This is a genomic window from Rhodococcus sp. 24CO (genome assembly GCF_050586165.1).
Lineage (GTDB): Bacteria > Actinomycetota > Actinomycetes > Mycobacteriales > Mycobacteriaceae > Rhodococcus_F.
Map to the genome: position 1 here is coordinate 1 of NZ_JAZFNF010000004.1, position 228,823 is coordinate 228,823.

General features: G+C 62.1%; 227 protein-coding genes, 1 tRNA gene, 1 pseudogene and 1 riboswitch (1 of these 230 cut by a window edge). Of the genes and pseudogenes, 115 read left to right on the top strand and 114 right to left on the bottom strand.

The features are described 5' to 3' along the window. Together V2B23_RS10055 and V2B23_RS10060 are read left to right on the top strand one after the other, a co-directional pair. The coding region (locus V2B23_RS10055) for a DUF222 domain-containing protein (protein ID WP_430950226.1) at positions 1–882 on the top strand (882 nt) is incomplete at its 5' end. A 223-nt stretch (positions 883–1,105) separates the two neighbouring features. Then, positions 1,106–1,960, top strand: a complete 855-nt coding sequence (locus V2B23_RS10060; RefSeq protein ID WP_430950227.1) for a crotonase/enoyl-CoA hydratase family protein — start codon at positions 1,106–1,108, stop codon at positions 1,958–1,960. 15 nt (positions 1,961–1,975) lie between these two features. On the opposite strand, the gene V2B23_RS10065 is transcribed toward V2B23_RS10060, so the two are convergent. The 6 genes from V2B23_RS10065 to pcaH are packed head-to-tail and all read right to left on the bottom strand — an operon-like array spanning position 1,976 to position 7,912. After that, positions 1,976–3,184, bottom strand: coding sequence for an acetyl-CoA C-acetyltransferase (locus tag V2B23_RS10065; RefSeq protein ID WP_430950228.1), 1,209 nt, complete (start codon positions 3,182–3,184; stop codon positions 1,976–1,978). A 25-nt stretch (positions 3,185–3,209) separates the two neighbouring features. Beyond that, positions 3,210–4,034, bottom strand: coding sequence for an IclR family transcriptional regulator (locus V2B23_RS10070; RefSeq protein WP_430950229.1), 825 nt, complete (start codon positions 4,032–4,034; stop codon positions 3,210–3,212). After that, the gene (gene pcaD, locus V2B23_RS10075) at positions 4,031–5,212 is read right to left on the bottom strand and encodes a 3-oxoadipate enol-lactonase (protein WP_430950230.1); all 1,182 of its coding nucleotides are present in this window, start codon (positions 5,210–5,212) and stop codon (positions 4,031–4,033) included. The genes V2B23_RS10070 and pcaD overlap by 4 nt, the downstream gene beginning before the upstream one ends. Beyond that, entirely contained in the window at positions 5,209–6,537 is a 1,329-nt protein-coding gene (gene pcaB / locus V2B23_RS10080) for a 3-carboxy-cis,cis-muconate cycloisomerase (protein WP_430950231.1), read from the bottom strand. The genes pcaD and pcaB overlap by 4 nt, the downstream gene beginning before the upstream one ends. A gap of 12 nt (positions 6,538–6,549) precedes the next feature. After that, complete coding sequence (gene pcaG / locus V2B23_RS10085; RefSeq protein WP_430950232.1) at positions 6,550–7,200, bottom strand: protocatechuate 3,4-dioxygenase subunit alpha; 651 nt, start codon at positions 7,198–7,200, stop codon at positions 6,550–6,552. Next, positions 7,193–7,912: a protocatechuate 3,4-dioxygenase subunit beta gene (gene pcaH, locus V2B23_RS10090; protein WP_430950233.1), complete on the bottom strand. Its 720-nt coding sequence runs from the start codon at positions 7,910–7,912 to the stop codon at positions 7,193–7,195. Before pcaH ends, pcaG begins: the two co-directional genes overlap by 8 nt. Positions 7,913–8,077: 165 nt before the next feature. Between pcaH and V2B23_RS10095 the strand changes: the two genes are divergently transcribed. Together V2B23_RS10095 and V2B23_RS10100 are read left to right on the top strand one after the other, a co-directional pair. Then, positions 8,078–8,824 (top strand): CoA transferase subunit A, encoded by a 747-nt coding sequence (locus V2B23_RS10095; protein WP_430950678.1) that lies wholly within the window; start codon positions 8,078–8,080, stop codon positions 8,822–8,824. After that, on the top strand, positions 8,821–9,483 hold the full coding sequence (locus tag V2B23_RS10100) for a CoA transferase subunit B (protein ID WP_430950234.1): 663 nt from the start codon (positions 8,821–8,823) through the stop codon (positions 9,481–9,483). The genes V2B23_RS10095 and V2B23_RS10100 overlap by 4 nt, the downstream gene beginning before the upstream one ends. A 4-nt stretch (positions 9,484–9,487) precedes the next feature. On the opposite strand, the gene V2B23_RS10105 is transcribed toward V2B23_RS10100, so the two are convergent. The 4 genes from V2B23_RS10105 to V2B23_RS10120 all read right to left on the bottom strand — a co-directional run bounded on the left by V2B23_RS10105 (position 9,488) and on the right by V2B23_RS10120 (position 12,651). Further along, entirely contained in the window at positions 9,488–10,120 is a 633-nt protein-coding gene (locus tag V2B23_RS10105) for an alpha-ketoglutarate-dependent dioxygenase AlkB (RefSeq protein WP_430950235.1), read from the bottom strand. A gap of 186 nt (positions 10,121–10,306) precedes the next feature. Continuing rightward, positions 10,307–11,383, bottom strand: a complete 1,077-nt coding sequence (locus V2B23_RS10110) for a HoxN/HupN/NixA family nickel/cobalt transporter (protein ID WP_430950679.1) — start codon at positions 11,381–11,383, stop codon at positions 10,307–10,309. A gap of 208 nt (positions 11,384–11,591) precedes the next feature. Further along, a complete protein-coding gene (locus V2B23_RS10115) occupies positions 11,592–11,921 on the bottom strand; it encodes a branched-chain amino acid transporter permease (protein ID WP_430950236.1) in 330 nt (109 codons plus the stop codon). Beyond that, positions 11,914–12,651: an AzlC family ABC transporter permease gene (locus tag V2B23_RS10120; protein ID WP_430950237.1), complete on the bottom strand. Its 738-nt coding sequence runs from the start codon at positions 12,649–12,651 to the stop codon at positions 11,914–11,916. Before V2B23_RS10120 ends, V2B23_RS10115 begins: the two co-directional genes overlap by 8 nt. A gap of 79 nt (positions 12,652–12,730) precedes the next feature. Here V2B23_RS10120 and V2B23_RS10125 point away from each other — a divergent pair, with 79 nt between their 5' ends. Both V2B23_RS10125 and V2B23_RS10130 read left to right on the top strand, forming a co-directional pair. Further along, positions 12,731–13,171 (top strand): Lrp/AsnC family transcriptional regulator, encoded by a 441-nt coding sequence (locus V2B23_RS10125; RefSeq protein ID WP_430950238.1) that lies wholly within the window; start codon positions 12,731–12,733, stop codon positions 13,169–13,171. Positions 13,172–13,205: 34 nt separating this feature from the next. Further along, a complete protein-coding gene (locus V2B23_RS10130; protein ID WP_430950239.1) occupies positions 13,206–13,631 on the top strand; it encodes a VOC family protein in 426 nt (141 codons plus the stop codon). Here V2B23_RS10130 and V2B23_RS10135 read toward each other — a convergent pair. Both V2B23_RS10135 and V2B23_RS10140 read right to left on the bottom strand, forming a co-directional pair. Continuing rightward, positions 13,628–14,638 (bottom strand): AraC family transcriptional regulator, encoded by a 1,011-nt coding sequence (locus tag V2B23_RS10135; protein ID WP_430950240.1) that lies wholly within the window; start codon positions 14,636–14,638, stop codon positions 13,628–13,630. The genes V2B23_RS10130 and V2B23_RS10135 overlap by 4 nt on opposite strands. After that, positions 14,635–15,825, bottom strand: a complete 1,191-nt coding sequence (locus V2B23_RS10140) for a pyridoxal phosphate-dependent aminotransferase (protein ID WP_430950241.1) — start codon at positions 15,823–15,825, stop codon at positions 14,635–14,637. The genes V2B23_RS10135 and V2B23_RS10140 overlap by 4 nt, the downstream gene beginning before the upstream one ends. A 132-nt stretch (positions 15,826–15,957) precedes the next feature. On the opposite strand from V2B23_RS10140, the gene V2B23_RS10145 reads away from it, so the two are divergent. From V2B23_RS10145 to V2B23_RS10200, 12 genes are all read left to right on the top strand, one after another. Further along, positions 15,958–16,536, top strand: coding sequence for a carboxymuconolactone decarboxylase family protein (locus V2B23_RS10145; protein WP_430950242.1), 579 nt, complete (start codon positions 15,958–15,960; stop codon positions 16,534–16,536). A gap of 91 nt (positions 16,537–16,627) precedes the next feature. Continuing rightward, the gene (locus V2B23_RS10150; RefSeq protein WP_430950243.1) at positions 16,628–17,041 is read left to right on the top strand and encodes a TOBE domain-containing protein; all 414 of its coding nucleotides are present in this window, start codon (positions 16,628–16,630) and stop codon (positions 17,039–17,041) included. 8 nt (positions 17,042–17,049) lie between these two features. Continuing rightward, positions 17,050–17,850: a molybdate ABC transporter substrate-binding protein gene (gene modA, locus V2B23_RS10155; protein ID WP_430950244.1), complete on the top strand. Its 801-nt coding sequence runs from the start codon at positions 17,050–17,052 to the stop codon at positions 17,848–17,850. Continuing rightward, positions 17,850–18,656 carry an ABC transporter permease gene (locus tag V2B23_RS10160; protein ID WP_092806557.1) on the top strand — a complete coding sequence of 269 codons (807 nt, stop codon included), beginning with the start codon at positions 17,850–17,852 and terminating at the stop codon, positions 18,654–18,656. Before modA ends, V2B23_RS10160 begins: the two co-directional genes overlap by 1 nt. Continuing rightward, complete coding sequence (locus tag V2B23_RS10165) at positions 18,653–19,726, top strand: sulfate/molybdate ABC transporter ATP-binding protein (RefSeq protein WP_430950245.1); 1,074 nt, start codon at positions 18,653–18,655, stop codon at positions 19,724–19,726. Before V2B23_RS10160 ends, V2B23_RS10165 begins: the two co-directional genes overlap by 4 nt. A 34-nt stretch (positions 19,727–19,760) precedes the next feature. Then, a complete protein-coding gene (locus V2B23_RS10170; RefSeq protein WP_430950246.1) occupies positions 19,761–21,440 on the top strand; it encodes an FUSC family protein in 1,680 nt (559 codons plus the stop codon). Between the two features lie 345 nt (positions 21,441–21,785). Further along, positions 21,786–22,865, top strand: a complete 1,080-nt coding sequence (locus tag V2B23_RS10175) for an ABC transporter substrate-binding protein (RefSeq protein WP_430950247.1) — start codon at positions 21,786–21,788, stop codon at positions 22,863–22,865. Next, positions 22,862–23,683, top strand: a complete 822-nt coding sequence (locus V2B23_RS10180; protein ID WP_430950248.1) for an ABC transporter ATP-binding protein — start codon at positions 22,862–22,864, stop codon at positions 23,681–23,683. The genes V2B23_RS10175 and V2B23_RS10180 overlap by 4 nt, the downstream gene beginning before the upstream one ends. Next, entirely contained in the window at positions 23,676–24,554 is an 879-nt protein-coding gene (locus V2B23_RS10185) for an ABC transporter permease (RefSeq protein ID WP_430950249.1), read from the top strand. Before V2B23_RS10180 ends, V2B23_RS10185 begins: the two co-directional genes overlap by 8 nt. A gap of 75 nt (positions 24,555–24,629) precedes the next feature. Continuing rightward, positions 24,630–25,976: an LLM class flavin-dependent oxidoreductase gene (locus V2B23_RS10190; RefSeq protein WP_430950250.1), complete on the top strand. Its 1,347-nt coding sequence runs from the start codon at positions 24,630–24,632 to the stop codon at positions 25,974–25,976. After that, a complete protein-coding gene (locus V2B23_RS10195) occupies positions 25,973–27,208 on the top strand; it encodes an MFS transporter (protein ID WP_430950251.1) in 1,236 nt (411 codons plus the stop codon). Before V2B23_RS10190 ends, V2B23_RS10195 begins: the two co-directional genes overlap by 4 nt. A gap of 9 nt (positions 27,209–27,217) precedes the next feature. Then, on the top strand, positions 27,218–28,204 hold the full coding sequence (locus V2B23_RS10200) for an LLM class F420-dependent oxidoreductase (RefSeq protein ID WP_430950252.1): 987 nt from the start codon (positions 27,218–27,220) through the stop codon (positions 28,202–28,204). 23 nt (positions 28,205–28,227) lie between these two features. On the opposite strand, the gene V2B23_RS10205 is transcribed toward V2B23_RS10200, so the two are convergent. The 6 genes from V2B23_RS10205 to V2B23_RS10230 all read right to left on the bottom strand — a co-directional run bounded on the left by V2B23_RS10205 (position 28,228) and on the right by V2B23_RS10230 (position 35,987). Continuing rightward, a complete protein-coding gene (locus V2B23_RS10205) occupies positions 28,228–28,890 on the bottom strand; it encodes a DUF3239 domain-containing protein (protein WP_430950253.1) in 663 nt (220 codons plus the stop codon). Between the two features lie 82 nt (positions 28,891–28,972). Next, a complete protein-coding gene (locus V2B23_RS10210; protein ID WP_430950680.1) occupies positions 28,973–31,060 on the bottom strand; it encodes a peptidase in 2,088 nt (695 codons plus the stop codon). 100 nt (positions 31,061–31,160) lie between these two features. Continuing rightward, positions 31,161–32,819 (bottom strand): DNA repair helicase XPB, encoded by a 1,659-nt coding sequence (locus V2B23_RS10215; RefSeq protein WP_430950254.1) that lies wholly within the window; start codon positions 32,817–32,819, stop codon positions 31,161–31,163. A 231-nt stretch (positions 32,820–33,050) separates the two neighbouring features. Further along, positions 33,051–33,215: a hypothetical protein gene (locus V2B23_RS10220; RefSeq protein ID WP_165826323.1), complete on the bottom strand. Its 165-nt coding sequence runs from the start codon at positions 33,213–33,215 to the stop codon at positions 33,051–33,053. Between the two features lie 234 nt (positions 33,216–33,449). Further along, entirely contained in the window at positions 33,450–33,575 is a 126-nt protein-coding gene (locus V2B23_RS10225; protein ID WP_254922770.1) for a hypothetical protein, read from the bottom strand. 87 nt (positions 33,576–33,662) lie between these two features. After that, complete coding sequence (locus V2B23_RS10230; protein WP_430950255.1) at positions 33,663–35,987, bottom strand: helicase-associated domain-containing protein; 2,325 nt, start codon at positions 35,985–35,987, stop codon at positions 33,663–33,665. Between the two features lie 60 nt (positions 35,988–36,047). Between V2B23_RS10230 and V2B23_RS10235 the strand changes: the two genes are divergently transcribed. Further along, positions 36,048–36,236, top strand: a complete 189-nt coding sequence (locus V2B23_RS10235; protein ID WP_033234086.1) for a hypothetical protein — start codon at positions 36,048–36,050, stop codon at positions 36,234–36,236. 87 nt (positions 36,237–36,323) lie between these two features. Here V2B23_RS10235 and V2B23_RS10240 read toward each other — a convergent pair whose 3' ends face one another. From V2B23_RS10240 to V2B23_RS10250, 3 genes are all read right to left on the bottom strand, one after another. Next, positions 36,324–36,884 carry a transglycosylase family protein gene (locus V2B23_RS10240; protein ID WP_430950256.1) on the bottom strand — a complete coding sequence of 187 codons (561 nt, stop codon included), beginning with the start codon at positions 36,882–36,884 and terminating at the stop codon, positions 36,324–36,326. Positions 36,885–36,892: 8 nt separating this feature from the next. After that, positions 36,893–37,112: riboswitch (cyclic di-AMP (ydaO/yuaA leader) on the bottom strand. A gap of 254 nt (positions 37,113–37,366) precedes the next feature. After that, on the bottom strand, positions 37,367–37,756 hold the full coding sequence (locus V2B23_RS10245) for a YccF domain-containing protein (RefSeq protein ID WP_033234088.1): 390 nt from the start codon (positions 37,754–37,756) through the stop codon (positions 37,367–37,369). Positions 37,757–37,789: 33 nt separating this feature from the next. Continuing rightward, positions 37,790–38,017, bottom strand: coding sequence for a hypothetical protein (locus tag V2B23_RS10250; protein ID WP_141486410.1), 228 nt, complete (start codon positions 38,015–38,017; stop codon positions 37,790–37,792). Positions 38,018–38,264: 247 nt separating this feature from the next. Between V2B23_RS10250 and V2B23_RS10255 the strand changes: the two genes are divergently transcribed. Beyond that, complete coding sequence (locus tag V2B23_RS10255; protein WP_430950257.1) at positions 38,265–38,678, top strand: cold-shock protein; 414 nt, start codon at positions 38,265–38,267, stop codon at positions 38,676–38,678. A 68-nt stretch (positions 38,679–38,746) separates the two neighbouring features. Here V2B23_RS10255 and V2B23_RS10260 read toward each other — a convergent pair whose 3' ends face one another. The 3 genes from V2B23_RS10260 to V2B23_RS10270 form a co-directional block, all read right to left on the bottom strand. Continuing rightward, a complete protein-coding gene (locus V2B23_RS10260; RefSeq protein ID WP_033234362.1) occupies positions 38,747–39,232 on the bottom strand; it encodes a DUF2771 domain-containing protein in 486 nt (161 codons plus the stop codon). A gap of 2 nt (positions 39,233–39,234) precedes the next feature. Then, positions 39,235–40,911, bottom strand: coding sequence for an MFS transporter (locus V2B23_RS10265; protein WP_430950258.1), 1,677 nt, complete (start codon positions 40,909–40,911; stop codon positions 39,235–39,237). 71 nt (positions 40,912–40,982) lie between these two features. After that, a complete protein-coding gene (locus V2B23_RS10270; RefSeq protein ID WP_430950259.1) occupies positions 40,983–41,819 on the bottom strand; it encodes a glutaminyl-peptide cyclotransferase in 837 nt (278 codons plus the stop codon). 38 nt (positions 41,820–41,857) lie between these two features. On the opposite strand from V2B23_RS10270, the gene V2B23_RS10275 reads away from it, so the two are divergent. The 3 genes from V2B23_RS10275 to V2B23_RS10285 all read left to right on the top strand — a co-directional run bounded on the left by V2B23_RS10275 (position 41,858) and on the right by V2B23_RS10285 (position 45,975). Next, positions 41,858–42,670, top strand: a complete 813-nt coding sequence (locus V2B23_RS10275) for a DUF3027 domain-containing protein (protein ID WP_430950260.1) — start codon at positions 41,858–41,860, stop codon at positions 42,668–42,670. A gap of 68 nt (positions 42,671–42,738) precedes the next feature. After that, positions 42,739–45,411, top strand: coding sequence for a sacsin N-terminal ATP-binding-like domain-containing protein (locus V2B23_RS10280; RefSeq protein WP_430950681.1), 2,673 nt, complete (start codon positions 42,739–42,741; stop codon positions 45,409–45,411). 9 nt (positions 45,412–45,420) lie between these two features. Then, positions 45,421–45,975 (top strand): phosphatase PAP2 family protein, encoded by a 555-nt coding sequence (locus V2B23_RS10285; RefSeq protein WP_430950261.1) that lies wholly within the window; start codon positions 45,421–45,423, stop codon positions 45,973–45,975. Between the two features lie 7 nt (positions 45,976–45,982). On the opposite strand, the gene V2B23_RS10290 is transcribed toward V2B23_RS10285, so the two are convergent. Further along, positions 45,983–46,237 (bottom strand): DUF2530 domain-containing protein, encoded by a 255-nt coding sequence (locus V2B23_RS10290; protein ID WP_430950262.1) that lies wholly within the window; start codon positions 46,235–46,237, stop codon positions 45,983–45,985. Between the two features lie 115 nt (positions 46,238–46,352). Between V2B23_RS10290 and V2B23_RS10295 the strand changes: the two genes are divergently transcribed. The 3 genes from V2B23_RS10295 to V2B23_RS10305 all read left to right on the top strand — a co-directional run bounded on the left by V2B23_RS10295 (position 46,353) and on the right by V2B23_RS10305 (position 49,700). Beyond that, positions 46,353–47,807 (top strand): NCS2 family permease, encoded by a 1,455-nt coding sequence (locus V2B23_RS10295; RefSeq protein ID WP_430950263.1) that lies wholly within the window; start codon positions 46,353–46,355, stop codon positions 47,805–47,807. Between the two features lie 63 nt (positions 47,808–47,870). After that, positions 47,871–48,302: a MarR family winged helix-turn-helix transcriptional regulator gene (locus V2B23_RS10300; protein ID WP_430950264.1), complete on the top strand. Its 432-nt coding sequence runs from the start codon at positions 47,871–47,873 to the stop codon at positions 48,300–48,302. A 90-nt stretch (positions 48,303–48,392) separates the two neighbouring features. Continuing rightward, a complete protein-coding gene (locus V2B23_RS10305) occupies positions 48,393–49,700 on the top strand; it encodes an MFS transporter (protein ID WP_430950682.1) in 1,308 nt (435 codons plus the stop codon). Here V2B23_RS10305 and V2B23_RS10310 read toward each other — a convergent pair. Further along, positions 49,684–50,232 carry a hypothetical protein gene (locus tag V2B23_RS10310; RefSeq protein ID WP_430950265.1) on the bottom strand — a complete coding sequence of 183 codons (549 nt, stop codon included), beginning with the start codon at positions 50,230–50,232 and terminating at the stop codon, positions 49,684–49,686. The genes V2B23_RS10305 and V2B23_RS10310 overlap by 17 nt on opposite strands. 67 nt (positions 50,233–50,299) lie before the next feature. Between V2B23_RS10310 and V2B23_RS10315 the strand changes: the two genes are divergently transcribed. From V2B23_RS10315 to V2B23_RS10325, 3 genes are read left to right on the top strand one after another with little or no spacing between them, the layout of a single operon-like run. After that, positions 50,300–50,908 carry a TetR/AcrR family transcriptional regulator gene (locus V2B23_RS10315; protein ID WP_430950266.1) on the top strand — a complete coding sequence of 203 codons (609 nt, stop codon included), beginning with the start codon at positions 50,300–50,302 and terminating at the stop codon, positions 50,906–50,908. A gap of 31 nt (positions 50,909–50,939) precedes the next feature. After that, positions 50,940–51,746, top strand: coding sequence for a TrmH family RNA methyltransferase (locus V2B23_RS10320; RefSeq protein WP_430950683.1), 807 nt, complete (start codon positions 50,940–50,942; stop codon positions 51,744–51,746). Beyond that, the gene (locus V2B23_RS10325) at positions 51,746–52,000 is read left to right on the top strand and encodes a DUF2537 domain-containing protein (protein WP_430950267.1); all 255 of its coding nucleotides are present in this window, start codon (positions 51,746–51,748) and stop codon (positions 51,998–52,000) included. The genes V2B23_RS10320 and V2B23_RS10325 overlap by 1 nt, the downstream gene beginning before the upstream one ends. Before the next feature lie 42 nt (positions 52,001–52,042). Here V2B23_RS10325 and V2B23_RS10330 read toward each other — a convergent pair whose 3' ends face one another. From V2B23_RS10330 to serC, 3 genes are all read right to left on the bottom strand, one after another. Further along, a complete protein-coding gene (locus V2B23_RS10330) occupies positions 52,043–53,029 on the bottom strand; it encodes a DUF6928 family protein (RefSeq protein WP_430950268.1) in 987 nt (328 codons plus the stop codon). Between the two features lie 90 nt (positions 53,030–53,119). Further along, a complete protein-coding gene (gene sepH / locus V2B23_RS10335) occupies positions 53,120–54,094 on the bottom strand; it encodes a septation protein SepH (protein ID WP_430950269.1) in 975 nt (324 codons plus the stop codon). Positions 54,095–54,284: 190 nt separating this feature from the next. After that, positions 54,285–55,412, bottom strand: a complete 1,128-nt coding sequence (serC, locus tag V2B23_RS10340) for a phosphoserine transaminase (protein ID WP_430950270.1) — start codon at positions 55,410–55,412, stop codon at positions 54,285–54,287. Between the two features lie 193 nt (positions 55,413–55,605). Between serC and V2B23_RS10345 the strand changes: the two genes are divergently transcribed. After that, positions 55,606–56,583 carry an iron-siderophore ABC transporter substrate-binding protein gene (locus V2B23_RS10345; protein WP_430950271.1) on the top strand — a complete coding sequence of 326 codons (978 nt, stop codon included), beginning with the start codon at positions 55,606–55,608 and terminating at the stop codon, positions 56,581–56,583. Positions 56,584–56,660: 77 nt separating this feature from the next. Here the strand turns inward: V2B23_RS10345 and V2B23_RS10350 are convergent, their stop codons facing one another. After that, entirely contained in the window at positions 56,661–57,788 is a 1,128-nt protein-coding gene (locus tag V2B23_RS10350; protein ID WP_138872219.1) for a citrate synthase 2, read from the bottom strand. 245 nt (positions 57,789–58,033) lie between these two features. On the opposite strand from V2B23_RS10350, the gene pdxH reads away from it, so the two are divergent. The 5 genes from pdxH (at position 58,034) to V2B23_RS10375 (ending at position 63,078) form a co-directional block, all read left to right on the top strand. Further along, positions 58,034–58,747: a pyridoxamine 5'-phosphate oxidase gene (gene pdxH, locus V2B23_RS10355; RefSeq protein ID WP_430950272.1), complete on the top strand. Its 714-nt coding sequence runs from the start codon at positions 58,034–58,036 to the stop codon at positions 58,745–58,747. Then, a complete protein-coding gene (locus V2B23_RS10360) occupies positions 58,744–60,009 on the top strand; it encodes an MFS transporter (RefSeq protein ID WP_430950273.1) in 1,266 nt (421 codons plus the stop codon). The genes pdxH and V2B23_RS10360 overlap by 4 nt, the downstream gene beginning before the upstream one ends. Before the next feature lie 40 nt (positions 60,010–60,049). After that, complete coding sequence (locus V2B23_RS10365) at positions 60,050–60,997, top strand: aldose 1-epimerase family protein (RefSeq protein ID WP_430950274.1); 948 nt, start codon at positions 60,050–60,052, stop codon at positions 60,995–60,997. A 383-nt stretch (positions 60,998–61,380) separates the two neighbouring features. Continuing rightward, on the top strand, positions 61,381–62,679 hold the full coding sequence (locus V2B23_RS10370) for a citrate synthase (RefSeq protein WP_033234107.1): 1,299 nt from the start codon (positions 61,381–61,383) through the stop codon (positions 62,677–62,679). Between the two features lie 36 nt (positions 62,680–62,715). After that, positions 62,716–63,078: an FKBP-type peptidyl-prolyl cis-trans isomerase gene (locus V2B23_RS10375; RefSeq protein WP_094271444.1), complete on the top strand. Its 363-nt coding sequence runs from the start codon at positions 62,716–62,718 to the stop codon at positions 63,076–63,078. A gap of 75 nt (positions 63,079–63,153) precedes the next feature. On the opposite strand, the gene V2B23_RS10380 is transcribed toward V2B23_RS10375, so the two are convergent. After that, the gene (locus tag V2B23_RS10380; protein ID WP_430950275.1) at positions 63,154–63,915 is read right to left on the bottom strand and encodes an ABC transporter permease; all 762 of its coding nucleotides are present in this window, start codon (positions 63,913–63,915) and stop codon (positions 63,154–63,156) included. Continuing rightward, positions 63,912–64,865 carry an ATP-binding cassette domain-containing protein gene (locus tag V2B23_RS10385; RefSeq protein ID WP_430950276.1) on the bottom strand — a complete coding sequence of 318 codons (954 nt, stop codon included), beginning with the start codon at positions 64,863–64,865 and terminating at the stop codon, positions 63,912–63,914. Before V2B23_RS10385 ends, V2B23_RS10380 begins: the two co-directional genes overlap by 4 nt. 94 nt (positions 64,866–64,959) lie before the next feature. On the opposite strand from V2B23_RS10385, the gene V2B23_RS10390 reads away from it, so the two are divergent. Further along, positions 64,960–65,763 carry a TetR/AcrR family transcriptional regulator gene (locus tag V2B23_RS10390; RefSeq protein ID WP_430950684.1) on the top strand — a complete coding sequence of 268 codons (804 nt, stop codon included), beginning with the start codon at positions 64,960–64,962 and terminating at the stop codon, positions 65,761–65,763. On the opposite strand, the gene V2B23_RS10395 is transcribed toward V2B23_RS10390, so the two are convergent. Next, positions 65,698–66,297: a sugar-binding transcriptional regulator gene (locus V2B23_RS10395; RefSeq protein WP_430950277.1), complete on the bottom strand. Its 600-nt coding sequence runs from the start codon at positions 66,295–66,297 to the stop codon at positions 65,698–65,700. The two genes, V2B23_RS10390 and V2B23_RS10395, sit on opposite strands and share 66 nt — an antisense overlap. Before the next feature lie 360 nt (positions 66,298–66,657). Between V2B23_RS10395 and V2B23_RS10400 the strand changes: the two genes are divergently transcribed. Then, positions 66,658–67,395, top strand: coding sequence for a tyrosine-protein phosphatase (locus V2B23_RS10400; protein WP_430950278.1), 738 nt, complete (start codon positions 66,658–66,660; stop codon positions 67,393–67,395). 298 nt (positions 67,396–67,693) lie between these two features. Here V2B23_RS10400 and V2B23_RS10405 read toward each other — a convergent pair whose 3' ends face one another. Both V2B23_RS10405 and V2B23_RS10410 read right to left on the bottom strand, forming a co-directional pair. Beyond that, complete coding sequence (locus tag V2B23_RS10405; protein WP_430950279.1) at positions 67,694–68,902, bottom strand: low temperature requirement protein A; 1,209 nt, start codon at positions 68,900–68,902, stop codon at positions 67,694–67,696. 110 nt (positions 68,903–69,012) lie between these two features. Next, positions 69,013–71,445, bottom strand: a complete 2,433-nt coding sequence (locus V2B23_RS10410; RefSeq protein WP_430950280.1) for a lysylphosphatidylglycerol synthase transmembrane domain-containing protein — start codon at positions 71,443–71,445, stop codon at positions 69,013–69,015. 225 nt (positions 71,446–71,670) lie between these two features. Between V2B23_RS10410 and ppk2 the strand changes: the two genes are divergently transcribed. After that, positions 71,671–72,639: a polyphosphate kinase 2 gene (gene ppk2 / locus V2B23_RS10415; protein ID WP_430950281.1), complete on the top strand. Its 969-nt coding sequence runs from the start codon at positions 71,671–71,673 to the stop codon at positions 72,637–72,639. Positions 72,640–72,649: 10 nt separating this feature from the next. Here ppk2 and mgrA read toward each other — a convergent pair whose 3' ends face one another. Genes mgrA through V2B23_RS10435 form a run of 4 tightly spaced genes read right to left on the bottom strand, consistent with a single transcriptional unit; the run spans position 72,650 to position 76,355 of the window. After that, the gene (gene mgrA / locus V2B23_RS10420) at positions 72,650–73,681 is read right to left on the bottom strand and encodes an L-glyceraldehyde 3-phosphate reductase (protein ID WP_430950282.1); all 1,032 of its coding nucleotides are present in this window, start codon (positions 73,679–73,681) and stop codon (positions 72,650–72,652) included. A gap of 16 nt (positions 73,682–73,697) precedes the next feature. Further along, positions 73,698–75,041: a sensor histidine kinase gene (locus tag V2B23_RS10425; protein ID WP_430950283.1), complete on the bottom strand. Its 1,344-nt coding sequence runs from the start codon at positions 75,039–75,041 to the stop codon at positions 73,698–73,700. Then, positions 75,038–75,742, bottom strand: a complete 705-nt coding sequence (locus V2B23_RS10430) for a response regulator transcription factor (protein ID WP_430950284.1) — start codon at positions 75,740–75,742, stop codon at positions 75,038–75,040. Before V2B23_RS10430 ends, V2B23_RS10425 begins: the two co-directional genes overlap by 4 nt. A gap of 37 nt (positions 75,743–75,779) precedes the next feature. Continuing rightward, the gene (locus V2B23_RS10435; RefSeq protein WP_430950285.1) at positions 75,780–76,355 is read right to left on the bottom strand and encodes a TetR/AcrR family transcriptional regulator; all 576 of its coding nucleotides are present in this window, start codon (positions 76,353–76,355) and stop codon (positions 75,780–75,782) included. Between the two features lie 88 nt (positions 76,356–76,443). Between V2B23_RS10435 and V2B23_RS10440 the strand changes: the two genes are divergently transcribed. Further along, positions 76,444–77,430, top strand: a complete 987-nt coding sequence (locus V2B23_RS10440; protein ID WP_430950286.1) for an ABC transporter permease — start codon at positions 76,444–76,446, stop codon at positions 77,428–77,430. Here the strand turns inward: V2B23_RS10440 and V2B23_RS10445 are convergent. Beyond that, positions 77,427–77,804 carry a DUF952 domain-containing protein gene (locus V2B23_RS10445; RefSeq protein WP_430950287.1) on the bottom strand — a complete coding sequence of 126 codons (378 nt, stop codon included), beginning with the start codon at positions 77,802–77,804 and terminating at the stop codon, positions 77,427–77,429. The genes V2B23_RS10440 and V2B23_RS10445 overlap by 4 nt on opposite strands. 49 nt (positions 77,805–77,853) lie before the next feature. Here V2B23_RS10445 and V2B23_RS10450 point away from each other — a divergent pair, with 49 nt between their 5' ends. Then, complete coding sequence (locus V2B23_RS10450; RefSeq protein WP_430950288.1) at positions 77,854–78,468, top strand: TetR/AcrR family transcriptional regulator; 615 nt, start codon at positions 77,854–77,856, stop codon at positions 78,466–78,468. Positions 78,469–78,478: 10 nt separating this feature from the next. Continuing rightward, positions 78,479–79,825 (top strand): cryptochrome/photolyase family protein, encoded by a 1,347-nt coding sequence (locus V2B23_RS10455; RefSeq protein ID WP_430950289.1) that lies wholly within the window; start codon positions 78,479–78,481, stop codon positions 79,823–79,825. 132 nt (positions 79,826–79,957) lie between these two features. Here the strand turns inward: V2B23_RS10455 and V2B23_RS10460 are convergent, their stop codons facing one another. After that, complete coding sequence (locus tag V2B23_RS10460; RefSeq protein ID WP_430950290.1) at positions 79,958–81,196, bottom strand: MFS transporter; 1,239 nt, start codon at positions 81,194–81,196, stop codon at positions 79,958–79,960. 111 nt (positions 81,197–81,307) lie between these two features. Here V2B23_RS10460 and V2B23_RS10465 point away from each other — a divergent pair, with 111 nt between their 5' ends. Further along, positions 81,308–81,895 (top strand): TetR/AcrR family transcriptional regulator, encoded by a 588-nt coding sequence (locus V2B23_RS10465; RefSeq protein WP_430950291.1) that lies wholly within the window; start codon positions 81,308–81,310, stop codon positions 81,893–81,895. Positions 81,896–81,923: 28 nt separating this feature from the next. On the opposite strand, the gene V2B23_RS10470 is transcribed toward V2B23_RS10465, so the two are convergent. Next, the gene (locus tag V2B23_RS10470; RefSeq protein ID WP_430950292.1) at positions 81,924–82,505 is read right to left on the bottom strand and encodes a TetR/AcrR family transcriptional regulator; all 582 of its coding nucleotides are present in this window, start codon (positions 82,503–82,505) and stop codon (positions 81,924–81,926) included. Positions 82,506–82,590: 85 nt separating this feature from the next. On the opposite strand from V2B23_RS10470, the gene V2B23_RS10475 reads away from it, so the two are divergent. Next, on the top strand, positions 82,591–82,977 hold the full coding sequence (locus V2B23_RS10475) for a DUF1304 domain-containing protein (protein WP_430950293.1): 387 nt from the start codon (positions 82,591–82,593) through the stop codon (positions 82,975–82,977). Positions 82,978–83,285: 308 nt separating this feature from the next. Here the strand turns inward: V2B23_RS10475 and V2B23_RS10480 are convergent, their stop codons facing one another. The 8 genes from V2B23_RS10480 to V2B23_RS10515 all read right to left on the bottom strand — a co-directional run bounded on the left by V2B23_RS10480 (position 83,286) and on the right by V2B23_RS10515 (position 91,850). Then, a complete protein-coding gene (locus V2B23_RS10480) occupies positions 83,286–84,131 on the bottom strand; it encodes a mycofactocin-coupled SDR family oxidoreductase (protein ID WP_430950294.1) in 846 nt (281 codons plus the stop codon). A gap of 92 nt (positions 84,132–84,223) precedes the next feature. After that, positions 84,224–86,140, bottom strand: coding sequence for a propionyl-CoA synthetase (locus V2B23_RS10485; protein WP_430950295.1), 1,917 nt, complete (start codon positions 86,138–86,140; stop codon positions 84,224–84,226). 124 nt (positions 86,141–86,264) lie between these two features. Next, positions 86,265–87,329, bottom strand: a complete 1,065-nt coding sequence (locus V2B23_RS10490; RefSeq protein ID WP_430950296.1) for a hypothetical protein — start codon at positions 87,327–87,329, stop codon at positions 86,265–86,267. Further along, positions 87,326–88,813, bottom strand: coding sequence for a carboxyl transferase domain-containing protein (locus V2B23_RS10495; protein ID WP_430950297.1), 1,488 nt, complete (start codon positions 88,811–88,813; stop codon positions 87,326–87,328). The genes V2B23_RS10490 and V2B23_RS10495 overlap by 4 nt, the downstream gene beginning before the upstream one ends. A 75-nt stretch (positions 88,814–88,888) precedes the next feature. Then, entirely contained in the window at positions 88,889–90,082 is a 1,194-nt protein-coding gene (locus V2B23_RS10500; protein ID WP_430950298.1) for an ABC transporter permease, read from the bottom strand. Beyond that, a complete protein-coding gene (locus V2B23_RS10505) occupies positions 90,079–90,975 on the bottom strand; it encodes an ABC transporter ATP-binding protein (protein ID WP_033234131.1) in 897 nt (298 codons plus the stop codon). Before V2B23_RS10505 ends, V2B23_RS10500 begins: the two co-directional genes overlap by 4 nt. 34 nt (positions 90,976–91,009) lie before the next feature. Further along, on the bottom strand, positions 91,010–91,546 hold the full coding sequence (locus V2B23_RS10510; protein ID WP_430950685.1) for a hypothetical protein: 537 nt from the start codon (positions 91,544–91,546) through the stop codon (positions 91,010–91,012). Further along, entirely contained in the window at positions 91,539–91,850 is a 312-nt protein-coding gene (locus V2B23_RS10515) for a helix-turn-helix transcriptional regulator (protein WP_430950299.1), read from the bottom strand. The genes V2B23_RS10510 and V2B23_RS10515 overlap by 8 nt, the downstream gene beginning before the upstream one ends. A gap of 108 nt (positions 91,851–91,958) precedes the next feature. Here V2B23_RS10515 and V2B23_RS10520 point away from each other — a divergent pair, with 108 nt between their 5' ends. Both V2B23_RS10520 and V2B23_RS10525 read left to right on the top strand, forming a co-directional pair. Beyond that, positions 91,959–92,372 carry a VOC family protein gene (locus V2B23_RS10520; protein WP_430950300.1) on the top strand — a complete coding sequence of 138 codons (414 nt, stop codon included), beginning with the start codon at positions 91,959–91,961 and terminating at the stop codon, positions 92,370–92,372. Further along, on the top strand, positions 92,373–92,948 hold the full coding sequence (locus tag V2B23_RS10525) for a TetR/AcrR family transcriptional regulator (RefSeq protein WP_430950301.1): 576 nt from the start codon (positions 92,373–92,375) through the stop codon (positions 92,946–92,948). A 13-nt stretch (positions 92,949–92,961) separates the two neighbouring features. On the opposite strand, the gene V2B23_RS10530 is transcribed toward V2B23_RS10525, so the two are convergent. From V2B23_RS10530 to V2B23_RS10540, 3 genes are all read right to left on the bottom strand, one after another. After that, on the bottom strand, positions 92,962–93,801 hold the full coding sequence (locus tag V2B23_RS10530) for an aldo/keto reductase (protein WP_430950302.1): 840 nt from the start codon (positions 93,799–93,801) through the stop codon (positions 92,962–92,964). 131 nt (positions 93,802–93,932) lie between these two features. Next, positions 93,933–95,564, bottom strand: coding sequence for an ABC-F family ATP-binding cassette domain-containing protein (locus tag V2B23_RS10535; protein WP_430950303.1), 1,632 nt, complete (start codon positions 95,562–95,564; stop codon positions 93,933–93,935). A 65-nt stretch (positions 95,565–95,629) separates the two neighbouring features. Beyond that, positions 95,630–96,226 carry a class I SAM-dependent methyltransferase gene (locus V2B23_RS10540; RefSeq protein WP_430950304.1) on the bottom strand — a complete coding sequence of 199 codons (597 nt, stop codon included), beginning with the start codon at positions 96,224–96,226 and terminating at the stop codon, positions 95,630–95,632. A 118-nt stretch (positions 96,227–96,344) separates the two neighbouring features. Between V2B23_RS10540 and V2B23_RS10545 the strand changes: the two genes are divergently transcribed. Beyond that, entirely contained in the window at positions 96,345–97,193 is an 849-nt protein-coding gene (locus V2B23_RS10545) for an aldo/keto reductase (RefSeq protein ID WP_430950306.1), read from the top strand. A 68-nt stretch (positions 97,194–97,261) separates the two neighbouring features. Here V2B23_RS10545 and V2B23_RS10550 read toward each other — a convergent pair whose 3' ends face one another. Further along, complete coding sequence (locus V2B23_RS10550; protein ID WP_430950686.1) at positions 97,262–98,413, bottom strand: NADH:flavin oxidoreductase; 1,152 nt, start codon at positions 98,411–98,413, stop codon at positions 97,262–97,264. A gap of 106 nt (positions 98,414–98,519) precedes the next feature. Between V2B23_RS10550 and V2B23_RS10555 the strand changes: the two genes are divergently transcribed. After that, positions 98,520–98,984, top strand: coding sequence for a MarR family winged helix-turn-helix transcriptional regulator (locus tag V2B23_RS10555; protein WP_430950307.1), 465 nt, complete (start codon positions 98,520–98,522; stop codon positions 98,982–98,984). Continuing rightward, a complete protein-coding gene (locus V2B23_RS10560) occupies positions 98,981–99,394 on the top strand; it encodes a DUF5313 family protein (RefSeq protein ID WP_430950308.1) in 414 nt (137 codons plus the stop codon). Before V2B23_RS10555 ends, V2B23_RS10560 begins: the two co-directional genes overlap by 4 nt. Positions 99,395–99,410: 16 nt before the next feature. On the opposite strand, the gene V2B23_RS10565 is transcribed toward V2B23_RS10560, so the two are convergent. From V2B23_RS10565 to V2B23_RS10590, 6 genes are all read right to left on the bottom strand, one after another. Continuing rightward, complete coding sequence (locus V2B23_RS10565; protein ID WP_430950309.1) at positions 99,411–100,205, bottom strand: MHYT domain-containing protein; 795 nt, start codon at positions 100,203–100,205, stop codon at positions 99,411–99,413. A 33-nt stretch (positions 100,206–100,238) separates the two neighbouring features. After that, positions 100,239–100,826, bottom strand: coding sequence for a GTP-binding protein (locus V2B23_RS10570; RefSeq protein WP_430950310.1), 588 nt, complete (start codon positions 100,824–100,826; stop codon positions 100,239–100,241). Further along, the gene (locus V2B23_RS10575) at positions 100,807–101,178 is read right to left on the bottom strand and encodes a DUF742 domain-containing protein (RefSeq protein WP_430950311.1); all 372 of its coding nucleotides are present in this window, start codon (positions 101,176–101,178) and stop codon (positions 100,807–100,809) included. Before V2B23_RS10575 ends, V2B23_RS10570 begins: the two co-directional genes overlap by 20 nt. A gap of 5 nt (positions 101,179–101,183) precedes the next feature. Further along, entirely contained in the window at positions 101,184–101,600 is a 417-nt protein-coding gene (locus V2B23_RS10580; protein ID WP_138872261.1) for a roadblock/LC7 domain-containing protein, read from the bottom strand. Further along, positions 101,597–104,431, bottom strand: a complete 2,835-nt coding sequence (locus V2B23_RS10585; protein ID WP_430950312.1) for an ATP-binding protein — start codon at positions 104,429–104,431, stop codon at positions 101,597–101,599. The genes V2B23_RS10580 and V2B23_RS10585 overlap by 4 nt, the downstream gene beginning before the upstream one ends. Positions 104,432–104,653: 222 nt before the next feature. After that, positions 104,654–105,760 (bottom strand): NAD(P)-binding domain-containing protein, encoded by a 1,107-nt coding sequence (locus V2B23_RS10590; RefSeq protein WP_430950313.1) that lies wholly within the window; start codon positions 105,758–105,760, stop codon positions 104,654–104,656. A gap of 116 nt (positions 105,761–105,876) precedes the next feature. Between V2B23_RS10590 and V2B23_RS10595 the strand changes: the two genes are divergently transcribed. From V2B23_RS10595 to V2B23_RS10660, 14 genes are all read left to right on the top strand, one after another. Then, positions 105,877–106,608, top strand: coding sequence for an enoyl-CoA hydratase (locus V2B23_RS10595; RefSeq protein ID WP_045069110.1), 732 nt, complete (start codon positions 105,877–105,879; stop codon positions 106,606–106,608). 69 nt (positions 106,609–106,677) lie between these two features. Further along, complete coding sequence (locus V2B23_RS10600) at positions 106,678–107,793, top strand: MBL fold metallo-hydrolase (RefSeq protein ID WP_430950314.1); 1,116 nt, start codon at positions 106,678–106,680, stop codon at positions 107,791–107,793. A 68-nt stretch (positions 107,794–107,861) separates the two neighbouring features. Next, positions 107,862–110,360 (top strand): HAD-IC family P-type ATPase, encoded by a 2,499-nt coding sequence (locus tag V2B23_RS10605; RefSeq protein ID WP_430950315.1) that lies wholly within the window; start codon positions 107,862–107,864, stop codon positions 110,358–110,360. Positions 110,361–110,476: 116 nt separating this feature from the next. Next, positions 110,477–110,668 carry an antitoxin gene (locus tag V2B23_RS10610; protein ID WP_430950687.1) on the top strand — a complete coding sequence of 64 codons (192 nt, stop codon included), beginning with the start codon at positions 110,477–110,479 and terminating at the stop codon, positions 110,666–110,668. A gap of 94 nt (positions 110,669–110,762) precedes the next feature. After that, positions 110,763–112,424, top strand: a complete 1,662-nt coding sequence (locus V2B23_RS10615; protein ID WP_430950316.1) for a Na+/H+ antiporter — start codon at positions 110,763–110,765, stop codon at positions 112,422–112,424. Then, a complete protein-coding gene (locus V2B23_RS10620; protein ID WP_430950317.1) occupies positions 112,421–113,635 on the top strand; it encodes a lipase family protein in 1,215 nt (404 codons plus the stop codon). The genes V2B23_RS10615 and V2B23_RS10620 overlap by 4 nt, the downstream gene beginning before the upstream one ends. Further along, a complete protein-coding gene (locus V2B23_RS10625) occupies positions 113,636–114,853 on the top strand; it encodes a histidine kinase (RefSeq protein ID WP_430950318.1) in 1,218 nt (405 codons plus the stop codon). It begins immediately after the preceding gene. Positions 114,854–114,904: 51 nt separating this feature from the next. Continuing rightward, positions 114,905–115,696 carry a LytR/AlgR family response regulator transcription factor gene (locus V2B23_RS10630; RefSeq protein WP_430950319.1) on the top strand — a complete coding sequence of 264 codons (792 nt, stop codon included), beginning with the start codon at positions 114,905–114,907 and terminating at the stop codon, positions 115,694–115,696. Continuing rightward, complete coding sequence (locus V2B23_RS10635) at positions 115,693–116,064, top strand: hypothetical protein (protein ID WP_430950320.1); 372 nt, start codon at positions 115,693–115,695, stop codon at positions 116,062–116,064. The genes V2B23_RS10630 and V2B23_RS10635 overlap by 4 nt, the downstream gene beginning before the upstream one ends. An 11-nt stretch (positions 116,065–116,075) precedes the next feature. Continuing rightward, positions 116,076–117,827 carry a cation acetate symporter gene (locus tag V2B23_RS10640; RefSeq protein WP_430950321.1) on the top strand — a complete coding sequence of 584 codons (1,752 nt, stop codon included), beginning with the start codon at positions 116,076–116,078 and terminating at the stop codon, positions 117,825–117,827. Between the two features lie 150 nt (positions 117,828–117,977). Beyond that, positions 117,978–118,340, top strand: coding sequence for a DUF485 domain-containing protein (locus tag V2B23_RS10645; protein WP_430950322.1), 363 nt, complete (start codon positions 117,978–117,980; stop codon positions 118,338–118,340). Further along, entirely contained in the window at positions 118,337–119,974 is a 1,638-nt protein-coding gene (locus tag V2B23_RS10650; protein WP_430950323.1) for a solute symporter family protein, read from the top strand. Before V2B23_RS10645 ends, V2B23_RS10650 begins: the two co-directional genes overlap by 4 nt. Positions 119,975–120,049: 75 nt before the next feature. Then, positions 120,050–120,481 carry a type II toxin-antitoxin system Rv0910 family toxin gene (locus V2B23_RS10655; protein WP_430950324.1) on the top strand — a complete coding sequence of 144 codons (432 nt, stop codon included), beginning with the start codon at positions 120,050–120,052 and terminating at the stop codon, positions 120,479–120,481. A gap of 112 nt (positions 120,482–120,593) precedes the next feature. Further along, positions 120,594–122,243, top strand: a complete 1,650-nt coding sequence (locus V2B23_RS10660) for a substrate-binding domain-containing protein (RefSeq protein ID WP_430950325.1) — start codon at positions 120,594–120,596, stop codon at positions 122,241–122,243. Positions 122,244–122,249: 6 nt separating this feature from the next. Here the strand turns inward: V2B23_RS10660 and V2B23_RS10665 are convergent, their stop codons facing one another. After that, positions 122,250–123,158 carry a transporter substrate-binding domain-containing protein gene (locus tag V2B23_RS10665; RefSeq protein WP_430950688.1) on the bottom strand — a complete coding sequence of 303 codons (909 nt, stop codon included), beginning with the start codon at positions 123,156–123,158 and terminating at the stop codon, positions 122,250–122,252. 67 nt (positions 123,159–123,225) lie between these two features. After that, the gene (locus tag V2B23_RS10670; RefSeq protein WP_430950326.1) at positions 123,226–123,498 is read right to left on the bottom strand and encodes a WhiB family transcriptional regulator; all 273 of its coding nucleotides are present in this window, start codon (positions 123,496–123,498) and stop codon (positions 123,226–123,228) included. Between the two features lie 116 nt (positions 123,499–123,614). Between V2B23_RS10670 and V2B23_RS10675 the strand changes: the two genes are divergently transcribed. Then, positions 123,615–125,885 (top strand): ATP-dependent DNA ligase, encoded by a 2,271-nt coding sequence (locus V2B23_RS10675; RefSeq protein WP_430950327.1) that lies wholly within the window; start codon positions 123,615–123,617, stop codon positions 125,883–125,885. Between the two features lie 105 nt (positions 125,886–125,990). Here the strand turns inward: V2B23_RS10675 and V2B23_RS10680 are convergent, their stop codons facing one another. The 3 genes from V2B23_RS10680 to V2B23_RS10690 all read right to left on the bottom strand — a co-directional run bounded on the left by V2B23_RS10680 (position 125,991) and on the right by V2B23_RS10690 (position 127,817). Continuing rightward, complete coding sequence (locus tag V2B23_RS10680; protein ID WP_430950328.1) at positions 125,991–126,284, bottom strand: hypothetical protein; 294 nt, start codon at positions 126,282–126,284, stop codon at positions 125,991–125,993. 58 nt (positions 126,285–126,342) lie between these two features. Then, complete coding sequence (locus V2B23_RS10685) at positions 126,343–126,525, bottom strand: hypothetical protein (RefSeq protein ID WP_430950329.1); 183 nt, start codon at positions 126,523–126,525, stop codon at positions 126,343–126,345. A gap of 179 nt (positions 126,526–126,704) precedes the next feature. After that, positions 126,705–127,817: an iron-containing redox enzyme family protein gene (locus tag V2B23_RS10690; RefSeq protein ID WP_430950330.1), complete on the bottom strand. Its 1,113-nt coding sequence runs from the start codon at positions 127,815–127,817 to the stop codon at positions 126,705–126,707. On the opposite strand from V2B23_RS10690, the gene V2B23_RS10695 reads away from it, so the two are divergent. Further along, positions 127,818–128,039, top strand: coding sequence for a CDGSH iron-sulfur domain-containing protein (locus V2B23_RS10695; protein ID WP_430950331.1), 222 nt, complete (start codon positions 127,818–127,820; stop codon positions 128,037–128,039). 97 nt (positions 128,040–128,136) lie between these two features. On the opposite strand, the gene V2B23_RS10700 is transcribed toward V2B23_RS10695, so the two are convergent. The 5 genes from V2B23_RS10700 to V2B23_RS10720 all read right to left on the bottom strand — a co-directional run bounded on the left by V2B23_RS10700 (position 128,137) and on the right by V2B23_RS10720 (position 129,861). After that, complete coding sequence (locus V2B23_RS10700) at positions 128,137–128,292, bottom strand: DUF6131 family protein (RefSeq protein WP_092806704.1); 156 nt, start codon at positions 128,290–128,292, stop codon at positions 128,137–128,139. Between the two features lie 89 nt (positions 128,293–128,381). Beyond that, on the bottom strand, positions 128,382–128,579 hold the full coding sequence (locus V2B23_RS10705; protein ID WP_138872283.1) for a CsbD family protein: 198 nt from the start codon (positions 128,577–128,579) through the stop codon (positions 128,382–128,384). Positions 128,580–128,636: 57 nt separating this feature from the next. After that, the gene (locus V2B23_RS10710) at positions 128,637–128,900 is read right to left on the bottom strand and encodes a GlsB/YeaQ/YmgE family stress response membrane protein (RefSeq protein ID WP_430950332.1); all 264 of its coding nucleotides are present in this window, start codon (positions 128,898–128,900) and stop codon (positions 128,637–128,639) included. Between the two features lie 189 nt (positions 128,901–129,089). Then, the gene (locus tag V2B23_RS10715) at positions 129,090–129,635 is read right to left on the bottom strand and encodes a Dps family protein (RefSeq protein WP_430950333.1); all 546 of its coding nucleotides are present in this window, start codon (positions 129,633–129,635) and stop codon (positions 129,090–129,092) included. Between the two features lie 82 nt (positions 129,636–129,717). After that, positions 129,718–129,861 carry a hypothetical protein gene (locus V2B23_RS10720; RefSeq protein ID WP_430950334.1) on the bottom strand — a complete coding sequence of 48 codons (144 nt, stop codon included), beginning with the start codon at positions 129,859–129,861 and terminating at the stop codon, positions 129,718–129,720. 365 nt (positions 129,862–130,226) lie between these two features. Between V2B23_RS10720 and V2B23_RS10725 the strand changes: the two genes are divergently transcribed. Further along, positions 130,227–130,538, top strand: coding sequence for a MerR family transcriptional regulator (locus V2B23_RS10725; protein ID WP_430950335.1), 312 nt, complete (start codon positions 130,227–130,229; stop codon positions 130,536–130,538). Positions 130,539–130,630: 92 nt separating this feature from the next. Here the strand turns inward: V2B23_RS10725 and V2B23_RS10730 are convergent. Together V2B23_RS10730 and V2B23_RS10735 are read right to left on the bottom strand one after the other, a co-directional pair. Beyond that, positions 130,631–130,990 (bottom strand): annotated as a pseudogene (locus V2B23_RS10730) (hypothetical protein); the annotation flags it as partial. 161 nt (positions 130,991–131,151) lie between these two features. Continuing rightward, positions 131,152–132,231, bottom strand: a complete 1,080-nt coding sequence (locus tag V2B23_RS10735) for a serine hydrolase domain-containing protein (protein ID WP_430950336.1) — start codon at positions 132,229–132,231, stop codon at positions 131,152–131,154. 251 nt (positions 132,232–132,482) lie between these two features. On the opposite strand from V2B23_RS10735, the gene V2B23_RS10740 reads away from it, so the two are divergent. The 4 genes from V2B23_RS10740 to V2B23_RS10755 all read left to right on the top strand — a co-directional run bounded on the left by V2B23_RS10740 (position 132,483) and on the right by V2B23_RS10755 (position 136,269). Beyond that, positions 132,483–133,007: an NlpC/P60 family protein gene (locus V2B23_RS10740; protein WP_430950337.1), complete on the top strand. Its 525-nt coding sequence runs from the start codon at positions 132,483–132,485 to the stop codon at positions 133,005–133,007. A gap of 63 nt (positions 133,008–133,070) precedes the next feature. After that, on the top strand, positions 133,071–133,748 hold the full coding sequence (locus V2B23_RS10745; RefSeq protein ID WP_430950338.1) for a response regulator: 678 nt from the start codon (positions 133,071–133,073) through the stop codon (positions 133,746–133,748). Then, entirely contained in the window at positions 133,745–134,740 is a 996-nt protein-coding gene (locus V2B23_RS10750) for a HAMP domain-containing sensor histidine kinase (RefSeq protein WP_430950339.1), read from the top strand. The genes V2B23_RS10745 and V2B23_RS10750 overlap by 4 nt, the downstream gene beginning before the upstream one ends. A gap of 71 nt (positions 134,741–134,811) precedes the next feature. Further along, positions 134,812–136,269, top strand: coding sequence for a DUF4153 domain-containing protein (locus V2B23_RS10755; protein ID WP_430950340.1), 1,458 nt, complete (start codon positions 134,812–134,814; stop codon positions 136,267–136,269). A 63-nt stretch (positions 136,270–136,332) separates the two neighbouring features. On the opposite strand, the gene V2B23_RS10760 is transcribed toward V2B23_RS10755, so the two are convergent. After that, positions 136,333–138,669: an arylsulfatase gene (locus tag V2B23_RS10760; protein ID WP_430950341.1), complete on the bottom strand. Its 2,337-nt coding sequence runs from the start codon at positions 138,667–138,669 to the stop codon at positions 136,333–136,335. Between the two features lie 204 nt (positions 138,670–138,873). Here V2B23_RS10760 and V2B23_RS10765 point away from each other — a divergent pair, with 204 nt between their 5' ends. Both V2B23_RS10765 and V2B23_RS10770 read left to right on the top strand, forming a co-directional pair. Beyond that, positions 138,874–139,551 (top strand): TetR family transcriptional regulator, encoded by a 678-nt coding sequence (locus tag V2B23_RS10765; RefSeq protein ID WP_430950342.1) that lies wholly within the window; start codon positions 138,874–138,876, stop codon positions 139,549–139,551. Between the two features lie 20 nt (positions 139,552–139,571). Next, complete coding sequence (locus tag V2B23_RS10770; protein ID WP_430950343.1) at positions 139,572–140,489, top strand: TauD/TfdA dioxygenase family protein; 918 nt, start codon at positions 139,572–139,574, stop codon at positions 140,487–140,489. 1 nt (position 140,490) lies between these two features. On the opposite strand, the gene V2B23_RS10775 is transcribed toward V2B23_RS10770, so the two are convergent. From V2B23_RS10775 to V2B23_RS10790, 4 genes are all read right to left on the bottom strand, one after another. Continuing rightward, on the bottom strand, positions 140,491–141,453 hold the full coding sequence (locus V2B23_RS10775; RefSeq protein ID WP_430950344.1) for a formylglycine-generating enzyme family protein: 963 nt from the start codon (positions 141,451–141,453) through the stop codon (positions 140,491–140,493). A gap of 76 nt (positions 141,454–141,529) precedes the next feature. Further along, positions 141,530–142,345 carry a CPBP family intramembrane glutamic endopeptidase gene (locus V2B23_RS10780; protein WP_233364313.1) on the bottom strand — a complete coding sequence of 272 codons (816 nt, stop codon included), beginning with the start codon at positions 142,343–142,345 and terminating at the stop codon, positions 141,530–141,532. A 353-nt stretch (positions 142,346–142,698) separates the two neighbouring features. Next, positions 142,699–142,771, bottom strand: a tRNA-Arg gene (locus tag V2B23_RS10785). A 237-nt stretch (positions 142,772–143,008) separates the two neighbouring features. Then, positions 143,009–144,193 (bottom strand): ROK family protein, encoded by a 1,185-nt coding sequence (locus V2B23_RS10790; protein ID WP_095888413.1) that lies wholly within the window; start codon positions 144,191–144,193, stop codon positions 143,009–143,011. A 195-nt stretch (positions 144,194–144,388) separates the two neighbouring features. Between V2B23_RS10790 and V2B23_RS10795 the strand changes: the two genes are divergently transcribed. The 4 genes from V2B23_RS10795 to V2B23_RS10810 all read left to right on the top strand — a co-directional run bounded on the left by V2B23_RS10795 (position 144,389) and on the right by V2B23_RS10810 (position 147,951). Further along, positions 144,389–144,631: a DUF3263 domain-containing protein gene (locus V2B23_RS10795; protein WP_430950345.1), complete on the top strand. Its 243-nt coding sequence runs from the start codon at positions 144,389–144,391 to the stop codon at positions 144,629–144,631. A 62-nt stretch (positions 144,632–144,693) separates the two neighbouring features. Then, positions 144,694–145,011, top strand: a complete 318-nt coding sequence (locus V2B23_RS10800) for a WhiB family transcriptional regulator (RefSeq protein ID WP_430950346.1) — start codon at positions 144,694–144,696, stop codon at positions 145,009–145,011. Positions 145,012–145,034: 23 nt separating this feature from the next. Further along, positions 145,035–146,432: a xylulokinase gene (gene xylB / locus V2B23_RS10805; protein WP_430950347.1), complete on the top strand. Its 1,398-nt coding sequence runs from the start codon at positions 145,035–145,037 to the stop codon at positions 146,430–146,432. A 40-nt stretch (positions 146,433–146,472) separates the two neighbouring features. Further along, positions 146,473–147,951, top strand: a complete 1,479-nt coding sequence (locus V2B23_RS10810; protein WP_430950348.1) for an FGGY-family carbohydrate kinase — start codon at positions 146,473–146,475, stop codon at positions 147,949–147,951. A gap of 22 nt (positions 147,952–147,973) precedes the next feature. Here V2B23_RS10810 and V2B23_RS10815 read toward each other — a convergent pair whose 3' ends face one another. Both V2B23_RS10815 and V2B23_RS10820 read right to left on the bottom strand, forming a co-directional pair. Next, entirely contained in the window at positions 147,974–148,744 is a 771-nt protein-coding gene (locus tag V2B23_RS10815; RefSeq protein WP_430950349.1) for an SDR family NAD(P)-dependent oxidoreductase, read from the bottom strand. Between the two features lie 17 nt (positions 148,745–148,761). Then, the gene (locus V2B23_RS10820; RefSeq protein WP_430950689.1) at positions 148,762–149,784 is read right to left on the bottom strand and encodes a sugar-binding transcriptional regulator; all 1,023 of its coding nucleotides are present in this window, start codon (positions 149,782–149,784) and stop codon (positions 148,762–148,764) included. A 177-nt stretch (positions 149,785–149,961) separates the two neighbouring features. On the opposite strand from V2B23_RS10820, the gene eltD reads away from it, so the two are divergent. The 8 genes from eltD (at position 149,962) to V2B23_RS10860 (ending at position 158,971) form a co-directional block, all read left to right on the top strand. Beyond that, a complete protein-coding gene (gene eltD / locus V2B23_RS10825) occupies positions 149,962–151,035 on the top strand; it encodes an erythritol/L-threitol dehyrogenase (protein ID WP_430950350.1) in 1,074 nt (357 codons plus the stop codon). A 129-nt stretch (positions 151,036–151,164) separates the two neighbouring features. After that, a complete protein-coding gene (locus V2B23_RS10830; RefSeq protein ID WP_430950690.1) occupies positions 151,165–152,544 on the top strand; it encodes an ABC transporter substrate-binding protein in 1,380 nt (459 codons plus the stop codon). Between the two features lie 37 nt (positions 152,545–152,581). Beyond that, complete coding sequence (locus V2B23_RS10835) at positions 152,582–153,547, top strand: carbohydrate ABC transporter permease (RefSeq protein WP_430950351.1); 966 nt, start codon at positions 152,582–152,584, stop codon at positions 153,545–153,547. Between the two features lie 4 nt (positions 153,548–153,551). Continuing rightward, positions 153,552–154,418 carry a carbohydrate ABC transporter permease gene (locus V2B23_RS10840; protein WP_430950352.1) on the top strand — a complete coding sequence of 289 codons (867 nt, stop codon included), beginning with the start codon at positions 153,552–153,554 and terminating at the stop codon, positions 154,416–154,418. After that, entirely contained in the window at positions 154,418–155,593 is a 1,176-nt protein-coding gene (locus V2B23_RS10845) for an ABC transporter ATP-binding protein (protein ID WP_430950353.1), read from the top strand. The genes V2B23_RS10840 and V2B23_RS10845 overlap by 1 nt, the downstream gene beginning before the upstream one ends. Continuing rightward, the gene (locus V2B23_RS10850) at positions 155,590–156,738 is read left to right on the top strand and encodes an ABC transporter ATP-binding protein (protein ID WP_430950354.1); all 1,149 of its coding nucleotides are present in this window, start codon (positions 155,590–155,592) and stop codon (positions 156,736–156,738) included. Before V2B23_RS10845 ends, V2B23_RS10850 begins: the two co-directional genes overlap by 4 nt. Positions 156,739–156,750: 12 nt before the next feature. Further along, entirely contained in the window at positions 156,751–158,499 is a 1,749-nt protein-coding gene (locus tag V2B23_RS10855) for a dihydroxyacetone kinase family protein (protein WP_430950355.1), read from the top strand. Beyond that, positions 158,492–158,971, top strand: a complete 480-nt coding sequence (locus V2B23_RS10860; protein ID WP_430950356.1) for a ribose-5-phosphate isomerase — start codon at positions 158,492–158,494, stop codon at positions 158,969–158,971. Before V2B23_RS10855 ends, V2B23_RS10860 begins: the two co-directional genes overlap by 8 nt. Positions 158,972–158,975: 4 nt before the next feature. On the opposite strand, the gene V2B23_RS10865 is transcribed toward V2B23_RS10860, so the two are convergent. Continuing rightward, on the bottom strand, positions 158,976–159,692 hold the full coding sequence (locus V2B23_RS10865) for an HAD family hydrolase (protein ID WP_430950357.1): 717 nt from the start codon (positions 159,690–159,692) through the stop codon (positions 158,976–158,978). Between the two features lie 144 nt (positions 159,693–159,836). Here V2B23_RS10865 and cycA point away from each other — a divergent pair, with 144 nt between their 5' ends. The 7 genes from cycA to V2B23_RS10900 all read left to right on the top strand — a co-directional run bounded on the left by cycA (position 159,837) and on the right by V2B23_RS10900 (position 167,872). Next, a complete protein-coding gene (cycA, locus tag V2B23_RS10870) occupies positions 159,837–161,300 on the top strand; it encodes a D-serine/D-alanine/glycine transporter (RefSeq protein ID WP_430950358.1) in 1,464 nt (487 codons plus the stop codon). Between the two features lie 121 nt (positions 161,301–161,421). Then, positions 161,422–162,210, top strand: coding sequence for a M23 family metallopeptidase (locus tag V2B23_RS10875; RefSeq protein WP_430950359.1), 789 nt, complete (start codon positions 161,422–161,424; stop codon positions 162,208–162,210). A 157-nt stretch (positions 162,211–162,367) separates the two neighbouring features. Next, positions 162,368–163,873, top strand: coding sequence for a glutamate-cysteine ligase family protein (locus tag V2B23_RS10880; RefSeq protein WP_430950360.1), 1,506 nt, complete (start codon positions 162,368–162,370; stop codon positions 163,871–163,873). A gap of 144 nt (positions 163,874–164,017) precedes the next feature. Then, a complete protein-coding gene (locus V2B23_RS10885; protein WP_033234184.1) occupies positions 164,018–164,911 on the top strand; it encodes a universal stress protein in 894 nt (297 codons plus the stop codon). A 151-nt stretch (positions 164,912–165,062) separates the two neighbouring features. Continuing rightward, positions 165,063–166,103 carry an LLM class F420-dependent oxidoreductase gene (locus V2B23_RS10890; RefSeq protein WP_430950361.1) on the top strand — a complete coding sequence of 347 codons (1,041 nt, stop codon included), beginning with the start codon at positions 165,063–165,065 and terminating at the stop codon, positions 166,101–166,103. Between the two features lie 167 nt (positions 166,104–166,270). Further along, positions 166,271–167,164: a universal stress protein gene (locus V2B23_RS10895; protein WP_430950362.1), complete on the top strand. Its 894-nt coding sequence runs from the start codon at positions 166,271–166,273 to the stop codon at positions 167,162–167,164. 75 nt (positions 167,165–167,239) lie between these two features. Further along, positions 167,240–167,872, top strand: coding sequence for a response regulator (locus V2B23_RS10900; RefSeq protein WP_033234187.1), 633 nt, complete (start codon positions 167,240–167,242; stop codon positions 167,870–167,872). A gap of 1 nt (position 167,873) precedes the next feature. On the opposite strand, the gene V2B23_RS10905 is transcribed toward V2B23_RS10900, so the two are convergent. The 5 genes from V2B23_RS10905 to V2B23_RS10925 form a co-directional block, all read right to left on the bottom strand. After that, complete coding sequence (locus V2B23_RS10905) at positions 167,874–169,541, bottom strand: GAF domain-containing protein (protein ID WP_430950363.1); 1,668 nt, start codon at positions 169,539–169,541, stop codon at positions 167,874–167,876. Positions 169,542–169,568: 27 nt separating this feature from the next. Then, on the bottom strand, positions 169,569–170,264 hold the full coding sequence (locus V2B23_RS10910; protein ID WP_430950364.1) for an SRPBCC family protein: 696 nt from the start codon (positions 170,262–170,264) through the stop codon (positions 169,569–169,571). 30 nt (positions 170,265–170,294) lie between these two features. Next, positions 170,295–170,627, bottom strand: a complete 333-nt coding sequence (locus tag V2B23_RS10915) for a cupin domain-containing protein (protein WP_430950691.1) — start codon at positions 170,625–170,627, stop codon at positions 170,295–170,297. Between the two features lie 86 nt (positions 170,628–170,713). Then, positions 170,714–171,205: a dihydrofolate reductase gene (locus V2B23_RS10920; RefSeq protein ID WP_430950365.1), complete on the bottom strand. Its 492-nt coding sequence runs from the start codon at positions 171,203–171,205 to the stop codon at positions 170,714–170,716. A 2-nt stretch (positions 171,206–171,207) separates the two neighbouring features. Then, positions 171,208–172,008 (bottom strand): thymidylate synthase, encoded by an 801-nt coding sequence (locus tag V2B23_RS10925; RefSeq protein WP_430950366.1) that lies wholly within the window; start codon positions 172,006–172,008, stop codon positions 171,208–171,210. A 37-nt stretch (positions 172,009–172,045) separates the two neighbouring features. On the opposite strand from V2B23_RS10925, the gene cobF reads away from it, so the two are divergent. The 4 genes from cobF to V2B23_RS10945 all read left to right on the top strand — a co-directional run bounded on the left by cobF (position 172,046) and on the right by V2B23_RS10945 (position 176,170). After that, entirely contained in the window at positions 172,046–172,786 is a 741-nt protein-coding gene (cobF, locus tag V2B23_RS10930) for a precorrin-6A synthase (deacetylating) (RefSeq protein ID WP_430950367.1), read from the top strand. Positions 172,787–172,885: 99 nt separating this feature from the next. Then, positions 172,886–174,052: a diguanylate cyclase gene (locus tag V2B23_RS10935; protein ID WP_430950368.1), complete on the top strand. Its 1,167-nt coding sequence runs from the start codon at positions 172,886–172,888 to the stop codon at positions 174,050–174,052. 44 nt (positions 174,053–174,096) lie between these two features. Continuing rightward, entirely contained in the window at positions 174,097–175,272 is a 1,176-nt protein-coding gene (locus tag V2B23_RS10940; protein WP_430950369.1) for a diguanylate cyclase domain-containing protein, read from the top strand. A gap of 31 nt (positions 175,273–175,303) precedes the next feature. Next, a complete protein-coding gene (locus V2B23_RS10945) occupies positions 175,304–176,170 on the top strand; it encodes an Fpg/Nei family DNA glycosylase (protein ID WP_430950370.1) in 867 nt (288 codons plus the stop codon). Here the strand turns inward: V2B23_RS10945 and V2B23_RS10950 are convergent. Next, positions 176,163–177,038 carry a LysR family transcriptional regulator gene (locus V2B23_RS10950; protein WP_430950371.1) on the bottom strand — a complete coding sequence of 292 codons (876 nt, stop codon included), beginning with the start codon at positions 177,036–177,038 and terminating at the stop codon, positions 176,163–176,165. The genes V2B23_RS10945 and V2B23_RS10950 overlap by 8 nt on opposite strands. Before the next feature lie 82 nt (positions 177,039–177,120). Here V2B23_RS10950 and V2B23_RS10955 point away from each other — a divergent pair, with 82 nt between their 5' ends. Next, positions 177,121–178,332 carry an MFS transporter gene (locus V2B23_RS10955; RefSeq protein WP_430950372.1) on the top strand — a complete coding sequence of 404 codons (1,212 nt, stop codon included), beginning with the start codon at positions 177,121–177,123 and terminating at the stop codon, positions 178,330–178,332. On the opposite strand, the gene V2B23_RS10960 is transcribed toward V2B23_RS10955, so the two are convergent. The 6 genes from V2B23_RS10960 to V2B23_RS10985 form a co-directional block, all read right to left on the bottom strand. After that, entirely contained in the window at positions 178,329–178,667 is a 339-nt protein-coding gene (locus V2B23_RS10960) for a YciI family protein (RefSeq protein ID WP_430950373.1), read from the bottom strand. The two genes, V2B23_RS10955 and V2B23_RS10960, sit on opposite strands and share 4 nt — an antisense overlap. A gap of 63 nt (positions 178,668–178,730) precedes the next feature. Further along, the gene (locus tag V2B23_RS10965) at positions 178,731–180,476 is read right to left on the bottom strand and encodes a DEAD/DEAH box helicase family protein (RefSeq protein ID WP_430950374.1); all 1,746 of its coding nucleotides are present in this window, start codon (positions 180,474–180,476) and stop codon (positions 178,731–178,733) included. After that, the gene (locus V2B23_RS10970) at positions 180,476–181,354 is read right to left on the bottom strand and encodes an SDR family oxidoreductase (RefSeq protein WP_430950375.1); all 879 of its coding nucleotides are present in this window, start codon (positions 181,352–181,354) and stop codon (positions 180,476–180,478) included. Before V2B23_RS10970 ends, V2B23_RS10965 begins: the two co-directional genes overlap by 1 nt. A gap of 43 nt (positions 181,355–181,397) precedes the next feature. Next, positions 181,398–182,882: a carboxylesterase/lipase family protein gene (locus V2B23_RS10975; RefSeq protein WP_430950376.1), complete on the bottom strand. Its 1,485-nt coding sequence runs from the start codon at positions 182,880–182,882 to the stop codon at positions 181,398–181,400. Next, entirely contained in the window at positions 182,879–184,423 is a 1,545-nt protein-coding gene (locus V2B23_RS10980) for a carboxylesterase/lipase family protein (protein ID WP_430950377.1), read from the bottom strand. Before V2B23_RS10980 ends, V2B23_RS10975 begins: the two co-directional genes overlap by 4 nt. A gap of 31 nt (positions 184,424–184,454) precedes the next feature. Next, the gene (locus V2B23_RS10985) at positions 184,455–185,864 is read right to left on the bottom strand and encodes a dihydrolipoyl dehydrogenase family protein (protein WP_430950378.1); all 1,410 of its coding nucleotides are present in this window, start codon (positions 185,862–185,864) and stop codon (positions 184,455–184,457) included. A gap of 98 nt (positions 185,865–185,962) precedes the next feature. On the opposite strand from V2B23_RS10985, the gene V2B23_RS10990 reads away from it, so the two are divergent. Both V2B23_RS10990 and V2B23_RS10995 read left to right on the top strand, forming a co-directional pair. Continuing rightward, complete coding sequence (locus V2B23_RS10990; protein WP_430950379.1) at positions 185,963–186,715, top strand: SDR family oxidoreductase; 753 nt, start codon at positions 185,963–185,965, stop codon at positions 186,713–186,715. Next, complete coding sequence (locus V2B23_RS10995; RefSeq protein WP_430950380.1) at positions 186,715–188,037, top strand: NAD(P)/FAD-dependent oxidoreductase; 1,323 nt, start codon at positions 186,715–186,717, stop codon at positions 188,035–188,037. Before V2B23_RS10990 ends, V2B23_RS10995 begins: the two co-directional genes overlap by 1 nt. Before the next feature lie 22 nt (positions 188,038–188,059). Here V2B23_RS10995 and V2B23_RS11000 read toward each other — a convergent pair whose 3' ends face one another. From V2B23_RS11000 to V2B23_RS11010, 3 genes are all read right to left on the bottom strand, one after another. Further along, entirely contained in the window at positions 188,060–188,563 is a 504-nt protein-coding gene (locus V2B23_RS11000) for a COG4315 family predicted lipoprotein (protein WP_430950381.1), read from the bottom strand. Positions 188,564–188,750: 187 nt separating this feature from the next. Beyond that, positions 188,751–189,194, bottom strand: coding sequence for a helix-turn-helix domain-containing protein (locus V2B23_RS11005; RefSeq protein ID WP_430950692.1), 444 nt, complete (start codon positions 189,192–189,194; stop codon positions 188,751–188,753). A gap of 382 nt (positions 189,195–189,576) precedes the next feature. After that, positions 189,577–190,845, bottom strand: a complete 1,269-nt coding sequence (locus tag V2B23_RS11010) for a hypothetical protein (protein WP_430950382.1) — start codon at positions 190,843–190,845, stop codon at positions 189,577–189,579. Between the two features lie 109 nt (positions 190,846–190,954). Here V2B23_RS11010 and V2B23_RS11015 point away from each other — a divergent pair, with 109 nt between their 5' ends. Beyond that, positions 190,955–191,767: an FAD:protein FMN transferase gene (locus V2B23_RS11015; protein ID WP_430950383.1), complete on the top strand. Its 813-nt coding sequence runs from the start codon at positions 190,955–190,957 to the stop codon at positions 191,765–191,767. A 17-nt stretch (positions 191,768–191,784) separates the two neighbouring features. Here V2B23_RS11015 and pgi read toward each other — a convergent pair whose 3' ends face one another. Both pgi and V2B23_RS11025 read right to left on the bottom strand, forming a co-directional pair. Beyond that, the gene (gene pgi / locus V2B23_RS11020) at positions 191,785–193,440 is read right to left on the bottom strand and encodes a glucose-6-phosphate isomerase (RefSeq protein WP_430950384.1); all 1,656 of its coding nucleotides are present in this window, start codon (positions 193,438–193,440) and stop codon (positions 191,785–191,787) included. A 109-nt stretch (positions 193,441–193,549) separates the two neighbouring features. Further along, positions 193,550–193,858, bottom strand: a complete 309-nt coding sequence (locus tag V2B23_RS11025) for a chorismate mutase (protein WP_033234204.1) — start codon at positions 193,856–193,858, stop codon at positions 193,550–193,552. Between the two features lie 326 nt (positions 193,859–194,184). Between V2B23_RS11025 and pcrA the strand changes: the two genes are divergently transcribed. Further along, complete coding sequence (gene pcrA, locus V2B23_RS11030) at positions 194,185–196,824, top strand: DNA helicase PcrA (protein WP_430950385.1); 2,640 nt, start codon at positions 194,185–194,187, stop codon at positions 196,822–196,824. A gap of 89 nt (positions 196,825–196,913) precedes the next feature. Here the strand turns inward: pcrA and V2B23_RS11035 are convergent, their stop codons facing one another. Then, the gene (locus tag V2B23_RS11035) at positions 196,914–197,951 is read right to left on the bottom strand and encodes a M23 family metallopeptidase (RefSeq protein ID WP_430950386.1); all 1,038 of its coding nucleotides are present in this window, start codon (positions 197,949–197,951) and stop codon (positions 196,914–196,916) included. Positions 197,952–198,184: 233 nt separating this feature from the next. Here V2B23_RS11035 and V2B23_RS11040 point away from each other — a divergent pair, with 233 nt between their 5' ends. The 3 genes from V2B23_RS11040 to sucD all read left to right on the top strand — a co-directional run bounded on the left by V2B23_RS11040 (position 198,185) and on the right by sucD (position 202,356). Then, entirely contained in the window at positions 198,185–200,077 is a 1,893-nt protein-coding gene (locus tag V2B23_RS11040; RefSeq protein ID WP_430950387.1) for a hypothetical protein, read from the top strand. 191 nt (positions 200,078–200,268) lie between these two features. Continuing rightward, complete coding sequence (sucC, locus tag V2B23_RS11045; protein WP_430950388.1) at positions 200,269–201,438, top strand: ADP-forming succinate--CoA ligase subunit beta; 1,170 nt, start codon at positions 200,269–200,271, stop codon at positions 201,436–201,438. 15 nt (positions 201,439–201,453) lie between these two features. Next, positions 201,454–202,356 carry a succinate--CoA ligase subunit alpha gene (gene sucD, locus V2B23_RS11050; protein ID WP_430950389.1) on the top strand — a complete coding sequence of 301 codons (903 nt, stop codon included), beginning with the start codon at positions 201,454–201,456 and terminating at the stop codon, positions 202,354–202,356. A 160-nt stretch (positions 202,357–202,516) separates the two neighbouring features. Here sucD and V2B23_RS11055 read toward each other — a convergent pair whose 3' ends face one another. Further along, the gene (locus V2B23_RS11055; RefSeq protein ID WP_430950390.1) at positions 202,517–203,140 is read right to left on the bottom strand and encodes an IMPACT family protein; all 624 of its coding nucleotides are present in this window, start codon (positions 203,138–203,140) and stop codon (positions 202,517–202,519) included. A gap of 86 nt (positions 203,141–203,226) precedes the next feature. Between V2B23_RS11055 and V2B23_RS11060 the strand changes: the two genes are divergently transcribed. The 4 genes from V2B23_RS11060 to purH all read left to right on the top strand — a co-directional run bounded on the left by V2B23_RS11060 (position 203,227) and on the right by purH (position 208,068). After that, positions 203,227–204,174 (top strand): DUF5336 domain-containing protein, encoded by a 948-nt coding sequence (locus V2B23_RS11060; protein WP_430950391.1) that lies wholly within the window; start codon positions 203,227–203,229, stop codon positions 204,172–204,174. Positions 204,175–204,362: 188 nt separating this feature from the next. Then, positions 204,363–205,817 carry a cell division protein PerM gene (locus V2B23_RS11065; protein ID WP_430950392.1) on the top strand — a complete coding sequence of 485 codons (1,455 nt, stop codon included), beginning with the start codon at positions 204,363–204,365 and terminating at the stop codon, positions 205,815–205,817. Positions 205,818–205,874: 57 nt separating this feature from the next. After that, positions 205,875–206,516 (top strand): phosphoribosylglycinamide formyltransferase, encoded by a 642-nt coding sequence (gene purN, locus V2B23_RS11070; RefSeq protein ID WP_430950693.1) that lies wholly within the window; start codon positions 205,875–205,877, stop codon positions 206,514–206,516. After that, a complete protein-coding gene (purH, locus tag V2B23_RS11075; protein WP_430950393.1) occupies positions 206,509–208,068 on the top strand; it encodes a bifunctional phosphoribosylaminoimidazolecarboxamide formyltransferase/IMP cyclohydrolase in 1,560 nt (519 codons plus the stop codon). Before purN ends, purH begins: the two co-directional genes overlap by 8 nt. 84 nt (positions 208,069–208,152) lie before the next feature. Here purH and V2B23_RS11080 read toward each other — a convergent pair whose 3' ends face one another. The 3 genes from V2B23_RS11080 to V2B23_RS11090 form a co-directional block, all read right to left on the bottom strand. Then, positions 208,153–208,374, bottom strand: coding sequence for a hypothetical protein (locus tag V2B23_RS11080; RefSeq protein WP_430950394.1), 222 nt, complete (start codon positions 208,372–208,374; stop codon positions 208,153–208,155). Positions 208,375–208,870: 496 nt separating this feature from the next. Beyond that, positions 208,871–209,839 (bottom strand): alpha/beta hydrolase, encoded by a 969-nt coding sequence (locus tag V2B23_RS11085; RefSeq protein ID WP_430950395.1) that lies wholly within the window; start codon positions 209,837–209,839, stop codon positions 208,871–208,873. Positions 209,840–209,866: 27 nt separating this feature from the next. Beyond that, the gene (locus V2B23_RS11090) at positions 209,867–210,439 is read right to left on the bottom strand and encodes a DUF4126 domain-containing protein (RefSeq protein ID WP_430950396.1); all 573 of its coding nucleotides are present in this window, start codon (positions 210,437–210,439) and stop codon (positions 209,867–209,869) included. 73 nt (positions 210,440–210,512) lie between these two features. Here V2B23_RS11090 and V2B23_RS11095 point away from each other — a divergent pair, with 73 nt between their 5' ends. Genes V2B23_RS11095 through V2B23_RS11105 form a run of 3 tightly spaced genes read left to right on the top strand, consistent with a single transcriptional unit; the run spans position 210,513 to position 214,295 of the window. After that, on the top strand, positions 210,513–210,917 hold the full coding sequence (locus V2B23_RS11095) for a VOC family protein (RefSeq protein ID WP_430950397.1): 405 nt from the start codon (positions 210,513–210,515) through the stop codon (positions 210,915–210,917). A gap of 53 nt (positions 210,918–210,970) precedes the next feature. Next, positions 210,971–212,347, top strand: a complete 1,377-nt coding sequence (locus V2B23_RS11100; RefSeq protein WP_430950398.1) for an ATP-binding protein — start codon at positions 210,971–210,973, stop codon at positions 212,345–212,347. Between the two features lie 10 nt (positions 212,348–212,357). Next, positions 212,358–214,295 carry a vWA domain-containing protein gene (locus tag V2B23_RS11105; RefSeq protein ID WP_430950399.1) on the top strand — a complete coding sequence of 646 codons (1,938 nt, stop codon included), beginning with the start codon at positions 212,358–212,360 and terminating at the stop codon, positions 214,293–214,295. An 11-nt stretch (positions 214,296–214,306) separates the two neighbouring features. On the opposite strand, the gene V2B23_RS11110 is transcribed toward V2B23_RS11105, so the two are convergent. After that, complete coding sequence (locus V2B23_RS11110) at positions 214,307–215,332, bottom strand: agmatine deiminase family protein (protein WP_430950400.1); 1,026 nt, start codon at positions 215,330–215,332, stop codon at positions 214,307–214,309. Next, on the bottom strand, positions 215,332–216,276 hold the full coding sequence (locus V2B23_RS11115) for a nitrilase-related carbon-nitrogen hydrolase (RefSeq protein ID WP_430950401.1): 945 nt from the start codon (positions 216,274–216,276) through the stop codon (positions 215,332–215,334). The genes V2B23_RS11110 and V2B23_RS11115 overlap by 1 nt, the downstream gene beginning before the upstream one ends. Before the next feature lie 148 nt (positions 216,277–216,424). Here V2B23_RS11115 and V2B23_RS11120 point away from each other — a divergent pair, with 148 nt between their 5' ends. Continuing rightward, the gene (locus V2B23_RS11120) at positions 216,425–217,036 is read left to right on the top strand and encodes a TetR/AcrR family transcriptional regulator C-terminal domain-containing protein (RefSeq protein WP_430950402.1); all 612 of its coding nucleotides are present in this window, start codon (positions 216,425–216,427) and stop codon (positions 217,034–217,036) included. Here the strand turns inward: V2B23_RS11120 and V2B23_RS11125 are convergent. The 3 genes from V2B23_RS11125 to V2B23_RS11135 are packed head-to-tail and all read right to left on the bottom strand — an operon-like array spanning position 217,023 to position 220,893. Then, positions 217,023–218,549, bottom strand: coding sequence for an APC family permease (locus tag V2B23_RS11125; protein WP_430950403.1), 1,527 nt, complete (start codon positions 218,547–218,549; stop codon positions 217,023–217,025). The two genes, V2B23_RS11120 and V2B23_RS11125, sit on opposite strands and share 14 nt — an antisense overlap. Next, a complete protein-coding gene (locus V2B23_RS11130; protein ID WP_430950404.1) occupies positions 218,546–219,445 on the bottom strand; it encodes a universal stress protein in 900 nt (299 codons plus the stop codon). Before V2B23_RS11130 ends, V2B23_RS11125 begins: the two co-directional genes overlap by 4 nt. Positions 219,446–219,462: 17 nt before the next feature. Then, complete coding sequence (locus V2B23_RS11135) at positions 219,463–220,893, bottom strand: gamma-aminobutyraldehyde dehydrogenase (RefSeq protein ID WP_430950405.1); 1,431 nt, start codon at positions 220,891–220,893, stop codon at positions 219,463–219,465. A gap of 200 nt (positions 220,894–221,093) precedes the next feature. On the opposite strand from V2B23_RS11135, the gene V2B23_RS11140 reads away from it, so the two are divergent. Next, positions 221,094–222,611, top strand: coding sequence for a PucR family transcriptional regulator (locus V2B23_RS11140; protein WP_430950406.1), 1,518 nt, complete (start codon positions 221,094–221,096; stop codon positions 222,609–222,611). Between the two features lie 33 nt (positions 222,612–222,644). Here V2B23_RS11140 and V2B23_RS11145 read toward each other — a convergent pair whose 3' ends face one another. The 7 genes from V2B23_RS11145 to rpmB all read right to left on the bottom strand — a co-directional run bounded on the left by V2B23_RS11145 (position 222,645) and on the right by rpmB (position 226,675). After that, a complete protein-coding gene (locus tag V2B23_RS11145) occupies positions 222,645–224,006 on the bottom strand; it encodes a flavin monoamine oxidase family protein (protein ID WP_430950407.1) in 1,362 nt (453 codons plus the stop codon). A gap of 159 nt (positions 224,007–224,165) precedes the next feature. Next, positions 224,166–224,630: a hypothetical protein gene (locus V2B23_RS11150; protein WP_430950408.1), complete on the bottom strand. Its 465-nt coding sequence runs from the start codon at positions 224,628–224,630 to the stop codon at positions 224,166–224,168. Between the two features lie 19 nt (positions 224,631–224,649). After that, the gene (locus V2B23_RS11155; RefSeq protein ID WP_045069227.1) at positions 224,650–225,585 is read right to left on the bottom strand and encodes an AEC family transporter; all 936 of its coding nucleotides are present in this window, start codon (positions 225,583–225,585) and stop codon (positions 224,650–224,652) included. Between the two features lie 109 nt (positions 225,586–225,694). Continuing rightward, a complete protein-coding gene (gene rpsR / locus V2B23_RS11160) occupies positions 225,695–225,952 on the bottom strand; it encodes a 30S ribosomal protein S18 (RefSeq protein WP_003946414.1) in 258 nt (85 codons plus the stop codon). 9 nt (positions 225,953–225,961) lie between these two features. After that, the gene (gene rpsN / locus V2B23_RS11165; RefSeq protein WP_430950409.1) at positions 225,962–226,267 is read right to left on the bottom strand and encodes a 30S ribosomal protein S14; all 306 of its coding nucleotides are present in this window, start codon (positions 226,265–226,267) and stop codon (positions 225,962–225,964) included. 2 nt (positions 226,268–226,269) lie between these two features. After that, positions 226,270–226,434 (bottom strand): 50S ribosomal protein L33, encoded by a 165-nt coding sequence (gene rpmG, locus V2B23_RS11170; protein ID WP_003946358.1) that lies wholly within the window; start codon positions 226,432–226,434, stop codon positions 226,270–226,272. 4 nt (positions 226,435–226,438) lie between these two features. Further along, a complete protein-coding gene (gene rpmB, locus V2B23_RS11175; RefSeq protein WP_430950410.1) occupies positions 226,439–226,675 on the bottom strand; it encodes a 50S ribosomal protein L28 in 237 nt (78 codons plus the stop codon). 105 nt (positions 226,676–226,780) lie between these two features. On the opposite strand from rpmB, the gene mrf reads away from it, so the two are divergent. The 4 genes in view from mrf to V2B23_RS11195 are tightly spaced (at most 18 nt apart) and all read left to right on the top strand, a layout consistent with a single transcriptional unit that may run on beyond the window. Continuing rightward, the gene (gene mrf / locus V2B23_RS11180; RefSeq protein WP_430950411.1) at positions 226,781–228,034 is read left to right on the top strand and encodes a ribosome hibernation factor-recruiting GTPase MRF; all 1,254 of its coding nucleotides are present in this window, start codon (positions 226,781–226,783) and stop codon (positions 228,032–228,034) included. Then, positions 228,031–228,285 carry a type B 50S ribosomal protein L31 gene (locus V2B23_RS11185; protein ID WP_430950412.1) on the top strand — a complete coding sequence of 85 codons (255 nt, stop codon included), beginning with the start codon at positions 228,031–228,033 and terminating at the stop codon, positions 228,283–228,285. The genes mrf and V2B23_RS11185 overlap by 4 nt, the downstream gene beginning before the upstream one ends. After that, positions 228,285–228,458 carry a 50S ribosomal protein L32 gene (gene rpmF, locus V2B23_RS11190; RefSeq protein WP_430950413.1) on the top strand — a complete coding sequence of 58 codons (174 nt, stop codon included), beginning with the start codon at positions 228,285–228,287 and terminating at the stop codon, positions 228,456–228,458. The genes V2B23_RS11185 and rpmF overlap by 1 nt, the downstream gene beginning before the upstream one ends. Positions 228,459–228,476: 18 nt before the next feature. Beyond that, on the top strand, positions 228,477–228,823 hold the 5' portion of the coding sequence (locus V2B23_RS11195; protein WP_033234231.1) for a trimeric intracellular cation channel family protein. 265 nt of this gene lie beyond the right edge of the window; 347 of the gene's 612 nt are visible here — the first part of the coding sequence; its start codon is at positions 228,477–228,479; its stop codon lies off the right edge, out of view.

Consider the following 228,823-nt stretch of genomic DNA (forward strand, 5'->3'; position numbering starts at 1 on the left):
TCCGACGAGACCCCATCCGGTGAGGACGATGATCTCAACGTCTTGCGGATTTCGCCGACGCTCAACGGTCGGGTTGCTATCAAGGGCGATTTCGACGCGCTCACTGGTGAAATGTTGTTGTCGGCGCTCTCGGGTCTGTCGATGCCGAAACCGGCTGCCGACGGAACCCCGGATCAGCGATCGGCAGCCAAGCGCACCGCCGACGCCTTCACCGAACTGATCCGCCGGTACCTCGACAACGCTGTCACCGGCGTCGACGGTGGTCAGCGTCCGCATGTGAATGTGCACATCACCGCGAAAGATCTTGCCGAGCATCGCGAATGCGCCACCATGCGCAGCGATACCGCGTCCGGTGACGATTCAGACTTCAGCGATCTCGAGTTCTACGGCGGTGCGTTCGATGACGACGAACCTGATGTCGAGGATCTTGACGTCGGGTACATGCCCTGGATGGGACCACTCAGCGTTAGCCTGACCCGGATGCTCGCCTGCGACTGCATGCTCTCCACCGTGTTGATGGACGGCAACGGCGCACCGCTCGATGCAACGCCACACAAACGCCTCGTCACAGCAGAACAGCGCACCGCGTTGATCGCCCGGGACAAAGGCTGCGCCTTCCCCAACTGCGATGCGGTACCCGCCTGGTGCGACGCCCACCACATAAAGCCGTGGTCAACCGGCGGTTTGACGGTGATGGACAACCTCGCCCTCCTCTGCCGAAACCACCACCGATTGATCCACAGCACCAGCGGGTTCCGCGGCATCTGGGAAATCAAAATGGGCGATGATCACAAACCGTGGTTCATCCCACCGTCGGCGATCGACCCGAAACAACGACCCCGCCGCTCCACCACCCGCCAAGGCCCAGTCCACCGAGACTAAAACCGGCTGCGCCGGAACTACATACCGCGCCTAGGCTTCGCATCACCAGCAAAGACGATGCGAAGCCAACACGCATGCGCAGGTACAAGTATCAGTTCTTGGGCTACTTGATCAGGCGAACTGCTGACGATTCATTTCCCGCGTGGCAGTGTGGACAGTGGCAGTGTGGACAGTGGCAGTGTGGACAGAAGGGGACCTGTCCGCGGATAGTGAGGAAAGCATAGTGACCGACTCGGATCGCCCACACGGCGATGTTTACGTAGAGCGTGATGGTGGCGTCACCACCATCGTCATGAATCGTCCCGACCGAAAGAATGCCGTCGACGGGCCGATGGCCGCGCAATTGCGTGATGCATTTCTGGACTTCGAGGCCGATGATTCTGCGCAAGTCGCACTACTCTGGGGAGCCGGTGGAACATTCTGTGCCGGAGCAGATCTGACGGCCGGGAATGATCCGTCTCGCTTACATGAACTCGACCCGGAAGGCGGCGGTACGGGGCCGATGGGTCCGAGTCGACTTGCGCTGTCGAAACCGCTGATCGCTGCAGTCAGTGGATATGCGGTGGCAGGCGGCCTGGAATTGTCCTTGCTGGCCGATCTGCGAGTCTGTGAGGAAAACTCGGTCTTCGGTGTTTTCTGTCGGCGCTGGGGAGTGCCGTTGATCGACGGCGGAACCGTGCGGTTGCCACGTATCGTGGGACAGGGCCGCGCACTCGACATGATTCTGACGGGGCGGCCCGTCAACGCCCAGGAAGCACTCTCGTTCGGTCTCGTGAATCGTGTTGTTCCGGTTGGGGAGTCCTTGGCGGCAGCGAAGGAGTTAGCGCGGCAGCTCACTGCGTTTCCTCAGCTGTGCATGCTGGCGGACCGGGTGTCGGCATACCGATCCTTCGACCTTCCGCTCGCGGAGGCGCTGCGAGCGGAAGGTGCTGCCGGTAGTCCGATTGTCGCTGCCGAAGGTGCGCGCGGGGCCGCGGCATTTGCTGCCGGAGCTGGACGACACGGACGGTTCGGCAACAACACTCAGCAAAACGACACTCAGCAAAACGACACTCAGCAAAACGGCACCAAGGAGTAAGCGCTTGCGCGATTCTCAGCTCAGGCGTTCGAACACGGCAGCCAAGCCCTGACCGCCGCCGATGCACATGGTTTCGAGGCCGTAGCGGGCTTCGCGTCGATCCATCTCGCGCAGCAGGGTGGCGAGGATTCGTCCACCGGTTGCGCCTACAGGGTGACCGAGTGAGATGCCGGAGCCGTTGGGGTTGATTCGGGGGTCGTCGGCTTCGAGTTTCCAGGTGCGCAGAACTGCAAGTGCCTGTGCGGCAAAGGCTTCGTTGAGTTCGATGACGTCCATGTCCGCCAGTGTGAGGCCGAGGCGGCCAAGTGCTTTCTCCGACGCCGGAACGGGGCCGATGCCCATGGTGCGGGGCGGAACACCCGCAACGCTCCAACTGGCAAGGCGGGCAAGGGGACGCAGTCCGAGAGCACGGGCTTTGTCTGCGGTGGTGACGATCGCCAGTGCTGCGCCGTCGTTCTGACCGCTGGCATTACCTGCGGTCACGGTGGAGTCGGGGTCGATTTTGCCGCGCATGGGGCGAAGGCGGGCAAGGGATTCCATCGAGGTGTCGGCGCGCGGATGCTCGTCGGTGTCGACGAGGAGTGCATCACCCTTGCGCTGGGGAACGGAGACCGGGACGATTTCCTGGGCAAAGACGCCATTCTTCTGTGCGGCGACGGCGCGCTGATGGGACTGCACCGCTGCATCCTGATCCTCGCGGCTGATGGAGAACTCTGCTCGAAGATTCTCAGCTGTTTCGATCATTCCGCCGGGAACCGGGAAGTCGCGGCCGCCGGCAGTGACGCGGGCGCGGGCCAGACGATCACTGAGTGCGATGGCTTCGCCCTTGACGCCCCAACGCATTCCGGTGGCGTAGAACTCGGCCGCACTCATGGATTCGGCGCCGCCGGCGAGAACCAGATCGCTACCGCCGGTCTGAACCTGCATGACTGCCGCGATGATCGCCTGCAATCCGGATCCGCAGCGGCGATCCACCTGCATGCCAGGGACATCGATGCCGAGTCCGGCATTGAGCGCAGCGATGCGTCCGATGGCCGGAGCCTCACCGTTCGGGGATGCCTGCCCCAAGATCACGTCGTCGACATCGGAACCGGAAATGCCGGTGCGCGAGACGAGTTCGGTGATCAGGGTGGAAGCGAGGTCCTCCGGTGCGATGTCGCGGAAGACACCACCGAAGCGGCCTACCGGTGTGCGGAGCGGTTCACAGATGACAACGTCAGGCATGAGTTCTTCCTTGGGGTGTGCTCGATCAGCGCGTAGCAGCCGAGTGATTGTTCGAGGATTGAGTACGGCCGAGATCGGCGGAAATCGCGTCGGCGGTGGCTATGGCGGCCGGAACCAGTTCAGCGAGAACCGCTTCGGTGCTGTAGCGGGCAGCTTGAGTGGAAATGTTCACCGCGGCAACCACGGCACCGTTGGCATCGCGGATCGGTGCTGCGAGTGATCGCAACCCCTCTTCCAGTTCCTGATCGACCACGGAATAGCCGTCGGCGCGAATCTTGTCGAGTTCGGCCCGCAGTTCTTCGGGAGTGGAGATGGTCTTGCCCGTGAGACGTGTGAACGAGACTCGGGACAGGTACTGCTCGAGGGCGTCGTCGGGCAGACCGGCGAGCAGTACCCGGCCCATGGACGTGGCGTACGCCGGAAATCGAGTGCCGATGGTTATGGAGACCGTCATGATGCGGCTGACCGGTACGCGGGCCACGTACACGACGTCGTCACCGTCGAGGATGGAGACCGAGGTGGATTCCCGGACCTTGGCGGACAGCGCCTCCAGATGAGGTCCGGCAAGGTCGGGTAGAGACAGGCTGGACAGGTAGCTGTACCCGAGTTCGAGAACGCGTGGAGTCAGCCAGAACACCGAACCATCCGTACGTACGTATTGGAGCTCGACCAGGGTAAGGAGGAACCGACGCGCTGTGGCACGCGTGAGATCGGTGGTCCGGGCGACTTCACTGAGCGTGCGCCGGGGATGCTCGCCGTCAAATGCCTTGATGACGGACAGTCCGCGGGCCAGCGACTGCACGTAGTCGGGTGACGGCCCCGGCGACTGGTCGCTGTTGGTTTCGCTCATGGTGTCGTGTTCTCCTCGGGCTTCGGCGTGAGGTCCGCGAGTGCCTGCTTGCCCAGCGCAAAAGCCTGATTGCTGTTCGGCACACCCGCATAGACCGCGGTATGGAGAAATACTTCCACGAGTTGATCCGGATCCATTCCGCTGCGCAGTGCGGCGCGGATATGCATGTCTAGTTCGTGCTCGTTGCCGACTGCGGTGAGTATCGCGAGAGTCAGCAGCCTGCGGGTGTGGTGATCGAGTCCGGGACGCGACCAGATGTCGCCCCAGGCGGTGCGAGTGATGAAATCCTGGAACGGCGCCGTGAACTCGGTGGCCCCGGCAATTGACCGATCGACGTGCGCGTCACCGAGCACCTGGCGCCGGACAGTCATCCCCGCCGCCACCGCGGCGCTGCGCTGAGCGTTAGCCGGTGTATGCGAAGAAATATGCGCTGCAAGGAGTTTGGTGACGCGTCCGGCTTGCTCGACATTGGCGAGGTGCGCTCCGGGATCGACGACGTGCATCACGGAATCGGCAATTCCGTCGGCAATCGCCGCCAGGGTGGCCGGGGGAGTCGACGGGTCCTGCTCACCCGCGACGAGGAGGGTCGGAGCCACGATTCGGGCGAGGTCGGCGCGGCCGTCCCAGACGGAGAGTGCTTCGCAGCAGGCAGCGTATCCCTCGTCGGGTGTTGCTTCGACCATCGCCACATGCTGCGCGACAAGGTCCGGATCGCTTTCGGCAAGTCCCGGGGTGAACCAGCGTCCGACAACAGCTGCGGCGATGGACGCGATGCCATCGGTGCGTACGGTCTGCGCTCGATCGATCCACGGCTGGGCCGGGGCAAACTGCGAGGACGTGCACAGCAACGTCAGGGTGTCGACGCGAGTGGGATGGTGCGCGGCGATCCACTGGCTGACGGCACCGCCCAGTGAGAGTCCGACCAGATGAACCGACTCGAGTTCGAGCGAATCGATCAGCGTGATGACGTCTCCGGCGAGGTCCGCGACGGTGTACGGGCCGGCGGGTACCGGGGACTTACCGTGACCACGATGATCGACGGCGATGACGCGAAAGCGGTTCGACAGCGCATGAATCTGCGGTGCCCACATGGAGAGATCCGATCCGAGCGAGCCGAGGAGCACGACCGCGGGAGCATCGAGATTGCCGGTCTGGTGAAAGTTGAGCGCGACGCTCATCGTGGTCCTCCTGTGGGGCGTTCGGCGAGGGCGCGGTCGACCAGGTCGGTGGCGTGGCCCAGATACTGTGCGGGATCGAGAAGTTCGGTGAGTTCAGTCGCAGCCAGATGCTCTGTGATTGCCGGGTCGTGGTCCAAGCGTGTGCCGGAAGCGGCTGCGGCAGTGACGATGTCACGAGCACGATCGGTATGCGCAGATAGTGCCTTCGTGACCCGTTCGGCAAGAATCAAACCGCCGGTGATATCGAGGTTGCGCGCCATCGAATCGGTATGTACCTGCAAGCCGGCAAGACTGACGGACAATTGGTGCGCCGCTCCGCCGGCCAGACGCAGGAGATCTGTGACGGTTTCCCACTCCGCATGCCACGGCCCGGCCGCCCGCGCGAACTCGTGATCCATGTTGGACAGAGCCGTGGCGACGAGTGCGGGAACACGCCGCGCCGCCGCACGGGCGGTGACGGCGGCAACCGGATTCTGCTTGTGCGGCATGGCGGATGAGCCACCTGGAGTTTTCTCGGCAACTTCCGAAAGCTCCGTCGATGCCATGACGGTGATGTCTGTAGCCGGTTTGGATACCGCGCCGGCGACGATACCGAGGGTGGTTGCCAATTCGGCGATGGTCACGCGATCGGTATGCCACGGAACAACCTGCCGAGCCAAGCCGAGTTCGTCGGCAAGAGCGTCGGCGAGCGCGAGACCGTTCGGATACGACGCGGCGAGTGTGCCTGCGGCACCGCCGAATTGAACGGGCAACGTCGACAGTACGATCTCGAGCCGGATAGCAGCGGCGTCGAGTGCAGTGAACCAGCTTGTTGCCAGTAGTCCGAAGGTGGTTGGAAGGGCTTGTTGCCCCAGGGTTCTCGCCACCATCGGCGTCGAGCGATGGAGGCGGGCGAGATGAGCTGCAGAGTCGGCAGCCCTGGTCAGATCTGCGAGTACAACAGACCCGGCGCGGCGCGTCAGCAGCATGAGCGCGCAATCCATGATGTCCTGGCTGGTGGCGCCCGGGTGAACAACGCTGCCGGTTACCCCGTCCTGAGCAACGCGTTCACGCAGGATCTTCACGAGCGGGATCACGGGATTGCCGCCTGCGGCGGATGCGCGGCCCAGTGCGACGATGTCGAGCCCACCCGGCTTGGACAACTCTGCGGCTGCGGCCGCGACAGCGGCGCACTGGTTGCCGTCGGCCAGGCCGATCGTGGCCGCCGCACAGCTCAGTGCGGCTTCCACGTCGAGCAACGCGGTCACCCATGCCTGGTCTGACAGATGCTCGGATACCAAGGTGGCTCCGAACACCGGATCGAACAGTGCGCCGCGAGTGGACATGTGTACTCCTCTTTACAGCTCGAAGAAGGGCGTCTCGACGCCGTCGGCGTCGTCGTCCTGAACATAGACCGTCCAGGAGTACCCACCGTCGACCTTGGTTGCAATCAACTTCGCGCGTTCGGTTTCGGTCAGCGAACTCAGCACCGGATCGGTGGTGTGCGCGTCGGTGTCCTCCGGGAAGTACAACCGGGTGACCAGGCGATCGAGCATGCCGCGGGCGAAGATCGAGACGTTGACGTGGGGAGCTTCGTCAACCTCGGTTTCGGTGGGCAGCGCGCCGGGCTTGACGGTGTGGACCAGGGCAGTTCCGGTGGAATCGGCTGCGCTGCGGGCGAACCCACGGAATCCGGACGGTGTGAGCTCGACTGCCCCGCGGGGATCGTCGGGATGATCGAAGCGCCCGAGCGTATCGGCCTGCCACGTCTCGATCATCGCGTCGGCCACCGGTGTGCGGTTGCCGTCGATCACCGTGATGGTGAGCGTGATTCGGCCAGGAGCGTCGGAAGGCGCCGCGTCGGGTCCGTCCGCCCAGGGGAGACCGATATGCCAGTAGGGGCCGACGGTCTGCGAGGGCGTGACTCCGAAGGGGGCAGTGGTGAAATCGCCGGGGACGACGGGGTAAATGGGTGCAGGCTTCTCAATCGCCGCGGCCTTGTCAGTCATCGTGGTCTTCCTCGTTCTCGAATACGGATGCGTTGCGGCCGCGCAGGACGATGTCGAAGCGGAACCCGAGAGCCCAGTTGGGAACTGTGGCGTTGTAGTCGAAGACGCTGACCATGCGATGACGCGCCTCTTCAGGTACGGCGTTGTAGATCGGGTCCTGGAAGAACATCGGGTCGTCGGGGAAGTACATCTGCGTCACCAGGCGCTGCGTGAATGCCGTACCGAACAGCGAGAAGTGGATGTGGGCCGGACGCCACGCGTTGTCGTGGTTCATCCATGGGTAGGCGCCGGGCTTGATGGTGGTGAACGAGTAGTGCCCGTCGGCGTCCGTCACACAACGGCCGAGACCGTTGAAAAACGGGTCGAGCGGGGCCGGCCAGTTGTCACCCGTGTGGCGGTAGCGTCCGCCGGCGTTGGCCTGCCACACCTCCAGAAGGGTATGGGGGACCGGCTTGCCGTCACCGTCGAGGACACGGCCGTGAACCACGATGCGCTGTCCTTGTGCTTCTCCGCCGTTGGCGATGGTCAGATCGTTTTCACCTGCGCCGACGCGGTCCTCACCGAAAACCGGCCCGGTCAATTCCGTGAGGCGCTGCGGGAGCAGCTTCAGCGGTTGCTTGGGGTGGCGGAGGGAGGTGGTCTTGTAGTCCGCGAAATCAGCCGGGGCGTTGACGCCGGTCGGCCGCTGGTACCTCGGCGGTAAATGCAGCATGGGGAACCTCGTCGTTCGATTACGTGTTCGCAATGTGTACAGGTGATGCGCTCTGCGAACAGACTAGTTCGTTGTTGTGACCCAGGCAATGCCGGGGGCGAAAAATGTTCGTAATACGCACAGGGGTTCACAATACGTACGACGCGCGCTACTGTGATCGACATGATGGACAAAGTCATTCCCACTGCAGCCGAGGCCGTCGCGGACGTGCCGGACGGCGTCACGATCGCTGTCGGAGGATTCGGACTCGTCGGAGTGCCCGAGATCCTCATCAACGCCTTGCTCGAGCAGGGCGCAACGTCTCTGGAAACCGTGAGTAACAACTGCGGCACTGATGGTTTCGGCCTCGGTGTGCTCCTCGAAAAGGGGCGGATTCGCCGGACCGTCAGCTCGTACGTCGGCTCCAACAAGGAATTCGCTCGCCAGTACCTCGCCGGTGAACTGGAAGTGGAGCTCACCCCGCAAGGGACCCTCGCCGAGCGCATGCGTGCTGGTGGCGCAGGCATCCCCGCATTCTTCACTCCTGCCGGTGTCGGCACCCAGGTCGCCGACGGTGGCTTGCCGCTCCGTTACGACGGCAGCGGCGGCATCGCAGTTGCCAGCCCGCCCAAGGAAACTCGCGAATTCGACGGCGTCACCTACGTGATGGAACGAGGCATCGTCGCCGACTACGCCCTGGTTCACGCCTGGAAAGGCGACCGGCACGGCAACCTCGTCTACCGCGCAAGCACTCAGAACTTTAACCCGGCCGCGGCAACATCCGGTCGGATCACCATCGCTCAGGTGGAACACCTCGTGGAACCCGGTGAACTCGACCCCGCCGAAATTCACACACCCGGCATCCACGTTCAGCGAGTTGTCCACGTCGGCCCCGTGACGGTCGGCATCGAGAATCGGACGGTACGAGCATGACACTGACAAACGAGGCGGGCCAAGCTCCCACCAAACTCACCCGTGAAGAGATGGCAGCGCGGGTCGCTCGCGAACTCGAAGACGGCCAGTACGTGAATCTCGGCATCGGCATGCCGACGCTGGTTCCGAACTACCTGCCCACCGACATCACCGTCGTATTGCATTCGGAGAACGGCGTTTTGGGTGTCGGTCCGTACCCGACCGAGGATGAACTCGATCCCGAACTGATCAATGCCGGCAAGGAAACCATTACGGTGCTGCCCGGCGCGTCGTTCTTCGACTCGTCTGCGTCGTTCGGCATGATTCGCGGTGGCCAGGTGGACGTTGCCGTCCTCGGGGCCATGCAGGTCAGCGCCACCGGTGACCTCGCGAACTGGATGATTCCCGGCCACATGGTCAAGGGAATGGGCGGTGCGATGGACCTGGTCCACGGCGCCAAGCGCGTCATCGTGATGATGGAGCACGTGTCCAAGAAGGGTGAGCACAAGATTGTCGAAGAATGCTCCCTCCCGCTCACAGGCAAGGGCTGTGTGCAGCGGATCATCACCGACATGGCGGTCATCGACGTGACCGCTGACGGTTTGCGTCTGGTCGAAACGGCACCGGGTGTGAGCGTCGACGAGGTTGTTGCCGCCACCGGAGCAAAACTGCTCGTCTGAGGGTTCAGCGGACTCCGCGAGTACGGAACTGCACGCTGATCCGTGGGCCGAGTGCGCGGGCGCTCTTGGGGACGGCGTGCTCCCACGTCCGTTGGCACGAACCACCCATGACCAGCAGATCGCCGTGTCCGAGGTTGAAGCGGATGGACTCACCACCGCCGCGGGGACGAAGAAGTAGCGGGCGGGCAGCACCGAGCGACAGGATGGCTACCATCGTGTCCTCGGTGCGGCTTCGCCCGGTGTCGTCTCCGTGCCATGCGACGCTGTCGCTCCCGTCGCGGTAGAAGCACAGGCCGGACGTGGTGAACGGTTCTCCGAGTTCGTTGCGGTAGTGGCTGCTCAGAGCGTCTTTCGCCTCGGTGAGCAGGGGATCAGGCAGTGGCTCGTTCTCGTTGTAGAAACACACCAGCCGCGGAACGTCGACCACGCGGTCATACATCTGTCGCCGTTCGGCCCGCCAGGGCACCGATCGTTCGAGGGTGTCGAACACGGCTTCGGATCCGGTGAGCCAGGCCGGCCTGTGGTCGACCCACGCGCCTGCGGTGAGTTTCCGTCGTTGCAGGGTGTTGTCGAGGTCGGCCAGGGAAACACCCAGGTCGACATTGTCGAACAGTGACGGTTGCATGGCGCTGGACATGGGGATTAGACTACACCCAAAGTTAGAACATATGTTCGAATTCTTGAAGGATGTGTGGCCATCAACTTAGGCGGCCCACCTCCCGGCGAGTGACAGCCGGGCGGCAGGCCTGTTGCGGCTGACCCCTCGCTCCGAAATCTCCGCCGCAATCGGTCAATACCCAGGAAGGTCGATCGCGAAACACGCCTAAGTCGCTTCGCGCCCCGCCGCTGCGGCAGATTGCGCCTGCCACCGCTCTTCGACGCGTCCCAGCTTCCATGCGGCAATCGCAACAAGCCAGGTGATCGCAAACAATCCCACGATGATGAAGCCCATGGCGCCCCAGTCCAGGTTTCCGATCGTGCCCAGGATTCCGGTGTGAATATCGAGTTTTTCCGTGAAGATCGAGATGATCTCCTGCACTCCGATGATGAGAGCGACGGCAACGGACAAGCCGGTAATCACCATGTTGTAGTAGATTTTTCGGACCGGCTGTGCAAACGCCCAACCGTAGGCGAAATTCATGAACGAACCGTCGATGGAGTCGAAAAGGCACATCCCGGCGCAGAACAAAATCGGCAGAACGAGAATCGAATACCACGGCAATCCCGTCACGGCTGCACCTCCGGCGATGACGAGCAAGCCCACCTCGGTGACGGTATCGAACCCCAGGCCGAACAGTAGTCCGACTGGATACATGTGCCATGGCTTGCGGACCGTTTTCATGACCGGCCCCAGAATCTTGTTCAATGCCCCGCGGCTGTCGAGTTCCCTCTCGAGTTGTTCCTCGTCGAACGTTCCCGCCTTGTATTTTGTATAGACCCGGTGGATTCCGATGAGGGACACAAGATTCAGGAGACCGATCAGGATCAGGAATGTGCCCGAGACAGTGGTTCCGAACAGTCCGGCCCATTTTCCCAGGTCGGAGTTCTCGTCGGACAGACTCGATGCCAGCCGTCGTACACCCAGAGCGAGCAGTGCGACCATGACAAATACGATGGTCGAATGGCCGAGTGAGAACCAAAACCCCACGGACATAGGCTTTTTGCCATCGGCAACAAGTTTGCGTGTTGTGTTGTCGATGGCGGCGATGTGGTCGGCGTCGAAGGCATGTCGCATTCCGAGCGTGTAGGCGGTGACGCCGAGTCCGACGCCGAAGACACTGCCCTCGACGGTGTAGTGCCCGGGAACGACCAGGCCGAGCAGCACTGCCCAACCGACCACGTTGAGCGTGACGACCGTGACGGTCATTCCGATGATGCTGCGTCGCTGGGAACGGTCCAGGCTCGCCCACGCTGCGATGAGTTTGTTTCCGGTCGGCTGTGTATCCGTCGTCATCGAACGTCACCGATTTCGTGTGGAGGGTCGGCGGGCCTGTTATGGAAAAATTGTCACAGATCAATCGTATGAGTGTTCAACTGTTCAGATAAGGGCGTTTTTGTTACAAATTGCCCATCAGGGAGTAAAGGCGCTTTGCTGCCGGATGGGAAAGTCAGGCGAAGATCGTGTTCATCAACGCGACGTACATCGCGGTCCCGACGACGATGCTCAGTACTGCGTTCTTTCGCCACAGGTGGATTGCGGCGGTGGCAGAGACGGCGATCAGTTCAGGTATGCCGTGCGACGGCCCGGTGACGGAAACACTCTTCAGTGAGTACATCACCAGGATCAACATGACTCCCGCCGGCATGTAGATACCGAGATACGCGACGAGGGCCGATGAGCGCAGTGGCTTCAGAACGGCAAAGGGTATGGCGCGCAACGCAAAGGTGACGACGGCCATGATGGCGACGGCGCTGAAGATGTACGTGGTGTCAGGCATCTACTGCTGCTTTTCGGGACGTGGCGAAGTATCGGACGATCAGGAACGTGACAAACGCGCCCATGGCGATCGGCAAGACATGTTCGGGTGCGATGAGGCGGGCCAGCAGTGCGCAGGTGACGGCTGCCGCCGGCACGGCATAGCCGCTCTGTGCCCGCATCGCTTCGATCGACAGGACGACGAACAGCGCTGTGAGCGCAAAGTCCATTCCGACGATCGAATCGGGAATCCATTGTCCTGCAGTAGCTCCGAGAATTGCGCCGCCAACCCAGTAGCCGTGCAGGAACAATTGCGAGAAGACGATGACCCGGCCGGAGAGGGCTTTGGGATCGGTTGTGACCGACATGGCGTACGCCTCGTCAGTGAGAGCGAACATGCTGTAGAAGCGTGCAAACGGATTCTGTACCTTGTTCAGCGGGAAGCTCAACGCGTAGAAGACATGTCGAAAGTTGACCAGCAACGCGGTGAGTGCGACGTAGGGCAGCGGAGTCATCGCGGCGACCATGCCGACGGCAATGAACTCGAGCGATCCGGCGTAGATCAACGAGGTGAAAACCAGTGCCCACCAAGGGTTCAGGCCTTGTTGCACAACAAGTACCCCGAGGGCGATGCCGAGCGGTAAGAGTCCGATGCCGACCGGGAGGGACAATGCAAAGGCGCGTCGCCACGCAGGGCTCTGGCGCCCGGCATCGACGGCAGTTGCATCCGCTGATGTTGAAGATTCGATCACCACAGAAATGTAGTACAAAGTGCGCGGTTGGCGATTGCCCAGAATGCGCAGAATTCAGACTTTGCGCAATAATATCCGCATGGATGCCTTGGATGACGCAATTTTATTCCACCTCCGTCAGGACTCCAGTCTGACCAACACCGAATTGGCGGATCTGGTGGGGTTGACGCCGTCGCCGTGCCTGCGCCGGGTCAAGAAACTCGAGGCCGACGGAGTCATCACCGGATACCGGGCAATCGTCAGCCCCGAAGCACTCGACCGCGGATTTCAGGTGATCGTGACCGCCGAGATCGGCGTCAACGATCAGGCGACCATCGAGGACTTCGAATCACGCGTCGCGGCTTTCGACGAAGTGATCGAATGTAGGCGGCTCTTCGGGATCCCCGATTACTTCATTCGCGTCGCGGTCAAGGATCTCGCGACATACGAACAATTCATGGCCACGAAACTCAGTGGGCTCCCCGCCGTGTCACGGGTGACCTCGCTCATCACGATGAAAACCATCAAGAGTGTGGACTGAGGTTTTTGTCGGTAGGTGGCGTTAACGTCGGTACATGGGATATGAATTTCAAGTCACCGTGGACTCCGCGCAACCGCATGAACAGGCAAAATGGTGGGCCGCCGCACTGGGCTGGGCTGTCGAGCCGAGCGACGAGGATTTCATCAGAGGTCTCGTCGCAGCTGGTCATGCGCAAGAATCCGACACCACTACTTTTGAAGGCGTGCTCGTCTGGAGGGAAGGTGCAGCCATCAGCGACCCGGAACATCCGGAGCGTCCGCGAGTTCTGTTTCAGCTGGTGCCCGAGAAGAAAGCGGTGAAAAACCGGCTTCACCTGGACATCAGAGTGGGTGACAACCGTGAGGACGTGGCTGCTCATCTCGAGACGGTCGGCGCGACGGTACTGCACCGAGGGCAGCAAGGCCCGAGCGTGTGGATCACGATGTCCGATCCGGAGGGCAACGAATTCTGTGTCAGTTAGCGGTACGAGCTGGGAGTATCTCCGGTCCAGCGTTTGAACGCCCGGCGGAACGCGCTGGGCTCGGAGAACCCGAGGCGAGCTGACAGGACGTCTACCGATTCGCCCCGGCCAAGACCGGCGATCGCGACGTCGCGGAGCACCTCTTCGCGTAGCTGATTCAGTGACGTGCCCTCGCGGCGAAGCAACCTTCGCAAGTGCGGCACGCTGATCGAGAGCATTTCGGCAATCTCTTCCGCTGTCGAGGTGCGCCCCTTCACCCCCAACTCCACAACTCGGCGTACCTGTGCTGATGCGGTGCTGTCGTAATCGCGCTCGGACATCAGCTGGATAGGCGATGTGCGCAGGTACTCCTCGAGGGTTTCCTCGGTCTGGATGATCGGCGCTCGCATCGCAGAATTGTCGAAATCCAAAGCGGCGCAGGGTGCATTGAATGTAACTGGGACGCCGAAGATGTAGTCGTAGTCCTGGGCCAGCCGCGCATCCGGTGGTGAGTACGGCAACTCGACGGCCCGCAGCTTGACCCGCTTGCCGATCAACCACGCGGCAAATCGGTGCAGCAGTATCAATACGAAGTCAGTCATGACGCGCGCTGCAATATCGGGTTCGGAGATTCCGACCCGCGGCTGAATGGGAAAACTTACACGGGTGTTGTCTTCGCCCACCTCTATCGACAACGGGGTCAAACTCGGTAGCGCACGGATCACATCGGCCATCCGCGCGAAGGCGCTGCCGAGGTCGGGGCAGTGAATCAACGTCAAGCAGATCAGTCGAAAGGTGCCGCGGGGGACCGGGGCGTGGCCGAGACCGAATAATTCGTCGTTCGTGATCTGCCAGGTGGTTTGGATAAACGTAGTGACTTGAGTGGGGGTGAGCCGGGCACGTGGGTCCGCCAGCGTGGTGAGATCGATTCCTGCTGTCCGCAGAGCGCTCGACAAGTCCACATTGTTGTCCGGCGAGAAAATGAGGTAGCGCTGAACAAATGCAGTGGGGATGGTGCGAGCATTCATGGGTGAGGTGCTCCCTGGAGCAGATGGAGGCGCCTCGCTGCTTCGGCAAGTACGTGGTCCTGTTTGCAGAATGCAAACCGCACCAAGTGCTTCCAATTGTCACGGTTGTCGGCGAATACGTCGACGGGGACGGCTGCAACGCCGATCCGTTCCGGCAACGCGCGGCAGAAATCTCCGGCGTCGGATTCGCCCAGTGGCCGAATGTCCGCGAGCAGAAAATAAGTGCCGCCGCCCGAATTCACGTGCATGCCGGCGTCGGTCAACGCGTCGGCAAGCACATCTCGCTTGGATTGCAGGCTCGATCGCAGATCTGCAACCCACGGTTGTTCGTTGATCAATGCGTAGGCGACAGCCGGTTGAAACGGCGCGCCGGCCACAAAGGACATGAACTGTTTGGCCGCTCGCACGCCGTCGACGAGCTCGCGCGGGCCGATCGCCCACCCGGTTTTCCAGCCGGTGACATTGAAAGTCTTTGCGGCGCTGGATACCGTGACGGTGCGCTCGCGCATTCCGGGCAGCGACGCCATCGGTGTATGAGTGAGGCCGTCGAATACCAAGTGCTCGTACACCTCGTCGCTCAGCACGATCAGGTCGCGCTCACACGCGATTTCTGCGAGTGCGCGCAGTTCGGCATCGGTGAAGACAGTTCCGGTGGGGTTGTGCGGACTGTTGACCACCAACATTTTTGTCTTGGGGGTGATCGCTGCCTTGACTGCATCGAGGTCGACAACAAATTTGTCGCCGGACGCGACCAGCGGGACGGTACGACGGATCGCGCCGGCCAGAGCGACGGAAGCCGCGTACGAGTCGTAGTACGGCTCGATGAGTACAACTTCTTCGCCAGGTTCGACCAAACCCAGAATTGCAGCGCTGATCGCTTCGGTGGCGCCGACGGTCACCAGCACTTCGGAATCAGGATCGAACTCCAAGCCGTACCGCGCCATCCGGTCCGCGGCAACGGCTTGGCGTAGAACAGGCATACCCGGGCCGGGCGGATATTGGTTGACTCCGTCGGCAATGGCTTGGCGTGCGACGTCGAGCATCGCGGCGGGTCCGTCGGTGTCGGGAAATCCTTGGCCGAGATTGACGGCGTTGTGAAGAGTTGCCAGTGCCGTCATCTCGGCGAAGATCGTGGACGCAAATGGCTGCAGGCGCGAAACGGTGCGATTGCGGGGCGTCGAAGGCATCCTTGCAGCTTAGTCGGCGGCGGGTGCATGTTCACATTGCTGTCAAGCTCGGTTCAACACGTTTAGAACCCCGCGTTCGTTCGACTCTGTAGGTGGCACCGATTGTGGTGTCGCCGACTTACGGAGGTTCTCATGCCCCGCATTCCCGCAGTGGCGCCCGGTGACGGCGGACCACTGATCAAAGTGGCGTACAAGTTCGCAGCCCGGCAGTTCGACGAGGTCCCTGAACCGTTTGCCGTGCTCGCGAACCACAAGAAGCTGTTTCTGGCGGCCGCCGGGCATGAAATGGCAGTGCAGAAAGCGTCGAAGGTACTGCCGGTGAGTGTCCGGGAGTTGGCGGTCTACCGAGTCGCCTCTACCGTCGGCTGTTCGTGGTGCGTCGACTTCGGCACGATGCTCGCGCGTCTGGACGGCCTTGACGTCGAGCGTTTGAAAGCGATTGAGCATTATCGGGATTCGCCGCTCTACAGCGAAGACGAGCGAGCTGCCATCTCGTACGCGGACGCGATGACCGGCGACCCACACGGTGAGCGCGGAGTTACCGACGAACAGGTTGCGGACCTCGAGCGTCGGTTCGGTAGGGCAGGCGTGGTGGAGTTGACCTACCAGATCGGGCTCGAGAACATGCGCTCGCGAATGTATTCCGCGTTGGGAATCACGGAACAGGGGTTCGGAACCGACTCGTGTCGGGTTCCATGGTCTCACGACTGAACTCCGCAAGAGCGGACTATTTGATCAATTTTTAACGCATTTGCGGACGTATTGTCTTGTTTGGTGATGCGGCGAGCCCTACGATCATGATGTGCCCAACATACGAATACGCGAAGCCGCCGGGCTGCTCGGCGTCAGTGACGACACCGTGCGTCGGTGGATCGACAGCGGGCAACTGAGCGCGACAACCGACGATTCGGGTCGCAAGGTGATCGACGGAGCTGAACTGGCCACGTTTGCGCGATCCAACGCGGCTCCCGCTCCCGTAGATCCGCTGAGCACCGGGACGTCGGCCCGCAACCGGTTTGCCGGCCTCGTGACCAAAGTTGTCACCGACACGGTGATGGCGCAGGTTGAAATGCAATGCGGTCCGTTCACCGTGGTCTCACTGATGAGCACCGACGCTGTTCGTGAATTGGGATTGGAAGTCGGCAGTATCGCAGTTGCCGTAGTCAAAGCCACCACCGTGATCGTGGAAACCCCGTCAACGGTGAAAACGCAGTGAGGAAATCAGTGAAAAGAGCGCTCGGAACAGTTGCCGCAGGAGTTCTCTCACTCGCTCTGGTGAGTGGTTGCAGTAGCTCGGACAGCTCGTCACCCTCGACGTCGACGGCGGCTGCCGGTACGTCGGCAAGCGTGACCGGCGACATCACCGTTTTTGCGGCGGCCTCGCTGAAGAACACCTTTACCGAACTCGGTAAGGAATTCGAGTCCGAAAACCCCGGAACTGCAGTTACTTTCAGTTTTGCTGGTTCATCGGATCTGGTTGCGCAGATCATCCAGGGCGCTCCCGCGGACGTGTTCGCGTCGGCAGATGCGGCAAACATGAAGAAGGCCACCGACGCGGGAGTTGTAGCAGGTGCGCCCTCCGACTTTGCGAGCAATACCCTCACGATCGTGGTGCCTCCGGGCAACCCGAAGGGGATCGCCTCGTTCGCTGATTTGGCCAAGGAGGGAACACAATTGGTGATCTGCGCTCCGCAGGTTCCCTGCGGGGCTGCAACCAAGAAGGTCGAAGAAGCGAGCGGTGAAACTCTGAAGCCGGTCAGTGAGGAGTCCTCGGTAACCGACGTGCTGAACAAGGTCACCTCAGGTCAGGCAGATGCCGGCATCGTGTACGTTACCGACGCGAAGTCGGCAGGCGACAAGGTCGAGACCATCGCCTTCCCCGAATCGGGTTCCGTTGTCAACCTGTACCAGATTGCAGCACTGAAGGATTCGAAGAATTCCACGACCGCCACCAAGTTCGTCGATCTCGTGAGTGGCCCGAAGGGTCTGGCTGTGCTGACGACCGCAGGATTTGCCGCTCCGTGATGCGAATCAGACCGGCAGTCCGTGCTCCGCTCGGGCTGCCGGTATGGATTTATCTCCCTGCCGTGATCGGCGGGGCCTTCGTGATAGTTCCGTTGCTCGCGATGCTCCAGACGGTGCAATGGTCGCAGTTCTGGCAACTCGTGACCTCGGAGTCGTCGGTTGCGGCTTTGAAGCTGAGTCTGAAGACCGCGGCGATGAGCACAGTGCTCTGCATTCTCTTTGGGGTACCGATGGCTGTGGTGCTGGCGCGCAGCAGCTTCCGTGGACTGTCGGTACTGCGGTCACTGATCTTGCTGCCGCTTGTCCTGCCTCCGGTCGTGGGCGGAATCGCGCTGCTCTACACGTTCGGCCGTAAAGGGCTGATCGGGGAGCAGTTGGAGGTGCTCGGAATTCAGATCGCCTTCTCGACGACCGCAGTTGTTCTGGCACAAACGTTTGTCGCGCTGCCGTTCCTGGTGGTCAGTCTCGAAGGGGCGCTGCGGACGGCAGGCACTCGTTACGAGGCAGTGGCATCAACGCTCGGAGCCAGGCCGACCACGGTGCTACGACGCGTCACCCTGCCGCTGGTGATTCCCGGTCTCATCTCGGGAGCCGTTCTCGCCTTTGCTCGCGCATTGGGGGAGTTCGGTGCAACGCTGACGTTTGCCGGCAGCCTGCAAGGAGTTACCCGCACCCTGCCACTGGAAATCTACCTGCAACGCGAGAGCGATCCCGATGCTGCCGTGGCACTTTCGCTGGTTCTGGTTGTTGTCGCCGTGGTCATCGTTGTCGCCGTCCGTGGGCGCGGATCGGCGGGATCGCTGTGAGCGGCTTGCGCGTGGACGTCGAGATCCCCGAACGTGACGTGATCGCCTCGTTCGACGTTGCCGCCGGTGAGGTGACAGCGATACTCGGCCCGAACGGCGCCGGAAAATCGACAGTGCTGGCTGCTGTTGCGGGACTGCATCATCCGCACCGTGGACGGATCGAACTCAATGCGCGGGTGCTGACCGATACCGCTGCCGGAGTTTCCGTGTCCCCGCACAAACGTGGGACGGTCCTGCTCGCCCAGGACGCACTGCTCTTTCCCCATCTCAGTGCTGCGGACAACGTCGCGTTTGCACCGCGCAGTGCCGGGCGGTCTCGTCGTGAATCCGCGCAAGCGGCCCGCCACTGGCTCGGCGCCGTCGACGCCGGCGAGTTGGCGGATCGGAAACCGTCGCAGCTGTCCGGGGGACAGGCACAACGCGTTGCCGTCGCGCGAGCACTGGCGGCTGAGCCTGAACTACTTCTCCTCGACGAACCGATGTCAGCGCTCGACGTATCGTCGGCCCCGGCGCTGCGCTCCTTGCTGCGACGAGTGCTGCGAACCGGTAACCGCACCGCCGTACTGGTGACTCACGACGCGCTTGACGCCTTGGCGCTCGCGGATACCGTCGTAGTGATGGATGGTGGACGCGTCGTCGAACGAGGCGATGTCCGGACGGTGCTGACGCGCCCTCGCAGTACGTTTGCCGCCAGGATCGCCGGAATCAATCTGCGCAGTGGCGTCATGATCGAGGATTCCGCGGTCCGAACTCCGGGTGGTACCGCCATCGCCGGCCTCACCGAAGTGGCTGTGCCAGTGGGTAGCCCGGCAGTGGCGATGTTCGAACCCAGTGCAGTGTCGGTGTATCTCCAACCGCCGCACGGAAGCCCTCGCAACGCGTTCGACGTTACCGTCGCCGAGATCGAGAATCGAGGCTCTACGGTACGGGTGCGAGCCGAGGACGACGAGGGACAGCCGGGATTGTCGGCCGACATCACGACAGCGGCGGCGGCCGAGTTGGATCTCGTACCGGGCTCGACGGTGACGTTCGTTGTGAAAGCGACAGAGACGCTGATCTACGCTCAATGACGTCTCACACGTAATTCGGCTCGAAGGATGGGTAGTGAACCCCGAAGACGCACCACCAGGGGAGCCTGCCGTTGTTCCCGCACCGCGGCCCGCCCGGAGTGTGTTGTTCGGATTACCGCCGGTGGGAAACCGATTCCCCGGAGCCGTACGAGTGGCGCTGGCCCTGGCGATTCCTGCGACCATCGCGACCCTTCTCGGATACGGCTCGCCGTCACTTCTGGTCGGGTTGGGAGCCTTCGCCTCGATTTACGGTGAAGGCCGGCCGTACCGGAGCCGGTGGAAAGCCGTCGGCATTGCCGCGTTGGCGCTGACGGTTCTCTCGTTCATCGGAGCATCGGTGGGCGAACCGATCCATCGGGCGATTTCCGAGGGAGCCCCCGAAGCTCTCCTGATACTCGTCATTCTGGTCATGGCAGTGGTGGTGTCGACCTGTGCCTTCACGGTTGATGCGTTGCGATTGGGGCCGCCAGGAGCGTTCTTCCTCTTGCTGACGACCGAGATCAGTTCGGTCATCGCCACTCCGGGACAGCCGCCGGTAGAGGTTGCTCTGTGGACGGCGGTAGGTGGAGCGAGCGCACTACTCGTATCCATGACTGGGATCCTGTGGGCGCCGAGAGCGGTGGAACACGCCGCCGTCGGCGCAGCCGTGTCTGCCGTCGACAAGTACGTGGCGGCGACAGATCAAGCGAACCGTCACGCTGCCGCGCTGCGACTGCAGGATGCATGGCAATGCCTGTACCGCGGAAAGATTGTCGGCACCGACCATCTCCTCACCCGTGAATTGGAACGCGCGCAGCTTCGGATGGCACGGGCACTTGCCGATGATCACGACCCGGAGTTGATGGTGGACGCAGCTTTCGACATCGACGAGGTCGGTGTGTATCCGCCTTTGCCTGACCCGACGATCCGGTACAGATTTCTGCGGGCCTGCAATCCGTCCAGTCGAGCGACGATCACTGCTATCCGTTTACTTCTGGCCTGCATCGCAGCGGGAAGCCTGACGGTTCTCCTCGGAATCGACCGACCGGATTGGGCCGTGATCGCCGCCGCGATGGTTCTTCACCAGGGGCCGGATCGAATTTTGGGAACCTATCGGGGGATTCACCGGATCGGCGGGACCGTTCTCGGGTTGCTGGTGCTCGGCGCGGTGTATCTGTGGAGTCCGGCCGGCCTTGCCATGGTGGCCGTACTTGCTGTGCTGCAGTTGGGAATCGAGCTGTTCCTGGTGCGCAACTACGGAGTCGCCGTCATCTTCATCACGCCGATGGCGATCCTTCTGGGTGCCGCCGGCGGCGCACACGGCACCGTGCAACATCTCGTCCTGAGTCGAATGATCGAAACAGCAGTCGGTGTTGTGGTCGCACTGATCGTGCTGTGGACTGTGGGCCGCCAAGCTCATCGCCGGACTTTGGAGTGGGTCGACGGGCGCGTTGCGCGACTGCTCGGTGTGCTGCTCACCGACATTCGGACGGTACAACGTGCGCCGAGTGCAGAATTGTGCCGCGATCTGGAGTTCGAACTTCGCGGCGCCGCCATGGCGGGAATCGATGCAGCGCACAACGAACCGGACTGGGCAACACAGCACTGGGCAGCGCACACCGAGCTGCATCACCTTGGATCCGATGTGCTGCACCGGTTGTCGTTCGGCACCACGGTGTCACGCTCGCACCTCGAGAACTGGGAACGACGCTACGCGGCATGCCGATCGAGCTGACCGAACAGCCGAGAACTTGCCCCGTTTCGGTGGTCTTCACACATTAAATCCGGCGTGAATGAAACCGTTGACCCACGTGGGGGGTGCCGACATATGGTGTCGGCACTGCCTTCACAGACACTGCCTTCACAGGTACTGCCTTCCACGTTTGGAGTCCCACGTGTTCTCGTCCTGCCGTTGTTGTCGCTGAACCGACAAGCACTCGCATCTGCCTCCGCAGAGCACCTCACGACGCTGCGTGGTCTTCACCCGTCGAGCGCTCTCTGCAGGACATGACGTTTCGGTACAGCCGAGGGCCGATGTGGCCGATCACGGCACAAATCATCTTCTACAGGAAGTAACTTCATGATTCGCCCCCGTTTCGCGCGCTCTGTCGCCGCGGCTCTCACACTTGTCTCTCTGGCCGGCTTGGCAGTCGCTTGCTCCGGCTCCTCCGACGAGGTCGTCAAGACCGCCGACGGCAAGACCGTCCTTCGCTACGAGGGGAGTGCAGGTCAGGTATTGTTCCCGGAACTTGCCGCCGACCTCGGCTACTTCGACAATGTGGAACTCGACTGGATCGGTGATACGACCAGTGGTCCCCAGAGCATTCAGAATGCCGCAACAGGGCAGACCGAATTCGGTGGAGCATTCAACGGTGCGGTGGTGAAGTTGGCCGCCGCGGGGTCGCCGATCACCTCGGTCGTCGGCTACTACGGTTCGGACAAGCAGAGTTTCAATGGGTACTACGTACTCGACGACAGCCCGATCAAGTCGGCAAAGGACCTGATCGGCAAGAAGGTCGGAATGAACACCCTCGGTGCGCACCACGAGTTCGTCGTCCGTGAATGGCTTGCGCGGCAGGGGCTTACGCCGGACGAGATCAACCAGGTGGAACTGATCGTGGTTCCGCCGGTCAACACGGAACAGGCACTACGCCAAGGTCAGATCGATGTCGCAACCCTCGGATCGGTCTTCCGCGATTCTGCCCTCGAACGTGGTGGTCTGCGTGAGCTTTTCACGGACGAATCGCTGTTCGGATCGTTCACATACGGCACGTTGGTATTCCGCAACGACTACATCGCGCAGAACGAGGAGGCGGTCGCCGATTTCGTCCAGGGAACAGCGCGCGCAATTCGTTGGACGCAGACGCACTCGCGCGATGAGGTAGTCGCCAAATTTACCTCGATCATCAACTCTCGGGGACGCAACGAAGACACGAAGCTGATCAGCTTCTGGAAGAGCCCGGGAGTCGCCGGACCCGGTGGAGTGATTGAGAACGTCGAGATCAGTACCTGGATCGACTGGCTGACCCGCAACGGTGAATTGGAGGAAGGGAAACTGACTCCGGCGGACATCTACACCAACACATTCAACCCGTACGCCAACGGGACGTACACACCCGAAAGTGGCGCTGACGGACAGGCATTGGAGGTCGGAAAATGAGCACTCAACCGAAACTTCGGCTAGAGGACGTCACCAAGGAATTCGACATTCGTGGGACGAGTGAAAAATTCACGGCGGTCGAGGACATCAACATCGACGTGGCGCCGGGCGAGTTTCTTGTCCTCGTCGGCCCAAGCGGCTGCGGCAAGTCCACTCTGCTCGATCTACTGGGCGGGCTCAGTTCTCCGACATCAGGTCGAATCCTTCTGGACGGCAAGCAGATCACCGGTCCGGGGCTGGATCGCGGAATCGTCTTTCAGCAGTATGCTCTGCTGCCGTGGCGCACCGCTCGTCACAACATCGAGTTCGGGTTGGAAGCCAAGGGCGTCAAGAAAAGCACACGACGCGAACTTGCCGATCATTACCTCGAACTGGTCGGCTTGGAAGGCTTTGCCGATCGGTACCCTCACGAACTGTCCGGCGGTATGAAGCAGCGAGTCGCAATCGCCCGGAGCCTTGCGTTCGACCCGGAAGTGCTGTTGATGGACGAGCCTTTTGCGGCATTGGACGCACAGACGAGGGAATCGTTGCAGGGCGAGTTGCTGCGGATCTGGAAAGCGACAGGCAAGACGATTCTGTTCATCACGCACGGGATCGACGAGGCCATCTACCTCGGACAACGCGTGGCCGTTCTGACGTCCCGGCCCGGCCGGGTGAAGACGATCGTAGATATCGACATCGACCGATCCGCTGCGGACGTGCGCTCCGGTGAGCAATTCCGCGACTATCGGCACCAGATCTGGACCCTTCTGCACGGTGAAGTGGAACGCGCGCGGAGCGACGAGCTAGATCCGACAAAGGAGACCGCGAATGTCTAGCGCGCTGGCAATTCCGGAACTGGTCACCGCGCCGGAACCGACATCAGAGCGGCGGGTCGACTCAGTGACCCGAAAGTCTGCCGATCAGGCCGGCGCCGCAGCACGTTACGTGCGATCAACGGCATGGCGCATCGCCAAACCTTCGATTGCCATTGCTGTTTTCCTCGGAATCTGGGAATTAGCACCACGACTGGGGTTGGTGGACAAGGTTTTCCTCCCGCCGTTCAGTGAAGTGGTGTCGGCGTTCTTCACTCTGGTCGGCAACGGTCAACTGCAAGAACACGTCACCGCAAGTTTGACCCGCGCCTTGACCGGATTTTTTGTGGCGGTAGTGATCGCGGTTCCATTGGGCATCGCGATTGCGTGGTACCGCCCCGTCTCGGACTTCCTCAATCCGATCCTTGAACTATTCCGCAACACAGCGGCTTTGGCGCTGCTCCCCGTCTTTGTGTTGATACTCGGAATCGGTGAAGAGTCGAAGATCGCGCTGGTGATCTATGCCTGCACCTTCCCAATTCTGCTCAATACGATCTCCGGAGTGCGCAGCGTTGATCCTTTGCTCGTCAAATCCGCTGTATCGCTGGGATTCTCCCCGATCAGACTGTTTCAGAAGGTTGTCCTCCCGGCCGCGGTACCGACGATCTTCACCGGGATTCGGATGTCAGCCGCGTCGTCGATCCTCGTGCTGATTGCAGCCGAGATGGTCGGAGCCAAAGCCGGTCTCGGATATCTGATCACCGCGTCTCAGTTGAATTTCCAGATCCCGAACATGTACGCGGGCATCATCGCGATCTCTTTGCTCGGTCTTACCCTCAACGGTGTCCTGGTGCTGATCGAACGCAGGCTTTCACGCTGGCGTCCCGCCACCTGATCGCTGGCGTCCCGCCACCTGATGCTGGCGTCTCGCCACCTGATACTCACTCACCGGAAGGAAAGTTCTTTCATCATGCCCGAACGACAGTTTCACCTGAACGCATTTCTCATGGGCGTCGGCCACCACGAAGCCGCGTGGCGCCATCCGAATACCGATGCGGCTAACCTGTTGGATGTCAAGCATTTCCAGAATCTGGGTCGCATCGCGGAACGCGGGAAACTCGACTCGGTGTTCTTCGCCGACAGTTTGGCCGTTGGTCCGCGCGTCAAGCACAACACCCAGGCGATCTTCGAACCGGTTACCTTGCTGTCGGCGATCGCCGCAGCGACCGACAAGGTTGGTCTGATCGCCACGGCGTCGACCAGCTACAGCGACCCGTACACGCTCGCGCGGAAGTTCGCGTCGCTCGATCACATCAGCGGTGGCCGCGGCGGGTGGAACATCGTGACGTCGGCCGGAGCCGATGAAGCAGCAAACTTCGGACTTGGCGCAGTCCCGGCGCACAGCGATCGTTACGAGCGGGCCGACGAGTTTGTCGATGTGACGCTTGATCTCTGGGACAGCTGGGAAGAGGGCGCGATCCTCTTGGACGAGGAGACCGGCGTCTTTGCCGACCCGGACCGAGTGCACCGCATCGACCACGACGGTGCGCGATTCTCGGTGGCCGGGCCGCTCAATTCGCCGCGATCACCGCAGGGCAGGCCACTACTGGTGCAAGCCGGATCCTCCGAAAGCGGTAAAGACTTTGCGGCGCGATATGCCGAAGCCGTGTTCACTGCGCAGCGAACACTCGAACAGGGCCAAGACTTCTACTCCGACCTCAAATCTCGTTTGATCAGGTACGGCCGCAATCCGGACGACCTCAAAGTGCTGCCGGGAATCGTTCCCTTCATCGCAGACACGGAAGCCGAAGCGAAAGCTCTCGAGCAGTCGTTCACCGATCTGATCTCGCCGGAGTACTCGCTGCGTCAACTCTCGAACATGGTGGGCGTCGACCTCACGGAACACTCGCTCGACGCACCTCTTCCGCCGTTGCCCGATCTCGATCACATTCAGGGCAACAAGAGCCGATACCAACTGGTCAAGGACTTGGCTGAGACCGAAAAGCTCACGGTCCGTGAGCTGATCGGCAAACTTGGCGGTGGGCGGGGACACCGTACCTTTGCCGGGACGGCGGAGCAGGTTGCCGACGAGCTGACCGAATGGTTCGACAAGGGTGCAGCTGACGGTTTCAACATCATGCCGCCGTACCTGCCGGGTGGGCTGGAGATATTTGTCGATCGGGTTGTGCCGATTCTGCAGTCCCGTGGGCTTTTCCGTACGGAGTACACCGAATCCACGTTGCGTGGCCACTACGGGCTTGCGGAGTCGGTCGGCAAGCGCTCGCGGGCTGCGGTGGCCGTAGAAGTGAGCGCGTGACGGAAACAGTTCCCCGAGCGCAGCCGGGAGTCGGCGCGCTGAAGCCGTTGGTGACTACGGTTTTTGTCCCGGCTGCGATTTTCGGAATCGGCCAGGGCGCGGCGGCGCCGATCATGGCTGTGACGGCCCGGGATCTCGGGGCGTCGATCACCGTTGCCGGACTGATCGTCGCACTCGGTGGATTTGGCGCTGTTCTCGGTGATCTACCGGCCGGCCGGATAGTCTCGCGTTTCGGCGAGCGTCGGTCCATCATCGGCGGAAGTACTCTCGGTGCAACAGGCGTGGTGATCTGTCTGTTCGCCGCGACTCCCTGGATACTGGGAATCGGAGCCCTGCTGACCGGACTGGCAAATGCGGTGTGGGGCCTGGCTCGGCAGAGTTACCTCGCCGACACGGTGCCGTTGAGTTTGCGGGCTCGGGCGATGTCGTCTTTCGCGGCGATGTGGCGTCTGGGATTCTTTCTCGGACCACTGATCGGCGCCGGGATGATTCTGATGATGGGCACCCGCGGCGGATTCCTGGTCCAGTTGGTCGGAGTTGTACTCGCCGGTGCTCTGATGGCACGTGTTTCCGATCCACCGCGCTCGGGCGATGCGAGCGGCGGAAAACACCGACTCGTCACGTTGACCGACATTCTCGGTCGACATCGCGCACCGTTGTCGACACTCGGAATCGGATCTCTCCTGATGGGCGCCGCTCGGGCGTCGAGGGAAGCGGTACTTCCACTGTGGGCCTTGCATCTCGGGTTGGACGCTGCCCAGGTCAGCGTGATCTTCGGTGTGGGTGCGGCAGTGGATCTCCTGTGCTCGTATCCTGCCGGGCACATCATGGACCGCTACGGCAGACGACTGGTGGCGGTTCCGTCGCTCAGTGTGATCGGAGTGTCGTACCTGCTGTTGCCGCTGTCGACAGGAGCATTGGGATTGACCGCCGTTGCCGTTGTCATGGGCATCGGCAACGGGTTGGGCAACGGAGTCATCATGACGTTGGGCGCGGATATCGCTCCACCGGACGAGCGGGCCGAGTTTCTCGCAGCCTGGCGCCTGACCCACGACGCGGGGATGTTCGGCGGACCACTTGCGATTGGTGTGCTTGCCGCCGCAGTTCCACTCGGTTGGGCCTTTGCGGTTCTGGGCGCGACGTCCTTTGCCGGCGCAGCGGTGATGCACCGATATATTCCGCGCTATTCGCCGTCCGTGGCAGCGCAGGCGGATCGCGGACGGTCTGGGTAGGCTCGCATGATGCGATTCGGACTGTTTGTTCCTCAAGGCTGGCGCCTGGACCTGGTTGGCATCGACCCTGCACAGCAGTGGGAGGTGATGCGTGACTTCACATTGCGGGCGCAGGCGGGACCGTGGGAATCGGCGTGGGTGTACGACCACTTTCATACAGTTCCCGCGCCGACGGAGGAAGCAACGCACGAGGCATGGACCCTCATGTCAGCTCTTGCCGCGTCGACGTCGAGCATCCGGTTGGGCCAGATGTGTACCGCCATCAGCTACCGCAACCCGGCATATCTCGCAAAAATTGCGGCCACCACCGACCTGATCAGTGGTGGTCGCGTCGAAATGGGCATCGGCGCCGGCTGGTACGAGCAGGAATGGCGCGCCTACGGCTACGGTTTCCCTTCTGCCGGTGAGCGACTCGGCCGTCTCGACGAGGGAATCCAGATCATGCGACAGTCGTGGTCGACCGGCAGCGCGACGCTGGATGGCAAGTACTACCAGGTCGACGGCGCTATCTGTCGGCCACTTCCACTTCAGGACAAGGGAATCCCGTTGTGGATCGCGGGCGGCGGCGAGAAGGTCACCCTGAAGATTGCGGCAAAGTACGCGCAGTACACCAACTTCGACGGCACACCCGAAGGATTCGGGCGCAAGTCCGAGATCTTGAAGAAGCACTGCGCTACGGTGGGCACCGACTTCGACGCCATCGTCCGCTCGGCTAACTACAACGTTGCCATCGGATCGACGGAAGCCGAAGTGGCCGAGCGACTTCGGGTAGTCAAAGACCGGCTGACGCCTCTGGTGGGTGAAGCTGCTGCGGATGCGTCGTTGGACGCGTTCCGCGGTATGCCCGCAGTCGGAACGCCGGAACAGATCATCGAAAACCTGTCAGCACTCAAAGCGCAGGGACTCGAATACGGGATCTTCTACTTCCCCGAAGCCGCGTACGACACCTCAGGCATCGAGTTGTTCGAACGTGAGGTACTGCCGGCACTGCGCTAGAGACGTTGCCTCAGCGGCAGTGGCTAGCGCAGGTTGTCGGGCAAGTCAGCCGGCTCGATCATGATGCGGCGTTCCGGGTGGGTGCGAACTTCCTTCGAATCAGCGAGTCGACTCTGAAGGAAGTTCCACTCACTTGCACTGATCGCGGCGGTGGCGCGGGCCAGCACTCGGGCGTCCTTGGTGCCCCATTCGATGGGCATCGGATTGACCATCTGCCAGACGTCGTCCTTGCTTCGTGTGGAGCGGTCCGACCGCAGGGCGACAGACGGAACACGATCGCCGACCTTCCAATGCGGGTTGAGTCGGACGTTTCGGCTGACCAACGCGTATCGGGGACCTTGCGTCGACGGCTTCGCGACGTCGATCAGCGCGGTCAGTGTCACGGCGCGGGGGTGAATCTCGGAGACGATCGTGGGCACCAACGGGTTTTCGCTGTACAACTTTTCGATGCTTCCCACCTTGCGCGGGGCCCACACGGCCACACCCAGCGAGCTGATCGCACCAACGGCGAGAACAGCGCCGGCGATGGTGGACCACACCGCGCCCATGGTGATGAGCCAGGCGGCGAGCGCAGCGAGGATGAGGGCGAAGATCACGGCAGAAACCTGCAGACGACGGACATCGGCCAACGTGTCGTTGACGGACTTCGCGTGAGCCTTGTCGACGGTGAACTGGAAATCAGCCACTGGTGTGTTCCTTCGCAGGTGGCGGGCGGGTGTACTCGGTCGAGGGCTCCTGAAAACTCCAGGAGCCACTCCACCAGGGTAGCTACTTCCGCGCGCGCTCCCACATCTGCAGGTAGGCCTCCGCACCGCGGCTCATGTCGTCGATAATCTGATCTCCGTCCGGTCCTGCGGCAATTCGCATGTCCGCAATCCAGTCGGGGATCATTCCGTACTGCGCCACACCGTCGACGTTGACGTCGAAGACGCGGTCACCGGCACGCTGCTTGTCCATGACTGTGCCGTCGAAGGCGGTGTACGGGTACTGCAAAGGATTGGCGTCGGCATCCCCGCGCGGCGCGGCCTGGGGGCCGAATCCGTTGGTGTCGGCGCCGTAGCCGAATCCGAAGTAGTAGTTTTCGCTTCGCATCTCCCGGGCTTCGCGCCACTGGTCGATGAATCCGGTCTCGCCGTGCTTACCGTCGGAAGCATCGAGTGTGCCCGCGTACAGCGCCACAAAACCACCCAGTGCATAGATCCGCCGGTAATAGCTTTCGTCGCTCCAACTGTGGCTCGACACAACACCGGAATACTGGGCGGTTTCGAGGATATCGAGTGTCGCGTCCGCTGCCTTGACGCTCATGTGGTCGATGTCGATGATCATGCCGCGATCCATCAGCCCCCGGATGGTGTGCTCACCGAGAGCGCTCAGCCCACGTGAATTGCATTGCGCGCCGGCCGGATACACCGGAAGCGTCACGCCGGGTGGGAGTACGGCGAGGAGATTCTGGGCGCCGTCGACCTTGGTGGGCAACTCGTTGTCCTCGGCGACGCCGGTGCACGGTTCGGACTGCCAGAACTCGCCGGTGCCCAGGTAGTTGCCGATGTTGACGGCCACCCCGGTGACGCCACCGTCGAATCGTGTGCCACCCAGCGCATTGTCGAACTTGTGCGTGACGATCATCTGCCGAACGCCCAGATCGTAGAGTTCGTCCAGGCCACGGTCGATGTCTTCGGTCGTGCACTGCGGGACATCGTTTCGCAGTGTGCATCCGAAGGGTTCCGACACCTCGATACCCAGCGTGACGGCCAGTTTTCCGTCGGCCGCCACCTGCCGGGCTTCGGCCGGGGAGCTTACGATCCGGAACCAGCCACGGCCAGGGCCGCCGTACTGTGCGTCGACGTAATCCTGGATCTCACGAGTCTGCTTGGCCTGGATCCGGATCGTCTCCATTTCGTCGCACGGATTGCGTTTGGTCGGATACAGCTCGCACAGAACACGATTGGCGACAAGAAGGTTGGTGAAGATGCGCAAACCGCCGCGCCACGCGCGTTCCACCCACGTGTAGTAGGTCTGCTCGTGAGTGAGGGAATCGTGAGCCGGCCAATCGGGGAAAGTGGGCCACCCGGCGGTGTTGTGGGTTGCGAAGGGATCACCGAAGGAGAGAACGTTTTCGAGGAGTGCGGGCACGCCGTTAGGTTGATGGTCCGGGCAGTCGACCAGCGCGGCGGTGACGCCTTGGGGATCGAAAGGCTTACCGCAGTGCAGATTTCCACCCATGAACTCGGACGCGTTCATGTGCACGTGCGTGTCGATGAATCCGGTGACCTCGCCGCTCGGGCCTATCTCCGACGGCGCACCCGTAGCGTTCACTTCGGCTTCCGGGAAATCGGCGCATCCGGTGCGGGGGATCAGGGCAAACGAGGCGGCATCCGGCGCGACCCCGGGTTCGGTGAGCGACAGGGTGGCATCGTGGCTGACCAACGCTCGACCGTTTGTGGTGGCCGTGAGAACAAACTTCTCGCCGCTCGACATCACTGTCCAGTCCGTCGACGGGGTTGCGGTCGACGTCGCTACGACGGCGCCGGCGGCGTCATGGGCAAGCATCGATCCGTCGGTGCCGTAGAACATGAATCGGCCGAGTTGTGCCGCATGGAGCCTGAACGATTCGGCGTCGTCGACGGTTGTTCCGGCGCTGCGGTAGGCGCCGCCGTCCCGGTTCACGAACGCGCCGCCGGCGCTCTGTAATGCGTAGCAGCCGTTCGCGAGCTGGTACACCGTTGTACCTGGTGCGACCGGAGTCGCCGAACTGACGCCGGTGGTGGCAACCACTCCGATTGCCGCCAACAGTGACGCTGTCAGAAGCGCAACTGCGGCGCCGAGACGACCGCGTGAACGTGTAACCGAGCGCAACATGCGCGACTCCCCGATAGGCACAAGTGTGACAGGGAGCACGCTATCGCGATATGGACGCCCGTCCAGCTAATTAGTGAAACTTGTTATAGAAATGTGTTCAACCGATGGCTGGGCCCAACAGGTCGTCTGCGTCGGTGATTCGATACGCGTACCCCTGTTCCGCGAGGAAGCGCTGACGGTGTGCCGCGTACTCGGCATCAAGCGTGTCGCGGGAAACCACCGAGTAGAAATGCGCCTGACCGCCGTCGTGTTTGGGTCGCAACAGTCGACCAAGGCGCTGAGCTTCTTCCTGCCTGGACCCGAAAGTTCCTGAAACCTGAACGGCAACAGAGGCTTCCGGAAGGTCGATCGAGAAGTTGGCTACCTTGCTCACCACAAGCGTCTGGATCTCACCGTTGCGGAACTGATCGAACAGGATCTCGCGTTCCTTGTTCTTGGTCGATCCCTTGATAACGGGAGCGTTCAACGCCTCACCGAGCTCGTCCAACTGATCCAGGTATGCACCGATCACCAGAGTCGGCGAATCCGGATGCTTGGCCAGAATCGATTTCACCACGGCAATTTTGGTGTGCGCCGTCGAGCACAGTTTGTAGCGCTCCTCCGGTTCCGCCACCGCGTACGACATGCGTTCGGCGTCCGTCATCGTCACTCGCACCTCGACGCAGTCGGCCGGCGCGATCCAACCCTGCGCCTCGATGTCTTTCCACGGAGCGTCGTAACGCTTGGGACCGATCAACGAGAAGACGTCGCCCTCGCGGCCGTCCTCACGAACCAGTGTTGCTGTGAGGCCGAGGCGTCGACGCGATTGAAGATCGGCAGTCATACGGAAGACCGGCGCGGGCAGCAGGTGGACCTCGTCGTAGATCACCAGGCCCCAGTCGCGGGAGTCGAACAGTTCGAGGTGCTTGTATTCACCCTTCGTGCGACGCGTGATCACCTGGTACGTCGCGATCGTGACGGGTCGAATTTCCTTGCGCTCGCCGGAGTATTCGCCGATTTCTTCCTCGGTCAACGACGTGCGGGCAATGAGCTCACGCTTCCACTGACGACCGGCAACGGTGTTGGTCACGAGAATGAGTGTGGTGGCCTTGGCCTTCGCCATGGCTGCCGCGCCCACCATCGTCTTACCGGCGCCACACGGAAGCACGACGACGCCCGAGCCGCCGGCCCAGAACGAATCGGCTGCCATCTGCTGGTAGTCACGCAGTTCCCAGTGACCTTCCTCGAAGGCAAGGTCGATGGGATGAGCTTCGCCGTCGACGTAGCCGGCGAGGTCCTCGGCCGGCCAGCCGACCTTGAGCAGCATCTGCTTGAGACGGCCGCGCTCACTCGGGTGGACGATCACCGTGTCGTCGTCGACCTTCTCACCGAGCATCGGTGAGATCTTCTTGTGCCGCATCACTTCGGTGAGCACTGCGCGGTCGAGGCTGACCAGGATGAGGCCGTGCACCGGGCTCTTGACCAACTGCAGGCGTCCGTACCTGGCCATCGTGTCGACGATGTCGACCAACAGCGGTTGCGGAACGGCAAACCGTGAGAACGAGACCAGTGCGTCGACAACCTGCTCGGCGTCGTGTCCGGCGGCGCGGGCATTCCACAAAGCCAGGGGAGTGATGCGATACGTGTGGACGTGTTCGGGGGCCCGTTCGAGTTCCGCGAAGGGGGCGATTGCCTGTCTGGCATCGCCGGCGCGCTTGTGGTCGACCTCCAACAGCAGCGTCTTGTCGGATTGGACGATCAACGGTCCGTCGGTCACGGAAGCCTCCTAGTGGAACAAGCGCGGTGAAACAAACACGGCAGGGACAGAGCGTTGCACCGCGTTGTCGGCTGACGCCAACCCTGCCATTGTCCTGGTATCGGAGTGCATACGCCAAGTGGCGGGCAATACACAACGCAAACAGGGGTGCCCATACCTGGGCACCCCTACGTCAACGTGGCACTGTTGACGGCTATTCCTGGCCCCGTATTTCGGGGACGCGGAAAGCCTTTATTTCTGCGCCACTGCGGACTTACGCATTTCCATGACGTGAGTTATCGCTTCGGAAATTCCGGAGCGATAACCGATATTCTTTTCGCTGTCGCCGGGAGTTGAATCCAGCTCTGATTCAAGTCGCGTTTGAATGCGATCGAGCGCATGGATTGTTCTTTTCACGGTGGATCCTTTGTGCTACGAACGACCCGATAACAAAATTCCGGGTCGACGAGCGTGTTCGTCGAGGACGCAGACCGCGGCCAGCGTCATCCCGGCAACATATCCGCGGGACCGGGGATCTGTGCCTCTGCTACTGGACCTGAACTGGTCGAACGTCTCGTGAAGGTAGTCGAGCGCATCGGTCTCGGCTTGCATGATGAAAGTTTCTCGAGAGAAGAACGAAAGTATTTTCCGTCAGCTCCGCTTTCTCTTGCGGATCAATTCCGAAGAATCCGCTGCTTTTTCGCGCTTTTCTGCGCGGCGTTCCTTGATCGACTGGGCGGGCTTTTTCATATTCTTGCCCGGTGCCTTGTCAGCCATTGTCGCTCCTCATTTTTCGAAGTGGCAATCACAAACTGACCTCGACCATACTTCATTTACAGAAAAAAGCCAGTTGCCTTTTTCCGGTCACTTTTTTCCGGAGTCGACAGGGCTGACGGAGGTAATGCGGTGCAGGGTGAATCGGCGCACGGCACCGCTCGCCGGATCGAACGCGTCCAACTGCCCACCGCCCACGCTGACCGGATCGACGATGCGATGCGTGGCCACCCCCTGAGCGTCGACGTAGCCGATGTTGACGCTCTTACCGTCGCGGGCTGCGGACGAGAGCAGCGCTATGGCGGCGGCGTTGCTTTCCCGCGATCCGTCGGCGCGAACTCCGCCACGGCCGGGCGTGGCAGCGCGGTCGCCCGCTCGCATCGTTCGCACCAGTGCGTCGAGTTGTTCGGGCGACGGACTTGTCGGCGTTCGGGTGGCGTGCCGCAAGCGACGGTTCGGAATTCGAGCACCGCGCGGGCGCAGATCGACGAGGGCTCCTGACGAATCCTCGCCGGCGGGCGCAAAGCCGGCGGCGCGAAGTTCGGCCAGAACTTCCCGCAGCGGTGCCTGGGACACGGCCACCGTGGGGGCGAGAGCGCGCAAGGCCAAGGGCTCGGCGACGGCGGAGGCAAGAACCTCGGACAGGAGAGAGGCGTCCTCGCATCGGATGAACGACGCCGCCACACCCGCCCGCAACCGACCGTGCCGGCGTGCGACATCGTCAATGAGGTACGAAAGGGATTGTGGGACGGGAGTTTTGGATTTCGTGCTGAACATCGTCTGAAGTTCCGTCGCCGTCAATCCGGCATCGAGTGCTCGGCGGATGCTGCTCTCACTGATGCGGTACATGGACGCGGCCCCGGCCGATTCGATATCCGCGACCAAGGTCACCTGCTCGAGCAGGTCCGGTACCAGCGGCCCGGGAGCGACCAGCGTCAGGTCGGCCTGAACCAGGATGTAGTCGATCGGCTTCGGCAGCGCCGCCGCCATTTCGGCTTCGGCGTCGCCGCCGTGCAGCATCGCCCGACCCGGTGAACTCAGCGCGCCCCGCGCCACCAATCCGAGAGCCGACGCCTCCGCAAGTGTGTTCTCGACTGCAAATGTCCGAAGCCGCCCGCTCCGTCGGGGATGACGCCACGCAAGCGAACGGCTCACCTCGGCGGGCGAGGCGCTCTGCCCACTGTCGAGCTCGGCCAAGAGTCCGAGAATCGACGCCCGGTCTCTCGGTGCAGACGGCGCGCGGCCCTCCTCGGCCAGCGCGGCGATCGGCTTGTCGGACGGGTCGCGCATCCCGATCATCCAGGGGACTCGGGGGACATCGATCCACGCCGACGCCAAGACCTCCCATTTGCGGGCCGTCGTGGCGTTCAGCCAACCGTCGACTGTCATGGTCGGCGTCCAGTAGTCGTCCGCGGTGTCGGACGCCGGTGCGGGGTCCGGGGTGCCGCTGGCAATCAATCCGGCGGCGGCGAGGAGTTCGACCACAAGATTGAGCCGACTCTCGTCGAGGTCCGCGGCCTTCGCGATACGTCGTAGTTCACGCACTCCGAGTCCACCGGCGCGCAACGCCGGGGCAGGTGCGGCCCCGAGAACGGCGATCACGTTTTCACTCTGGCGAACCAACTCGAGGGCTTCGCCCGCTGCTGCCGCATTCACGTCGGCAGGTTTGAGTTTGTCACCGGTGATCACCGGCGCGGTGAGCGTGGTCGGATCGAAGACCGGTTCGCCGCGGATGACCTGACGTACCGTCGCCGGCAACTCCACGGTCTGCTCGTCCAACCACCGGAGTAGGCCGGCCGCCAGTAGTTTCTGCACGGGACGATCTGCGGGCGTTTCCGGAGCCGCGTCGCGGGTTCGGCCGATGGGGCTAGAGTTGGCCAGGGTCTCGAGCAGGCCGCGTTCGCGCTCGCCGAGCGAATTGAGCGCCGCTGTGATCTCGGCTTCCGACATGGACTCGGCGGGTTCGAGAGCGCGGCCCAGTCGCCACGGGATGGTGTCGATGGCAGCGGGGACGATGCTGATCGGATCTGTGCCCCAGATGAGCGCGTAGGCCCGCATCTTCGCAAGCGAGGAGTCGACTGCCTTCTTGGTGACCTTGCCCTTGCCGGTGAGGGCCCGGGCGGTAAGCGCGTCGTTCAGTTCCGCGCGTGTCATGGGAGTTTCCTCGGCACCGGCGAGCGCCAGAAGTTCGAGAAGTCCGAAGTCCAGTGTGTCCAGCTCGTCGGCTGCTCTACTGACCGACGCCCGTTGCTGTGCGCGTCCGCTGAGCACCACCATCGTGCTCGGCGGTGGCACCGCCAGATCCGGCCGCAAACGCAGCAGTTCCGTCAGCTCGGCGTCAGTGCGCGCCGACAGCCAATCGGTCAAACTGTCGGCTCCGGAAGTGCCCGCCTGGGTGCCACGTATTTCGGTCATCAGGTATCAGATTAGAGACCTGGTATGTACGGCGTAACGGAGTCCTGTCAAAATGGCTTCGTGGCCAACAATTCGAAGCAGCACTATGTAGATCCAGGATGGCCGGAAACTGCAGACGGAGATCACGCAGTGACCGAATTGTCATCGACCCGCTCCGGTGGACTTTCACCGTTCGGCGAGGACACCACCTTCCCGTTACCGGTGGAGTCACTTCCTTACATCCACCCGTACACCGTCATCAACCGCTAGAACCGCAACGAAGAAGGCCCGCACCGAATCGGTGCGGGCCTTCTTTTCCAGCTGGGTGCGTTCGAGCGGAACGCGCAGTTCGCAGTCCTACTTCAGGAAGGACTTCGCGGTGTCTGCTGCTGCAAGGATCTGGGGATCGACGACGATACCGTTGGCCTCGGCAAATGCAATGGCCTGATCGATTGCGTCGGAGACGGGGTGCGCGACGGTCTGAGCGACCTGCTGTGCCGGTGCGGCGGGTGCGGACGGCGTCGTGGCCGGAGCGGAACGCTGCGTTGCGCCGCTGCTCAGGCCGAGGCTCGAGGAGCAGGACGGCCAAGCGCCCCATCCCTGGTTGGCCAGTACGCGCTCGGCAACAACGATCTGCTGCTCACGACTGGCGTTGTTTGCGGTGGCTGCGTACTCGCCGCCGCCGTGTGCGTTCCACGTGCTGGGGGAGAACTGCAATCCGCCCTGGTAGCCGTTGCCGGTGTTGATGGCCCAGTTGCCGCCCGCTTCGCACTGTGCGAGGCGATCCCAGTCGGAATCGGGGGCAGCGCTGGCGGTACCTGTGGCTGCGAGTCCTGCTACACCCATGATGGCGCCGGTGACGGCGACCTTGGCGACAGTGCGGCCTGCGGTGGTGGGCTTGCGATGGCGTCCGCTCATGATCGTGAATTTCCTCTCCACACGCGCCTGCGAGGTCAGCTGTCGGGTTCGGGCTGAGAGGTTGCCCGGCCTCGCCTTTCCTGGCTGGAAAGGGTCTGGCTTCACCCCAAGGTTCGAATGTATTGCTTGTCGAACCGGTGTCAGGTGGAGAACATTTCTGCTCTCACAGAGGACTTTGGGTCCCCCGTCCTTGTCCCTGGAATGCTCGAAAGTGGGAAGTTCCGGTACCCGCGGGACAAGGTTTGGCGCGGCGGGCCGGAGGTGGCCGGAGTTTCCCGGCCGGAATTCACGGTAACGGCTCTCACCGCTCATGTCACCATTTGATAACGCGGCGCGCCGAATGGGATACAAACCCGCCGCCAAAGCGCAGGAGACTCTTCCCAGGTAGTGAAGGATTCCGCAGTGAAGGTTCTCTTGTGGCTATTCCGTTATCCACCCGTAACGTGACGAAGGTCACACTGTTATCGGTGGGGGATTGCGAGCTATGCGTAGTTGACGCGGTTGGCGTCGACGATCTCCTTGCCCAGAGGCATCAGCGAGATCGGAATCATCTTCAGGTTTGCGACGGCCAAGGGGATGCCGATGATCGTGATGGCCATCGCCACCGCCGTGACGATGTGGCCGATCGCCAGCCAGATACCGGCGATGATGACCCAGATGACGTTTCCGATCATCGAACCGACACCAGCCGTCGGCTTGTCGACGACGGTCTTACCGAACGGCCAGAGGGCATAGATGCCTATCCGGAACGCGGCGATACCGAAGGGGATCGTGATGATCAGAATGCAGCAGATGATGCCTGCCGCGAAGTAACCCAAGGCCAACCAGAATCCGCCGAAGACCAGCCAGATTACGTTCAGGAGGAGTCTCATGGTCGGTGACCTTTCGGTTGGGGTGAGGGGAGATCAGCGGGCGCGACGACCCGCCCTCAAGGTGTAGACGATGGCCAGTAGAAATCCGACCGGACACGCCAAGGAGATCAGGTACAGCGCCAATCCCGGCGGTGTGTCGCTGAAGATGTTGATCGCGAAGATCGCGACGAGCGCGACGAGTCCGATGAAAAACAACCCCATCGCGACTCGAAACAAGCCGTTTCCGGTGCCGGAAGTACTCGGGTTCGGTTGAGTGTCCACATCTACGAGGGTAGTGCCCGGCAAACGTGGGTGCCGAGACCGGTTCGTCACAGGTAGACTGTGAGGCGACTGCGCGTCCCGTCAAGCAAGTTCGGGGCGCGTTCTTTTGCATTCTTCGACCGAGTCGATTTCTGGTCGCAGTGATGTGAGCAGGACCATGGAGTAGCAGGACCATCGAGGCTCGTATGCGAGCCTTCCGAAAGTAGTGGGACGCAAGTCCCAGACGAGTGATGAGCGGGTGAACGCGGTGCCAACCGGCAAGGTGAAGTGGTACGACGTCGAAAAGGGTTTCGGCTTTCTGTCGCAGGAGGAGGGGGAGGACGTCTATGTACGTGCGTCCGCCCTTCCCGAAGGTGTCGAGGGCCTGAAAGCAGGTCAGAAAGTCGAATTCGGCATGGCTGCCGGTCGACGCGGTCCGCAGGCTCTGAGCCTGAAGGTGCTCGAGCCTGCCCCGTCGCTGCGCGGCGCATCGACGCAGCGACGTGAGCCGGTTGTCCGCAAGCACACACCGGACGAACTGCACGGCATGGTCGAAGACATGATCACGCTGCTCGAGGCCAAGGTTCAGCCTGACCTGCGCAACGGCAAGTACCCCGATCGTAAGACCGCGCAGCGGATCTCCGAGGTTGTCCGCGCCGTGGCACGCGAGCTCGACAGCTGATCAGCACGAGACACGAAAATGCCCTGCACTTCTCTCGAAGATGTGCAGGGCATTTTGTATGTCAGCGGTCAGGCTGTCTTGATCGACCAGATCAGTAGCCCCTGCTCGCTGCCTTCACCGACAGCAAGGTGGATCTCCACTCCCACCAGTTGCTTCTCGGGTTCGGCTTCAACGGTGACTGCCAAGGACTCACCGGCTCCGAAGAAGCGAGGCTCACCGGTCTGATTGCCGTCGGCGTCTTCGTAGACTGCCAGCATTGCCCACTCGGCGTCAGAGACTTCCTTCGACAACGACAACTGCAAGGGGTATCCCTCGGGCACGTCGAGCTCGTACACATCACCGATCTGCGCGCACTGTGACAGGTCGATCGTGCAGAACCCGGCAGGCTGAGTCTCGATGGTGCGACCGTGTGCGTACGCGGTGATCTGCGGGAGCCCATCGGGCTCGTCGTTGATGTTCTTGATGATCACGACCAGAACCGAGACGTAGGCAACCAGCGCCACCACCATCAGGACACTGACCGCTGCCACGATCTTCTTTGTTCTTGCGCGCATGATCACTGCGGAGTACTTCCTTGTCCTCGATCGGATTTGCCGGTGTAGATCACTTCGGTCACCTCTTGCTCGGCCAGATCAGGGCGCTTGCCACCGAGCCCGGGCAGAAGTGAGCTGCCTCGGTAACTCAGGAACGTCTGCAGTAGACCGATCGTCAAGAACACCGAGACAACAGTGAACCCGATCCAGTATTCAGTAGGCAGCAGAACCCCCAACGCCCCGCCCAGCACCCAACTGAGTTGGAGGACGGTTTCGGATCTGCCGAAACCGGAAGCGATCGATTCCTCGGGCAGATCGTGCTGCAGCGACGCGTCCAGGGAGACCTTGGCCAACGCGCTCGCCGCGGACGCGATCAGTGTGGCCAGCGCAGCCGTCATCAAGTTGTCGGTCAGGGCCGCGATGACGGCGATGATCCACACCGATGCCGTGCACCGAAGGACGACGAGGGCCGGTCGACCCAGTTTGAGTCGCGCACCGGCAGCATTGCCACCGAAGTTGCCCAGCCCTGCGGCAGCGCCGACCAGGCCGAGCATCATCGCCTGCTGCAACGGCTCGTGGTCCGTTTTGGATTTGGCGACAAACGCTATGTACAACGTGAGGAAGCCCGTGAGAACGCGAATGGTGCCGTTGCCCCACAACCCGATGATGACCGCGCGTCCGAGTGGCTGACGCACTTTTGCGCTCTTGATACCCGAAGCGCGTCCGCCGCCTGCTGTGTGTTGCTCGTCCGGGTGATAGGTGATGGTGGCGGGAACCTCGCCTTCGGTCACCTCGACCCACGACGGGATGCGCATGCTCAGGTAGGCGCCGAACACCGTCACGACCACCGCGAACCAGAGGGCACCCGGCGATTTGAAGGCGAGTGCGAGTGCGCCGGCCACAGCGCCCGCACCGATGGTTCCACCGATCAACCCGAACACGGTGAGCCGAGAATTGACTCTGACCAGGTCTATTTCCGGTGGCAGGACACGTGGAGTCACCGCGCTCTTGAGTACCGAGAACGATTTACTGAGCACCATCATGCCGAGCGCCGCGGGATACAGAATCCAACTGTCGAAGTTGAACACCAGGATCAGCGCCAGCACGGTTCGAAGTCCGAACGACGCGGCCAGCGCGATTCGGCGGCCCCGTTGCAATCGATCGAGCATCGGTCCGATGAGGGGAGCGATAACTGCAAACGGAGCGATCGTGATCAGGAGATAGAGCGCGACCTTCGTTTTGTCCTCGCCTGTGGCAGCGGAAAAGAACAGGGTATTTGCCAAGGCCACCGCAAGAGCCGCGTCGGTCGCGTTGTTGGTCATCACCGCGTACGTCAGCGCGGTGAGGCCGGACTTGTCCGCGCCGTCGGCTTTGGCGGCGCGCTGGAACGTCGCGATGCCCTTGTTCGTCAGTTCCCGGCTGCGCATCGCGGCCACTCGCGTGACCGTGAGCTTGCGGGGCATCGGTGGGGCTTTGGGTGCGTCGGAACTGCTCTTCGAGCCCGAGTTCTTGGCGTCGCCACCATCGCCGGCGTCGTCACGGGAGCCGGGGATCGGGTGAAGCGGAGGTAACGGCGCACGACGCGCTGACGGCCGCGTCGCCGGTGGGTAATTGTCATAACCGGGATGCAAAGTCTGCCCTGCGGATTCGTCGGGAATTCGCCGGGTATCGGGGTCGTAGGGTTCGCGCGGTCCGGTCACCACTTAATTCTGTCCTAGTCCGTGATCTGCGACCACGCACACCCCTGACGAGTCGAGGGGAAAGTTCGAAATCACTTCACAAATCGAACTTCGAAGATCTGCGGCCAGTACTTTCCGGTGAGAAGAAAACGGTCCGTTCCGGGTATCTGGGCGATTCCGTTGAGGACGTCGACTGGGTTGGGGGACCCTGCGGTATCGAGCCGGCCGCGCAGAGGTGAGGCATCGATCACGCTACTCACGTGCCCGTCGGCTGGGTCGATGGCCACGATTGTGTCGGTCTGCCAGACGTTTGCGTAGACGGTTCCGTCCTCGGCACATTCCAGTTCGTTCAGATCCCCGACAGGTTGGCCGCCACGAGTGACGTCCACCGAACCGGTGACTGCAAACGTGTCCGGATCGCGGAACGTCAGCGTCGACGAGCCGTCGCTGGTGACCAAGCGATTCTCGAGTGCACAGATCCCCCAGCCCTCGGTGGCGAGCGGAAACCGGCCACGCTCGGTGAGAGTGTTCCTGTCGCGGACAATCGCGACGCCGTTCTTCCACGTCAATTGCCACAGCGCGTCACCGATCACGGTGATGCCCTCACCGAACAGTGGAGGCGCCAACTCGGCGCGGGCGATGTCGGGTCCGGAGACCGGGGTGCCGTCGAACTGCGTCGAGCGCACCCACGACTCCCCGACACGCCCGGTGCTTTCGTACAGTCTGTCGCCGTCGATCTCGAGCCCCTGGGTGAAGGCCCCGCCGTCATGGTCGTAGACCTCGATCACCTCGGCGGAGAGCTGTCGAGGGGAGTTGTCGGCGCCGGAATCGGGGGTTGCGTCATCCGTTGTCGAGCACCCCGCAACGCCCGATGCGATCACTGCGAACGCTGAGGCGATGCTGACGAAACCGGCGCGTGACCTACTCATCCGTCCAGCATTCCAGCCCTGTGCGTTGCGTACTTGTGGTGGTGCGGCAAACTGGAGGAGTGAGTGTTGCTACTTCTCCTGAGCGTGCAGTGCCGCGCCCCGTACTGGCCGATGCCGTCGATCTTGCCCGAGCAGCTGTAGTCGAGCTGCACGAAGGCGGAGTCGGTGCATACCTCGGCGTCACGTCGGAGGATGAATTCGCCGCTACCCATCGTTTTGCAGCAGACCTTCCCGGCTACCGCGGGTGGCAGTGGGCTGTTGTTGTTGCCGCAGGTCCAGACGATACTCGCGCCACTATCAGCGAATTGGCGTTGTTGCCCGGTCCGGATGCGCTGGTTGCGCCCGAGTGGCTTCCGTGGGATCAGCGGATTCGTCCCGGAGACCTGTCGCCCGGCGACCTGCTGGCTCCGCCGGCGCAGGACCCGCGACTGGTTCCCGGCTACGTCGCCAACGGCGACCCGGAGGTCGACGACGTCGCCTTGGAACTGGGTTTAGGACGCACGAAGGTCATGAGCCTCGAGGGCCGGCTCGACGCGGCTACGCGATGGTTCGAGGGAGATTTCGGACCCGACTCCGACATGGCGAAGGCAGCGCCGTCGACGTGTGGACTGTGCGGCTTCTATCTTCCGCTGGCAGGTTCGTTGCACGCCGCGTTCGGCGTGTGTGGCAACGAACTGTCCGCTGACGGTCGCGTCGTTCATGCAAGTTACGGCTGTGGCGCGCATTCCGACACCAGCCTTCCGCTCGGCGCGGGCTCTCCGGCTTTCGACGCCTACGACGACGGAGCCGTCGAGATGTCGCGCACGTCTGCCGCGGGCACCGAAGATTCGGGTTCGGTATCCACCGAGTAGGGGATCCGTTCGGGACCGGCGCGCTCCGCGACGCCACGCTGCGCGCGTGGGCGGACTCGCCGACGCGCCTGCGCGAGGACGCGGCCACCGAATCGGATTTGGCTGCAGCGGGTTACCGCGACAGGTTGCTCACAGAACTGGCACAGAACGCTGCCGACGCGGCGCTGCGGGCCGGGGTTCCTGGTTCCTTGTGGGTTGATCTCGACGGTTCGGTGCTGACGCTCGCCAATACCGGTCGACCGCTCGACGAGGAGGGTGTTCACGCACTGACCGCTCTTCGTGCTTCGGGCAAGATCGATTCCACCGGCGGTGTTGTCGGGCGTTACGGCGTCGGATTCTCCGCCGTCCGTTCGGTGAGTGACGAGCTCGAGCTGCGGTCGACGACGGGTTCGATTCGATTCTCCGCCAAGGAAACTCGAGCCGAGATCGAGAAGGCCGGTCTGAAGGTTCCCGAGTCGGGAGTGCCCGCTCTGCGTCTGGTGTGGCCGTCGGAAGCGAAGCCGAACGGCGGCGCCGATTCCGAGGTGGTGCTCACGCTCCGCGACGACGTCGACGGCGCTGCGCTGCTGTCTCGGATGGCACGTGAAGCCGTGGATCTACTCCTCGAGCTACCGGGTTTGACGTCTATTCGGCTGGGCGACAAAAGCTTTGAGCGTACCGAGCGTCTGCTGGACTCCGGGCTGACCGAAATCTCGATCGGCACTGCGGTGTGGTGGCAATACCAGAGCGCCAAGGCCCGCTGGATAGTTCCGGTGCAAAACGGAGTAGTTGCACCGGTCACCGAAGACGTACTGCGGGCGCCGACGCGATCCGACGAAGAATTGTCCGTCCCGGCGCTTGTAGTCGCGGACATCGCAATGCAACCGGATCGGCGACGGATATTGCCCGGCGCGTCGATTGCCGCGCTGGCTGAGGGCTACGCGGATTTTGTCGGTGCGTTGCCTGCCGATCAGCGCACATCGCTTGTGCCCGTTCCGGCTTTTGCGCGAAGTGAAGTGGATTCTCTTCTGCGGGAAGCGCTTCTGAAGGAACTTCAGGAAAATGCCTGGCTTCCGGTTGTGGGGGAACCTGACCGGGCGCCGCAGCGGGCATCGGTAGTTCCTGGTCTGACCGACGATTTGGCGGAATTGCTCACCGACGTCATCGGCGGATTGGTTGTTCCCGAACTTTCCGGTCCGCGTCATGAGCGGGCTTTGGCGGCGGTGTCGACACATCGGATCGGGTTGGCGCGCATCGCGGAACTGCTCAGCGGGCTCGATCAGGAGCCGTCATGGTGGTACCGGCTGTACGCGGCGCTCGAGCCGTTGGTCGTCGACGCTCTGGCAGTGGAAGAGCTTGGCACGCTGCCGGTTCCGCTGTCGGACGGACGAATTGTCACCGGTCCGCGAACGGTAGTGCTTGGCACCGAACTCGGCGATTCGGTGCCACCGGTGCCCTGGACCCGGCTTGTACACCCGCAGGCATCGCACCCCCTGCTCTCTCGCTTGGGCGCAACGAGCGCAACGGCGACGGATCTGTTGTCCGACCCAGCGCTGCGCGCCCTGATCGAGGATGCTGCAGACCAAGATGATTCCGTTGCAACAGAATTAGCGTCGACGGTGCTTGCGCTCGCCGCGCACGTAGCACCCGGTGCCGCGCCGTCATGGATCGGCGAGGTGCTGTTGCCGGATTCGGCCGGAGAACTCTGCTCGGCCGACCAGTTGCTCCTGCCCGGCGCGCCACTGGCGACAGTTCTGGTCGACGACTCACCTTTTGGCACAGTGCAGCCGAGCTTTGTCGAACAGGTGGGGGAGCAGGCTCTGCGCGTCGTCGGCGTCGGCTGGGGTTTCACCGTCTTTCGTGAGGAGTTGCCGTCCGGACCCGATCACGATCTCGATTCCGAGGGGCAGTGGTGGGACACGTTGGGGGAGGACCCCGAGTACATCGAGGCGGTCCGTGACCTCGATCTGGTCGACGAGAACCGATGGGCAGATGCGCTGACCCTGCTGCTGGAGTCTCCGGCAACGAGAGCCCTGCTCGAGGACCGTCGGGGATACACGGCGTGGTGGCTGCGCTCGCACGCCGAATTGGGCGGCGAGATACTGGGTTTGCTGCGCGCACCACACGATCGCACGTTCGAGGATCTCCTCGATGTCGCCGACCATCCTGGCAGCGAGTATCTGAGCTCCGTCTTGGCGTCCGATACCGTCGACGATCCGGAACTGGCTCAACTGCTGCTTGATCGGCTCGCGGATCCACTGCGCATGCCCGCACCGGCCGTCATTGCCCGAACACACCACTTGCTGGCCGACGCTTCCCGGCGGCGCGTCCTCGATCTGGACGAGTTGAGGTTGCCGAGCTTCGTTCGCGGGCTGTCTGGTGACCTCGTAGACCCCGGTGATGCATTGGTTCTCGATCGACCGTGGCTCGGTCCGGCATTGCCGACACAACGAATTATTCTGGGTAGCTTCGAGACTGCGGAAGCGTTGGCCGATTTGCTCGATGTCGCGACGGCATCGTCGGTCGTAGGCGGTCAGGTTGCCAGCACGGGCGTGCGAAGCTCATGGGCGGCGCAGCCGCACGCGGTCCTGATGTTTGCGGCACTGGGCCGTGAAGTGCCCGGCGGCGAGGTAGTGATTCATCACGAACTCTCCGTCCGGTTGACCGGCGCGGTGGAGGCCACCGTGAGTGTGCCGTGGTGGGTGGACGGTGACGGTATTCATCACGTGATGCGTGTGTGGGCAACTGCGCAGGGGACATGAGGGGGAACAGTGTCGTTCGATCAGTGGGTGCTTGATTCTGCAGTCGACCAACGGACGCCGTGGCTTGTCGATGTGGTGGACGTCATCACCGACAGCGGTGGAACCTTGGCCGCCTGGATCATTTCGACGGTCCTGACGATCACCTTGTTGATGCGCGGTCGGCGCATCGACGCTCTCCTCGTGGCGGGCTCCATGTTGACCGGACTGCTGGTGATGAGTGGGTTGAAGCGTATTTTCACGCGAACCCGTCCACCGGTTCCGGAGCGCCTGATCGAGATCGACTCGTACTCATTCCCGTCCGGGCACGCCATGATGACGGCAATTCTTGCGACCGTGGTGGCTGCTGTGATCGTTCGGTTGACGTTGCCGTCGCTCGTTCGAGTCGCGATGCTTGTTTCGCTTGCCCTGTACACCGTCGCTGTCGGGTTTTCTCGCGTCTACCTGGCGGCGCACTGGATGACGGACGTCCTGGCAGGGTGGGCGTTCGGTGTCATCTGGGCCGGTGTGTGGATCCTGGGGACCTATCGCCTGGCCCAGCGCCGCCGAGAACCGCAGCTGGTCTGATCGCTTCTCAGAGCAGTCCGGCGCCCTGTTGGGCACCTCGACTGCCTCTGCGAGCAGCGCGGCGTTGGAGCCAGAAAAGGCTGTAGCCGAGGAATCCGACGCCGATCCCGGCGTAACAGACGGGCAGTGCTCCCGACCAACGATCACCGCTGAGAAGGACCACGGCTGTAGCGACCACCCACGCCAGCGTGCCGACGACGAGAGCCGGCGCCGGTGCGGACAAACGGTCGATAACGGTTGTTGTGTTGGGAGTCTCGTTCACAAAATTAACGCTACCCGTACCCCCGTGCCCTACTCTCCCTTATGCGACCGGCCTTCGTACGCCGGCACACGGCGGCGCAAGGACACCGGCGACCTATGACAGCGATGGGAAAAAGATGGCGGCACCCGGGAAAATTCTCGATACGTATTTCAAGATCAGTGAACGCGGATCAACGATCTCCACGGAGGTTCGCGGCGGTGTTGTCTCGTTTGTCGCGATGGCGTACATCGTGGTTCTCAACCCGCTGATCCTCGGTAGCTTCTCGGCGGATGACGCCGTCGCAAAGACCGACGTCCTCGGAAACATCCTGCCGGTCAACCAGGTGGCCGCGGTCACCGCTCTGGTGGCCGGCCTGATGAGCATCGCCTTCGGCATCATCGCGAACTATCCGTTTGCGATCGCGGCCGGCCTCGGTATCAACAGCCTGCTCGCCGTCACGATCGCCCCGCAGGTCACGTGGCCGGAAGCCATGGGCCTTGTTGTCATCGACGGCATCATCATCGTCGTGTTGGCGCTCACCGGTTTCCGGACCGCTGTGTTCAACGCGATTCCCAACGCACTCAAATCGGCAATTGCCGCCGGTATCGGCATGTTCATCGCGTTCATCGGACTGGTCGACGCCGGATTCGTCCGTCGTATCCCCGACGCCGCCGGTACGACGGTCCCCGTCGGGCTCGGTATCAACGGTTCCATCGCGTCATGGCCGACTGCGGTCTTCATCTTCGGTGTTCTCATCATGGGTGTGCTCGTGGTGCGCAAGGTTCGTGGTGGCCTGCTCATCGGCATCATCGCCACGACCATTCTGGCCGCGATCATCGAAGCGGTCGCAGAGGTCGGACCGTCGCTCGGAACCAACCCCAAGGGCTGGAACCTCAGCGTTCCCGCGATCCCCGACATGTTCGGTGGCATGCCAGACCTGAGCCTGGTCGGGGACTTCAGTCTCTTCGGTGCGTTCACCCGGATCGGTGTTCTGGCAGCCAGCCTGCTCGTGTTCACACTCGTTCTCGCGAACTTCTTCGACGCCATGGGCACGATGACGGGACTCGGCAAGGAAGCCGGACTGACGGACAAGGACGGCAACCTCCCCAACGTCGGTAAGGCACTCGTCGTGGAAGGCGCCGGTGCCATCGTCGGTGGTGGCGCGTCTGCGTCGTCGAACACGGTGTTCGTGGAGTCGGCGTCCGGTATCGCGGAAGGCGCTCGTACCGGACTGGCAAACGTTGTGACCGGTCTGCTGTTCCTGGTCGCGATGTTCCTGACACCGCTGTATTCGGTGGTGCCGATCGAGGCCGCAGCGCCGGCCCTCGTCATCGTCGGCGCACTGATGATCGGTCAGGTCCGTGACATCGACTTCACACAGTTCTCGGTTGCGCTTCCCGCGTTCCTGACGATCATCGTGATGCCGTTCACCTACTCGATCGCCAACGGCATCGGCGTCGGATTCATCTCCTGGGTGGTTCTGCACGCTGCTACCGGCGGCGCCAAGAAGATCCACCCGTTGCTGTGGATCGTTGCGGCACTGTTCGTCGCGTACTTCACTGTCGGGCCGATTACCGACGCACTGACGTAAACCTGCAACTGGCTGGTAACCGATAACCCGGCTACCGGCCAGTTGTTGACGTATTGTTCTCGCGTGACCACCGAAACTCGAGCGCTCGCCAGTGATCTGTCATTGGCGGTTGTGCGTCTGAGCAGGCATCTGCGAGGACGACGGGCCGACGCGCAGGTATCCCTGACACAGCTCTCCGCTGTGGCGACACTCTCGCAAGAGGGACCAATGACCCCAGGTGCACTCGCGGCGCGTGAGAAGGTGCAGCCGCCGTCGATGACCAGGGTGGTGGCGTCCCTCGCCGAACTGGGGTTGGTGCAGCGTTCACCCCATCCCACGGACGGTCGTCAGATCATCGTGACCTTGTCCGACGCAGGTAATGCGCTACTCGCTGACGAGACCCACGCGCGTGAGGCCTGGATGAACGAGCGACTCTCCGACTTGAGTGCCGAGGAGCTTGCAACACTTCGCGGCGCCGTCGAGATCATCACAAAGATCGTCAGCGCCTCCGAATAGTCGCTTTCCATGGTGTCGCGGCGAGGTAGTTGCTTACGCGAATGACCACAGGAGCAAGATGGGGTAGTGCCCCGTGACCCCGAATCCGGCATGTTTGCCGCACTCCGCAACCGAAACTACCGTCTCTGGGCGTCCGGGCAGATCGTGTCCCTGGTCGGAACCTGGATGCAACGCATCGCTCAGGACTGGCTGGTTCTGACGCTGTCCGACGGTAATGCGCTGGCAGTGGGCATTGTCATGGCATTGCAGTTCGGGCCGACGCTGTTCTTGTCCGTGTGGGGCGGTGTCCTTGCCGATCGGTACGACAAGCGGCGCATTCTCATCTTCACGCAGTGGGCGAGCGCGTTATGCGCCCTGGTGATGGGCGTCCTGGACGTCGGCGGGTTTGTTGCTCTGTGGCACGTGTATCTGATCGCGTTTGCCCTTGGCTGTGTATCGGCGGTGGATGCGCCGGTGCGCCAGTCGTTCACCATCGAAATGGTGGGTAAAGAGCATCTGTCCAATGCAATTGCGTTGAACTCCATGACTTTCAACACCGCACGCATTATCGGTCCGGCCATCTCCGGGGTGCTGATCAATCTGATCGGTACGGGTTGGGTGTTCCTGCTCAACGTTGCCACCTTCGGTGGTGTGCTTGTTGCGTTGGCGCTGATGAATGCCAAGGAATTGATCCCGTCGGAACCGACGCCGCGCGCCAAGGGACAGGTGCGTGACGGATTCCGATATGTGTGGGGCCGTAAGGACCTGCGGGTCATCATGGTGTCGGTATTCATGGTCTCGACGTTCGGCTTGAACTTTCCGATCAGCCTCGCAGTGATGGCGCGCACTACGTTCGATCGCGGCGCCGACGCCTACGGATTGCTCTCCACAACCCTGGCGGTCGGTACCTTGGCCGGCGCCGCGTATGCCGCCAGGCGCAAGGACGCTCCGCGCCTGCGAACGTTCCTCAGCGCGGCAGCGGCGTTCGGTCTCTTCGAAATCGCTGTCGGGTTGATGCCCACGTACCCGCTGGTGGCGTTGATGCTGATTCCTACCGGCGCACTGACGCTGACCTTCACGACGTCGGCGATGAACATCCTGCAGATGTCGGTGCCGTCGGAGATGCGGGGGCGGGTCATGGGTATCTACATGCTCAGCTTCCTCGGTGGCACGCCGCTTGGCAGTCCGATGCTGGGCTGGTTGGCCGACACCGTCGATCCGCGGGCACCGTTGATCATCGGTGGCGCGATCTCGCTGGTGTCCGCCTCCCTGGCAGGGGTATATCTCCTGCGCAGCGAGGGCCTCAAACTTCGGTTGAAAATGCCGGACGACGGCGGACGCCTGCCGGTGTTCGACCTGCGTCCTGCCGTCGTCTGTGATGCGACCGAGCAAGCGGTGGAAGCTAACCGCGCGCCGTGAGCTTTTCTCGTTTCGGAAAAACGGTGTAGCTCAGGGCGATTGCACCCCACACTGCGAGAACCACCGTGAGTGTGCGGATCCAACTGCTCAGAGCTTCGGTGCGAGATGCGTCGCCGACAAGGACGATCGCGGCGGCGAGCAGCCCACACGAGATGGCCCAGGCCAATGCTGCCTTCCCGAATTCACGCCACTCGCGGATCGCCCGCGGCGTCCCGTATTTCGGAGGTGCGACGGGCTTCGGTCCATCGGCGAATCGGTAGGCGAATCGCGCATCGGCCCACGAGATGAGGCTGTGCCCGAACGCAATGGACACGCCGATGTAGGCGGCCGCCAGTCCGTGGCTGGCGTTTGCCTGACCGCCGCCGCGCAGATCGAGGGCTGTGGCGACCAGAAGTACGACGTCGACCAGGGGAGCACAGATCAAGAGGGCGGCGCCGACGCCGGGTTTCCGGAACAGGTAGCGAGCAGTCAATCCTGCGGCGATGAAAACCCAGAACATGATCTCGCAGGCAATGATGAGTGTGACGATCATGGGAACTCATTTCTAGTACGACTGTGTTAGTAGTTGGAAACTAGCACAGCTGTGTTAGTTTTGTGAAGTGGTGAAACGACCCAGTTCCGAAGAGCGCCGTGAACAGATCGCAGAAGCTGTCTGGCGTGTGATCAGACGCGACGGAATGGCCGCCGCCAGTGTCCGTACCGTCGCCGACGAGGCGGGCATGTCCACGGGCTCGTTGCGGCACTTCTTCGCGACTCAATCCGAGCTCTTGCTCTTTGCCATGGAATTGGTCTCCGTCCGCGTCGAGAATCGAATCGCAAGCATCGAGTTCGATCCCGACATCAGGCGGGCGATACGGCAGTTTGCCGAACAATTTGTGCCCCTCGACGCCGACCGCCGCGAAGAAATGCAGGTCTGGGAGGCATTTGCCGCGGCATCGCGAACCGAACCGGATTTGGCGGTGGTCCGGGAGCGGACGGATCGAACCCTGTTCGGGCACTTCCGTCAGTTCGTCGAGGCGTTGAGTGATGCAGGTTTCCTTCGGTCCGGCAGTTCCATCGAGGGTGAAGCGATGCGCCTGCACGCGCTGGTCGACGGGCTTGCCGCGCACGGCGTCAACAATCCGGACAGGGTGAACCCGGCCGCGATCTCCGACGTGCTCGACGCCCATTTCGATTCACTGATCACCGCAGCCGGGAGCAGTGACTGACGACGTCGTCCGATACGGCACCATAGAAGCCGTGGTTCACGTCATCGATATCTCAGATCCAGCCGATTCCCGGTTGGATGACTTTCGCGATCTCAACTCCTCCGATCGCCGACCCGACCTCCCCGAGGGAAAGGGTTTGGTCATCGCGGAGGGGGTATTTGTCACCCAGCGACTGCTGACCTCACGTTTCGAGCCGATCAGCCTCCTCGGGGTCGATCGCCGACTGCAGGAACTTGCCGACGACCTCGATGGTGTCGACGTTCCCTTCTATCGAACCAGTGCGGAGGTGATGGCCGAAGTGGTCGGATTCCATCTCAACCGTGGAGTGCTTGCCGCAGCTGCCCGGCCGACGCCCCTTGCTGTCGCGGACATCCTGCAGGATGCACGAACAATTGCCATTCTCGAAGGTGTCAACGATCACGAAAATCTCGGCTCGATGTTCCGCAACGCCGCGGGACTCGGAGTCGACGCCGTACTGTTCGGCAAGGGCTGCGCCGATCCGCTGTACCGTCGCTCGGTCCGAGTGTCCATGGGGCACGTTCTCCGAGTGCCGTTCGCTCACGTCGAGAAGTGGCCCTACGACCTGGAAGAGCTACGTAGCAACGGCTTTCAGCTCATCTCGCTCACGCCCAATCCGGAGGCCGTGACACTGGCCGAAGCGATGACCGGAGACAAGGTAGCCCTGTTGCTCGGCGCCGAAGGTCCTGGCCTGACCGAACATGCCATGCGTGCGACGGATATTCGCGCCAAAATCCCCATGGCGCCGGGTACGGATTCACTCAACGTCGCCACCGCCGCCGCAATGGCCTTCTATGAACGAGTCAGGACCCGGCAGTAATGCCGACCGGAACTCCCTGGTTCACCGGTGTTGCGGTGTCGATCTTTGCCGCAATGCTGTCCACTGCCGCGGTAGGCGCGTTCAGCGAGGGCCTGGCACACGTCAACGTGTTTCTTGCCGTTGCTGTCAACGTCATCGCGGTGGCAGGCTTGGCTCCCACCGTGTGGCGGTGGCGGGCCGCCCCCATCTGGCGATGGGTGGTTTACGGTGCGGTAGTGGGTATTCCGTTGGGGTGGATAGCCGCGATCGCCTGATTACTCAGTGGTCGCTCGATTGCTCAGTGGTCGCTTGATTACTCAGTGGAAGCCGAAGTACCGCGCCAGGCGGCTTCGCTTCTTCGGCTCGGAAGCAGGGGCCTGCGGGGTGGGCTCTAGGGGGACTACCCGCGCGTCGGTGAACTCGGCTTGTTTGGACTCGGGTTGTTTGGGCCGGGGTTGCTTGGGCTCGGGTACGGCGGGTTCGGGTGTCGGGGGCTTCGGTTCTGTGATCGGCGGATCCGGTTCGGACGCAACAACAACCGGTTTTGCCGGCGGCACGGGTGTCGAAGCTGATTGTGGGATCTCAATTGGTTCTGGTTCTGGTGCTGGAGGCTTGGGCTTTGCCTGCTGCGCCTGCTCAGTTACCGGCACCGCAGCCTTCGGAGCTTCCGACTTCTGGTGAACCTTGAAGCCCCACAACAGGATTTGAGTCTTGTCGAGATCACCCTCGTGTGGCGCACCCGTGTATCGGAATCCCAGCCACTCCGCGTTGGCGGCCTCGGCGAACTGCTGGGGGTGGAATGGCAGTGCTTGCGGATCGGGCAAAATGCCTGGGGGATAACGCAAGGGGTGCTTGCCCGACCAGTAGGGCAACTCCCAAGTCTGTGGGATGCCGATGTTCTCGACGATGTCGATCGGGAGTGCGCTGAACGAGCGTCGCAGCTGACCGTTTTCCCAGATGGCAAAGGACCCTTGCGCGCGGTCGGGTGACGAGCTGACCAGGAAGGTGAGCGGCGCGTGCGGCGAAAGTAGCCAGGATTCAGGAAGTTCCGACGGAAGGCACGAGCTCAATTCTGCGCTGGCGACCACGCTGATGTTCTCGTAAGTGCCGATGAAGAGATAGCCGGGTTGTACGGTCGCAGCGATCGACAGCGGGTGGGGGCCGAGAGACTCGAACTCTTTGCCGGGGTGTAGTTGCTGCGCGATCGCGAGTGCCGCGGCCTGGTCGGGCTGCGGGTACAAACTCAGTTCAGCGCGAACGTCATTGTTGTCGACAAACCAAATTGTTGATACACGTGCAGCCACCGATCGCCCTCTCTCCTGAACCCTCGCTGCTTAGAAGAATACGACGAATCGGCCGGTGATTTTGCCGCCGGTCCGCTCCAGGCGGGAGCGTCAGCGGCCGCTGCTACGCACACCGAGGAGAACGTCGTCCCATGACGGAAGGGCGGGCTTTCCGCGCTTGTCCTTGGTCGACGATTGTTGTGGCGCTGCCTTGGGCGTGACGTCTTCGGCAGGTTCCGGGATTTCTTCTTCCACCTGCGGCTCGGGCTCGACTTCGACCTCTGCCTCGATCGTCGGAGTCTCTACGCGAGCCGGAGTCTCTACGCGAGCCGGAGTGTCTACACGAGCCGGGATTTCCGCGATGGGCGGTATCTCGGTGACAACCGTGACGGTGTCGTGAGTCTCGGCTTCAGGGTTGACTTCTTCGTCCGGTTCGGAGTTGTTATCGATCCGTGACAGTTCGGGACGCTCGAAGACCACAGGTGCCAGACCGCGCAGTGGGCGGCCGAAATCCGGATCGATCAAGTCGAATGCAGTGTCGTCGAGCGCGACGATGGTTCCACCGTGCGCGTCCGGCTGATAGCGCCAATGGGCGGCGTTGGTGCTGCGCCCCGCCTGCCATTGCAGCTGCGCAACCCAGTGATTGTCCTCGTCGCGCCAGGCATCCCACGTGGCGTCGTCGATGGTGTGGCCGCGGGCACGAAATGCGTGAGTCACGATTTCCGCGAGCGTCGGCACGGTGGGTCCGTTGTCGCGGATCGGGTGCCCGCCCTGCGCCATTTCTGCTGCTCGGGAGCGTTCGAGAAGGACGGGGTACGCGTAGCGCTCGACCTTGCTGACCGGGATGCCGGCTTCCTTGGCGACCTGTTGGACGGATGCGCCCGATCGGATGCGGGCCTGGATTTCGCGGGGCCGGAGCTGGCTTTCGTTTTCGATCTCGATCTGGCCGAGTCGAGCTACATCACCCCGGCACGCTGCGCGTAGTTTGTCGTCGGCAGGGAGACGAAATTTTTGGCCGGTTTCGGCGTCGGCGCACACCACATGCGATCCATCGGGTTCAAGTCCGATCACTCGAAGCTCTCGCACATTGACCTCCCTTATCGCGCCGGCTCGCGACTTTGCGCCGCAGTCAACTGTAATTCATTTGTGATGACCAGCCCGGCAGGACACTCCCGGCAGACCCCTCGCGTACCGATATCAACGCAATCACGCCGCCGGCCTCGACTCGCGGATGGAGTCGACGCCGGCGGCGTGATACGAGAACTACAGGCGTGACTCAGCCGAGCTGCGAGACGACCCAGTCGATGCTCTTGGTGAGAGCGGTGACATCTTCAGGGTCGATGGCCGGGAACATGCCGACGCGCAACTGGTTGCGGCCGAGCTTGCGGTACGGCTCGGTGTCGACAATTCCGTTGGCGCGCAGGATCTTTGCAACCTCGGCTGCGTCGACGTCGTCGTTGAAGTCGATGGTGCCGACAACCTGCGAGCGGTGTGCCGGATCAGCGACGAACGGCGTTGCAAACTCGCTGGCCTCGGCCCAGTTGTACAGGCGCGAGGACGAGTCGGCTGTACGCGCGGTGGCCCAGTCGAGGCCGCCGTTGTTGTTCATCCACTCGATCTGGTTGGCGAAGAGCAACAGGGTTGCCAGCGCCGGAGTGTTGTACGTCTGATCCTTGGAGCTGTTGTCCACGGCGATGGGCAGCGACAGGAAGTCGGGGGTCCAGCGTCCCGAATCCTTGATCTCTGCGACACGCTCGAGTGCTGCCGGGCTCATCAGCGCGATCCACAGCCCGCCGTCCGAAGCGAAGCACTTCTGCGGAGCGAAGTAGTAGATGTCCGAATCGGCGACGTTGACCGGCAGTCCACCGGCGCCCGAAGTGGCGTCGATGGCGATCAGGGCGTTCTCCGAACCCGCGGGGCGGGAGACGGGGATCGCAACACCGGTCGAGGTCTCGTTGTGTGCCCAGCCGATGAGGTCGACAGACGGGTCGGAGACCGGCGCCGGTGCGCTGCCCGGATCAGCGGAAACCACGATCGGGTCACCGATGAACGGGTTGGCCTTGGCGACCGAAGCGAACTTGGAGCTGAACTCGCCGTTGGTCAGGTGCAGCGACTTCTCACGGATGAGGCCGAATGCAGCGGCATCCCAGAACGCGGTGGTTCCGCCGTTGCCGAGGACGACCTCGTACCCCTCGGGGAGGGAGAACAGGTCGGCGAGACCGGAACGAACGCTGGCGACAACGTTCTTGACCGGCTTCTGGCGGTGGCTGGTGCCGAACACCGAAGCGCCGACGTCGACCAGGGACTGCAGCTGCTCGGGGCGAACCTTGGAAGGACCGCAGCCGAAGCGTCCGTCAGCGGGCTTGAGATCGGCGGGGATGATCGGGGCGGTAGCGTCAGCCATTGGTCAGTGCGTCCTAAACGTCGAGGAACCTTTGCCGGGTTAGTTTAGACGGCTGCGATGTCCTGGTGGACGGTCGAGGTGTTGTGACGAGTGCCGAAACGCGTCGTGAGTCCACAAAATGAGACCCCCATCACCAGCGCCCCGGCTCGGTTACCATCGCCACCACAGTCGATTCGAGAACTCGAGGGCACGTATGAAAATTCGCTCCGTAACCATGCTGTTCGTCACCGCGATAGCTCTGACGTCGTGTGCCTCGAACACCACCGATTCCACGGCCGAAGGTGGCGCAGACGGCGGCGCGTTCCCGGTGACGATCGACACCAAATTTGGTGCGGTAACCATCGAATCCCAGCCTGAACGCGTGGTGGCGCTCGGCTGGGGTGACGCCGAGACGGCTCTTGCGCTCGGAGCTCAGCCGGTGGGTGCCAGCGATTGGCTCGCGTTCGGCGGCGACGGCGTCGGACCATGGGCACAGGGGTTGTACAAGGACTCACCAGAACTGATCGGCACCATGGAACCGTCCTTCGAAGCCCTCGCGGCTCTGGCTCCTGACCTGATCCTCGACACGAAGAGCTCCGGAGACAACAGTCGGAACGACCTACTCGCGAAGATTGCGCCGACAGTCGGAATGCCAGAGGGAAGTGACGCCTACCTCACATCGCTCGACGACCAGGTCACATCGGTCGCGTCCGCGCTCGGTGTACCCGAGAAAGGCGAAGATCTGCTCGCGCAAATCGACTCGCAGTACGCAGAAGCGAAGGCCGCACATCCGGAGTTCGCAGGGAAAACAGTCACAGTCATCGCCTACACATCCGAAGGGTGGGGCGCTTACGTGATGGGCGACTCGCGAGTCGATTTCATGACGGAACTCGGATTCGTGAACAATCCTCGAGTTCAAGCCGTGCCCACCGAGAACTTCTTCATCCCGGTTTCGGAGGAGAACTTGGACATGCTCGACGCCGACTTCGTTGTCGGGTTGCCGATCTACATGCCGACCGCGGACGTGACGAACAACGTTCTGTTCCAGCAGATCCCGGCCGTCAAGGATGGACGTTTCATTGTCCTCGACAGTGAGTCGGATATCTCCGCCGCATTTTCGACGAATTCGGTGCTGTCCATACCGTTTGCGCTCGAGCAGTTGGTTCCACTTATCGCTGAGCGCGTTTCCTGACGTCGTTTCCGGGAAAGTCAACCGGCCGGGTACCTCGTAGAGAGGTACCCGGCCGGTTGCATGTGCTGCGGAGGAACTTACGCGTGGCTGATCTGATCCCAGCCCTCGACGGACTCCGGAGTGCGCGGTGCCGGGCCGGTGTAGATAGCCGCCGGGCGAACCAGTTTGCCGAGGCGCTTCTGCTCGAGGATGTGCGCACACCAGCCAGCGGTGCGCCCGCACGTGAACATGGCAGGCATCATGTGCGCGGGAACCTCGGCGAAGTCGAGGATGACAGCAGCCCAGAACTCGACGTTGGTCTCGATCGCGCGATCGGGACGACGCTCACGCAGTTCCGCGAGTGCAGCCTGCTCGAGGGCTGCGGCAGCCTCGTAGCGGGGAGCATTGAGACGCTTCGCGGTGGCGCGGAGCACGCGGGCGCGGGGATCTTCGGCGCGGTAGACGCGGTGCCCGAAGCCCATCAGCTTTTCCTTGCGGTCGAGGATTCCCTTGACCAGTGCGCGGGCGTCGCCGGTCTTCTCGGTCTCTTCGATCATCGGGAGCACGCGGGCCGGTGCGCCGCCGTGCAGCGGGCCGGACATCGCGCCGATGGCGCCGGAGAGGGATGCGGCGACGTCGGCGCCGGTGGAGGCGATGACGCGGGCCGTGAAGGTGGACGCGTTCATGCCGTGCTCGGCTGCCGAAACCCAGTACGCGTCGATTGCCTCGACGTGTGCCGGATCGGGCTCACCCTTCCAACGGACCATGAAACGTTCGGTGACGGTCTTGGCTTCGTCGATGCGCTTCTGCGGAACTGCCGGCTGGTAGATGCCGCGAGCGGACTGTGCGACGTACGACAGGGCCATGACGGACGCGCGGGCGAGCTGATCGCGAGCGGTGTCGTCGTCGATGTCGAGGAGCGGCTCGTAACCCCAGATGGGAGCCAGCATCGCAAGTCCGGCCTGGACGTCGACGCGGACGTCCCCGGTGTGGATGGGGAGGGGGAACGGCTCGGCCGGCGGCAGGCCGGGGCCGAAACGGCCGTCGACGAGCAGTGCCCAGACGTTGCCGAAGGTTACCTTCTGGCCGACCAGGTCTTCGATGTCGACGCCGCGGTAGCGCAGTGCGCCACCGTCCTTGTCAGGTTCGGCGATGTCGCTGGTGAAGGCTACGACGCCTTCGAGTCCGCTCACAAAATCGTCCGGTATTGCTGCGCTCGCTGCCATTCTCGTGGACTCTCCTCGTTCGAGTGCGCCAGGTCTTCAGTCGCACTGCCTCAGCTTCCGTGACTGCGCCTCGGTGCTCGCAGGGATAAGCACGCACCGTGTTTTGTACTGCGCAATCGTCTCGTCCCGATTCGGCTGCTGTCGCTGGTGCGGCTCGCGGTTCGGATCGGGTCTAGCCACGGCAAACTTTAGCGCGTGCCGAGTAGTCGGTGGCCGGTTGGTACCCGGGAGTAGCGTTCTGGGCTGTGTCGAAGGAACGTCAGGACCCGGTGGTGGTGAACAGCGAACTCGCTGCGATGCGTGTGGGGTACCCGCAACCAGACAGTGAATCGGAGGCCGTGCACGATCGGATGCGCGTCGAGTTGGACGTAAGTCAGGTTGCCGACGGTTGGTTGCCGTTGATGCGTCAGTGGCTGTTGGACGCCGTCGAGGCGGATGCGCCGGAACCGAATGCGATGACGCTCTCGACTCTCGACGAGCACGGTCACCCCACGTCGCGGACCGTGTTGTGCAAGGGGCTCTCCGAGGAGGGGGTCCTCTTCTTCACCAATTACCGTTCGGACAAGGCCAGGCAACTCGACGCCCATCCGTATGCGTCGGCCAATTTCACCTGGCTGACCCTGGCCCGTCAGGTCATCGTTCGAGGTGCTGTCGAGCATGTGAGTCCGCAAGTGACACAGGAGTATTGGCGAACTCGCCCGCGAGGGTCGCAGCTCGGAGCGTGGGCGTCCCATCAGTCGCAGCCCGTCGAATCACGCGCCGTCTTGGACGAACAACTCCGTGAGGTGGCCGCACGTTTCGGCATCGACGGCGAGATTCCGGTGCCGCCGCACTGGGGCGGGATTCTGATCCGGCCGGAGTCCGTCGAGTTCTGGCAGGGACGCGCCAACCGTATGCACAATCGGGTCCGCACGACCGTCGTCGACGGTCGGTGGTCCGCAGTTCGTCTGCAACCGTGAGGCGGGTTCTCGCGGACACGACTCCGCTCGAAAATCTCGACTACCGCCGCCTGTGGACCGCCGGCATCGTCACCGTTATCGGCGCCCAGCTCAGTGTTGTGGCTGTCCCGCAACAGGTGTACGAGATCACGCGCAGTTCGGCCTATGTCGGTCTGACCGGAATCTTCGGTCTCGTCCCGTTGATCGTTTTCGGGTTGTGGGGCGGTGCCCTCGCCGACGTGATGGATCGACGACGGCTGCTCATGATCACGTCGGTCGGACTCGGTGTCACGTCGGTGCTGCTGTGGATCCAGGCGGCGCTCGGCGTGAACAACGTGTGGCTCGTGCTTGTGCTGTTCTCCGTGCAGCAGGCGTTTTTCGCGGTCAATCAGCCGACGCGCGCGGCGATCATTCCGAGGTTGATACCGGGTAGGCAGTTACCGGCTGCGAACTCGCTGAACATGACGGTTGTGCAGTTCGGCGCGATTGCGGGTCCGATGCTGGCCGGTGTGCTCATTCCGACGGCCGGGCTGCAACTGCTGTATCTGCTCGACTCGATCTTCTTGCTCGCCACGCTGTGGGCGGTGTGGAAGCTGCCGGCGATTCCGCCGACCGGCACCTCTCGACGGGCCGGTCTGAGCGAGGTCCTCGGTGGCTTTGCCTATCTGGCCACGCAGAAGGTGCTGCTCGCGTCGTTTGTCGTCGACATCATCGCGATGGTGTTCGGGATGTCGCGCGCGCTGTTCCCGGAAATCGCGCACGAATCGTTCGGCGATCCTGTCACTGGCGGCTTTGCCCTCGGTCTGTTGTTCGCGGCGATGTCGGCGGGAGCCGTTCTGGGCGGCGTGTTCTCAGGCTGGCTACCGCGGGTGGAGTACCAGGGGCGTGCTGTCTTGATCTGCATCGCGTTGTGGGGACTGTCGATGGTCGGCTTCGGCGTGGCCGTGTACTACGCGAGCCCCGGATCCAGCGCGCTTCTGCTCTGGGTGGCGGTGGCATTCCTCGCGTTCGGTGGCGCCGTCGACATGATCTCAGCGGCGTTCCGCAGCACGATGCTTCAGCAGGTCGCGACGGACGATATGCGCGGCCGACTCCAAGGGGTCTTCATCGTGGTTGTCGCGGGCGGTCCGCGTATCGGCGACGTGGTGCACGGCGCTGCTGCCTTCTTGTTCGGAACGGGGGTGGCGGCGGCCGGCGGCGGCGTTCTGGTGGTAATCGGCGTGGTCGTGGCGGCGATCATGTTCCCGACATTTGTCGCTTACAGGGTGGGACGCGCCGTCTGACGTCCTAGTATGTGGGCGGTTTGTGGGGGAAACTGAGTCCATGACGCAACCGCACAGCACGGGCAAGGGCGGCTTCGAAATCCGTGGTGGGGGTTATCGCGCCGAAATCGCGGCAGCCGGAGCAGGTTTGCGATTGCTTGATCACGAGGGGCTGTCCGGCAAACGTGCGCTCACCGAAACCTGGGAACTCGGATCGAAGCCGCCGCTGTCCGCCGGTTTGGTTCTGGCGCCGTGGCCCAATCGGATTCGAGACGGGCACTTCATGTTCGACGGTATCGAGCATCAGCTCGAGATCACCGAACCCGCCCTGAACAACGCCAGCCACGGGTTTGTGCGTCGTCGCAATTGGAACCTGGTCGACCACACCTTCGATCGCGTCGAACTGTCGGTAGACGTCGGCCTGCACAAAGGCTGGCCGTATCCGCTCGCGCTGTCGATCGTCTACGCAGTGGACGAGACAGGATTGACGGTCACCCACACCGCGACCAACAAGGGCGCCACCCCGTCGCCCTTCGGACTTGGTACCCACCCGTTCATCCGGGTCGGTGATGTTCCGCTCGACGAGTGCTCACTGCATCTGGCTGCGGGAACACGGTTGCCGATCGATCCGGAGCGGATGCTGCCGAACGCGTATTCGCAGGCCGTCGAGGGTACGGATTTCGATTTCCGGACGCCTCGCCCGCTCGAAGGTGTGCAGCTCGACACGCCGTTCAGTGCATTGGACGTGGTCGACGGTAGTGGCCGCACACAGCACGAATTGCTGGCACCGGACGGGACCGGGACCGCTCTGTGGACGACGCGCGAGTTCCCGTGGATTCAGGCCTTCATCGCTGATCCCGCAAACGGTAAGGGTTATCCGGACCGTGGTCGGGCTTTGGCACTCGAACCGATGACGTGCCCACCGGACGCCTTCAACTCGGGAATCGACATGCTGATTCTCGGCCCGGGGGAGACGTGGTCCGGTGTGTGGGGCATTAAGGCTTTGTGATTCGGAGGATTGTGCGTGGCCATTGTGATCTGCATCCCAGATAGTGGGAGCCTGTAACAAACGGCTGCAAAGTCTCGATGGCCGCAATCTGCCGAACCTCGTTCGAATCGACGTCACATTGTGCGCCGTGAGGCTGGATCTGTGAGGCGTTGCGCGAGAAGGAAAGTCCAGATCACGGCCATATGTGAATCCCGGAATGTAACGTGGAGCACGGCATTTCGGCACTCTGAAACCTGTTGCAGTTTAGGGGTATCTGTCTGAACCCGATCGACGTGCAAAACCCCCGTGGAGCGACCCTCCCTGGGCGCGTTGTGTTCGGTGCGACTAGTTTCTAGTTGATCGTATGTAGTTACTCGTTGGTTTGAGCTTGAGAGGGATCCTTCGTGCCCGCTGACAATGACACAAAGCCCACGCTTACTTACCCCGGTGGTGAGCACACGATGTCCATTGCCAGGGCAACCGAGGGCAATGACGGCATCGAACTGGGAAAGCTGCTGGCCGATACGGGGTACACCACCCTCGACCCCGGCTTTGTGAACACCGCATCCACCAGTTCCGCAATTACCTACATCGACGGCGAGAAGGGAATCCTGCGCTACCGCGGATACCCCATCGAGCAGTTGGCAGGTAAGTCCACCTTCATCGAAGTCAGCTACCTGCTGATCTACGGTGAGCTCCCCACCGACGCACAGCTCGAGTCCTTCACGGACCGCATCCGTCGCCACACTCTGCTGCACGAAGACCTCAAGCGGTTCTTCGACGGATTCCCGCGCAACGCACACCCGATGCCGGTTCTTTCCTCCGCAGTCAACGCACTTTCCGCGTACTACCAGGATTCCCTGGACCCCGAGGACCCGGAACAGGTGGAACTCTCCACCATTCGCCTTCTCGCGAAGCTGCCGACCATCGCGGCCTACGCGTACAAGAAGTCCGTCGGACAGCCGTTCCTGTACCCGGACAACTCGCTGAACCTGGTCGAGAACTTCATGCGCATGACGTTCGGTTTCCCGGCCGAGCCGTACCAGGGTGATCCTGAGATCGCCAAGGCACTCGACATGCTGCTCATCCTGCACGCAGACCACGAGCAGAACTGCTCCACGTCCACCGTGCGCATGGTCGGCTCTTCGGACGCGAACCTCTTCACCTCGGTGTCCGCCGGCATCAACGCACTGTGGGGCCCGCTGCACGGCGGCGCCAACCAGGCCGTGCTCGAGATGCTCGACGACATCAAGGCAAACGGCAGCACCGCAGCCGAGTTCGTCCGCAAGGTCAAGAACAAGGAAGACGGCGTGAAGCTCATGGGCTTCGGGCACCGCGTCTACCGCAACTACGACCCGCGCGCCGCGCTGGTCCGCGAGACCGCGCACAACATCCTCGGCAAGCTCGGCGGCGACGACGAACTGCTCAACATCGCCATGCAGCTCGAAGAAGCCGCTCTCACGGACGACTACTTCATCGAGCGCAAGCTGTACCCGAACGTCGACTTCTACACGGGTCTGATCTACCGCGCGATGGGCTTCCCGCCCCGCATGTTCACCGTGCTCTTCGCCATGGGCCGTCTGCCCGGTTGGATTGCGCACTGGCGTGAAATGCACGAGGATCCGGCTACGAAGATCGGCCGCCCGCGCCAGATCTACACCGGTTACACCGAGCGTGACTATCGGGACATAACCACCCGCTAGTTTTCTGCCCCCAATTCGCCTCAACGAGGAGGACCCATGAGTAGCAAGCCCGTAATCGAATTCCAGGAAGGCCCCGCGCCGACCGATCTGGTAATCAAGGACCTGGTTGTCGGAGAAGGCACCGAAGCCGTTCCCGGTGGAACCGTCGACGTTCACTACGTCGGTGTCGAGTTCGAATCCGGCGAAGAGTTCGATTCTTCCTGGAGCCGCGGCGAGTCCATTCAGTTCCCGCTGCGTGGCCTGATCAAGGGTTGGCAGGACGGAATCCCCGGCATGAAGGTCGGCGGACGTCGTCAGCTCACCATCCCGCCGGAGCTGGCATACGGCCCCGCCGGTGCAGGACACCAGCTGTCCGGCAAGACCCTGGTCTTCGTGATCGATCTGCTGAACGCCAAGTAAGACTTCTGCGCAGCACAAGAGTCCCGCACCGAGAGGTGCGGGACTCTTTGCGTATCCGTCGGCTCTGAATTGCTGTCAGCGCGCCGTCTTTCGTCGGTAGAGCCAGTTCGACCACACAAATCCCACGGTCGCGATGCCCACGCACCACGCGAGCGCGATCATGGCACTGTTCCCGATCGGGGTGCCCATCAAGAGTCCGCGCACCGTCTCGATGATCGGGGTCACCGGTTGGTGACGGGCGAACCCCTGCAGCCACGACGGCATGGTCTCGGCCGGCACGAAGGCCGTGCTGACGTAAGGCAGGAACATGATGGCGAAGGTGAATCCGCTTGCTGCCTCGGGGTTCTGGGCCAGCAGACCCAATGCCGTCGACAGGTACGACATAGCGAATACGAAGGCGACGATCACCGCGGCGACGCCGAGCCAGCGCAACAGATCGCTGGTCGGACGAAAGCCCATGATCAGGGCGACGACGACCACGATCGCCGTCGTCAGTACGTTGCGGACGACGCTGGCCAGTACATGCCCGGTCAGGACGGACGACGGCGAGATCGCCAGCGTCCGGAAACGGTCGATGATTCCATCCTTCATGTCGCTCGAGACGCTGACCGCGGTAGTCGATGCACCGAATCCGGCGCACAGCAGAATGATGCCTGGCACGACGTAGTCGATGTATTCGGTGCCGGTATTGATGGCGCCGCCGAAGACGTAGACGAACAGCAGCATGAGCATGACCGGCAGGGCTATCGCGGTGATCATCGAATCCGGACTGCGCAGAACGTGTTTGAGATTTCGGCGCAGCATCACCGAGGAATCGGTTGTCATGGTGGAGGTCATCGAACACTCGCAATCTCGGGTTGGACCGATCCGGTGAGCGCGAAGAACACGTCGTCCAGATCCGGGGTGTGAACGGAAAACTTCTCGACGGTGATCGACGGGTCGTCGATCGAGTCGAGGATGGCTTTGATCGACGGCACCGCCCCGTCGGAAGGGATGTGCAGGGTCAGAGCCTCGGCATTCGAATGCGCCTGCGGCAGTGATGCCGCGGCGAGTTCGAGTTGGGTCAGGTTCTCGAATTGCAGTGCGACGTGGCCGCCGGGAACCAGACGTTTGAGTTCGTCCGGCGTCCCCTCGGCGACCAGGCGCCCATCGCTGAGTACACCGACGGTGTCGGCCAATTCGTCTGCCTCGTCGAGGTATTGGGTGGTGAGAAAGATGGTGACTCCCGACGCGGTGAGACCTCGAACAATCGACCACATTTCGTGGCGGCTTCGTGGGTCCAAGCCCGTGGTGGGTTCGTCGAGGAAGACGATGTCGGGTTTCGCAACGAGGCTCATCGCGATGTCGAGTCGTCTGAGCATGCCACCCGAGTAGTTGCCGGCGCGTTTGTCGCCGAAGTCCGTCAGATCGAACTGGTCGAGCAATTCCTCGGCGCGTCGCCGGGAGTTCTTCCGGCCCAGGTGATTCAGCTCGCCCAGCAGGGTCAGGTTCTCGAATCCGGTCAGGAGGGTGTCGACGGCCGCGTACTGCCCGGTGACGCTGATACGCCGCCGAACGTTCTGTGGATCTCCGGGGAGTGAATGCCCCGCGACGGTGACCTCGCCGGCGTCGAAGGGGATGAGGGTGGTGAGAATTCGTACGGCCGTGGTCTTTCCGGCGCCGTTTGCTCCGAGGAGGGCGTACACCGATCCGGCCGGGACCGACAGATCGAGTCCACCCAGCACCTGTTGATCGCCGTATCGCTTGCTGAGTCCGCGGACCGAGATTGCGGGGATCGTTCCTGACATCGAGACCTCCGAGGGGTAACTGTGTATGGCATAAACTCGTGTTTATAGCGTACACAGTTCTAGGATGATGGCAAGAGCGAAGAGTGGGAGCGGTATGGATGGCGGTGCGCTACCGAGGGCGGTCGAACTGGCCTGGGGACTGGACCAGCCCGGAACGCGAGGTCCCAAGAAGGGGCTCAGTCTCGAGCAAATTCTCGACACCGCGATCGAGCTTGCCGACGCGGAAGGTGTGACGGCTCTGTCGATGGGCCGGGTAGCAAAATCCCTCGGGTTCACGACGATGTCGCTCTACCGCTACGTGGCGAGCAAAGACGAACTGATCGAACTGATTTCGGATCGGGTGATCGGGCCACCGCCGATAATTCCCGACGGCGTGACCTGGCGCGTCAAGCTCGAGGCGTGGGCGAATCAGGAGTACGCCACGATGCTGAGTCGGCCGTGGTGGCTCAAACTGCCCATCACCGCTCCGCCGACCGGGCCCAACAACATGGCGTGGCTCGACGCGGGTCTGAGCGCGCTCGACGGTGTCGCTCTGAGTGCCGCGTCGAAGTTCCAGGTCGTGACCAATGTGTCGTTATTCGTCATCGGCCGTGCCCGATTCTCGGCTGACCTGGCTTCGCGGTCGGCGCAGTCGGCTGACGACGACGTTGCGTACGGCGCCCTCATTGCTCGTGTCATCAATCGCGAGGACTTTCCCTACCTCAGTGCCGCAATCGAGGAGGGCGGCTTCGAGGACGGCAGCCCGGAGGGTGGCGCCGCCGGCGACGATGCCTTCGATTTCAGTTTCTCACTCGGCCTTCTACTCGACGGAATCGAGAAGCTGGTGGAGCGGTCAGGACACCAGCGCGGTGGCGCTCACGTCGTCGATGATCAGATCGGTGATCAGCCCACCCCGTAGTGCGCCTTCCAGTGCGGGCAACTTTGCCGTTCCGGCGACAATGCACACGCGTCTGGCGACCTTCTCGAAAAGATCGAGACGCGGACCACTCGCGCGCTCGTTGAGCTCGATTCCGCGATAGGTCCCGTCGGACCGGAAGAAGACGGTCGCGATGTCCCCGACCACCCCGTCGCGCCGAAGTGCTTCTGCTTCATCGGGTTCGAGGTACCCCGCGGTGTAGACGTGACTCGGTACGTTGCCGCCGGGAACACCGATGCTGAAGACCGCCAGGTCCATGCGCTTTTGCATGTCCAGTACTCGTTTGATGCTGCGTTCGCGCCACAACTGCTCCCGTGTTTCCGGATAGTCGAAAAATGCGGGGACCGGAAATCCTTGGGGGAGAGCGCCATAGGCGCCGGCGATGGTTCTGATGATGTCGCTGGCGTACGAGATTCCCGTCGTGCGAGTGTTTGCGGCACCGTTGAGTTGCACGACATACGAGTTGTAGGTGCGTTTGGGGCAATGTGCAGTCCGGTTGATCACTGCATCTGACATTGGAACTCGCGAATTGAGGATCCCCGTGTTGTCGACCTGTCGGATTCTGCCTGCCTGACGGTTCGCGCCGCAATTGCTCTTATCTCCCGAGGCTTGGATGCATTCAAAGGCGGAAACCACATTCTCGAGGATGAGAACAATGTTAATGTCGCTCGATTCATCCAACAGGAGTGAGGAAGTGCGATGTCAGTCAAACGTGCATCATTCGGGGTTCAATGTTCGAAAGCGATTGCGCTGGTGGCGGTAGCAGGCTCGCTAACCGTCGGGATTTCCGCAGTTTCCCACGCCGCGCCCATCGGTATACCCACCGGTAGTTCTGGATTCGGATCGGCCGAGTCGACACTGCCAGTCGCTCCACGCTTGGAATCAGTCGACAACTTTCGTGATGTCGCAGGCATCGGCGCAGGCTACTCGAACAACTTGGGACTTCGAGTCAATCGTGGCGTTTTCTACCGCTCAAATGCTCTGGCCAGCAATGATGCCGATGCAACAACTCTTGATCAGCTGGGATTGAGCGCGGTCTACGACCTCCGGACAGACGGCGAAATTGCGAGTAAACCAGACCGTGTTCCGGCTGGTGCACGATACACTCGACATCCACTGACCTCGGGACAGATGCCTTCATCCAGCAGCCTGGAATCCGCAGAGCAATCTCGTGAGTTCATGCGAAACATGAACCGGCAGTTCGTCACCGACCCCGAAGTTCGTGCTGAATTAGGCGCCCTACTCACCGATCTCGCGGAATCTGATGGTCCGCAACTATTCCACTGCACAGCAGGTAAAGACCGGGCTGGATGGACCGCAGCTATCCTGTTGTCCATAGCGGGAGTGAATCGCGAAACAATCTATGCCGATTACCTTTTGAGCAATACGTACTCGGCCAAATCCATAGAGGCGACTCGCATCCTTGTCACCGAACATCGCGGGCCTGAAGGTGCTGCAATAATAGAGCCGCTGCTGGTCGTCGACCCAAGCTATCTCGATGCTGGATTTGACCAACTCGAAGCCGATTACGACACCATCAACAATTATCTACTCACAGGCCTGGGATTGAGCCCGCAGACCATCGCGATTCTCGTTGCCAAACTCGTCGGATAGCGCCGCTGCCGTCTAGCTCAATGTGTTCTGGTTTCGATGGGCGTCTATCCGGGCGTCCATTGAACCCTCTCCTCGAAAAACACTCAGGAGACCGACGATGTAACTCGCAGGACTATTTACATCTCTGCACGACATCGCCCGGCAGCCGTCTACTGGGCTCGCATACGTTGCATTCGCACTGGTCAAGTCCGATTTTCTGCCCTTGATTGCTTGATTGCTTGATTGCGTGTGTGAATCTGGGTGAATCCAGCTTTTCCGTTATCTACAACCTTCTCAATCCCAAACCAGGACTTGCCCGTCATAGGCGCACAGCAGATCGGCGGGTGCGCCGCACCTGCGCGTATTCGTAACCGTTCTGCCAGGCCACTGTCAGGACGAGCACCCAGATGATCCACGTTGCGCTCATGTGAGAGCCGGCAACGCCGACGATCAAGGGAATTGCGGTGCACGGCAACGCCCACCCCAGGAGCCACCGCCGATCCGAACGGGCGAACAGTCCGGCAACAGCGCTGATTCCGAAGTAAGTTGCAACGCTGCCGCACAGCAGCCATCGCAGGCTTGTCGGCGTGTGTTCGGCTCCGTGTTCGGTGGCGGCGCCCAATCCGGCGACCAGTACCGCGATGGCGCCGGTGGTGAAGCAGTGCAGTGCCATGTCGATCCGTGCGGGAAAAGTGCCGGAACGTAGATGTGGGACACCGGCATTGCCGTACAGCAGGGACAACGACCACATCGCGGCGAGTAGCACGAATGAACCGACTGCCAGGCTGACGACCGTCGAGTCCCACTCCAGTTCCGATGCTGCGGAGATGACCAGGATGACGCCTTCGCCGAGCACGATGATGACGTAGAGGCCGAGGCGTTCGGCGAGATGCGCCCGATCGGAGTGCATGGCTTCGAGTTCGGGCATCCGACCGTCTTTGTTGCCGCGGAACCTGATGACCCGGTCCAGCTTCTCCTGCGCGTCCTCCATGAGGGCGGACCCGGATACGACGAACATGATGAGTAGATCGATCGTGACGCCGAGCGCCCACAGCCAGTACCGTGCGTCGCCCTCGACCCAGAACGAGATGATCCATGGCACGATTCCCAGTGACATCTGCGCGATGGGCCAGTCCACGACGATTTGGCCGTTGTGCCAGACTCTGCCGGCCAGCAACCGAACCGCGACGTACGAGACGGCAAACGCCAGGGCGTGGTTCTCGTGAATTCCCGCGACAGCGGCCATCATGACGGCCAACCCGAACATGGCGATCAACATGCTCGGAATACGCACACGATCCCCGGCGACGTTGCCGTACATCGTGAAACACGCCCACGCCGTCCAGAACGCAAGGTAGAGCAGGGCGTAGAGACCGAAGTCCGACCAGCTAGGTGAGCCGTGTAATAGATGGGCGAGTTGTCCGATGCCGGCTACAACCACAAGGTCGAAGAACAATTCGATCCATGAAGCGTGGCGTTCGAGCACCGATTCCTGGCTTGGCCTCTGCGGTTTTTCTGGCTCCGACATGGTGGAAAGTATCCGTCATCGGGGAAGTCGCTGCAGGTGAGCGTCGCACTTGTCCGTTTCTTGGCGCCCTGGCAAAAAGTTCGAGACCGTCGTGGACGTAAGCGACTTCTTTAGACCATGTCCTTCTTCTGTAGCCATCGCAAGATGGGCCAACCGCAGAAGACGGGCAGCCAGCAAGTGAGCACGCGGTAGAGGAGAACCGACGGGACCGCAATGCTCGCTGGGAGTCCGAATGCCGTCAGGCCGCCGATCAGGGCCGCCTCGACGGCGCCGACGCCACCGGGGGTCGGTGCGGCTGATGCAAGCGTGCCACCGATCATGGTCACGATGGTGACAGTGACGAATGTTGTTCCGCCGCCGAATGCCGCGATGCTTGCCCACAGCGCCAAGGCTGCGCCGAGAGTTGTTGCGGCGCTTCCGCCGACGATGATGAGGAAGCGTGTGGGGTTGCGCGCCAGCTGACTCAGTTCGCCGAGAACTTCGGTGATTTGTGGCTTGAGATCGTTGTTGAGCCAGCGCCTCAGTTTGGGGATGAACATGAAGGCGCCCAGGATTCCCAGGGCGATGCCGCCGATGAGGGACAGCACCGTCGTTCCGGGGATGAAATGCGACAGGTTGGCATCTCGGCCGGCCACGACGGAAAAGAAGATCAGCAGACCCACGTGGGTGACCACTTGAACCGTTTGCTGCAACGCAACTGCAGCAGTGGCTCGGACGGTTCCGAGTCCGCCCTTCTGGAGGAAGCGCACACTCAGTGCCAGGCCGCCGACACCAGCTGGAGTGGTGGTTGCCGCAAAAGTGTTGGCTACCTGCATGATCAGAAGATGTCGGTAACTGACCATCGACGACGCGCAGGCCCACAGAGCAGCGGCGGCGCCGACGTAGGTCAATGCCGAGACGCCGAGTCCCAGGAGTGCCCACCACCAGTTGGCGGTCTCGAGTTCGGACAGGAATGTCGGCACCTGAACCACGAACGGGTAAGCAACGTAGACCAAGCCGATGAGAAGCACCAGCTGGATGATCTGATTGCGACTGAATCGTGTGACCTGTGCCGGGGCGATTTTCTCGATGCCGTTCTTGGCGCCGACTTCGTCGCGAATCGCGGTCATCAGTGGGGTGGAATCGGGGATTCCCTTGCGGATTCGGTTTGGCATAGCAGAGACCGTCAACCGTCCGGAAGCGGCAAGAATTGTCTCGGCGCCCTGGGTGCGGATAGCCGCGTCCACGGCTGACTCGACGCCGAACAGTGCTGCCGTGGTGAGGAGCAGCTGCGCGTTGTCGGACTGCATCTGCACGTCGGTGGCGCCGAATTCGGAGTAGGCGTAACCGCCGAACAGGACTCCGCCGCCGTCGATGTGGATCTCGGACGCGCGGAGATCGCCGTGTGCCATCTGATGGACGTGCGTCGTGTGCAGCGTCTGCCACAGGGCGTCGACAAGCTTGGTGGACGGACCGTCCGCGTCGAGATCCTCGGTCTTCTGATCGCGGGCGGCGACGGTCAGCGGGATCCCACGGGGAGTGGGGCGAGCGTACATTTCCCAGCCGCGATCGAGTGGCGCGGTCGCCACCGCCTTGGAACTGGCGAGTCCGATATCGGCAAACGCGATTCCCATCAACGCGCGATGTTCGACAGCTCGGCGGAGCGACGCATGACGCGGCGGAGTCTCGCGATTTCGCAGGGAAATCCAGCGGAAAGCCTGACGAATCACGCCGCTGCTGCGCTGATTCTGTCCGTACAGTTCGACGGTCAGATCCTCGCAGAGTTCGTCGTCGGGGACTTCGTCGACGGCTGCGGACAGGACAAGGGGGCCGAGACCTGACGGGCTGACCACACGGAAGGCCGTGACACGGTAGCCGCGTTTCGTCAGTATCCGCACCGCGGAATCGAGCGGAACTTCGAGAGCAGGTGTACCCACGAGGAGCACGATGACGGCACCGATGAGATAACCGACGGCCAGTCCGAGCATCGACCGGGCGGGCACGATCGCACTGACGACGAGGTGGATCGGAGCGAACAGCAGCAGCAAGGTCCACCAGACTCGTCGCCACTTCTTTGCCAGCCACGGTCCGGACACGGTGAGAACGGCGGCCAGCATCGCGATCCAGCGGGGGTCGTCGAGGAACTGCGACAGGAAGGTGGCGTCGAGGCGATCGGGCACGTCGAGGTGCCATTTCGGGGCAGCGAGGCCCGTTCCGGTGAAGGACAGCGCTACCAGCGCACATAGCGCCGCCGCGGCATACCCGGCAAACAATTTCCAGCGTCGGCCGACGATCAGTTCGATGAGGATCGCGAACGGGAGAGCCAGGATAGCGAGGCCGTACAGGAGGTAAACCGTGTCGGAGAGGCTGGGGGAGAGAACACCGACGATGTTCGACACCGACGTCTCCAGGGCGTCCCACTGACTACGTGTGATCAATGATCCGGCGATCACACCGCCGAGAATGACGCCGGCAAATACGACGCGCATGATGTCGCTGGTTCTGCGTTGCAGCGGCGGCAGCAGGCTTCCCGTTACCGGGATGTCCCGTCCGTCAACACGCATATCCTCAGAACTCTTCTCATGCAGGTATCGGCAACCGTTGTGGTTACCTCGATTCAAAGTACCGTGCTGGCACCAGTGCGCCGTGAGGCAGCGACACGTTGCCTGTCCGCGGGCACGTACGTGTTGCCGCGCGTTCGCGGTAAATGCAGCAGAGATCGTACGTGGCCGGACATCGAAGCGTAAAATTCACATTCCGGATGCTCGACGGTAAGGAGCGCACAACTTATGAGTCCTGAGTCGAACGGTGTCGACGGTCGGGTTCCCGACTCGTCCGTCAAAGGCACCAGAATCTCCGTGACCGAGGACTACGCGCACGAGATCGACGAGATTGCGAACCTGACGGACAAACTCGGTGGGCTCGAGCCCGCCGAGTATGCGGATGCCTGGAAACAGGGGTACCCGTACGAGAAGAAGATGTCGCGGCGGGAGTACGAGCGTAAGAAGCGCCGACTCCAGATCGAATTGCTCAAGCTGCAGTTGTGGGCAAAGGAGACCGGTCAGAAGATTCTGATCATCTTCGAAGGGCGAGATGCGGCGGGCAAGGGTGGTTCCATCAAGCGGTTCACGGAACATCTCAATCCGCGTGGTGCGCGCGTCGTCGCCTTGGAGAAGCCGACGGATATCGAGCGCACGCAGTGGTATTTCCAGCGGTACGTCGCGCATCTTCCGAGTGGCGGGGAAATCGTGATGATGGACAGGTCGTGGTACAACCGCGCCGGCGTCGAACGTGTGATGGGGTACTGCACGCCGACGCAGTATCTCGAATTCATGCGGGAGGCACCGGACTTCGAGCGGATGCTCGTCAACTCCGGGATTCACCTGCACAAGCTGTGGTTCTCGGTGAGCCGTGAGGAGCAGTTGGCGCGGTTCGCCGCCCGTCGAACCGACCCGGTGCGTCAGTGGAAGCTCTCACCCACCGACCTTGCCTCCCTGGACAAGTGGGACGACTACACCCAGGCCAAGGAAGCGATGTTCTTCTATACGGACACCGGCGACGCTCCGTGGACGGTGATCAAGAGCAACGACAAGAAGCGCGCTCGGCTCGAGGCGATGCGTCACGTGCTCGCCTCCTTCGAATACCCCAACAAGGATCACCGGGTTGTGGGAATCCCGGATCCCCTGATCGTGGGACCGGCGTCAGCCGTCTTCGAAGAGGGCGAGCATGTCAACGTGGAGTTGCCGACCCTGGCATAGGTCTGCCTGTTCAGATCGAACTGGCCTCCGCCCACAGATTGATGCCGCTCTCGCGCGCATGTCGATCGATGGAGGCCAGTTCGTCGGTGCTGAACTCGAGATTGTCGAGTGCTCCGACGTTGGCTTCGAGCTGCACCACACTGGACGCTCCGATCAGTACCGAGGTGACGCGCGAATCGCGGAGCGCCCAGCTGAGCGCGAGTTGTGCCAATGACTGGCCACGGCCACGAGCGATGGCGTCGAGGGCCCGGATGTGGGTCAGGGCATCGTCGGTGAGCCATGACGGGTCGAGTGATTTACCTTGTGCCGCACGTGAATTCTCGGGGACGCCGTCGAGGTAGCGGTCGGTGAGCATGCCTTGGGCCAAGGGGGAGAACGCAATCACACCGATGCCGAGCTCGTCGACAGTGGCGAGCAGATCCTGTTCGATCCAGCGATTGAGCATCGAGTAACTCGGCTGGTGGATCAACAGCGGAACACCGGCGGCTTCGAGCACTGCGGCGATCGCGCTGGTGCGCTCGGGGGAGTACGAACTGATCCCCGCATACAACGCCTTGCCCTGCTGGACGGCGCTGATGAGAGCTCCGGCAGTCTCCTCGATCGGGGTCTCCGCATCGGGGCGGTGGCTGTAGAAAATATCGACGTAGTCGACGCCGAGGCGGCTCAGCGACTGGTCGAGCGAAGACAGCAGATACTTGCGTGAACCTCCGAAACCGTAAGGGCCCGGCCACATGTCCCACCCGGCCTTCGATGAGATAACCAACTCGTCGCGATGGGATGCAAAGTCCTCCCGCAAGATCCGTCCGAAGTTGGTTTCGGCGCTGCCGTACGGCGGGCCGTAGTTGTTTGCCAGATCGAAGTGGGTGATGCCGAGGTCGAATGCGCGTCGTAGCACGGCTCGTTGGCGGTCGATGGGGACGTCGTCGCCGAAGTTGTGCCACAGACCCAGTGAAATGGCGGGAAGCTTCAACCCGCTCTTGCCTGTCCGTCGGTAGGGCATGGTGTTGTAACGATCGGGCTGCGCGACATACGGTTCGGACATTGTTCCTGCCTTCGATTCAGTGGTGCGTTGACAGATCCTTGAGTTCGATCACCAGCCGCGCACCGCCCAGCGGGCTGTCGTGGAACGAGGTGCTGCCGCCGTGTAGGGAGGCTTGCTGCGCTACCAGTGCAAGCCCCAGCCCGGATCCGGTCTGACTCGCCGTGGACCCGCGGGCGAATCGCCCGAACACTGCCTCGCGCTCGTCGACCGGGATGCCTGACCCGTTGTCGTCCACGGTGATGGTGAACTCGGCGGGTGAGCCCGCCCGGTAACCCAGAGTGATGTGCACTTCGCTGGCCCGGCCGTGCCGCACGGCATTGGTGATGGCATTGTCGAGAATCAGACGAATTCCACCTGGCAGTGCGTGAATGCGATACGGCACAGTTGAATCCGTGGCGTCGACGCTCACGCGCAGGTACGGATACAGGCGCATCGCCTCCTCGGCGGCGATATCGCACACTTCGATCAGATCGGTGTCCTTGAAGTCCTCGGACGTGGACAACTCGCCCTTCGCGAGTCGCTCGAGGTCCCGCAAGGTCGATTCAACACGTCCCTGAGCGCGGGCGAGATCAACCAGGATCTCTTGTCTCTGAGACTGGTTCAGATCAAGGGTGGACAGCACTTCGATATCTGTGCGCATTGCTGTGAGCGGAGTGCGCAGCTCGTGTGCCGCGGCGGAGGCAAAATCGCGGGCAGTTGCCAATGCCGACGTCGTGGCAGCTTGCGCGTTGGCGACGTCCTTGAGCATCGACTCTGCCGCTGCCGCAAGCTCGTCCGCCTCCCGGATGCCGGAAACCTGCGTCGCGAGGTCCGGGTCGCGTCGGGCGATCCGACGGGTCAATTCCACCAGGGGACGCACAGCGGGGCCGCCGAACAACCACCCAAGGGCAGCGGCAGCGGCCACGGCGCCCAGTCCGAAGAAGGCAACCTGGCGTTGCTGCTCGACCGTGATGTCGCGAGCTTCGGCATACGGAACTGCCAGTGAGACAAGAGCGTTGATGCCTTCGGCTTCCGAGGTGTATGCGCGGTATTTGGTTCCGTCGACTTCGACGGTTTCCGAACCAGGCGGCAGTTCCGGTAGCCGGGTGGGAGTGCTCGACATGACCGTGCCATCGGTGGCGGCGCGGATTGTCACCGAGAACGCGCCGCCGTCCCCGAACGCGCCGAGGAACGGGCCGGCCGTCGCAGCGTTGGCTACGAGTACCGTCGACGCGGTTTCGAGGCGACGGTCCAACTGCGCGAGGTTGTTTCGTGCGATGGCCAACGCCACGACTGCTCCGAGTGCGAGGACGATGAACGTGGCCCCCAACGCGGCAGCGGCAGCTACTCGGATTCGGAGTGAATATTGCCGAGGCTTCACGGATTTTCCCGCAGGACAAAACCGACACCGCGCACGGTGTGCAGCAGTCGCGGCGAGCCGCCCGACTCGAACTTGCGGCGAAGATAACCGATGAACACGTCCACGACGTTGGTGTCCGCGACGAAGTCGTACCCCCACACAAGTTCGAGGAGGCGTTCGCGGGTCAGAACGATGCCGGAATTGTGTGCGAGCACTTCGAGCAACTCGAATTCGCGTTTGGTGAGTGGTACTTCCTTGCCGTCGACGCGAACGCGTCGTCCGGACAGGTCGATGTCGAGATTGCCGACGCGCAAGGTGTTGGCGCCTTCGCCGCGATCACTGGCCGGGGCATTGCTCCGCCTCAGCATTGCCCGGATCCGAGCGATCAGTTCGGCGAGGACAAAGGGTTTGACCATGTAGTCGTCGGCTCCGGATTCGAGTCCGGCAATCCTGTCGTCGACTGAATTTCGGGCACTCAGCACACAGATGGGGATTTCGTTGCCTGCAGCGCGTAGCGCGGTGACGACTCCGGTGCCGTCGAGTACCGGCATGTTGATGTCGAGAACCACCGCGTCTGGATGCTTGTTCGCGATCACACGGAGGGCGTCGGCGCCGTCGACCGCCGTCAGGACGGTGAATCCCGTAAGCCTCAATCCGCGTTCGAGGGAAGAGCGGACGTCGGCGTCGTCGTCGACCACGAGGATGAGCGGAGTGTCGGTCACCGTCCTATTGTGCCCGCGGGAATGTCAGATTTGGGGATCAGACCGGTAAATCGGTGCCGTCCGGACGCAGACCGGCCATGAACACCGCGACCAACCTCGGGACCAGGTTCGGCATTGCCTCGTCGGACAATTCGATTTGTGGGCGGGTCAGTTTGGCCAGAGCCATGACAAATTCGAGTGGCTGCAGATCGGTGCGGACCAGTCCGGCGCTCTGAGCGGCGCCGATTGCCGTGGTCATCTTGGCTTTCGTCACCTCGCGCACTGCCAGAACTTCGGGGGCCAACTCGGTGAAACTATGTTCCACCAGGGCAGGAATGAGCGCACCCAGGCGCAGTTCCACGAGCCGATCCACCAACGTGTGCCACGCGTTTGTCGGATCGGTTGGCATCGCTGTGAGGGCGATGTCCGCAGCCTCTCGGACGTCGGTCAGCGTTGCGACGGCGACCGCGGTCACCAGGTCCTCGCGCGTCGGAAAATTGCGATAGAGCGTGGCTATCCCCACTTTCGCTAGTTCTGCGACCGCGTCGAGGGGGGCGTCGTGCCCACGCTCGGTGAACACCGCTCGGGCGGCGTCGACTATTGCGTTCCTGCGTTCGCGTGCATCGGCTCGCACATTCACCTCCGTATTGACAGTTCATCATAACCGGAGGAATATCTTCCACAAAGAGTGGAGGAAAAACTTCCACTTAGGGAAGGTAGTTATGAACGTCGAAGCTGAAGCACGAGACCGTAAGAAGCTGGTAGTTGTGGTGTTGGGCTTGTCTGCTGTGATCGGGCTGATGCTGCTCGCTTTCGTGCTGCCCTCGGTGAACAGTGGCCCGCACGAACTGAAGTTGGGCATCACCGGTCCAACCACGCAGATCAGCGCCTCACTCGAGGCGAGCAAGCCGGGTGCCTTCGACACCCAGGACTTCGCCGATGTCGACGCCCTTCGCGACGCGATTCGCAATCGCGACGTGGTCGGCGGAATCGCCGTCGATGCGACCGGTCCTCACGTGCTGATCGCGACCGCCGGCGGTACGCCGATCGCTCAAACCCTGACCGGGGTGGCCAACGGCCTCTCGGAGGCTTCGGGGGCACAGGTGCCCGTCGAAGACGTTGTGCCGCTGACGGCGGACGACCCGACCGGTGCTGGGCTCACGGCATTGGCCCTGCCGCTGGTGTTCGGCGGAATCATGCCTGCTGTTGTTCTCGTGCAACTGTTTCCGCGCAGTATCGTCAAGCGAGTGCTGGGCGCCATCGGCGTCGCGGTTGTCGCGGGTTTTGCGCTGACTGCCATTCTGCAGTTCGGCACCAACAGCCTCGACGGAAACTACCTGCTCACCGCCCTAACGCTCACCGTGGGTATTTCGGCTATTTCGCTCCCCATTCTGGGACTCGAATCCCTGCTCGGGATGAAGGGATTCGCGTTGGGCGCCGTCACGATGATGTTCGTCGGAAACCCACTCTCGGGGATGGCGACAACTGCCGCGTGGTTGCCCGCAGGCTGGGGTGCATTGGGGCAGCTGCTCCCACCTGGCGCCGCAGGAGCATCCGTCCGTTCGATGGCGTTCTTCGACGGCCATGGCGCCGCCACGCCACTTCTGGTGCTGGTGTGCTGGATTGCCGTCGGGATCGCGCTGTGCGTCGCCGCCGGCCGGAAGAAGGCGTCGACCCCCGTGGTCGAACCCGAGGCTGCGCTGGTCTAGCCGGCGGGGCTTGCGTACGGGGTCAGGTCGGGAATCGGCCAGGCCCCGTCAACGCGTTCCACGACCAGTTCGACGACCACGGTGTCCTCGTCCATCGGTAGAGGTCGGAGGATTCGGGGCTTTCCCGCCTCCCATTCGACGTCGATGCCTGCGGAGGTCAAAGCGTCCTCGTCGATGACAGCGACGATCAACGGCAGGGTCAGGTCGCCGAACACCAGATCGAGCACCGAAGCGAGCGCGTCCGGGGTGGTTGCGCGGATGAATCCCGCCTCGTCGTAACTGATTCCGCGAGTGGACACCTCGTACTCACCGAAGCGCTTGCACGCTTCCCAATCGTCTGCGATTGCGACGTGGACGAGTCGTTGTCCGGTCATGGGGTGCTCCTGTAAAGTTCGAGGTAATGAAACGTCAACGTAGCATTAATTGAGTGGCACCGTAATGGGGGACTTGATGGAGCAACCTCGCAGACGAGGGAGAACCAGCGACGCGGAGCGAGCTGATCGACGCAACGAGATTCTCGACGTCGCGGTCGACTCGTTTCGGGAAGTCGGCTTTGCGCGAACGACCATCGACGCCATTGCCACGGCGGCCGGCGTCGCCAAGCGCACCGTGTACAGCTACTTCGGCGACAAGTCTGCGGTGTTTGCTGCTGCCGTCGCACGTCAGCACTCGTACGTCGAGAATGCAGGCAGTGGTCAGTCCGACCTTCTCGCCGCAGCAGTGGGCATCGTCGTCGCCTTGCACAGCGACAACTCGATTGCACTGCACCGCATGATGATCGGTGAGGCATTGCAGTTCCCTGACCTGGCGGCAGCGTTCTACGAATCCGGCCCGGCCAAGTCGATCGCCTTCCTGGAAAAGATATTGCTCGATCAGCACGGTGAGGAGGCTGCGCTGTGCGCGGATCAGCTGTACACCTTGCTGCTCGGTGAGGAACACCGTCGGCGATTGCTCGGGCTAGCCTCCGAACCGGCGCCCGAGAAAGCTAGGCAACTTGCGGCTCGGGCGATGGGGTGCGTTCTGGGATCTGATCGGTAGGCTCGACGGGGTGAGCAACTCTGTGGTCTGGTTTCGACGCGATCTGCGGGTAGGAGACCTTCCTACCCTGAGCGCGGCGTCGGATGCCGGCGGTGAGGTGTTGGGGCTGTTCGTTCTCGACGAGAAACTGCTCGGACCGGCAGGCTCACCCCGCCAGGATCAACTGTTCGTCAACTTGACGGCGCTCGATCAACAACTCGACGGACGATTGATGGTTGTTCGAGGTGATCCGGCGGACGTGGTGCCCCGTGTAGCGGAATCCGTTGGCGCCGAAGAAGTTCACATCAGTGCCGACTACGGACCGTACGGCCGGCGGCGCGACGCTGCAGTGGCGGAGCAGGTGGAGTTGATCGCCACCGGTTCTCCGTACGCCGTAGCGCCCGGACGCGTCACCAAGGCCGACGGTGATCCGTACAAGGTGTTCACGCCGTACTTCCGTCAGTGGATGGAACACGGTTGGCGGGGCCCCGCGTCGACCGATGCGCAGACCGTTCGTTGGTTCGATCCGAGCGGCAAGGACGGTGGCCCGCGCCGGGTGAAGATTCCCGTGCCATCCGGCTCCGTCAGTGATTTCGTCGGTGAGGCCGGTGCGCTCGAGCAGTGGAAAGAATACTGCGAGAACGATCTTGACCGGTACGACGACGAACGCAATCGGCCGGATCTCGACACCACCAGCCGGATGTCGATTCCGCTCAAGTACGGCACGATCCATCCGCGAACCATGTTGGCAGATCTTTCCAAGCGACTCGGCGACGGCGCTCAGGCTTATCGTCGCCAGCTGGCCTGGCGAGACTTCTACGCAGACATCCTGTTTCAACGCCCCGACAGTGCACGGAAGAACTACGACAACAAGTTCGACCGCTTACGTCACGACGGTGGAGCCGATGCAGACGCCGTCTTCACCGCCTGGTGTGAGGGCAAGACCGGTTTCCCGATCGTCGATGCGGGCATGCGGCAACTCGCGGCCGAGAACTGGATGCACAATCGGGTGCGAATGATCGTCGCGTCCTTCCTGGTGAAGGACCTGCACATTCCGTGGTGGCGTGGCGCGCGATTCTTCATGTCGCATCTGGTGGACGGCGACTTGGCGTCCAACCAGCACGGGTGGCAGTGGACCGCGGGGTCGGGCACGGATGCCTCGCCCTTCTTCCGCGTCTTCAACCCCATCACGCAGGGAGAGAAGTTCGATCCCGACGGCACATACGTCCGTCGGTGGGTTCCCGAACTCCGCGATGTTCCCGGGAAGGCCGTCCACTCGTTGAAGGCGATGCGCCCGGTCGACTACCCGGACCCGATCGTCGATCACGCGCATGAGCGTGAGGAAGCCTTGCGCCGATACGGCGAAATCAAGGGCTGACGTTAACCGAATCTTGTGGGGATGCGCTGAAGTTAGACAGCGCCGAAGTTAGACAGCGCCGAAGTTAGACAGCGCCGCGGTTGGACAGCACGGTATGAAGGTGGAACGGTGCGTCCAACGATCGGGGGGCACTTACTCCGACACGGAGACAGCCCTGACCTTTCGCTGGCCGGTGACCAGCAGCCCGATCAGCGCTGCGGCTGCGAGAACCATGACAAGTGCCCCGTAACCGCGCGTCGTATCCACCAAGCCCACCTTGCCGACCAGGTAGCCGGCCAGCAATGCCGGAAGGCTGTTGGCCAGGTATGCGATGACGTACACGGTGGACAACAGACCTGCGCGTTCGTGGTTCTCGGCGAGCGGCATGACAGTGAGGATGGTTCCCTGGAACCCCGCTCCGAAGCCGATGCCCGCAACGGCTGTACCGGCCAAAATCAATACCGCAGAAGATGTTTCAGCGCCGATGAGTGTGACGGCCACGCCGAGCACCAGTGCGGTGGTTCCGATCAGCATCACGGTCCGGCCGCCGAGTGTGCGGAAGGTGAGCACTGCGGCCGCTCCGAATCCCGTCAGCGTTGCCACCATGATGGCGCCGATGAGAGAGCTGTGAACGTCGAGTGCGTTGCGCGCCAACGCCGGTCCGAGTGAGAGGTAGAACCCGCCCAACGCCCAGACCGCGATCAGGCACGGTGCGGTCAACGCGATCATCGTGCGTGCTTGGCGGGGAACGGCAAGAGTGGGGCGTAGTGACTGCCAGGCTCCAGGCCGTCCACCCGAGGTTTCCGGCGCGGCCCACACTCCGAGGATTTCGAGAACGACCAGTACGAGGAGAATCAGGTAGACCGTGCTGGTGGGCCGAGGGAGGTGCTCGCTGATGAGACTCGAACCCACCGCGCCGACGGCAAGGCCCACCGTCGGGGCGACGCTGTTGATGATCGATCCGCGGCCCGGAGTGCGTTCGAGGTCGATCAACGCAGAACCCAAAGCGCTGATTGCAGCGCCGGTAGCAACACCCTGTACGACGCGGGCGATCAGTAGGATCGCCAAGCCGTCGGCCGAGGCGAACAACACGAGCGAGACTGCCTCGAGAGCGAGCGCTCCGAGCAGGACCGGACGTCGGCCGATGTGATCCGACAAGGACCCGGCGGTCAGGAGTGTGGCGAGTAGTGCGAGGGCGTAGATGCCGAAGACGAGCGTCGACGCGAGCGAGGAGAATCCCCACATCTGTTGGTAGTGCTCGTACAGCGGCGTCGGGGTCGCGGATGCGCCCAGGAACGTGGCGATGATGACGGCAATGAGTGTGAAAGCTGCTCCTCGACCGAGGCGCAGGCGTGAGGTGCTCTCGGTCGGTGGTGAAACGGTCGTTGTCATTGTCGTAGCGCTCCCGTGCGGGTGGTGAAAACATAAACGCAAATGCTTTGCGTTTGGGACGCTACGCTGGGCGATGTCTTAATGCAACATCTTTGCGTTAGGATTGGATTCATGAGTCCGTCCGCAGGTCCGCGCCCCGGTGGCCGCAGCGCGCGCATCCAACAGGCTGTGCACGCGTCGGCGCGCAAGTTGTTGGAACAGCGCGATCGAACCGAGATCACGGTGCCGATGATCGCGACCGACGCGGGTGTGACCCCGTCGACCATCTATCGACGGTGGGGCGACATCAACGAAGTCTTTGCGGACGTTTCGATCGAGAGACTGCGCCCCGATGCCGATCCGCGTGAAACGGGTTCGCTTCGAGGGGACCTGACAGTCTGGGCGCAGGAGTATCTCGAGGAGATGTCCGCGCCCGTCGGTCGTGCATCGCTGCGAGATGTGCTCATGAGCGACGATCAGACGCACGCACCAGATGGCACGAAGAAGTTCAAGTGCGCCTTCTTCTGCCGTACGCAGATCGACGTGATCCTTGCGCGTTGGCCGGAAGCTAGTGCAGTGGATGGCGATTCGGTGGTGGATCATGTGGTGGCGCCGATCATCTACCGAATTCTGTTCGACCTCGAACCGGTCTCGCCGCAACGAGTTGCGGAATTGGTAGACCAGGCACTTGTCCTCGAGGCGCGGGTCGCTACGGAGTGACGCGCGTGAGTGATTTTCGAAGAATCTGCTAACTCCAACCGAGAAGCAAGCGGCGTGCAGATTCCAGTGTTGCTGTCGCCTGGGCCGTATCAACCCGCGCCAGTACGAGCGCGCTTACGGTGCAGGACAGAAGAATTCGGGTTCTGTCCTCGAGGGTGTCGGCCGTAGCGCTCGGGAATGAGGCGTGTAACCCACTGCCGATCGCGTCGGAGAGTTCTTGCCGGTAGCTGCGAATCACAGCCGCGACTGCATCGTCGTGCGCGCCGATTCCCGCTGCTGCGTTGAGTAGCAGGCACCCGCGTCTGGGTGAATCAGAGGTCATGGTTGTGATGGCGCCGCGCAGGGAGGTGAGGTAGCGCTCAACCGCGTCGGGCGTCGGATTGTCGGTCAGGCCGCGCAGGCGCGGGCGGATGACGTGTTCGAGGTACATCTGCACCGCCGCGTCGAATATGCCGCGCTTGTTGCCGAACGAGTTGTAGAGGCTCGACCGACTCAAGCCGGTTGCCGTTTCGAGGTCCGTGAGCGACGTTCCCTCGTACCCGCGAGCCCAGAACACATCCATCGCTGCGGCAATCGCGCTGGTGGTGTCGAACTCCTGTGACCGGGCCATCAAAAGCCACCCCTTTCTGTATCGTTCGGTCCAGTATATATTGGACCGAACGATACAGAATTCACCGAAACTCAGGAGTTCACCGATGAACGTCGCCGGCTACATCTTCGCGGCACTGGCCGCAGTTGTGCACGTCTACATTTTTGTCCTCGAATCGATCCTCTGGACGGCGCCGAAGACCCGCGCCACATTCGGTGTGAAGTCGGAGGAAGAAGCACTGACAACAAAGCCGCTGGCGTTCAACCAGGGCTTCTACAACCTATTCCTGGCAATCGTCTCGGTGATCGGCATCGTCATCGCTGCAACAGGTTCGGCGTCGGTGGGAATCGCGCTTGTTCTAGCGGGAACCGGGTCGATGGTTGCGGCCGGTCTTGTCCTGATCCTGTCCTCGCCTGACAAAGCGCGCGCCGCAGTCGTTCAGATGCTGTTCCCGGCTATCGCGGTGATCCTGTTGGTGATCCACCTGCTGTAAGAGTGGGACGGTCGGGATGGGTAAAAGATCCGATCCGGTTCGATAATAGGTGGTGAGAGGCTTGCCGCGTTTGTCCGAATCTGAAAAAATACCGCCGATTGGCGCGCACTTTTCCGAGAATGCTTCTATCCTGGTCTTGGGTTTGTTGCGCATCCCACACAAGAGTTTCCTACTTCAGACGAGGAGCGCCTATGAGGTTGCCGACTACTTGTTCTGTTGCTACGAAGGCTTGATCAAGCCGAGAATTGCCCCTGCCGGATGGTGCTCGAGACCCATCCGGCAGGGGCAATTTTGTGTGATCTAGCCGCCTATCCGCCGGCGAACTTTTCCGACGTGCCCAGGTCGATGGGCAATGCGATTCCGGTGATTCCCCGTCCGGCAGGCCCCACCAGATAGAACACCGCATCCGCGATCACCTCGGGATCAACCCACGGATGCGGCAGGAGATTCAGTTTCGACATGATGGGTGCGGTGTCCTCGAGAACCGGGTTTTCCAGATCCGGCCGGAATGCTCGAACCATGGGTTCGTTGTCGATCATCGTGGTGCGCACGTTGCCCGGGTGCACGGAATTGACCCGGATATCGGCCCAGCCGAGCTCGTTGGCCAACGACTTCGCCAATCCGCGGACAGCATGTTTGGACGCCGAGTAGTGGGCGATGCCCGGCACGCCGCGCAGCCCCGCCATCGAACTGATCAGCACAATTGATCCGCCCCGGTTGCCGCTCATGATGTGGGGGATTGCGACCTTGGTGGCCAACCAGACACCGGTGACGTTGATGTCCATCAATTCACGGAATTCTTCCGGGCTCAGATCCCACGACAACTTCGCCGACGCGGCAATACCGGCATTGGCGATGACGATGTCGAGTCGGCCGAACTTCTCGACACCGGCATCAACCGCTGCTTTGAGTGCGTCATGATCACGGGTATCGGCGACGGAAGCGAGGATGCGTCGGCCCTGCGCTTCCACCAGTTTGACGGTTTGAGCCAGATCCGCTTCAGTCGCCATGTCGTATCCGGCTGTTGCGACCGGTGAACACAGATCCACCGCGATGATGTCTGCGCCCTCGGACGCGAGGCGCACGGCGTGTGCGCGGCCCTGGCCGCGGGCCGCCCCGGTGATGAATGCGACCTGTCCGTCCAAAGTGCCCATGTTGATTCCCCTGCCCGAGTGACTACCTGAAACCTAGAACATGTTCATCTTGCGGGTTCTGGCGGTGCAGGGCAGGGGAAACGGGAAATTTGTTATCCGCGAAGAAGTTTCGTCAGATCTTCGAGGACGGTCATGTCTTCGATGGTGGACGGCACCGTGTATTCTTCGTTGTCGGCGATCTGGCGCATGGTCTTGCGCAGAATCTTGCCGGAACGCGTCTTCGGCAGGGCACCCACCACCGTCACGTCGCGGAACGTGGCGACGGCACCGATCTGATCACGGACCCGCGCGACCAGTTCCTTGCGCAGCGTCTCGGGATCGATGTCGACGCCGGACTTGAGCACGACGTATCCGCTGGGGCGCTGTCCCTTGAGTTCGTCGTGGATGCCGATAACGGCGCATTCCGCGACTGCTGGATGGCCTGCGACCACAGCTTCCATGCTGCCGGTCGAGAGGCGATGGCCCGCAACGTTGATCACGTCGTCACTGCGGCCCAGAACAAATACGTAGTTGTCCTCGTCGACGTAGCCGGAATCGCCGGTGAGGTAGTAACCGTCGAAGGTGGAGAGGTAGGACTTGACGTAGCGGTCGTCGTCGCGCCACAGTCCGGCAAGGGTGCCGGGAGGCAGGGGCAGACCGATCACGATATTGCCCTCGGTGCCCGCCTCGACGAGTTCACCCTTGCCGTCGACGATTTCGACGCGATAGCCGGGGCACGCGACGGTGGGAGAACCGGCCTTGATCGCCATGGGTTCGAGGCCACGAAGGTTCGCGCAGATCGCCCACCCGGTTTCGGTCTGCCACCAATGATCGATCACTGGACGGTCGAGAACGCGCGTCGCCCATTCGTACGTGTCGGGGTCGAGACGCTCACCGGCGGCAAACAGGGTATCGAGCGACGAGATGTCGTACTTGGCAATCTCTTTCGCGTCGGGATCGGCTTTGCGGACAGCGCGGATTGCTGTCGGCGCGGTGAAAAGCGCCGAGACCTTGTACTCGGAAATGATGCGCCAGAACGCGCCGGCATCCGGTGTTCCGACGGGCTTGCCCTCGTACATAACGGTCGTGGCTCCCGCGAGCAGCGGGCCGTAGACGATGTACGAGTGGCCGACCACCCAGCCGACATCGGACGCCGTCCACCACACCTGGCCAGGGGAGATGTTGTAGAGATTCTTCATCGTCCAGGTCAAGGCAACAGCGTGTCCGCCGTTGTCGCGCACAACACCCTTGGGCTTACCCGTGGTGCCCGAGGTGTAGAGGATGTAGAGCGGATCAGTGGCGGCGACAGAGACCGGAGCAGCCGGCGTCGCGTCGGAGATCAGCTCGTCCCAGTCGAACCACGCTGCGCCACTGGACTTGTAATCGGCCGCCGAACCCGGAATCTGTTCACGATTCTTCACGATGACGGTGTGCGCCGGAGTTGTGGAAAGCTGCAGTGCCTTCTCGACCATCGGCAGATATTCGATGGTGCGGCCCGGCTCGAGGCCGCCCGACGCGGTCACCAGGACAACCGGGCCGGCGTCGTCGATACGAGTTGCGAGTTCCTTCGCGGCAAAACCGCCGAACACCACCGAATGCACCGCACCGATGCGCGCACAGGCCAGCATCGCAATTGCGGCTTCGGGGATCATCGGCATGTAGATGATGACGCGATCGCCCGCCACAACACCTTGGTCGCGAAGCACACCCGCAAACAGCGACACCTGCTCGAGCAGTTCCGAGTAGGTGTATGTGGCCTTGGTGGGGACCATCGCGGAGTCGAAGATCAGTGCGGTCTGATCACCGCGGCCGTCACGGACGTGCCGATCGAGAGCATTGAAGCTGGTATTCAGCGAAGCTCCCGGAAACCAGCGGTAGACGGGTGCCGCGGAACTGTCGAGAGCTGAAGTGGGGGCCACATCCCAGTCGACTGCCTGCGCAGCGTCGAGCCAGAACTTTTCCGGCTGGTCCATGCTCTCGCGGTACGCGTCGGCATAGGTGGTGTGGGACGCCTGCTGGCTCGCACTCATCGATGCGGTCCTTTCCTCATCTTCGGACATCTGTGACGGGAAACACCTTAGATCAGGTAGGGGCAGATTGGGGCTGCGGATGTCCGGAGAGGTCCCCTTGCGCTGGACGGACCCGATTTGTCGGTCAGCGGCGGATATCGAGCGCGGGGTCAGGCGCTGGCACGAGTTCTGCCTCCTCGCGTCGAATCGTGACGCGCAGTACGGCGAGCAGGAACAGTGAGAGGACAAATCCGGTGAGGGCGCCGAACTGATCCTGGGCGAACAGGAAAACCTGCGTCACGAGAAGGTTGACGACGATAGACGCCCGTAGCAGTCGTAACGCGCGCAGGTAGCGCCCGCGGAACAGGAACCACACGCCGAGAATGACCAGGATTCCCGCAGCAATACTCGACAGCAGAACCACAAGATCGGAGATGTCCTGCGCGATGATCTCCTCGTCGGTCACAAGCGCGACGACGACGCTGATCACTGCGCTGAGTGCGTCCAGGACAAAGATTGCCAGCACGACACGGCGGACGATGCGATGGCCGACAAAGGCGTCGAGGCGGGCCGAGACCGAGTTGCGCCACTGTGTGATCCGCGATTCGATACCGTCGCCGGTGGGGGTGTGCGAGTGCAGACCGGCCCTGATCGAACCGGCCAAGTCGGCAAGCGTGGGGTCGCGGACTCCGTCGAGAACGTGCAGTGCGTGGTTGTAGTGCACTGTATCCAGTTGTCCGAGAGCAAGATCCGACAGTGCTCGGGCGCCGATGGACAGTCGATGGCGGTCGTTCATGCCGCGCCGTATCACCACTTCACGCGTCACCAGGTAGAACAGAACGAAGACGACGTACATAATGGCAATGGCGGGTTGGTAGAAATAGTTGACGTCCGACGTGACGAACTTGCCGATCTCGTCGATGAACAACCCGAATCCGATGCCGCCGACCAGCGATGCGCGGTCGCGGATTCGACTACCTTCGGTGATGGCTGTCATGACGATCGCGACCGCCATCAGCAGTCCGCCCCACAGAACGTGCGCGATATGCAATGCGCCGCCGCCGACCTGGGGATATCCCATGGCAGCGAGGTAGGCGCGGGTGACGAGCACCGTAGCGATCGACGCAAAGAGAAACACTTCGAAGCGCGCCAGCGCGGCGCGGTCGTAGCTGTGCGTCAGTACGCTCGGATCGGTCGCCTTCGGATTCACCGGGGTACCCCCAAATTACGATAGCGAGAGATCCGCGCAGAGGTTCTGTCGACGGTGGATTCAGTTGCCAGCAGGGCGAGTTCGTGCGAGATTGCCGCCCCGACGCGTTTGGAGAACTCGACGGGTTCGTCTGCCGCATCGGGCCGTTCGGGGATGATGGCGTCGACGATGCCGTCACGTAGAAGATCCGACGATCGAATTCCCTGGGCCGCGGCCATCTGCGGAGCATGAGTGATGTCGCGGTGCACGATCGCACTGGCGCCTTCGGGTGGCAGTGGGGCGAGCCAACCGTTCTGCGCGGCCAACACCCGATCGGCCGGCAGAAGCGCCAATGCACCGCCGCCAGTGCCCTGGCCGAGAAGTACCGAAACCGTGGGCGTTTTGAGCATCACGAGATCTGCTATGCAGCGGGCGATTTCGGGAGCCAGTCCGCGTTCTTCAGCTTCCTTGGACAGTGATGCTCCGAGTGTGTCGATCACGAGAACCAAGGGAAGTTGTAGTTCTTCCGCCAGTTTCATGCCGCGTCTCGCCTCGCGCAGGGCCGCAGGCCCCATGGTGTTCTGCGTTGACTGCCCACTGCGATCCTGCCCGAGCAGGATGCAGGGGTAACCCCGGAACCTGGCGAGCGAGAGCAGGATCGTCTTGTCGGTCTCACCTTGGCCCGTGCCACTGAGCGGTACCTGTTCGGTGGCAGCATGGCGCAGTAGTTGCCGGATACCCGGACGGTCTGCGCGACGTGAGAGCATCACCGACTGCCAGGCCGGAACGTCGGGGATCTCGGGAACATCTGTGGATTCGGGTGCTGACGGCGCCGGGGGATCGCTGAGAACACACAGAGCTCGATTGACAAGCAGGCGTAGACGTTCGACGGGCACCACACCGTCGATGACGCCGTTGCGGTACAGGTTTTCCGACGTCTGAATACCTTCGGGGAACTTTTCGCCGTACAGCGACTCGTAGACGCGTGGTCCGAGAAAGCCCACCAGTGCGCCGGGTTCGGCGATGGTGATGTGACCCAACGATCCCCAGGATGCAAATACGCCACCGGTGGTGGGGTTACGCAGGTAGACCAGATACGGCAGATGTGCCCCCTTGTGGAGTGCAACAGCCGCAGCGATCTTGACCATCTGCACGAAGGCAACGGTGCCCTCCTGCATCCTTGTCCCACCGGACGTGGGGGAGGCCAGGAGCGGAAGTTGTTCTGCCGTGGCACGTTCGACGGCGGCCGTGATTCGTTCCGCCGCGGCGACTCCGATCGAGCCCGCCAGAAAGCTGAAATCGCAGGCGATTACCGCGACCCGACGCCCCCGAACGGTGCCGACGCCGGTAGTGACCGACTCGTCGGCACCGCTCTTTTCCCGAGCTTTCGCAAGGTCTGCGGCGTACTCCTGGCCGGGGTGGACGTCGAGCGGCTCCACGTCCCAGGAGACGAAGCTCCCTGGATCGAGTACCTGCGCCAGTAATTCCTCGGCCGAGATTCGCACAACACCCTCCGTATCAGGTAAGCACCTTCGCTGCGGACGAACCTACGGGGCAAGGCGCGTCGGTGTGAAACCGGATCAGCGGCCGAAGGCTTCCTTCCACGAGACGACCTTGCCGATGCGAAGGATGGAGCGCTGGTAGATCTTTGCCGCGATCATCGAGAAGATGACGGTTACGGTCACCATCAGCACGATGGTGCCCACGATCTGGAATGGCGTCGCCACGCCCGCAGCGATCCGTAGCGGCATGAGGATGGCGGAGAACGGCGGAATCCAACTGAGAACGTTGCTCAGTGTTCCGTCCGGATTTCCGACAGTGGAGAACGCGATACCGAACATCGCCACGATGAGTATCACCAGTGGTGCGGCTGTGGCATTGACGTCTTCCTGCCGCGACACCATGGAACCCGCGGCGGCATAGAGAACGGCAAAGAACGCGAAACCGAGAATGAACCAGCCGATGGTGCCGATCAGCACGCCGATCGCGGTTCCGGTCACGGTCAGCAGTCCGGTTGCCAGGCCGGTGCCGACTCCGGCTATCGCGTACGCAGCCAGCTGGAGCAGTCCCACCGCACCGATTCCGAGTACCTTGCCCCACAGCAACTGCAATGGCCGAAGCGTCGAAAGTAGCAGTTCGACAACACGACTCGACTTTTCCTCCACGACACCCATTGCCACATAGGTGCCGAACAACATGATCTGCATGTACAGCAGTGCTACCGCTGCAACGGACAGTGCGATGCGCTGACCCTGCTCGGGATCCGGTGGATCGAGAGTGTCGACGGTGACCGTGGCTGCTGCTGTCGCGCTGGCGAGCTGCCCCGGATCGACTCCCGCTTCGGTCAGCGCAGTCGACTGCGCTTGCTGGGCAACGGAACTCTCGACAACCACTCGCAGGTTGGTGTCGATTTCCTTGTTCGTGACGACGGTGACGCTGCCGCCGTCACCCGGTACGACTGCGAGGTCGAGGTTTCCGTCCTTCACGTCGGTGCGGGCGGCTTGCTCGTCGCTGTATTCCTTCACCTCGACCGGCGTTCCGATCGCGTCGCCGGTGGTGACAAGAGTCTGTGAGAGTGACTGATCGCCCACCACACCGATCGTGGATTTACTGTCGTCACCGCCGGAGAACAGCGAGATGCCGATGATGCCGCCGACAATCGCGATCAGAATGATGATGTTGCTGATCAGGAAACTCTTTTTGGCTATCTGGGTGGTGAATTCGCGCCGCGCGACCAACCCCACAGCGCGGGCCCCACTCAACTGTGTACTCACGCTGCAACCACCTCGCGGAACAGATCGGTCAAGGACGGGCGTCGACGGGTGAATTCGTGAACCGGACCCGTTTTCAGGGCAGCATGCAGGATCTGCTGATCGTCAGCGGTGGCGTCGACGCTCAGGAGCGTCCGTCCACCACCGTGGCTGATTGCCGAGACGCCGATAAGGTGATCGGCCCAGCCGGCGGGAGCGTCGGGCGCATGCACTTCGAGTTGGGCATTGCCCTTGCCGCGCAACTCGTTCACTGTTCCGATTTCGCGCATGCTGCCTCGGCTGATGATGCCTACACGATCACACAGGCGCTCCACCAGTTCGAGTTGGTGGCTGGAGAATATGACGGGCACGCCAGTGCGCGCCTTTTCGACCAGGACTTCACTCATGACGTCGACAGCTACCGGGTCCAAACCCGAAAAGGGTTCGTCAAGCACCAGTACCGCGGGATCGTGAACCAGTGCGGCGGCGAGTTGCACGCGTTGCTGATTGCCCAACGACAACGAGTCGACGGTGTCCTTGACCCGACCGGCGATGTCCAAGCGTTCCGTCCAGCGCTCTGTTGCCGCCCGCGCGTCAGCTTTGGACAGGCCGTGTAGTTCTGCGAGGTAGGACAATTGGGTGCCCACCTTCATTTTCGGATACAGCCCTCGTTCTTCCGGCATGTACCCGATGGTGCGGCGCACATCGAGGTCGACGGGCTTCCCGCCGAGACGTACCTCCCCGGAATCTGCCGCAAGCACTCCGAGAGCGATGCGCATCGTTGTCGTCTTTCCGGCGCCGTTACTGCCGACAAACCCGAAGATCTCCCCTGGATGCACCTCGAAGCTGAGATTGTCGAGCGCAACGACATCGCCGTAGCGTTTCGAAATGCCGTCGATCGTGAGGGTGGCTGGCATGGTTCCTTCCCATCGGTCGAATGTTGTACTGCGGTCAGTCTGTGTCGCCAGGTTCCGGATCGGGCTGCGTCCAGGCAATGATCATCGCCGGTGTACATGCGCCGATCAGCATCGCGGTGATTGCCATTCCACCTCCCGAGTACGCCAGTCTCTCTACATTCCACCCCACTGTCGAGGTGAAAATCAGGAATATCGCGACAATGAACACCAACGTTTGTGTCACGGTCAGCGCGATGGAGCGGGCACTGTTGCGCTGCTGGATTTCCCATTCGTCCAGCGCATCACGTGGCGCGTCGCCCTGACGCCCCGAGACCACTTGTACGGATGTCCACAGGGGCAGAAATATGAATGTAAGCGGCACCCAGAGCAAGGGAGCCACCGTGGTGCTGAAAAGAAATGCGACTGCCAAGACAATCATCGCGGCGAATACGACGCCGAGTGCGGTCACGAGCACCCGTCGGCGCCGACGGGTTCGCCACTTCGGCAACCAATGCCGGAAAGTTTCCTCTTGCTTCAGGAACTGTCTGGTGCGGCGTGCCTGGTAGCGGTCGATCAGATTCGGTTCACTCAGATTCGTTTGGGACACTGGTCTTTTCGCTCCCTTCGGTGATCCGGCCCGGTCGGTAGACCTCGGTGGACAGGGGGCCGAACTCCGCGCGGGAGAACACCGCTTCCACCGGGAGGTCGAACACGTCGCAGATGCGGAACGCGAGATCCAGGCTGGGGTAGTGGTCGCCGCGCTCGAGCGCGCCGACGGTCTGGGGATTTACATCGACAAGGTGTGCCAACTGCGCCCGAGTCATCTTTCGCTCGGCACGAAGCACGCCGATGCGATTGAAGATGGGGAGTGTTTCTCCCCGCCGGACTGGGCTCATGCATCAAAGTGTTGTGAAAACCCAACGTTTTGTCAAGGATTCTGACTTCGTCGGCCATGGGATGGCTACCTGGACCGATTGTTACGGTACGTACTGTACTGTTTTGGAATGACGTCCTGGCCCGCGAAACTCCCCGTTGTTCAAGTGCGTATTGCGCGCCCCACCGATCGGCTTGCCGAGGTAATTGCCTTCTATCGCGATTGTGTGGGCTTTGCGGAGTTGTATCGGTTCGCAGGCCATGCGGGATACGACGGCATCATGCTCGGACTACCGGATGCGAGTTATCACCTCGAATTCACTACCCACGAGGATGGCAGTCCATGTCCGGCGCCCACCCGCGACAATCTGCTGGTTCTGTACTTCGCCGGAGACTCTGCGATGTACGAGGTGGTGCAGCGGTTGGGTGAGGCCGGGCATGAACCGGTCGAGTCCGAGAATCCGTACTGGATCGAGAACGGCGGCATGACCTTCGAGGATCCAGACGGATGGCGCCTGGTCCTCATGCCGCGGGCGGTGCTCTAAATGGTGCGCACGCGTGACGACCGTATCGATGACGCTGTCATTGCCGCAGCTTTGGAGTTGTTGGCAGAGAAGGGTTATGCCGAGCTTTCGATCGGATCCGTCGCATCGAGAGCCGGTATTCACAGGCCCGCGATCTATCGGCGATGGCCGTCCAAGCGGCATCTCGTTGTCGATGTTGTCGTCGGGCAGATCGGAATCCGCCCGACGCCGGATACCGGCGATCTTCGCGCTGATTTGATCGCCGGCATCACGACTGTGGTTGTGGGACTGCGGGACACCGTTGTCGGCTCAGTACTTCCAGCGCTGGTTGCGGATCTGGCGGCAGACCCGGAACTGGCCAGTGCTTTCCGTGAGTCCTTCTTCGATCCGCGACGTAATTCTACTGCGGCAGTGCTGGAATCGGCGCTCGTCCGGGGTGAGATTCGTGAGGACTTCGACCTGGATTTTGTGCTCGACGCACTGGCGGCGCCAGTCTATTATCGGGCGCTGTTCCGGCACCTGCCCCTGGACGTGCACCTTGCGGAGCAGGCCGTCGATACGGTCCTGCTCGCATTGGCGCCGCGCGAAGAACCGTGATTTCTTTTTCGGCTCAGTTCAATTCGAGCGGATCGGGACCGACGCGCGTGTCCGTGTTCAGTGCGTCGATTGCTGCCGACTGATCGGCGCTCAGGGCAAAGTCGAAGATATCGGCGTTGTCGCGCATGCGCTGCGGTGTCACTGTCTTGGACAGCACGGTGTGGCCTTGTTCGATGTGCCAGCGCAAAATGACCTGCGCCGGGGATTTGCCCAGCGCTGCAGCGATGTCGACGATCGTCGGATCGTCGAGGATTGTGCCCTGGCCGAGCGGGCTCCACGCCTCGATCTCCATACCGCGGTCTTGTGCGTATTTCCGCGATGTGTGCTGTGCCAGCCTGGGGTGCAGCTCGATCTGGTTGACGGCGGGTGTGATGGAACTGTGCTCTGCCAGCAGATCGAGGTGCTCGGGCAGGAAGTTGGAGACGCCGATTGCGCGGGTACGTCCGGACGCGAGGATCTCCTCGAACGCCTTCCAGGTCTGCGCGATCAGGCCCTTGCCCGGTGCCGGCCAGTGGATCAGGTACAGGTCGACGTAGTCCAGGCCGAGCTTGCTCAAACTGGTGTCGAACGCTGCCAGTGTGCGGTCGCGGCCCTGATCGTCGTTCCACAACTTGGTGGTCACGAACAGTTCTTGTCGGGGGATGTCGGAGCCTGCGATTGCGCGGCCGACGCCGGCTTCGTTTCCGTAGATCGACGCGGTGTCGATGTGGCGATATCCCAGGTCGAGGGCGGTAGCGGTGACATCCTCGGTCTGCTCGTCCGGAACTTGGAACACGCCGTATCCGAGTTGCGGAATGGTGATCGGTTCGCCGGTGGTTCCGTGGGTCAGTGTGCGGTCGGGTATCGACAACATCGTGGTGCCTTTCGAGACTCGAGGTGCGGCGACGGCCTTCTGGGCCGCAGCGCCCTATGCCGCGCATGCAACTATTGCGTGCGCCGGATAAATAGTTGCACACGCGTGATGTCGGCGCAAGCGCGCGACTGCTACTCCTCGAAAAGCTGCCCGTCGTCCATCCGCCACTTCCGGGTGCTGCGAGTGGAACTGAGCATCCGGCGATCGTGAGTGACAAGTAGTAACGTGCCCTCGAAGGATTCCATTGCCTGCTCGAGTTGCTCGATCGCCGGCAGGTCGAGATGGTTGGTGGGCTCGTCGAGTACGAGGAGGTTGACTCCGCGGGCCTGGAGTAAAGCCAGTGCTGCCCTGGTTCTTTCGCCGGGGGAGAGGGACGCTGCCGACCGCAGCACATGATGCCCGCGTAGGCCGAATTTGGCGAGGAGGGTGCGGACGTCGGCGTCGGGCCACTCCGGTACCTGGGCGCCAAAAGCTTCGACCACCGGCTGATCGCCCTCGAACAGCCCTCTGGCTTGATCGATTTCACCGATAGCGACACCGGATCCGAGTGAAGCGATTCCCTCGTCCGGAGTGAGTTTGCCGAGCAGGACATTCAACAGGGTGGTCTTGCCGGCGCCGTTGGCACCGGTGATGAGAATGCGGTCGCCCCAATCGATTTGCGTCGTGACGGGTCCGAAGGTGAACTGACCGCGGGTTACCTTGGCGCCGTTGGTGGTTGCGACCACAGATCCGGATCGGGGAGCGGCCGCGATTTCCATGCGCAACTCCCATTCCTTGCGAGGCTCCTCCACCACGTCGAGGCGCTCGATGCGGCGTTGAGTCTGACGGGCTTTGGCCGCTTGCTTTTCCGTCGACTCGGTACGCAATCCGCGGCCGATCTTGTCGTTGTCCTTGGCCTTACGACGCGCATTGCGCACGCCGTGTTCCATCCAGTTGCGCTGCATCTGGGCACGATCTTCGAGTTCGGACCGGGTGCCCGCATATTCCTCGAACGCCTCGCGGGCGTGCTGGCGAGCAATCTCACGCTCGGCAAGGTATGACTCGTACCCGCCATCGTAGACGGCGATATTCTGTTGTGCCAGATCAAGTTCCACGATTCCGGTGACAGTGCGTGAAAGGAACTCGCGGTCGTGACTCACCACAACCAGTGCTGCTCGCGTTTCGGCTACAAAGCGTTCGAGTTGCTCGAGGCCACGCAGATCGAGATCGTTGGTCGGCTCGTCGAGCAGCAGGATGTCGTAGCGAGAGAGCAGCAGCGACGCGAGGCCGGCGCGAGCCGCCTGACCACCGGACAGCGCCGTCATGTGCGCGTCGAGGGGAACACCCAGGCCCAGTTCGTCGACAACTTTTTCCGCGCGCTCCACCAGGTCTGCGCCGCCGAGAGTGAGCCAGCGCTCGAGCGCCGGCGAGTACAGGTCTTCCGCGGAATCCGCGAGGGTTTCCGCTGCGGCGTTCATGACATCTTCGGCTTGCGTGACACCGGTGCGTCGGCCCAAGAATTCGAGCACCGTCTCACCCGCAATACGGTCGGGTTCCTGCGCCAGGTAGCCAACCGCGGCGTCGGGCGGGCTGAGGGTGATCGACCCTTCCACATCAGCGGTTCCGCTTCCGGCCAGCGCTGTCAGGAGCGTCGACTTGCCCGCGCCGTTGGCGCCGACAAGTCCGATGACGTCGCCGGGGGCGACGGTGAGATCGAGATCGGAGAACAGGGTGCGTTCTCCCCGGGAAGCTGAGAGTCCGCTGATGCGCAGTGTTGCAGTCACAGGTGAAGTATCCCCTGTGCTGTGCGCCTTTATTAACCGCGGGCGGTTGACAAAGGCGTACAGCGTTAGCTTCGCACCAAGTGGTACCAGCACGGATGGGCCGCACGGGCGGGCAGCGGCGCATCGGCCATATCGGCCGGATCACTCGACACCATGGTCCAGCCGTCGAAAGCTCGGGCGACGTCGTCCTTCGACACGCCATGCGGCATCGGCCACCGATGGCCTGGACTGAAGGCGAACATGATCAACGACGCTTCCGGTGCGGTGACGGCATTGACGGACTCCGCGTATGCACGGCGCTCGTGATCGCTGAGGCCGTGGAAGCATCCGATGTCGAGGACCAGCATGTGACCCGGGTCGACTGCGATGTGCAGATCGGTTGCGTCCTCGTGCAGGAATCGAATGTTCGAGTGGGCCTCGCGGGCCCGGATTCGTGCTTTGTCGAGAGCTTCCTGCTCGGTGTCGACGCCGGTGACCTGCCAGCCGCGCTTTGCCAGGTCGATGGAGTGCTTTCCGGTTCCGCATCCGATGTCGAGGGCGCGCCCGTTGTCGGGGACGGGGGTCGAGTCGAGTAGTGCGGACAGTTGGGTATCAAAACCTCGCCGGGTGTGCTCCCACGGAGTCACTCCCACTTTGTAGGCGAGATGGTAGGGAAGATTCATCGCCGTCCCTTTTCCTCGACGAGATTTCAAGGCGTGTCTTCCAAGGTAGACGGGGTTTTCGGGCAGGACAAGGGGGTATGCGCGGGAACGCTCCACCGGTTTGCCGCGTTGACTGGGTATGACCGAACCACAAGACGTGACCACTGTTCCGAGCATTGTGTTGGCCGACGGCAAGGCCATTCCAGCTTTGGGATTCGGCGTTTTCCAAGTGCCGGACGACCAAACTCGAGACGCCGTATCAACCGCCTTGCAGGCTGGTTATCGAAGTATCGATACCGCCAAGATCTACGGCAACGAGGCAGGTGTCGGGCAGGCGATTGCCGAGTCCGGTATCAACCGTGAAGACCTCTACATCACCACCAAACTGTGGAACGACGATCAGGGATACGAGTCGACGCTGGCGGCGTTCGACGCGAGCCTCGAGCGCTTGGGCCTCGATTACCTCGACCTGTACCTGATCCACTGGCCGGTCCCGTCGAAGGACCTCTATGTCGACACATTCAAGGCATTTCAGAAGCTCAAGGCCGACGGACGGGTGCGGTCGATCGGTGTTTCGAACTTCACCGTCGACAACCTCGAACGGGTGATCGGGGAAACGGGTGAGGTGCCGGTACTCAACCAGATCGAGTTGCACCCCAAGTTCAACCAGTCCGAACTTCGCGCCTTCCATACCGGCAAGGGGATTGCCACCGAGGCGTGGAGTCCGCTCGGACAAGGCACGCTGCTCACGGATCCCGTCATCACCGCGATCGCCGACGCTCATGGTGTGACCGCCGCTCAGGTTGTCATTCGTTGGCATCTGCAGATCGGCAACGTCGTGATTCCCAAGTCGGTGACACCTTCGCGTATCAAGGAAAACTTCGACGTCTTCGGATTTGCATTGACGCCGGACGAGATCAATGCCATTGGATCGCTTGATGATCCGGCCGGTAGAATCGGACCGGACCCGGCGGTGTTCGCGAGCTAGATCAACGAATACTGCACAAAGACAACGGCACTCCCACTATCGAGTGGGAGTGCCGTTGCCGTATCGGATCAGTTCAGATGTGTGCGGTGCTCTGCGGTGAAAGCGATGTGTTCGCCGGTGCGTCCGGTGCGGAGTTTCTCCACCCATTCGGGGTCGGCGAGAAGTGCGCGGCCGATGGCGACCATGTCGAATTCGCCGTCCTCGTACTGAGCTTCGAGACGCTCCAGTCCGGTGACAGCGGATTCCGCGTCGGCGGTGAAGGCCGTGGTGAACACAGAATCGAGCCCGATGGATCCGACCGTGATGGTGGGCAGGCCGGTCAGCTTCTTCGTCCAGCCGGCGAGTCCGAGTTTGCTGTCGTCACCGCCCAGTTCGGCGAACGCCGGCTCCCAGTGACGTCTCGTCGACGGGTGCAACACATCGACTCCCGCATCGACCAGTGGAGCGAGGATGCGCTCCAGTTCCGCCGGACTCTGGGCGATCCGAGCGTCGTACTGGCCGGACTTCCACTGCGAGAAACGGTAGACGATCGCAAACTCGTTTCCGACGGCCTCTCGTATGGCAGCAACAACCTCAGCCGGAAAACGAGTTCTGGCTTCGAGCGAACCGCCATATGTATCTGTGCGGACATTGGTTCCAGCCCAAAGGAATTCGTCGAGTAGGTAGCCGTGCGCGCCGTGTAGTTCCAGGCCGTCGAATCCGGTGTTCTTGGCATTGAGAGCAGCGTCTACCCAGGACTGCTTCAATGTTTCGAGATCGGACGTGGTGAATTCTCGTCCCAAGCGCGTGCCGTCGAGCGCCAAACCGGAGGGGCTGACAGTCTCGACCTCGGGATTGAGGCGGGAGTTCTCGCCGCGCTCGACACCCAGATGCCAGAGCTGCGGAATGATGGATCCGCCCTCGGCGTGGACGGCGTCGACAACCGAGCGCCAACCATCCAGGCTCGAGTCGCCGTAGATGCGCGGAACTCGCGTCTGCGGGCCGGCGGCGGGGTCTGGGATGTACGTGCCTTCGGTGATGATCAGGCCGACACCAGCTGCTGCGCGACGACGGTAATACTCGGCTACGTCAGCTCCGGGAACTCCGTCAGGCGAGAACGCGCGGGTCATCGGCGCCATGGCAAAGCGGTTACGCAACGCAAGTGATTTCACCTCGAAGGGCTGGAAGAGGCCGCGCAACGCGGAGGCCTCGGGGGCGGTCGAAGTGGGGGAAAGAGTCACAAGGTTGTTCAACGTGTGCGCTTCGACGCCTATTCCAGCGACGATGGTCACTAATTAGTTAGTGCAGTATTAGTTATCGCACTAACTAATCTGTTACGGTGAACCCATGACCACGCAGGAGCCACTCACCGATCCACTGGCACTCGATCGCCAGGTGTGTTTTGCGCTCGCCGTTGCAAACCGGGCCGTGCTGTCCGTATACCGTCCGTTGCTCGAGCCGATGGGCCTCACGCATCCCCAGTATCTTGTGATGCTTGCGCTGTGGGGGAAGGCTCCGATGGCGGTCAAGGAAATTGGGCAAGCATTGCAACTCGATTCGCCGACGCTGTCACCGCTGCTCAAGCGTCTCGAGGCGTCCGGGCTGATCACGCGAACGCGGAGTCGGGCTGACGAGCGCCAACTCGACGTCGATCTGACCGAAGCCGGTGCAGCACTGCGGAGCGAGGCGGAGAAGATTCCGCCGGCCGTGGTGGAGAAGCTTGGTGTGGGACTGGCTGAACTGGAAGAACTTCACACGGTGCTCACGCGTGTCAACGAAGCCGCGCTGCGCGCTGGAGCATTAGACCAATGAAAGGCAAGGATATGTCGACCGCGCCCGCAGGAAAACAGCATGCGTCACCGAATCCTCTTCAGTGGCTTGGCTATTCATTCGGTCGTAAGTTGCCGGACTCCATGCAGGAATGGGTACGCAACGATCTGATCGGCGATTGGGCCGTGCCGCGTCACCTCGTCCGCAGCATGGTGCCGTTCCTGCCGGTTTTTGCGGTCTTCATGCTGTTCCCGGGCCCGTGGGCGCTGCGGGCGTCGATGGTGCTTCTCGGAGTATTGCTGGCACTGTTCTATTCCGTTTCCTACATGGCGCAGAACAGGTCTCGCCGACTCGAACGCCACGGCCTGCCTGCGGATCTGGAAAACCCGAAGAAGGTCACTCGCCACGACGCCGAGAAAGCCGCATACGACAAGCTGTACGGCCACAGTTAGTCGCGGCCGTACAACCTCAGTCCCGGGTTGCGAATTCGCGTGCCTCGAAAGCCAGATCGTCTGCGGTGGAATCCATGCGGGCGATCTCGCGATCAGGCACCGTCAGCACGGCGACGATCGGCACCGCCATCGCAAGAAGTCCGATGACGAAGACAGGGAAGAGGAACGCGAACACCTCGAGTCCGACAGGAGCGGGGGCGGACGTGTCGTGGACAACCTCCACCGCGGCCATCCCGGTGTAGTGCATGCCGACCACGGGGACACCCATGATCACACCGGCGATCAATCGCATGACGGTGGATTCCATCACCATCGTGAACCACAGTGCGGCAGTGCCGGCCACAACGGCGATCACCAGGGACAGTGCGACGAAATACATGTTGTAGTCGATCTCGCCCTGAAATCGCAAGGCCCGCATACCCGTGTAGTGCATGATGTTGACCGCGATGCCGACCAGGAAGCCGGCGGCCAGGAGTCGCGACCAGCGGAACTCGGTACCGACGATCAACAAACCGACAAAAACTGCGGTCACGGACATCAGCGCCGAAATGATCGTCCAGGTCAGGCTGTAGCGAATGGGACTGCCCGGCACGGCAAACCCGAGCATGGCGATGAAGTGCATCAACCAGATGCCGACACCTCCGATGGACAGCGCGCCCATGAACAACCAGCGCATGCGCGCGGCCGGGTGGGTGGCCGCCGCACCATGTCGGGTACACGCCAATCCGATGACCGATCCCGCGACTGCAACGGCGAACGCCAGTCCGAGCAGCCAGATTCCCATCGAGAAATGGTGCATTTCATCCGACATGCCAGTTCCTTAGGTTTGTTGTTGTCAGAGGTTTCAGTAAAGTGCTGCGGCCGCGATACGTTCGAGCGCGTACTCGGTGATCGTGATCAAGGCCTGCTTCGCAGATTCCCGGTTGCGCGCGTCGATTTCGATCATCGGTACGCGGTTGGGTAGCGCGAGAGCCTGACGAAGATCACTCGCGGCGTGGATGGGAGCTCCGTCGAAACGGTTGACTGCCACGATGAACGGCAACCCGCGGGCTTCGAAGAAGTCGACAGCGGCAAAGCTGTCTTCGAGGCGGCGCGTGTCGACGAGGATGACCGCTCCGATGGCGCCGGTGATGAGGTCGTCCCACATGAACCAGAACCGTCGTTGACCCGGTGTGCCGAACAGATAGAGAACCAGGTCGTCGGCCAGCGTGATGCGGCCGAAATCCATTGCGACTGTTGTGGTGTCCTTGTTCGGTGTCGCGCCGAGGTGGTCGATGCCGTCACTGGCGTCGGTCACCATTGCTTCGGTGCGCAGCGGGACGATCTCGGAGACCGTCCCGACAAGGGTGGTCTTTCCGACCCCGAAGCCGCCGGCGATCACGATTTTCGTCGAGGTGACGCGAGATGATGCGTCAGAGTGCCCGAAGTCCACTGAGGGTCCTTTCGATCAATTCGCGGCGCTCGACCGCAGTCGCATCGCTTCGCAGAGTGGCTTGTACTTCCAATGCCCCGGCGACGATCAGATCCGCCACCAGAACCCGGGCCACCCCGATCGGAACACCAAGGTGTGCACCGATTTCCGCGATGGAGATCCGCTGCTCGCAAAGGGAGACGATCGAGGTGCGAATGTCTTCAGGTGCAAGGTGCCCAGCGACGGCATCCTCCATCGTCGCGACAATCGCTTCGATGGGGAGGTCGATGGACGGCTGAGTCCGACCTTCGGTGAGCGCGTATGGACGAACCAGACTTGGTTCGGGGTCAACGCGTTCGGGGTGATTGGACATGAGTATTAAGAATCCCGACCCGAACGAGCGGCGATGTCCATCGTGGGTCCGACTCGGTCGACCAGAGTGGCCATTTCGTACCCGATCTGACCGATGTCGCATCCCGCAACGGCCAACGCGGCCAGATAGGCGCCGCTGCCGACGCCCATCAGCAGCAGGTAACCGTTCTCCATCTCGACAACTGATTGCAGGACGGCTCCGCCGTCGAACAACCGTGACGCACCGGCGGAGAGGCTGGCGAGTCCCGAAGTCACAGCGGCCAATTGGTCGGCTCGATCGAGTGGAAGGTGGGTGCTCGCAGCACTCAACAGTCCGTCGGCCGAGACGATGATCGCGTGGCTCACTCCCGGCACGTCTCGGGCGAAACCCGAAACCAGCCAGTCGAGTGAGCGAGGAGTCTCTTGGGCTCCGACTGAATTCACTGTTCTCCTTCATCGTTGCGCACATTCGCACCACTGGGCGTGGTCGACCCGACAGTATTCTCGGTGCCACGACGCCGTCCGCGGCTGACGCCGGACTGGTAGTCGCTCCACCCGCGTCTGACGTTCTCCGGATCCGTGCTCTGGCGGTGAGTACCGGAGCGCAATGGAGCATTGGTGCCGCCGACAGCACCGGGAACCAGCCTCGCACCACGATCACGGATGGGTAGACCGGAGTCGGCAATTCTGGTGACGGGCAATTCGAACGACGCCCGGGCCGCAAGCCAGCCCTGATCTGCTTCTGTTGTCCAGGCGACTTCACCTGTGGCAGAAGATGTCCCCGCTGTCGGGTCGACCAGCCACTCGGACACCATGCGGGCGTAGATCGGTGATGCGGCCGGGGGAGCGGAGACAGGCGTATCGGAAGGTTCCGTTGCGCGTGCGCCGGTACGTGGTGGGAAGCCGTCGCGCGCGCGGGAGGAGAAGAACGCCGCGGTGTTGGTCGGGGCGGTGGAGTTGAGTCGATGCCTCGGTGCCGGTTCGGCGATTGGCTCCGGGGAAGAAGTTTCCGTCGGAGCGACGAAATGCTCGGCAGGTGATGCACTCGGTTCGGGCGTCGGCGCCGTTGCGACCGGATCTCCGATTCCGGGTGCCCCACTGGCACCTGGTGTGCGACGCGGCAGTCCGAGCGATTCGACAGGCGCGGTGGCGCCGAACTGAGCGGTCACAGTTGTGGGAGCGCCGTCGACGGGCGTCGGCAGGACCGCCCTGGTGCTACCCGGTTGACGCTGAGGAAGTCCCGAAGCGGACATGGTGGGTGCTTGCGCGCCCATCGAATATGTCTCGGCCACTGGGGGTTCGGGAGCGCGCACTGGCGGAGCCGCTACCGGTGGAGCCTGGACGGGAGCAGCATTCCTGGCCGGAGCACCCTGGTGGGCCGGACTCGTGAACGGTGCAGTCACCGTGTCAGACGGATGCGCTTCGAGCAGTGCCGCGGGCAGGAGGATCGAGGCGGTGATGCCGGCGCGGTCGGGTGCATTGCCGGTGGGCCGCAGTCGAACGGAAATGTTGTGTCGCATACTGATCCGGCTGATGACGAACAGTCCCATGTGGCGGGCAGTATCGGGCGTCATCTCGCCGCCCGAAGCCAGGCGCCCGTTGGCGTCGACAAGATCTGCGGTGGACATTCCCAGTCCCAGGTCGGCAACCTCCACGAGCATGGAGCCGTCGTTGGTGCGGGCCGCGTTGATGGTCACGGTCGACTCGGGCGGTGAGTAGCGCAGCGCGTTGTCGAGGAGTTCGGCGACAATGTGCACGACGTCTGCGCTGGCTTGCCCGCTGATGACGGCGGACGGAATCTGGCCGAGTCCGACGCGAAGGTAGTCCTCGACTCCGGAGACGGAGGCGCGCAAAGCGTCGGCAAGCTGGATCGGCGCGGTTCGACCGCGTCGACTTTCGGTGCCGGACAGGATGAGAAGGTTCTCGCCGTTGCGTCGCATTCGGGCTGCGATGTGGTCGAGGCGGAAAAGGTTCTCGAGGCGCTTCGGGTCGTCTTCGTCCTGCTCGAGTTGCTCGATCAGGCCGAGTTGCTGTTCGACGAGGGACTTGTTGCGCCGTGACAGCGTTTCGAACATGTCGTTGACCTGGCGTCGCAGGGTTGCCTGCTCGCCTGCCAGGCTGATGGCCTGCCCGTGCATATCGTCGACCGCGCGGGCGAGTTGGCCGATTTCCTCGTGAGTATGGACTGGGACACGGGGGATTTCGAGGTCGCTGATCTTGTCGCCGGAGCGGATTCGATCGATGGCCTCGGGCAGCCCGCGTCGTGATGCTTGTAGTGCCGCGAACCGCAGGCGCCGGATGGGATCGACCAACGAGCGGCTGATGATCAACGCGATCACGAGTGCGGCGAGGACGGCGCCGAGAACCAGGGCAGTGTCGCGAAGAGCTGCAGTTCGGGCAGTGTTGGATTCGGCGGTCACGCTGGTGGCGAACTGATCGACGGCTGCGTCGGTGACATCGTCGTACTGGTCGCTGCTGGTTTGCAGTCCGATATCGATCTGGCTGCTGAGCGGGGACAACGACGAGGTGGCACCGATTTCGGCGATGCGACTCTGTGCGGATGTACGCAGCGCGTTGACGGCTACTGCGGTCGGTGAACTCTCCGATTCGTCTGGTGGTAGCACCTTGTCGAGTGCAGCGAGCTCGACGCCGGCGGTGGTGGCAAGTGCGGTGCGCGTTTGTTGATCGAGGCGACCGGAGCCGAACAGGACGCGCTGATCGGACAATGCTCGACGTGCTTCCCAGAGGGACGAGAACTCGCCGCCGCGCTGACGCAGAATGGGGCGCTGGGATGTATTGATGACGTCGGTGAATGCGCTCGAGATGTTGGTGGATACTTCGTTGACGAGTGTGACGAGCCGTGCGGGGGCAACTGCGCCCGCTGCCACTTCGTCGACGATGGACGTGCTGTCCTCCAGAGCCCGGGTGACTTTGTCGTTGAGCACGTCGTCGGCCTGGAACGAGCGGCCGGCGGTGACAAGTCCCTGCATCGAATCGTTCACTGCCCTTGTGGCAGTAGTTGTTTCAGTACCGGACGAGGATGCGACCGCGAGGTCGTACAGAGCTTCCTCCAGGTGGAGAGCCGCGGGTACCGCGAGCACTCGTTCCGATGAGGAACTGAGCCTCGAGGCCTCGGCGAGTTCGGCCTGGATCCGGAAGGCACCGAGTACGACGGCGATGAGCATCGGAACGGCAAGGACCGCGACGACCTTCCAACCGAGGCGCCATTCGCCGATCGACCACCAGGAGGTTGCTGTGTGTGCATCGTGTTTCATGCGGACCGCTTCCCCTTCATATTTGCCCCCTCGCCCAGTCCCCCGGATGGGTCACTGCGCGCACTCCTTCGAGCGCACGCAATCGAAGAAAGGTTAGCTGAACGGTAACAGACCGATCCGTGACAGGCTAGGCGTATGCCGGATTCCGGACCTAGGGCCGAAAATGTCCTGCCTGATCAGCTAAAGGACGAATCGGGCAAACGTAGCCAAATGGAAGCTGAATCAGCGAAGTTCGAGAAAGGACGTCAACTCGGCTGCGGCGGCCTGGCCGGCGCGGTTCGCACCGATTGTCGACGAGGAGGGCCCGTAGCCAACCAGATGCACACGAGGATCGGAAGCCACTTGGGTTGCGAGGCGACCGCTCATCTCGATTCCGCCGCCGGTCCCACGCAGCCGAAGCGGCGCCAGGTGGTCGAGCGAACTCCGAAACCCGGTGCACCACAAGATGACATCGGCATCCACAGTTGTGCCGTCGGCCCACCGCACCCCGTGCGGAAGGATCTCCGAGAACATCGGTCGCCGCGACATCACGCCACGTTCGCGTGCCGCACGAATGGCGGGCGTCACCGGCAGTCCGGTGACCGACACAACCGACCCTGGCGGCAAACCGCGTCGAACCCGGTCCTCGACCATGGCGACGGCATCCCGACCGATCTCCGGGGAAAACGGTTCGTCGCGAAACTCCGGTTCGCGGCGCGTCACCCACGTGGTGGTCGTGACCTGTGAAATCTCGTCGAGCAACTGCACCGCGGAGATGCCACCGCCGACAACAACAACATGTTTGCCCGCGAACTCGTGGGCCGAGTAGTAGTCCTTGGTGTGTAACTGGCGCCCACGGAACGACGCGGCGCCGCGGTAGTAAGGAATGAACGGGCGCTCCCACGTTCCGGTCGCATTGATCAGCCCGCGTGCCGCGTAGACGCCGTGGTCGGTCTCGATCCGTAGACGTTCCTGCCTCGGACACACCACCCGCGTATGAACCGGTCGGTGAACGGGCAGTTCGAATTGCTTCTCGTACAACTCGAAGTAGTGGGGGACCGCCACCGACGCCGGTACCTGCTCGGCGTCGGTTCCTGTCGTTTCCGCGAACGACATGCCCGGGAGATCGTGAACTCCGTTGACAGTGCTCAAAGTCAGGCTCGGCCACCGAAACTGCCAGGCACCGCCGGGACCGGCTGCGTGATCGAGCACGACAAATCCCGATTCGGGCAGAACGGAGAACTTGCGGAGGTAGTACGCCGCAGACAATCCGGCCTGGCCGGCGCCGATCACCACGATGTCGACATCGACGCTCTCGCTGCGTCCCTCGTCACTATCGTTCGTACTCATCGGTAATCTAACCTCCTGATGCGCAGAACTCTGCGGTGAGAGAACTACGTGGTCGGCAAACTGCATTCGGATCAACCCCTTGCGCACGAGCCTTCCAGAAAAGAAAGTGAGCGGACATGATCGGGACTTCCCGTGACGGCAATGTCGTGACCATCGAATTGCAGCGTCACGAGCGTCGCAACGCGCTCAGCGCGGAACTCTGCATCGCGATCAAGGATGCAGTGAATGCCGCCGTCGCCGATCGCGCTCACGTCATCGTGATCACCGGCCAGGGGTCTGCATTCTGTGCCGGTGCCGACCTGTCCGGTGATGTCTACATGGAAGGCTTCACCGACCGGCTCTTCGAGATGCTCCGCTCGATCGACACGGCACCGATCCCGGTGATCGCCGCCGTCAACGGTCCGGCCATCGGTGCAGGCACGCAGCTGGCGATAGCCTCCGACCTGCGCGTTGTTGCCCCGGCGGCGCGGTTCGGCATCCCAGCGGCGACGCTGGGTGTATCTGTCGACAAATGGACGATGCGACGGTTGGCCTCACTCGTCGGCGGTGGCCCCGCTCGCACCGTTCTCCTCGGCATCGAGCAGATCGGCGCCGAAGAAGCATTCAACCGCGGACTTGCCAACAAGATCGGCACCCTCGACGACGCCCAGGAATGGGCGCATCGCATCGCCAACCTCGCACCACTGTCCTTGCGTCATATGAAGATGGTCCTCAACGACGACGGGACGATGGAAGAGCAGTCGCCCGAGCAACTCGACGCACTGCACGCCGCGTGGCTCAGTGACGACGTGCAGGAAGCCCGCGCCGCCCGCATCGAGAACCGCCCACCGGTCTTCAAAGGAAAATAGTCGCGTCCCGCTCCGTCGGCAAATAGTCGCGTCCCGCTCCGTCGGCAAATAGTCGCTAGTCTGGGCCGAATGAAGACGACGACGCTTCTCGGTGCTGCCGCGGTTACTGCAGCAGCAGGATGGATAGCCCGCGCCGCATGGGGAATCCCGACGCAGATCGGGGCGTCGCGCAATGCGGTGCAACCCTATGCGGCGATGTCACCTCGATATCGGAATCGTCAGTTCCACAACTCGGATCCCAGCAGCATGCTGGTGCCGGGCACCGATGCCGGGATGGCGAAATCGCTGCTTACTCGCGGTTCGACGGGTCGGCCTCGCGCACCCATCCCGTTGGCGACGCCGCTCGCACCCGCTCAGGCCGGGGGAGCAGCGGTCACCTGGTACGGGCATTCGAGTGTCCTCGTAGAGGTGGACGGTTACCGGGTGCTAGCCGATCCCGTGTGGAGTGAGCGTGTATCGCCTTCTGCCACAGTCGGTCCCGCGCGCATGCACGCCGCTCCGGTGGCGTTGGCGGACCTCCCGGAAGTGGATGCGATTGTCATCTCCCACGATCATTACGACCACCTCGACATGGCGACGGTCAAGACGCTGACCCGCACCCAGACGGCGCCCTTTGTGGTACCGATCGGGATCGGCGCGCATCTACGGCATTGGAAGGTGCCGGAGAACCGCATCGTCGAATTGGACTGGGACGAGTCGACGACTATCGGTGACCTGGTGCTTACCTGCACCGAAGCTCGACACTTTTCCGGGCGAGGTCTTGTCCGCAACGCGACTCAGTGGGCATCGTGGGTGTTTGCCGGGCCGAAGCATCGGGTGTTCTTCGGAGGGGACAGCGGATACACACCGCGGTTCGTTGAACTCGGCACCACGTATGGTCCTTTCGACCTGACCCTATTGCCCGTCGGCGCGTACGACGTGCGGTGGCCGGACATCCACATGAACCCGGAGGAGGCGGTCCAGACCCACGCGGATCTGAACCGCGGCGACCCCGCGCGCGGGGTGTTTGTTCCGATCCACTGGGCTACGTTCAACTTGGCGTTCCATTCGTGGTCCGAGCCGATCATCAGATTGACCGAAGCTGCCGCCGATGTCGGCACGGCGGTGGCGGTGCCGATGCCGGGTGGACGGATCGACGCGCTGTCCGCGCAACCGCCGACAAAATGGTGGATTCCCCTGGGGTAACCGATCGACTCGAGTCGGTGAGCGGAGTCGGACCCGGTTTCGTCTCGGCGAGTGCGTAATCTTTGACCATGGCTCACGAGCACATCGGTTCAGAAGGCACGGCGACCTCGATCGCGACGGGTGGTGACGGGGACGCCGTCGACGTTGTCCGGGGCCTGACCGCAGATCAGGTTGCGTCGCGGATCGCGTCGGGGCAGACGAACGACGTACCCGATCGGGCCTCTCGTTCGGTCAAGGACATCGTTCGAGGCAATGTGTTCACGAGGATCAACGCGATCCTGCTGGTGCTGTTGGCGATTGTTCTGGCAACCGGTTCCGTGATCGACGGAATGTTCGGACTGCTGATCATCGCGAACAGCGGTATCGGCATCATCCAGGAGATCCGCGCCAAGAAAACTCTGGACGCCTTGGCCATCGTCAGTCAAGCGAAGCCGATGGTCCGGCGTGACGGTGTTGCTGTTGCGTTGGCTCCCAAAGACGTTGTGCTCGATGACATTATCGAATTGGGTTCGGGTGATCAGATTGTCGTCGACGGCGAAGTGGTGTCGTCGTCCGCGCTCGAAGTGGACGAGTCGTTGCTCACCGGCGAAGCAGATCCGGTGCACAAGAGCGTCGGTGAATCGATACTCTCGGGCAGTTTTGTTGCCGCGGGCAGCGGCGCGTATCGCGCCACGAAGGTCGGCGGCGACGCATATGCCGCGAAGCTCGCGGACGAGGCCAGCAAGTTCACGCTCGTTCATTCGGAACTGCGGAGCGGCATCGACCGCATTCTGAAGTTCATCACGTACCTGATGATTCCGGCCGGTGCGCTGATCATCTACAACCAGCTGTTCTCGAGCGGCGAGTCGCTCGGTCCGGCCCTGAACGGCATGGTCGCGGCTCTGGTCCCGATGGTCCCCGAGGGCCTGGTGCTCATGACGTCCATCGCTTTTGCCGTCGGCGTCATTCGATTGGGCAAGCGGCAGTGCCTCGTTCAGGAATTGCCTGCCATCGAGGGGCTCGCTCGCGTCGACGTCGTCTGTGCGGACAAGACCGGAACTTTGACCGAGAACGGTATGCGGTTGTCCGAGTTGAAACTCGCCGACGGGTCTGCCGACGAGTCGGTGATCAACGCCGCGCTCGCCGCGATGGCTGCGTCCGACCCTCGGCCCAACGCCAGTGTTCTGGCGATCCGTGAGTCCCTGACCGACGACGCAGGGTGGGGTGAAGCTACTTCGGTGGCACCTTTCTCGTCCGCGAAGAAGTGGAGCGGGCAGTCGTACGGCATTCACGGAAACTGGGTGCTCGGTGCTCCGGACGTGCTGCTCGATCCGTCGTCGGAGATGGCCCGTCTGGCAGAAGAAGTCGGTTCCAGCGGGCTTCGTGTTCTCATGTTGGGCAGCAGCAACCTGCCGGTCGACGACGTCGACGCTCCGGGCGTCGTGACACCGGAAGCCTTGGTTGTCCTGGAGCAGAAAGTTCGCCCGGACGCGCAGGAAACGTTGGAGTACTTCGCAAGTCAACGGGTAGCCGTCAAGGTCATCTCCGGTGACAATGCCGTGTCCGTCGGTGCTGTCGCGGGTTCGCTCGGGCTGGAGGGCGGTGATCGCCCGATCGATGCGCGTGAGCTTCCCGGTGATCAGGAGAAACTGGCCGATGTTCTCGACGGGGCAACCACCTTCGGACGCGTCCGCCCCGATCAGAAGCGAGAAATGGTTGCGGCCTTGCAGTCTCGCGGCCACACCGTCGCGATGACCGGCGACGGTGTCAACGACGTTCTGGCACTCAAGGACGCCGACATCGGAGTCTCGATGGGATCCGGCAGTCCCGCGACGCGCGCTGTCGCTCAGATCGTGCTGTTGGACAACAAGTTCGCGACGTTGCCGTACGTGGTGGCCGAGGGTCGCCGGGTGATCGGCAATATCGAACGTGTCTCCAACCTGTTCCTGACCAAGACCGTGTACTCGGTGGTGCTCGCGTTCCTGGTCGGAATCACCGGTGTGCTGTCGAAGATGCTCGACTTCGAACCGTTGTCGTATCCGTTCCTGCCGCGCCACGTCACTATCGCGGCCTGGTTCACGATCGGTATCCCGGCGTTCATTCTTTCGCTGGCGCCCAATAACGAGCGGGCCCGTTCCGGCTTCGTGCCGCGCGTGATGCGGTTGGCTTTGCCGTCGGGAATCATCATCGGCGTCACCACGTTCATCGCGTACGTGCTTGCGCACCGTAATCACGATCTGACACCTGAGCAGGAAGGTACCACTGCTCTGATCACGTTGATCATGATCGCGCTGTGGGTACTGGCCGTGGTCGCGCGTCCGTACGTGTGGTGGAAGCTGGTGCTGATCGGCGGTTCCGTGGCCGGCTACCTGATCTTGTTCGCGTTGCCGTTCACCCGCGAGTTCTTCAAGTTGGATCCGAGCAACGTGGCCGCAACAACACTTGCGATCAGTCTCGGTGCGGTTGGCGTCGTATTGGTGGAGGTGTCCTGGTGGGTCAGCGCCCGGTTGCACGGTGAGAAGCGAAAGCTGTTCACCACGCCGGACGATCTGCCAGGGGAACACCATCACGCGGAGGCGCAGAAGTAGTTCCCAGCCCGCCCACCTTGATGGCGTCACATCGTTCGACCTGTGAGAATCTATGTGTGTGCGGAGGTTCTACTTTCCGCAGCAGGATGTGCATGAGCACCGGGAGAGGACACAAAATGGGTTTCTTGGACAACGTCAAGGGTCTGGTCGAGAAGGGCCAGGAACTTGCCTCGGAGAACTCCGACAAGGTTCACGGCGCAATCGACAAGGTCGCCGACATCGCCGACAACAAGACCGGCGGAAAGTACGGCAGTCAGATCGACAAGGCAGCCGAGGCTGCCAAGAAGGCTGTTCCCGAAAAAGAGTAGCCCGCCAGCAATCAGGAGCCCACAACTCGATGAGGTTGTGGGCTCCTGTGCGTCCGCTGGGTGACTTGTCAGTCTGGGCGGGCACAATGAACGGGTGAACTTCACCTGGATTCTGCTGGTCGTCATCGCCGCCATCGCAGTGACAGGGCTGGCGAATCGCCGGAATCTTCAGGCGCCTCTGGTTCTGGTAGCTGTGGGTTCGGTCGCGTCGTTCATCCCGGGAATGCCTCGGCCCGAACTCGATCCACACGTCATTCTGGGTGTAGTGCTTCCACCGTTGCTCTATTCGGCTGCACTGAAATTCTCGGTGGCGACCTTCAAACGCAACCTCGCGGCGATCTTGCGTCTGGGTGTCGGGATGGTCCTCGTGACGGCTTTCGTGGTCGCCTTCTTTGCCGAATGGATGGTTCCGGAATTCACGATCGGTGCGGCTCTGGTGCTCGGCGCGGTGGTCGCACCCACCGACGCGGTCAGCGCCGTGGCAGTAGGACAGAAACTCGGATTGCCCAAGCGCGTCATAGCAATTCTCACCGGCGAAGGCCTGGTCAACGACGCTACCGCGTTGACCCTGTTCACCGTCGCCGTCGCCGCGGTGACGGGTACTCGGATCGCCACGGATTCGCCGTTGCTGTTCTTCGTCTACGAAGTTGTCGGTGGCGTGGTGATCGGTTTGGTGCTCGCGTTCATCGTGAAATTCGTGCGAGCCCGGATGTACGATTCGCCTCTCGAAACCGGTTTGGGCCTGGTACTTCCGTTTGCCGCGTATCTGGCCGCGGAAGAACTCCATGCGTCGGGCGTTCTCGCGGTTGTGGTCGCGGGCTTGGTGATCGGACACTATTCGACGGATGCCTCGATCATGACGAGACTGCAGGAACGATCCGTCTGGTCGAGCCTCGACACGCTACTCGAGATGTTCGTGTTCGCCTACATGGGTCTGCAGTTGAGTTTCGTGATCGACGATGTCGTGAACGACGGTCTTCCGGTGGTCAACGTAATCCTGTACGGGCTTGCGGTGTTGGCAGTGGTCATCGTGATCCGGCCGCTGTGGTTGTTCCTGAGCTACTCCCGGGTGCGGTTCGGGATAACGCTGCGGCGGGGCCAGCGTCAGAAACAGTTGACGTGGAAACAGAACGTAGTCGTCTCCTGGGCCGGAATGCGCGGCGTGGTTACTCTTGCCGCGGCCGGCGGTATTCCGTTTGCACTCTCCACCGGTGAACCGTTTCCCGGCCGCGGCGTCATTCAGGCGATTGCGTTCATCGTCGCGGTGGGAACCCTGCTCTTGCAAGGTTCCACGCTGCCGTTCCTGATCCGCAGGCTCGACGTTGCCGATCCGTATGAACAGTTGCGCACGCAGGAGCAAATGGAGTTGGCGCGCACCATTTCTCGTCAAGCCGGCGAGAAAGCGCTGGCCGACGTGGTGGCTAGTCCGCCGCCAGGTGTCGCCGGCGCCGAACTGCAGGCAATCGTCGAACGCGTGCGACGCTCGATGCAGGCCAGACTCCAAGTGCAGGAGACGGACGAGAACAATGATCGCGACACGGCGATGTGGAATGCGGGTGCATTGTTCGACAAGTTCCGGCATCAGTCGTTGCGCACACAGCGCATGGCATTGATTGCAGCGAGGGACGACGGTGATCTCGACGACGAGGTATTGCGTACCGTGTTGGAGAGTCTTGATCTCGAAGAGGCTGCAGCTGAGGAACGGGTACGGCGCCGCCGCGCTCGCGCGGCGGCCGGAGGGGACGGCACAGCATGAGTGCACGACTGCGGCACGTGATCTGGGGGACGCTCGCGGCGAGTGCCCTTGTGGTGAGTTCGGCCTGCGGATCTGTAGGAACCGAGGAGACAACGGGAACGCAGGCGCCGACCACCACATCGGTGGCGCAGGCTCTGCCGGCCCCCGTGAGCGCAGCACGCGGGGTTGTCTTCGACGACCAACCGTTTGCGACAACCGCTGCCGCAGGTGCGAGCGCCCGGAAGATTCTGTACGGCTCCACATCCGGCGTCGACGGCCGCGAAACGCAGGTGTCGGGAACGGTATTCATCCCACCGGGAACTGCTCCTGCCGGCGGCTGGCCCATCGTTTCGGTCGGCCACGGCACCACGGGAATCTCCGACGATTGCGCACCGTCCACGTCGCCGACGCTCCTCGGGACGATGGGGTTGGTGGAGCCGCTGCTGAACGCGGGTTACGTTGTTGCGGTCTCGGATTTCGAGGGGCTGGGGACTCCCGATCCGCACCCGTACCTGCAACCGGATACCGCCGCCTACAACGTGATCGACGCGGTGCGCGCGGCACGTAACATCGTCCCGGACACGTCGGACAGGTGGGCCACTCTGGGACTCTCACAAGGTGGTCAGGCGTCGTGGGCAGCTGCGGAGAAGGCAGGCGAATACGGGGACGGACTCGAATTTGTCGGTGCGGCAAACCTTTCGCCCGCGGCCGATATCTCGCCGATCATCACCAGCGGCGCGGATGTGAATCTGTCACTGCCCCAACAATTGTTGCTGCCGTACGTTCTCGAGGGCCTGTCGCTGTCTCATCCGGATCTCGAGCGTGAGGACTACGTACACGGAGCGTTTGCGGAGAATTACGAACTGCTGTCATCGTGCCTCACGGCCAGGGCACCCGAGAAGTTGTCGTTGGTGGGGAAGGTGACGCCTGCCGATACGCGCCCAGCTACTGACGCCGATGCCGATCGAATTCACGGTTGGCTGAGCGACATCGCGCTGCCACGCCGACAAGCGAGCGGCCCGATGTATGTGGTGGTCGGGGCAAACGACAACCTCATTCTCCCCGAGTGGACCGAGGCTGCGGTGGCCAGAGCTTGTTCCGACGGCGACGTGATCGAGTTCGTCTCGCGGCCAGGGGAGGGGCACGCCGACGGCCGGGCCGTTCCCGGGGCCGTTCAATGGATTCAGGATCGCTTCAGCGGTGTGCCCGCGCCCAGTACCTGCGGTGCCTAGATGAGTCCGACGGTTGCTGTCCTGCTTGCCTGCGTGGTTGCCCTCCTCAGCGCGGCTCTGGCTACGGTCTGGATGCGGACCAGACGTGAAGTCACCTCACCCACCGAACGAGCGGTCCACACGGCACTGCATACGGCTTCCCTTGCCGCCCGGCCTCTTCGGCGCGGACTCGACAGCGATTCGGCTGCCGAAGCGGCACCCCATCTGCGCGAGTTGACCGGTGCTCGAGGTTTTGGCATCACCGACGCGGCGGGAGTTGTGCTGGCGTGGAACGGGCCGCACGAATCGATGGCCGAGCAGTTCCACGATGCTGCCCTGCGTGCGATCGAAGGCGAGCGCCGGGTACTCGTGACCTACTCGGACCTGGTGCGGGGCAGCGACGATCACGCGGTACGTGCCTTGATCGCCCAGCCCCTTCTCATCGAGGACAGCGGCGTGGTCGGGGTATTGGGGATCGTCACGACGGAGGACCCTTGGCCCGGCATGCTCGGCGCGATCACGGAGGTCGCTCGCTATGCGTGCAGCCAAATAGAACTTGCCGATCTCGACGCGTCGCGGGCGCGGCTCGACCGAGCGGAAGTTCGCGCACTGCGCGCGCAGATCAGCCCACATTTCATCTACAACGCACTCAATACCGTGGCGTCGTTCGTTCGTACCGATCCGACGCGGGCGCGTGAGCTGATCCTCGAGTTCGCCGATTTCACGCGCTACTCGTTCCGCTCGGCGGGCGAGTTCACCTTGCTTGCCGACGAACTCCGCAACATCGATCGCTACCTGACTCTCGAGCGGGCCAGGTTCGGTGATGCGCTCGACGTGCGACTGCAGGTGGCGCCGGAAGTGCTCAACGTGGTCCTGCCGTTCCTGGCGCTGCAACCACTGGTGGAGAATGCTGTCCGGCACGGTATCTCCGGCAAACCGGAGGGCGGCACCATCAGCATCGTGGCGGCAGACGAAGGCCCCGACTGTGTCATCAGCGTCGAAGACGACGGCGTCGGTATGGACCCGGACATGCTGCGGTTCGGTTCCCTCGACGCCATCGAATCCGGGGCCGGCCGCCCCAGCGCCAGGGAGGCCGCGCACGTGGGTCTGGCCAACGTCGACGATCGTCTGCGAGCGGCATTCGGTAACGATTACGGCCTGGTGGTGGAGACCGCGCCAGGAGCCGGAACCAAGGTCAGCATGCGTGTGCCCAAGTTCAAGCAGGGCATTCGCGTGTGATCGGTGGCTTTGTGGGTTCGGTGCGGGTAGCCGTGGGAATATGGGTGTGCTGTGAATGAGACTGACATAGGTGCCCAACTGACCGTGCTTGCCGTCGACGACGAAAAACCGGCGCTCGACGAGCTGGCTTTTCTGCTGCGCGCGCAAGAATCGGTGGCGCACGTCCACACCGCGTCGGATGCAACGACGGCGCTGCGGATTCTTCGTGACGGCGGCATCGACGGCGTTTTTCTCGACATCAACATGCCAGGACTGGACGGTTTGGAACTGGCCGGGATTCTCTCCAATTTTGCGACTCCGCCGCCGGTTGTCTTTGTGACCGCGCACGACGATCGGGCAGTGGCCGCCTTTGATCTCGGTGCGGTCGACTACCTCCTCAAGCCGTTGCGCGAAGAGCGGCTGGCACAGGCAGTGAGTCGGATCGTGGGTCTCGCGGGGCGTAAACAGGCCGGCGCACAAGCCGATGCCGCATCCATCGACGAAGTGATTCCGGTGGAACTCGGCGGCGTCACGACACTGGTGCAGCGCTCGGCGGTGGAATGGGTCGAAGCCGACGGCGATTACGCGCGGTTACATACGGCAGGTAAGTCGCATCTGGTGCGGATCCCGATTTCTACCCTCGAATCCCGTTGGGCCGATGCGGGTTTCCTGAGGGTTCACCGTTCGTACCTGGTGTCCCTTGCCTTGGTGACCGGAATTCGCACCGTCGGCAGTGGTTTGGTGGTGACTCTTCGCCCGCACAGTGGCAAGCCGCCTGTGGAGTTGCCGGTGAGCCGTCGGCATACCCGCGAGTTGAAGGATCGGTTGGTGCGCACCCCCAAGCAGAGTTGGTTGTCGCGGTGAGTGGGCACATCGATCCGCCGGTGCGTCAGCGGGTGGTGCTGGCGCAGCGTCACGGCGCCCGCATCGTGCGTACTCGGGTAGAAGTGCAGGAACAGACCGAGGTCGGCGACGCCATGATCCGGGGTCTGGTTCGTGCCCAGCTGGGTCTGGCAATTCGGCTGACTGTGGTCGTAGCCGGATCATTGTGCGCGATACCGCTGTCGACCATGCTTTTTCCGGCGCTGGCGGATTACTCGGTATGGGGGATCAGGCTTCCGTGGCTGGTGACGGGCGGCGCCGTGTTGCCATTGCTGCTGATCACCGGGTGGGTGTTCGTGCGCCGTGCTGAACGCAACGAGCAGGACTTCACCAATCTCGTGGACGACTGAGCGCGGGCGCTGTGGGTGGGCAATCTATTCCGGTGTTGACGGTGTTGGGCATCGTGGCGGCGGCAGTGGCGACAGTGGCGATCGGTATCTACGGAGTGCGGCTTTCTCGCACCACGTCCGACTTTCTGGTTGCCTCCCGCACGGTGGGGCCGCAGTGGAATGCCACGGCGATTTCCGGTGAATACCTTTCTGCTGCGTCTTTTCTCGGTGTTGCCGGTCTGGTGGCGAAGTACGGAGCGGACGCGCTGTGGTACCCGATCGGGTTCACCGCAGGCTATCTGGCGCTACTGCTTTTTGTTGCCGCGCCGCTCCGAAGATCGGGCGCGTACACCGTTCCGGACTTCGCTGAATTCCGGTTGGGTTCACCGCGTTTACGGAAATTGGCAATGCTCGTGGTTGCGATGGTGTGCATTCTCTACCTGATTCCGCAGTTCCAGGGGGCCGGTCTGACCCTCAATATCCTTCTCGGCGTGCCGAGTTGGATCGGTGGGGTTGTGGTCGGGGTGATAGTCATCGCCAATGTCGTCGGTGGCGGCATGCGATCCGTCACGTTCGTTCAGGCATTCCAATACTGGCTCAAGCTGTCTGCGGTGGCGATTCCGGCTGTGGCACTGGCCTTCTACTTCTTTACGGACGAACACGACGTAGGTGCTCCGGCGCCGCCGACGGTCAGTGAGCAGACCACAGTGGACATCACCACCGACGTTGTGGTGCAGGTGGCCGAACCGGTGACCGTGCAGGGAGGAACGTTGGATGGTCGCTCCGCCACGGGCAGCGTTGTCCTCGAACCGGGCGAGCACACCCTCGGTGAGGGGATGTCGATGGTTCTGGAAGCCGGTGCAGCCGTGCCGGTGGTAGCCGGGGCGCCGGCGCACAATTCGGATTGGATTACGCCCGGTTGGGGATTCGGCGGTCCGCACCCGACATATCAGGTGTATTCGCTGATGCTCGCGACCTTCCTCGGGACGCTCGGATTGCCGCACGTACTGGTGCGGTTCTACACCAATCCGGACGGGCGGACGGCACGGCTGACGTCGCTGGCCGTCGTAGGTCTGGTTGGTGTCTTCTACTTTTTTCCGGTCCTGCTCGGAGTGTTCGCTCGGTTGTACGTTCCGCAGTTGCTGATCACCGGAACCTCGGACGCGGCAGTGCTGCTGTTGCCTGGTTCGGTGTTCTCGGGGTGGGGCGGGCAGTTGCTGGCGGCGCTGGTGGCGTCGGGCGCGATTGCCGCGTTCCTCTCCACGTCGTCTGGCCTGCTCGTGAGTATCGCCGGTGTGATCAGCACCGACGTCCTACGAGGGCGGATACGTGATTTCCGGATCGCCGCTCTCCTGTCCGGTGCGATTCCGCTGGCCATGTCACTTGCCGTGGTGTCGGTCGATCTCTCGATCACCGTCGGGTTGGTGTTTGCCGTCGCCGCGTCGACGCTCTGCCCGTTGCTCCTGCTCGGCGTCTGGTGGCGCGGATTGACCGCGGTCGGCGCCGGCGCAGGCATGGTGGTGGGCGGCTTTGTAGCCGGGTCGGCAGCAACGGTCGCGATCCTCGGCGGATTGTCGGAAACGGTGTTGAGCGGGTGGCCCGCTGCGATCTTCGCGTTTCCGGCCGCAGTCAGCGTGCCGCTCGCGTTCGCCACGATGGTTGTTGTCAGTAAGGCATCGAGCAAGCAGGTACCTGCGGATATAGCGCGAATCTTCACCCGTATGCATGCTCCCGAGCGTCTGGACATGGGCTCCGACCGCGAAGACGAGCTCCGTCAGCCCTGATTTCGGCGTGCCGTTGGTCGCGCGGGCGTGACCGTTCAGCGCACGACTCGACTGCTCACCGTGTGAGCGCCACCACAGCCATTTTATGTGACTCCGATCTCACTAACGTCTGCACGTAGTTCACTTCACACGCGAGGCGAGGAGCCGGCAGTGTCCACAGCAGAAGTCAGTGAGGGGTCGCCGCAAGAGCGGCGGACCCCGGATGCCCAGGCATTCATAGACATGCAAGCAAGTCCCGAGTTCCAGGAACTGCGGACGCGCCTGCGCAAGTTCGTTTTCCCCATCACTGCATTCTTTCTGCTCTGGTATGCGGTGTACGTCCTTCTGGCGACTTACGCCCACGACTTCATGGCGACCAAGGTCCTCGGCAACATCAACCTCGGCATCATTCTCGGCCTCGGACAGTTCGTGACGACGTTCGCGATCACCGCCTGGTACGTGAAGTTCGCCGGCCGCGAGCTCGACCCGCGTTCCGCTGCTATCCGTGACGAGCTGGAAGGCCCCGTATCGTGATCACCACACTCGCCGCGTCCGGGACGGATGTGGGTAACCCCGTCTTCAACATCGCGATCTTCCTCGCGTTTGTCGTCGTCACGATGACGCTGGTCATTCGCGCCAGTCGCACCACGAAGAAGGCATCCGATTTCTACACCGGTGGCGGGCAGTTCACCGGTCCGCAGAACGGTTTTGCCATCGCCGGTGACTACCTTTCAGCTGCCTCCTTCCTCGGGATCGCCGGGGCCATCGCCGTTTACGGTTACGACGGCTTCCTCTACTCCATCGGCTTCCTCGTCGCGTGGCTCGTGGCTTTGCTTCTGGTTGCCGAATTGCTGCGGAACACCGGCAGATTCACGATGGCCGACGTATTGAGCTTCCGTCTCAAGCAGCGCCCCGTGCGTATGGCTGCGGCACTCTCCACTCTCGCCGTCTCGCTCTTCTACCTGTTGGCCCAGATGGCCGGTGCCGGTGGACTTGTCGCGCTGCTGCTCAATATCGAAGGCAAGACCGGTCAGGCGATCGTGGTTGCCATCGTCGGCGTGCTGATGATCGTCTACGTCTTGGTCGGCGGTATGAAGGGCACCACCTACGTGCAGATGGTGAAGGCCGTTCTGCTGGTGGCCGGCGCCGGAGTCATGTTCGTGCTCGTGCTCTTCGCGGTCCGGGGTAACTTCTCCCAGCTCCTTGCGGATGCACAGAACGTGGTCAGTAACTCCTCCAACGAAGCTGTTGCCGGTCGCGACATTCTTGCTCCGGGCGCAAAGTACGGGCTGACCGGGATGACGCAGCTCGACTTCATCTCTCTCGGAATCGCTTTGGTACTCGGCACGGCAGGCCTGCCGCACGTGCTCATGCGCTTCTACACCGTCCCCACCGCCAAGGAAGCTCGCCGTTCCGTCACCTGGGCGATCGCACTGATCGGTGCCTTCTACCTGTTCACTCTGGTACTCGGCTACGGCGCAGCCAAGATGGTCGGACCCGACGTAATCCTGGCTGCTCCCGGCAAGGAGAACTCTGCGGCACCGCTGCTGGCCTTCGAACTCGGCGGCACGATCTTCCTCGGCATCATCTCGGCAGTGGCTTTTGCCACCATCCTCGCGGTGGTCGCCGGTCTCGCGATCACGGCTTCGGCGTCGTTTGCTCACGACATCTACGCCAGTGTCATCAAGCGCGGCAACGCAACCGAAGAACAGCAGGTTCGGGTTTCACGCATCACCGTTGTCGTGATCGGTGTCATCTCGATCGTTCTCGGTATCGGCGCCATGGGCCAGAACATCGCCTTCCTGGTGGCTCTCGCCTTTGCTGTTGCGGCCTCGGCGAACCTGCCGACCCTGCTGTACTCGCTCTTCTGGAAGAAGTTCAACACCACGGGTGCGCTGTTCAGCATCTACGGCGGTCTGATCAGTTGCTTGACACTGATCGTGTTCTCCCCGGCCATCTCGGGCAAGCCGTCGTCGATGCTCCCGAACTCCGACTTCGCGTGGTTCCCGCTCTCCAACCCCGGCATCGTCTCGATCCCGCTGGCATTTGCCCTCGGCATCATCGGTACCTACATCGGGCGCAACAAGCCCGAGGATCCGGCCAAGCAGGCTGAGATGGAAGTTCGTTCCCTCACCGGCGTCGGCGTCGAAAAGGCTGTCGATCACTAGTAGGGGCATTCGGCCCTCGTGCGCCTTTCTGGTACCTCCGGTAACCAGAAAGGCGCACAGCGCTATTGTCCCCCCATGGCAAAACTCACAGTGAAGATCGACGTCCCCCTTCCGCCGCAGGAAGTGTGGGACAAGGCATCAGATCTCAGTGGTTACGAGAATTGGCTTGTCGTCCACGACGGTTGGCGAGGGGAACTTCCCGAACAGTTGGGGGTGGGAACCGAGATCACCTCAGTTGTGACGGTGAAGGGCCTGCGTAATCGTGTGCGCTGGACCATCAAGAAGTACGACGTGCCCACGGCGTTGTCGCTCAAGGGTGACGGCAAGGGTGGGGTCAAGCTGGGGCTCGAACTCGACGTTCGGCCCAAGGGCGCTGGTTCGGAGTTGGCGTTGACTGTCGAACTCGGTGGCGCTCCGCTTTTCGGACCTATCGGTTCCGGGGTTGCTCGGGCACTCAAAGGGGATATCGAGCAGTCGTTGGCGCAGTTCGTTCGAATCTACGCCTGAAATCTCGCCAGTAGTTACTTTGCGGCAAACGTGAGTTAGGATTCTTTTCGGCGGGATAAACCGGGCATAGGTTTGTTATGAACCTGGTGCTCCGCCGGAGAGGATTCCGCACATGTCTGGTCGTCACGGCTCGTCCGGGGTACCCACAGCGTCGATGCCGCGATCGGTGAAAGTACTGGTCGCAGTGCTGTCCGTGGTTGCCGTCGCAGGTTCCGCGGCATTTGCCGTCACGTTCAGCAATCTGGGAGAGGATGCTCCGTCGGTCACGCCCAACGCCGCTACCTCGGAGTGCGCGCAGACCGACAACCTGGTGCTGGCAGTTGATCCGTCCATCGCCACCGGCGTCGAGGCGGTTGTGGCGACCATCGATCCGGAAAAGCTCGGTTGCGCTTCGTTCACCGTGGTGTCCCAGGACTCGGCTCGAACGTACGGGGATCTTGCGCTCGGACGTTCCGGTCCGGCGATCTGGATACCCGATTCGTCAGAATGGCTCGACAAGGCCGGGGCGGGTGGTCGGTCCATCTCGAAGGTCAGCGAGTCGGTAGCGTCCACACCGGTAGTCACGGTGTCGAAATCCGGCGAAACTACCAGTCCGGCAAGCTGGCTCGACGTCCTGGCAGTTCCAGGTCTGCACATCGGTGATCCGCTTTCCAGCGCTGTTTCCAGCGCGCCCATCGTTGCCGCGTTTGCCGAAACTCAGGCTCGTAGCGGCGATACCGCGTCCATCTCGGCCGCATTGGTTCCCGTGGCGCAAGCTCAACTCGGAAATGTGAAGGAAGCCGGTTCGACCGTCCGGATAGAAAAGGTTGCCGCGGACAGCGGAACCGCGGTCACCACAGAACAGACGTTCATCGCGTACATGGCCGCTCATCCCGACGCTCGGTTGACCGCCGCAGTGCCCACGTCCGGCACGGTGTTCATGAATTACCCGATGGCACTGACCGGAGATTCGACTGCAATGCCGGCGGCACAGGTTCTCGCCGACGCACTCACGTCTGACAGCGGCCGCACAGCTCTGTCCGGTCTGGGTTTTCGTGCAGCGGGCAACGAACCGTTGCCGAGCGGTGGCGTCGGGGTGATCGCGCCGTTGGTACCGAGCGATCCGTCTGTTGTGACCACAGCGCTGGCGCGCTACGAGATTCTGTCCCGGCCCTCCCGAGCGCTTGCGGTTGTCGACGTCTCCGGTTCGATGGATTACATGGAGGGCGGTGTTACCCGAATGGCCGCCACGGCGCAGGCCGGCGACATCGCGATCCGAATGTTCCCTGCCAATGCGCAATTGGGTCTGTGGGCCTTCTCGATCGACCTCGGCGACGGCACCGATTACCGCGAACTCGAACCAATTGCGCGCATGGATGCGCCAGCGGGCGACACCGATCATCGGAGCGAACTTCTGTCTCACGTCGACGATCTACCGTCACTTGTCGGTGGCGGAACTGGGCTGTACGACAGTGTTCTGGCGGCATTTCGTCAGATCCAGAGCACCTATGACCCGTCGTCGATCAACTCGGTCATCCTCCTGACCGACGGTGCCAACGACGATCCGTCCGGTATTTCGCGGGAGGAGTTGCTCGACACGCTTGCGCGCGAGCGCGATCCCGCCCGTCCCGTGCCGATCATCACCATCGGGGTGACAGGCGATGCGGATACCGAAGTGCTGAAACAGATTTCAGAAGTCACCGGTGGAAACAGTCACTTCGCACCCACGCCCGCCGATATACCCAAGGTGTTTGTCGGCGCGATCAGCGGCCGGGGCAACTGATCGGATCTAGTCGAGGATCTTTGCGTCAGCAGTATCGGTGATCCATTCGGTGGCAAGATCTTCGAGAGTTCCGTCGGCGTACAGTGAGTCGACTGCGGCCGACACACACGCGGTGAGTGGACTGTTCTTCTCGAGGACGGCACCGAAGAACTCGGTGACGGCGTTCGGCCGCGGAAACTGTCCGACGATCACGGACTGTGCCAGTTCGGTATCCGTGATGTGGAATCCGGTGGGAATGTCGACAACCAGAGCGTCGATCTCGCCGGCCGCCAATGCGGCCTTGGCGTCTTCGGTGTTGGCGTAACTGCGCGGCGGGGTTGACGGATTGATGGTCTCGGTGATGGCAAGCAGGCTGGTAGACCCAGCCTGCGCGCCGAGTCGGTACTGCATTAGTGAATTCAGATCCGCGGCCTGTGCGGCGCCGTTGTTCTGCAAGGCAATGACCGACTGAGCCACCGCGTAGTACGGCGAGCTGAAATCGACGGACTCGCGGCGATCTCCGGAAATCGTGAACTGGTCGAGCGCGAAGTCGAAGTCTTTGCTGCCAGGCTTCAGAGCGTCGTTGAATGCGACGCTCGTGAACGTGACCTGATCGGGGTTGTATCCAAGTTTCTCGATCACCGCGCGCGCCACCGCGCCCTCGAATCCTTGCCCGTTCGACGGATCGCCGTCGTGAAACCAGGGCTCGTACGACGGCGAACCGGTGGCGATGGTGAGCGTGCCGTCGTTGGTGGTCGTGCCACTGCCCGGACCACATTCCGTCACGGCTGCAGTGGACGGAAGTTTGGTGAAGGCCTCGGGAATGCTGGTGGTTGCTTCCGGGACTGCAGCGGCGCTCTCAGGCTGGGAGGAGCATGAACCCAACAGGATCACGGAGGCGAAGATTGCAGTTACGGCAACGCAACGTCGTGGCATAGGCACGTTGCCATCTTGCCTGTATGTCCGGTATCGCTGTGATCGGGGTCTTGTACCCGGCCAATTTTCAGGCTGCTGAGCGACGGAGAGCGAGACGTTCCGTTGGTGTTGTTCCTCCCCAGACACCGTGTGGTTCACCAGTCTCGAGTGCAAAGTTCAGGCAGTCGTCGATCACGGGGCACCGAAAGCACACCTGCTTTGCCATTTGTTCGCGCGCAAGCCGATTGCGCCCGCGTTCCTCGCCGGGTGAATAGAAAACCGCTGGATCGACGGACTTGCAGGTCGCGAGCATGCGCCAGTTGTTGTCCACACACGGCTGCGACATGCGGTGCGTTGTCATCGTGGTTGTCCTTTCGACTGGAAACTCAGTGTGGCCGGTGAGGGTTGCGCGAGGACAGGGTTCCGATCGCAGCGATTTCTACTGCCGGATCACGGGCGCTGCAGCACAATGAAGAGATGGCGACGACTGATCGGGGCCAGATCACACTCGACGGCATAACCGTGCCCGTGACCAATCTCGGAAAGGTGCTCTATCCCGAGAGTGGAACCACCAAAGCCGAAGTGATCGACTACTACACTCGAATTTCCGCAGTCATGATTCCCCATGTCGTCAGTCGACCGGGAACGCGGAAACGGTGGCCGAACGGGGTCGACGGTCAATCATTTTTCGAGAAGAACCTTGCGTCGTCGGCTCCGGATTGGCTGACCCGCGCGTCATTACAGCATTCCGACCGAGTGGTCACGTATCCCATTTTCGATTCAGTCGCTTCGCTTGCCTGGCTCGGTCAACAAGCAGCCCTCGAATTACATGTTCCGCAATGGCGATTCGACGGTTGCGAGCGCGGGCCGGCAACCCGATTGGTGTTCGATCTGGACCCGGGTGAGGGCGTCGGGCTGGCTGAATGTGCCGAGGTGGCCCGTTCGATCCGGGATCTTGTGGGAACGTTGGGGTGGAAAGCGTATCCGGTGACCAGCGGAAGCAAGGGTATTCATCTCTATGTGCCACTCGATCGGCCACTGGACGGCAGCGGTGCGTCGACCGTCGCCAAGCAGATTGCGGTGGGACTCGAGAAGATCCATCCGGATCTGGTGACAGCGACCATGGCGCGAAATGTTCGAGGCGGCAAGATTTTTGTCGACTGGAGCCAGAACAACGCGGCCAAAACCACTATTGCTCCGTACTCGATGCGTGGGCGTGCTCAGCCCTATGTTGCCGCGCCGCGCAGTTGGGACGAACTCGACGACCCGAAGTTGCGTCACTTGCTGTTCGACGAGGTTCTCGAACGCGTCGATGCCGGCGGTGACTTGTTGGCCGATTTGGATCCGCCCGTGGTGCAGCAGGATTCGTTGACACGATATCGGAACAAGCGCGCTGCAGACCGGACGCCGGAGCCGGTACCTGATTCCGTTTCCCCCGGCGCTCTCGGCAATTCCTTTGTGATTCAGGAACATCACGCGCGACGCCTGCACTACGACGTTCGACTCGAACGTGATGGTGTGCTGGTGTCGTGGGCGGTTCCGAAAGGTGTACCCACCACCGCGGGGGAGAACCGGCTGGCTGTTCACACCGAGGACCATCCGCTCGAGTACGCCGCCTTCTCCGGCACGATCCCCAAGGGAGAGTACGGCGGCGGATCGATGACGATCTGGGATTCCGGAACGTACGAGACCGAGAAGTGGCGCGACGACGAGGTGATCGTGCGGTTGGACGGGAACCGAGTGCAGGGCAGATTCGCGCTGATTCGGACCAAAGGTGACCAGTGGCTGATGCATCTGATGAAGGACCAGAAATCCAGCTTCGGAATCGAGTTTCCGAAAGGGATCGAACCGATGCTCGCGACGCCCGGATCGCTCGGGGGCCTGGATGAGGAGGAATGGGCATTCGAGGGTAAATGGGATGGCATACGGGTGATTCTCGAATTTCATTCGGGCACAATGTCCCTCCGCAGCCGAGCCGGTAACGACAAGACCTCCGACTATCCCGCGCTGGCTGGGCTTGCATCGGTTCTCGCCGGCCACGAGGTGGTTCTCGACGGTGAAGTGGTGTCGTACAACGAGGAGGGTGTCACCGATTTCGGGGCCTTGCAGCGCGGCGGCGAAACCGAGTTTCTGGCTTTCGATCTTCTGTATCTCGACGGAGTTTCCTTGCTGCGCAAGTCGTACACCGACCGTCGGACTGTGCTGAATGCGTTGGCCGCGAAGGTCGGTGATCTCACCGTGCCGCCCCAGATCGACGGAACGGCGGAGCATGCGCTGGAGGTGAGCCGCGAATCCGGCTGGGAGGGGATTGTCGCAAAGCGTCGCGCCTCGGTCTACCTTCCGGGACGGAGGGGTTCGAGTTGGATCAAGGTCAAGAACTGGCGTACGCAGGAGGTAGTGATCGGCGGGTGGCGCACCGGTCAAGGCAATCGGGCCCGGGGGATAGGCGCACTTCTCCTGGGAATTCCGGGTGAAGACGGGTTGAGCTATGTCGGGCGGGTAGGGACCGGCTTCACCGACCGCGACCTGGAAACGTTGCTGTCAGTGCTGGAACCCCTGCAGCAGAAGCAAAGCCCGTTCGAGGACGACGTGCCGGCCGACGATCGCAAGGGAGCGGTGTGGATCCGCCCCGAACTGGTCGGTGAAGTGCGGTTCATGGATTGGACGGCGAGCGGTCGCCTGCGGCACCCCAGTTGGCGGGGGATGCGGGAGGACAAGTCGCCGACGGACGTGCGGCGGGTTACTTAGGGGGAAACGCCATGAGGGTCCGGCCCAGCGAATGTGTCGCCGGTCAGGGCTTCTTGTCGTCAGAGTTGCAGTGTGTTCCTCGAGTCTCGTTGGGGCGCTTACCGATCAATGGCCTTCCTGATCCAGGAGATCGTGGCCTTCGAGGCGCTTGACGCGTCGTCGCTCGACAAGTACGGCGGCTACGCCCAGTGCGAGGGACACCGCACACACTGCGCCGGCGATCAATGCCCATCCACGAAAACCGTAACCTAGTGCCACCAAGGCTAATCCGAGCGCGGCGAGTGCAAGCCCGATGAGAAGGTATCCCGGGTAGTTGCGTCCGTCGGTGATCCCTTCGCCCACGTGAGATCGATTGGTATGTGCGTCGTCGACTGGTAGGTCTCCGTTTGATTCAGCCACTGTTTTCTCCGTTCTCGAAAGCCAACTTCGTGGTCATTTCGGTGCGCGTCGTTGCGCTCTACCCGTTGCGTGGATCGGTCGCCGGTCCTTGTTCGCTGGCTCCGCCTTCGCCCGACCAGTGCTGGTCGCCGGAGGGATCGGATTGCACGTCGCTGTCTGCATTTTCGGAACCTGAATCGGTTGCGACGGTTTCGACATCATCAAGTGAATCATCGCCTGAAGTTGCTTGTTTGTCGGTCATCATGCCTCCTGGGTTCATCTCGACGGGAAGTCGAGGGAGCGACCTGCCGGTCGCACCAGAAAAAGCTAATCTGCATCCGTGGAAACAGATAATATCACGTGAGGCCGCAATAACTGCGGTGAACTTTTGATTCGCGCGGTCAGCTGACGCTCGCGAAGCGCGATATTGCGAGGCTGCTGTTACCTCGGTGAACTGCGCAGCGAAGTTTCCCCCCGGTCCCAGTAACCGGTGATGTGTTCTGCCAGCAGATCGTCGAACGCCAAACATGAAGCGGCGCCGAACAGTATGTCGCTCCCGATACTGGTGTCTTGCTCCGCAAGCTTGCCGGCGAGATCGCGGACCGCGATCTGTTCGTGGACGGAGTCTGCTTCTACGTGCTCGTCGTAGAACAGTGTCGCCCGCGAGCCGAAACCGAGGCGTTGCAGCCCCGCGCTGTACTTCTTGCTGGGAAGTGACGACGTGGTTTCCACCGCGCACAGATGGCCGATCAACGCCCCGAGTAGGCGACGATGAAATCCGAAGAGCGAGAGCACATTGAGGCTCGCAAGAGTCACTGCCGGAACGACGTCGAGATAGTGTGCGTACCGATCCGACAGTCCGAGTTCGCGCATGGTGTTGGCAAAGAGGGTGGAGTGCATCCTCTCCAGTCGTCCTCCGCCGTACTCGTCGGCTTGGACTTCCACCAGTGCGGCCTTCGGTGCTCCGGCGAGGCGCGGAATTCCCAACGTGTGAACATCGGATTCTCGTAGCTGGTTGAGCGAACGGTGAATGAGTACCTCTTGGAACTGTTCGGCACTGGCGTCTGTTGCCATGAACTTGGACATACTCGGGCCGGTTGACGGCGCGGTCATCGCCCACAGTTGTGAAATGACGTCCCCAGCTTCGAGGTGTTCGGCTTCGAGGTGTTCAGCTTCGAGGTGTTCGGTTTCACGATGTCGGGCTGCGACGATCGTACGGACTGCTGCCTCGAACGACGACTCCAGCGCGGCCCGTCCCGCGAGAAGATCGAGGTTCCACTCCCATTCGTCAGACACCCCGGCGAGTCCCTGAAGATGTAGTTCGTACAGCAGCGTCAGTGACAGTTGGGCGTCGTCGTCGAACACGATCGATGTACCATCGTGCTCTCCGGCCGATCTCCGAGCGGCGTCGGCGAAGGCAGCGGGGTTAGCGTCGGATCCAGACAACAGTGCAATCAGCAGTTCGCTGACCGGTCCGCGCGCAGAGGGGATCGGCATGCGAGTGCCGGTTGTCGGTGCTTGCGATGGTGTTAGATCAATCCGCGTGGAGGACATATGAACTCCGATTCCGATCCTGGGGTCGACGATTCCGCTGTCACGATCACTGTATGCCCGGACGGGCCACTGCTGGTTCGAGGTCCGGCGACGCTGGTCGACGCCGACGGCAACCCGATCAGCCGTGAACGTGCAACCGTGGCGCTGTGTCGATGTGGTGGCACAGCGATACCTCCCTTCTGCGACGGTACCCACAAAAAGAGGAAAGTTCGACGTTCCTGAGCGACTGCGAACCGGGACTACCGCAAAAGCCCGGTGGGGCGTTTGCCGATCGGGAATGATCAGGCCAACGCCCCACCGGGCAGGCTAGCGAGGTAGATCAATACCAGACTTTCCGGCCGCCCACCGCGCGACCCGTGGCTCCGAGGAGCGACAAAACTGCGCCGACGACAACCAAAATGATGCCGACCGTGGTCAGAATGCTGATTGACGTGAAGTAGCCGACCAGTGCCAAGATAATGCCGAGAACAATCATGGTGAATCCTCATCTCCGATGCGTAGGAAGTTTCCGTGGTTTACGGGCTTCCGCTATCTGTTCACTGGCGGCGGTACCAGTGCATTCGCTCAGTTGGTGAACTTGTCCTTGATATCGCTTGCCGCATCTGAGATATCGTCACCGACCTGCTTGGTCTTGCCCGAGACCTGATCCTTGGCGCCCTCGGCGGCAAGATCGTCGTTGTCGGTCTTGTGTCCTACCTTCTCTTTTGCCTCGCCGATGAGTTCCTCGGCCTTGTGCTTTGCCTTGTCGATGAAATCAGCCATGGTGATCGTGATCCTTTCGGGTGGAAGTTGATTCGATTCGCGCTGGATCTGGGAAAATCATCGTCGGCCAACGACGGCCTTGACCAGGAAGAGCAAGATCAACGCGCCGAGTACACACGTGAAGAAGCTGAATATCAGGCCACCACCGTTGACGTCGACTCCGAGCAATTTGAGAAGGAATCCGCCGATCAGACCGCCGATAATGCCGACGACGATGTTCAACAAGATTCCCATGGAGGCGTCGGTCTTCATGATCTTGCTGCCGATCCAGCCGGCGAGTCCGCCGATGATGATCCAACCGATGATGCCGAGTCCGAGCACAGTGTGTCTCCTTGTAACAGTGGATTCCAATTGACAGTGGGATTCCAAGATTGAGGTCCTCTTGGACCTCGAAAACCGAGGTCAGAAGGAAGTGATAGCTACAGCCCCGAGCAGTGTTCCCACTACTATCGATCCCGCCAACAGTCGTTGCTGCAGTTGGAATATCCGAAGTTCGCGTTTGGTCACTGCTCAGGCTTTACGTGCCTTGTCGGCGGCGTCGAGCTCCGTCGAACTGCCCTCGTGCACAAGGCTTCCGCCTGAGTTCTCCAGATGAGCGCGGACGAACCATTGGAACTTCTCCAGTTGGGCCGTTTGACCGATCAACATGTCTTCGGTGATGGGATCGATCTTTCCGACCGAATCGATCGCGGCCCGGGAATCGGTGATGACGCCGGTGTACACGAGGTCCAGTGCCGCGAGGTGTGCGCGAGCGTCGTCGCGTCCGACTGAATAGTCGTCCCACGAACGGTCGGCTTCGATGGCGCCGGCGGTTCCCTTCGGGGAGTTGCCGAGTGCGGCGATGCGTTCGGCGACGTCATCCGCGTAACCGCGGACCAAATCGACTTGCGGATCGATCATTTCGTGCACGCCGATGAAGTTCGGGCCCACGACATTCCAGTGAATGTGCTTGAGGGTCAGGTGTAGATCGTTGTACGCGCTCAGGCGTTCCTGCAGAACTGCGGCCACGCGTGCGCCGTCGTCGGTGCTCAGTCCCGGGATCGTGAATGTAGACATGTATCTTCCTCTCGTCAGAGTGTCGAGCTGGTGCACTGGTGTGCTGCTGCGGCACAAAAGCTTTCGGATCGTTTCTGTCGATTCAGCTGATGCTTCCGGCCAAGTCGTCTGTTATCGGATCCCCGAACATCAGGGCAATTCGCAGTTTTAGTTCCGGTGTGGCCAAGGTCGAGCTGCCTGAGTTGATCTCGCCGCACTGTGCGGACGGGATGTCGATCGTCGTCATCTTGCTCCCGCGGTCTAGGGGTGTACGTAGTGAGAATCGGGCGATCCGCTTCTCGTCAGCGCTGTGTTCTGCGCCTCGCACAACCAAATCTGTATGTATTTCAACACGCATGTTCTCGTCAGGACGTACTAAAATCTATACCAGTCGACGCAGATAATTGGCAACCCCGGAGCGAGTGAATCGGCTCCACGGTGAATCGGTCAGACGACGAAACGGCCGCCCTGTTCAGGCGAAATGTCGGAACTTCCGAAATTGAAAAAAACTTCGGCTTGAGCGCCGATATGAAATCTATGCTCCCGAGAACAGATTCGTTGCCTGGAAGTGCTAAAGTCGGGGAATCACCGATTGGGTCGAGGAGGCTTGCAGTGACATTAGAGCCACAGACGCACTCACTGCGTGGTGTTTACGGCATCTCGGTGATGTCGGAGTTATCCGGAGTCGGGCCACAGACGTTGAGACTGTACGAGCGACGAGGACTCCTGACCCCTACGCGCACCGGTGGTGGTACTCGCCGGTACAGCGAATCGGATCTGGAGACATTGCGTCGCATCACCGCGTTGATCGACGACGGAGTCAATTTGGTCGGAGTTCGATTGATTCTCTCGCTCGAAGCCGAAAATTCAATTCTTGCGGAGCGGATCGCTCAGTTGAGTCAATCTGACGACGATCAGGCCTGACCGTTCAGTGAATCGACGTCAGTCGTTTCAGGGTGGCTGGTATCGACGTCAGTCGTTTCAGGGTGGCTGGTATCGACGTCAGTCGCTTCTGAGCGGCTGATATCCCCGAAGTCTGCATCGGCAACGATCTTGTTTCCGTCGGCTTCGAGCGATGCGAGGGCGGAGTCGAAGGCGTCGATGAGCCACTGGTTTGTTGCTTCGGTGAGCAATTCATCCGGCCCGCCGTCGATATCGGCCTGGAAGAAGCGAACCAACCAGGTACCGCTGATGCCGGGTTCGTTCGACAAGCCGTGAGGAGTATTTGTGGCAAGGACGTAGCGGTTGTACTCGAGATCTACCCGAATGGCGTACGCGTCGTCCAGATTTACGACGTTCGCGGGTCGCTGCGTGGCTGCTGCCAGCGCGATCAGCGCGTCGTTGTAAATTTCCGCGTACTTCACAGTGAGTGGAATGGTGGGCCTATCTGTTCGACGTAGCCGATGCAGCACAGCACGGCAAGGACAAAGACGGTTCAACGCCTATACCAGGCAAGGAACTGAAATTCATCCTATCCCAGACACCTGTCGGCAGATTCCGGCGGTATCGACGCAGCCAATGCTCGGTCGGCAGCTGCTCAGGGGCACAGTGCGTGAGAGAGCATGGCCACTATGTCCGGTTGTTCCTTCGGCGTCGAGGTCAGGGTGACCGTATATGCGCGATCTTCAGTTGCTCCGGACAGTGTGTAGTAGCCGTAGATTCCACCGCTGTGTCCGACGTAGGTAACCCCGCAGGGCAGTTCGGTGGATCCAACTCCCAAGCCGTAGCCCAGACCTTCTGCCTCGGTGGCACCGGCTTGTGGGGCGGTCATCTCGGTGAGCTGCTTCTCCGGCACGATTCTCCCGCTCAACAAGGCCCGCCAAAAGGTGTTGAGATCCTTGCCGGTAGACACCAGGGCACCGGCCGACCAGGGGATGGACGGTTCGATCCGTGAGACATCGGTGCGCCCGCCGGATAGATCGGCATATCCGGTCATGTGCTCACCTCGGATGTCTCGCTCGCCCGGTGGTGGGAGATAGGTGTCCTCGAGTTCCAGTGGTTCCAGAATGCGAGTGCTCAACTCGTCCGCGTAGCTTCGGCCCGTCACTGCTTCTACGAGCATGCCGAGAACTATGTAGTTGGTGTTGGTGTAGCGAAACGCTGATCCGGGCTCGAACTGTGGGGGCTTGCTCAGGGCGATGGCCACGGCGTCGGCTGGCGTGAGCGTGCGATTTTCGTTCGCTGCCACCCATTCGTCGGCGTCGGGTTCACCGGCGAACTCGGGTAACCCGCTGCGATGTTGCAGTAGGTGCCGGACCGTGATGGTGTCGCCTGGCACGAGTCCTGGGAGGTAGCGCTCGACTGGTGCGTCGAGGTCGACTTTGTCCTGCGCAACCAGTTGCAGCACGAGTGCTGCGGTGAATGTCTTTGTCACGCTGCCGATCCGGACGCGATAGCTCGGCCCGATCGAATCGCCATTCGTCTGGTGAGGGACACCGCTGGTCAGAACCATGGTGGTCGAGTTGTCGTCGAGCGTTGCGATCGAGCCGACTGCACCCGATTTCGTGAGCGAATCCAGATCCGATTGAACCTCGACGGTCCGTTGGAGCGTCGCGCATCCGACAAGTGCCATCGAGGTCGCGACTACGGCAATGGCGGCCAAGACGTGTGAGCGCATGAATCGAATCTAGGGATCTTTCGGCGCGCGGGAAATCCAGGAAATCCCGGATCTTTCCCCTGATCTTTCTCGGGCGCCAGGGGCTGGGCGGGGACAAAGGGCCTCATTCTGCATGGGGTTGCTGATTCTTGTCCGAATTGCCCGAGATGGTCGTTAGCATCCGAAGGTCACACGCTCATTTCAGATCCGACCAGTTCAACGCTATTTCGGTGCGATGGACGCACTGCACTACCTCAACGAAGGACGGTTGCATGTTGAAGTCGACACTGCGCAGGGGGACGGTTGCAGCCCTGCTGACCGGAAGTGTTCTGGTCCTGACTGCAGCGCCCGCTCTGGCGGAACCGGGAAGCGCCGGTAGTGCCGGCAGTACCGGGTCACTGGGCAGTATGGGCAGTATCAGCAGCGGATCCGCGGCCCTTCCGATCCCCAGTCCCGCAGGTTTGATCGCTTTGGCGGCAGCTACAACCCAAACCGGAAAGCCCTACCAGTGGGGTGGCGTCGGTCCGAACTCGTGGGATTGCTCCGGGCTGGTGCAATGGGCGTTCCGGCAGGCCGGCGTGAGTCTACCGCGGACCAGCCAAGAACAAGCCCGTGTGGGACAAGCGGTTCCGCGGTGGGCACTCGTTCCCGGCGACGTCATCACGTTCTATCCCGGCGCAACGCACGTCGGAATCTACGCGGGCTTCGGAATGGTCTTCAACGCGTACGGCGTCGGAGTTCCGACGGGTCTGACCCCCTTGGCCGATCTCCCGATCAACAACATTCGTCGGTTCTAATCTGCACAGAACCTTCACAAGTCCTCCCAGGTTCATCCACGTCGGGCTAATACAGTCAGTTCCATGAGTCAGCGAAAAGTGCTCGTGGTCGACGACGAAGTCAGCATCTGCGAATCGATTGCCGCGCGTCTGCGCGCCGAGGGGTTCGATGTGGAGATGGCATTCGACGGACCCAGCGCTGTCGCGCGGTGCGCCGAGACCAACCCGGACCTGGTGGTTCTCGACGTGATGATGCCTGGATTCGACGGCCTCGAAGTGTGTCGTCGAATCCAGGCCGCACGAGCTGTGCCCGTGCTGATGCTCACGGCGCGCGCCGACGAAACCGACATGGTGATCGGTTTGGGCGTCGGTGCTGACGACTACCTCAGCAAGCCGTTCAGCATGCGGGTGCTGGTTGCGCGGGTACAGGCGCTGCTCCGGCGTGCTGATCGTCCTGCCAGGCCGGTATCCGATCTCTTGGAGTTCGGTGACGTCGTGATCGACCTGACCGAGCGTCGGGTGCGCCGTGACGCGCAAGAAGTGCACCTGACGCGGACCGAATTCGATCTGATCGTGTACCTGGCGGAGCGACCACGAGCGGCGATTCCCCGCGAGTCACTGCTCGAGGAGATCTGGGGATGGGGCGAAGGTGCGGGTAGTCGCACGGTCGACAGTCACGTCAAGGCGCTACGACGCAAACTGGGGCCATCGGTGATTCGAACCGTTCACGGCGTCGGCTACGCGTGGGACGCGCCGCGATGAGCGTCGTCGACCGGCTTTTTGCGCGGTGGCCACGTCCGTTGGACCCGATGCGGTCCTTCAAGGTGAAGGTCGGATTGTTGGTTGTCGCCGCACTGCTGTTCGCTTCCGGTGGTTTCTGGCTTACGTCGCAGCAACCATTTCGATTTGCTCTGTTGACGGCATTGTTTGTCGCCCTGGGTGTTACGCAGGTGCTTGCCCACGGAATGACGTCACCACTGCGCGAAATGACGGCAGCGGCCAAGGCGATGGCGCGTGGCGACTACTCCCGTCGAGTGCGGGCGACGTCCCGGGACGAAGTAGGCGAGCTTGCAACGGCATTCAACCGAATGGCCGAGGATTTGGGTGCCGACGACCGGTATCGCCGCGAGCTGATCGGCAACGTGTCGCATGAATTACGCACGCCGATCACCGCTTTGCAGGCGATGCTCGAGAACATCGTCGACGGTGTGCAGGATCCGAATCCGGAGACGATGCGTTCGGCTCTCGCTCAAACCGAACGTCTCGGTGCTCTGGTGGACGACCTTCTTGATCTCTCGAAACTCGAGGGTGGTGCAATGCCGTTGAATCCCAAGATGTTCGAGATGAAGCCATTCCTGAACGAATTGATGTCGCAGCGTCGCGGACGCGTCGACATCGATGTGAGTCCGGCTTCGCTGAGAGTATCTGCCGATCCGGATCGTCTGCATCAGGTCGTGACCAACCTGCTGGACAACGCAGTTCGCCACGGCGGCAACGACGTACACGCTGTGATTCGCGTGCGCAGCGATACTGCACGCGCCGTCGTGATCGACGTCCACGACGACGGCCCGGGGATCGAGCCGTCTGCACGCTCCGAGGTCTTCGACAGATTCATTCGAGGTGGTTCCACGGACGGTGGCACCGGACTTGGACTTGCCATCGCGAAGTGGGCCGTCGAATTGCATGGCGGCACTATTGCCGTCGTCGATGCGCACACCGGGTGCTGTATACGAGTACTACTGCCGCAGAACTGATTTAACGACTATCGAGGGCGCGCCCCAAACGGTTACGCGCCCGATTTGCCGATCCTGAAAGTAGGTAGATAATGACTACTCCGGTTGCTGTTACACCAAAACCCAGTTCGCCGACCCCTCTCGTACCACGCGTCTGGCGTAGAGATCGGACATCCATTCCGACGCGTCCGATGCTGATCGGATCGGCAGTCGTTGGGGTGCTGTCCGCCCTGATCCTCGATGTCGACACCATCGGGGTGGCCTATGCGATTGTGTTTGTCGGCGTCACGGTAGTTGTCGGGATCCTCACACCGCCCAGGCTGACTCCGATTCAATGGGGAGCCTGCGCCGGTGCACTTGCGCTGTTCGGTGTGGCTGCGGTTCGCGGTGCGGGATGGCTTGTCTTTGTATGCCTGGTGGCAGCGTGGGTTGTGTTCACCTGGGCGTTGATCGGTGGCCGGACGTGGACGGGCATCGCATTGGGAACGATCATGCCGTGGCGCGCTCCGCTACGGGTGATGCGCTTCGCCCGGCGCAGGAACGCGAGACCCGGCGCAGCGCTGCGAGTGCCGGCCGTTCGTGTGGTTGCCGTAGGTGCCGTCAGCGTCGCAATGCTCCTGATCTTCGGATCTCTTTTTGCCAGTGCGGATCCGGAATTCGCGAAGCTTTTCGACGGCGCCGCTCCCTCTATTCGGGTCGATGAAACTATCGCTCACCTGTTGATCGGGGTGCTGGTGGCTTTCGGGACGCTCACGGCTGTGTATCTGCGGCGCCGAACGCCTGATGTCGACGCACTTGCTCCGGCACCGGCGTCGCCGCTACCGCTGTGGGAGTGGGTGGTGCCGCTTGCCATGCTGAACGTGCTGTTCTTGGGATTTGTTGTGGTGCAGCTCAAGACGCTGTTCGGCGGCGACAATCACGTGCAGGTCACAGACGGTCTGACGTATGCAGACTATGCGCGCCAAGGATTTTGGCAACTGATGATGGTGACGGTGCTGACGTTGGTGGTGATCGCCGTTGCCGTTCGGCGTGTAGATCGCGACGATCGCAGGTCGAGGGCCCTGGCACGAGGGCTGCTGGGCGCGCTGTGCACATTCAGCCTCGTGATTGTGGCGTCGGCCGTTCATCGAATGTGGTTGTACGAGAACCAGTACGGATTCACAAGGTTGCGGGTGAGCGTCTTTGCCGTCGAATTACTGCTCGGGCTGGTGTTTGTCTTGCTACTCATCGCGGGAGTGCGGATGTCGGGCGCGTGGCTGCCGACGGCTGTACTCGCCATGGCCACCGTGGGCTTGCTGGGTTTTGCGTTCTTCAACCCTGATGCATACATCGCGGAGAAGAACGTCGAGCGGTTCGAGCAGGGGAAGAGTATCGACGTGAACTATCTGAGCACGCTCTCGGTCGATGCCGTTCCCGCACTTGATCGACTGCCCGAGCCGCAGCGCAGCGATTCGCTGTGGTACCTGAAAGAGGAACTGCGCGGGTCCGAGGATTCGTGGTGGGAGTTCAACAGCGCGCGCGAGCAGGCGAGAGAGATCCTGTTCGGATAGCCGCGCGCCGATTGTGCAGCCGCAGAGGTAGCTACCTCTGCGGCTGCACAATTGCCCTGCGACCTAGTGCACTGCCAGCGAGATCTTCTCGCGCTCCTCGGTGGACACAACATCACGCGTCGGAAGCAAGTCGATGGTCACGCTGTTGAGTTTGCCGCCGTAGCGGAACATGCCCTTCTCCGCGAATTCCTCGGAAACCGGGCTGCCACGGTTGATTCCGATATCCAGCTGCTCGTTCATACTGAAGATCGCCCGGGTCGTCTTGTCGATCCTGCCCTCGGCGACAACCTCGCCGTCGACGTGCACTGTGGCGAGACCGCCCTTGCCGATGCCACCGCCGTCGTAGTCGAAATGGACCGAGACTTCCTTGACATCGGGGGACAGGGGCTTCTCAGCGCGCACGAAGGTGCGGCCACCGCCGCTGAAGTTGTAGCAATAGACGGGGACGGAATCGATGATGTACAAGGCGAATCCGCCGAACCGGCCACCGAGGCTGACCAGCATGCCGTCGGCGACGCTGCCCAGGTTGGCGGTCAACGCGTACGAGCGGTTGAAGAAGTTGGGTGCTGCCTTCTCGACCAGTCCGTTCATATGCGGGTACAGCGTCAGCGACTTGCGGCCCATCATGGGATGCGGTGGACGTGATTCCGGTGTCGAATGCCGTCCGACAGTACGGTCGTCGAGCGGCAGCACCTGGTACTTGGCTGCCTCGACCAGGAACTTCTCCTTGAGTCGCGCGAGGATCTCGGGATGCTCGTGCGCAAGGTCCCGGGCCTGCGACCAGTCGACCGTCGTGTCGTACAACTCCCACTTGTCGTCGCTCAGCGACGTGAGTTCCAGTCCATGCGTTGCCATCAGCCACGGGGCACGGTGCGCGGTGACGGCAGTCCAACCGTGATCGTAGATGCCGCGGTTTCCGAAGATCTCGAAATACTGTGTGGTGTGCCGCTCGTCGGCCGCAGGATCATCGAAGGTGTAGTTCATCGCTACACCCTCCATCGGTTTCTGCGTTACGCCGTCGACGCTCGTCGGGGCCGGGATTCCGGCAGCTTCGAGGATCGTAGGGGTGATGTCGACGCAATGGTGCCACTGTTCACGGATACCGTGATTCTCGATGCCCTTGGGCCAGTGCGCGATCAATCCGTTGCGGGTCCCGCCGTAGTGAGAGGCAACCTGCTTGGCCCACTGGTACGGGGTGTCGAGCGCCAGTGCCCAGGCAGCCGGGTAGTGCGGATAGCTGGTTTCGGTGCCCAACTCGTCGTACCGGGCGAGCACGTCTGCGGTCGCGGTCTTGTAACCGTTGAGCCCGGCGAGGTAGTTGAACGAACCCTCCATGCCGCCTTCGGCCGAGGCTCCGTTGTCGCCCATCATGTACAGGACGAGGGTGTTGTCCAGAACGCCCATGTCCTGCAAGCGATCCACCAGTCGCCCGACCTCGTCGTCGGTGTGCTCGAGGAAGGCGGCGTACAACTCCATGAGCCGGGCCGAGACCTTCTTCTGGTCATCGTCGAGCTCATCCCAGTGTGGAACGCCCGGCGCCCACGGAGCCAGGACGGTATCTGGCCCGACGACGCCGAGTTCCTTCTGCTTTTCGAGAGTGATCTCTCGCTGGCGATCCCAGCCGTGATCGAATTCGCCGACGTACTTGTTCAGGTAGCTGTCCGGAACCTGAAGGGGCGCATGGCACGCGCCGAAGGGGAGGTAGCAGAACCACGGCTTGTCCGGGTCCATGGTGTTGACGCCCTCGACCCACTCGATAGCGTGATCGACCAGGTCTTCGGACAGGTGGTAGCCCTCCTGCGGCGTCTTGGGCAGGTCCACCATCGTGAAGTCCTCGTAGAGAACCGGGGTGAACTGGTCGGATTCGGCGCCCAGAAAGCCGTAGAACTTGTCGAAACCCTCGCGTACCGGCCAACGATCGAACGGCCCCGCCGCTGTGGTCTCCCAGGTCGGGGTCTGGTGCATCTTGCCGAAAGCGCCCGTGGCGTAACCATTTCCCTGCAGGATGCGAGCGACGGTGGCTGCCGAAGCCGGCCGGGTTCCGTTGTATCCGGGTGCGGCGTTGGCCATCTCGGAGATGACACCCATACCGACGCTGTGATGATTGCGGCCCGTCAGAGTGGCAGCGCGGGTCGGTGAACACAGTGCGGCAGTGTGGAATCGGCTGTACTTGACGCCGGTGTCTGCCAGGCGTTCAGCCGTTGGGGTACGGCACGGCCCACCAAAAGCGGAGGGGGCGCCGAATCCGACATCGTCGATCATGATGAGCAGAACGTTGGGTGCGCCGGCCGGCGGGCGAATGGGCTCTGGCCGGGTGAATGGCACCTTCTGGTCTCGGTAGTCGACGGATGCGGCGACGTTCGGCGTCTCGGGGATGATCGGGATGGAATGACGATTCACAAGCGGGCTCCTGGCTGTGTCGAGACCGAGAATTAAGTTGATGACTTAATCTGCACAGTAACTCCCGATACGGGATTCGATGCAGAGGTCTCGTTGAGTGGGATTTAACCCCCGCTGAGCGCCCTTATCAACCCCCGGCGTTCGATAAAAGTGCACAGCCAATGGGGTTGCACTTTTAAGTCACTGACTTATATGCTTCAGCTCATGCCCAGCTCGTCAGATGCCAAGAGTGCAATGATTGCCGTCGCAGAACGCATGTTTGCCGAACGTGGCATTCACGAAGTGTCGATGCGCGATGTCGCGGCAGCAGCGGGGCAACGCAACAACTCTGCGGTTCAGTATCACTTCGGTGGTCGGGACGGCTTGGTGCTGGCCGTATTCCGGTATCGGATGGGCCAGATCAACATCGCGCGCCTGACATACCTCGACGACATCGACGCAAGTGGGCGTACGGATACAGTTCGGGCCTTGGTCGAAGCCTTCATCTACCCTCTTGCGGATTTCCTTGCCACCGCAGACGGTTCGAACTATGCGCGGTTCATTGCAAGAGTCTCTCCCTCGGTCGATACACAAAGTGTCGAGTTCCGTGAGGTCAGCGAGGCGAACAACGAAGTTGTCTCGCGGCTCACGCGGGCGCTGTCCCACCTCTCGCGTCGTGTCGCTGTCGAGCGGATCGACTTGATGTCCAACATGACCGTCGCTGCGCTTGCTGTTTTCGAGCAGCGGCGTGAAGAGGGAAATCCCGTGGTGAAGGCCGATTTCGACACAACTGTCGACCATTTGGTCGACCTGATGGTGGCAGCATTGCTGGCTCCGCAGAGTGAGCACACACGAACCCGAAGCAAGATCGCGCAGTCGACTGACGCGCGAGTCAACACGTAATTCGAAACGGAGCTGTTTTCATGGCTGCACTCACGTCGTCTCGTACAGTTCAAATCGGCAATCACACAATCGAATTCGGACCTCGCGGGATGCGTCGTAATCCTGAGGGTGTCGAGTCGATGCCGTACGAGCGTTTCACTCTCACCCCGGTCACACCGTTCATCGGCGCTGAGATCAGCAACATCGATCTGCGTGATCCGTCGGCAGAGCAGATCGACGACGTCCGTCGTGCATTGCTCGAATGGAAGGTTGTGTTCTTCCGCGACCAGAACATCTCGAGCCTCAATCACCGTGATTTCGCCAGTAATTGGGGTGAACTCGAAGTTCACCCGCTACTCCCGCAGGGTGACGTTCCGGCCGTGGTGCGATTCGAGCGCGGCGAGGACAGCCCAGGCACCGAAAACATCTGGCACGTCGACGTGACCTGGACGAAGACACCACCGTTAGGTTCTGTCCTGCGTGCGATCGATGTTCCGCCTGCCGGTGGCGACACTCTGTGGGCCGACATGGGCAACGCGTTCGATTGTCTCCCCGACGAGGTCAAGGAACTGATCGACGGACGTGAGGCGGTCCACGACTTCGTTCCGTCCTTCGGCCGCAGTATGTCGCCTGAAAAACTGGAGAAGATGAAGGAGCAGTACCCGCCGGTGCTGCATCCGATGGTCCGCACACACCCCGAGACGGGCCGCAAAACGCTGTTTGTGAACAGTCTCTTCACCACGCACATCCCGGACATGGATCCGCAGGAAGGTAACGACCTACTCAACCTGCTGTTCGCGCAGGTCAAGGTTCCGGATTTCCAGTGCCGCTTCAAGTGGGCGGCCAATTCCATTGCATTCTGGGATAACCGGGCAACGCAGCACTACGCGGCCAGTGACTACTTCCCGCATCGACGGATCATGGAGCGCGTCGCGATTCTCGGCGACGCACCCTTCTGATCTACTCCTGCGGAATTCGCACGACGCATCGGAAGCCGACGTGGCAGGTCGAGGACTCTTCGGACTCGCTCTGCCGCGCGGCCGGCCGGTAGCGCAGGCAGTAATTGGGTGCGCACAGATGTGACCCACCTTTGATAACTCGCAGCGGGTAGGTTTCTCCCGCAACGGTTTCCGTAGCAAGCTCGGCGCGCGGGTTGCGAGGGATGCAGCACGAGGTAGCGGGCGCCAGATTCTTGGTGCTGTGGGCGTGGTCGGCCGTGTAGTGATCCGCTGTCCATTCCCAGACGTTGCCGGCCATATCGAGGAGGCCGTAGCCGTTGGGGCGGAATTTTCCGACGGGGGCGGTGCGTTCGTAGCCGTCTTCGAGCAGGTTCTCCCACGGGAACTGGCCTTGCCACACGTTGCCACCGGGCTTTCCGCCAGGAGAGTCCTCGTCGCCCCACACGTAAGCCTTGCGATCGAGGCCACCGCGCGCCGCGTACTCCCACTCCGCTTCGGTGGGAAGTTCCTTGCCGGCCCACTGGGCATAGGCCTGCGCGTCGAAGTACGACACGTGTGTCACGGGATGTTTCTCGCGACCACCGACATTGCTGCCCGGGCCCTCCGGGTGGCGCCAATCCGCGCCGGGTGTGAAGGTCCACCACTGGGTGTAGTCGTCCAGGGAGACCGGTCCTGGCGGTGAGTGGAAGACCAAAGAACCAGGCACCAGCAGAGCGGGGTCGGCATCGGGGTAGTCGGCCGGATCGGGCGCGACCTCCGCCGTCGTGACGTGTCCTGTTGCTTTGACGAATCGTCGGAACTCGGCCACGGTGACGGCCGTCGTATCCATCCAGAAACTGTCGACGCTCACCTGGTGAACTGGGCGTTCTTCCGGGTAGAAGTCCTCGGAACCCATCCAGAAGGTTCCGCCCGGGATCAAAGACATGTTCTTCGGGGGAGTACTCATGGCGGCTGAGGGCGTCATGGTTTCAGCATGACATGCGGCCCGGAATGGGTGAAACGAGAATCCCATCTAGTGCCCTCGTCAGGGAAGGATCTGTCTAGGTGCTGGATGCGATCGTCTGATTGTCGGTGGGTTGTGAAGGTTCGATCTTGTGCCGTTTGACGAGTAGGACAATGGCGATGATGGGGTAGGCCAGGATTGGCGCGAAGGCGCCCACGTACGACGTTTGGTCCAACAGGATGATGCTGCCGCTGATGAGAGCAAAGTCGAAAAGTCCGTGGAGTACGGAGTTCAGGGCGTTACTGCCCGAAACTCGGCGTGTGAGGTAGAAGAAGTATCCAGCGAGGCTGACAATGATTGCTTGTGGGACAGCGGAAGCGCCGTGTCCGAAGACGTTGGAGAGGTGGACGGCGCCGAAGATGAGACTGGACCACAGGGCTACCTGGCCTTCGCGGAGTCCGTGGTTGCGCAGCATGGTCACTCCGATGCCGCGGAACATTCCTTCTTCGCCCCAGCCGACGAATTGCGTGGCAATTAGTAGGACAAGGACAAACAGCCAGCCTTTCTCTGCGAGTGCGCTGTAGTCGATGCCCACGAGGATCGCGACGAGCAGGATGGCAGGAACGACCCACACCCAGCGGTTCACCGGTCGGTCATCCTTGAGCACTGGACGCCACCAACCCAGAGCTGCGATGACGCCGTAGGTAAAGATGAGGGCGAGTCCCAAGGGGATCACCATCGTGAAGATGACTCCACGGGTGGTTAGTGTGTCGTCCTCGTTGCTCCAACCCGCGATGAGGCGGCCGCCGAACTGAATAATTGCCAGGTACGCGATGACAATCACTGCGAAGGCGACGTACGAGAGTTGACGCCCGGAGATGCGAGGCTGACCCTCGTGCTTGTGTATGTCCACTGCCCAATGTTAGAGCGCAGATTGATTTGACGGGGGCTGACCCGCTCGGCAGGTCACGCCAGATTCGCCCCTTGTGATCCGCCCAGAATTGCTCGTTATGCCGCGCCGGTAAGGCTGCCAGGACCGAAAAGCCGCATCTCTCTGGCGCGGGATGGGGCTTTTTGTCGTGCAGTCCGAACTACTCGTCCACTCTGGCGACCGCAGGGAGGAACGCTCGAATGATCCCGTAGTTTGCCCGGAATTTCGATCCATCGCGAATGATCAGTTCGCGTCGTTTCAACTCGTTGAGATCTCGCGTTAGGCGGAGTTGCAGGTCGCGCACATGTTACGACCTGGATGAAAGGGCATAAATGTGCCCTCGGCAGGATTCGAACCTGCGACCCTTCCTTTAGGAGAGGAATGCTCTATCCCCTGAGCTACGAGGGCGGGGAGCTCATCCGAAAAGCATGAAAACCGTGTTGTACTGCGGTTTTCGCTTGCCGGTTGGGCTGGTGCCGCTACTTGACCGGTTGGCGTTGGGCCTTGGGCGTCGTAGCTGCGGTAGTCAGTGTAGCGGCACAACCCATACGGCGCGAAGCCGACAGGCGCCCGCAGTATCGGACCTGCGCGGGCGGCGTCGAACCTCAGCGGGCGGCGTCGAACCTCAGCGGGCGGCGTCGAACCTCAGCGGGCGGCGCCGGCAATCCTCAAGTCGATTTCCCGCGGACTCAGGAGATTGTCGAGTACCAGGACGGCGCACCCGAGGATTCCCGATTGCGCCCCGTGGCTGACGGACACGATGTGCAGTGAGCGTGTGGCGAGTGCAGTTGCGTTGCCGTAGACCGATTCTCGAAGTCCGGCAAGGAAGAGTTCGTCGGCTTCGGCCATGTCGCCGCCGATGACAAGCACTTCCGGGTTGAGGAGATTGACAGCGCCGGAGATCACGTCGCCGATGAGCCGTCCGCTGGTTCGGATCAATCGGCGCGCTTCTCCGTCGCCGTCGAGGGCCAGTCGAACGACGTCGCGGACGTGGCCGACGTCCCGGCCCTGGGCTTCGAGTGCATGCACGAGAGCCCAACCGCTGGCGACGGTTTCGACGCAACCGACGTCGCCGCACCGGCATTGAACATCCTTGGCGGCAGCGGTTTTGGTGTGCCCGATCTCGCCGGCGGCGCCGAGTGAACCGCGTTGCAGTACACCGCCGAGAACGATGCCGGCGCCAAGGCCGGTGGAGGCTTTGATCATGAGTAGGTTCGGTGCGCTTTCACGTCTTTCGCTGAGTTCCGCGAGTGCCATGACGTTAGCGTCGTTGTCGGCGAACAATGGTGCGTCTGTGACCGATGCAAGGTAGGGAGCAAGGGCAACACCGTCCCAGCCCGACATCATCGGCGAATCGAGACTGGCTCCGGCGGCGACGTCGACCGTCCCGGGGATGCTGAGCCCGACTCCGATGACTTCGGAAGGCGGGCGGCCGATTCGGGCCAGCAATGACGTCAGATGGTCGGCGATCTCAGGCATCAGTTCGTCGGGCCCGACGCCCACCGATTTGTCGATGTCTTCCGCGGTGAGGATGGCCCCGGAAAGGTCTGTCACGGCCAACTGCGCACGCGAGCGGCCGATCGCGACAACCAGCACCAATCCAGCGGACTTGTCGAACGTCAAGGTGGCTGGCGGACGGCCACCAGTCGATGGGCCTTCGTCGTCGTCCGCGATGAGGCCGATCGACTGCAGTGCGCTCACTCGGGCAGACACCGCGGTCCGGGACAGTCCCGTGAGTTTCCCGATTTCGCTTCGTGTGGTCGCCGACCCTGCGCGGATCAACGAGAACACCTCGCCGGCTGTGGCGGGAGTGATGGGCGGTCGGGTCATACCTTCTATTCAAGCATTCTCTCAGCGTTACTTCAGGGTGCAAAAGATTATTTACTTTAGTCTTTTTAGAACCTAAGTCGGTATTGTGAAAAAGCAGAAGTGGGCCTAGGCTGTGTCTTGACTCACTGGGCACCGCGTTCTCGGGTGAGTCGCAGTACAGAGGTCAGAGGGCGCACGAACCTAGGGGAGAACCCGATGAGTCGTACCGACACGCAGAACGAGATTGTCGACTTCGCGCGCAAATGGCAGAAGTTCGACGGCGGACCGGACGAAGACATCTTTGTCACCTTCGGTCTGGAACCCCACGAGTACTTCCGGAGATTGAAGAACATCCTCGACAACGGCAACGCTGCACTGGATTCCCCTGTGGCGATCGAACTCGCCACGGTGTGTGCGCACCGGTTGCGTCAGCGAGACGTCCAGTTGATCGGCCAGTAGGCCACCCACATCCTGTTCGTCACTGAATCAAGTCCACAGAATTAAGAATTGAGGTCGCCATCATGCACAAGCACCTTCCGATGCCGAATCCGACAACTGAAGTGTGGGACTGGCAGATGCAGGGGGCATGCCGTGGGCACGACTCCGCCGTGTACTTCCATCCCGACGGTGAGCGTGGGCATGCCCGCGAAAACCGCGAACTCAACGCAAAGAAGATCTGCTCCGGTTGCCCGGTTCTTCAGCAGTGCCGCGAACATGCGCTGGCTGTTCACGAGCCCTACGGCATCTGGGGTGGAATGACGGAGACCGAGCGCGCAGAATATGTGCGATCGCTGCGTAAGCGCAGCAACCGAATGCCCGCGGTCGCAGTCGCGAGCTGAAGGTCCTTCAGAGAGGACACGTTGTGACGCTCGTAGCCGGTATCGATTCCTCGACTCAGTCGTGCAAGGTCATTGTCCGTGATGCCGATTCGGGTGAATTGGTCCGGGAGGGACGCGCGAGTCATCCCGCCGGCACCGAGATCGACCCGGCGCGGTGGTTGGAGGCCATGGACAGTGCGATTGCCGCTGCAGGTGGGCTGAATGACGTCGCCGCGGTGTCTGTGGGCGCGCAACAGCACGGCATGGTGTGTTTGGGCGGCGACGGCGATGTAGTGCGACCGGCGTTGCTGTGGAACGACACTCGTTCCGCACAGGCTGCGAGCGAACTTGTCGACGAGCTGGGCGGTCCGCAGGCGTGGGCCGACGCCGTGGGAGTGGTGCCGGTAGCCGCAATCACCGCGAGCAAGCTGCGCTGGCTGGCGGATCACGAACCCGACAATGCGGATCGCACTGCAGCAGTGTGTCTTCCACACGATTGGCTGTCCTGGAAATTGGGCGGCGCCGTCTCGCTCGACGCGCTGGCCACCGACGCCGGTGACGCGAGTGGAACGGGGTACTTCGCGGCCGCGACGCGCGAGTACCGGATGGACTTGCTGTCGCTGGCCTTTCGCGATCGAACACCACAGGTTCCCCGTGTTGCGGTACCGAACGAGAAGATCGGTATCACTCGATCCGGCGCGGTCATCGGACCGGGGACCGGTGACAATGCCGCAGCCGCACTGGGTTTGGGGGCGATTCCCGGTGACGTGGTCATCTCGATCGGAACGTCCGGTGTCGTGTCTGCTGTGTCGGTCACGCCGACGCACGATTCGAGTGGCAATGTCGCCGGTTTTGCCGACGCAACCGGACTGCACCTGCCGCTGGTGTGCACACTCAACGGCGCCCGGATTCTCGACGCGACGGCATCAATTCTCGGCGTCGACCACGAGGAACTGTCTCGGTTGGCATTATCTGCTCCGCTCGGGAATGACGGCCTGGTGATGATTCCGTACTTCGAGGGCGAACGAACCCCCAACCGTCCCGACGCGACCGGCGCTATGCACGGTTTCAGGCTCCAGAATTCGACGCCGGCGCATTTTGCACGCGCTGCCGTCGAAGGATTGCTGTGTGGTTTGGCCGATGGCGTGGACGACCTCGTGCGTCAAGGTGTCCAGGTGAAACGGGTCCTGTTAGTGGGTGGGGGCGCGAAGTCTCGCGCTTTGTGCGAGATCGCTCCCGCGATTCTCGGGGTGCCGGTTGTGATACCCGATCCTGGTGAATACGTTGCGGAAGGTGCATGCAGGCAAGCTGCCTGGACGCTGCTCGGCGACGAGCGCCCACCGGTGTGGACAAAACCGGAGGAGAGGCGCTTCGAGGCCGCGCCGGCGCCGCAGGTTCGGGAACGTTACGCATCGCTGCGCGAACTCACCGAGGGCGTGTAACCACAGAGCCTGAAGCCGTTAGCTCGGTTAGGGTGACTCCGTGGACTTGTTGGTAGGTATAGACATGGGGACGGGCAGCAGTAAAGGGGTTCTCGTGACCCCTGACGGCGTGGTTCTGGCGACCGAGCAGATCGATCACCAGATCTCGATGCCCCGGCCCGGGTGGGCCGAGGTGGACGCCGAGAAGATGTGGTGGTCCGAGGTGTGTGCGATCTCCAAACGTCTTGTGGCACAGGTTCCCACGATTGCCAAGGTTGCCGGCGTGTGCGTCAGTGGTGTCGGCCCGGCACTGGTGTTGTGCGACAGTGAACTTCGTCCCGTTCGTCCCGCCATTCTCTACGGAATCGACAGTCGAGCATCGGCAGAAGTGGCTTCGCTGACCGAATTATTCAGCGAGAAGGCAATACTCGATTGTGGTGGCAAACTTCTGTCGAGTCAGGCCGTCGGGCCGAAGATCGAGTGGGTACGCATCCATGAACCGGAGACTTTTGCCGCGGCGACTCGCTGGTACGGGTCGAATTCGTACATCGCCGCAAAGCTGACCGGTGAGTATATTCAGGATCATCACACTGCAAGTCAGTGTGATCCGCTCTATTCGGTTCGAGACTTTACCTGGAAATCCGATTGGTGCGGTCGTGTTCTCGGCCATCTCGAATGCCCTCGATTGGTATGGCCGAGTGATGTTGTCGGACTGGTGCACGCTGATGCAGCCGAGCAGACCGGACTGCCCGTCGGGACGCCCGTCGTCGCGGGAACCGTCGACGCGTTTTCCGAGGGATTCAGTGTGGGTGCCCGTCATCCCGGGGACCTCATGCTCATGTACGGGTCGACGATGTTCCTCGTGCAGGTGCTCGACAAGTTTCACAGCAATCCGGCACTGTGGACAACCGCGGGCGTTCAGAAGGACACCCTGGCACTCGCGGCCGGCACATCCACCGCCGGAAGCCTGACCGGGTGGCTTCAAAAGCTCACCGGTGATGCACCATTCGAACAGTTGCTCGCCGAGGCCGAGGCCGTGCCTGCCGGCGCCGAAGGGCTGTTGATCCTGCCGTACTTCGCCGGTGAACGTACCCCCGTGTTCGACCCCAAAGCCAGAGGCGTTGTTGCCGGACTGTCCTTGCGCCACGGCCGGGGGCATCTGTTTCGGGCCGCCTATGAGGGTATTGCCTTCGGAATCCGCCAGATACTCGAAATGTTCGGCGACACAGATGAACCTGTTCGCCGCACGATCGCTGTGGGAGGTGGCGTCAAGAGCCGGGTCTGGACACAGGCGCTCAGCGACATCACCGGACACACGCAGTTGGTTCCGGCTCAGACCATCGGCGCCAGCTACGGCGACGCGCTGTTGGCTGCGATCGGGACCGGACTTGTTGCGCCGGATACCGATTGGACGACTCTGTCGCACGAAGTAGTGCCGAACGCAGCCAACCGGGCGATGTACGAGGATTTGTATCAAACGTGGTTGACGCTGTACCCGTCGACGAAGGAACAGATCCACGCCCTCGCCGAATTCGGCTGATCGGTCGAATGGCGGTGGCCACTCAGCTCACGAGGTAGCCGCCGTCGATGGGAAGGTCTGTTCCGTTCACCATGGCGGCGGCATCCGACGCCAGCCAGACGACGGCCTCGGACACCTCGTCCGGCATGGCAAAGCGCCCAGTCGGGATACGGTTCAACATCGGTGCAGCCTTGTCGTGTTCACCCCATACCGTCTGGCCCATTTCGGTGAGTACAACCGTCGGGCAGACCGAGTTTGCCCGGACGCCGCGGCTACCTAGTTCCAAGGCAAGCACTTTGGTGGCCATCACCAACCCGGCCTTTGCGATGCAGTACGAATAGTGCTCGGGCAACGCGCGCAAGGCTGCTGCCGAAGCAACCGTCACGATGGCTCCGCCGCCCGCATCGGCCATGGCTGCGCCGAGTTTCGCGGCGAGCAAGGCCGGTGCACGGAGGTTCACGTTCAGAACCGCGTCGAAGTTGGGTTCGGTGATGTCGGTGACAAATTCGGGATACGAGATTCCGGCGTTGTTGACCAGGATATCCAGGCCACCGAATACCTCGAGGGACTCTTGTGCAACCTGTGTCGGTGCGCCGGGCAATGCGAGATCTGCAATGAGAATCTCGGCGCGCACGCCAAAACTGTCGCGTAGTCGGTCGGCCAGCGTTGTCAGTTCGCAGCGGCTACGGCCGGAGACGATTACGTCCGCGCCGGCTTGGGCACAAGCGTGTGCGATTTGCGCGCCTATGCCTTTCGACGCTCCCGTGACAAGAGCGCGTTTTCCTTCGAGCGGGCGAGATGACGCAGTAGGCATGGTAAGGCCTTTCGAAGTTACTCGACCGCAAGTATCTGCTGTGCGGTGGTGGGGTCGGTGACAAGTTGATTGAAGTATCGGCTGCGCGCACCGGCGATGATGGGGGCGACTTTCTCGGCGCCGACGGCCACGGCGATACCTACCGGGATATCTTGCAGTGCAGACAGTTCGAGCGCAATAAGGCGATCGCTTCCGGGGAAGTCGACGGGGTTGCCGTCGCGATCGTAGAACCGAGAGCAGATGTCGCCCACGGCTTCTCTAAGCGAGGACGACGTTATCGGAACGAACTGCGGAATGTCGGCGCGCAGCAAAGGTGGAGCGCCGATGCCCATGAGGATCGCCCGAGCCCGCGGCCACAGGCCGAGAACTCGCTGTATGGCCGGATCCCGGGTAAGGATCGGATACAGATCGGGACCAGGAAGCGCCGGCGCAAAAAGGTAATTCGGACGCCCGCCGATCTTGTTCGAGATCAAGCGGGTGATCTCGTTGGTCTGGTACCACTCTTCCGGTTGGTCGTTGCCGCCAACGGTGGGAGCGACCAGGACTCCTGGGACCGGCGTCAGATCGTATTGTGCGACTTCGTATACCGTGCGTCCGGAGGATACGAGTAGTACGTCACCTGGCATGAGGCCGGCGCCGGCGAGGGCCTCGGCTGTCGCGGGTGCGAGTACCGATCCCATGACGTCGACAGTGCCCTTCTGCTGTGCCGGAGTGGGTAGTGGTCCCGACAGGTACACGCGGTGCAGTCCGAGTTTGACGCGCAACCGCTCGGCCAGGCTTCCGTGTGCTTCTTCTTGCGGCGGTACAACCTGGATGCGGACTATGCCCTGCCGTCGCGCCTCGGAGAGCATGCGACTGACAGTGGCGCGGCTGGTGCCGAGGGCTTTTGCGACTTCGGCCTGAGTGGCTTCTTCGTCGTAGTAGAGCTTGGCCGCGGTGTAGAGCAACGCGCGTGTGAACGTGCTGTTTGCACTGGCCGGTGCCGAACCGGCGGGGGTGGATGCGGGTACCGGCACCGCGTCTGAGCTGCTGATCGGCATGACTGAAAGGTACCGCATGAACAGATGCTCACGCATCCAGTTCAGGTGAACAATTGTGCTGGACATATGTAAATCGATCCGATACTGTGACCGCCGACACATGAAAATGTGGTCATGTGCAGCCACTGGACCAGCGCATTGCGCTTTGTCCGGATCAGATCCCAAGAGGAGACAAAGATGTCCGAGACGATGAAGGCGGTCATCTGCCACGGTCCGCGCGACTATCGACTCGAAGAAGTGCCCAAGCCGGTACCGGGCCCTGGTGAAGCGCTGGTTCGGGTCGAGGCAGTCGGAATCTGCGCGAGTGACCTGAAGTGCTATCACGGTGCAGCCAAATTCTGGGGCGACGAGAACCGTCCGGCGTGGGCCGAGACCGAAGTCATTCCGGGGCACGAATTTGTCGGGGAGGTTGTCTCGATCGATGCGGAAGGATCCAAGCGCTGGGGCGTCCAGGTGGGCGACCGTGTGGTCTCCGAACAGATCGTCCCGTGTTGGGAATGCCGCTACTGCAAGCGCGGGCAGTATCACATGTGCCAGCCGCACAACCTGTACGGATTCAAGCGCGTCACCCCCGGTGCGATGGCCGAATTCATGGTCTATCCAGTGGAAGCCTTGGTGCACAAGGTATCCAAGGATCTTCCGGCAGCGCATGCTGCTTTTGCCGAGCCGCTGTCGTGCTCACTGCATGCAGTCGAACGAGCAGGTATTACCTTCGACGACGTCGTTGTTGTTGCGGGCTGCGGGCCGATCGGGCTGGGGATGGTCGCCGGCGCGCGAGCAAAAAGCCCAGCGCACGTAATCGCTCTCGACATGGCCCCGGAAAAGCTCGAGCTCGCCAAACTGTGCGGAGCTGACATTGTCATCAACATCGCCGACGAGGACGCCGTGCAGATCGTCAAGGATCTCACCGACGGGTACGGAGCCGATGTCTATCTCGAAGGGACAGGCCATCCGTCCGCAGTTCCCCAGGGCCTCAACATCTTGCGTAAGCTCGGCACCTACGTCGAATACGGGGTGTTCAAAGACGACGTCAGCGTCGACTGGAGCATCATCAGCGACGACAAGGAGCTTGATGTCCTGGGGGCGCACCTGGGTCCCGACTGCTGGCCGGCCGCAATCCGGATGATCGAGTCCGGCCTGCTCCCGATGGACAAGATCTGCACGCATCAGCTTCCGCTGGAAGATTTCCAGAAGGGGCTCGATCTGGTGGCCAGTGGCACCGAGTCCGTGAAGGTCTCGCTCATTCCCTGACAGTTCGCACAACCGACCTGTGCCGCAGGTCGTTCGAGATCCCACTCATCCATTCAGCGGAGAATCCACATGAGTCGTTTCACACCCCGCGTCCCATTCAGCGGTGGTCCCCAGCTCTCTCGTCGAGAGATGTTGCGGGCGTTCGGTATCGCGGGAATGGCTGCCGCAAGTGTGCCCATACTTTCCGCCTGTGGTGTCGGCGGTGGTGAGAAGCCGACCAACGGCGCGTCGGAGGTGACGGGCGGATTCAATTGGCGGGCGCTGGAAGGCACGAGCATCAACATCCTGCAGACTCCACACCCGTATCAGCAGGCGTTGCAGCCGCTCCTCTCTGATTTCACCGAGCTGACCGGAATCACGGTCAAGGCGGATCTGGTGCCGGAGGCGGACTACTTCACCAAACTCAACACCGAACTCGCCGGCGGAACCGGTAAGCACGACGTGTTCATGCTCGGTGCGTACTTCATCTGGCAGTACGGCCCACCGGCTTGGCTGGAGGACCTGAAACCGTGGCTCGAGAACACGTCCGCCACGAGCGACGAGTACGACTTCGAAGATATCTACGAGGGGCTGCGAACCTCTACCCGTTGGGATTTCGAACTGGGATCCCCTCTGGGAACCGGGGGACAGTGGGCGTTGCCGTTAGGCTTCGAGAACAATGTCGTCACCTACAACAAACGGGTCTTCGACGACAAGGGAATTACGCTCCCTGACACATTCGACGGATTGATCGAACTTGCAACGGATCTCACGGATCGAAGTGAGAACGTCTACGGAATCGCCACGCGAGGGTCGAAATCCTGGGCGACGATTCACCCCGGATTCATGACACAGTTCAGTCGCGAGGGTGCCAAGGACTACGAACTCCGCGATGGCGAACTGGTCGCCACTATGGATTCGGACAAGGCGGTGGCCTTCACACAGAAGTGGATAGACATGATGCACGATGCCGGTCCCACGTCGTGGACGACGTACGACTATCCCCAGGCAACAGGCGATCTCGGTGACGGCAAGGCGATGATGGTGTACGACGCAGACAGCGCGACGTACCCGAAGAACAAGCCAGGAGCCAGTCGCGAAGCGGGTAACCTCGCTTGGTACCCCGGCCCGGCCGGGCCGGACGGTAGTTACGCGACCAACTTGTGGACGTGGTCGCTGGCCATGAATGCGCGTTCCGAGAAAAAGCATGCAGCCTGGCTTTTCCTGCAGTGGGCCACCAGCAAGAAAACGCTCAACGACGCGGTCAAATCAGGTATCTTCGCGAATCCCGTGCGCAAGTCCGTGTTCGACGAGACTTTCAAACAGGAAGTCGGCGATGGTATGCCGGGCTACCTCGAAACATTCGAGACGGTGATTGCCAGTTCCAAAATTCAGTTCACGCCACAGAAGAAGTTCTTCGACACCACGGAGGACTGGGCCGTGGCGCTGCAGGACATCTACGGCGGCAAGGATGCGCAGTCGACTCTCTCCTCGCTCGCCAAGACCAACACATCCAAGGTAAACCTCTGATCCGCGGCGGATCACCGGAGCAAGGGAGTAAGGAATAGTGACTACCCAATCCACCCGTCCGCCGTCGGAGGCACACTCCGCGAAACCGGCAGGCGCATCGTCCCGTACCGTCGCACCGCCCGAAGTTCCGATGTGGCGACGCAAGTTGCGCCCGTATATCCTCTCGATCCCGGCTGTCGTGATCGTTGTCGGAATTCTCTATCCGTTCGTGATCGGCGCGTACTACTCGTTCCTGAATTACGCAGCGGTGAATCCTGATCCACAGTTCGTGTGGTTCAAGAACTTCGCGAGTGTCCTGGGCGACTCGAGCTTCTGGACCAGCGTGCGCGTGACCGGAGTCTTCGCGATTGTTGCCACAGCGGTCGAAACGGTGATCGGCGTCGGCATCGCGCTACTACTCAACCGTTCGAGCTTGATCGGGAAGATCTTCGAGAAGGTGCTGATCCTTCCGTTGATGATCGCACCGGTCATCGCCGGTGTGATCTGGAAGCTGATGTTCAATCCGCAGTTCGGAATCTTGAATCACGTTCTCGGACTGGGTAACACATTTGACTGGTTGAGCAGTCAGAATGCACTGTGGTCGGTCATTCTGGTGGACCTGTGGATCTTCACCCCCTTCGTGGCGATTCTTGTTCTCGCCGGCATGCGTTCGCTACCGAAGGAACCGTTCGAAGCGTCCGAGGTGGACGGTGCCAGCTGGTTCTACATGTTCCGCAGGCTGATGCTGCCCATGCTGTGGCCGTACATTCTGGTCGCCGTGATCTTCCGATTCATGGACAACCTCAAAGTGTTCGACGCCGTCTACGTCCTGACCGCGGGCGGACCGGGACTGTCCACCCGAACGCTCCAGATCGGTGCGTTCGAGGATTCGATCATCAATCTCGACTATTCCCGCGGCAGCACCTACATGTTCTTGCTGTGGATCATCGTGTTCGTCACCGCGCGCTACCTGGTGAGCGTGCTGGGCAAGGCGCAGCGTCGTGCTGCCGGAGCGGAGTCGTAAAGTCATGGCCAGTGAATTGATGCCAGGCCAGAAGAGATTCACCGTCGGCGCCGTTGCCGCGGACATCGTATTGATCGTCTGGTTCGTCTTCTCGCTCTTTCCGATCCTGTGGATGTTTCTGCTGGCGCTCAAGACGCCGGCCGAGCAGACCACCACGTACTTCAAGTTCAGCCCCACATTCGAGAACTTCGGAACCGTGCTGAGCCAGAAGGGCACGGATCTGACGAGTGTCGACTTCAAGTCGGCCCTGTTGACCAGCTTGATCAATTGTGGTGGTGCTGTTCTGGTTTCGTTGGCGATTGGTATCCCGGCCGCGTATGCCGCCGGTCGCTGGAAGTACAAAGGTTCCAACGACCTGATGTTCAACATGCTTTCGTTCCGCTTCGCGCCGGAGCTGATGGTGATCGTGCCGCTGTTCGTCATCTACAACCAGATCGGGTTGTTCGACACCAAACTCGGAATGGTCTGGGTTCTGCAACTCGTGACGATGCCGTTGGTGGTCTGGATCCTGCGCTCGTACTTCGAAGACCTTCCCGAAGACCTCGAGCAAGCGGCATTGTTGGACGGATACACCCGTAAGCGCGCCTTCGTGATGGTGGCGCTGCCACTTGTTCGTCCCGGAATCGCTGCAGCAGCTTTGCTTTCGTTCATCTTCGCGTGGAACAACTACGTATTCCCTCTCATCCTGGCCGACAGTAACGCCGGAACCGTCACCGTCGCGGTGACCAAGTTCCTCGGTGGTGGCGGACAGGCCTACTACAACCTGACAGCCGCGGCGGCGGTGATCGCTGCTCTACCACCGCTGATTCTGGCGTTGACGATTCAGCGATACCTTGTCCGCGGACTGTCGTTCGGGGCGGTGAAATCCTGATGGTCGCACTTACTGTCAAAGCATTGACCAAGCATTACGGAAAGACCGTGGGCATCGACGGCATCGACCTCGACGTGGCAGACGGTGAATTCCTCGTCATTCTGGGGCCTTCGGGCGCAGGCAAGACCACGACGCTCAAGTCGATAGCCGGACTCGTCGAGGTCGACGACGGTACCGTCGACATCGGGGGAGTGGACATGACTCTCGTCGAGCCCTATCACCGCAACGTTGCCATGGCTTTCGAGAGTTACGCCCTGTACCCGCAGAAGACGGTGTCGGAGAATCTGGCGTCACCACTCAAGTCCGGGCGAACCGGAAAATACTCGGAGGACGAGCAGAAGCGCCGTATCGACGCGGTCACCAAGACGTTGGGAATCAACCACCTGCTCGAGCGGTTCCCGCGAGAGTTGTCCAACGGACAGCGGCAGCGTGTCGCGCTCGGTCGTGTGCTGGTGCGGCCGGCCGACGTGTACCTCCTCGACGAGCCTCTCTCACACCTCGACGCCAAACTACGTGCGGCGATGCGTGCCGAATTACGTCAGCTCGGTCAGATGTCCAACACCACAACGGTGTACGTGACGCACGACTATCAGGAAGCACTCGCGCTGGGTGACCGCATCGCCATCCTGCGGGAGGGTCGGCTGGTCCAGATCGACACTCCGGCCAACATCTGGAATGCGCCCGCTGACACGTTCGTGGCACGTTCGCTCGGTCAACCCGAGATCAACGTGTTCGAGGCAGTAATCGACGGCGCAGTGCTCCGGGTGCTCGGCACCGAGCTGGAGGTCGGGATTCCGGCGGACATCACGATATCGTCGTCGGCCGGCGCTCGAATCGGTATCCGACCGTGTGACATAGAGATTCGTGCAGATTACTCGGGGAACTCCGCCGCTGTGGCCGTACGAGGCCGGATCAAACTGGTGGAGCGTCTCGGCCGCAATGTCGAACTCTCGATAGATCTCGGTGGCGGAGTCACGATGATCGGTCTGTCGTCGGGTGGTTCACTCGCGGTCGAAGGCGCCGAGATAGTTGTGGAAGTTGCTCGCCAGAACATTCACCTGTTCGAGGGCGCACCCGAAGGAACAGACAGTCGACGAATCGGCAGCGCGATCGCCGGCGCCGGTAGGACCGGCGAAAGTGTAACGACCTACGCAGCACAGGAGGACGGGCGATGACCACTACCGCCGAGAGTCGTAGCGGCGCGAAGGTCGCGCAATCACTCACCTTGGACAACCTGGAGAAGACCTACTCTTCGCGTGGGCGGGCAACATTCCATGCGGTCAAGGGGATCGACCTGCACATCGAACCCGGTGAATTGGTTGCACTGCTGGGTCCTTCGGGATGCGGCAAGACGACAACCCTTCGGATGATCGCCGGACTCGAGACCGTCTCGAGTGGGGAGATCTTGATCGGTGATCGGAAGATCAGTCAGTTGGCACCCGGGAAACGAGGCGTCGGTGTTGGATTCGAGAGCTATGCTTTGTATCCGCCGCTCTCGGTGCGCGACAACCTCTCGTACGGCTTGAAAGCCCGAAAAGTAGCGGGCGCAGACGAACTGGTGGCCACCATTGCCCGTCGTCTCGAGATGGAAGACCTACTCGACTTGCGTCCGGCCGGATTGTCGAGCGGACAGAAGCAGCGGGTTGCACTCGCCCGGGCTCTTGTACGCAACCCACCGGTGCTGCTCCTCGACGAACCGCTCTCGCACCTCGACGCGTCGGCGCGGCAACGGGTTCGGCGTGAGCTGAAGATGCTGCAACGCGAATTCGGTTACACGACAATCGTGGTCACTCACGACCAGGTCGAAGCGCTGAGCTTGGCCGACCGCCTTGCGGTGATGGACGGTGGCATCATCCAGCAGTACGGCACTCCTGACGAGGTGTTCGACGATCCGGCCAACATCTTCGTGGCAGAGTTCGTGGGCGAACCGCAGATCAATATGTTCGACGGCACTGTTCGCCTCGAGAACGGAGCTGCGGTAGTTGCCATCGGCTCGGCTGGGACCTTGCCGGTCTCGACACGAAATGTCGTCGACGGCCAGTCGGTTCGGGTCGGGGTTCGCCCTCAGGACATGACCATGGTGTCGGGGCCTGCCGGAAATCGACAGATCACGGTGCACGTCAAGCACTTCGAGCACTTGATGGAGTTCGGTCTGGTGCAGGTGAGCGCAGCGGGGACCGAATCGACTGGCTCGGGTTCGACGCTGATGGTTCAGACGCCGGCCCACGAGAGATTTGCGGCCGGCGACGAGTGCGCTGCGACGGCTCTTCCCGAACGTGTCTATCTATTCGACCCCGAAACCGGAAATCGACTGCGTTAGAGGTATTTTGTCATGACTCGGCTATTCAACGATCCCGCGACGTTCACGGAAGACATGCTCGAGGGGTTCCTCGACGCCAACTCCGACTACGTTGTCGGTGTGCCAGGCGGTGTAGTACGGGCCCAGGAGACACGACCGGGCAAGGTCGCGGTGGTGGTGGGTGGCGGTTCCGGCCACTATCCCGCGTTCTGTGGTGTTGTCGGGCCGGGGTTCGCCGACGGTGCAGTAGTGGGAAACATCTTCACGTCTCCCTCCGCCGCGGAGGCGACTTCTGTCGCTCGTGCCGTCGACAGCGGTGCCGGGGTGCTTCTGACCACCGGAAATTACGCGGGTGACGTGATGAATTTCTCGCTCGCAGTGCAAGCTTTGGCGCTCGAGGGAATCGACGCTCGGTACCTGCCGGTCACCGACGATATTGCCAGTGCATCCGCGGCGGACATCACGAAGCGTCGCGGAATCGCCGGTGATTTCACGGTGTTCAAGGTCGCATCGGCTGCTGCGGAAGCGGGGTACGACCTCGACGAGGTGCAGCGAGTGGGGCGCGCGGCAAACGACAACACGCGAACACTCGGTGTTGCCTTCGACGGATGCACCATGCCGGGCGCAGATCGCCCACTGTTCACAGTGGAAACCGGAATGATGGATCTTGGGTTGGGCATTCACGGAGAACCGGGGGTGTCCACGCACGAGATGCCAAGTGCCGCAGAACTGGCGCAGCTATTGGTCGAGGGCGTGCTTGCCGAACGACCGGATGGCGCCGGGACACGCGTCGGAGTGATCCTCAACGGTCTCGGGCGTACCAAGTACGAGGAATTGTTCGTGGTCTGGGGAACCGCGTCGAAGCTGTTGCGGGAGGCCGGATATACGATTGTTTCGCCGGAGGTCGGAGAGTTGGTGACCAGTCTCGACATGGCCGGTTGTTCCCTGACACTCATGTGGCTGGACGAGGAACTCGAGTTGTTTTGGACGGCCGCCGCGGACACTCCGGCATTCCGGCGCGGAACATTCGGTGTGGCAACAACTTCCGGTGAGCGTCGCGGTACCGCTTCCGTGCAAGTGGCGTCCGGTGTGAGCGCTGCGGGCGACGACGAGGGACGGCGATGCGGAGAAACCGTGGCCAGGGTGATCGAGGCTCTCGCCCGGGTGATGGCAGACAACGAAGAAGAACTGGGCCGCATCGATGCGGTGGCGGGCGATGGTGACCACGGTCGCGGGATGGTTCGAGGAACCGAATACGCGAGCCTGGCAGCGCAGGCCGCGGCCGCGCAAGGTGCAGGGCCACAGGGAGTTCTGACTGCTGCGGGTGAAGCCTGGGCCGCAAAGGCGGGCGGGACGTCCGGCGTGTTGTGGGGTGCCGCGCTGACGGCGCTGGGCGCCAGGCTGGGAGACAAGGGACAACCAGGTGCGCAAGACCTGTCCGACGGTGTACGGGCGGGCTTCGACGCGATAGTGGCGCTCGGTGGGGCCGAACTCGGCGACAAGACGATGCTCGATGCACTGTGGCCGTTCGCGGAAACCTTGAGTGCCGCAGTCGGAAACGGGGTGGTCACCGCACAAGCGTGGGACGAGGCCGCCGTCGTCGCCCAGACTGCAGCGGACGCCACGGCGCAATTGCGTCCGCTGGTGGGTAGGGCACGTCCGCTCGCGGAACGGAGCGTCGGTACCCCGGACGCCGGCGCGATATCGATGGCGATGTGTGTCCGTACCGTCGCCGATTTTCTGAACACGAATTCTGAACGCAAGGAGCACGATCATGGCTGAGCGACTTCGTATCGTCGTCGGTTGCGACGATGCCGGCTTGGAGTACAAGCAGGCACTCATGTCCGACCTCGAAGCCGACGACCGCGTGGAGGTGGTGACGGATGTCGGCGTCGGGAACGACGAGCACACGGCGTATCCGCACGTTGCCGTCACCGCTGCCAGGTTGGTTGCCGACGGCAAAGCCGACCGCGCCCTCCTCGTCTGTGGAACGGGATTGGGCGTCGCCATCAGCGCCAACAAGGTGCCGGGGATTCGCGCGGTGACTGCCCACGACAGTTTCTCGGTGGAACGATCAGTTCTCAGCAACGACGCCCAGGTTTTGTGTTTCGGGCAGCGAGTGGTCGGCTTGGAACTCGCCAGACGACTGGCGAAAGAGTGGTTGGGTTACCACTTCGACGCCACGAGTGCCTCTGCCGAGAAGGTTGCTGCCATCGGCGAATACGAAACTGCCGGTAAGCCCGGCGACTGCTGATCGCTCAGATCAGCCCGAACTTCCGTACTGCGTCGAGTAGCGCGTGCGGTCGTTCGGACGTCGGCAGTGGATCGACGAGGGCGAACTGACACCCGATGTCGCGTGCGGCACCGTCGGCGACATCACTGTCTCCGATCATCAAGGTCTGGGCTGCGTCCACGTCGAGTTGCGCGAGTGCGTACTCGAATATTGCAGGTTCGGGCTTGACCGCACCCACCTCGAAGGACAACACGAACTCGTCGACCCACACGTCCCAGCCGCGGTCGACAAATGCCGGACGGATGTCGAAGGCTATGTTGCTCAAGACGGCGGTACGAATACCCTTCTCCGACAGTGACTTCAGAACCTCGCCGGTATCCGGGTACGGAGTCCACCGATCCGGGTCCACAAGCAATCCGTACAGTGCTTCGGCGCGACCGGGATCGGGCATGCCGGACTTGCTCAGCACGTCGAGGTAAGCCTGGCGGTGCAGCTTCGGATCCCGGTCACGGTTCTCCCACGCGTACAGTCCCGCTTCGTCCATCTCGACGGTTCTGCCCACCGGCGCGGTCATCCGGCGCATCAACTCGGCTTGAGCCTGCACGTCCATCGGCTCGCCGCTGTGATCGAGAAAATGTTCGGCCCAGTCGGAATCTTCCTCGAGCCGGAAGAGCGTCCCCGAGAAGTCGAACAAAGTCGCGGCGATATGCCCGTTTCGGGAGTCGGTGCTGTCAGTGTTCACCGACCAAGGTTATCGGCGAAGGGTTTCCGATGCGCATTATGCGGCGAGGCACGCGTACTTTGGGAAGGCACATTTTCCGAGGTTCGTGTCGAAGGGCAGTGTTCGTCGCTCCCGGCCCGCGCCGAATGACCAGGGGGATTCTCCGTGTCCGACCACGTGAACCACGTTGACCGAAGCAAATCGGCGGGTGACGACCCCCACTTGTCGCGTCAGCTGTCCAATCGTCACATCCAGCTGATCGCGATCGGCGGCGCCATCGGCACCGGCCTGTTCATGGGTTCGGGCAAGACGATCTCGCTGGCCGGACCGTCGGTGATCTTCGTGTACATGATCATCGGCTTCATGCTCTTCTTCGTCATGCGGGCGATGGGGGAGTTGCTGCTCTCCAACATGTCGTACAAGTCGTTCTCCGACTTCGCCGCTGATCTCCTGGGTCCGTGGGCGGGATTCTTCACCGGCTGGACCTATTGGTTCTGCTGGATCGTCACAGGCATCGCTGACGTGATCGCGATCTCGGGCTATTTCAAGTACTGGTGGCCTGGGTTGGCCGCGTGGATCCCGGCGCTGCTGACCATCGCCGCACTCCTACTTCTCAATCTGCCCACGGTGAAGGCGTTCGGTGAAACCGAGTTCTGGTTCGCGCTGATCAAGATCATCGCCATCGTCAGCTTGATCATCGTCGGCATCGTGATGGTCGTCTCCGGGTTCACCGCGCCCAACGGCGCCACCTCGGGCGTCGACAATCTCTGGAACGACGGCGGCATGTTCCCGACCGGCTTCATGGGGTTTGTCGCAGGCTTCCAGATCGCTGTGTTTGCGTTTGTGGGTATCGAATTGGTGGGTACGACGGCGGCCGAGGCCAAGGATCCGGAGAAGAACCTCCCGAAGGCCATCAATTCCATCCCGATTCGTGTGTTGCTGTTCTACGTGGTCGCGCTGACGGTCATCATCTGTGTGACGCCATGGCGTGAGATTCAAGCGGACAAGAGTCCGTTCGTTGCGATGTTCACCCTCGCGGGCCTGGGTATCGCCGCGTCGGTCATCAACTTCGTGGTGCTGACGTCGGCGGCGTCCTCGGCAAACTCGGGAATCTACTCGACCTCGCGCATGGTGTACGGCCTGGCTCAGGAGGGCGACGCACCGAAGTCCCTCGGCAAGCTGAACTCACGCAAGGTCCCCGCGAATGCCCTGATGTTCTCGTGCATCTTCCTGCTCGCGTCGTTGATCCTGCTGTTCTCCGGTGACTCGGTGATCGAGGCATTTACCGTTGTGACCACAATCTCCGCGCTGCTCTTCATGTTCGTGTGGACGATCATCCTGGCGAGCTACCTGGTGTACCGGAAGCGTCGCCCGCACCTGCACGAGGCGTCGAAGTTCAAGATGCCAGGCGGCATCGTGATGTGCTGGGTCGTGCTGGCGTTCTTCGTGTTCATCTTGTGGGCGCTGACCACCAAGGACGACACCCTGCAGGCGCTGCTGGTCACTCCGATCTGGTTTGTCGCACTCGGGATCGCCTGGGCGATTATTCGTCGCCGGCCCGCGCACCGAGCGCGGTACGAGGCATTCCGGGCAGAACTGGATGCGAGTCGACAGACGGACGAAAAATAGTTTGGTCAAGAACGTGTAACGGTGGCGGTCTCCTTGATCAAACTGTTACATTCGTCGGCAGACAGAGGAGCGGGCTTCGTTCGAAGACCGCTGCAGGCCGACGACTGACAGGGTAAAAACTGTGGGAGACCACCACCGCACGGACAATTCCATTGCTGCATTCGAGATCGATCCTGACGCAGCGAGTGGACGTCACCGCGTTCCGTCGGCTGGCCCGGGCGCAGGCGTCAAGGCTGGTGTTGTAGCTGCGGCTACGGGCGCTCTCCTCGTTGGCGCAGGTCAGATGGGTGCAGGTACCGCAGCGGCAGCCCCGGCCACGCAGAACATCGCCGGATTCGAGATTCCGCAGGGACTGCTTCCCGAGGGCATCGAGATCCCAGCAGCACTGTCGAACCTTGGGCTCCCGCCCGCGGAGAGCATCGAGGTTCCCGAACTTCCCGACCTCGTGGCACAGGTGAACGCACAGGTACAGCAGTTCACCGGCTCGTTCAACCCGGTTTCGTCGAACAGCGGCACCGTGCAGCCTGTTTCCGGAACGCTTACCTCCACGTTCGGTAACCGTTGGGGCGCACACCACGGCGGTCTGGACATCGCGGCCCCGATCGGAACTCCGGTCCTCGCGGCTGCATCCGGTCAGGTCATCGACGCCGGACCGGCCTCGGGCTTCGGTCTCTGGGTACGCATCCAGCACGACGACGGCGCCGTCACCACGTACGGACACGTCAACGACTACCAGGTTGCAGTTGGCCAGCGTGTAGCCGCTGGTCAGCAGATCGCTACCGTCGGTAACCGCGGTCAGTCCACCGGCCCGCACCTGCACTTCGAGGTTGCGGAAAACGGCGCCAAGGTTGATCCGGCCATCTGGCTGAAGGCGCGCGGCGTGGCAGTCACCTGGGTGGACAACTCGTAGAGAAAATCTTTGCAGACCTGCAGGGCATCGGAAATTGCTTCCGGTGCCCTGCAGTCTTTTCATTTCGGTTCGGGTTGTGGCCGGGGGTCGGGGGTCGGCCGGTTAGCCTTGCGGAAGACGACCTTCGGTGGTTGATCGCGAAGGAGGGGGATCGGATATGGGCGCAGAAGTTCAAGCACGAATGTTCACCAGGGCGGACCGGAGGGTGTTCCGCAAGAAGGTGCGATCGTGCGTCGACGCCATGAAGCAGATGCTCGATCGCGGCGACTTCCGCGACGCCGTCGAGAAACCCGACCCGTTGCTGGGAATGGAGATCGAGTTCAACCTCGTAGCCGGCGACATGCTGCCGGCAATGTCCAACCTTGCAGTGCTCGACGCCATCGACGACGACGCGGTGTTTCAAACAGAACTCGGGCAGTTCAACGTCGAGATGAATGTCGAACCCGGCCCACTGACCGGCGACAACACGTTCGAACTCGAAGAAAAACTGCGCAGTTCGCTCGCGATCGCGGACGCTCGCATCCATGAGCACGACGCCGAGATGGTGATGATCGGGATGCTGCCGACGCTCCAGCTCGAACATCTCGATCGCGAGTGGATTACCGCGAATCCGCGCTACGAATTGCTCAACGAACAGATCTTCGCAGCGCGGGGTGAAGATATCGAGCTCGACGTAGAGGGTGTCGCACTTTCCGGTGGGCCAGCGGAAGTGCTACGCGCCGATACCAATTCGGTGGTTCCCGAGGCGGCCTGCACATCGATGCAGTTGCACCTTCGGGTTTCTCCGGAAGAATTTGCTCCGCACTGGAACGCGGCGCAGTGCCTGGCCGGGCCGCAGGTGGCACTGGCCGCCAACTCGCCATTCCTGGCAGGCAAAGCTCTGTGGCACGAATCACGGATACCGATCTTCGAACAGGCTACGGACACAAGAACATTCGAACTCAAGAATCAGGGAGTGCGTCCGCGCGTCTGGTTCGGGGAACGATGGATACATTCGGTTCTCGATCTCTTCGAGGAGAATTCGCGATACTTCCCGGCACTGCTGCCCGACGTCTCCGATGCGGATCCCCTGGAGGTTCTTGCGGCAGGGGGAATTCCGGAGTTGAAAGAACTCCAGATGCACAACGGAACCGTCTACCGCTGGAATCGCCCGGTATACGACTGCTCGGATGGCAAGCCGCACTTGCGGATCGAGAATCGAGTGCTGCCCGCCGGGCCCACCGTGCTCGACATCATGGCAAATGCCGCGTTCTACTACGGAACAGTGCGGGCGCTCGTCAACGCTGATCGACCGCTGTGGTCGCAGATGTCTTTTCATGCAGCAGAAGAGAACCTGCACATCGGCGCCAAGCATGGACTCGACGCAATGTTGTACTGGCCGGGATTGGGCTGGGTCGGCGCAGACGAATTGATCCTGCGACGGCTACTTCCCCTCGCGGACGAAGGATTGGCCGACTTCGGGTTGTCGAGTGCAGCGCGTGAGAAGTACCTCGGCGTCATCGAAGGCCGGTGCCTCAACCGGCAAACCGGTGCGGCGTGGCAGCGGGGACGCGTCGTCGCCGGTGAAGCCGCAGGACTCGATCGAACCGCCGCTCTTGCCGAGATGATGAGGGCATATATCGACAACATGCGCAGTGGTAATCCAGTTCACTTGTGGGACTGAGCCGGGCCTGCTAATTCAACTCCCCATCAACAGCTTCGGGGACCTTGGTCATCGAAACAGGGATAGATTCGACCCGGAATCCATGTCGTGATTGCGATGGTTAGAGTGGAAGTGGCTCGATTACTTCTTACGGAAGGTGGGCACATGAGTTCACGCGAACACAACAATGTCGTCGTCGGAATCGACGGATCGGACACCGCATCGACCGCGCTGCGAGAAGCTGCGAAAATTGCCGCGCAGCGAGAATTGCGTCTCGATATCATTCACGCGCTCGACTTTGCACCGTACGGATTCGGCGGCCCGTACATCGACGCGGGCGGCGTTTACGAATGGGTGGAAGAAGCAGGAAAAGCCGTACTCGGCGACGCCGAGAAGTTTGCCGCCGAGGTCGCCCCGACGGTCACCGTTCACACCGAGATGGCTATCGGCAGCCCGACGCAGTGGCTTCTGGAGAGTTCCGCGAAAGCCCGTCTGGTCGTAGTGGGAGCATCGTCGTCCGGAAAGGCCGCCACCGCGGTACTCGGCAACACCGCCGTCGGTGTCGCGAGCCATGGCAAGTGTCCGGTCATCGTTGTGCGCGAACGTGACGGCGTCGTACCGTCCGATGGTCCCGTCGTTGTAGGCGTCGACGGCAGTGCTCTGAGCGCGCAGGCTGTGGGCGCGGCATTCGAGGAAGCGGCGTTCCGCGGTGCAGAACTGGTAGCCGTCCACGTCTGGAGCGACCTCGGAACAGCAGCGTTCGAGGATCCCCGCGCTGCCGCACTGGCGCCGGCATCGCTCGAGGAAGAAGAGCACGCTGTACTGAGCGAGAACCTGGCCGGATGGTCGGAGAAGTACCCGGACGTCGTCGTTCGCCGTGAGATCTACCTCGACAACCCGCGTGGACGACTGCTCGAATGGTCGGCTCGGGCGCAGCTCGTCGTAGTCGGTAGCCGAGGCCGCGGCGGATTCCGCGGAATGCTCCTTGGATCCACCAGCAACACGCTGATCGCTTCCGCGCAGTGCCCGGTGATGGTGGTTCGTCCCGAAGATTCCTGATTTCTCGATGCGCATGCGAGAACCTGCCCCGTTCATTTCGGTCACCGAATATGAACGGGGCAGTCACATGAATACGGCCTCATGTTCCGTAGTGTTCAAGGAGAGGTGTGCCTGGCGCACACATGGCACTCGTGAGGATTGGGGTTAGAACGTGCGCATCGGAATGGGTTTGAACTACAGCGGCGGGTTCGCCGAGACTGTCGAGGAAGTCGGTGACCTCGAAAAGGCCGGTCTGGACATTGCGTTTGTCCCCGAGGCCTACTCGTTCGACGCGGTCAGTCAACTCGGTTACCTGGCCGCCAAGACGACAACCATCGAACTGGCCTCCGGCATCTTCCAGATCTACACCCGCACGCCGTCGCTCACCGCGATGACTGCCGCCGGACTCGACTTCGTCTCCAACGGACGATTTGTCATGGGCCTCGGCGCCTCCGGCCCGCAGGTGATCGAAGGTTTCCACGGCGTCAAGTACGACGCCCCACTCGGCCGTACTCGCGAGGTCGTCGAAATCTGCCGCCAGGTATGGCGTCGTGAGAAGGTCGAGTACCAGGGCAAGTACTACCAGGTGCCGCTGCCGGCCGAGAAGGGCACCGGCCTGGGCAAGCCGCTCAAGCTCATCAATCATCCCGTTCGCGAGCGCATCCCGATCCTCATCGCTTCCCTCGGCCCCAAGAACGTCGAACTCACCGCCGAGATCGCGGAAGGGTGGGAGCCCATCTTCTACCACCCCGAGAAGGCAGCAAGCGTGTGGGGAGAACCCCTCGCCAAGGGCAAGGCGAAGCGCGACCCCAGCCTCGGTGAACTGCAGGTATACGCCTCCCCGGCGCTTGCGATCGGCGACGACGTCGACCACATGCTCGACTGGGTCCGTCCCGGCATTGCCCTCTACATCGGCGGCATGGGAGCCAAGGGAAAGAACTTCTACAACGACCTTGCCGTCCGCTACGGCTATGCCGAAGCCGCCGAGAAGATCCAGGATCTCTATCTTGCAGGCAAGAAAGAAGAAGCCGCGGCAGCAGTGCCGGACGACCTCATCCGTGCGGTCTCGCTCATCGGCCCCGAAAGCTACGTCCGAGAACGAGTCGCCGCATTTGCAGAATCCGGCGTCACCACCCTCAACGTCACCCCGCTGGCAGCTGATCGTGCCGGACGTGTCGGCCTGATCGAGAAGTTCCGGAACATTTGTGACTAACCGCTGTGCGCCTTTATCGACCCCCACGGTTAATAAGGGCGCACAGCAGATGTCCGATTCGGGACCCGCCGTAGCGGATAAAACGTATTTATCGCACTTGGGCAATAGTGTGGGAGCAATAGCGTGGAGGCAGATAGAGTTCTGTAGTCGATCCTGAAGGGACGAAAATGAGTGCAATCCAACCAGTTGTCGTAGCTGTGGACGGTTCCGAGGCGGCGTCGTCGGCCGTTGTGTGGGCTGCGCGCACGGCCGCTGTGTTGGGGCGTCCGCTGCATATTGCAACGGTGGTGCACATTCCGGCCTTCTACTATTCCGAGCCGTATCTGGCCGAGAGTTTCAAGGACGAATTGCGACGCACTGCTCGTGCCCGACTCGACAGCGCCAAGATCCTGGCCCATCAGAGTGTCGACGGTGATCTCGAGGTAGTCACCGAACAACTCGACGGCAGTGTCTCCGATTCGTTGATCGAATTGTCCAAGCGTGCGTACATGGTTGCCGTGGGTCCGCGTGGGCACGGCGAATTCACCGGACTTGTCGTCGGTTCGGTGACGGTATCGATTGTCTCGCACGGTGAATCACCGGTGGCAGTCGTGCGCGGGCGGACACTGGACGGTCAACCGCCCACTCAGGGACCGGTTGTCGTCGGTATCGACGGATCCGAAAACAGCATCGAGGCCATCGAGCACGCATTCGAGCAGGCGTCGGCGCGCGGCGCGACGCTGATCGCTGTCAACGTGTGGAGCGACGTGAGTGTGCAGCCTTCGCTGGGCGCCACTCCGGACGACCCGTTGTGGAGCAGCATCCAGACCGGCGAAGAAGTGGTTCTGGCAGAGCAGTTGGCGGGGTTCACCGAGCGATACCCCGACGTTGTGGTCGAGCGTGTAGTAGCGCGCGATCGCCCGGTGCGGGTCCTGAGTGAATATGCCGAGACCGCGCAGTTGGTTGTGGTCGGCAGTCGCGGACGTGGTGGCTTCACCGGAATGCTTCTCGGTTCGACCAGTCGCGCGCTTCTGCATACCGCAGATTGCCCGGTGTTGATCGTGCGCCACAGCAAGAACTGACACGGCTGGAACTGACACTCACCAACTGACACCACAGTTGTTTCGATCGGCAATAGATTCTTGAAAGAGGCTTAGATGACTACGCGCGTGTTCCTGGTCGACGATCACGAGATCGTCCGACGCGGACTGTTCGATCTGCTCGGCGGCGTCGAGGACTTCGAGGTGGTCGGGGAAGCGTCGTCGGTAGGGGAGGCGATGGCCGTTATCCCCAAGAGCAATGTCGATGTCGCGGTTCTGGACGTGCGACTCGCCGACGGCAACGGCGTTGAATTGTGTCGCGACCTCCGCTCGATGCTGCCGAACCTGCGGTGCCTGATGTTGACGTCGTATGCGGACGACGAAGCGCTGCTCGACGCCATCATGGCCGGCGCGTCCGGCTTTGTGCTGAAGCAGATTCTGGGCACGGATCTTGTTGCGGCGGTACGCACCGTCGGCTTGGGGGGATCGCTGCTCGACAGCCGCGCCACCGAAGCGTTGATGGCGCGCATCCGCAGCGAACGCACCGCAGATCCGTTGGCGGAGCTCTCCGATCAGGAACGCGCGGTGTTCGACCTCATCGGTGAGGGACTGACCAACCGGGAGATCGGCGCGAGGCTGTTCCTGGCGGAGAAGACGGTCAAGAACTACGTGACGCGTTTGCTCTCGAAGTTGGGTATGCAGCGCAGAACTCAGGCTGCCGTGCTGGCAACCGAGTTGCGCAACAAGTAGTTCAGGGCTTCCGGCGCCTCAGCGGTACCCGCCATACCAGGCGGGTGCCGTTCGGACTGCGGTTGCCGATTGTGCATGTGCCGCCACAATGTTCGGCGCGGCGTTCGAGGTTGTGCAAGCCGCTCTTGTGGACGCCGACGGGGATGCCTTTGCCGTCGTCGTCGATGGTGATGGCAAATTCGAGGTCGGCGGTCACGGAGATGGTGATCGTGCTTGCCTGGGCATGTCGCAGAACGTTGCTCAAACCCTCACGAAGCACAGCTTCGGCATGGGGGTGGATTCCGGCTTTCACGAGTGTGTCGATCGCTCCGGAGAACTGAACACTCGGGGTGACTGCTGATTGTGCTGTGGCGTCACCGATTACGTCGAGGAGGCGTCGGCGCAAGCTGGTCGAGTCCGCCGTGGCGGGTGTCTGCAGATCGAAGATGGTGGTACGGATTTCGCGGACGGTTTGGTCCAACTGCTCCAGCGACCGGGTGACGATGGCACGCGCGGAGTCGGGAAGATCGGAATCGGGCAAGGTGCTCTGCAGGCTCATGCCGCTGGCAAACAGACGCTGAATGACGTTGTCATGCAGGTCACGGGCAATGCGGTCACGATCTGCCAGGACCGACAGGAGACGCTGTCCACGTTGTTTCTCGTCGAATTCGATAGCTACAGAGCCCAATTCGGCCATCGACTCGATTCGGGTGAGTTCGTCCGAATCCCAGTGAGTGCTGGCGGAATTCGACGTGAGTAGGAGTGCGCCCACCACGCCGGATGCAACCGTCATCGGGGCCAGCACCGCGCTACCCGCTGTCGGGACCAAGTCGAGCAACGAGCCCAATTCGGTGAATACATGCAACCGTCGAGTCTGCCGGATGACGTCGAATGGATAGAGGCTCGCCGGGACTCGGACTCCCCGCGACGTCGGCCGGGCGCTGACAGCGGTGTGTACCTGCGCGTAGCCGTTCTCGCAGATCAGCACGATGACATCGTCGATGCCGGTCAACTCGCGCACACGGGTGGCGAGCAGTTGCAGACTGTCGTCGAGCGAATCGCCCGCCAGCAATCGTGACCGGATGGCAGACATTGCGGTGAGCCATCTTTCGCGGGTCCGAGACTGCTCGAACAGCCTGACGTTTTCGGCTGCGATACCGGCGGCGATGGCAAGTGCTTCGAGGATGACCTCGTCCTCCTCGGTGAACTCGGCCGCACCACGTTTCTCGGTGAGATAGATGCTGCCGAATACCTCACCGCGCATCATGATCGGCGCACCCAGGAAGCTGTCCATCGGCGGGTGATTGGCGGGAAACCCGACAGATGTCGGGTGCGCGCCCAGATGCGGAAGACGCAGAGTCTTGGGATCGTTCATGAGGACGCCGAGCACGCCGTGGCCTTCCGGGAAGTGCCCCATCGTCTGCCGCAGGGGCTCGTCGATGCCCTCGTACACGAATTCGGCCAGCCCACCGCCCGGTGCTCGCACGCCCAATGCCCCGTAGTTGCAATCCAATACAGTGGTCGCCGCTGTGATGATGCGCTGCAGGGTGAGATCGAGATCAAGCCCGGAACCGACAACAAGCACTGCTTCGAGAAGTCGGTGGAGCGTCGGGATATCAGCCTTGGAGTGGGCCAGACGCTCGAGTACTTCGCCGAAATTGCGTGTCGGATTGCCCGAAGAGTCGATCATGCTCGAAGCATATCGCTCCCAGTGTGGTCACTCTTGGCGAGATCGGCCGTCCCACCACTGCTTCCAGTGATGTTCGATCTCGTCGAACTCGTCCGCGCTGAGATCGTAAGTGGCCAGAATGATCTGGAGTTCCTGCTGGGCGCGGTACGGGACCGTCGGCTTTGCCGCGACGACCAATAGTCCGGGACCAAGGTCTTCGATTGTCACTCCTGTTTGCAGCGCGCTGACGTAGTCGACAATGCCGTCGGCGTAGTCGCCGGGAGCAAGAGTGGCGGTGTAACGCCCGCCGGCTTCCACAGGAAGGGACGAGACTCCGAGGATCGAGGCTGCGGATTCACCCGGAACCAGGGGACCGTCGAGGTAAATTGTTCTGCGCTCGGCTAATCCGTGATGTTCGACGCCGAACTTCAAGAAGTGCAGAAAAGTTGTCCACCCCTCCGTGATGTCCTCGTACCATTCGTCGTCAGGTAGTTGCGGCGGACGCGTGACGCGAACGATGGTTCTGCCGCCCTGGCCGATCAGGGCGAAGCGATCGCCGTTGCCCAGTTCGAGGGTGTGTGCGTCTGGGTCTGCGACCGCGGTGCCGTAGATCTGGGTGATTTCGTCGTCGAGTCCGTCGTAGTCCCACCCGAACCAGCGCCGAATCAGCGAAGGATCGCGCAGCGCCGGCCACAGCACGGACGGCGCTGCTGCGATGGACACGTCGATCACCGTTTCGTTCACGGGAAACACGCTACCGGGATCAGCCGTCTGTCAGCCCTTCATGGCGACTGTCAGGAGGAAAGCAACGTCTTCGAGCGCTTCGACACTGTGCCGGTGGGCCGGAATGGTGAGGAAATCGCCAGTCGACCCTTTCCATTCGTCGCTACCGCACACGAGATTGAGTCTCCCGCTCAGGACCAACAGCGTTGCTTCGCCGGGACTGTCATGTTCTGCGAGGCTCTTGCCGGCACTCAGCGCGATCACGGTCTGTCGCAGGCTGCGTTGGTGGCCACCATAGACGGTTTGTGAACTACGACCGCTGGTTGCCGACGCAGCCAGTTTCAATTGTTGACGGGCGAGGGCTGTCAGTGACTTCTTGTCCATCGAAGACCTCTCAGGTAGCGCGATCATCTCGGTTTCTCGAGTATGACCCACACATCTCCTGCGGCGGCGACAAATGGAGGAAGTGGTCAGCGAGCGTATTCGAGCCAGCGGAAGCGCAGCCCGTTCTTCTCCGACGTCTGCCACGGATCGTCGGATTTCTTGACCCACTCGGGGCCGATCTCAGGTGCGCACGCGTCACCGGCGATATCGAGATCGATCTCGGTCACCAGCAGACGCGTCGCGAATGGCAGTGCAGCCGAATATATCTGCCCTCCGCCGACAACAAAGAGGTCGCCGTCAGGCAAGGCCAACGCCTCGTCGAGACTGTGTGCGGCTTCGGCTCCGTCCGCTGCCCACTCGGAATCGCGGGTGACAACGATATTGCGGCGCCCACTGAACGGCCGGAACTTGGGCGGAATGGAATCCCAGGTCAACCGGCCCATGATCACCGGATGCCCCATGGTGACTCCTTTGAAATAGGCCATGTCCTCCGGCAGTCGCCACGGAATCGTGTTGGCGGCACCGATGACACCGTTGTTCGCCTGAGCCCAGATGAGGGTGACTGCGCGATCATTCATGATCAGACCGCGACCGGAGCCTTGATAGCAGGATGGTGCTGGTAACCGACTATTTCGACATCCTCGAAGGTGTAGTCGAAGATGGAATCGCGCTTGTTCAGTTTCAGAACCGGAAGGTCGAGCGGGGTCCGCCCGAGTTGTTCGGTGACCTGATCGACGTGGTTGTCGTAGATATGGCAATCGCCGCCGGTCCAAATGAACTCACCCACGTCGAGACCGGCCTGCTGCGCCATCATGTGAGTGAGCAGGGCGTAGCTGGCGATGTTGAAGGGAACACCGAGGAACATGTCGGCACTGCGCTGATACAACTGGCACGAGAGCTTGCCGTCCGCGACGTAGAACTGGAAAAACGCGTGGCACGGCGCGAGGGCCATCTGCGGAATGTCGGCGACGTTCCACGCGGAGACGATGATCCGACGCGAATCGGGGTTGGATCGCAAGGTCTCGACGGTCTGCGTGATCTGGTCGATGTGCTCACCGGACGGGGTAGGCCAACTGCGCCACTGGACGCCGTAGACCGGGCCCAGTTCACCGTTCTCGTCGGCCCACTCGTCCCAGATGGAGACGCCGTGCTCATGCAGCCACGCCACGTTGGAGTCGCCGCGCAGGAACCACAACAGTTCGTTGACAATTGACTTGAGGTGCACCTTCTTGGTGGTGACCAGGGGAAAACCGTCGGCAAGATCGAATCGCATCTGGTGACCGAAGATGCTGCGAGTGCCGGTGCCGGTGCGATCGGCTTTGGGGGTGCCGGTCTCCATCACGAGCTTCAACAGGTCTTCATATGCGGTGGAGACAGTCACGGGACACAGTCTAGGGCACGCACGATAGCCTCGTTCAATGCGTGAACTCCTCGTGATCGGTGTCGGCGCCGGTGACCCCGACCAAGTGACGATCCAAGCTGTCAAGGCCATGAACAGGGCAGATACGTTCTTTGTGATCGGCAAGGGGAGTGAGAAGCAGGATCTGGTCGACCTGAGAACCGGGATTCTCGAAGAACATGTGACCGGTGAATACCGCGTCGTCGAGATAACCGATCCACCGAGAGATCGGACACCCTCGGACTACGAAGGTGTTGTCGACGACTGGCATGACCGTCGAGCGTCGATCTTCGAGGAAAAGTTTGCGGCCGAAGCCGGAGTCGGCGCGATTTTGGTGTGGGGAGACCCGTCGCTCTACGACAGCACCTTGCGCATCGTCGAACGAGTACTCGCGCGCGGCAACGTCACATTCGACTACACCGTAATTCCCGGTGTCACGAGTGTGCAGTCGTTGGCGGCGCAGCACCGCATCGTGCTCAACCGCATCGGCGAATCGATACACATCACCACTGGGCGCAAGCTCGCCGAAGGATTGCCGGACGGCATCGACAACGCCGTCGTGATGCTTGACGCACACTGCACGTTTACCGAGGTTGCCGGGGATAACGTGCACATCTGGTGGGGTGCGTACCTGGGCACACCGGACGAAGTGTTGATCTCCGGGAACCTGCGTGAGGTAGAAGACGACATCGTGCGTGTGCGGGCGGAATTGCGTGAGAAGCACGGCTGGATCATGGATACGTATCTCGTGCGTCGCTAGAGTTCCGACGGATTCGAGACGCCAGAGGCGCTTTACACGCGGCGAGTATTTACCCAGGTTAAGTGCAACTGGCGGTGGCCCGGCACCTATGATTTGGCCATGACATCGTTCGGGGCGGATCGGTCGCACGAGATCTTGCCTGCCCCGCGCGAACGCGATCTGTCGGCACTGCGATCGGCAATCGCCCTTCTGGTGCAGTGGTTTCGGCGGCCGGATCAGTTTGACAGTTTCACCCGATACCTCGCGTCCAAGGGACTGGAGGTGGCGGTGCGCCTGATCGTGATCGCATCGTGTGTGTCGGTGGCGGTTGCCATGTTGTTGCTGCGCGTCAGCGAAGCGGGCGTTCACAACCACGTCACGAGTGTCATCAATGCGGGGATCATCGCCGGGACCGTCGCCATGATTGTGCTGTTCAGTTTTCTGCCGGCGCTGACCCGTAAGTGGTCGTACCTGTTTGTCGCGTACGCGGAGCTCGGCGTAGTGATCGGCGTATTTCTGAACCGAGATCCGTTTATCGGTTTGATCCAATGCATCGTCTTCGTTTTGGTGGGCGGGTATATCGCGTATTTTCACAATGCGCGCCTACAGGCCGCGCACATGGTTCTGTCCGGCGTGGTTCTGGTGCTCATCGCTCGTCAGGTGGCCGTTTACGAGGATCCGGCGCTGGCGATCGCGTTGTCGTTGGTCGTCGCCACGAGCATCGTGGTCATTCCATTTGCCTGCCAGTTCGTGCTGTCGATCCTGGGTTCGGACGCCGAGAGTTCGGATGTGGATCCGCTGACCGGTCTGCTGAATCGACGCGGACTACAGCGGTCGGTCGAAGAATGGGGGGTCACCGAAGTGAACTCCCACGGATTGTCTTGTGTCGTGGTGATCGTCGATGTCGACAATTTCAAGGCTGTCAACGATTCGTACGGACACGAACAAGGCGATATGGTCCTCCGCGAGTTCGCAGTGAGACTGCGTCGATGTGGAAGTAATCACGCTCTGTTCTCGAGATTCGGCGGCGACGAGTTCGTGTTGGCCGACATGATCGGCAAGGGCGCCGAACTCGAACTCGAGGAGAATCTGCGTCGGCACATGCGGTTGCCCGACAACGTTCCGGTGGTCACGACCAGCATCGGAATCGCAATTCCGTCGACATCGACGTCGAGTCATGTCTCGGCAGTGGAACTTGCGGGATTGTTCCGACTCGCTGACGCTGCCATGTATCAGGCAAAGGCGTCCGGGGGTGATCGAGTCATCGTCACACACACGCAATTGTGACGATTGTCGGATAGCGGAAAGTCGTGCAGGCTTATCCTGTTCGGGTGGATGCAACAGTTGATGACGGACGTTCCGGTAGCAAAGCTACCGAACGGCCGTTTTCGTCTGCGGCGCTGCATCGAGTCGTCCCTCTGCTCGTCGACTGGTATCGACGCCCTGACCAGTTCGAGTCCTTCACGCGTTATCTCGCAGACAAAGGCCTGACCGGCGCGTCGAGAACACTGGTGGTCAGCTCGTTGCTTCTGGTTGTCGTCGTGATGTTCTTGACCAGATTCAGTCCAGCGGGTCCCACTACGCACGGGGAGCGCACCGCCAACCTCGTGATCATCGTCCTGACGGCGCTGATGGCGGCCATTCTCGCGACCAGAGGCAGCTTGGTGCGGTCCTGGTCCTACGTGTTCGTGATCTATTCGGAATTGGGAATTGCCGCAGCGCTGGTGCTGTACTCGAATCCGCTCGCCGCAGTGGCACACAGTGTGATGTTCTCCGTGATCGGCGGATACATCGCCTTCTTCCACAACGCGCGCATGCAAACTCTGCATCTGTTGTGGGCGTCCGTCGTGGTTATCGGAGTTGTCGCGCGCATCGCCTATCTCGAAAAGTACACCGACGTTCCGTCGCTGATCGCCATGGTGCTGCTGGTCGGCGCAGCCATCTACGCGATCCCGTTTGCATGTCAGTTCGTGTTCTCGATTCTCGGAACCGATGCGTTGAAAGCGCAACGTGACCCGCTGAGCGGACTCTTGAACAGACGAGGGTTGGCCGACGAGGTCGGGTTGATGTTGCATCGGCCCTTCGAGCGTTCCGCCAATTTGGTTGTCGCAGCGGTTGATATCAATCGATTCAAGACGATCAACGACGAGTACGGGCACGACATCGGTGACGTCGTGATCGAGAAGGTCGCCGCGAGACTGACTCAGTCCGCCGGTCCGTCGGCGTTGATCGCGCGCATCGGCGGTGACGAGTTCATTCTCGTGGATCGGTGCAACGATCAGGAAATCGACAGTCTCGAAGAGTCTCTGCGGAACACAACCGTCACCGGCCCCGAGCACCCGGTGGTCGAGTTGAGCGTCGGAATCGTCGCCGCGGCCGGTCCGTTCGGATCCCCGGATCGTGCGATTGCCGTCTACGGAACTCTCCTCCGAAGCGCGGATCAGGCAATGTACGCGGCAAAAGCGCGGCAGGAACACGCCGTGGTGGTGCTGCGAAATTTGCAGTGAGTTTGTCGGTGCTCGGCGCTAGTGTGATGCCATGCCTGAACTGCCCGAGGTAGAAGCGCTGGCGGGATTTCTCCGCGAACACGCAGTGGGCGCTGTGGTCGGCCGCATCGACATTGCCGCATTGAGCGTGCTCAAGACCTTCGATCCGCCGATTGCTGCATTGCAGGGCCGAGACGTGACCGGCGCAGCCAGATTCGGTAAACATCTTGGGCTGGACTGCGATGGGCTCTGGCTCATCACCCATCTGTCGCGCGCGGGATGGATGCGGTGGCAGGACAATCCGTCGTCGGCACCACCAAAACCTGGCAAAGGCCCGTTGGCGCTTCGAGTTCATTTCTTCACCCCGGAAGGGCTCACTCCCGCGTGTGATCTCACCGAAGCCGGTACGAAAAAACGCCTGGCAGTGTGGATAGTCGCGGACCCGTCGGAGGTGCCGGGGATCGCCCGTCTCGGACCCGACGCGATGGCCGTCACGGAACCGGAATTTGCCGAGATTCTTGGTAGTACCTCCGCCCGGATCAAGAACGCGATAGTCGACCAGTCTCTCCTCGCCGGTGTCGGGAATGCCTACTCCGACGAAATCCTGCACACGGCACGGCTTTCCCCGTTCGCGACGTCGTCTCGTCTTACCGCAGAACAGATGACAACGCTGTACGACGCCATGCGGACCGTGCTGGCCGATGCCGTCGAGCGATCGGTTGGGCAGGATGCGGCACGGCTGAAGGGTGAGAAGCGATCGGGAATGCGGGTACACGCCCGCACCGGTTTGCCCTGCCCGGTGTGTGGTGATGTGGTGCGTGAAGTGTCGTTTGCCGAGCGATCCTTCCAATACTGTGCAACCTGCCAGACCGGTGGAAAACCATTGGCAGACAGGCGAATGTCGCGTCTACTCAAGTAGTGAACTGATCGGAGAGGAGTGTGACGAACTCCCGGGCCAGTGACGATGAGTGGGCCGGTTCGGTAATGGCATGGACCACTCGGTGCGGCGCATCGGCGATCGGGACACAGACCAATTCCGGATGTTCGACGCTCATCGACTCCGGCAGCAAGCCGACGCCCAAGCCGTTGACTGTCAGGGAACAGATGAGGTCGACGGAATTTGCTTCGTACGTGCGTCCCCGTGGAACCCGTGATTCCGCAAATGCTCGATCGGTTTGGACCCGGGCCTCGCTGCCCGACGCGAAGTCCACGAGCGGGACGTCTCGCAGATCGTCGAGTCGAATGGACGGCAGTGCGCTGAAACGGTGACCGTCCGGCACAAATGCGGCAGTCGACTCGCTCCACAACGGCGCGGCCGAGAACGTCTTGGGTAGTCGCCCAGGCGCCAAGCCGACAATTCCTACGTCGATAGCCCCTGATCGAACGCCGTCGATGACTACCTCGCTGCCGTAGGGACGCACAGTCACATCGATGCCAGGGTGGCGCTGCGTGAGCGCTGCCAGTGCCCGACCGACATCGACGCGGCCCGCCGAGGAAATGACTCCGACAGTGAGTCGAACCTGCTCACCGCTACTTTCGGTCACGTCGCTGACCAGTCGCGACACAGCACCGAGTACGTCTCGGGCTCGGGAGACGAATACTTCACCCGACTCGGTCAGCCCGACATTACGACTGTTTCGCTGAAAGAGTTCGACACCGAGCTCTCGTTCGAGATCGCGGATCTGAGTGCTCAGCGCCGACTGCGACACGTGGAGTCGAACTGCCGCTCGACTGAAGTGCCTGTCCTCGGCAACAGCGAGTGCGTAGCGGATGTGCCGGAGTTCCATTCAACTAATCTATCTGTTTTGAAGATTGATTCTCCAGATCTATCTATTGGACTGTATTCGAGTTGCAGTTCATGCTTGAGCGATGATCACTCACGACACACGTCCACGGCTTGGACTACCGATAGTGCTGCTCATGGCGGCGGCAACGGGCCTGTGCGCGGGTGGCAACTACTTCAACCAACCACTTCTTGATTCCATCGCGGAACATTTGAATGTGTCGCCGTCAACGGCGGCTACAACGGTGACCATCGCCCAGGTGTCGTACGCGCTCGGTTTGGTGCTCCTGGTGCCGGTGGGTGACATGGTCGACCGACGCAAGTTGACGGTTGGCCTGATGCTTCTGGCGGCACTTGGTCAGGCGATCAGTGGATTTGCACCGAACTTCGCCGCCCTGGCCGTGGGAATCGCGGTTGCCGGCGTCTTTTCGGTTGCCGCACAAGTCCTCATTCCCTTTGCCGCATCACTCGCCGAACCGCAGCGGTCCGGCCAGGTGGTCGGCACGATCATGAGTGGCCTGCTGATCGGAATTCTGTTGGCACGCAGTGTTGCCGGGCTGCTCTCCGGACTGGGCGGTTGGTCGACGGTGTACAAGGTGGCGGCGGTGTTGATGGTGGTCATGGCTGTTGCCCTGTGGCGATCCCTGCCCACGGACGACGGCCCGCGTCCGAAGGTGAGCTATCTCGCGACACTGCGCTCGCTCGGGAGCCTGGCAAAGACCCTGCCGCGGCTGCGAACTCGCGCCGCCATGGGCGGGCTCGCATTTGCTGCGGTCAGTACGGTCTTCACCACCATGGCGTTTCTCCTGGCCGACGAGTTCGGGTACAACGACACACAGATCGGCCTGGTTGGGTTGCTCGGCGTGGCGGGAGCGTCGATGGCCACAGTCGCCGGACGCCTGGCTGATCGTGGCAAGGCTCAACTTGCCACCGGAGGCGCCTTGGCCGTCCTTCTGTTGTGCTGGTTGCCTTTTGCAGTGGGTGGCACCCACCTCGTGTGGTTCCTGGTCGCCTTCCTGCTGGCCGATCTTGCGCTGCAAGGAGTGCATGTCAGCAACCAGAACATCATCTACGCACTCATCCCGGAAGCGCGATCGCGCGTCAATTCCGTCTACATGACGACTTACTTCGTCGGCGCTGCCGTGGGGTCGGCGGTGGGATCTGTTGTCTGGAAGGGATACGGATGGTCCGGCGTGTGCATCGCCGGCCTGGCATTTTCCGTCGCCACGGCAGTGGTGTGGATAGTCGACCGGCGATGGGAGAGTAATCCTTCGGTGGAGGCGGGTGTTCCGGCCTAGCTGGCCGGGTCGAACCCGAACTCGCGGAGCTCCTGCGAGCAACGGCAGGCCACTGCGATCTTCCTCGCCCACTCGACCGCATCCTCGCGCGTCGGCAGCTCCAGTACGGTGAACCCGCCCCTGAGTTCGCTGCCCGGATAGATCTCGGTGCTCACCGACCCGTCGGCGGCCACCAGCACAGGATCGACTTCCTCGTCGATCCCACCGCCGAATACGTAGACGCCGGCAGCCTTCGCCTCCTCGATCACAGCGTGGGATTCGGCGGAGACGATCGGGAACTCCTCGTCGGTGAGCACCAAGGCTTCGCTCGGGAAGGAGATGAGGTATTTGGTCATGTCTCGATGGTGCCTCGGGGGCGGACCGGAAAGCAACGGTTGCATCAACGAGACCGAGTGCGCCTAACGCTCAGCAGTCAGAACATCAGGTTCGAGCCATTCAACTCCCAAAAGTTCAGCCAGACTGCGCAGGCCCGACTGGTCACCACCCTTCAAACCGGTTACCGACCGAAGATTGCGCAACATCGTTGTTGCAACATCCTCTTCCTTGGTGCCCACGCCGAAAGGTATGACCCACGGGCACGTTTGGTAATCGCGGTGTGACCTACCAAAAGTCTGCTCGGCGGCGATACCGGAGTATCGGGGTTGATGGAAGATGCCCGTGCGAGGTAGCGGTGACGCGTGGGTGCCGTCCGGCAATGCCTCGTTGGCATGTAGAGAGATGGACGTCGTGACGTTGAAAACGACAACGGGGGCATCGCCCCGTTGGAAGCGAAGGCGTTGATGCTCCTTGTCCGTGACTGCGCCAAAAATTTTGGCAACGGAAATCCCCGAGTCTTCGATCATCTCGACCAGGGGATCGCCCGCTGTGGACACGAATTCGACGGCAACCAGCACCTGTTTGCCTGCCTTGACCTGAGCCTGCGCCCACTGAGCGGTGGATTCTGCGCGGATCATGCCCGCCTTCTGCCGGTATCGCAGAACCAGCGCGCGGCCGCGAGCAATGTTGCGGCTTTTACGGGCCAAGCCCATTTCGTAGGCGTACTCGGCCCACTCCGTTTCGTACTGCACGCGTTGAGAAGGCGTGAGGTCGATAGGCATGCCGTCGAGTGGGACCGGACCCCACGGAGTCCGGCGATGAATCATCAACGGAGGCTTACTGTTCGACAACCATCCTCGGACCGTTTCCAAAGCACTCGCCTGTAGGGTCGGTGATTCCTTGGCTTCGGCGCTCCACGTCCACTTGCCGTACGACTTGTCCAGCGGGAGGCCGGATTCGAGTAGCCTGGCGCCGAGATCGGACCAGTACTCCGAAGGCTCGTCGTGTAGCTGGGCGAAAAGTGGTGCGAGATAACGCTGATCGGCGGGAGTGTGGCCGGGTGTGGCGGTTACCGACAGGACAAACGGAGACTGATCGTGACTGTTGGGGAAGCGGGCAACTTTTTCGAACGCGGCTGTGCGCTGAGTGTCGTTGCTGTACAGCTGAGCTTCGTCGGCGATGACAACCCCGAATGTGTACTTGGGGCGGCCGTTGCGGGCAATGAGCTTCTTCAGTTGATCGGGAGACATTATCAGCCAACGGAATCCGCCGTCGCCGACGGAAGCGATGGAGTACCGCCAATGCGGGATGGTGATCTGAGCGGGTCGGTCGACGAGGACCAGGATGCTGGACTCTCCACGTTCTTCGGCAATTGTCTTGGCCGCCATGATGGCAATGAGTGTCTTGCCCAGACCTGCGTTGTCTGCCAACAAGAAGCCGCGTCGGCCGGCGCGGGCGGCCTCGACTACCGCAGCGGCCCCCGAAACCTGTTCAGGTCTAGGTATTTTGGGTGCCGACGTCGGACGTTCTCCGGCGCCGCCATTGATGTTGTCCTCAACCCACTGCTGGTAGGAAAAGGGGAGTGCTGTGAACGGCAGTAGTTCGGCAGGAAGCCGGCTGCCCACCCAGGCATAGCTCTTCCATTTCTTCACGAACTGTGCGCCGGGCGCCGCAGTCCGGAACGGGACGTCGAGGAGCCAGACACGTTCACCCGGGCCTGCGGTGGGAACGTCCGGAGTTGTGGCCGTCTTTCGGGTGGGAGTCTTTCGTGAAGCTGATTTTCGGGTGGCTGGTTTTCGGGTTGTCGTGGTTCGCTTGCGGGGTGGCATCAGGCGTCGGTACCGGATTCGTCGGTGTCGAGATCATTGCCGAGGAGTTCGCGCAGCGTCAACGGTGGGCGTCCGGTGATGTCTTCCACCGCAGTGCTGATGACAGCAAGTTCTCCGTGTGCGATGGCGGTGTAGGTGGACACCCAGGCATCAACTTCCCAGTCCGGTGCGTTGTACGACGCGCGGGAGGCATAGGCCTCCTCGACGGTTTCTTCGTGATAAACCGTTTCACGGCCGGTGACGTCGGTGATGATCGCGGCCACCTCGGCGAGGGTGAGCGCTTCACGGCCGGTGAGATCGTAGGTTCGGCCGACATGCGCATCGGGATCGGTCAGTACCGACGCGGCGACGCGGGCGATGTCCGATCGAGCAACCGCGCCGACCGCGCCATTACCGCCGGGGCCCCGGATAACACCGTCATCGCCGGCCATAGCGGGAAGGAAGTCGAGGTAAGTGCTGTCGCGGAGGAAGGTGAAAGACATTGCGGTGGAACGGATATATTGCTCCGTGGCCCAATGATCGCGGGCCAGCGTGAACGTGGCGTCCGGTGCTGCGCCGAGGTACGAGGTGTAGACGATGTGGTGCACGCCTGCCGAGACGGCAGCGTCGATGAAGGTGCGGTGCTGATCTAGACGGTCGGCACTCTCTGCTGCCGAGACCATGAACAAGATGTCGATGTCGTGCAGGGCCGCAGCGGCGCGATCGTGATCGGAGAAGGTGGCTTCAGCGCTCTCCGTACCGGGTAACCGGGGGAGTCGGCTGATCGAACGCGCGATGAGCCGCAGCGGAATACCGGAGTCGGTGAGGATACGAGCGACCTCCCCGCCGATGTGGCCAGTGGCGCCGGTGACGGCGATGGTGCGTGAACGCTCGGACATGGGAATCCCTTCGTGCTCGGTGTGTATCCATCTTGCCCTGTTCTCAGCGTCGGTGCTCGTATCCGATCCAGGCTCGCCGACGGTCGCCGAGTGGATCGCTCTCTACTCGGCAGGTGCGGTCGAAGATCATGGTTCTGCGCTGGGCGCTCGTGTACACGGGCCACTCGCGGCCCGGGTTACCGGTTCTCGCGAAGTTGATCCAATGTTCTTGCATCGCTGCGGTGACCGTGGCCAGGTGCCGGCGCCCACCGATCGCGGTCAGCGCACCGGTGAGGGCGTCCGATCGGCCGAAGACGGCAAAGAGTTCCGTCGCGTGGGTTGCGCCGAGTCCGACCAGGGTGAGTATGCGCGGCGCAAAATCGTAGCGGTAGCTGTACGTGGGTGCCACGTCGCAATGTCCTTGTGCGCACAGGACCATCGGTTCCCAGAATGTGATGTCGCCGCCGATGTCTGCGGCGGCGTAGCGGTGCGGATACGTCGGATAGGCGGCGAGCGCGCGGGCCTTCACGTCGGCCGAAACGTGCGAGAACATCTTCTCGATACGAGCGGGATCGGTGGGCAGAATGTTGAGGAATCGTGGAAAGATTCTGCCCTCGTGGAGATTTGATCCAAGCATCAGCGGAACGGGATGAGATTTTCCGGCGGCAAAGACGTCGAGCGGATGTTCGGGGAGGACGTCGTCACCCACAACAGGCGCGAAGGCACGGGTACCAGGTTCCTCGTCGGCGCCGCGACGCACGAGTTCGTCGCCGACCTCGACGAGCCGGCTAACCGGTACATTGCGTAGCCATGCCGCCGGTGTCTTGGTCGGGGCTCCGGCAATATCGAGGAACTCGCGAGCCCACCGGTGCGCGCGTTCCTTCCCGTATGCCGAAGCTGCCGGCGGGCTTTGAGCGATAGCGCGGGCAAACAACCCGCGCGTAGACGGTGTTGTCATCACAGTGGTGACGGCATTTGCGCCGGAGGATTCACCGAAGATCGTGACGTTGGCGGGATCGCCACCAAATGCTGCGGCGTTTCGCTGAACCCATTCGAGGGCCGCAATCTGGTCACGTAGCCCGATATTCGAATCGAATGAGTGCTCAGCAGTGGATAATTCACTGAAGTCGAGGTAACCGAGTGCGCCGAGGCGGTACTGGACGGAGACGTAGATGACGTCCCCACGTTCCACCAACGACGTTCCCCAGTACATCGGCGCCGACGGATTTCCGCCGTTGTACGCGCCGCCGTGAACGAACACCATCAAGGGACGTGGGGTTGCACGGGCGGACTCGGGCGCAAGAACATTCACGAACAGGCACGACTCGTTCAGGGTGTTTTTACGCTGTGGTGCAGGTGAACCGAACTCGGTGGCCCCGCGGGTTCCTGCCCACGGGGCAACTGGTTGCGGTGCGAGAAACCGCGCCGGCCCGATCGGCGGAGCAGCATAGGGTATGCCTCGCCAGGTGCGGAGCCGACCCGTTCGCGTCTCGAGGTAGCGGCCCCGGATTTTTCCCGAATCGAGTACCACATCAAGGTTGTCAGTCACGAAGAAACCTGATTCGGTGCGTAGTTGCGGTAGCCCGCATAGCCGGACCAGGCACGTCGCTGCTCGGCGCGCGGATCGGTGTCCACGCGAGAGATCGCGTCGAAGATCATCGTGTGACGCTGCGGGCTGTAACTCGGCCAGTCGCTTCGAGGTGCAGCATGCTGTGCGAAGTGCAGCCAATGTCCCTGCATCGCCTCGGTGACGGCGCGGAGGCCTTGCCTGCCACCAGGAACTGTGAGGCCACGGCCGACGGCGCTGTCACCGATACCGAATACCGCAAACATTTCGAAACCGTGAGTGGCGTCGAGACCGATCCATCGCATCAGTGGTGGCGCAAAGTCGAAGCGGTAGGCGTACGTGGGCGCGTACTGTGCGTGCGCCTGCGCCAACTCCACCGACGGATGCCAGAAAGTCACGTCGCCGCCGATGTCGATAGCAGTGTCAGTGCTCGGGTATCCCGGATATGTTGCAAGGATTCGGTTTCCGGCTGCGGAATCGGTGAGGGCGAACATCCGCTCGATTCGCGCCGGAGTGGTCGGGAGCCCGTCGAGGAACTTCGGGAAGAGTGTGCCCTCACGCTTGTTGGTGCCGATGATCAGCGGAACCCGATGTGCCAGGCCCCGACTGCACGCCTCCACCGGCGGGTGGGGAAGAAAATCTCCGTCGATACTGGGCCCGAACGGATGGAGTCCGGGTGTAGCAGCAAGAGCTTCGGCTCCCAGGCGGGCTCCGGCGCGGACCAATTCACGAGCCGACGTAAGACGCAGAGCCTGGTCCGGGGTGGCGTCGGACCCCAGAATGTCGATGAACCGTCGACCCCATTCGTGTGAGAGTGATTGATTGGCAACAAGATCCGGTGCCGGGCTCTCCGCGATGGCGGCCGCGAACAATCCCTTTGCCGCCGGTGTCGCCAGTAGGGTAGTGACGGCAGTGCCGCCTGCCGATTCGCCGAAGACCGTCACCCGATCGGGGTCGCCGCCGAACGCTGCAATGTTCCGCTGCACCCACTGCAATGCGGCCACTTGATCACGAAGCCCGAGGTTGGCGTCGAAATGATGCCGAGGAGTGGAGAATTCGGTGAAATCCAAGAAACCCAGAGCGCCGAGTCGGTAATTGATCGACACGTACACGATGTTGCCGCGGGTGACGAGCGAGCGCCCGGAATAGATGCCCGTCGCCGAGGTGCCAATGGTGTTGGCACCCCCGTGGATGAACACCATTACCGGAAGGGGATCATGACTGGGGTATTCGGGGGCAAGAACATTGAGTGTGAGGCAGTCTTCGCTGCTGGGCTGATACTTCCCGGGAGCGAGCGCCAGACCCTTCTTGTTCTGGACCGCCGCATCGCCGAATGTCGAGGCGTTCCGCTCGCCTCGCCAAGGCCGCACTGGTCGAGGCGCTTGCAGCCGCAAAGCTCCGACCGGGGGACGCGCGTAAGGAATGCCTCGCCACGCCCGGAGTTTGCCCACCCGCGTGCCGCGTAATGCTCCGTCGGCCGTGCGTACGAGTAGACCTGTTTTCATCGGTGCGTCTGCCGCCATGGTCGCGACTATACGTAACTTTTACCCCCGATTACCGCCGTGTCTCCAACAACCTGAGCCATACTTCGCTGACCGTCGGGTACGACGGCACCGCATGCCATAACGTGTCGAGCGGGACCGCACCGACGACGGCAATTGTTGCTGCGTGGAGCAATTCCGAGACATCCGGACCGACGAATGTCGCCCCGACGATTACGTCGGCACCACGGTCGATCACCAGTTTTGCGCGGCCTTCGTAATTGTCACGGAGCAGCGAGGATCCTGCGACGGCAATGTCGATCTCCACGACCTCGACGTCGATACCGTCTGCCCTGGCCTGCTTCTCGGTGCGCCCCACCCACGCTGCTTCGGGCGAGGTGAAAACCACCTGTGGAACACGCCCGTTGTCAGCGGAGGCGATGAACCGTGGGTCGACCAGCGCGCGTCCGGCTGCACGTGCGGCGATCACATCGCCGCACACCCGAGCCTGGTACTTGCCCATATGGGTCAGCGGTGACCGGCCGTTGATATCGCCGACGGCATAAAGCCATTCGCCCTGTGCACACAGGTGATCGTCCGTCGGAACGTACGCACCATCGGTCAAACCGACGGACGACAACCCCAACTGCGCCGACGTCGGCGCACGACCAGCGGCAACAATCAGTTCGTCCACCTCGATGACACCGGAAGAAGTGTCGATGGTGACTGGCCCACCGTGAATGTTCCCCTCACCTGTATCCCGGGCATCGGGTCGCGACACGGAATGGACGGTGGTACCGAAACGCACGTCGGCTCCCCGTGCGCTGAGATGACGCGCAACCAGGTCTCCGGCAAACGGTTCGGCAGATTTCAGCACTGCGTTGCCGCGTACCAGCAACGTCACCTCGGCGCCGAATGACAACAACCACGTCGCGCACTCCGATGCGACGACGCCGCCACCGATGACGGCAACACGCCGCGGAACTTCGTGGAGATTGGTGGCGTCGCGCGACGTCCAGGGGAGCGCAGCCCGCAGTCCTGGTGTGTCCGGGACCGACGCGGTAGTTCCGGTGGCAAGTACGACGGCCTGGCGGGCGAAGAGTTTGCGGGTGCCGTCGACAACAACGGTCCGCTCGCCGTCCAAAGCGCCGTGGCCCCGGATCACATCGATGCCGGTGGACTCTGCCCACTCGACCTGCGAGGAATCGTCGTGGTTGTGGGTGAAAGAGTCACGTCTGGCCAAGATTGCGTCGATGTCCGGCGGCCCGGCGGACACACCTGGCAACGCGCCCGCGTCGTCGAGAACCTGCCCTGGTCTCAGTAACGCCTTACTCGGCATACACGCCCAGTACGAGCATTCACCACCGACAAGTTCGTGCTCCACGATCGCAGCGGTACGGGTGCTTCCGGCTATTGCGTAGGCCGCGGCGTTTTCGCCCGCCGGTCCACCGCCGATGACTATGACATCGAATTCTTCGGTCATCGCTCTACGGTATGCCGAACGGGTGGTGATGTGCAGGGTAACCGGTTTGTCGACCGACGGGCCGGTGCAGTGACCCTGCGGTGGTTACAGTGGCAGCCATGACGCGGCAGAAGATTCTGATCACCGGCGCAAGTTCGGGTCTCGGCGAAGAAATGGCAAAAAGGTTCGCAGCGCAGGGACGCGATCTGGCTCTGTGCGCCAGGAGAACCGATCGGCTCGACGCCCTCCGGAAGCAACTGCTCGCCGAGCATCCGAGGATCACAGTTGCGGTGGCAGGGCTCGATGTCACAGAACATGATTCCGTTGTCCGAGTGTTCGGCGAACTTCGCGACCAACTCGGTGGGCTCGATCGGGTGATCGTCAATGCCGGTCTGGGTAAGGGCGCCAAGATCGGAACCGGTAAGGCACATGCGAATCTTGCGACAGCGCAGACGAACTTCGTGGGCGCACTGTCACAGTGCGAGGCCGCGCTCGAGATCTTCCGCACGCAGAACGCCGGGCACCTTGTACTGGTGTCCTCGATCAGTGCAGATCGTGGACTTCCCGGCACCAAAGCCGCATATTCAGCGAGCAAAGCCGGGGTAGCCGCGCTCGGTGAGGCTCTCAGTATCGAACTGGCGCGCACGCCGATTCGAGTGACCACCCTGCTGCCAGGTTTCATCAAGACGGACATGTCCGCGAGCGCCGGCGACGATTCTTCCTTGATGGCTGAGCTCGACGAGGGCGTCGATGCGATGGTTGCGGCCATCGAAAAAGAAGTGACACGAGCTGCGCTACCCGGACTGAAATGGCAGGGAATCGATGCCGCACTGCGGTTTCTGCCCAACTCCGTGACTGCGAGGTTCGTCTGATGAGTATCCACAAGTCGAACGGCAAGCCGCGCGTTGTCATTGTCGGCGGCGGATTCGGTGGCCTCTACGCAGCCAAGAAGTTGAAGAAAGCCGACGTCGAAGTAGTTCTGATCGATCGCGGAACCAGTCACGTGTTTCAGCCGTTGCTCTACCAGTGCGCAACCGGGCTCCTGTCCGAAGGCCAGATCGCCAGCCCACTTCGGCACCTTCTGGAAGACCAGAAGAATACGAATGTAGTTCTGGGCGAAGCAAAATCCCTCGATGCCGAAGCCCGGCTGCTGACTGCAAGCAGGTTCGACGGGTCGACGTTCGACCTGCCGTACGACTATCTGATCGTGGCGGCCGGTATGCGGCAGTCGTACCACGGTCAGGACGAGTTCATCAAATGGGCGCCCGGAATGAAAACGCTCGACGACGCGCTGGCCATCCGCCGCAGTCTCATTGCCGCGTTCGAGATGGCCGAATCTCTCCCCACTGCCGAGGAACGGCGCCCGTGGTTGACGTTCGCCGTTGCCGGCGGTGGACCGACCGGGGTCGAGATCGCCGGGCAGATACGCGAATTGGCGATGCACGCGCTTACCAACGAATTCAGGTCCATCGACCCGGACGAGGCGCGAGTGCTCCTCTTCCACGGTGACGATCGAGTGTTGCCGTCGTTCAATAAATCGCTGTCCGCAGCTGCCGCGCGAACGCTCGCGAAGATCGGCGTCGAAACGCATCTTGGCGTACATGTCACCGACGTCAGTGAAACCGAGATCGAGACCACCGACAAGAAGACAAAAGCGAAGCAGCGCTACGAGACCCGCACCATTCTGTGGACCGCGGGTGTCGAAGCAGTACCGTTTGTCGAAGCGCTCGCCACTGCACTCGGCGTCAAGCAGGTCGGCGGCGGCCGCATCGACGTCGAAGCCGACCTGACCGTGCCGGGGCACCCGAACGTCTGGGTTGTCGGCGACATCATGTCCCGGGACAAGTTGCCCGGTGTCGCCGAAGTAGCCATGCAGGGTGGACGCTACGCCGGAAGTCAGATCGCTGCCCGCGTCGAAAACGGTCGACCGAACGGAAAGCCCTTCAAGTACCGCGATCTCGGTACGGCTGCCTACATTTCGCGTCGCCACGCACTCCTGCAGGCCGGACCGATCCGGATGTCGGGCTTTATCGGCTGGGTGTCGTGGGGAGTCATTCACATCGCGTTCCTCGCGGGGTTCCGCAACCGCGTCAGCACGGCACTGAACTGGGGCGTCACCCTTGCGTCGAAAACTCGCCGGGAACGCGCAATCACCTTCGGCGACCCGGAAACCGCACGGCAACCGTACAACTGAGCGAACTTTTCGCAGGATCCGACTACTCCGTGGTGAAGACGGGATTCCCGAATTCGTCGATCATGAACCACAGACTGCCGACCGCCTGCCCCAACATGTCGCCGGGCACTTCATCGTCCAAGTATCGGTAGACCGGCTTGCCGTTGACCGTCACCTGGAACGAACCGTCAGGTCCCGGTACGGTACCGATCGCCGCGTCGATCCCCTCTGTCACCGGAGAATCGGTGACAGACGTGACGGCAGGCCAGTGCCGGAGGCAACCCTCGTCGCACGAATCCCCGGTCGGGTGCTCCTCGTCCGGGTCGTAGATGTAGACGGTCATACCTTCGCCGTCGACGGCAATTGTTCCCAGTGGAGAGTCGGCAGTCTTCAGGAGCACTGCGCCGGCTGCGGCCGGCGGCGACAACGACGTCGGCCTCTCGGTGACGTTGTCCGCATCGGTGCCGGAGTCGGTGGCGTCGTACGAACAGCCGGACGCGGCAAGTGCGGCACTGGCCACAATCGCGAACAACCACTGTCTGCGCATGATCACTCCATTCGAGGGTGGGCGCTACTGGCAGTGGGGGATACCCGCGAAGGGGCCCCGGGAAACGTAGGTCTTCCCGCATACTGTCTCCGGATGTTCGACGTTGGTCGCGGCATTCCTGGGGACGCCAGTTACAGTTGCACTGCAACAACTTTCGGTATGCAGCGCCGGCGCGGTCGAATGGTGATCAGGCGCGTGGCTGTGGCGCAGTGTAGGTAATGCAGTCCGGCGGGACGGATGGCAGGCCTTCGGAGGACCTGAGCTTCTCGGCAATCGAGGAGAGCAGGCTTTGCGACTCGGGGGACAGATCTACGGCTTTACGTGTGAGGGAACGTAATTCGTTGTCGTAGAACTCTTCGGCAACCGAACGGTCCTCATCGGGGATCAGTTCCGGATCATGGCGAGGTGCAGGTGCAAAGAAGTACTCGGCATCGACTCCGAAGAAGTCGGCGAGTGCCAGCACTACCTGCTCCGACGGGTTGGTTCGAACGCCACTGCGCAGCTGCGAGAGATACGGGGTGGATATCCGACAGCCACGTTGGGAAAGTGCGTCTACAACTTGTGCATTGGTCAATCGGGGAGGTGTTACGGGGTACAGGGCGTTCAATCGATCTCGGAACGAATCTGCCACGGTTCCTCCCATTTTCACGGTTCCTCACTTCGCTTGTGACGTGTGCGCCACAAATGTGCTGCATATTTCTGCGGTTGCATAGTTATGCAAAGCAGTTTTCACATAGTAGACGACTCAAAATTGGATGTTTAGAAATGAGAGTGCTTTTACCTGGGGATATTTGGGTTTTCGGGCTCTGAAAGCGTTTGCGGTCAGTGTGATTTGCGACGCGAACTGACCGTTCGTTATCAGAATATTAAATCAGTACCTTCCGGGCGGTTTTTACTGATTTGCGCTGTTATGCAGCCCATTTGGCTAAGTTACCGGCCAGTCTCTTGTGTGAGCATACCTTTCGGCTCAGCCAAGGCCTCGACTGGCGAGTTCGCTCGGAGGGAAATGAGCGCTACCAGGCGTGAGCGGAGATACCGAATTTTTCGAGCGTGTTGCAGGCCAGCGTGCGCAGCGCCTGATTGTCGGCCGATTCGAAGCTCACCAGCGACAAGGTGTAGGTGGCGTTGTTGCGACTGAGGTATCCGGAGACTCGAGTTGACGTGTCGTCCAGTTGAGCGGCGCTCGCACCAGGATGCACCGCGCGGAGGGCAAGCCCCGTAGTCCGGTGCCCCTCGAACTGATCGATGTCGACCATACCGATATTGGAGCACAAGGCATCTCGCTGCCCCGGTCCGTCGGCAAGCCGATGCGCCAGGCGGTCCGGGATGACCTGCAGGAGTTCGGCCGGGAAGCCGGCCGGGCTCGACATCGGAGGAGCCTCGAACGCGTCACGGCACAATGTGCGAATCTGCGCGAGAGTGGTGGAGGGGGTCAGCGGGATCGCGACCATCGCGACCGAATTGTCGACGGAGCGCTCTCCCCGGTCGGTGGTGCGCACGTTCATCGGAACGCTGAGCGTGACTGCGGCGGTTTTGTTCTCGGCCCGCGCGAGCTCGCCGACACATGCCAGGAACAAGCTGTTGGCAGTGCCGCCGGAAGACGCTGCGACGTCATCCCACTGCGCTCGGTCGATTTCCAAGACCGCGCTGGTTACCGCGTGTCGCTGCAAGCGCCCAGTGGCGGTGGCCGGTGTGGTGAAGCCGCGGAGTTCGGCCCTGCGCGCCGGACTGACGATCAATCCGCCGACCGCACGGGTGGTTGCGCGCAGAACCCGGCCAACAGTCGAGCGCGCGTCGGTGACATCCGAGTGACCGGTGTGATCGCCCGGTGGGGGTGGTTTTTGCTGCATCGCGTCGCGCAAGGCGCCGATCAAACCGCGGGCGTCGGCAAGGACATGGGAACACGTCACGGAGACGACGGTTCCGCCGCCTGAATCGTAGGTCGCGGCGATACGCCACCCGGGACCTCGTTCGGGGTCGACCGAGACGAGGGCCGCAGCGTCGGCCCACTCGATCACCGAATCGGCGGCGATGGGCTCGGAACGAAAACTGAGAGGGTAATGACGCGGGTCGGCGATGAATTCGGGCCGGGCTCCCGGAATTCGCGGCCTGCGCACGCGTCGACCGAGCGGTCCGGACGCCACCCGTACACACAACTGCTCGAGCTCACTCGGATCGACGATGCTGTCGGTGCGCCACACCCCCTGCATCACGATCGGCAGGCCGAGACCTCGGTGGGTCCACAGAAACATCTCGTCGACGACACTCAAGCGAACTCCCACCCCAGCAGTGTAGGCGTGGCACGTAGAGGACCTGCGGTTTCTGGCGACGTACCCGCGAATCGGCGCATACTGGTTGTTACGGAAGCGTGGTACGAAGGGCAGGGCTGACATGGTCAGTGTCGAGAAGTGGGCTATGTGGGATTCCGCTATCGAAGTGGATGTCACGGAGGGTGCTGCGCTGCCCACAGCACACGCGCTGATCGCTGCCGCCATCGAGGACACCGAAGCGCTGTGCGATCTCGGGCGCGGCGACGCCGAAATTCATGCCGTCAATCTGGCCCAGGGGACGCCGGTGAAAGTGACCAGGCGAATGTCGTCGCTGTTGCGTTCGGCGTTGTGGGCGGCCCGTATGACGGCGGGTGAGGTGAACCCCCTCGCCGACAACTTCTCGGAGGACGACTCGATTCCGCCGGTCCACCCGACCCCCACTTTCGAGGACGTGCAACTCGACGGCGACGTCGTGTACGCGCCGTGGGGAGCTTCGTTCGACATCACGGGAGTGGCGAAGGCGGACACCGTCGATCGAGCCGCGCAAACTGTTGCGGCGGAGCTGCAATGTGGTGTTGCGGTGCGGATCGGCGACGTACTTGCCACTGCGGGGCACGCTCCGGCCGGTGGTTGGCAGATTCCCGTTCCGGGCGGCGAAGACGTCGAACTGGCCAACGGGACGGCGATTGCCACTGCGCACGCCGCCGAACCGCCTTCATGGCAACCACACCAGGATCGTCCGTCAACCGAATGGGTGCAGGTGTCGGTGATTGCCGACGACGCGGTGTGGGCGTACGCCGCCAGCCGTGCGGCGCTCGTGCGGGGGATAAGCGCGATCAAATGGGTTGAGCAGCAAGAACTTCGAGCTCGATTGGTGGATCGGTCCGGGCGTGTGTACGCCACCGAGAATTGGTTCGGGCCGGACGCAGCCTGAGCGTTCGAGCCAGTCGCTCAGGCCCGGCCGCGTTGAGTGCGGTACCAGTTCACCAGGGCGTCGGTCGAGGAATCGCCGAGATCGCGCGGAGCCTCGGCTGATGAGAGTGCAGGCCCCAGTTCCAAAGCTTGGGTCTTGCCGAGTTCGACACCCCACTGGTCGAACGGATTGAGCCCCCACACAGCACCTTCGACAAAAACCTGATGCTCGTAGAGCGCGATCAACTGCCCGACCACCGACGGTGTGAGCTCCTTGGCCAGGATGGTGGTGGTGGGACGGTTACCCGGCATCACCTTGTGCGGCACCAACTCCGGGGGTGTTCCCTCGGCCGCGATTTCCTCCGCGCTCTTGCCGAAGGCCAACACCTTGGTCTGCGCAAAGAAGTTACTCATCAGGAGGTCATGCATCGAACCTGTGCCGTCGGCAGTGGGAAGATCGTCGGTGGACTCGGCAAAACCGATGAAATCGGCAGGCACCAACCAGGTGCCCTGATGGAGTAGTTGGTAGAAGGCGTGCTGGCCGTTTGTTCCTGGTTCGCCCCAGAAGATCTCGCCCGTCGAGGTGGTCACCGGGGTGCCGTCGGAGCGGACGGATTTGCCGTTCGACTCCATGGTCAGCTGCTGTAGGTAGGCCGGAAAGCGCAACAGGTCATTGGAATACGGCAACACGGCGCGGGACTGTGCACCGAAGAAGTTGGAGTACCAGAGTCCGATCAAGCCGAGAATCGCCGGCGCATTCTCCTCTAGCGGTCGGGTACGGAAATGCGTGTCGATCTGGTGGAAGCCGTCGAGGAACTCGGCAAAGCGAACGGGGCCGACCGCACACATGACGGAGAGGCCGATGGCGGAGTCGACCGAGTAACGGCCACCTACCCAATCCCAGAATCCGAACATGTTCACGGTGTCGATCCCGAACGCGGAGACTCGCTCGGCGTCGGTGGACACCGCGACAAAATGCTTGGCGACAGCGGCGACATCGTCGCTACCCAGACCGGCGAACAGCCAGCGTTTTGCCGCCGTTGCATTGGTCAGGGTCTCGAGTGTGGAGAACGTTTTCGATGCCACGATGAACAAAGTGGTCTCGGCATCCAGATCGGCAAGCTGCCCCACCAGATCCACGGGATCGATGTTGGAGACAAATCGGAGGCTGATGCCGGCGTCGGCGTAATGTCGCAGCGCTCGGTACACCATGACCGGCCCGAGATCCGATCCACCGATACCGATGTTGACGATGGTGCGGATGCGCTTCCCCGTGAATCCGGTCCACTCACCGCTGCGAACACGATCGGCAAAGGCGCCCATCGACGTCAGAACCTCGTGAACGTCGGCAACGACGTCCTGGCCGTCGACGGTGAGGGATGCGTCGGCAGGGAGGCGCAGTGCGGTGTGCAGCACCGCCCGATCCTCGGAGGTGTTGATGTGATCACCCGCGAACATGGCGTCGCGTCGCTCCTCGACACCGGCTTCTCGAGCCAGCGCGATCAGCAGGTCGAGAGTCTCACGACTGACGCGGTGCTTGCTGTAGTCGATGTGGAGATCACCGGCATCCACCGTCAACTCGGTTCCGCGAGCCGGATCCTCGTCGAAGAGTTCCCGAAGGTGAACGGCGTGGAAATCGGCGTGATGAGCGCGCAGTTTCTGCCAGGCTGATGTTCCGGTGATGTCAATGCTCACAGTCATCGACTTTAACGGCCCGGTCTGGAAACTTCTGGATGAGTCTCGGTGGCACCCTGGCCTGCTCCGATCAGCCGGTCTGCGAGCAGGACGATGCGAGCTGCGGGGCTTAGTGTCCCAGGCGTCCGCGGCCGAGACGAAGGAGCAACATCGCGAGCGTGTGACCTTCCTGGCCCAACTCGTTGAAACGCTCGAGCACCTTCATCTCACGACTGTGAACCAGGCGCGGTCCCCCTGAAGCCATCCGGGTCCGGCCGATGATCTGTGAGACCTCGGAGCGGCGCTTGATTGCTGCCAGGATCTCGGCGTCGAGACGATCGATTTCCTTACGGAGTTCATTGATCTCGGCTTCGCTGCGCGGAACGTCGACGTCGGTCGGAGTGGAGTTTCCCTCGGGTGCCGTTGCCTGCGTGCTCATATATATTCGTCTCCTCTTTCTACTGCGTGGATCGTGTTCTCAGCTCGGGTCGTTACCGATCCAGCGCCCTGACGAAAAATGCCCCGGATCCGAGTCGGACCAGAGGCAGGTGAGCTGTTCGAAGACTTCACGAGCACCGCGGTCCGGCGCTCGTAAAGTAGTGCCACCGCGCACCGACACTGCGGCAAACGCAGGTGGTCGGGGTGTTGCACAGGCTCAACATAGCGTCCAGTTTGCCATGTTCGGCACCCCAGTTCCAAGTACCACCACTGCGCGACGCACGCACTCACACTCTTGTCGGTGGACGCCGGTAGCGTGGACAGACGATGAACATGTATCCAGCAGTCGGTGAGCAGGGCAGTCGTGGCGGGCGGGGCAGTCTCGAGGGGCAGGGCGGTCTCGAGGGGCAGGGCGGTCTTTACGCGCAAGGTGGCCTCTTCGAGGACGATCACGATGCGCCCCAGCACGGTCATTCTGCCCAGCACGGTCACTCTGCCCAGCGCGGTCACTCTGCCCAGCACGGGCATTCTGCCCAGCCGGGTGGCCGGGGTTCCGACGAGCTTCTCGAGGGTCTCAACCCGCAGCAGCGCGAAGCCGTGGTCCATGCCGGTTCACCGCTGCTGATCGTGGCCGGCGCCGGCTCGGGCAAAACTGCGGTGCTGACGCGTCGCATCGCATATCTGTTGGCAGAGCGTGGTGCCACTCCGGGGCAGATCCTTGCCATCACGTTCACGAACAAGGCGGCAGCCGAGATGCGTGAGCGCGTCGCGGCATTGGTCGGGCCGCGGGCCAACAGCATGTGGGTGTCGACGTTCCACTCGAGTTGTGTGCGCATTCTGCGCGCTCAGGCGGCGTTGCTTCCGGGTCTGAACTCCAACTTCTCCATCTACGACTCGGATGATTCGCGCCGGCTCCTGACGATGATTTCCAAGGATCTCGAGCTCGACACCAAGCGTTTCACAGCGAGATTGCTTGCGACGCACATCTCGAACCTCAAGAACGAGTTGATCGACCCCGAGGAAGCCGTCGCGGCAGCGGACAAGGATCCCGCAGAACTGCCCCGCCTGGTTGCGAAGGTGTACGGGATCTATCAGCAGCGCCTGCGCTCGGCCAACGCGCTCGATTTCGACGATCTCATCGGCGAGACTGTGGCGCTGCTCCAGAACTTCCCGCAGATCACGGAGTACTACCGTCGACGCTTCCGTCACGTCCTCGTCGACGAGTACCAGGACACCAACCATGCGCAGTACATGCTGGTGCGTGAATTGGTCGGCGGCGCAGGCGAATCCGACCACGCGGTGGCACCGGCAGAACTGTGCGTGGTGGGCGACGCCGATCAGTCCATCTACGCGTTTCGCGGTGCCACCATCCGCAACATCGTGGAGTTCGAGCGAGACTACCCGGACGCCCGCACCATCCTGCTCGAGCAGAACTACCGTTCGACGCAGAACATCCTCTCGGCTGCCAACGCCGTCATCTCCAAGAACACGGGCCGACGCGAGAAGCGGTTGTGGACCGATTCCGGTGAAGGCGAACTGATCGTCGGATACGTTGCGGACAACGAGCACGACGAAGCATCCTTTGTCGCCTCCGAGATCGACCGGCTGGTCGAGAACGGTGACGCAAAATTCTCGGACGTCGCAGTGTTCTACCGCACCAACAACTCGTCGCGTGCGCTCGAGGAAATCTTCATCCGCCTCGGTGTGCCGTACAAGATCGTGGGCGGCGTCAGATTCTACGAGCGCAAGGAAGTTCGCGACATCGTCGCTTACCTGCGGGTGCTCGCAAATGAGGACGACACGGTGAGCTTGCGTCGAATCCTCAACACACCGCGCCGCGGGATCGGCGACCGCGCAGAGGCTTGCGTCGCAGTGCATTCGGAGCATCGAAACATCAGCTTTGCTGCCGCGTTGCGGGATGCGGCGGAAGGCAAGGTCGCACTGCTCAATACGCGTTCGCAGAAGGCGATCGTTGCCTTCCTCGACATGATGGACGGCCTGCGCACTTTGTTGCCAGCCGAATCTGCCGACGGCAGTGAGTCTTCCGAGCTCGGTGACATCGGTGAAGTGGCCGAGGCCGTGCTCGAACGCAGCGGCTACCGCGGCGAGCTTGCTGCCAGCAGCGATCCTCAGGACGGTGCCAGGCTTGACAATCTCAACGAACTTGTCAGTGTGGCAAGAGAATTCAGTTCTGATGCGCGAAATGCTGCCGGACTGATCGACCCGGACGACGAAGAAACCGCAGCGATGCGCGAAGGTGAACCCGATCCAGGTTCGCTGGCAGCCTTCCTCGAACGTGTGTCGTTGGTGGCCGACGCGGATCAGCTCCCCGACTCCGACGAAGGTGTTGTCACCATGATGACACTGCACACCGCCAAGGGCCTCGAATTCCCCGTCGTCTTCGTAACCGGTTGGGAAGACGGTCAATTCCCGCACATGCGGGCCCTCGGCGATCCGGCAGAGCTCTCCGAGGAACGACGCCTCGCCTACGTCGGGATCACCCGCGCCCGGCAACGGTTGTATCTGACGCGCGCCATCATGCGCTCCGCATGGGGCCAACCGATTCAGAACCCCGCATCACGGTTCATCAGCGAGATTCCCGAGGATCTGATCAACTGGCGCCGCGAAGACCCGGGCACAGGCGGCGGGTTCGGAAGCGGTCGACCCGGCTACGGGGGCGGTCAGGGCTATGGCGGTGGCTACGGCAATCAGGGTGGCCAAGGTGGCCGTGGCTACGGCAACACCTCTCGAAACGACTCTCCTGCACCCAGTTTCGGTGCTGCGCGAGGGCGGAACAACAACCTGGTTCTTGCGGTCGGCGATCGGGTCAGCCACGACAAGTACGGACTGGGTACAGTCCTCGAGACCAAGGGCACCGGTCCGACGGCAACAGTCACCATCGACTTCGGCAGCGCAGGCAAGGTACGTCTGATGCTCATCGGCGGTGTCCCGATGGTGAAACTGTAGGGGCAAGAAGCTCCGGAAAGACTTTCGGCCCGCACCAGAGAAAAAGGTGCGGGCCGAAAGTTTCGGTTGTGGTGAGCGTTGTAGTGAGCTCAGTCCTGCTCGATGCCCAGGCTGATACCGCGTGAGGCGAGCCAGGGGAGGGGATCGATCTTGTTCTCGCCGGCGAGATGAACCTCGAAGTGCAGGTGCGGGCCGGTGGAGAAGCCGCGGTTGCCGACGGTGGCGATCTGATCGCCGGCCATGACCTGCTGGCCGACGGTGACTACCGAGGTGTCGATGTGGCCGTACACGGTGATGGTGCCGTCGGCGTGCTGCAGACGAACCCACATGCCGAAACCGGAAGCCGGGCCGGAGTCGATGACGGTGCCGTCGGCGACCGCGACGATGGGCGTTCCGATGGGGGCGGCGATATCGACACCGGCGTGCAGGGTGCCCCAGCGGCTACCGAAGTTCGATGTGAAAGTTCCGACAGCGGGGAGGACGAACAGGGGGCGCCGGGCAGCGGCTTCGCGGGCTGCGCGCTCTTCGCTGAAACGCTGTCCCTTGGCGAGGAGGTTACTGAACTGCGACAGATCGGTCGGGGCGGCGACGTTGAGCACCTGGGGTGCGTCGGCTGCGGTGGTGGACGACGCTGCGGCGGTGGGCGCGAACTGGGCTGCCTGCGGCTGTGCGGTGGTTCCGATGGTGGAGGACTGGTCGGCAAGTGCGACGTCCGAGTGCCCGACTGCATTGCCCGAGCCGTTGTCGACTACTGCCTGTCCCGCTGCGACTACCGCGCCGGCTGCGACTGCAAGAACTGCGGCGCGGCCTTTGAGCGCTGAGGGCGGGGTAGGGATGCGGTGAGCGCCGGTGCGACGAACCGGGGAGGAGACATCTGCAGATGTCGGTGGCGTGAAGGTCGAGATGCTGTTCACGTCGGACTCGACGGTCTCGAAGTCTGCCGGGTAGGCATCTATCGAGTCGGAATCTGACGACGTGGGGGATGAGGAGCGAGTGAACATAAGGGAAGAAATCTCAGAACTTTTGGTCTCGGTGTAACGCCGGGCCGAGTGCGTTGGATAAGGGGGCGTGACCTCGTCCGGTTCCGATTCTGTGAACCTGCTGGCGGTGAACTGGCTGTGTCGCATATGCCTGTTCGCTCCTTGGGGTTCGTGATCAGCCTGTGACTTAGCTGGAGTAACGGTAACGAAATGGTTGCGACACGTGCAACCTATACGGCAAACGAGCCCTGGTTTGTGACGTGGCTCACATCTTGACCAGGGAATATGCCGCTTCGGACAAATCGGACCAAGTATCTCGATTGATGTCGGGGTGTGTCACAACCAGATCACCGACCTGCGCAGGCACTACCGTCGATCAGGTGTCGTCAACACCCCGAAGCTCGTCGGTCCATGCGCCCGGCGATGTTCGCACCGATCGTCCATTCCCGCCGCCGCTCGCTCTGGCCCTAGTTCTGGGACTGCTCGGCGCGGTCGCGGTGTCGGCTGCGCCGGTTGTCGGAGTGGGGAGTGGACCCGGCGCGTCCGGTTCGATCGTGACCGCCTCGATATTCGCCGCGCTGTGCGCGCTGTTGATCCCGGCTGGAGCGATTGTGGTGGCGCGTCGCCACCCCGCCCTCTCTGGCGCGCTCTTGGCCGGTGCCGGCGCGTTGTCCTTCGGGGTCGCGATCCTCGATCTGCAGTTGTTCGTCGACGCGATCGACGCAAACCGCTTGGAACTTTTCCGTCCGATTTCCGCTGGAGTGATCACCGCCGGTGTCGGGTCGTACGTTGCGCTCCTCGGGCACGCTCTGTTGGTTGTTGCCGGAATTCTGGGACTCGTGGTGATTCTTCGTGAGTCCGAGCGTGACGGATACGGCAGCGCGCATGCCGCCGAGTACGAGGGCAGATCCGTAGGCGGACGCATCGGTACCTGGCCGACATCCGTATTGATTCTTGCTGCAGGTACTTACGTGCTGTCGCTCTTCGCGCCCGCCTTCGACTCGCAGGATCCGATCTTTCTCGCCCGCTCCCTGGTGGACAGTCCCGCTGCCAGTGCCGTCGGAACCGCGTTGGTCGCCGTGGCCGTCTTGATTGTCACGGCGTCGGCCCTGACGTCGATTTCGCCGTGGGTGGGCGGCGGCGGCGTTGTCGGCGCCGGCGTCGGCGCGCTGGGAGTCAGTGGCACTCGGGTTGTTGCCGCTCTGGCGTCCGGTGACCGGATCGGTGTCGGCGTGGGATCGATCGTGGGTGCCATCGCGGCGGTGGTCATCGTGGGAGTGGGCGCGGTGATACCGATTCTGTCGGTGCGGCGTGAGGCTGCAGCGGCAGAAGAAGTAGAAGCGGCGCCGGTGAGATCTGGGAATCAGGCGCACACCGGCGGCTCCAAGAAAGCCCGCCGAGCCGCGATGATCGAGCAAGCCCGCGAAGCGCAGGCTCACGTCACGAAGGTGCACCGCATCGCCGGGGCACTCGGAATTGGCGCCGCCGTGTTGGCCGCACTTGGCGCGTCGTTGCCCATTCTGTCCTTGCCGGGAGGGCTCGCCGAACCGTCGATCCTCGCGACCCGCATCGTCTTCGTTGCGGCGATCGTTCTCCTCGTCGCGTCGCTGGGGCTGTGGATTCCCGGCCGCGCCGTTGCCATTCGTCCGGCCGTGGGAACGCTGTGGACCACCGTCGTCATGGGAATTGCAGCTGTCGTGCAACCAGCTGTCATCGCAACAGACGTTTCGGGTGTCGACCTTGGGGCCGGGGTGTACGTGATGGGCGTCGCCTCCGCGCTCGCGGCCGCGGCCGGCCTGGCGTTGTGGTTCGCCGGAACAGCGGAACGCGAGGAAATCGACACATCCGTGGAGGTCGAGGCGAACTCCGTGGTCCGTGTCCTCGCCGGACTCGGCGGCGTACTTGCACTCGTCGGCACCGCTCTGCCGCTCTATCGCGGCGCAACTCACACCGCGGCGTCGATCACGCAATGGCCATGGGGAAGCGACGCGTGGGGGATCGATACCTGGGGTCAACTCCTCGTCGGAGTGTCGGTCCTGCTCGCGGCCGTCGTCGCGACCCGTTCCCGGCCACCGCGTGCCGTTGCGCTCCTCGTCGGATCGGCGGTCTCGGTGTCGGTCTATCTCGTCGCGGGACCACTGACGTCTTCACGCATACCGGACGCAACAGTGGGGGCGGGTGCGATCGCAGCGGCGACGGGCCTACTCTTGCTAGTCGTTGCTGCTTTCTTCAGTGCGCGAACAACGCTGTCGATGCATGCCGAGCGGCGGTGAGACCCGCGCTTGACAAATGGTGTGAAGCTGCGTCGCCGATCGGTGACGCCTGCCGCACCTGGCGATGTCGCGTGACATGGGCCACATAGCATGTATGCGGGCGCAAACCGAACGCAGCAACTGGTTAAAGTCCAGAACAGACCCGCTCCTACCCCTCGAGCGGGTGTCAACGCAGACGAGACGGTGAGCAGATGGATCTCTTCGAATACCAGGCGAAGGAACTCTTCGCCAAGCACGGAGTGCCGACTTCGGCTGGGCGTGTTACGGACACGGTCGCAGGAGCACGTGAGATTGCCGAAGAAATCGGCAAGCCCGTAATGATCAAGGCGCAGGTCAAGGTCGGTGGCCGCGGCAAGGCCGGTGGCGTGAAGTACTCGCCCGACGTGGATGCCGCAGTGGCAAACGCAGAGGCAATCCTGGGCCTGGACATCAAGGGCCATGTCGTCAAGAAGCTGCTGGTCGCAGAGGCAAGTGACATTGCCGAGGAGTACTACATCTCCTTCCTGCTCGACCGCACCAACCGCACCTACCTGGCCATGTGCTCGGTAGAGGGTGGCGTCGAGATCGAGGTCACCGCCGAGGAGAACCCCGACGCTCTCGCGAAGATCCCCGTCGACGCAGTCAAGGGCGTCGACCTCGCGTTCGCGCGCAGCATCGCCGAGGCAGGAAAGCTGCCCGCAGAGGTGCTCGACGCAGCGGCCGTCACGATCCAGAAGCTGTGGGAGGTCTTCATCAACGAGGATGCAATCCTCGTCGAGGTCAACCCCCTCGTTCGCACGCCCGACGATCAGATCCTCGCCCTCGACGGCAAGGTCACCCTCGACGAGAACGCAGCGTTCCGTCAGCCCGGACACGAGGCATTCGAGGATCGCGACGCAACCGATCCCCTCGAGCTCAAGGCCAAGGAAAACGACCTCAACTACGTCAAGCTCGACGGTGAGGTCGGAATCATCGGCAACGGCGCAGGCCTTGTCATGTCCACGCTGGACGTCGTCGCATACGCAGGCGAGAACCACGGTGGCGTCAAGCCCGCCAACTTCCTCGATATCGGCGGCGGAGCTTCCGCTGCAGTCATGGCTGCCGGCCTGGATGTCATCCTGAACGACGCACAGGTCAAGAGCGTGTTCGTCAACGTCTTCGGCGGCATCACCGCTTGTGACGCAGTTGCCAACGGCATCGTCGGCGCACTGAAGACCCTGGGCGACGAGGCCAACAAGCCGCTCGTCGTTCGCCTGGACGGAAACAACGTCGAAGAGGGTCGTCGTATCCTCGCCGAGGCCAACCACCCGCTGGTCACGGTCGTCGCAACCATGGACGAGGCCGCCGACAAGGCCGCCGAACTCGCTCACGCAGCGAAGTAAGGGACTCACAGAACAATGGCAATCTTCCTCACCAAGGATTCAAAGGTCATCGTCCAGGGCATCACCGGCGGCGAGGGCACCAAGCACACCGCTCTGATGCTCAAAGCCGGCACCCAGGTCGTCGGCGGCGTCAACGCCCGCAAGGCCGGCACCACGGTCTCGCACGTTGCTGCTGACGGTTCCGCTGTCGAGCTCCCCGTCTTCGCGACGGTCGAAGAAGCAATGAAGGAGACCGGCGCAGACGTTTCCATCGCGTTTGTTCCCCCGGCATTCTCGAAGGACGCAATCGTCGAGGCCATCGACGCGGAGATCCCGCTCCTCGTGGTCATCACCGAGGGCATCCCGGTCCAGGACTCCGCTTACGCTTGGGCGTACAACGAGTCCAAGGGCAAGAAGACGCGCATCATCGGACCGAACTGCCCCGGCATCATCACCCCGGGTGAAGCTCTCGTCGGCATCACGCCCGCCAACATTGCAGGCACCGGCCCCATCGGCCTGGTCTCCAAGTCGGGCACCCTGACCTACCAGATGATGTACGAACTCCGTGACTTCGGCTTCTCCACCGCCATCGGCATCGGCGGCGACCCGGTCATCGGCACGACGCACATCGATGCCATCGAGGCATTCGAGAACGATCCCGAGACCAAGGTTATCGTGATGATCGGTGAAATCGGTGGCGACGCGGAAGAGCGCGCAGCCGATTACATCAAGGCTCACGTCACCAAGCCGGTTGTCGGCTATGTGGCAGGCTTCACCGCTCCCGAAGGCAAGACCATGGGCCACGCCGGCGCCATCGTCTCCGGTTCCTCGGGAACGGCTCAGGCCAAGCAGGAAGCACTCGAAGCTGCAGGCGTGAAGGTCGGCAAGACGCCGTCCGCCACCGCCGCTCTCGCACGCGAGATCCTTCAGAGCCTCTGAGTTCCAGAGCCTCTGAGTTCGTTTCGCGGAGCGTAGTGCTTCGTGTTGTCTGAACTACAGCCTCTCTGAACTACAGCTTGACTGAACTACAGCGCCCGCAATCAGGTTTTCCTGGTTGCGGGCGTTGTTCGTCACTGTGACATGTTTGTCGCCGGGCGTCTCAGACGTCGACCCACGTATCGCCTGCGGTTTCGAGTTGGCCGGCGCCGGAGGTGATCGACGCCACCGTCGACGCAAGGTGTTCGGGGTCGTGAGTGGCAAGTGTCAGAACAGCTTTCGATCCGTAATCGGTACCCAGGACCACAATTCCACGTGCACGCAGTTCGGCCTCGACGCGTCCTGCCTCCCCATGCCGAATTGCCAAGGTGTGCAATGTCCGTCGCTCGCGACCCACTAGTGTGGCGGAATCCACTGCGACTGACACCGCACCGGAATACGCGCGCACCAAACCGCCTGCGCCCAGCTTGATGCCACCGAAATAGCGTGTCACGACGACAATCACGTCCACGAGATCACGCGCCTTGAGTACCTGCAACATCGGAATCCCGGCAGTGCCGCCCGGTTCACCGTCGTCATCGGCGCGTTCGGACCGTGATGATGCGTCGTAACCCACCACGAATGCCGAACAATGATGGCGCGCATCCGGATACAGTGATTTCTGTTCGGCCAGGAACCGTTTTGCGCCCTCTGTGTCGTCGATTCTGCGGAGGGAGGCGATGAACCGCGAGTGCTTCACTTCCGTCTCGACAGTGTGATCCGCGCCGGGAGCAAGAGTGAAGGGCATCTGCCCATTGTCTCCTGTCGGTGTTGGCGTGAGAAGACAAGGCACATAGGCTGGAATCGACAACCGTCCGTCCACGAGGGGAAGCCATGACGTTCACACCGCAAGGGTCAAATTTCGGAGGATCCTCGTACGGATCGCCGACGCCCCCGAACGCAGGCGGTGGGGCCAAGATCGGTTTCTTCTTGACCATCGCGGTAGCCGCTTTGGGAATCGTCAACTTTCTGCTGGGGTTCGCTCCCTTCACCTCGATCACGAGTTCCGGTGTCGGTTCCGACGTGAGCACCACGTCCAGCTTCTTCGAAACCAGTGTCTACGGACTCGGATTCCTTTTTGCCGGCGGTGTTCTGGCTGCGGTGTCACTGCTGCCGCAGCAACGCTACGCAGGGATATTTGCCGCGTTGTCCCTGGTCGGATATGTCTCGTTGGTGTTCACCGCTTTCAGCCTCGGTTCGACGGATTACCTCGACATCGGCTTCGGGTGGGGATTGATAGTCGTCCTCGTCCTCGGTTTTGTGCAGACCGTCGTCGCAGTGGCTGCGCTCCTCTTCGACATCGGAATCCTGAAGGCACCCGCGCCCCGGCCGGCAGCTCCCCAGGGCTTCGGGCAGGGCTACCAGCAGTACGGCCAGCCGCCGCAGCAGCAGCAGATGTACCAGCAAGGACAGCCGGGGCAGCCGCAGCCGGGTCAGGCGCAGCAGTACGGGGCTCAGAGCCAGCCGTACGGACAGCAGTACGGTCAGGCGCCGCAGCCGGGTTCGCAGCAGCAGGGATACGCGGGCGGCTACGGCGCGACACCCGCGGAAACGACGGACACGTCAGCCCAGCAAGCCCAGCACTACGGCGGGTACACGCAGCCCGCACCGCAGTACCCCTCCGGGCAGCACCAGGCGGCGCCGTACCCGTCTGCCCAATCCGCTCCTGCCCAGCCCACCGGCTTCGAAGCTCCCGCAGCCCCCGAAACCGGCGAGAGCACAGACCCCGCGGCCGAGACTCGAGCTTTCGATTCTCGGAACCCCGACGAGCGCCAGCAGTAAGGGGTTATCGGATTCGTCCCGGGCGGCGCGCCTGAGTGCGCGCCGCGATGTCGGGTGAAATCCTCGAGGGGATGAATTCTTTGACTGATCGAACACGACCACGCCCTTCTGCCGGTCAGCAAACACGAGGCCGTACGTCGCTACGCACACCCACGCCGGAAGCAGACCAGACCAGAACACTCCTCACCGTGGCCTTGCGGTCATCGGGCATGGCGATCCTGTTGATCTCGGCCGTCGTAGTCGTGACACTGGTATCGGCGAGCAGTGATCTGACCGGGACATTCGGCGCGATCGCAACGACGTGGCTGGCTATTCATCAAGTTCCTGTTGTTATCGACGACGTTCAACTGGGTGTGCTGCCGTTGCTCCCGACCGCACTCATGATGTGGGTGGTGGCGCGGCGATGTGCGTCGGCGGCAACACTCGCCGATACGCGGGTAGCAGCAGCGCGACTGGTGGGCGCAGCCGTGGCGGGGCCTCTCACCGTGACCGCGATCTGCTTGGTTGTTGTTGCCGACGCGTCCGCCGCAATCCCACTGTCGAGTCCCAATGCGTTGAGCGCGTTCGCTTGGGTTGCCGGAATTCACCTGGTGGCCGCGACGGTCGGCGTTGTTGTCGCGCACTGGCAGATCATCGAACCTGAGCTTCCGCGGTGGGCATCGGCTGCGGTTCGCCCCGGTGCCTGGACAACAACGGCGCTGCTGGCAGCGGGATCTATTGCCGTTCTGTGTGCGCTGCTCGTCTCCTGGTCCACCGTCGGCGATCTCCTTTCCCGCGGCGGTGGCTTTGTCGGCGTACTGGGTTTGACCGTGCTGTCGCTGCTTTACCTGCCCAACCTTGTTGTCGGCGCGGTTGCCGTCATGACCGGCGCAAGTGCCGACATCGGTGAGGTGTCGACGAGTGTGTTCGGCAACATCGGCGGCGACCTTCCACCGCTTCCGGTTCTCGGAGCCGTGCCGGCTGGAGCGGGCGGAGGGTTCTGGCCTGTCCTCCTTGCTGTTCCTGTCGCGATCGGGATCTATCTGGGCCGAGACTGCGCACGCCGCGTCGGTGGGCAGGACGGAATTCTCACGGCAGTTGCCGCCGCATTCATGAGTGGAACAGTGATCGCGCTCCTCGCTCTCGCCAGTGGCGGGGAGCTGGGGTACTTCGGTGCCGTCGAGGTGACCTGGTGGGCTGTCGGGTTGCTGACCTTCGGCTGGTTGGCGCTGTTCGGATCGATCAGTGCACTGATCGCGACGTGGTTGCAGCATCGGGCACAGGTCGTCCCCCCACCGGCACCCACGGTGACGGCGCCACCGGCCCAGCAGGCTGAAGCTGCGGAGTCGGTGGAAACAGCTGAGTCGGTGGAAACAGCTGAGTCCGAAGACTGTGACACGAGCCCGGATTCGACGGATGAGTCCGTTGATGAAGTGGGTTCGGCGCCAGAGTCGGAGACTATGGAGGCCGACGAGCCTGCGGAGACCGAGGAGACCGAGGAGACCGAGGAGCCTGCGGAGCCTGCGGAGACCGAGGCGCCGGAACTCGCGGCTCGAGAAAGCAAGGCTGAAGAGGTCGAGGTCGACGCTGTAACCGTCGTCGAGGATTCTGCCGAAGAGTCTGCGACCGACCTGCCCTCACCGGTGAAAGACCCCAGCGACTAAGCTGTCGTCTGGCCGATTGTCCGGCCACACCATCTTCTAGATCTCAGGAGTAGAGCGCTGACTGCCTCGGCCCACAACCTGCAGCAGGCGACGCCCACTCGCGTCGTGGTTCTCGCCTCCGGAGCAGGAACCCTCCTGAAGTCGCTCGTCGAAGCGTCGTACACCGAGAACTATCCCGCGAAGATCGTTGCTGTCGGTGTCGATCGCGACTGCGCTGCCACCGAACATGCCGGAGCTGCGGGAATTCCTGCGTTCAAGGTGTCGATCAAGGATTTTGCCGACCGCGCCGCCTGGGACATGGCACTGACCTCCGCTGTTGCGCAGCACCAGCCGGATCTGGTGGTGAGCGCAGGCTTCATGAAGATCCTCGGACCCAGTTTCCTGGCGAAATTCGGTGGACGGATCATCAACACCCACCCCGCGTTGCTGCCTGCCTTCCCCGGCGCGCACGCGGTTCCCGACGCGATGGCGTACGGCGTCAAGGTCACCGGATCGACGGTGCATCTGGTCGACGACGGCGTGGACACCGGGCCGATTTTGGCCCAAGAACCTGTGGCAGTGCTTCCGGGCGACACCGAGTCGTCGTTGCACGAGCGCATCAAAGTTGTAGAGCGGCGGTTGTTGGCGGACGTTATCGCCGCTGTCGCTACACACGGAGTAGTTTCCGATGGACGAAAGGCCGTGATCCCCAGTGAGTGAACGCAAGGCTGTGCGCCGCGCTCTTGTCAGTGTTTACGACAAGAGCGGTCTGATCGAGCTGGCAACGGGTCTGCACGAGGCCGGTGTCGAGTTGGTGTCGACCGGCTCGACCGCGTCGAAGATCGCCGACGCGGGCATCCCCGTGACCCCGGTCGAGGCTCTGACCGGATTCCCCGAATGCCTCGAAGGTCGAGTGAAGACGCTGCACCCGCGCGTCCACGCCGGCGTCCTGGCCGACACCCGCAAGCCGGATCACCTCGCTCAGCTCGAGGAACTCGGCATCGCGACTTTCGAACTCGTTGTAGTCAACCTGTACCCGTTCACGGCGACAGTTGCTTCCGGCGCGACGCCGGATGAGTGCGTCGAGCAGATCGACATCGGCGGTCCGTCGATGGTGCGCGCGGCTGCGAAGAACCATCCGTCGGTTGCCGTTGTGGTCGACCCGGCCCGTTACGCCGACGTCTTGACGGCTGTTGCCGGTGGCGGATTCACGTTGCGTGAGCGCACTGTCCTTGCCGCGCAGGCGTTTCAGCACACCGCGTCGTACGACGTGGCTGTCGCGAGTTGGATGACCAGCACCATTGCGGCAGACGAAGACGGCTCGCAGTTCCCGGCCTGGGTCGGCGCAACGTGGAACCGCAGCGCTGTTCTGCGTTACGGCGAGAACCCGCATCAGGATGCTGCTCTGTACGAAAACCCGGCGGCTCCCGCAGGTTTGGCTCAGGCCGAGCAGTTGCACGGCAAGGAGATGTCGTACAACAACTACACGGACTCCGACGCCGCCTGGCGCGCAGCCTACGACTTCGCTGACCCGGCAGTCGCAATCATCAAGCACGCCAACCCTTGTGGCATCGCCGTCGGCGCTGATATCGCCGACGCCCACCGCAAGGCGCATGCTTGCGACCCGGTCAGTGCTTTCGGTGGCGTCATCGCGGCGAACCGTGAGGTCACCGTCGAACTGGCCGAGCAGATCGCCGACATCTTCACCGAGGTTGTCATCGCGCCGTCCTATGCCGACGGAGCGGTCGAGGTTCTGCAGCGCAAGAAGAACATTCGTGTTCTGAAGGCGGCCGCACCGACTGCTACCGGCATCGAGCTTCGCCCCATCTCCGGTGGCACCTTGCTGCAGCAGCGTGACGTCCTCGACGCCGATGGTGACAACCCGGCCAACTGGACCCTTGCCAACGGTGAAGCGGCCGATGCGGAAACGCTCAAGGATCTGGAATTTGCTTGGCGTGCAAGCCGTTCCGTGAAGTCCAATGCAATCCTGCTGGCTAAGGGCGGCGCCTCGGTTGGCGTCGGCATGGGCCAGGTCAACCGTGTGGATGCTGCGCATCTTGCGGTCCAGCGCGCCGGCGATCGTGTTGTCGGTTCGGTGGCCGCGTCCGACGCGTTCTTCCCGTTCCCCGACGGACTCCAGGTTCTCTTGAACGCGGGCGTCAAGGCTGTTGTTCAGCCCGGCGGCTCCGTTCGTGACAACGAGGTGATCGAGGCAGCCAAGGAAGCCGGCGTCACTCTCTACCTGACAGGTGCGCGCCACTTCGCGCACTGATCAACTTCGTGTGAAGCGGGCCTCGACGTGAATGTCGGGGCCCGTTTTCTTTTGTCTCTTGCTTCTCGAGGTTGGTGTATCGGGTCAGGCAGCGTGGGTCTGTGTTCCCTGGAGTTCACGCGGAGTTCCGGTGATCACGACGCGGGAAGCGCCGCGGGCGCGGATCTCGCTGATCAAATCGCCAAGAGTCGCTTCGTGGGCCGCGTCGGAGTGCGAGAGGTCCAGTGTGACGGCGTAACCGCTCAGGTCGGAGGGCAGATTGGCATACGGGGGCGCGGTGGACAGTTGGTTGACTCGAAGTTTCATGTTGTTCTCCTGCATGTGAAAGGTAAAAGAAAAGGCACCCGAGGCGTTTGCCCTGGGTGCCCGAAAACGGATCCGATCAATCGGTGGATCATTCTCGGGGAACACCGCGCTTATGGCTCATGCGCTTGTGATTCATCGCCTTGCCGGCCATACGAGTTGCCGACGTGTCGGCCGAAAAAATCTGTACGGGGGCGGTGCAACTGCGCCACGAAAGCGCGGATGCAAAGTCCGGGTGAAGCGTCATCTGATCCGTGCCTTTCTCGTTCGGCGTAGCTGGTTAATGGATGACCGTACAGGACGCTGCCAGGGTTTGCACCAATAAAAACCAACACGAACGTAAACTTCGTGTGACTATTGTCCCGGCGATTGACGTCCCGCAACTGCTTTTCGTGCAGGTCCGGTGGTGAAAACGAAAGTCCCCTCGCGATGATTCGCAAGGGGAACTTTCATGTCGAAAACAAGGCCGTTCGGTCTGTATGCAGCCCGGGGTGGCGGCTCAGCGGAGTGATCGAACCCAGGCAGCAAACGGTTCGGCAAACTCCCGCGAGTACGGCAAGGGCGCGACGTAATCGGGGCCCGTCGAGTGCTCGTCACCGAGATCCTTGAGCACAAAACTCGCGTTCTTCATCCGTACCGACGTGAGCGCGGTGTGAGCGAGAGCCTCGTCGAGTGCCGCGACCTCGGCCGGAACGATCTGGATGTCCTTGGCCGAGCAACTGGTGAGGACCGGCATTCCGGCTGGGAGTGACGCCACCAGTGCAACCGGGTCCAGTGCATCTTCCTCGGCGAGAGCCTTGGCATTTGCGTACACCAGTCCGGCATTGCGGAGAGGTTCGGGAAGATCGTCGGGAACGGTACCGTCACTGCGCAACGATTCGACCGCACCGGCTAGCGCCACTCGAAGCTCGTCAGCCAATTCGACCGGCAACTGCCCGGCCCCGACAACCGCGTCGAGTTGCCCGTGAATCTGGTTGGTCAGAAGGTCGAGGAGCCTGATGCTCAGCGGTTCGACCAGAGCGAGTGCGTGGACGCGGGAACCGTCGTGACCGGTTGCCACAGCAAGAGCAACCACCGCGCCGTCGCTGTGACCGATGATGATCAGTCGCTCGGCGTCGACGCCGGGTTGCGCTGCCAGGTAGTCGAGACCGGCAGAGGCCGCGTCGACGTACGTGTTGAAACCGAGATCTGCGATGTCGTCGACCTCGTACGGTCCCAATCCGGTTTCGCCGCTGCCGATCTTGTCGTAGCGCAGACTCGAAATGCCCTGTTCTTCAAGGAGATCCGCGATGAATCGAAGCGTCCCGATATCGCCTTCGAGGAGTGCGCTGTCGCCGTTGCGATCCGTGGGACCGCTACCCGCGAGGATGAGCGCGGCAGGTGCTTGTTCGTCTGGAGTGGTGGCGAGGCGCAGGCTCCCGAAGAGGGTGACGTCGCCGGATTGAAACGTGATCTCGGTGTCGGACATGACGACCTGTCTACCAGGTTCGGATGCTCAGGCTGTGCGCGCACCGCGGAGGCGGCGCAGGCCCCGCCAACTGAACCACAGGAGCGCGGCAAGCAGCGGAATGATCAGGAGCGGAAGGATCATCGCAATCAGCGACGTGAAGAACGTCAGTACGTCCTCGACGATCGAGAGCACAGGGTTGGCGAGCCCACCCGTAGTTGCGGTACTGACCGCTCGCGCGCCCGTCTGCGCGGAGCTGAAGGTCAGTGCAGTAGGCGCCCCGACGATGATGGCAGCTATCCCAGCCACCGCAGGATCAAGATGGCTGAACGCGGCCCAGGCCGCGATCACCCCGGCGATGGGGCCGGTGACATTGCCGACCACGGACAGCGCGTTGTCGACAAAGGGAATGAGGTCGGCACCCAATTCGACGACAGCGGCGATCGCCAGCGCCACCAGGGCGCCAGTCGATCCGATCCACTGCATCGACTCACCGACGGTGATCCCGAACAGCTCGAAATGGACAGCAGCGCTCAGCATCAGCAGCGGCAGGAACGTTCGCATCCCCGACGCGGCGGCAAGGCCGAGACCGAGCATGGCGGGCAAGACCCAGGTATCCATGGGTGGAGTTTAGGTCTGGATTTCATCGCGCACGGGTATAAAGGCACACACCAGACCATCGAAAGGAACTTTCATGCCAACCATGTTCTTCCTCAACCTGCCCGTCAAGGACCTGGGCAAGGCCACCGCCTTCTACGAGGGGCTCGGCTATTCCAAGAACCCACAGTTCTCCGACGACAACGCGTCGTCGATCGTCATCAGCGACGAAATTGTCGTGATGCTGCTGGCAGAGCCATTTTTCAAGACCTTCACGTCGAAGGAAATTGCCGACACGTCTACGTCGACGGAAGCGCTGTTGGGTCTGTCGGCGGAGACTCGCGAGGCGGTGGACACCATCGTCGACAAGGCTCTCGCGACCGGTGGCAGCGCTGGAAATGCCACTCAGGACCACGGATTCATGTATTCGCGGAGCTTCCAGGATCCCGACGGCCATATCTGGGAAATCATCTGGATGGACCAGTCTCAGGTGCAGGGCTGACCTCGAATCTTTCTCGGCGCGCGGCGCAATCGCGCAAATGCTCGTAACTTGGTGTGGTGACTGTCGCCAAGACCCTCGGTGAGCTACGCGCCGCCGGACACGTGCAACGGAGTGTCAAAGAAGAAATTCGGGAGAACCTTCTCGCCGCGTTGCGGGACGGCCGCGATCCCTGGCCCGGGATAGTCGGGTTCGAGGACACTGTCGCTCCGCAACTCGAGCGGGCCCTGATCGCCGGCCACGACGTCGTTCTACTCGGCGAACGTGGGCAGGGCAAGACGAGAGTGCTTCGTACGCTCGGCTTGCTGCTCGACGAGTGGACGCCCGTCATCGAAGGATCAGAGCTGGGGGAGCATCCGTACGAGCCGATCACGCCGGCCTCGATTCGCCGAGCCAAGGAGCTGGGCGACGACCTGCCGGTGGCGTGGCGTCACCGCAGCGAGCGGTACTCCGAGAAACTCGCGACTCCTGATACCTCGGTCGCGGACCTGATCGGTGACGTCGATCCGGTCAAGGTGGCGGAGGGCCGCAGCCTCGGTGACCCCGAGACCATTCATTTCGGCCTCGTTCCCCGAGCGCACCGCGGAATTGTGGCGATCAACGAACTTCCCGACCTCGCCGAGCGTATCCAGGTGTCGCTTCTCAACGTGATGGAGGAGCGGGACATTCAGGTACGCGGATACACGTTGCGGCTCCCGCTCGACGTTCTGTTGGTGGCGAGCGCCAACCCCGAGGACTACACCAACCGCGGGCGCATCATCACCCCGCTCAAAGACCGTTTCGGTGCCGAGATCCGTACCCACTATCCGGTCGAGTTGATGGACGAAATTGCTGTGATCGAGCAGGAAGCGCATCTCGCGGCGGAGGTTCCCGACTACCTGCTCGAGATCCTTGCCCGCTTCACCCGGCTGCTCCGTGAATCCACTTCGGTCGACCAGCGTTCGGGGGTGTCGGCACGGTTTGCCGTGGCCGGTGCCGAGACCGTCAGTGCCGCAGCGGTACGACGCGCCGCGATCCTCGGTGAGGCGGATCCTGTTGCGAGACCGGTGGATCTGGACTCGGTTGTGGAAGTTCTGCGCGGCAAGGTGGAGTTCGAATCCGGCGAAGAGGGCCGCGAACTGGAAGTGCTCGAACACCTGTTGCGTCGAGCGACGGCAGACACCGTTCGTGTGCGCCTGGGAGGAATCGACCTGGGAATGTTGGTTGCCGCCGTGGAGATGGGCAATACCGTCGTCACGGGTGAATCCGTCACGGCCAAGGCACTTCTCGAAGAACTGCCCGAGATCGAGGTTCTGGACGAGATCGCCGAACGCCTTGGTGCCCAATCCGACGGTGAGCGTGCCGCGGGTGCCGAGTTGGCGCTCGAAGGGCTCTACCTCGCGCGCCGGATCTCCAAAGATCAAGGCCCGGGCGGTCGCTCGGTGTACTCGTAAGGAGCGGGCGATGATTCACAATCCGCGCTACGGGCCGTACGACGGCGGCCCCGATCCGCTGGCACCGCCGGTGGACCTGCGGGATGCGTTAGCGGCGATCGGTGACGACGTGCTGTCCGGGACGTCGCCTCGCCATGCGCTGCGCGAGCTTCTGCGGCGTGGCAACCGGGACATGCGTGGGCTCGACGACCTTGCCGCCCAGGCCAATCGGCGTCGACGCGAACTGTTGCGCCGCAACAACCTCGGCGGAACTCTCGACGAGGCCCGGAAACTGCTGGACAAGGCCGTGCTCGAAGAGCGCAAGGAGTTGGCGCGCGCTCTCGACGACGATGCCAGGTTCAACGAAATGCGCATCGAGGAGTTGCCGCCGTCGACGGCTCAGGCGGTGCAGGAACTCGCCGATTACAACTGGCGCAGCGAGCAGGCGAGAGCCGACTACGAGAAGATTCGTGACCTTCTCGGACGCGAGGTTCTCGATCAGCGTTTTTCGGGAATGAAGCAGGCGCTCGAGGGTGCTACCGACGAGGATCGTGAGCAGATTCGCCAGATGCTGGCCGATCTGAATCAACTGCTCGACGCTCATGCACGTGGGGTTGACACTCCGGAGCAATTCGCGGAGTTCATGGACAAGTACGGAGACTATTTTCCCGACAACCCCCGCAATGTCGAGGAACTGCTCGATTCCCTCGCGCAACGCGCCGCTGCCGCGCAGCGCCTACGGAACTCGTTGTCGCAAGAGCAGCGTGACGAATTGGATGCTTTGGCGCAGCAGGCTTTCGGTGATCCGAGCCTGATCGACGAACTCGGTAAGCTGGATCAGTATCTGCAGGCCGCCCGGCCAGCGGAAGACTGGGAAGGCTCGCAGCAGTTCCGCGGGGACAACGGAATGGGCTTGGGCGAGGGAACTGGCGCACTCTCTGATATCGCGGAGCTGGAATCCTTGGCCGATCAACTCTCGCAACAGTATGCGGGGGCGCAACTCGACGACATCGACCCCGAACTGCTCGCGAGGCAACTCGGTGACGAAGCCGCAGCTGACGCGCGCACACTTGCCGACCTCGAAAAGGCCTTGCAGGAACAGGGTTTCTTCGATCGGGCGCCCGACGGCCAATGGCGCTTGTCGCCCAAGGCGATGCGCCAACTCGGCCAGACGGCACTGCGCGACGTTGCCGGTCAGTTGTCCTCGAGGAACGGTCAACGAGATACGCGTCGGGCCGGCTCGATGGGCGAACCCACTGGGGCGAGCAGAGAATGGGAGTTCGGTGACACCGAACCGTGGGACGTGACCCGAACGATCACCAACGCGGTCCTGCGTGATCCCGGTCGAATGCCGGTGCGGCTGAGCGTCGTCGATGTCGAAGTGGCCGAAACCGAACAGCGTAGTCAGGCTGCCGTCGCGTTGTTGGTGGACACGTCGTTCTCCATGGTGATGGAGGATCGCTGGGTGCCGATGAAACGCACAGCGCTGGCACTCAATCATCTGGTGAGCACCAGATTCCGCAGTGACGAACTACAACTCATCGCCTTCGGACGACACGCGCATGTGTTGAACCCGTCGGAGTTGGCGGGATTGGACGGCGCGTGGGACCAGGGAACCAACCTGCACCACGCACTGTTGTTGGCAGCCAGGCACCTTCGACGCCATTCCAACGCGCAGCCGGTGGTTCTGATCGTCACCGACGGTGAGCCGACGGCTCATCTCGAAGCGGACGGAGAAGCACGGTTCGACTACCCGCCGAGTGCGCGAACCTTAGGGCTTACGGTTCGCGCACTCGACGCGGTGGCCAGGCTGGGCGCCAAGGTGACGTTCTTCCGGCTCGGTGACGATCCTGGTCTGGCCAGGGTGGTCGACCGGATGGCGCACCGGGTGGGCGGACGCGTCATAGCTCCTGATGTCGACGGTCTCGGCGCAGCCGTGGTGAGCGACTACATGCGGGGCCGTCACTAGTTTTGTTGTGGCTAGTTCTGTTCCGCGGGTTGATGCTGGGTGATGCAGTGGATTCCGCCGCCGCGTTCGAACAGTGGCCTAGCGTCGACGGTGACGACGGTGCGTCCTGGGTAGGCGGCTGCAAGAATCTCGACCGCTTCCGCGTCGGCGGGATCGTCGAAACTGCAGGCGATCACTCCGCGGTTGACCACGAGGTGGTTGATGTAGCTGTAGTCGACGAATCCCTCGTCGTCGCGCAGGATCTCGGGAGCGGGAACACGGATGACCTTCCATGGCCGCCCGCCGACATCGGTCGAGCGTTCGAACAACGCGATGATCGTCTTGCTGACCGCGTAGTCCGGATGCATCGGGTTGCGTTGGTCGTGGACGAGTACCACTCCGGGAGAAGAGATGGCCGCGACGATGTCGACGTGTCCGCGCGTTCCGTAGGTCTCCTGATCGCGAGTCAACCCGCGCGGCAGCCAGATCACGTGCTTGGCGCCGATGGTGCGGGCGAGTTCTGCCTCGACGTCCGCCTTTGTCAGGTCGGGGTTTCGTCCCGGATCGAGTTGGACGGTTTCGGTGACCAGCACGGTGCCGAGACCGTCGACCGCAATGCCGCCGCCCTCGTTGACGATTGGTGAGTCGATCAATTGGGCACCGGATTGTTCGACGACAAATGCGCCGATCTTCGAGTCCTTGTCCCACTGCGCCCACTCCTGTGCGCCCCAGCCGTTGAACACCCAGTCGACTCCGCCGAGGCGGCCCTCGTCGGACAAGACGAACGTCGGCCCGATGTCGCGCATCCAGGCGTCGTTGAGAGGTGCCTCGACGATATCGATCTTGTCCGACAGATACTTTCGTGCGACTTCGACCTCTGCTGGATCCACGACGACCGTGACCGGCTCGAATTCCGCAACGGCGTGGGCGACAGCAGCCCATGTCGAGCGTGCTTCGTGCTGCTGCTGCGCGGTGTCCCCGAGGGAGTATCCGGCGCTGGGGTACGCCATCCAGGTACGTTCGTGCGGTTCACTTTCCGCGGGCATACGCCACGTCATCAGTTAACTCCAGCAGTGACTACGGGCGCGGTCAGTGTCGAGTACGTGTCGGGTCGGCGCGTTGCCAGGAACGGGAACAATGCTAGCCAGTCTTCGCGTTGCTGCAGGTCGAGATCGGCTACCAGCACGGCTGATTCGTCGCGGGGAGCCTGAACGAGGATGCGTCCGTACGGGTCCGAGATGAAGGAAGAACCGTAGAAGGTGATGAGGCCTTCACTGCCGTGTCGGTTGGGGACCACCATGAAGGTGCCGTTGGCGATACCGTTTCCGACGATCACCTGCTGCCACAGCGGCTGAGTGTCGAAGTTCGGGTGATCCGGCTCCGAGCCGATCGCAGTGGGGTACACCAGGACCTGGGCACCGGCGAGGGAGTATGCACGCGCGACCTCCGGGAACCATTCGTCCCAGCACGTCGGGAGCCCGAACTTGGCGCCGAGTGCCTCGTGAACGGGGTACGCGTCCTGCGCCGGACCGCCTCGGAAGTACGTGTCCTCGTAGTATCCAGCTGTCACCGGAATGTGGAGTTTGCGGGTTCTGGCGAGAAGCTCACCCGCGGGCGAGACGAGGATGGCTGTGTTGAATCCCAGACCGTCCTCGGCCTCGCTGCGCTCGTACAGCGACGCATGAACGAGGACCTGGTTCTTGGCGGCGGCCTCGGCTGCGAAAGCGAGTGTGGGTCCGGTGAGGAGGTCTTCCGCTTCGCGTCCGGGATTGTCGCCGGCGGGGGTGGAGGCGGGGTAGCGGCTGAGCGTCAACTCCGGAAGAAAGGCCACGGAAGCGCCCAGGTTCGCTGCGGCCGCGATGCCTTCGCTCAGTTCGGTGTGGAGGTCGCTCTGGTCCTCGTGCCAGCGATGCTGGACGAGGCCCACGCGCAGCGGGACGGATGTGGACTGCGCTGTCGCGGCCAGAGACTCGGGTGGAGTGAGGGCGGTGATCGTCAGCATGGGGTTTCCTCAGTGCTCGGGTGTTCGACGTTCAGCGTAAAACGAATGTGATTCGTTAAGTATGGTGGGTGAGCGCTGATTGATCAAGGACTTTCGAGGAATTGTTTTTTACGGCGCCCCGAACGGGTGGATCACCACAGGAGGACATATGCCGCGGCCATCGCAACGACTGCTCTCACCCGAGATCATCACCGAGGCGGCAATCGAATCGGTGGACGAAACCGGCGACTTCACCATGCCGGGACTCGCGGGAAGACTGAAGGTGCGGCCGTCTTCGCTGTACAACCACGTGTCCGGGCGGGCCGAGATCGTCGAACTGATGAGAGCTCAATTGATGGCGGGCATCGACCTCCGATCGGTTGACGGTTCGTGGACCGACACAGTCGCGGCCTTGGCGTCCGAATACCGGCGCAGCTATGCCGAGCATCCTCGGTTGATCCCGCTCTTCACTGCGCAGACGGTGAAAGCCGGTGTTGCCTTCGGCCTGTACAACGCACTGGCGCAGGCATTCTCGGACGGTGGGTTCGATCCGTCGGCGACGCTCCACGCAATCACGACGGTAGACAGTTTTGTTCTCGGTTCGGCGCTCGATCTGGCAGCACCGGAGGTCCAATGGGCCACCGGACCGGAAGTGAACGACGCCATGAAGGCGGCATTGGCAACGTCCGGGAAAAATCCCGAACGTGCCGATGCCGCCTTCGAATTCGGTTTGCGCGTGCTGATGGCGGGGTTGGTTGCTCAATCTCCTAGAGGGCGCTGAGATCGCTTTCGTCGCGCAACGCGACCGTGTCGCGGTTGAGGGTCTTGCCCTCGAAGAACTCCGGGTTGCGCACGCGCATCACCATCATCAGTACGGCGCCGAGGATCAGGATTCCGAAGCCCAGGAAGAACACCAGGCCGATTCCGCCGATCGAAGCGCCACTCGCGTTCTCCGGATCCATGCTCTCCTGGATCGAGATGACGAACACCGCGAGCAGCATCAGGCCACCCAGTAGTGGGAACGCCAGGCGGAAGACGAAGTTGCGCACGCTGTCGAACACCGTTCGGCGGAAGTACCAGACACACGCAAACGCCGTGATGCCGTAGTACCAGCAGATCATGATGCCCAGCGCCGCGATCGTGTCGAGGAGAGCGCTTTCGGAGAGGAATGTGACAACGGTGTAGAACACCGCCGTCACAACGCCGGCAACCACGGTCGCGTAGGACGGCACCAGGAACCGCGGGGATACCTCGGCAAGCTTCTTGGGGAAGGCTCCGTAGGCGCCCATCGCGAGCATGGTTCGTGCGGCCGGGAGGAACGTGGTCTGGAGGCTGGCGGCCGAGGATACGAACACGGCAAGGAAGAGGAGCATTCCGCCCCAGTCGCCCAGCACTGGATCTGCCAGTGCGCCGAATACATTCTCCGAATTCTCGGGATTGCCGAGTCCGAGGCCTTCCTCGCCGACGCCGGCGTACATCATCGCGGCAACGGCAACCAGCAGGTAGGTCAGGAGAATGGTTGCAACACACAGTAGTCCGGCGCGGCCCGGGGTCTTCTTGGGGTTCTTCGACTCCTCGCCCAGCGTCAGGCATGTGTCCCAGCCCCAGAAGGCAAAGATCGATCCGGTAAGTCCGATGACAAACGCGCCGATGGCGAGCCCGCTGAACGGGTTGAACCAACTCAGGTCGAACGACAGCCCGGCCGGAGCGTCGCCGGCACCGACGTGAACCAGCGCGACGACGGCAAAGACGACGAGCAGCACCATCTGGAATCCGACGAGGGCGAACTGCACGCGCTCGCTGGTGGTGATCCCTCGACTCGCTATCCAGGTGGCCAGGGCGATGAACACCAGCGTGGTGCCGACGTTGACAAGTTTGTTACCCGGCAGATCCGCGATCGACGGATTGTCGACCACCCGCGCGATGAACAGATAGAAGAAGTCGACGGCAATGGCGGCGAGGTTCGAGAGCACGATGATGGTGGCGATCACCATGCCCCAACCGCACATCCAGCCGACGTACGGTCCGAATGCCTTGGTGGACCATGTGAATGACGCCCCGCAGTCCGGAGTATCGGAGTTCAATTCGCGATACGCGTACGCGGTGAGGAACATCGGAATGAAGCCGGCGATGAAGATGGCGGGCATCTTGAGGCCGACGGCGGCGACGATCAATCCGATACTAGCGGTCAGGGTGTAACCCGGTGCCACGGAAGAGATTCCGAGAACTGCGCCGGAGATCATCCCGATCTTGCCGGTGGCGAGTCCTTTGGAACTCAGTTCGGTGCTGGTCATGACAGTGCCTCCGGCTGGGTGAATTCGTGCTTGGGCACTACGACCATGGGAACGGGTAACACGCGCAGCATCTTGGCGGCGGTGGAGCCCAGGAAAAGTTTGCGCGGCTGCGCGAGGCGACTGGAACCGACCATCACGAGATCGCCGTCCTGCCAGTCCAGTTGACGCACTGCCGATTCCACAGTGGAACCGTCGGCGATGATGACCTCGATGGGAACATCCTCGGGGAGGGCCGCCCGTGCGACGTCGAGAGTGTCCTGAGCGTGACTTCGCGCGCGCTCTCTCGCCGACTCGGCGGTGTCACGGTGATCGCGGAGATCGTTTTGTGGGTCCAACGCCACCAGCGAGACCAGGCGCAGCGGAACGTGCATTTGTTCGCTGGTGCGCACAGCCGTGTTCAAGACGATATCGGCGCCGACACGGGTGCCGAGTGCACAGGTGACCTCTCGGATCGCCGACGCCGACGAGTGCCGGGTTCCGCGCGGCGCCAGTGCCACCGGGACATGGGCCGAGTGCAGCAGTTCGGTCGAGACCGAACCTATCGAGTGGCGGCCGAGCAGACCGTCACCGGACGCACCCACCACAATCGCCAGCGCACCAAGTCGATCCACTTCGTCGAGCAGTCCCTGAGCGAACGACTCGTGGAAACTCAGGTGTACTTCTACCGGGATATCCTCAGGCACCGACGCTTTCGCCTCGGCAAGCCACTCATGCGCGCGGGCCGCGAGGATGTCGTCGTAGCCGGGTTCCGAGGGAATCTTGGCCGGGAGGGTTCGGTCCGGAGGGAGGACCATGCAGATGTCGAGTTGCGCGCCGAGACTGCGCGCGAGCTGCGTACCGAGGACCAGCCCGTCTTTACCGCTGGGTGTGGCGAGGTATCCGACGATAAGGCGCACAGCAGGAGGGACAGCGACTAGTCGTGCGAACTCATGACGTGCTTGAGCCGGGTGTAGTCCTCGACTCCGTAGGCCGAGAGATCCTTGCCGTAGCCGGAGTACTTGAATCCGCCGTGCGGCATCTCGGCGACGAGCGGGATGTGGCAGTTGATCCACACCGCTCCGAAGTCGAGTGCCGCGGAGAGCCGTTGTGTGACACCATGATCCTTGGTCCAGATGCTCGAGGCGAGGCCGAACCGAACGTCGTTGGCGAGGGTGATCGCCTCTTTCTCGTCGGCGAAGCTCTGGACCGTGAGGATGGGACCGAAGGTTTCTTCCTGCACGATGTCGTCGGATTGCGCGACACCGGTGATGATCGTCGGCTCGAAGAAGAATCCGGTTTCGCCCGAGCGCTTTCCACCGGTCACGATCGTGGCCGACGCCGGCAGGTTCGCGATCTTGTCGCTCACGGCGTTGAAGTGGTTGATGTTGTTGAGCGGGCCGTAGAAGGCATCAGGATCGGAAGGCGCGCCGGGGCGCAGCTTTTCGGCGTTACGCACCAGAGCGTCGACGAGCTGATCGTGAATGGATTCGTGGACGATCACGCGGGTGGCTGCGGTGCAGTCCTGGCCGCCGTTGAAGAACGCTGCCTCGGCGATGCCGGTTGCGGTCTTCTCGATGTCGACGTCGTCGAACACGATGGCCGGTGCCTTGCCGCCCAGCTCGAGGTGGGCGCGCTTGAGTTGCTGCGCCGCGGATACGGCGACCGCGATGCCTGCCCGTACCGAACCCGTGATGGAGACAAGGCCGAGGGCCGGATTCTCCACCAACGTCGCGCCGGTACCGCCGTTGCCGAGCACGACGTTGAACACGCCGTCCGGCAGGATTCCCTTGGACAGTTTGGCCAAGACCAGCGTGCTGCCCGGGGTGGTGTCGCTCGGCTTGAGGACGATTGTGTTGCCGGCCGCGAGTGCTGGGCCGATCTTCCACAGCGCCATCATGAACGGGTAGTTCCACGGCGTGACCTGACCGACCACGCCGATGGGCTCACGACGGACGTAGGAGGTGAATCCCTCCATGTACTCGCCGGCCGCCTTACCTTCGAGGAGGCGGGCAGCCCCGGCGAAGAATCGCATCTGATCGGCTCCGACCTTGACCTCTTCGTCGGCGATCATCTGGTGGGCCTGGCCGGTATTTGCGCTCTCGGCGGCGACGATCTCGTCGCTGTGCGCTTCGATCGCGTCTGCCAGTTTGAGGAGTGCCGCCTGACGAACGCTCGGCGTTGTCTTGCCCCACGTCTCGAATGCGCGCTGCGCCGCGTCGACGGCGGCGTCGACATCGGCTTTGGTGGAGATCGGCGCCCGCCCGACGATGCTTTCATCCACCGGGCTGATCAGGTCGAGCGTTTCCGTCGCGGACGAGGCGACAAATTCACCGTTGATGTAGTTCTCGAGTACGACGATCGACATCGGTACCGGTTCCTCTCGCGGTCGAACGAGTTCGCAGCCCCAGACGAACGGCACCACGAACCCGCACTGTGTGGGGCTGTGTCACTAACCCGCACTGTGTGGGGCTGTGTGAGCAAGTGTGCGCTGCCTCACAGATTTCGACAGCTGCCAAAAAGTCGAAATCTTTTGGGATCGACGCGCCGAGTTGTACAGTCCAGCGCATGACGATCCCCGTGCGGTGGATGTTGGCGCAGGAAGACCTTGCTTTGGAACTCAAAGGTGGGGCAGAAGGAGTCGGTCGTGAAATCACGTTTGCGCACGCCACGGAGCTGCTCGACCCGTTCCGTTGGCTGACCGGAGGTGAATTCATCCTCACGACGGGCATCAGATTGCCGTCGACTGCGCAGAAGCGTGGGCGGTATCTCCGTATGCTCGACGCGGCCGGTGTGGCCGCGGTCGGATTCGGCACCGGGCTCTCGTACGCCGAGGTGCCGGCCGACCTGGTTACCGTCGCTGACGAAATCGGCCTGCCGTTGATCGAGGTGCCGCTGCCGACTCCCTTTGCCGCAGTGGTGAAACGAGTGATGAGCCGGCTGGCCGAACAAGAATACGAAGCGGTTCTGCGAGCATCGCGGGCACAGCCGAAGATGACGCGCGCCGTTATCGCCGGTGGAACCGCCTCGACGGTTCGTGAACTCGCCATCGCGACGTCGGCGACCGTCCTGTTGCTCGACGTGGCCGGTCGGATGCTCGAGAGTTACCCCGAACTGCCGGCCGACGACGTGATCGAGGAACTGCGGGGGACTCTGGGCGGCGGCGCGTCCAGCAGCGTCACCCTCGCGAGTTCGGGGGCGTCCATCGCGGTGCAACGGATATCCGTCGGCCGAACACTTCACGGATACCTGGCGGTGATCAGCCCGTCGTCACTGAGCTACGTCGACCAGATCCTGCTCGGTCACGCGAACTCGTTGCTGGCGTTGGACTTCGAGAAGCCGGCTAGGTTGCAGGCAACGCAGAATCAATTGAACTCGCACGCGCTCGGCTTGCTGCTGACCGAGGATCGCGATCCTGCGCCGGCGTGGCAACAGATTCGGGCGGCAGCGGACGGAGACGGCATGATCCGGGGCCTGACGGTTCTGGCCGACACACCCGACATTGCGTCGCGCGTCGCGGAAGAGATCGCGTCGTTCATGAACAAGGCGGGCCGGCAGCTCTTCTCGCGTATCCATGACGCCCGCGTCACGGTTGTTCTGCGTGGAAGCGACGACGTCGACTTCGTTCGAGCGCTGCTGCGAGATGTGTCGACCAATGATCGCCGTTCGCTGCGCGTGGGACTGAGTGGCAAACGTGAGGTTCTGGCACTCGCGGCCACGGTCGAGCAATCACAGCTCTGCGCGTCGGCGGCGGAAACCGGTGGGGAGCCTTTGGAATTCGCAGCTCTCACGGGGAGCGTGCTAGTCGCGTTCAGTTCAACCCGAGAAGTGCTGAACACGCTGGCGGAAACAATGATCACCCCGCTCGATCGCTACGACCGGGACAACGGCACCGAACTGCTGGCGTCGTTGCGGGCTTTCCTCGAGGCCAACGGGCATTGGGAAGCAGCGGCAATTGCCATGGGCGTTCATCGTCATACGCTGCGCAGCCGAATTGCGAAGGTGGAGACGTTGATCGACTGCAATCTGGACGTGGCACGGGTGCGAGCGGAGTTGCTGCTCGCGATCATTGCCCGGCAGTCGTGACCGCCGAAACGAGCGGTCACGACTGCGGTCGGGTTATCCCTTGACTCGGGAAACGATGTCGGCCGCCGTCCGTTGGCCCATCCGCACTGCGCCGTCCACGTGCTGATAGCCTTCGGCCGCAATATCGGAGCAGGAGAAGTGAATCGGGCCGACCGGCGTCCGTGAATCGGCGCCGTACCGGTGCAGGCCACCGAGATCGAAGCTGGCGGCGTACGCGCCTCGGGTCCATTCCTCCGAACCCCAGTCGGATTCGTAGTACACGACCGGCTTTTCTGCCTTCGGACCGAGGTAGCGGGCGATCGACGCGAGAATCGTGGCCTTACGCTCTTCGGTGGAAAGCTCGAACATCGCGTCCGCCTTTTCGTCGGAGACAAATGCGACCAGGGTGCCACGAGTGTCCTCGTGGTTGGTGTTGTCGTACACCTCCTGAACGACCTCGGACGCGCCGAACCCGGTGCCGGACAAGCCGTCTTCACGCCAGAACGGCGTTTCGTACACGGCGTGCACCTTGATGACCAGACCAAGGGACTGGTGCTGGTGCATCTGGTGCTGGCGGCGCGGCAGCGGGGGATCGTAGGAGATCCGAGAGTAGAGATTAGGCGGGACAGCCAGGATGACCTTTTTTGCCTCGACGCGAACATCGCCGTCCGCCAACACAACTGCACCGTCTTCGGTCCACTGCACGGTACGCACGGGAGCGTTGAGGAACACATCGTCGCCCAGGGCGGCGGCCATGCGGATCGATACCTGCTGCATTCCGCCGACCACACGCTTGTCGAGAATGAAGTCCTCGTCCACCAGGTTCGAGAACGAACCGGCGGAGGCGGCCATGAGAACGGCCTGCAGTGCGGAGAACGCATGGGCGGGCTTGGTGAGCATGCCACCGGCGATGAAAAGTCCGATGTTGTCGCGAGCTTCGGCGTCGTCGGACTGATTGATCAGCCACTGCTTGAACGAGACGGTGTCGAGGTCACGGGCGAGTGGATGAGCCCACGGCGCCTCGGCGCCGATTTGTGCGGCGAGATCGTCCATCTCGTCGATGAGGCGGTCCATCTCTTTTTTCGTGGTGTCGTTCGTGGGGAAGGAGTCGCCGGTGTAGCGGGTGCGTTCGCCTGCGGTGGAGATGTAGACGGATTCGCCCTCGCGGTAGCGGTCGAACGTCGTGAGGCCGAGTTCGTCCAGAAGCCCGATCAGTGCGGTCTGGTCGGGGGATACCCACTGGCCGCCGATTTCCAGGACCGCGCCGTCGACGGTGTCGGTCCAGGTGCGGCCACCGACGCGGTCGCGTGCCTCGAGAACAGCGACGGACAAGCCGGCTTTGCGCAGCGCGGTTGCGGCTGCCAGGCCGGAGGGGCCGGCGCCGACGATTGCGACATCTCTCTGAAGACTAGGCACTTGCGAGCTCCTTCGTAGTTGAGCACCGCTCGAGTCGAATAGAAGCCGACGCGTGAACAGTGAACGGGTGACTGCTCACAGTCTGTCTTGACGAGACCCACGCCACACCTGACAAAATGGAGTGTTAACCGGCAGAAGGTGTGACGAAAAGGCGTGCGACTACCCGTTGACCACAACACGGTCGCCGAGCGGTCTACTCAAATGCACATCGAGGGAACCGAACACCGCCACGAGTACACACATCCTGTCCGCAGCTTCGGGTAGAGCCCCGGTGTGGAGCGTGATGACCACCGCGTCATCCGTCTCGTCGAGAGTTGTGTACGCGCCGTAACATTCCGGCGTTCCGGTCACGAAATGAACAGCAACCGTGTTCTCGTCCACTTCCGACCACGACTCGAACATGGTCTCCCCGGCGCCGACGATGTCCGGCCGATCCTCGAACATCGTGCCGATATCGGTGTCGTCGACCTCCGTGGGGACTGGCGATTCCCGTGCCCAATCTGCGGGAACAGCACCCTGCGCCGCAAGCACTTTCGGAGTCCCGACGCCGGCATTGGTACTGGTGCCGAGGGCACATCCCGCCAATGCCAGGGTGGCCAGAACGGCGAGGGTGATTACGCGCATGCATCCACCGTAACCCTGGTCATGCGAGTAGTGCCGTGACCAGCGCGATTGCCGGAATTGATGCCAAAGTGGTGACAAATGCGCTGTCGCGGGCCAACACCATTCCGCGACGGTAACGGCTCGCGTAGATGAAAACGTTCTGGGCCGTCGGCAAGGTGGACACGACCACGATCGCAAACAATTGATGACCGTCGATGCCGAGCAGGTAATGAGCCATCAGATAGGCGAGCACCGGTTGGACCACGATCTTGAGCGTCGACGCCAACGCCACGTCGCGGCGCGGACTCGAGCCTTTCTCGAGCACTCGCACGCCGTACAGGGACAGGCCGAACGCAAGCAAAGCGCCGGGCACCGAGGTTGCCCCGATCAATTCGAACGGCTGCATCAGCGGTCTGGGTGGGACCCAGCCGATCAACGCGACGATCAGGCCCGCTGCGCCTGCGAGCACGATCGGGTTCTTGAAAGGAGCGGTGACGGTGTCGATCAGTGACAGCTTTTCGGCTTCCCCCCGCAATGCCGTGAGATCGAGGATCGTCAAGGCGATGGGGGAGTACACGACAATCTGGAACAGCAGAAGTGGCGCTACGAACGTTGCGTCGCCGAGGACGAAAACTGCGATCGGGATGCCGAGGTTCGCCGAGTTCACGTACGACGCGGACAGTGCGCCGATTGTCAGTTCGGGAAGCGGTCGACCCAGCCAGAGTTTTGCGATCACCACGTACAAGGCGCCGACGGCAAAGGCTGTGGCCGACGCGACCGCCAACGTAGGCGAGAAGATCACCGACAGATCGGACGACGCGAGGGTCGTGAACAGCAGTGCCGGCGTCGCAACAAAAAAGACGAGGCGGCCGAGAACGAACTGGCCCTGACTTCCCAATGTGCCGAGGCGGCCGAGAAGAAAGCCGACCGCGATGACAACAAAAATGACGGTGAAACCCGCAATAACTCCCGACACGCTGCGGGCACCTCTCAGCTGGACCGAATAACTTCAGGAATCTTAGTCCGGGCAACAAGAAGGCCGCGCAGTCGAGTGACTGCGCGGCCTTTTGTACTTCTATGTATGGCTACCGTGCTGCGGTGAAGGGGAGCAACGCCATTTCGCGTGCGTTCTTCACTGCAACGGCGACCTGGCGCTGCTGCTGCGGGGTCAGGCCCGTGACGCGACGGCTACGGATCTTGCCGCGGTCCGAGATGAACGTGCGAAGCAAGTTGATGTCCTTGTAATCGACATGCGTGATCTTCGCTGCGAACAACGGGTTCTTCTTGGGCTTACGTCCCTCTACGGGGCGTGGCTTCTTCGACGGTGAACGCTTGACTGCCATCCGACTTCCTTACCAGCTCGACTTGTGTACGCCAGGCAGTTCCCCACGGTGCGCCATTTCTCGCACGCGAATCCGGGATAGCCCGAACTTCCGCAGGTGGCCGCGCGGACGTCCATCCGCAGCGTCTCGATTGCGCAATCGTACCGGACTCGCGTCGCGTGGTAGACGTTGCAGGGTCGCTTGGGCCTGTGCGCGCTCCTCGGGGGAGCTTTTCGGGGAGCGAATCGTCTCCTTCAGGGCGGATCGCTGCTCGCAATACCGCTCGACGATGACCCGTCGCTGGTTGTTCTTGGCGATCTTCGACTTCTTGGCCACGGCTATTTCTCTTCTCGGAAATCGACGTGCTTGCGCAGCACCGGGTCGTACTTCTTCAGCACGAGTCGATCGGGGTCGTTGCGACGGTTCTTGCGGGTCACGTACGTGTAGCCGGTGCCGGCGGTGGACTTCAGTTTCACGATCGGACGGATCTCGTTGCGGGCCATCAGCTCAGATCTTCTCGCCGCGTGCGCGGATCCGGGCGACGACGGACTCGATGCCGTCGCGGTCGATCGTCTTGATGCCCTTCGTGGACAGCGTGAGGGTGATGCGACGCCCTTCGCTCGGCAATGCGTACGTCTTGCGCTGGATGTTCGGATTCCAGCGGCGATTCGAACGCTTGTGGGAGTGCGAGACGGATTTTCCGAATCCCGGCACACGTCCGGTCACTTGGCAGCGAGCCGACATGGGTGTTCCTTTCGAGTTGCAGATGACAATCGTTTTCGACAATGAGGTGAGATCAATGTAGCGTTCAGTCTCGGTAATGACAATCATTCCCAGAAAGGGCGCGCTGTGAACACGATCCTGGACGGCAGGACTCCGCTGGTCCTGGTTGCCGGCACGAGCGAAACCACCGCACCGACCGCACGCGCACTACTGCGGGCCGGCACGGTGCTGGTGCATCACGACCTGAGTCACGTCCGCGAGGGAGTAGTGCGACGGACAATCACAACAGTGGCCGGGACGACAGTGGCCGGCAGTACGGTCTCGGAACGGGAGACCATCCTCGAACTCGCGCACGGCTGTGTGTCCTGCACGCTCAGTCAGGATTTGCTACCGCTGCTGCGTCGACTACACGCACGCAGTTCGGTTGCGCGCATCATCGTGCTGCTGGACCCGCAACTCGAACCCGAAGCACTGTGCTGGGCGATCGAGCACGTCGTCGTGGCCGGAGTCGTCGGCCAACTGGACGGTCCGGCCGAGCGAGATGTCCGCGTCGACGCCGTTGTGACGTGCATCGATGCCGAAAGCTGGCTTTCCGATGCCCTCAGCGACGAAGCCCTCGACGACGATCGAACACTGGCGCAGGTTGTCGTCGGTCAGGTCGAGTTCGCCGACGCACTTGTCGTGCAGGGAATGGCAGATCTCGACAGTTGGCAACACACGCGTCTGCGGGCTGTCCTGGCGCGGCTTGCGCCCCGGGCGCCCGTCGTCGATGCCGGCGGCGACATCGAGAAGGTGCTCCTCGCAGTGCCCGAGGATTCCAGACGCGGCGAACTTTCCGACGCCCACTCGCCGTTGCTGCGTTTTCAGCCACCGCTCGAGGAAGACAGCGGCGTGATGCTCATCGAGTTCACCGCCAACCGCCCGTTTCACCCCGGACGTCTGCACGACGCAATTGATGTCCTGCTCGACGGCGTCGTGTGCTCGCGCGGACGAGTGTGGGTGGCGACGCAACCCGGGGAAGCGCTCTGGCTGGAATCCGCAGGCGGCGGCCTCCGGGTTGCAAGTGCAGACACATGGTTGGCGGCCATGACCGCAGAGGAACTGGAGGGCGTGCCGGTCGAGCGACGCGCACTGGCCGCGCTGAGATGGGACGACCGTTTCGGCGACCGCGACACCTCGATGGTGGTGCTGGTGTGCGATGCCAACCCCCTCGAGATCGACCGAACGCTACAACACGCTTTGGTCACCGACGAGGAACTGGCCGACGAAAAATCGTGGACTACCTGGGACGACCCGTTCGGCGAGTTCCACGAGGACCCATGCGACGAATCCCAATCGCCCTACGCAGAAACCGAATCGACCCGAGAGGCAAACGAATGAAAAAGCAACTGCACCCCGACTATCACCCCGTTGTGTTCCAGGACACCAGCACCGGCAAGAGCTTCCTCACCCGTTCCACCGTGACGAGTGACCGAACTGCCCAGTGGGAAGACGGCAACACCTACCCACTGCTGGTTGTCGACGTCACGAGCGACTCGCACCCGTTCTGGACCGGAGCGCAACGTGTCATGGATACCGCCGGCCGCGTCGAGAAGTTCGAGCGTCGCTACGGAAAGCACACGGCACGCTGATGGCCGTTCCCAAGCGGAAGATGTCCCGCTCCAACACACGCAGTCGACGGGCTCAGTGGAAAGCGACACCGCCCGATCTGGTCGAGGTCACAGCCTTCGGTCGGACTCACAAGGTTCCCCGCCGGTTGGTCAAAGCAGTTCGACTCGGGGTGATCGACCCTCATCGCCTCTGACCGTGCGATCCTTGGCCGGTGCTGCTGTCGATCCTCGAACTGGTGGGCATCGTGGCGTTCGCCGCTTCCGGTGCTCTGGTGGGCGTCACCAAGCGTCTCGACATTTTCGGGGTGTGCTCGGTGGGCGTGTTCACCGGCATCGGCGGCGGCATCGTCCGCGACGTACTACTCGGCGTCCACCCACCCAGTTCGCTGAGTAGTTGGCCGTACTTCGGAACGGCCGCGCTCACGTCGCTAGCGGTGTTCTACCTGCATGAGCCGCTCAACCGACTGCGCCGCGAAATTCTGGCGCTCGACGCGTTGGGCATGGGCCTGTTTGCCAGCACCGGAACCGTCATCGCCCTCGAGAACAACGCCAGCGGACT

Excerpts from the sequence above, each read along its gene's own strand:
- V2B23_RS10065 (WP_430950228.1), bottom strand. The coding sequence starts at position 3,184 with ATGCCTGACGTTGTCATCTGTGAACCGCTCCGCACACCGGTAGGCCGC.
- V2B23_RS10070 (WP_430950229.1), bottom strand. The coding sequence starts at position 4,034 with ATGAGCGAAACCAACAGCGACCAGTCGCCGGGGCCGTCACCCGACTAC.
- pcaD (WP_430950230.1), bottom strand. The coding sequence starts at position 5,212 with ATGAGCGTCGCGCTCAACTTTCACCAGACCGGCAATCTCGATGCTCCC.
- pcaB (WP_430950231.1), bottom strand. The coding sequence starts at position 6,537 with ATGTCCACTCGCGGCGCACTGTTCGATCCGGTGTTCGGAGCCACCTTG.
- pcaG (WP_430950232.1), bottom strand. The coding sequence starts at position 7,200 with ATGACTGACAAGGCCGCGGCGATTGAGAAGCCTGCACCCATTTACCCC.
- pcaH (WP_430950233.1), bottom strand. The coding sequence starts at position 7,912 with ATGCTGCATTTACCGCCGAGGTACCAGCGGCCGACCGGCGTCAACGCC.
- V2B23_RS10095 (WP_430950678.1), top strand. The coding sequence starts at position 8,078 with ATGGACAAAGTCATTCCCACTGCAGCCGAGGCCGTCGCGGACGTGCCG.
- V2B23_RS10100 (WP_430950234.1), top strand. The coding sequence starts at position 8,821 with ATGACACTGACAAACGAGGCGGGCCAAGCTCCCACCAAACTCACCCGT.
- V2B23_RS10105 (WP_430950235.1), bottom strand. The coding sequence starts at position 10,120 with ATGTCCAGCGCCATGCAACCGTCACTGTTCGACAATGTCGACCTGGGT.
- V2B23_RS10115 (WP_430950236.1), bottom strand. The coding sequence starts at position 11,921 with ATGCCTGACACCACGTACATCTTCAGCGCCGTCGCCATCATGGCCGTC.
- V2B23_RS10125 (WP_430950238.1), top strand. The coding sequence starts at position 12,731 with ATGGATGCCTTGGATGACGCAATTTTATTCCACCTCCGTCAGGACTCC.
- V2B23_RS10130 (WP_430950239.1), top strand. The coding sequence starts at position 13,206 with ATGGGATATGAATTTCAAGTCACCGTGGACTCCGCGCAACCGCATGAA.
- V2B23_RS10135 (WP_430950240.1), bottom strand. The coding sequence starts at position 14,638 with ATGAATGCTCGCACCATCCCCACTGCATTTGTTCAGCGCTACCTCATT.
- V2B23_RS10140 (WP_430950241.1), bottom strand. The coding sequence starts at position 15,825 with ATGCCTTCGACGCCCCGCAATCGCACCGTTTCGCGCCTGCAGCCATTT.
- V2B23_RS10145 (WP_430950242.1), top strand. The coding sequence starts at position 15,958 with ATGCCCCGCATTCCCGCAGTGGCGCCCGGTGACGGCGGACCACTGATC.
- V2B23_RS10160 (WP_092806557.1), top strand. The coding sequence starts at position 17,850 with ATGCGAATCAGACCGGCAGTCCGTGCTCCGCTCGGGCTGCCGGTATGG.
- V2B23_RS10175 (WP_430950247.1), top strand. The coding sequence starts at position 21,786 with ATGATTCGCCCCCGTTTCGCGCGCTCTGTCGCCGCGGCTCTCACACTT.
- V2B23_RS10180 (WP_430950248.1), top strand. The coding sequence starts at position 22,862 with ATGAGCACTCAACCGAAACTTCGGCTAGAGGACGTCACCAAGGAATTC.
- V2B23_RS10185 (WP_430950249.1), top strand. The coding sequence starts at position 23,676 with ATGTCTAGCGCGCTGGCAATTCCGGAACTGGTCACCGCGCCGGAACCG.
- V2B23_RS10190 (WP_430950250.1), top strand. The coding sequence starts at position 24,630 with ATGCCCGAACGACAGTTTCACCTGAACGCATTTCTCATGGGCGTCGGC.
- V2B23_RS10200 (WP_430950252.1), top strand. The coding sequence starts at position 27,218 with ATGCGATTCGGACTGTTTGTTCCTCAAGGCTGGCGCCTGGACCTGGTT.
- V2B23_RS10225 (WP_254922770.1), bottom strand. The coding sequence starts at position 33,575 with ATGGCTGACAAGGCACCGGGCAAGAATATGAAAAAGCCCGCCCAGTCG.
- V2B23_RS10230 (WP_430950255.1), bottom strand. The coding sequence starts at position 35,987 with ATGACCGAAATACGTGGCACCCAGGCGGGCACTTCCGGAGCCGACAGT.
- V2B23_RS10240 (WP_430950256.1), bottom strand. The coding sequence starts at position 36,884 with ATGAGCGGACGCCATCGCAAGCCCACCACCGCAGGCCGCACTGTCGCC.
- V2B23_RS10245 (WP_033234088.1), bottom strand. The coding sequence starts at position 37,756 with ATGAGACTCCTCCTGAACGTAATCTGGCTGGTCTTCGGCGGATTCTGG.
- V2B23_RS10260 (WP_033234362.1), bottom strand. The coding sequence starts at position 39,232 with ATGCGCGCAAGAACAAAGAAGATCGTGGCAGCGGTCAGTGTCCTGATG.
- V2B23_RS10270 (WP_430950259.1), bottom strand. The coding sequence starts at position 41,819 with ATGAGTAGGTCACGCGCCGGTTTCGTCAGCATCGCCTCAGCGTTCGCA.
- V2B23_RS10295 (WP_430950263.1), top strand. The coding sequence starts at position 46,353 with ATGGCGGCACCCGGGAAAATTCTCGATACGTATTTCAAGATCAGTGAA.
- V2B23_RS10305 (WP_430950682.1), top strand. The coding sequence starts at position 48,393 with ATGTTTGCCGCACTCCGCAACCGAAACTACCGTCTCTGGGCGTCCGGG.
- V2B23_RS10310 (WP_430950265.1), bottom strand. The coding sequence starts at position 50,232 with ATGATCGTCACACTCATCATTGCCTGCGAGATCATGTTCTGGGTTTTC.
- V2B23_RS10325 (WP_430950267.1), top strand. The coding sequence starts at position 51,746 with ATGCCGACCGGAACTCCCTGGTTCACCGGTGTTGCGGTGTCGATCTTT.
- serC (WP_430950270.1), bottom strand. The coding sequence starts at position 55,412 with ATGGCTGACGCTACCGCCCCGATCATCCCCGCCGATCTCAAGCCCGCT.
- V2B23_RS10345 (WP_430950271.1), top strand. The coding sequence starts at position 55,606 with ATGAAAATTCGCTCCGTAACCATGCTGTTCGTCACCGCGATAGCTCTG.
- V2B23_RS10350 (WP_138872219.1), bottom strand. The coding sequence starts at position 57,788 with ATGGCAGCGAGCGCAGCAATACCGGACGATTTTGTGAGCGGACTCGAA.
- V2B23_RS10365 (WP_430950274.1), top strand. The coding sequence starts at position 60,050 with ATGACGCAACCGCACAGCACGGGCAAGGGCGGCTTCGAAATCCGTGGT.
- V2B23_RS10375 (WP_094271444.1), top strand. The coding sequence starts at position 62,716 with ATGAGTAGCAAGCCCGTAATCGAATTCCAGGAAGGCCCCGCGCCGACC.
- V2B23_RS10380 (WP_430950275.1), bottom strand. The coding sequence starts at position 63,915 with ATGACCTCCACCATGACAACCGATTCCTCGGTGATGCTGCGCCGAAAT.
- V2B23_RS10385 (WP_430950276.1), bottom strand. The coding sequence starts at position 64,865 with ATGTCAGGAACGATCCCCGCAATCTCGGTCCGCGGACTCAGCAAGCGA.
- V2B23_RS10390 (WP_430950684.1), top strand. The coding sequence starts at position 64,960 with ATGGATGGCGGTGCGCTACCGAGGGCGGTCGAACTGGCCTGGGGACTG.
- V2B23_RS10395 (WP_430950277.1), bottom strand. The coding sequence starts at position 66,297 with ATGTCAGATGCAGTGATCAACCGGACTGCACATTGCCCCAAACGCACC.
- V2B23_RS10405 (WP_430950279.1), bottom strand. The coding sequence starts at position 68,902 with ATGTCGGAGCCAGAAAAACCGCAGAGGCCAAGCCAGGAATCGGTGCTC.
- V2B23_RS10410 (WP_430950280.1), bottom strand. The coding sequence starts at position 71,445 with ATGCGTGTTGACGGACGGGACATCCCGGTAACGGGAAGCCTGCTGCCG.
- ppk2 (WP_430950281.1), top strand. The coding sequence starts at position 71,671 with ATGAGTCCTGAGTCGAACGGTGTCGACGGTCGGGTTCCCGACTCGTCC.
- mgrA (WP_430950282.1), bottom strand. The coding sequence starts at position 73,681 with ATGTCCGAACCGTATGTCGCGCAGCCCGATCGTTACAACACCATGCCC.
- V2B23_RS10440 (WP_430950286.1), top strand. The coding sequence starts at position 76,444 with ATGAACGTCGAAGCTGAAGCACGAGACCGTAAGAAGCTGGTAGTTGTG.
- V2B23_RS10445 (WP_430950287.1), bottom strand. The coding sequence starts at position 77,804 with ATGACCGGACAACGACTCGTCCACGTCGCAATCGCAGACGATTGGGAA.
- V2B23_RS10460 (WP_430950290.1), bottom strand. The coding sequence starts at position 81,196 with ATGACAACGACCGTTTCACCACCGACCGAGAGCACCTCACGCCTGCGC.
- V2B23_RS10465 (WP_430950291.1), top strand. The coding sequence starts at position 81,308 with ATGAGTCCGTCCGCAGGTCCGCGCCCCGGTGGCCGCAGCGCGCGCATC.
- V2B23_RS10470 (WP_430950292.1), bottom strand. The coding sequence starts at position 82,505 with ATGGCCCGGTCACAGGAGTTCGACACCACCAGCGCGATTGCCGCAGCG.
- V2B23_RS10475 (WP_430950293.1), top strand. The coding sequence starts at position 82,591 with ATGAACGTCGCCGGCTACATCTTCGCGGCACTGGCCGCAGTTGTGCAC.
- V2B23_RS10480 (WP_430950294.1), bottom strand. The coding sequence starts at position 84,131 with ATGGGCACTTTGGACGGACAGGTCGCATTCATCACCGGGGCGGCCCGC.
- V2B23_RS10485 (WP_430950295.1), bottom strand. The coding sequence starts at position 86,140 with ATGAGTGCGAGCCAGCAGGCGTCCCACACCACCTATGCCGACGCGTAC.
- V2B23_RS10505 (WP_033234131.1), bottom strand. The coding sequence starts at position 90,975 with ATGCCAGCCACCCTCACGATCGACGGCATTTCGAAACGCTACGGCGAT.
- V2B23_RS10515 (WP_430950299.1), bottom strand. The coding sequence starts at position 91,850 with ATGAGCCCAGTCCGGCGGGGAGAAACACTCCCCATCTTCAATCGCATC.
- V2B23_RS10520 (WP_430950300.1), top strand. The coding sequence starts at position 91,959 with ATGACGTCCTGGCCCGCGAAACTCCCCGTTGTTCAAGTGCGTATTGCG.
- V2B23_RS10525 (WP_430950301.1), top strand. The coding sequence starts at position 92,373 with ATGGTGCGCACGCGTGACGACCGTATCGATGACGCTGTCATTGCCGCA.
- V2B23_RS10530 (WP_430950302.1), bottom strand. The coding sequence starts at position 93,801 with ATGTTGTCGATACCCGACCGCACACTGACCCACGGAACCACCGGCGAA.
- V2B23_RS10540 (WP_430950304.1), bottom strand. The coding sequence starts at position 96,226 with ATGAATCTTCCCTACCATCTCGCCTACAAAGTGGGAGTGACTCCGTGG.
- V2B23_RS10545 (WP_430950306.1), top strand. The coding sequence starts at position 96,345 with ATGACCGAACCACAAGACGTGACCACTGTTCCGAGCATTGTGTTGGCC.
- V2B23_RS10555 (WP_430950307.1), top strand. The coding sequence starts at position 98,520 with ATGACCACGCAGGAGCCACTCACCGATCCACTGGCACTCGATCGCCAG.
- V2B23_RS10560 (WP_430950308.1), top strand. The coding sequence starts at position 98,981 with ATGAAAGGCAAGGATATGTCGACCGCGCCCGCAGGAAAACAGCATGCG.
- V2B23_RS10565 (WP_430950309.1), bottom strand. The coding sequence starts at position 100,205 with ATGTCGGATGAAATGCACCATTTCTCGATGGGAATCTGGCTGCTCGGA.
- V2B23_RS10575 (WP_430950311.1), bottom strand. The coding sequence starts at position 101,178 with ATGTCCAATCACCCCGAACGCGTTGACCCCGAACCAAGTCTGGTTCGT.
- V2B23_RS10585 (WP_430950312.1), bottom strand. The coding sequence starts at position 104,431 with ATGAAACACGATGCACACACAGCAACCTCCTGGTGGTCGATCGGCGAA.
- V2B23_RS10590 (WP_430950313.1), bottom strand. The coding sequence starts at position 105,760 with ATGAGTACGAACGATAGTGACGAGGGACGCAGCGAGAGCGTCGATGTC.
- V2B23_RS10595 (WP_045069110.1), top strand. The coding sequence starts at position 105,877 with ATGATCGGGACTTCCCGTGACGGCAATGTCGTGACCATCGAATTGCAG.
- V2B23_RS10600 (WP_430950314.1), top strand. The coding sequence starts at position 106,678 with ATGAAGACGACGACGCTTCTCGGTGCTGCCGCGGTTACTGCAGCAGCA.
- V2B23_RS10605 (WP_430950315.1), top strand. The coding sequence starts at position 107,862 with ATGGCTCACGAGCACATCGGTTCAGAAGGCACGGCGACCTCGATCGCG.
- V2B23_RS10610 (WP_430950687.1), top strand. The coding sequence starts at position 110,477 with ATGGGTTTCTTGGACAACGTCAAGGGTCTGGTCGAGAAGGGCCAGGAA.
- V2B23_RS10620 (WP_430950317.1), top strand. The coding sequence starts at position 112,421 with ATGAGTGCACGACTGCGGCACGTGATCTGGGGGACGCTCGCGGCGAGT.
- V2B23_RS10625 (WP_430950318.1), top strand. The coding sequence starts at position 113,636 with ATGAGTCCGACGGTTGCTGTCCTGCTTGCCTGCGTGGTTGCCCTCCTC.
- V2B23_RS10655 (WP_430950324.1), top strand. The coding sequence starts at position 120,050 with ATGGCAAAACTCACAGTGAAGATCGACGTCCCCCTTCCGCCGCAGGAA.
- V2B23_RS10660 (WP_430950325.1), top strand. The coding sequence starts at position 120,594 with ATGTCTGGTCGTCACGGCTCGTCCGGGGTACCCACAGCGTCGATGCCG.
- V2B23_RS10665 (WP_430950688.1), bottom strand. The coding sequence starts at position 123,158 with ATGCCACGACGTTGCGTTGCCGTAACTGCAATCTTCGCCTCCGTGATC.
- V2B23_RS10670 (WP_430950326.1), bottom strand. The coding sequence starts at position 123,498 with ATGACAACGCACCGCATGTCGCAGCCGTGTGTGGACAACAACTGGCGC.
- V2B23_RS10675 (WP_430950327.1), top strand. The coding sequence starts at position 123,615 with ATGGCGACGACTGATCGGGGCCAGATCACACTCGACGGCATAACCGTG.
- V2B23_RS10685 (WP_430950329.1), bottom strand. The coding sequence starts at position 126,525 with ATGACCGACAAACAAGCAACTTCAGGCGATGATTCACTTGATGATGTC.
- V2B23_RS10690 (WP_430950330.1), bottom strand. The coding sequence starts at position 127,817 with ATGTCCTCCACGCGGATTGATCTAACACCATCGCAAGCACCGACAACC.
- V2B23_RS10695 (WP_430950331.1), top strand. The coding sequence starts at position 127,818 with ATGAACTCCGATTCCGATCCTGGGGTCGACGATTCCGCTGTCACGATC.
- V2B23_RS10700 (WP_092806704.1), bottom strand. The coding sequence starts at position 128,292 with ATGATTGTTCTCGGCATTATCTTGGCACTGGTCGGCTACTTCACGTCA.
- V2B23_RS10705 (WP_138872283.1), bottom strand. The coding sequence starts at position 128,579 with ATGGCTGATTTCATCGACAAGGCAAAGCACAAGGCCGAGGAACTCATC.
- V2B23_RS10715 (WP_430950333.1), bottom strand. The coding sequence starts at position 129,635 with ATGTCTACATTCACGATCCCGGGACTGAGCACCGACGACGGCGCACGC.
- V2B23_RS10720 (WP_430950334.1), bottom strand. The coding sequence starts at position 129,861 with ATGACGACGATCGACATCCCGTCCGCACAGTGCGGCGAGATCAACTCA.
- V2B23_RS10735 (WP_430950336.1), bottom strand. The coding sequence starts at position 132,231 with ATGCGCTCACACGTCTTGGCCGCCATTGCCGTAGTCGCGACCTCGATG.
- V2B23_RS10740 (WP_430950337.1), top strand. The coding sequence starts at position 132,483 with ATGTTGAAGTCGACACTGCGCAGGGGGACGGTTGCAGCCCTGCTGACC.
- V2B23_RS10745 (WP_430950338.1), top strand. The coding sequence starts at position 133,071 with ATGAGTCAGCGAAAAGTGCTCGTGGTCGACGACGAAGTCAGCATCTGC.
- V2B23_RS10750 (WP_430950339.1), top strand. The coding sequence starts at position 133,745 with ATGAGCGTCGTCGACCGGCTTTTTGCGCGGTGGCCACGTCCGTTGGAC.
- V2B23_RS10755 (WP_430950340.1), top strand. The coding sequence starts at position 134,812 with ATGACTACTCCGGTTGCTGTTACACCAAAACCCAGTTCGCCGACCCCT.
- V2B23_RS10765 (WP_430950342.1), top strand. The coding sequence starts at position 138,874 with ATGCCCAGCTCGTCAGATGCCAAGAGTGCAATGATTGCCGTCGCAGAA.
- V2B23_RS10770 (WP_430950343.1), top strand. The coding sequence starts at position 139,572 with ATGGCTGCACTCACGTCGTCTCGTACAGTTCAAATCGGCAATCACACA.
- V2B23_RS10775 (WP_430950344.1), bottom strand. The coding sequence starts at position 141,453 with ATGACGCCCTCAGCCGCCATGAGTACTCCCCCGAAGAACATGTCTTTG.
- V2B23_RS10790 (WP_095888413.1), bottom strand. The coding sequence starts at position 144,193 with ATGACCCGACCGCCCATCACTCCCGCCACAGCCGGCGAGGTGTTCTCG.
- V2B23_RS10795 (WP_430950345.1), top strand. The coding sequence starts at position 144,389 with ATGAGTCGTACCGACACGCAGAACGAGATTGTCGACTTCGCGCGCAAA.
- V2B23_RS10800 (WP_430950346.1), top strand. The coding sequence starts at position 144,694 with ATGCACAAGCACCTTCCGATGCCGAATCCGACAACTGAAGTGTGGGAC.
- V2B23_RS10815 (WP_430950349.1), bottom strand. The coding sequence starts at position 148,744 with ATGCCTACTGCGTCATCTCGCCCGCTCGAAGGAAAACGCGCTCTTGTC.
- V2B23_RS10820 (WP_430950689.1), bottom strand. The coding sequence starts at position 149,784 with ATGCCGATCAGCAGCTCAGACGCGGTGCCGGTACCCGCATCCACCCCC.
- eltD (WP_430950350.1), top strand. The coding sequence starts at position 149,962 with ATGTCCGAGACGATGAAGGCGGTCATCTGCCACGGTCCGCGCGACTAT.
- V2B23_RS10830 (WP_430950690.1), top strand. The coding sequence starts at position 151,165 with ATGTTGCGGGCGTTCGGTATCGCGGGAATGGCTGCCGCAAGTGTGCCC.
- V2B23_RS10840 (WP_430950352.1), top strand. The coding sequence starts at position 153,552 with ATGGCCAGTGAATTGATGCCAGGCCAGAAGAGATTCACCGTCGGCGCC.
- V2B23_RS10845 (WP_430950353.1), top strand. The coding sequence starts at position 154,418 with ATGGTCGCACTTACTGTCAAAGCATTGACCAAGCATTACGGAAAGACC.
- V2B23_RS10850 (WP_430950354.1), top strand. The coding sequence starts at position 155,590 with ATGACCACTACCGCCGAGAGTCGTAGCGGCGCGAAGGTCGCGCAATCA.
- V2B23_RS10855 (WP_430950355.1), top strand. The coding sequence starts at position 156,751 with ATGACTCGGCTATTCAACGATCCCGCGACGTTCACGGAAGACATGCTC.
- V2B23_RS10860 (WP_430950356.1), top strand. The coding sequence starts at position 158,492 with ATGGCTGAGCGACTTCGTATCGTCGTCGGTTGCGACGATGCCGGCTTG.
- V2B23_RS10880 (WP_430950360.1), top strand. The coding sequence starts at position 162,368 with ATGGGCGCAGAAGTTCAAGCACGAATGTTCACCAGGGCGGACCGGAGG.
- V2B23_RS10885 (WP_033234184.1), top strand. The coding sequence starts at position 164,018 with ATGAGTTCACGCGAACACAACAATGTCGTCGTCGGAATCGACGGATCG.
- V2B23_RS10895 (WP_430950362.1), top strand. The coding sequence starts at position 166,271 with ATGAGTGCAATCCAACCAGTTGTCGTAGCTGTGGACGGTTCCGAGGCG.
- V2B23_RS10900 (WP_033234187.1), top strand. The coding sequence starts at position 167,240 with ATGACTACGCGCGTGTTCCTGGTCGACGATCACGAGATCGTCCGACGC.
- V2B23_RS10905 (WP_430950363.1), bottom strand. The coding sequence starts at position 169,541 with ATGATCGACTCTTCGGGCAATCCGACACGCAATTTCGGCGAAGTACTC.
- V2B23_RS10915 (WP_430950691.1), bottom strand. The coding sequence starts at position 170,627 with ATGGACAAGAAGTCACTGACAGCCCTCGCCCGTCAACAATTGAAACTG.
- V2B23_RS10920 (WP_430950365.1), bottom strand. The coding sequence starts at position 171,205 with ATGAATGATCGCGCAGTCACCCTCATCTGGGCTCAGGCGAACAACGGT.
- cobF (WP_430950367.1), top strand. The coding sequence starts at position 172,046 with ATGCGTGAACTCCTCGTGATCGGTGTCGGCGCCGGTGACCCCGACCAA.
- V2B23_RS10935 (WP_430950368.1), top strand. The coding sequence starts at position 172,886 with ATGACATCGTTCGGGGCGGATCGGTCGCACGAGATCTTGCCTGCCCCG.
- V2B23_RS10945 (WP_430950370.1), top strand. The coding sequence starts at position 175,304 with ATGCCTGAACTGCCCGAGGTAGAAGCGCTGGCGGGATTTCTCCGCGAA.
- V2B23_RS10950 (WP_430950371.1), bottom strand. The coding sequence starts at position 177,038 with ATGGAACTCCGGCACATCCGCTACGCACTCGCTGTTGCCGAGGACAGG.
- V2B23_RS10955 (WP_430950372.1), top strand. The coding sequence starts at position 177,121 with ATGATCACTCACGACACACGTCCACGGCTTGGACTACCGATAGTGCTG.
- V2B23_RS10960 (WP_430950373.1), bottom strand. The coding sequence starts at position 178,667 with ATGACCAAATACCTCATCTCCTTCCCGAGCGAAGCCTTGGTGCTCACC.
- V2B23_RS10965 (WP_430950374.1), bottom strand. The coding sequence starts at position 180,476 with ATGCCACCCCGCAAGCGAACCACGACAACCCGAAAACCAGCCACCCGA.
- V2B23_RS10970 (WP_430950375.1), bottom strand. The coding sequence starts at position 181,354 with ATGTCCGAGCGTTCACGCACCATCGCCGTCACCGGCGCCACTGGCCAC.
- V2B23_RS10980 (WP_430950377.1), bottom strand. The coding sequence starts at position 184,423 with ATGGCGGCAGACGCACCGATGAAAACAGGTCTACTCGTACGCACGGCC.
- V2B23_RS10985 (WP_430950378.1), bottom strand. The coding sequence starts at position 185,864 with ATGACCGAAGAATTCGATGTCATAGTCATCGGCGGTGGACCGGCGGGC.
- V2B23_RS10990 (WP_430950379.1), top strand. The coding sequence starts at position 185,963 with ATGACGCGGCAGAAGATTCTGATCACCGGCGCAAGTTCGGGTCTCGGC.
- V2B23_RS10995 (WP_430950380.1), top strand. The coding sequence starts at position 186,715 with ATGAGTATCCACAAGTCGAACGGCAAGCCGCGCGTTGTCATTGTCGGC.
- V2B23_RS11000 (WP_430950381.1), bottom strand. The coding sequence starts at position 188,563 with ATGCGCAGACAGTGGTTGTTCGCGATTGTGGCCAGTGCCGCACTTGCC.
- V2B23_RS11015 (WP_430950383.1), top strand. The coding sequence starts at position 190,955 with ATGGTCAGTGTCGAGAAGTGGGCTATGTGGGATTCCGCTATCGAAGTG.
- V2B23_RS11025 (WP_033234204.1), bottom strand. The coding sequence starts at position 193,858 with ATGAGCACGCAGGCAACGGCACCCGAGGGAAACTCCACTCCGACCGAC.
- pcrA (WP_430950385.1), top strand. The coding sequence starts at position 194,185 with ATGAACATGTATCCAGCAGTCGGTGAGCAGGGCAGTCGTGGCGGGCGG.
- V2B23_RS11035 (WP_430950386.1), bottom strand. The coding sequence starts at position 197,951 with ATGCGACACAGCCAGTTCACCGCCAGCAGGTTCACAGAATCGGAACCG.
- sucC (WP_430950388.1), top strand. The coding sequence starts at position 200,269 with ATGGATCTCTTCGAATACCAGGCGAAGGAACTCTTCGCCAAGCACGGA.
- sucD (WP_430950389.1), top strand. The coding sequence starts at position 201,454 with ATGGCAATCTTCCTCACCAAGGATTCAAAGGTCATCGTCCAGGGCATC.
- V2B23_RS11055 (WP_430950390.1), bottom strand. The coding sequence starts at position 203,140 with ATGCCCTTCACTCTTGCTCCCGGCGCGGATCACACTGTCGAGACGGAA.
- V2B23_RS11060 (WP_430950391.1), top strand. The coding sequence starts at position 203,227 with ATGACGTTCACACCGCAAGGGTCAAATTTCGGAGGATCCTCGTACGGA.
- V2B23_RS11080 (WP_430950394.1), bottom strand. The coding sequence starts at position 208,374 with ATGAAACTTCGAGTCAACCAACTGTCCACCGCGCCCCCGTATGCCAAT.
- V2B23_RS11085 (WP_430950395.1), bottom strand. The coding sequence starts at position 209,839 with ATGTCCGACACCGAGATCACGTTTCAATCCGGCGACGTCACCCTCTTC.
- V2B23_RS11090 (WP_430950396.1), bottom strand. The coding sequence starts at position 210,439 with ATGGATACCTGGGTCTTGCCCGCCATGCTCGGTCTCGGCCTTGCCGCC.
- V2B23_RS11095 (WP_430950397.1), top strand. The coding sequence starts at position 210,513 with ATGCCAACCATGTTCTTCCTCAACCTGCCCGTCAAGGACCTGGGCAAG.
- V2B23_RS11105 (WP_430950399.1), top strand. The coding sequence starts at position 212,358 with ATGATTCACAATCCGCGCTACGGGCCGTACGACGGCGGCCCCGATCCG.
- V2B23_RS11110 (WP_430950400.1), bottom strand. The coding sequence starts at position 215,332 with ATGACGTGGCGTATGCCCGCGGAAAGTGAACCGCACGAACGTACCTGG.
- V2B23_RS11115 (WP_430950401.1), bottom strand. The coding sequence starts at position 216,276 with ATGCTGACGATCACCGCCCTCACTCCACCCGAGTCTCTGGCCGCGACA.
- V2B23_RS11120 (WP_430950402.1), top strand. The coding sequence starts at position 216,425 with ATGCCGCGGCCATCGCAACGACTGCTCTCACCCGAGATCATCACCGAG.
- V2B23_RS11125 (WP_430950403.1), bottom strand. The coding sequence starts at position 218,549 with ATGACCAGCACCGAACTGAGTTCCAAAGGACTCGCCACCGGCAAGATC.
- V2B23_RS11135 (WP_430950405.1), bottom strand. The coding sequence starts at position 220,893 with ATGTCGATCGTCGTACTCGAGAACTACATCAACGGTGAATTTGTCGCC.
- V2B23_RS11140 (WP_430950406.1), top strand. The coding sequence starts at position 221,094 with ATGACGATCCCCGTGCGGTGGATGTTGGCGCAGGAAGACCTTGCTTTG.
- V2B23_RS11150 (WP_430950408.1), bottom strand. The coding sequence starts at position 224,630 with ATGCGCGTAATCACCCTCGCCGTTCTGGCCACCCTGGCATTGGCGGGA.
- rpsR (WP_003946414.1), bottom strand. The coding sequence starts at position 225,952 with ATGGCAGTCAAGCGTTCACCGTCGAAGAAGCCACGCCCCGTAGAGGGA.
- rpmG (WP_003946358.1), bottom strand. The coding sequence starts at position 226,434 with ATGGCCCGCAACGAGATCCGTCCGATCGTGAAACTGAAGTCCACCGCC.
- rpmB (WP_430950410.1), bottom strand. The coding sequence starts at position 226,675 with ATGTCGGCTCGCTGCCAAGTGACCGGACGTGTGCCGGGATTCGGAAAA.
- V2B23_RS11185 (WP_430950412.1), top strand. The coding sequence starts at position 228,031 with ATGAAAAAGCAACTGCACCCCGACTATCACCCCGTTGTGTTCCAGGAC.
- rpmF (WP_430950413.1), top strand. The coding sequence starts at position 228,285 with ATGGCCGTTCCCAAGCGGAAGATGTCCCGCTCCAACACACGCAGTCGA.